This is a genomic window from Brachybacterium sp. EE-P12, from assembly GCF_003711805.1.
In the GTDB taxonomy this organism is placed as follows: Bacteria; Actinomycetota; Actinomycetes; order Actinomycetales; family Dermabacteraceae; genus Brachybacterium.
The window spans coordinates 112,487-339,334 of the sequence record NZ_QXCP01000006.1 but is presented as its reverse complement, the minus strand read 5'-3'; the positions used below and the strand labels follow the sequence as shown (position 1 = coordinate 339,334).

192 protein-coding genes, 4 tRNA genes and 2 pseudogenes (2 of these 198 only partly in view) are annotated in these 226,848 nt (G+C 72.5%); 59 read left to right on the top strand and 139 right to left on the bottom strand.

All coding sequences use genetic code 11. The features are described 5' to 3' along the window. Positions 1–36 carry the beginning of a heat-inducible transcriptional repressor HrcA gene (gene hrcA, locus D1648_RS11020; protein WP_164518684.1) on the bottom strand. The gene continues 966 nt to the left of window position 1, outside the view, so only the first 36 of its 1,002 coding nucleotides appear in the window; it begins with the start codon at positions 34–36; its stop codon lies off the left edge, out of view. A gap of 126 nt (positions 37–162) precedes the next feature. Between hrcA and D1648_RS11015 the strand changes: the two genes are divergently transcribed. Both D1648_RS11015 and D1648_RS11010 read left to right on the top strand, forming a co-directional pair. Continuing rightward, positions 163–1,059, top strand: a complete 897-nt coding sequence (locus tag D1648_RS11015) for a DUF3097 domain-containing protein (protein ID WP_164518683.1) — start codon at positions 163–165, stop codon at positions 1,057–1,059. A 130-nt stretch (positions 1,060–1,189) separates the two neighbouring features. Then, positions 1,190–2,080, top strand: a complete 891-nt coding sequence (locus D1648_RS11010) for a DUF4870 domain-containing protein (protein ID WP_122941684.1) — start codon at positions 1,190–1,192, stop codon at positions 2,078–2,080. Between the two features lie 89 nt (positions 2,081–2,169). Here the strand turns inward: D1648_RS11010 and hemW are convergent, their stop codons facing one another. From hemW to D1648_RS10980, 6 genes are all read right to left on the bottom strand, one after another. Then, positions 2,170–3,318: a radical SAM family heme chaperone HemW gene (hemW, locus tag D1648_RS11005; protein ID WP_122941681.1), complete on the bottom strand. Its 1,149-nt coding sequence runs from the start codon at positions 3,316–3,318 to the stop codon at positions 2,170–2,172. A 4-nt stretch (positions 3,319–3,322) separates the two neighbouring features. After that, positions 3,323–4,108, bottom strand: coding sequence for an MOSC domain-containing protein (locus D1648_RS11000; protein ID WP_164518682.1), 786 nt, complete (start codon positions 4,106–4,108; stop codon positions 3,323–3,325). Beyond that, on the bottom strand, positions 4,105–5,988 hold the full coding sequence (lepA, locus tag D1648_RS10995) for a translation elongation factor 4 (protein WP_122941679.1): 1,884 nt from the start codon (positions 5,986–5,988) through the stop codon (positions 4,105–4,107). Before lepA ends, D1648_RS11000 begins: the two co-directional genes overlap by 4 nt. 124 nt (positions 5,989–6,112) lie before the next feature. Further along, positions 6,113–6,763, bottom strand: coding sequence for a M23 family metallopeptidase (locus D1648_RS10990; RefSeq protein ID WP_122941677.1), 651 nt, complete (start codon positions 6,761–6,763; stop codon positions 6,113–6,115). 222 nt (positions 6,764–6,985) lie between these two features. Further along, the gene (locus D1648_RS10985) at positions 6,986–7,903 is read right to left on the bottom strand and encodes an alpha-E domain-containing protein (RefSeq protein WP_241155450.1); all 918 of its coding nucleotides are present in this window, start codon (positions 7,901–7,903) and stop codon (positions 6,986–6,988) included. Then, positions 7,890–9,539 (bottom strand): circularly permuted type 2 ATP-grasp protein, encoded by a 1,650-nt coding sequence (locus D1648_RS10980; RefSeq protein WP_164518680.1) that lies wholly within the window; start codon positions 9,537–9,539, stop codon positions 7,890–7,892. The genes D1648_RS10985 and D1648_RS10980 overlap by 14 nt, the downstream gene beginning before the upstream one ends. Before the next feature lie 62 nt (positions 9,540–9,601). Here D1648_RS10980 and D1648_RS10975 point away from each other — a divergent pair, with 62 nt between their 5' ends. Together D1648_RS10975 and rpsT are read left to right on the top strand one after the other, a co-directional pair. Further along, on the top strand, positions 9,602–10,234 hold the full coding sequence (locus D1648_RS10975; RefSeq protein ID WP_122941673.1) for a type II toxin-antitoxin system PemK/MazF family toxin: 633 nt from the start codon (positions 9,602–9,604) through the stop codon (positions 10,232–10,234). Positions 10,235–10,522: 288 nt separating this feature from the next. After that, entirely contained in the window at positions 10,523–10,789 is a 267-nt protein-coding gene (gene rpsT, locus D1648_RS10970) for a 30S ribosomal protein S20 (protein ID WP_122941671.1), read from the top strand. 100 nt (positions 10,790–10,889) lie between these two features. Here the strand turns inward: rpsT and holA are convergent, their stop codons facing one another. The 8 genes from holA to D1648_RS10930 form a co-directional block, all read right to left on the bottom strand. After that, positions 10,890–11,876: a DNA polymerase III subunit delta gene (gene holA, locus D1648_RS10965; protein WP_122941669.1), complete on the bottom strand. Its 987-nt coding sequence runs from the start codon at positions 11,874–11,876 to the stop codon at positions 10,890–10,892. Positions 11,877–11,912: 36 nt separating this feature from the next. Further along, positions 11,913–14,273, bottom strand: a complete 2,361-nt coding sequence (locus tag D1648_RS10960) for a ComEC/Rec2 family competence protein (protein ID WP_122941667.1) — start codon at positions 14,271–14,273, stop codon at positions 11,913–11,915. Between the two features lie 13 nt (positions 14,274–14,286). Continuing rightward, positions 14,287–15,105, bottom strand: a complete 819-nt coding sequence (locus D1648_RS10955; protein WP_122941665.1) for a ComEA family DNA-binding protein — start codon at positions 15,103–15,105, stop codon at positions 14,287–14,289. Positions 15,106–15,213: 108 nt separating this feature from the next. Beyond that, the gene (locus D1648_RS10950; protein ID WP_122941663.1) at positions 15,214–15,891 is read right to left on the bottom strand and encodes a vitamin K epoxide reductase family protein; all 678 of its coding nucleotides are present in this window, start codon (positions 15,889–15,891) and stop codon (positions 15,214–15,216) included. 34 nt (positions 15,892–15,925) lie between these two features. Further along, positions 15,926–16,918 (bottom strand): NAD(P)-dependent oxidoreductase, encoded by a 993-nt coding sequence (locus D1648_RS10945; protein ID WP_122941661.1) that lies wholly within the window; start codon positions 16,916–16,918, stop codon positions 15,926–15,928. Further along, positions 16,915–19,581: an alpha/beta fold hydrolase gene (locus D1648_RS10940; protein WP_370239790.1), complete on the bottom strand. Its 2,667-nt coding sequence runs from the start codon at positions 19,579–19,581 to the stop codon at positions 16,915–16,917. The genes D1648_RS10945 and D1648_RS10940 overlap by 4 nt, the downstream gene beginning before the upstream one ends. After that, positions 19,578–20,609 (bottom strand): 3-oxoacyl-ACP synthase III, encoded by a 1,032-nt coding sequence (locus D1648_RS10935; protein ID WP_122941656.1) that lies wholly within the window; start codon positions 20,607–20,609, stop codon positions 19,578–19,580. The genes D1648_RS10940 and D1648_RS10935 overlap by 4 nt, the downstream gene beginning before the upstream one ends. A 114-nt stretch (positions 20,610–20,723) precedes the next feature. Further along, positions 20,724–21,689, bottom strand: coding sequence for a sugar phosphate isomerase/epimerase (locus D1648_RS10930; RefSeq protein ID WP_122941653.1), 966 nt, complete (start codon positions 21,687–21,689; stop codon positions 20,724–20,726). Positions 21,690–21,755: 66 nt separating this feature from the next. On the opposite strand from D1648_RS10930, the gene eis reads away from it, so the two are divergent. Beyond that, positions 21,756–22,991, top strand: coding sequence for an enhanced intracellular survival protein Eis (gene eis / locus D1648_RS10925; protein WP_122941651.1), 1,236 nt, complete (start codon positions 21,756–21,758; stop codon positions 22,989–22,991). A gap of 49 nt (positions 22,992–23,040) precedes the next feature. Next, positions 23,041–23,658 carry a thymidine kinase gene (locus D1648_RS10920; protein ID WP_122941648.1) on the top strand — a complete coding sequence of 206 codons (618 nt, stop codon included), beginning with the start codon at positions 23,041–23,043 and terminating at the stop codon, positions 23,656–23,658. Between the two features lie 33 nt (positions 23,659–23,691). Here the strand turns inward: D1648_RS10920 and D1648_RS10915 are convergent, their stop codons facing one another. Beyond that, positions 23,692–24,078 (bottom strand): hypothetical protein, encoded by a 387-nt coding sequence (locus tag D1648_RS10915; RefSeq protein WP_122941646.1) that lies wholly within the window; start codon positions 24,076–24,078, stop codon positions 23,692–23,694. A 198-nt stretch (positions 24,079–24,276) separates the two neighbouring features. Here D1648_RS10915 and D1648_RS10910 point away from each other — a divergent pair, with 198 nt between their 5' ends. After that, positions 24,277–27,744, top strand: a complete 3,468-nt coding sequence (locus D1648_RS10910) for a bifunctional proline dehydrogenase/L-glutamate gamma-semialdehyde dehydrogenase (protein WP_241155449.1) — start codon at positions 24,277–24,279, stop codon at positions 27,742–27,744. Between the two features lie 147 nt (positions 27,745–27,891). Then, positions 27,892–28,935 (top strand): acyltransferase family protein, encoded by a 1,044-nt coding sequence (locus tag D1648_RS10905; protein ID WP_122941644.1) that lies wholly within the window; start codon positions 27,892–27,894, stop codon positions 28,933–28,935. 264 nt (positions 28,936–29,199) lie between these two features. Here D1648_RS10905 and D1648_RS10900 read toward each other — a convergent pair whose 3' ends face one another. The 3 genes from D1648_RS10900 to D1648_RS10890 form a co-directional block, all read right to left on the bottom strand. Further along, the gene (locus D1648_RS10900) at positions 29,200–30,240 is read right to left on the bottom strand and encodes a hypothetical protein (RefSeq protein ID WP_122941642.1); all 1,041 of its coding nucleotides are present in this window, start codon (positions 30,238–30,240) and stop codon (positions 29,200–29,202) included. A gap of 310 nt (positions 30,241–30,550) precedes the next feature. Further along, positions 30,551–31,939: a UTP--glucose-1-phosphate uridylyltransferase gene (locus tag D1648_RS10895; RefSeq protein WP_122941640.1), complete on the bottom strand. Its 1,389-nt coding sequence runs from the start codon at positions 31,937–31,939 to the stop codon at positions 30,551–30,553. Between the two features lie 2 nt (positions 31,940–31,941). Beyond that, positions 31,942–33,507 (bottom strand): ATP-binding cassette domain-containing protein, encoded by a 1,566-nt coding sequence (locus tag D1648_RS10890; protein ID WP_122941638.1) that lies wholly within the window; start codon positions 33,505–33,507, stop codon positions 31,942–31,944. Positions 33,508–33,744: 237 nt separating this feature from the next. Between D1648_RS10890 and D1648_RS10885 the strand changes: the two genes are divergently transcribed. The 5 genes and pseudogenes from D1648_RS10885 to D1648_RS10870 all read left to right on the top strand — a co-directional run bounded on the left by D1648_RS10885 (position 33,745) and on the right by D1648_RS10870 (position 38,387). Continuing rightward, the gene (locus D1648_RS10885; protein WP_122941636.1) at positions 33,745–34,443 is read left to right on the top strand and encodes an HAD family hydrolase; all 699 of its coding nucleotides are present in this window, start codon (positions 33,745–33,747) and stop codon (positions 34,441–34,443) included. 11 nt (positions 34,444–34,454) lie between these two features. Beyond that, complete coding sequence (metG, locus tag D1648_RS10880; protein WP_122941634.1) at positions 34,455–36,260, top strand: methionine--tRNA ligase; 1,806 nt, start codon at positions 34,455–34,457, stop codon at positions 36,258–36,260. A gap of 28 nt (positions 36,261–36,288) precedes the next feature. Then, positions 36,289–36,387 (top strand): annotated as a pseudogene (locus D1648_RS18435) (Fic family protein); the annotation flags it as partial. Between the two features lie 6 nt (positions 36,388–36,393). Beyond that, entirely contained in the window at positions 36,394–36,864 is a 471-nt protein-coding gene (locus D1648_RS10875; protein ID WP_241155464.1) for a hypothetical protein, read from the top strand. Positions 36,865–36,941: 77 nt separating this feature from the next. Further along, positions 36,942–38,387, top strand: a complete 1,446-nt coding sequence (locus tag D1648_RS10870) for a sugar porter family MFS transporter (protein ID WP_122941872.1) — start codon at positions 36,942–36,944, stop codon at positions 38,385–38,387. Positions 38,388–38,402: 15 nt separating this feature from the next. Here D1648_RS10870 and D1648_RS10865 read toward each other — a convergent pair whose 3' ends face one another. The 5 genes from D1648_RS10865 to D1648_RS10845 all read right to left on the bottom strand — a co-directional run bounded on the left by D1648_RS10865 (position 38,403) and on the right by D1648_RS10845 (position 44,573). Next, positions 38,403–40,271 carry a transketolase gene (locus D1648_RS10865; protein ID WP_122941632.1) on the bottom strand — a complete coding sequence of 623 codons (1,869 nt, stop codon included), beginning with the start codon at positions 40,269–40,271 and terminating at the stop codon, positions 38,403–38,405. A gap of 96 nt (positions 40,272–40,367) precedes the next feature. Further along, positions 40,368–41,117 carry a PIG-L deacetylase family protein gene (locus D1648_RS10860; protein WP_122941630.1) on the bottom strand — a complete coding sequence of 250 codons (750 nt, stop codon included), beginning with the start codon at positions 41,115–41,117 and terminating at the stop codon, positions 40,368–40,370. A 10-nt stretch (positions 41,118–41,127) separates the two neighbouring features. Beyond that, entirely contained in the window at positions 41,128–42,219 is a 1,092-nt protein-coding gene (locus tag D1648_RS10855) for an FAD-dependent oxidoreductase (RefSeq protein WP_122941628.1), read from the bottom strand. Positions 42,220–42,269: 50 nt separating this feature from the next. Continuing rightward, complete coding sequence (locus tag D1648_RS10850) at positions 42,270–43,574, bottom strand: O-acetylhomoserine aminocarboxypropyltransferase/cysteine synthase family protein (RefSeq protein ID WP_122941625.1); 1,305 nt, start codon at positions 43,572–43,574, stop codon at positions 42,270–42,272. A gap of 120 nt (positions 43,575–43,694) precedes the next feature. Beyond that, complete coding sequence (locus tag D1648_RS10845) at positions 43,695–44,573, bottom strand: siderophore-interacting protein (protein ID WP_122941623.1); 879 nt, start codon at positions 44,571–44,573, stop codon at positions 43,695–43,697. A gap of 111 nt (positions 44,574–44,684) precedes the next feature. Here D1648_RS10845 and D1648_RS10840 point away from each other — a divergent pair, with 111 nt between their 5' ends. Together D1648_RS10840 and D1648_RS10835 are read left to right on the top strand one after the other, a co-directional pair. Continuing rightward, positions 44,685–46,199 (top strand): NAD(P)/FAD-dependent oxidoreductase, encoded by a 1,515-nt coding sequence (locus D1648_RS10840; RefSeq protein ID WP_122941621.1) that lies wholly within the window; start codon positions 44,685–44,687, stop codon positions 46,197–46,199. Positions 46,200–46,451: 252 nt separating this feature from the next. Continuing rightward, positions 46,452–47,864, top strand: coding sequence for a peptide MFS transporter (locus D1648_RS10835; RefSeq protein ID WP_122941870.1), 1,413 nt, complete (start codon positions 46,452–46,454; stop codon positions 47,862–47,864). A gap of 21 nt (positions 47,865–47,885) precedes the next feature. Here D1648_RS10835 and D1648_RS18235 read toward each other — a convergent pair whose 3' ends face one another. The 5 genes from D1648_RS18235 to D1648_RS10820 form a co-directional block, all read right to left on the bottom strand. After that, entirely contained in the window at positions 47,886–48,635 is a 750-nt protein-coding gene (locus D1648_RS18235; RefSeq protein ID WP_370239791.1) for a UvrD-helicase domain-containing protein, read from the bottom strand. Positions 48,636–49,020: 385 nt separating this feature from the next. Next, on the bottom strand, positions 49,021–50,103 hold the full coding sequence (locus D1648_RS18230; protein ID WP_241155447.1) for a UvrD-helicase domain-containing protein: 1,083 nt from the start codon (positions 50,101–50,103) through the stop codon (positions 49,021–49,023). A gap of 183 nt (positions 50,104–50,286) precedes the next feature. Next, positions 50,287–50,412, bottom strand: a complete 126-nt coding sequence (locus D1648_RS18390; protein ID WP_255414291.1) for a hypothetical protein — start codon at positions 50,410–50,412, stop codon at positions 50,287–50,289. Between the two features lie 145 nt (positions 50,413–50,557). Then, positions 50,558–51,844, bottom strand: a complete 1,287-nt coding sequence (locus D1648_RS10825; protein WP_241155446.1) for a hypothetical protein — start codon at positions 51,842–51,844, stop codon at positions 50,558–50,560. Between the two features lie 46 nt (positions 51,845–51,890). Further along, complete coding sequence (locus tag D1648_RS10820; RefSeq protein ID WP_122941618.1) at positions 51,891–53,591, bottom strand: sodium:proton antiporter; 1,701 nt, start codon at positions 53,589–53,591, stop codon at positions 51,891–51,893. Between the two features lie 150 nt (positions 53,592–53,741). On the opposite strand from D1648_RS10820, the gene D1648_RS10815 reads away from it, so the two are divergent. From D1648_RS10815 to D1648_RS10805, 3 genes are all read left to right on the top strand, one after another. Beyond that, positions 53,742–54,290 (top strand): HNH endonuclease, encoded by a 549-nt coding sequence (locus tag D1648_RS10815; protein ID WP_122941616.1) that lies wholly within the window; start codon positions 53,742–53,744, stop codon positions 54,288–54,290. 61 nt (positions 54,291–54,351) lie between these two features. Beyond that, positions 54,352–55,887 (top strand): UDP-N-acetylglucosamine 1-carboxyvinyltransferase, encoded by a 1,536-nt coding sequence (locus D1648_RS10810; RefSeq protein WP_122941614.1) that lies wholly within the window; start codon positions 54,352–54,354, stop codon positions 55,885–55,887. A gap of 57 nt (positions 55,888–55,944) precedes the next feature. Next, the gene (locus D1648_RS10805) at positions 55,945–56,556 is read left to right on the top strand and encodes a TetR/AcrR family transcriptional regulator (RefSeq protein ID WP_122941612.1); all 612 of its coding nucleotides are present in this window, start codon (positions 55,945–55,947) and stop codon (positions 56,554–56,556) included. Positions 56,557–56,688: 132 nt separating this feature from the next. Here D1648_RS10805 and D1648_RS10800 read toward each other — a convergent pair whose 3' ends face one another. The 11 genes from D1648_RS10800 to D1648_RS10750 all read right to left on the bottom strand — a co-directional run bounded on the left by D1648_RS10800 (position 56,689) and on the right by D1648_RS10750 (position 68,918). Beyond that, a complete protein-coding gene (locus D1648_RS10800; protein WP_122941610.1) occupies positions 56,689–58,584 on the bottom strand; it encodes an FAD/NAD(P)-binding domain-containing protein in 1,896 nt (631 codons plus the stop codon). Then, positions 58,581–59,414: an ABC transporter ATP-binding protein gene (locus D1648_RS10795; RefSeq protein WP_122941607.1), complete on the bottom strand. Its 834-nt coding sequence runs from the start codon at positions 59,412–59,414 to the stop codon at positions 58,581–58,583. Before D1648_RS10795 ends, D1648_RS10800 begins: the two co-directional genes overlap by 4 nt. After that, positions 59,411–60,511: an iron ABC transporter permease gene (locus D1648_RS10790; RefSeq protein WP_122941605.1), complete on the bottom strand. Its 1,101-nt coding sequence runs from the start codon at positions 60,509–60,511 to the stop codon at positions 59,411–59,413. Before D1648_RS10790 ends, D1648_RS10795 begins: the two co-directional genes overlap by 4 nt. Then, positions 60,508–61,575 carry an ABC transporter substrate-binding protein gene (locus D1648_RS10785; protein ID WP_122941603.1) on the bottom strand — a complete coding sequence of 356 codons (1,068 nt, stop codon included), beginning with the start codon at positions 61,573–61,575 and terminating at the stop codon, positions 60,508–60,510. The genes D1648_RS10790 and D1648_RS10785 overlap by 4 nt, the downstream gene beginning before the upstream one ends. Before the next feature lie 40 nt (positions 61,576–61,615). Then, positions 61,616–62,791: a peroxidase-related enzyme gene (locus D1648_RS10780; protein WP_122941601.1), complete on the bottom strand. Its 1,176-nt coding sequence runs from the start codon at positions 62,789–62,791 to the stop codon at positions 61,616–61,618. Positions 62,792–62,894: 103 nt separating this feature from the next. Then, complete coding sequence (locus D1648_RS10775) at positions 62,895–63,881, bottom strand: LacI family DNA-binding transcriptional regulator (RefSeq protein WP_122941864.1); 987 nt, start codon at positions 63,879–63,881, stop codon at positions 62,895–62,897. A 23-nt stretch (positions 63,882–63,904) separates the two neighbouring features. Beyond that, positions 63,905–65,059, bottom strand: a complete 1,155-nt coding sequence (locus tag D1648_RS10770; RefSeq protein ID WP_122941599.1) for a Gfo/Idh/MocA family protein — start codon at positions 65,057–65,059, stop codon at positions 63,905–63,907. Continuing rightward, complete coding sequence (locus tag D1648_RS10765) at positions 65,056–65,850, bottom strand: ThuA domain-containing protein (RefSeq protein ID WP_122941597.1); 795 nt, start codon at positions 65,848–65,850, stop codon at positions 65,056–65,058. The genes D1648_RS10770 and D1648_RS10765 overlap by 4 nt, the downstream gene beginning before the upstream one ends. A gap of 32 nt (positions 65,851–65,882) precedes the next feature. After that, on the bottom strand, positions 65,883–66,731 hold the full coding sequence (locus D1648_RS10760; protein WP_122941595.1) for a carbohydrate ABC transporter permease: 849 nt from the start codon (positions 66,729–66,731) through the stop codon (positions 65,883–65,885). Between the two features lie 4 nt (positions 66,732–66,735). Next, a complete protein-coding gene (locus tag D1648_RS10755) occupies positions 66,736–67,653 on the bottom strand; it encodes a carbohydrate ABC transporter permease (protein WP_122941593.1) in 918 nt (305 codons plus the stop codon). Positions 67,654–67,667: 14 nt separating this feature from the next. Continuing rightward, positions 67,668–68,918: an extracellular solute-binding protein gene (locus D1648_RS10750; protein ID WP_122941591.1), complete on the bottom strand. Its 1,251-nt coding sequence runs from the start codon at positions 68,916–68,918 to the stop codon at positions 67,668–67,670. Positions 68,919–69,220: 302 nt separating this feature from the next. On the opposite strand from D1648_RS10750, the gene D1648_RS10745 reads away from it, so the two are divergent. Both D1648_RS10745 and D1648_RS10740 read left to right on the top strand, forming a co-directional pair. Further along, entirely contained in the window at positions 69,221–70,771 is a 1,551-nt protein-coding gene (locus D1648_RS10745; protein ID WP_122941589.1) for a DUF1846 domain-containing protein, read from the top strand. Between the two features lie 9 nt (positions 70,772–70,780). Next, positions 70,781–71,536, top strand: coding sequence for an alpha/beta hydrolase (locus D1648_RS10740; protein WP_241155445.1), 756 nt, complete (start codon positions 70,781–70,783; stop codon positions 71,534–71,536). Positions 71,537–71,558: 22 nt separating this feature from the next. Here D1648_RS10740 and D1648_RS10735 read toward each other — a convergent pair whose 3' ends face one another. The 9 genes from D1648_RS10735 to D1648_RS10695 form a co-directional block, all read right to left on the bottom strand. Further along, complete coding sequence (locus D1648_RS10735) at positions 71,559–72,509, bottom strand: endonuclease/exonuclease/phosphatase family protein (protein WP_122941585.1); 951 nt, start codon at positions 72,507–72,509, stop codon at positions 71,559–71,561. A 210-nt stretch (positions 72,510–72,719) separates the two neighbouring features. Further along, positions 72,720–73,562: an Ltp family lipoprotein gene (locus D1648_RS10730; RefSeq protein ID WP_122941583.1), complete on the bottom strand. Its 843-nt coding sequence runs from the start codon at positions 73,560–73,562 to the stop codon at positions 72,720–72,722. Positions 73,563–73,844: 282 nt separating this feature from the next. Continuing rightward, positions 73,845–74,186 carry a hypothetical protein gene (locus tag D1648_RS10725; RefSeq protein ID WP_122941581.1) on the bottom strand — a complete coding sequence of 114 codons (342 nt, stop codon included), beginning with the start codon at positions 74,184–74,186 and terminating at the stop codon, positions 73,845–73,847. After that, entirely contained in the window at positions 74,183–75,439 is a 1,257-nt protein-coding gene (locus D1648_RS10720) for an ATP/GTP-binding protein (RefSeq protein ID WP_122941579.1), read from the bottom strand. Before D1648_RS10720 ends, D1648_RS10725 begins: the two co-directional genes overlap by 4 nt. Positions 75,440–75,477: 38 nt before the next feature. Then, on the bottom strand, positions 75,478–76,611 hold the full coding sequence (locus D1648_RS10715; RefSeq protein WP_122941577.1) for a cysteine desulfurase family protein: 1,134 nt from the start codon (positions 76,609–76,611) through the stop codon (positions 75,478–75,480). A 9-nt stretch (positions 76,612–76,620) separates the two neighbouring features. Next, complete coding sequence (nadC, locus tag D1648_RS10710) at positions 76,621–77,493, bottom strand: carboxylating nicotinate-nucleotide diphosphorylase (RefSeq protein WP_122941575.1); 873 nt, start codon at positions 77,491–77,493, stop codon at positions 76,621–76,623. Then, positions 77,487–79,043 (bottom strand): L-aspartate oxidase, encoded by a 1,557-nt coding sequence (gene nadB / locus D1648_RS10705; protein WP_122941573.1) that lies wholly within the window; start codon positions 79,041–79,043, stop codon positions 77,487–77,489. The genes nadC and nadB overlap by 7 nt, the downstream gene beginning before the upstream one ends. Next, a complete protein-coding gene (gene nadA, locus D1648_RS10700) occupies positions 79,040–80,353 on the bottom strand; it encodes a quinolinate synthase NadA (protein WP_122941570.1) in 1,314 nt (437 codons plus the stop codon). Before nadA ends, nadB begins: the two co-directional genes overlap by 4 nt. A 25-nt stretch (positions 80,354–80,378) precedes the next feature. Next, on the bottom strand, positions 80,379–81,068 hold the full coding sequence (locus D1648_RS10695; protein WP_122941568.1) for an NUDIX domain-containing protein: 690 nt from the start codon (positions 81,066–81,068) through the stop codon (positions 80,379–80,381). Between the two features lie 205 nt (positions 81,069–81,273). Between D1648_RS10695 and D1648_RS10690 the strand changes: the two genes are divergently transcribed. The 3 genes from D1648_RS10690 to D1648_RS10680 all read left to right on the top strand — a co-directional run bounded on the left by D1648_RS10690 (position 81,274) and on the right by D1648_RS10680 (position 85,057). Continuing rightward, positions 81,274–82,833, top strand: a complete 1,560-nt coding sequence (locus D1648_RS10690; RefSeq protein WP_122941565.1) for a DHA2 family efflux MFS transporter permease subunit — start codon at positions 81,274–81,276, stop codon at positions 82,831–82,833. 79 nt (positions 82,834–82,912) lie between these two features. After that, entirely contained in the window at positions 82,913–84,802 is a 1,890-nt protein-coding gene (gene recQ, locus D1648_RS10685; protein ID WP_122941563.1) for a DNA helicase RecQ, read from the top strand. Positions 84,803–84,859: 57 nt separating this feature from the next. After that, the gene (locus D1648_RS10680; RefSeq protein WP_122941561.1) at positions 84,860–85,057 is read left to right on the top strand and encodes a hypothetical protein; all 198 of its coding nucleotides are present in this window, start codon (positions 84,860–84,862) and stop codon (positions 85,055–85,057) included. A gap of 3 nt (positions 85,058–85,060) precedes the next feature. Here D1648_RS10680 and D1648_RS10675 read toward each other — a convergent pair whose 3' ends face one another. From D1648_RS10675 to D1648_RS10640, 8 genes are all read right to left on the bottom strand, one after another. Then, positions 85,061–86,257 (bottom strand): metallophosphoesterase family protein, encoded by a 1,197-nt coding sequence (locus tag D1648_RS10675; RefSeq protein ID WP_122941559.1) that lies wholly within the window; start codon positions 86,255–86,257, stop codon positions 85,061–85,063. 96 nt (positions 86,258–86,353) lie between these two features. Then, positions 86,354–88,033 (bottom strand): ABC transporter ATP-binding protein, encoded by a 1,680-nt coding sequence (locus tag D1648_RS10670; protein ID WP_122941557.1) that lies wholly within the window; start codon positions 88,031–88,033, stop codon positions 86,354–86,356. Beyond that, positions 88,030–89,058: an ABC transporter permease gene (locus tag D1648_RS10665; RefSeq protein ID WP_122941555.1), complete on the bottom strand. Its 1,029-nt coding sequence runs from the start codon at positions 89,056–89,058 to the stop codon at positions 88,030–88,032. The genes D1648_RS10670 and D1648_RS10665 overlap by 4 nt, the downstream gene beginning before the upstream one ends. Before the next feature lies 1 nt (position 89,059). Further along, the gene (locus D1648_RS10660) at positions 89,060–90,142 is read right to left on the bottom strand and encodes an ABC transporter permease (RefSeq protein ID WP_122941552.1); all 1,083 of its coding nucleotides are present in this window, start codon (positions 90,140–90,142) and stop codon (positions 89,060–89,062) included. After that, positions 90,139–91,785 (bottom strand): ABC transporter substrate-binding protein, encoded by a 1,647-nt coding sequence (locus tag D1648_RS10655; protein ID WP_122941550.1) that lies wholly within the window; start codon positions 91,783–91,785, stop codon positions 90,139–90,141. Before D1648_RS10655 ends, D1648_RS10660 begins: the two co-directional genes overlap by 4 nt. A 179-nt stretch (positions 91,786–91,964) precedes the next feature. Then, complete coding sequence (locus D1648_RS10650) at positions 91,965–92,339, bottom strand: DoxX family protein (protein WP_122941548.1); 375 nt, start codon at positions 92,337–92,339, stop codon at positions 91,965–91,967. Between the two features lie 54 nt (positions 92,340–92,393). Next, positions 92,394–93,455 carry an NYN domain-containing protein gene (locus D1648_RS10645; protein ID WP_122941546.1) on the bottom strand — a complete coding sequence of 354 codons (1,062 nt, stop codon included), beginning with the start codon at positions 93,453–93,455 and terminating at the stop codon, positions 92,394–92,396. A gap of 53 nt (positions 93,456–93,508) precedes the next feature. Continuing rightward, positions 93,509–93,853 (bottom strand): cupin domain-containing protein, encoded by a 345-nt coding sequence (locus D1648_RS10640; RefSeq protein WP_122941544.1) that lies wholly within the window; start codon positions 93,851–93,853, stop codon positions 93,509–93,511. Between the two features lie 98 nt (positions 93,854–93,951). On the opposite strand from D1648_RS10640, the gene D1648_RS10635 reads away from it, so the two are divergent. Further along, positions 93,952–94,404: a hypothetical protein gene (locus D1648_RS10635; RefSeq protein ID WP_122941542.1), complete on the top strand. Its 453-nt coding sequence runs from the start codon at positions 93,952–93,954 to the stop codon at positions 94,402–94,404. Here D1648_RS10635 and D1648_RS10630 read toward each other — a convergent pair. Further along, entirely contained in the window at positions 94,343–95,251 is a 909-nt protein-coding gene (locus tag D1648_RS10630) for a LysR family transcriptional regulator (protein ID WP_122941539.1), read from the bottom strand. The genes D1648_RS10635 and D1648_RS10630 overlap by 62 nt on opposite strands. Positions 95,252–95,322: 71 nt before the next feature. Between D1648_RS10630 and D1648_RS10625 the strand changes: the two genes are divergently transcribed. The 6 genes from D1648_RS10625 to D1648_RS10600 are packed head-to-tail and all read left to right on the top strand — an operon-like array spanning position 95,323 to position 99,955. Next, positions 95,323–96,372 carry a putative sulfate exporter family transporter gene (locus D1648_RS10625; protein ID WP_122941537.1) on the top strand — a complete coding sequence of 350 codons (1,050 nt, stop codon included), beginning with the start codon at positions 95,323–95,325 and terminating at the stop codon, positions 96,370–96,372. Between the two features lie 47 nt (positions 96,373–96,419). Beyond that, positions 96,420–96,818 carry a molybdopterin-binding protein gene (locus D1648_RS10620; RefSeq protein WP_122941862.1) on the top strand — a complete coding sequence of 133 codons (399 nt, stop codon included), beginning with the start codon at positions 96,420–96,422 and terminating at the stop codon, positions 96,816–96,818. Continuing rightward, positions 96,815–97,570, top strand: coding sequence for a molybdate ABC transporter substrate-binding protein (gene modA / locus D1648_RS10615; RefSeq protein WP_122941535.1), 756 nt, complete (start codon positions 96,815–96,817; stop codon positions 97,568–97,570). The genes D1648_RS10620 and modA overlap by 4 nt, the downstream gene beginning before the upstream one ends. After that, a complete protein-coding gene (locus tag D1648_RS10610; protein WP_122941533.1) occupies positions 97,567–98,337 on the top strand; it encodes an ABC transporter permease in 771 nt (256 codons plus the stop codon). The genes modA and D1648_RS10610 overlap by 4 nt, the downstream gene beginning before the upstream one ends. After that, positions 98,334–99,344 carry a sulfate/molybdate ABC transporter ATP-binding protein gene (locus tag D1648_RS10605; RefSeq protein ID WP_122941531.1) on the top strand — a complete coding sequence of 337 codons (1,011 nt, stop codon included), beginning with the start codon at positions 98,334–98,336 and terminating at the stop codon, positions 99,342–99,344. The genes D1648_RS10610 and D1648_RS10605 overlap by 4 nt, the downstream gene beginning before the upstream one ends. Continuing rightward, a complete protein-coding gene (locus tag D1648_RS10600) occupies positions 99,341–99,955 on the top strand; it encodes an endonuclease III (RefSeq protein ID WP_122941528.1) in 615 nt (204 codons plus the stop codon). Before D1648_RS10605 ends, D1648_RS10600 begins: the two co-directional genes overlap by 4 nt. Here the strand turns inward: D1648_RS10600 and D1648_RS10595 are convergent. Next, positions 99,918–100,754 carry an alpha/beta fold hydrolase gene (locus D1648_RS10595; RefSeq protein WP_122941526.1) on the bottom strand — a complete coding sequence of 279 codons (837 nt, stop codon included), beginning with the start codon at positions 100,752–100,754 and terminating at the stop codon, positions 99,918–99,920. The genes D1648_RS10600 and D1648_RS10595 overlap by 38 nt on opposite strands. 27 nt (positions 100,755–100,781) lie before the next feature. On the opposite strand from D1648_RS10595, the gene D1648_RS10590 reads away from it, so the two are divergent. The 3 genes and pseudogenes from D1648_RS10590 to D1648_RS10580 all read left to right on the top strand — a co-directional run bounded on the left by D1648_RS10590 (position 100,782) and on the right by D1648_RS10580 (position 103,930). Further along, the gene (locus tag D1648_RS10590) at positions 100,782–101,255 is read left to right on the top strand and encodes a MarR family winged helix-turn-helix transcriptional regulator (protein WP_122941524.1); all 474 of its coding nucleotides are present in this window, start codon (positions 100,782–100,784) and stop codon (positions 101,253–101,255) included. Between the two features lie 124 nt (positions 101,256–101,379). Beyond that, positions 101,380–102,318: pseudogene (locus tag D1648_RS18510) on the top strand (flavin-containing monooxygenase); the annotation flags it as partial. A 199-nt stretch (positions 102,319–102,517) separates the two neighbouring features. Beyond that, a complete protein-coding gene (locus D1648_RS10580; protein WP_164518678.1) occupies positions 102,518–103,930 on the top strand; it encodes a LuxR family transcriptional regulator in 1,413 nt (470 codons plus the stop codon). Positions 103,931–104,032: 102 nt separating this feature from the next. Here D1648_RS10580 and D1648_RS10575 read toward each other — a convergent pair. The 12 genes from D1648_RS10575 to D1648_RS10520 all read right to left on the bottom strand — a co-directional run bounded on the left by D1648_RS10575 (position 104,033) and on the right by D1648_RS10520 (position 114,282). After that, positions 104,033–104,105, bottom strand: a tRNA-Ala gene (locus tag D1648_RS10575). A 54-nt stretch (positions 104,106–104,159) separates the two neighbouring features. After that, complete coding sequence (locus D1648_RS10570) at positions 104,160–104,795, bottom strand: histidine phosphatase family protein (protein WP_122941517.1); 636 nt, start codon at positions 104,793–104,795, stop codon at positions 104,160–104,162. After that, positions 104,792–105,169 carry a ribosome silencing factor gene (gene rsfS / locus D1648_RS10565; RefSeq protein WP_122941515.1) on the bottom strand — a complete coding sequence of 126 codons (378 nt, stop codon included), beginning with the start codon at positions 105,167–105,169 and terminating at the stop codon, positions 104,792–104,794. The genes D1648_RS10570 and rsfS overlap by 4 nt, the downstream gene beginning before the upstream one ends. Further along, positions 105,166–105,738: a hypothetical protein gene (locus D1648_RS10560; protein WP_122941513.1), complete on the bottom strand. Its 573-nt coding sequence runs from the start codon at positions 105,736–105,738 to the stop codon at positions 105,166–105,168. Before D1648_RS10560 ends, rsfS begins: the two co-directional genes overlap by 4 nt. Continuing rightward, on the bottom strand, positions 105,735–106,310 hold the full coding sequence (nadD, locus tag D1648_RS10555; protein WP_241155462.1) for a nicotinate-nucleotide adenylyltransferase: 576 nt from the start codon (positions 106,308–106,310) through the stop codon (positions 105,735–105,737). The genes D1648_RS10560 and nadD overlap by 4 nt, the downstream gene beginning before the upstream one ends. Before the next feature lie 35 nt (positions 106,311–106,345). Beyond that, positions 106,346–106,528: a hypothetical protein gene (locus D1648_RS10550; protein WP_122941509.1), complete on the bottom strand. Its 183-nt coding sequence runs from the start codon at positions 106,526–106,528 to the stop codon at positions 106,346–106,348. A gap of 88 nt (positions 106,529–106,616) precedes the next feature. After that, complete coding sequence (locus D1648_RS10545; RefSeq protein WP_122941507.1) at positions 106,617–107,906, bottom strand: glutamate-5-semialdehyde dehydrogenase; 1,290 nt, start codon at positions 107,904–107,906, stop codon at positions 106,617–106,619. 34 nt (positions 107,907–107,940) lie between these two features. Next, the gene (gene proB, locus D1648_RS10540) at positions 107,941–109,086 is read right to left on the bottom strand and encodes a glutamate 5-kinase (protein WP_122941504.1); all 1,146 of its coding nucleotides are present in this window, start codon (positions 109,084–109,086) and stop codon (positions 107,941–107,943) included. After that, on the bottom strand, positions 109,083–110,618 hold the full coding sequence (gene obgE, locus D1648_RS10535; RefSeq protein ID WP_122941502.1) for a GTPase ObgE: 1,536 nt from the start codon (positions 110,616–110,618) through the stop codon (positions 109,083–109,085). Before obgE ends, proB begins: the two co-directional genes overlap by 4 nt. Positions 110,619–110,715: 97 nt before the next feature. After that, the gene (gene rpmA / locus D1648_RS10530) at positions 110,716–110,970 is read right to left on the bottom strand and encodes a 50S ribosomal protein L27 (RefSeq protein WP_010551799.1); all 255 of its coding nucleotides are present in this window, start codon (positions 110,968–110,970) and stop codon (positions 110,716–110,718) included. 34 nt (positions 110,971–111,004) lie between these two features. After that, the gene (gene rplU / locus D1648_RS10525; protein ID WP_029360839.1) at positions 111,005–111,313 is read right to left on the bottom strand and encodes a 50S ribosomal protein L21; all 309 of its coding nucleotides are present in this window, start codon (positions 111,311–111,313) and stop codon (positions 111,005–111,007) included. Between the two features lie 248 nt (positions 111,314–111,561). Next, entirely contained in the window at positions 111,562–114,282 is a 2,721-nt protein-coding gene (locus tag D1648_RS10520; RefSeq protein WP_122941500.1) for an Rne/Rng family ribonuclease, read from the bottom strand. A gap of 351 nt (positions 114,283–114,633) precedes the next feature. Between D1648_RS10520 and D1648_RS10515 the strand changes: the two genes are divergently transcribed. Genes D1648_RS10515 through D1648_RS10495 form a run of 5 tightly spaced genes read left to right on the top strand, consistent with a single transcriptional unit; the run spans position 114,634 to position 121,807 of the window. Next, the gene (locus tag D1648_RS10515; RefSeq protein WP_122941498.1) at positions 114,634–116,190 is read left to right on the top strand and encodes a cytochrome ubiquinol oxidase subunit I; all 1,557 of its coding nucleotides are present in this window, start codon (positions 114,634–114,636) and stop codon (positions 116,188–116,190) included. Positions 116,191–116,207: 17 nt separating this feature from the next. Next, entirely contained in the window at positions 116,208–117,290 is a 1,083-nt protein-coding gene (cydB, locus tag D1648_RS10510; protein WP_164518677.1) for a cytochrome d ubiquinol oxidase subunit II, read from the top strand. 13 nt (positions 117,291–117,303) lie between these two features. Continuing rightward, entirely contained in the window at positions 117,304–119,019 is a 1,716-nt protein-coding gene (gene cydD, locus D1648_RS10505) for a thiol reductant ABC exporter subunit CydD (RefSeq protein WP_122941496.1), read from the top strand. After that, positions 119,016–120,701: a thiol reductant ABC exporter subunit CydC gene (gene cydC / locus D1648_RS10500; protein WP_122941494.1), complete on the top strand. Its 1,686-nt coding sequence runs from the start codon at positions 119,016–119,018 to the stop codon at positions 120,699–120,701. Before cydD ends, cydC begins: the two co-directional genes overlap by 4 nt. Further along, complete coding sequence (locus D1648_RS10495; protein ID WP_122941492.1) at positions 120,698–121,807, top strand: sensor histidine kinase; 1,110 nt, start codon at positions 120,698–120,700, stop codon at positions 121,805–121,807. The genes cydC and D1648_RS10495 overlap by 4 nt, the downstream gene beginning before the upstream one ends. A gap of 7 nt (positions 121,808–121,814) precedes the next feature. Here the strand turns inward: D1648_RS10495 and D1648_RS10490 are convergent, their stop codons facing one another. After that, a complete protein-coding gene (locus D1648_RS10490) occupies positions 121,815–122,444 on the bottom strand; it encodes a response regulator transcription factor (protein WP_122941490.1) in 630 nt (209 codons plus the stop codon). A 226-nt stretch (positions 122,445–122,670) separates the two neighbouring features. On the opposite strand from D1648_RS10490, the gene D1648_RS10485 reads away from it, so the two are divergent. The 6 genes from D1648_RS10485 (at position 122,671) to D1648_RS10460 (ending at position 127,434) form a co-directional block, all read left to right on the top strand. Continuing rightward, positions 122,671–123,804, top strand: a complete 1,134-nt coding sequence (locus D1648_RS10485) for a sensor histidine kinase (RefSeq protein ID WP_241155443.1) — start codon at positions 122,671–122,673, stop codon at positions 123,802–123,804. After that, positions 123,801–124,469 (top strand): response regulator transcription factor, encoded by a 669-nt coding sequence (locus D1648_RS10480; protein WP_122941485.1) that lies wholly within the window; start codon positions 123,801–123,803, stop codon positions 124,467–124,469. The genes D1648_RS10485 and D1648_RS10480 overlap by 4 nt, the downstream gene beginning before the upstream one ends. A 122-nt stretch (positions 124,470–124,591) precedes the next feature. Continuing rightward, on the top strand, positions 124,592–125,500 hold the full coding sequence (locus D1648_RS10475) for an ABC transporter ATP-binding protein (RefSeq protein WP_122941483.1): 909 nt from the start codon (positions 124,592–124,594) through the stop codon (positions 125,498–125,500). Further along, positions 125,497–126,246 (top strand): ABC transporter permease, encoded by a 750-nt coding sequence (locus D1648_RS10470; protein ID WP_122941480.1) that lies wholly within the window; start codon positions 125,497–125,499, stop codon positions 126,244–126,246. The genes D1648_RS10475 and D1648_RS10470 overlap by 4 nt, the downstream gene beginning before the upstream one ends. A 1-nt stretch (position 126,247) precedes the next feature. After that, entirely contained in the window at positions 126,248–126,997 is a 750-nt protein-coding gene (locus tag D1648_RS10465; protein WP_122941478.1) for an ABC transporter permease, read from the top strand. A gap of 29 nt (positions 126,998–127,026) precedes the next feature. Then, on the top strand, positions 127,027–127,434 hold the full coding sequence (locus D1648_RS10460; RefSeq protein ID WP_122941476.1) for a hypothetical protein: 408 nt from the start codon (positions 127,027–127,029) through the stop codon (positions 127,432–127,434). A gap of 85 nt (positions 127,435–127,519) precedes the next feature. Here D1648_RS10460 and mutM read toward each other — a convergent pair whose 3' ends face one another. The 9 genes from mutM to D1648_RS18430 all read right to left on the bottom strand — a co-directional run bounded on the left by mutM (position 127,520) and on the right by D1648_RS18430 (position 136,292). Continuing rightward, the gene (gene mutM / locus D1648_RS10455; RefSeq protein WP_122941474.1) at positions 127,520–128,458 is read right to left on the bottom strand and encodes a bifunctional DNA-formamidopyrimidine glycosylase/DNA-(apurinic or apyrimidinic site) lyase; all 939 of its coding nucleotides are present in this window, start codon (positions 128,456–128,458) and stop codon (positions 127,520–127,522) included. Positions 128,459–128,461: 3 nt separating this feature from the next. After that, a complete protein-coding gene (gene rnc, locus D1648_RS10450) occupies positions 128,462–129,214 on the bottom strand; it encodes a ribonuclease III (RefSeq protein WP_122941471.1) in 753 nt (250 codons plus the stop codon). Continuing rightward, entirely contained in the window at positions 129,214–129,801 is a 588-nt protein-coding gene (locus tag D1648_RS10445) for a DUF177 domain-containing protein (RefSeq protein ID WP_122941469.1), read from the bottom strand. The genes rnc and D1648_RS10445 overlap by 1 nt, the downstream gene beginning before the upstream one ends. Positions 129,802–129,805: 4 nt before the next feature. After that, complete coding sequence (gene coaD, locus D1648_RS10440; RefSeq protein ID WP_122941467.1) at positions 129,806–130,297, bottom strand: pantetheine-phosphate adenylyltransferase; 492 nt, start codon at positions 130,295–130,297, stop codon at positions 129,806–129,808. Positions 130,298–130,326: 29 nt separating this feature from the next. Continuing rightward, a complete protein-coding gene (locus D1648_RS10435; RefSeq protein ID WP_122941465.1) occupies positions 130,327–130,719 on the bottom strand; it encodes a DUF3224 domain-containing protein in 393 nt (130 codons plus the stop codon). A gap of 79 nt (positions 130,720–130,798) precedes the next feature. After that, entirely contained in the window at positions 130,799–131,380 is a 582-nt protein-coding gene (locus D1648_RS10430; protein ID WP_122941463.1) for a GNAT family N-acetyltransferase, read from the bottom strand. Between the two features lie 21 nt (positions 131,381–131,401). Beyond that, positions 131,402–133,084: an HNH endonuclease gene (locus tag D1648_RS10425; protein ID WP_241155441.1), complete on the bottom strand. Its 1,683-nt coding sequence runs from the start codon at positions 133,082–133,084 to the stop codon at positions 131,402–131,404. Positions 133,085–133,480: 396 nt separating this feature from the next. Further along, on the bottom strand, positions 133,481–134,071 hold the full coding sequence (gene rsmD / locus D1648_RS10420; RefSeq protein WP_122941461.1) for a 16S rRNA (guanine(966)-N(2))-methyltransferase RsmD: 591 nt from the start codon (positions 134,069–134,071) through the stop codon (positions 133,481–133,483). Position 134,072: 1 nt separating this feature from the next. Next, the gene (locus tag D1648_RS18430; RefSeq protein WP_122941459.1) at positions 134,073–136,292 is read right to left on the bottom strand and encodes an ATP-dependent DNA helicase RecG; all 2,220 of its coding nucleotides are present in this window, start codon (positions 136,290–136,292) and stop codon (positions 134,073–134,075) included. Positions 136,293–136,558: 266 nt separating this feature from the next. Between D1648_RS18430 and rpmB the strand changes: the two genes are divergently transcribed. Continuing rightward, the gene (gene rpmB / locus D1648_RS10410; protein ID WP_082358657.1) at positions 136,559–136,756 is read left to right on the top strand and encodes a 50S ribosomal protein L28; all 198 of its coding nucleotides are present in this window, start codon (positions 136,559–136,561) and stop codon (positions 136,754–136,756) included. Positions 136,757–136,950: 194 nt separating this feature from the next. Here the strand turns inward: rpmB and D1648_RS10405 are convergent, their stop codons facing one another. Beyond that, on the bottom strand, positions 136,951–138,027 hold the full coding sequence (locus tag D1648_RS10405; protein ID WP_122941457.1) for an NAD(P)-dependent alcohol dehydrogenase: 1,077 nt from the start codon (positions 138,025–138,027) through the stop codon (positions 136,951–136,953). 86 nt (positions 138,028–138,113) lie between these two features. Beyond that, positions 138,114–139,121 carry a thiamine-phosphate kinase gene (gene thiL, locus D1648_RS10400; protein WP_122941454.1) on the bottom strand — a complete coding sequence of 336 codons (1,008 nt, stop codon included), beginning with the start codon at positions 139,119–139,121 and terminating at the stop codon, positions 138,114–138,116. Positions 139,122–139,159: 38 nt separating this feature from the next. Here thiL and D1648_RS10395 point away from each other — a divergent pair, with 38 nt between their 5' ends. Further along, positions 139,160–139,669 (top strand): DUF3515 family protein, encoded by a 510-nt coding sequence (locus tag D1648_RS10395; protein WP_122941452.1) that lies wholly within the window; start codon positions 139,160–139,162, stop codon positions 139,667–139,669. Between the two features lie 10 nt (positions 139,670–139,679). On the opposite strand, the gene D1648_RS10390 is transcribed toward D1648_RS10395, so the two are convergent. The 7 genes from D1648_RS10390 to leuC form a co-directional block, all read right to left on the bottom strand. Continuing rightward, entirely contained in the window at positions 139,680–140,795 is a 1,116-nt protein-coding gene (locus D1648_RS10390; protein ID WP_122941450.1) for a D-alanine--D-alanine ligase family protein, read from the bottom strand. A 13-nt stretch (positions 140,796–140,808) separates the two neighbouring features. Next, positions 140,809–141,807 carry an NAD(P)H-dependent glycerol-3-phosphate dehydrogenase gene (locus D1648_RS10385; RefSeq protein ID WP_122941448.1) on the bottom strand — a complete coding sequence of 333 codons (999 nt, stop codon included), beginning with the start codon at positions 141,805–141,807 and terminating at the stop codon, positions 140,809–140,811. Beyond that, positions 141,804–142,607: a 1-acyl-sn-glycerol-3-phosphate acyltransferase gene (locus D1648_RS10380; RefSeq protein WP_164518676.1), complete on the bottom strand. Its 804-nt coding sequence runs from the start codon at positions 142,605–142,607 to the stop codon at positions 141,804–141,806. Before D1648_RS10380 ends, D1648_RS10385 begins: the two co-directional genes overlap by 4 nt. Further along, complete coding sequence (locus D1648_RS10375) at positions 142,607–143,188, bottom strand: hypothetical protein (RefSeq protein ID WP_122941444.1); 582 nt, start codon at positions 143,186–143,188, stop codon at positions 142,607–142,609. Before D1648_RS10375 ends, D1648_RS10380 begins: the two co-directional genes overlap by 1 nt. Before the next feature lie 2 nt (positions 143,189–143,190). Beyond that, complete coding sequence (gene murA, locus D1648_RS10370) at positions 143,191–144,513, bottom strand: UDP-N-acetylglucosamine 1-carboxyvinyltransferase (RefSeq protein WP_122941442.1); 1,323 nt, start codon at positions 144,511–144,513, stop codon at positions 143,191–143,193. Positions 144,514–144,604: 91 nt separating this feature from the next. Then, entirely contained in the window at positions 144,605–145,219 is a 615-nt protein-coding gene (gene leuD / locus D1648_RS10365) for a 3-isopropylmalate dehydratase small subunit (RefSeq protein ID WP_122941440.1), read from the bottom strand. A 10-nt stretch (positions 145,220–145,229) separates the two neighbouring features. After that, on the bottom strand, positions 145,230–146,678 hold the full coding sequence (leuC, locus tag D1648_RS10360) for a 3-isopropylmalate dehydratase large subunit (protein WP_122941437.1): 1,449 nt from the start codon (positions 146,676–146,678) through the stop codon (positions 145,230–145,232). A 140-nt stretch (positions 146,679–146,818) separates the two neighbouring features. Here leuC and D1648_RS10355 point away from each other — a divergent pair, with 140 nt between their 5' ends. After that, positions 146,819–147,553, top strand: a complete 735-nt coding sequence (locus D1648_RS10355) for an IclR family transcriptional regulator (protein WP_122941435.1) — start codon at positions 146,819–146,821, stop codon at positions 147,551–147,553. A gap of 33 nt (positions 147,554–147,586) precedes the next feature. Here D1648_RS10355 and D1648_RS10350 read toward each other — a convergent pair whose 3' ends face one another. The 6 genes from D1648_RS10350 to D1648_RS10325 all read right to left on the bottom strand — a co-directional run bounded on the left by D1648_RS10350 (position 147,587) and on the right by D1648_RS10325 (position 151,340). Beyond that, positions 147,587–148,405, bottom strand: a complete 819-nt coding sequence (locus tag D1648_RS10350; protein ID WP_122941433.1) for a universal stress protein — start codon at positions 148,403–148,405, stop codon at positions 147,587–147,589. A 99-nt stretch (positions 148,406–148,504) separates the two neighbouring features. Next, positions 148,505–148,577: transfer RNA gene (locus D1648_RS10345), tRNA-Glu, on the bottom strand. 28 nt (positions 148,578–148,605) lie between these two features. Then, positions 148,606–148,678 (bottom strand) — tRNA-Glu (locus tag D1648_RS10340). A gap of 33 nt (positions 148,679–148,711) precedes the next feature. Continuing rightward, positions 148,712–148,783 (bottom strand) — tRNA-Gln (locus D1648_RS10335). A 188-nt stretch (positions 148,784–148,971) separates the two neighbouring features. After that, positions 148,972–150,498 (bottom strand): glutamate--tRNA ligase, encoded by a 1,527-nt coding sequence (gene gltX / locus D1648_RS10330; protein WP_122941431.1) that lies wholly within the window; start codon positions 150,496–150,498, stop codon positions 148,972–148,974. Positions 150,499–150,554: 56 nt separating this feature from the next. Further along, positions 150,555–151,340, bottom strand: coding sequence for a fumarylacetoacetate hydrolase family protein (locus D1648_RS10325; RefSeq protein WP_122941429.1), 786 nt, complete (start codon positions 151,338–151,340; stop codon positions 150,555–150,557). 107 nt (positions 151,341–151,447) lie between these two features. Here D1648_RS10325 and D1648_RS10320 point away from each other — a divergent pair, with 107 nt between their 5' ends. After that, on the top strand, positions 151,448–152,209 hold the full coding sequence (locus tag D1648_RS10320; RefSeq protein ID WP_122941427.1) for an SDR family NAD(P)-dependent oxidoreductase: 762 nt from the start codon (positions 151,448–151,450) through the stop codon (positions 152,207–152,209). Beyond that, positions 152,206–152,991, top strand: a complete 786-nt coding sequence (locus tag D1648_RS10315; protein WP_122941425.1) for a crotonase/enoyl-CoA hydratase family protein — start codon at positions 152,206–152,208, stop codon at positions 152,989–152,991. The genes D1648_RS10320 and D1648_RS10315 overlap by 4 nt, the downstream gene beginning before the upstream one ends. 19 nt (positions 152,992–153,010) lie before the next feature. Here the strand turns inward: D1648_RS10315 and D1648_RS10310 are convergent, their stop codons facing one another. Further along, entirely contained in the window at positions 153,011–153,541 is a 531-nt protein-coding gene (locus D1648_RS10310) for a DUF2199 domain-containing protein (RefSeq protein WP_122941422.1), read from the bottom strand. A gap of 170 nt (positions 153,542–153,711) precedes the next feature. On the opposite strand from D1648_RS10310, the gene D1648_RS10305 reads away from it, so the two are divergent. After that, on the top strand, positions 153,712–154,671 hold the full coding sequence (locus D1648_RS10305; protein ID WP_122941420.1) for a 3-methyladenine DNA glycosylase: 960 nt from the start codon (positions 153,712–153,714) through the stop codon (positions 154,669–154,671). A 59-nt stretch (positions 154,672–154,730) separates the two neighbouring features. On the opposite strand, the gene D1648_RS10300 is transcribed toward D1648_RS10305, so the two are convergent. Further along, entirely contained in the window at positions 154,731–155,669 is a 939-nt protein-coding gene (locus tag D1648_RS10300; RefSeq protein WP_122941418.1) for a serine protease, read from the bottom strand. A 496-nt stretch (positions 155,670–156,165) separates the two neighbouring features. Here D1648_RS10300 and D1648_RS10290 point away from each other — a divergent pair, with 496 nt between their 5' ends. Beyond that, complete coding sequence (locus D1648_RS10290) at positions 156,166–158,721, top strand: RNA helicase (RefSeq protein ID WP_122941412.1); 2,556 nt, start codon at positions 156,166–156,168, stop codon at positions 158,719–158,721. A gap of 77 nt (positions 158,722–158,798) precedes the next feature. Here the strand turns inward: D1648_RS10290 and D1648_RS10285 are convergent, their stop codons facing one another. The 19 genes from D1648_RS10285 to D1648_RS10195 form a co-directional block, all read right to left on the bottom strand. Next, complete coding sequence (locus D1648_RS10285) at positions 158,799–159,152, bottom strand: hypothetical protein (RefSeq protein ID WP_164518675.1); 354 nt, start codon at positions 159,150–159,152, stop codon at positions 158,799–158,801. Between the two features lie 112 nt (positions 159,153–159,264). Beyond that, on the bottom strand, positions 159,265–159,537 hold the full coding sequence (locus D1648_RS10280; RefSeq protein WP_122941410.1) for a DUF6457 domain-containing protein: 273 nt from the start codon (positions 159,535–159,537) through the stop codon (positions 159,265–159,267). Beyond that, the gene (gene narI, locus D1648_RS10275) at positions 159,537–160,268 is read right to left on the bottom strand and encodes a respiratory nitrate reductase subunit gamma (protein ID WP_122941408.1); all 732 of its coding nucleotides are present in this window, start codon (positions 160,266–160,268) and stop codon (positions 159,537–159,539) included. Before narI ends, D1648_RS10280 begins: the two co-directional genes overlap by 1 nt. Next, positions 160,265–161,101 carry a nitrate reductase molybdenum cofactor assembly chaperone gene (gene narJ / locus D1648_RS10270; RefSeq protein WP_122941406.1) on the bottom strand — a complete coding sequence of 279 codons (837 nt, stop codon included), beginning with the start codon at positions 161,099–161,101 and terminating at the stop codon, positions 160,265–160,267. Before narJ ends, narI begins: the two co-directional genes overlap by 4 nt. Then, positions 161,101–162,735, bottom strand: coding sequence for a nitrate reductase subunit beta (gene narH, locus D1648_RS10265; protein ID WP_122941404.1), 1,635 nt, complete (start codon positions 162,733–162,735; stop codon positions 161,101–161,103). The genes narJ and narH overlap by 1 nt, the downstream gene beginning before the upstream one ends. A gap of 26 nt (positions 162,736–162,761) precedes the next feature. Next, entirely contained in the window at positions 162,762–166,517 is a 3,756-nt protein-coding gene (locus tag D1648_RS10260; RefSeq protein ID WP_122941402.1) for a nitrate reductase subunit alpha, read from the bottom strand. A 27-nt stretch (positions 166,518–166,544) separates the two neighbouring features. Further along, on the bottom strand, positions 166,545–167,771 hold the full coding sequence (locus tag D1648_RS10255) for a NarK/NasA family nitrate transporter (protein WP_122941400.1): 1,227 nt from the start codon (positions 167,769–167,771) through the stop codon (positions 166,545–166,547). A gap of 218 nt (positions 167,772–167,989) precedes the next feature. Continuing rightward, complete coding sequence (locus tag D1648_RS10250; protein WP_122941856.1) at positions 167,990–168,514, bottom strand: glycine cleavage system protein R; 525 nt, start codon at positions 168,512–168,514, stop codon at positions 167,990–167,992. 36 nt (positions 168,515–168,550) lie between these two features. Further along, a complete protein-coding gene (gene cimA / locus D1648_RS10245) occupies positions 168,551–170,176 on the bottom strand; it encodes a citramalate synthase (RefSeq protein ID WP_122941398.1) in 1,626 nt (541 codons plus the stop codon). A 7-nt stretch (positions 170,177–170,183) separates the two neighbouring features. Further along, on the bottom strand, positions 170,184–171,275 hold the full coding sequence (locus D1648_RS10240; RefSeq protein ID WP_122941395.1) for a branched-chain amino acid aminotransferase: 1,092 nt from the start codon (positions 171,273–171,275) through the stop codon (positions 170,184–170,186). 51 nt (positions 171,276–171,326) lie between these two features. Next, the gene (locus D1648_RS10235) at positions 171,327–172,397 is read right to left on the bottom strand and encodes a 3-isopropylmalate dehydrogenase (protein WP_122941393.1); all 1,071 of its coding nucleotides are present in this window, start codon (positions 172,395–172,397) and stop codon (positions 171,327–171,329) included. Between the two features lie 31 nt (positions 172,398–172,428). Further along, positions 172,429–174,036, bottom strand: coding sequence for a phosphoglycerate dehydrogenase (serA, locus tag D1648_RS10230; RefSeq protein WP_122941391.1), 1,608 nt, complete (start codon positions 174,034–174,036; stop codon positions 172,429–172,431). A gap of 100 nt (positions 174,037–174,136) precedes the next feature. Continuing rightward, complete coding sequence (locus tag D1648_RS10225) at positions 174,137–175,354, bottom strand: CDP-glycerol glycerophosphotransferase family protein (protein ID WP_122941389.1); 1,218 nt, start codon at positions 175,352–175,354, stop codon at positions 174,137–174,139. Positions 175,355–175,393: 39 nt separating this feature from the next. Further along, the gene (locus D1648_RS10220; RefSeq protein ID WP_122941387.1) at positions 175,394–176,716 is read right to left on the bottom strand and encodes an ISL3 family transposase; all 1,323 of its coding nucleotides are present in this window, start codon (positions 176,714–176,716) and stop codon (positions 175,394–175,396) included. Positions 176,717–176,819: 103 nt separating this feature from the next. Then, positions 176,820–177,116, bottom strand: a complete 297-nt coding sequence (locus D1648_RS18505; RefSeq protein WP_122941385.1) for a glycosyltransferase — start codon at positions 177,114–177,116, stop codon at positions 176,820–176,822. Between the two features lie 56 nt (positions 177,117–177,172). Continuing rightward, positions 177,173–178,864 carry a stealth conserved region 3 domain-containing protein gene (locus D1648_RS10210; RefSeq protein WP_241155440.1) on the bottom strand — a complete coding sequence of 564 codons (1,692 nt, stop codon included), beginning with the start codon at positions 178,862–178,864 and terminating at the stop codon, positions 177,173–177,175. 210 nt (positions 178,865–179,074) lie between these two features. Further along, positions 179,075–180,106: a ketol-acid reductoisomerase gene (ilvC, locus tag D1648_RS10205; protein WP_122941382.1), complete on the bottom strand. Its 1,032-nt coding sequence runs from the start codon at positions 180,104–180,106 to the stop codon at positions 179,075–179,077. 117 nt (positions 180,107–180,223) lie between these two features. Next, positions 180,224–180,739 (bottom strand): acetolactate synthase small subunit, encoded by a 516-nt coding sequence (ilvN, locus tag D1648_RS10200; protein ID WP_122941851.1) that lies wholly within the window; start codon positions 180,737–180,739, stop codon positions 180,224–180,226. 50 nt (positions 180,740–180,789) lie between these two features. Beyond that, positions 180,790–182,547: an acetolactate synthase large subunit gene (locus tag D1648_RS10195; RefSeq protein WP_122941380.1), complete on the bottom strand. Its 1,758-nt coding sequence runs from the start codon at positions 182,545–182,547 to the stop codon at positions 180,790–180,792. A gap of 445 nt (positions 182,548–182,992) precedes the next feature. Here D1648_RS10195 and nirB point away from each other — a divergent pair, with 445 nt between their 5' ends. Genes nirB through cobA form a run of 3 tightly spaced genes read left to right on the top strand, consistent with a single transcriptional unit; the run spans position 182,993 to position 187,619 of the window. After that, positions 182,993–185,668: a nitrite reductase large subunit NirB gene (gene nirB, locus D1648_RS10190; RefSeq protein WP_122941378.1), complete on the top strand. Its 2,676-nt coding sequence runs from the start codon at positions 182,993–182,995 to the stop codon at positions 185,666–185,668. Further along, entirely contained in the window at positions 185,668–186,090 is a 423-nt protein-coding gene (locus D1648_RS10185; RefSeq protein ID WP_122941375.1) for a nitrite reductase (NAD(P)H) small subunit, read from the top strand. Before nirB ends, D1648_RS10185 begins: the two co-directional genes overlap by 1 nt. Further along, positions 186,087–187,619: a uroporphyrinogen-III C-methyltransferase gene (gene cobA, locus D1648_RS10180; protein ID WP_122941373.1), complete on the top strand. Its 1,533-nt coding sequence runs from the start codon at positions 186,087–186,089 to the stop codon at positions 187,617–187,619. Before D1648_RS10185 ends, cobA begins: the two co-directional genes overlap by 4 nt. 75 nt (positions 187,620–187,694) lie before the next feature. Here the strand turns inward: cobA and ilvD are convergent, their stop codons facing one another. The 8 genes from ilvD to D1648_RS10135 all read right to left on the bottom strand — a co-directional run bounded on the left by ilvD (position 187,695) and on the right by D1648_RS10135 (position 201,366). Further along, positions 187,695–189,527 carry a dihydroxy-acid dehydratase gene (gene ilvD, locus D1648_RS10175; protein ID WP_122941849.1) on the bottom strand — a complete coding sequence of 611 codons (1,833 nt, stop codon included), beginning with the start codon at positions 189,525–189,527 and terminating at the stop codon, positions 187,695–187,697. A gap of 61 nt (positions 189,528–189,588) precedes the next feature. Beyond that, a complete protein-coding gene (locus D1648_RS18500) occupies positions 189,589–193,287 on the bottom strand; it encodes a GNAT family N-acetyltransferase (RefSeq protein ID WP_370239789.1) in 3,699 nt (1,232 codons plus the stop codon). Beyond that, positions 193,284–194,810, bottom strand: a complete 1,527-nt coding sequence (locus tag D1648_RS10160) for an aminotransferase class V-fold PLP-dependent enzyme (RefSeq protein WP_122941369.1) — start codon at positions 194,808–194,810, stop codon at positions 193,284–193,286. The genes D1648_RS18500 and D1648_RS10160 overlap by 4 nt, the downstream gene beginning before the upstream one ends. A gap of 270 nt (positions 194,811–195,080) precedes the next feature. Next, complete coding sequence (locus D1648_RS10155) at positions 195,081–196,781, bottom strand: sodium:alanine symporter family protein (RefSeq protein WP_122941367.1); 1,701 nt, start codon at positions 196,779–196,781, stop codon at positions 195,081–195,083. Positions 196,782–197,180: 399 nt separating this feature from the next. Beyond that, positions 197,181–198,692 carry an Asp-tRNA(Asn)/Glu-tRNA(Gln) amidotransferase subunit GatB gene (gatB, locus tag D1648_RS10150; protein ID WP_122941365.1) on the bottom strand — a complete coding sequence of 504 codons (1,512 nt, stop codon included), beginning with the start codon at positions 198,690–198,692 and terminating at the stop codon, positions 197,181–197,183. Further along, positions 198,689–200,203 (bottom strand): Asp-tRNA(Asn)/Glu-tRNA(Gln) amidotransferase subunit GatA, encoded by a 1,515-nt coding sequence (gatA, locus tag D1648_RS10145; protein WP_122941362.1) that lies wholly within the window; start codon positions 200,201–200,203, stop codon positions 198,689–198,691. The genes gatB and gatA overlap by 4 nt, the downstream gene beginning before the upstream one ends. Positions 200,204–200,220: 17 nt before the next feature. Next, positions 200,221–200,517 carry an Asp-tRNA(Asn)/Glu-tRNA(Gln) amidotransferase subunit GatC gene (gene gatC, locus D1648_RS10140; RefSeq protein ID WP_122941360.1) on the bottom strand — a complete coding sequence of 99 codons (297 nt, stop codon included), beginning with the start codon at positions 200,515–200,517 and terminating at the stop codon, positions 200,221–200,223. Positions 200,518–200,526: 9 nt separating this feature from the next. Beyond that, a complete protein-coding gene (locus tag D1648_RS10135) occupies positions 200,527–201,366 on the bottom strand; it encodes an N-acetyltransferase (RefSeq protein ID WP_122941358.1) in 840 nt (279 codons plus the stop codon). A gap of 134 nt (positions 201,367–201,500) precedes the next feature. Between D1648_RS10135 and D1648_RS10130 the strand changes: the two genes are divergently transcribed. Beyond that, on the top strand, positions 201,501–201,737 hold the full coding sequence (locus tag D1648_RS10130; protein WP_122941356.1) for a hypothetical protein: 237 nt from the start codon (positions 201,501–201,503) through the stop codon (positions 201,735–201,737). 97 nt (positions 201,738–201,834) lie between these two features. Beyond that, the gene (locus tag D1648_RS10125) at positions 201,835–204,045 is read left to right on the top strand and encodes a RecQ family ATP-dependent DNA helicase (RefSeq protein ID WP_122941354.1); all 2,211 of its coding nucleotides are present in this window, start codon (positions 201,835–201,837) and stop codon (positions 204,043–204,045) included. A gap of 12 nt (positions 204,046–204,057) precedes the next feature. Here D1648_RS10125 and D1648_RS10120 read toward each other — a convergent pair whose 3' ends face one another. The 11 genes from D1648_RS10120 to D1648_RS10070 all read right to left on the bottom strand — a co-directional run bounded on the left by D1648_RS10120 (position 204,058) and on the right by D1648_RS10070 (position 217,176). Then, entirely contained in the window at positions 204,058–205,305 is a 1,248-nt protein-coding gene (locus tag D1648_RS10120; RefSeq protein ID WP_206424799.1) for a hypothetical protein, read from the bottom strand. Between the two features lie 129 nt (positions 205,306–205,434). Beyond that, on the bottom strand, positions 205,435–207,990 hold the full coding sequence (locus D1648_RS10115; RefSeq protein WP_241155439.1) for an NAD-dependent DNA ligase LigA: 2,556 nt from the start codon (positions 207,988–207,990) through the stop codon (positions 205,435–205,437). A gap of 53 nt (positions 207,991–208,043) precedes the next feature. Beyond that, entirely contained in the window at positions 208,044–209,168 is a 1,125-nt protein-coding gene (locus tag D1648_RS10110; RefSeq protein ID WP_122941350.1) for a hypothetical protein, read from the bottom strand. Continuing rightward, positions 209,165–210,280, bottom strand: coding sequence for a tRNA 2-thiouridine(34) synthase MnmA (gene mnmA, locus D1648_RS10105; protein WP_122941348.1), 1,116 nt, complete (start codon positions 210,278–210,280; stop codon positions 209,165–209,167). Before mnmA ends, D1648_RS10110 begins: the two co-directional genes overlap by 4 nt. 151 nt (positions 210,281–210,431) lie before the next feature. After that, complete coding sequence (locus tag D1648_RS10100) at positions 210,432–211,619, bottom strand: cysteine desulfurase family protein (RefSeq protein WP_122941346.1); 1,188 nt, start codon at positions 211,617–211,619, stop codon at positions 210,432–210,434. Next, a complete protein-coding gene (locus D1648_RS10095) occupies positions 211,613–212,608 on the bottom strand; it encodes a hypothetical protein (RefSeq protein WP_122941344.1) in 996 nt (331 codons plus the stop codon). Before D1648_RS10095 ends, D1648_RS10100 begins: the two co-directional genes overlap by 7 nt. Next, positions 212,605–213,600 carry a VWA domain-containing protein gene (locus D1648_RS10090; protein WP_122941342.1) on the bottom strand — a complete coding sequence of 332 codons (996 nt, stop codon included), beginning with the start codon at positions 213,598–213,600 and terminating at the stop codon, positions 212,605–212,607. Before D1648_RS10090 ends, D1648_RS10095 begins: the two co-directional genes overlap by 4 nt. Further along, positions 213,600–214,622 carry a VWA domain-containing protein gene (locus D1648_RS10085; RefSeq protein ID WP_122941340.1) on the bottom strand — a complete coding sequence of 341 codons (1,023 nt, stop codon included), beginning with the start codon at positions 214,620–214,622 and terminating at the stop codon, positions 213,600–213,602. The genes D1648_RS10090 and D1648_RS10085 overlap by 1 nt, the downstream gene beginning before the upstream one ends. Beyond that, a complete protein-coding gene (locus D1648_RS10080) occupies positions 214,613–215,128 on the bottom strand; it encodes a hypothetical protein (RefSeq protein WP_122941338.1) in 516 nt (171 codons plus the stop codon). Before D1648_RS10080 ends, D1648_RS10085 begins: the two co-directional genes overlap by 10 nt. Further along, positions 215,115–216,011: a DUF58 domain-containing protein gene (locus tag D1648_RS10075; RefSeq protein WP_122941336.1), complete on the bottom strand. Its 897-nt coding sequence runs from the start codon at positions 216,009–216,011 to the stop codon at positions 215,115–215,117. The genes D1648_RS10080 and D1648_RS10075 overlap by 14 nt, the downstream gene beginning before the upstream one ends. 25 nt (positions 216,012–216,036) lie before the next feature. After that, the gene (locus D1648_RS10070) at positions 216,037–217,176 is read right to left on the bottom strand and encodes a MoxR family ATPase (protein ID WP_122941334.1); all 1,140 of its coding nucleotides are present in this window, start codon (positions 217,174–217,176) and stop codon (positions 216,037–216,039) included. A 230-nt stretch (positions 217,177–217,406) separates the two neighbouring features. Here D1648_RS10070 and glgX point away from each other — a divergent pair, with 230 nt between their 5' ends. From glgX to glgB, 3 genes are all read left to right on the top strand, one after another. After that, positions 217,407–219,617 (top strand): glycogen debranching protein GlgX, encoded by a 2,211-nt coding sequence (gene glgX, locus D1648_RS10065; protein ID WP_122941332.1) that lies wholly within the window; start codon positions 217,407–217,409, stop codon positions 219,615–219,617. A gap of 106 nt (positions 219,618–219,723) precedes the next feature. Then, complete coding sequence (locus D1648_RS10060) at positions 219,724–221,751, top strand: alpha-1,4-glucan--maltose-1-phosphate maltosyltransferase (RefSeq protein WP_122941329.1); 2,028 nt, start codon at positions 219,724–219,726, stop codon at positions 221,749–221,751. A 1-nt stretch (position 221,752) separates the two neighbouring features. Beyond that, complete coding sequence (gene glgB, locus D1648_RS10055; protein WP_122941327.1) at positions 221,753–223,963, top strand: 1,4-alpha-glucan branching protein GlgB; 2,211 nt, start codon at positions 221,753–221,755, stop codon at positions 223,961–223,963. Positions 223,964–224,105: 142 nt separating this feature from the next. Here the strand turns inward: glgB and D1648_RS10050 are convergent, their stop codons facing one another. The 3 genes from D1648_RS10050 to D1648_RS10040 all read right to left on the bottom strand — a co-directional run. Then, positions 224,106–225,002, bottom strand: coding sequence for a co-chaperone YbbN (locus tag D1648_RS10050; RefSeq protein WP_122941325.1), 897 nt, complete (start codon positions 225,000–225,002; stop codon positions 224,106–224,108). A gap of 119 nt (positions 225,003–225,121) precedes the next feature. Beyond that, positions 225,122–226,213, bottom strand: a complete 1,092-nt coding sequence (locus tag D1648_RS10045; protein WP_122941323.1) for a hypothetical protein — start codon at positions 226,211–226,213, stop codon at positions 225,122–225,124. Beyond that, positions 226,210–226,848, bottom strand: the 3' portion of a protein-coding gene (locus tag D1648_RS10040; protein WP_122941321.1) for a hypothetical protein. 237 nt of this gene lie beyond the right edge of the window; 639 of the gene's 876 nt are visible here — the last part of the coding sequence; its start codon lies beyond the right edge, outside the window; the stop codon is at positions 226,210–226,212. Before D1648_RS10040 ends, D1648_RS10045 begins: the two co-directional genes overlap by 4 nt.

Here is a 226,848-nt window from a genome sequence, read left to right as displayed (position 1 = left end):
GATGGCTCCGAGGATCTGGAGCTTGCGGTCGTCCATGTCGTTCACCTCCTGCCGCGTGATCGTGTGCCGGGGCCGCCCGGCACCTGGCACTCTCCCATGCCAAGTGCCAATCGTACGCGTCCGCGGCGTGCCCCGCAGGGAGGCGTTCGCCACGGCATTACAGTGTCCGCCGTGTCCACACCGTCTGCTCGCTTCCCCGACCGCTACGGCTCCGACGTGCTCTCCTCCGGCCCGCCCGCCCATCACCGCCGGCGCCCCGTCGCACGGGAGGTCCCCGCACAGCGGGATCTCGTGGTGGAGGAGGCCTCGACCGGTTTCACCGGCGCGGTCACGCGCGTGGAGAAGACGGCCGGGGAGCTGATCGTCGAGCTCGAGGACGGTCGCGGCCGACGCCGCACCTTCCCGCTCGGGCCGGGCTTCATGATCGACGGGAAGCCCGTCGTGCTCACCCGCCCGCAGGCGGCGCAGCAGGCGCCCGTCCGCAAGCGCTCCGCCTCCGGCTCGGTGTACGTCGAGGGGGCGAAGGCGCGCACCGCCCGCGCTTCCCGGATCTGGGTCGAGGGCACCCACGATGCGGAGCTCGTGCAGAAGGTGTGGGGCCACGACCTGCGGATCGAGGGGATCGTCGTCGAGCAGCTCGAGGGCGCCGACAACCTCGCCGAGCGCGTGGCGGAGTTCGGCCCCTCCCCCGGCCGGAGGCTCGGCATCCTCGTCGACCATCTCGTGAAGGGCTCGAAGGAGTCCCGCATCGCCGCCGAGGTGATGGCCCTGCCCGGCGCGCGCGGGAACGTCACCGTGCTCGGCCATCCGTACGTGGACGTGTGGCAGGCCGTCAAGCCCGCCCGCGTCGGCCTGCGGGAGTGGCCGCACATCCCCAAGGGCACGGACATCAAGGTGGGCACGCTCGCTGCGCTCGGCTGGCCCCATCAGGACAAGGCCGACATCGGGTTGGGCTGGAAGCGGATCCTCTCCACGGTGCGCTCCTACGCCGACGTCGAACCGACCCTCTCGGGCCGCATCGAGGAGCTCATCGACTTCGTGACCGTCGAGCAGGGCTGATGCGCCCCGGGGGATATCCCCCGTCGGATCCGGTGGCGGGCCGCGCTGACCACGCCCGATGACCGTCGTTAGGGTGAATCCATCACCCGAGGGGCCGGCCCGGCGTCGGCCCGAGAGGACACGAGGAACCATGAGCCAGACTCCGCACCCGCACGATCCGTTCGGCGCCGCCCCCGGCACGCCCGCCCCGGCCCCGCAGACCGAACAGCCCGAGCAGTCCGCGCCGGCAGTGCCGTCGGAGCAGCCCGAGCAGGCAGAGCATCCCGAGCACACCGCATCCACGACCTCGGAGCTCCTCGACGTCGACGCCCCGGACCCCTATGCGCCCAGCGAGCCGGGCAGTCCCACCTCGGATCCCGCACAGCACCCCTACGACCCCTACGCCGCACCTGCGGGGGCGACGCCGGTCGCTCCCGGCTCGTCGGCGACGCCGCCGCCCCACGGCCGACCTCCGCACGAGCAGCCACCGCATGAGCAGCAGCCCTACGGCCAGCAGCCCGCCGCGCAGCAGCCGTCGGGCTCCCCGCAGCATCCCACCCCGTACCCGGCCCCCCAGGCCCAGACCGTCCCCGGAGGAACCATGCCCCTCTCCCAGCCCCCCGCCCATGTCAAGGGAGTCTTCGACGGCCCGCTGACCGGTCAGCCCACCACCGATTCCGACTCCCGGCTGTGGGCGATGTTCGCGCAGCTCTCGGCGATCGTGGGCTACGTGATCGGTGCCGGCTTCCTCGGCTGGCTCGGGCCGCTGATCATCTTCCTGGTCTACAAGGACCGCGACCGCTTCGTCCGCTACAACGCGGCGGAGTCGCTGAACGCGGCGATCGCGACGGTGATCGCCGAGATCGTGCTCGGCATCGTCTTCGGCATCATCACGATCATCACCTTCGGCATTGGGTCCGTGCTCTTCGTCCTCATCGGCGTGCCGGCGCTGCTGCACATCATCTTCGCCATCATCGGCGCGGTGAAGGCCAACCAGGGCGAGTGGTGGAACTACCCGATCAACATCCGCCTCGTGAAGTGACCCGCCTCGCCGGCTGAGCCCACGAGGCCGCCACCGCGCAGGAGCCCCGGGATCCTCTCGATCCCGGGGCTCCTGCATGTCTGCGGGGCTCAGGGCACGAGGTCACGGATCACCGCGTCGGCCAGCAGCCGGCCCTCACGGGTGAGCACAGCGCGTCCTGCCGTCAGCGCCTCGGGGTCGAGGTGACCGCGGTCGCGGTGGATCGCGAGCATGTCGCGGCGCTCGGCGGGGACCACGTCGACGGAGAGACCGTCGGCGATGCGCAGCTCGAGCATGATCCGCTCGACGAGCCTGTCCTCGGCGGCGACCTGCTCGGAGTCGGCGACGGGCAGCTCGCCGGTGGCGAGCATGCGGGCGTAGCGGCTGGGGTGCTTGACGTTCCAGGCGCGCAGTCCGTCGCGGTGGCGGTGCGCGCCGGGGCCGATCCCCCACCAGTCCCCGCCGCGCCAGTAGGCGAGGTTGTGGCGGGAGCGGTGCTCGGGGGTGCGGGCCCAGTTCGAGACCTCGTACCAGGACAGGCCCGCCGCGGCGGCGAGGTCGTCGACCAGCTCGTACTTGTCGGCCATGTCGTCGGGGTCGGGGGCCTCGAGCTCGCCGCGGCGCAGCTGCCGAGCCATGGCAGTGTTGCCCTCGATGATCAGGGAGTAGGCGGAGAGGTGGTCGACCTCGCAGGCCAGGGCCGCGCGCACGGAGGTCTCGACATCGGCGAGGGTCTCCCCCGGCGTGCCGTAGATCAGGTCCAGGCTCACCTGGAGCCCGGCCTCCTTCGCCCACTGCACCACCTGCGGCACCCGCTCGGGGTCGTGGGTGCGGTCCAGGGTCGCGAGCACCGACGGGACCGCGGACTGCATGCCGATCGAGACGCGTGTGATCCCGCCGTCGGCCAGGCGCGAGAGCGAGGCGCGGGTGACCGAGTCGGGGTTCGCCTCGGTGGTGACCTCGGCGCCGGGGGCGAGCGGGACCAGGGAGCGGAGGTGGTCGAGCATCCGGACCAGGTCGTCGGCGGGCAGCAGCGTCGGCGTGCCGCCGCCGAAGAAGACGGTCGAGATCTCCACGTACTCGTACCCGGCCGCGCGGTCCGCGGCGAGGGTCAGGTCCATCTCCGCCATGGCGTTGTCCGCGTACTCGGCCTGGGACCCGCCGCCGCCGAGCTCGGCGTTGGTGTAGGTGTTGAAGTCGCAGTACCCGCAGCGCACGGCGCAGAAGGGGACGTGGATGTAGGCGGAGAGCGCCGTCATGCGGTCACAGCCCCATGCCGAGCCCGAGCCCTCGGCCGGTGGAGCGCAGCCGGTCCGGGAAGTCCCGCTCCTGGCCGCCGCGGGAGAGGACCCGCAGCGCCGCGCCGGCGAGGCTGTCGTACAGCACGGTGCCGCTCTCCTCGGCCCAGTCCAGCAGCGCGCCGGCCTGCGCGGCGTCCAGGCCGACGAAGGCGTCGGCGATGGTCACGCCGTGCTCGGGACGCTCGAGCACCTCGATCGTGTCCCCGGCGCGCACCTCGCCCTCGACGCGCACGCGGAAGTAGGCGCCGGCTCGTCCCTGCTCGGTGAAGGCGCGGCCCCAGCGCCGGTCCCCCATCCAGGCGGCGAAGGTGCCGCAGGGGTTGCGGGGGCAGGTCGCCTCGAGCTCGGCGCCACCGATCCGCCAGCGCTCCCCGATCACGGCATGGTCGGTGTCCTGGCCGACGGTGACGAGGTTCTCGCCGAAGAACCCGTCGGGCAGCTCGCTGCCGAGCGCGGCGGCGTAAGCCTCGCGCACCTCGCGCGAGTAGGCGTAGACGGCCTTGAAGATCCCCCCGTGGTGCTCGCGATCGCCCTGGACGTCACCGAGCACGCCGTGGGTGAGCAGGGTGACGGGCCCGTCGGCCGGGCGCTTGTCGATGCCGCTCATGAGGGAGCGCTCGCGCACCTCGAAGAGCTGGGCGACGGTGCACACGGCGCCGAGACGTCCCCCTCCCGGCTCGAGCGCGACCTCGAGCGGGTCCAGGCGACGCGGCGCCGACTCGGGCAGGGGACCGGGCGGGGTGCTCACTTCTTCTTCTTCTCGTCCTTCGAGGGCTCGGCGGCGTCGGAGGAGAGCGCGGCGATGAACGCCTCCTGCGGCACCTCGACGGAGCCGATGTTCTTCATGCGCTTCTTGCCCTCCTTCTGCTTCTCCAGCAGCTTGCGCTTGCGGGAGATGTCGCCGCCGTAGCACTTCGAGAGCACGTCCTTGCGCATGGCGCGGATGTTCTCGCGGGCGATGATGCGCGAGCCGATCGCGGCCTGGATCGGGACCTCGAACTGCTGGCGCGGGATGAGGTTCTTGAGCTTGCCGGACATGTCGACGCCGTAGGAGTAGGCCTTGTCGCGGTGGACGATCGCGCTGAACGCGTCGACCGGCTCGCCCTGCAGGAGGATGTCGACCTTGACGAGATCGGCGGTCTGGCTGCCGGAGACGTCGTAGTCGAGGGAGGCGTAGCCGCGGGTCTTCGACTTCAGCTGATCGAAGAAGTCGAAGACGATCTCCGCCAGCGGCAGCGTGTAGCGCAGCTCGACGCGGTCCTCGCTGAGGTAGTCCATGCCGCCGAGGTTCCCGCGCTTGGACTGGCACAGCTCCATGACCGCGCCGATGAACTCGCTGGGAACGAGGATGGTGGCGCGGGCGACGGGCTCGGCGATCGAGTGGACCTTCCCCTCGGGGAAGTCGGAAGGGTTCAGCACCTCGACCTCGGTGCCGTCCTCCATCACCACGTCGTAGACGACGGACGGGGCGGTGGAGATGAGGTCGAGGTCGAACTCGCGCTCGAGCCGCTCGCGGACGATCTCCAGGTGCAGCAGCCCCAGGAAGCCGACGCGGAACCCGAAGCCGAGGGCGGTCGAGGTCTCCGGCTCGTACACGAGAGCCGCGTCGTTGAGCTTGAGCTTGTCCAGGGCGTCGCGCAGGATCGGGTAGTCCGAGCCGTCGATCGGGAACAGGCCGGAGTACACCATCGGCTTGGGGTCGGCGTAGCCCGCCAGCGGCTCCTCGGCCCCGCGCACGGAGGTGGTGATCGTGTCGCCCACCTTGGACTGGCGCACGTCCTTCACGCCGGTGATGAGGTAGCCGACCTCGCCGGGGCCGATCCCCTGGGTGGGGTGCGGCTCCGGGGAGCTCACCCCGATCTCGAGCAGCTCGTGGTGGGCGCCGGTGGACATCATGTCGATCCGGTCGCGGGACCTCAGGAACCCGTCGACCACGCGGACGTAGGTGACCACGCCGCGATAGGTGTCGTAGACGGAGTCGAAGATCATCGCACGGCAGGGCGCCTCGACCTGCCCCTCGGGGGCGGGGAGGGTGCGCACCACGTGGTCGAGCAGCTCGGGCACGCCCACGCCTGTCTTCCCGGAGACGCGCAGCACCTCCTCGGGGTCCACGCCGACGAGCTGGCCGATCTCGGCCGCGTACTTCTCGGGCTCCGCGCCCGGCAGGTCGATCTTGTTCAGCACCGGGATGATGGTGAGGTCGTGCTCCATCGCGAGGTACAGGTTCGCGAGCGTCTGCGCCTCGATGCCCTGGGCGGCGTCGACCAGCAGGATCGCGCCCTCGCAGGCGGCGAGGGAGCGGGAGACCTCGTAGGTGAAGTCCACGTGCCCGGGGGTGTCGATCATGTTCAGGGCGTAGTCCACGCCGTCGACCTGCCAGGGCATGCGCACGGCCTGGCTCTTCACGGTGATGCCGCGCTCGCGCTCGATGTCCATGCGGTCGAGGTACTGGGCGCGCATCGCCCGCTCCTCGACGATGCCGGTGATCTGCAGCATCCGGTCGGCGAGGGTGGACTTGCCGTGGTCGATGTGCGCGATGATGCAGAAGTTGCGCAGCCGCTCCTGGGGCGTCGATGCGGGCTGGATGTCCAGGGCCTCATCGGCAGCGATCCTCGGAGTCACCGGCATTCGTCCTCTCGTCGATGGGAGCCGGGCGCGCGAGCGCACGCCGGGCATCGACCCATGGTCTCACGCATCACGCCGGCGGACCGCCCTCGTCCCGGCACCTCCGGCGGACGTCACACGGCGGCAGTCACTGCACCTGCACCACGGTGCCGTTGCGTGGCAGCCCGCCGGGAAAGGTGAACGCGACCGGCCGGGCGGACCGGGGCTCTGCAGCGGTCATGGCCTGCAGATGCAGATGCGGTTCGGTGCTGTTGCCCGAGTTCCCGCAGCGGGCGATCGGCTCTCCGGGCGTGACCTCCTGACCGCGACGCACGGCGATGCTGCCTCGGCGCAGGTGGCAGAGCACGACGTGGACCGGCTCGTCGCCATGGCGCGCACGCAGGATGACGTGGTTGCCGGCCACCGCCCGCCATCCGGCCACGACCCGGCGCCCCTGGGTCAGCGCGTAGCAGATGGAGGGGACGCCGCGATGAGCGGCATGGTCTGCCTCCCCGTCGTGGACGGTCTCGATGACGCCGCTGGTCGGGCTCAGCACCTCCCGGCCGAAGCCGTGGAACACCTCCGGCGGCTCCGAGCGCAGCAAGGAGCGCGGACGGATCGGGGCGGAGCGCCCACGCTCGTCGACCGGCACCAGATCGAGTGCATGGTCCAGGGCGAAGGCCGAGGTGCCGTGGCTGGGCACTCGGCTCGCCGGGCTGTTCTCCGCCCGCCAGCTCCCGCGCAACGGATACCCGAGCAGCAGCGGCGCTGCCTCTCCCGGCCCGTCCGTCGCGTTCATCGCACGGTCCCGATCCCGGACCCGGGGCCGTCGAACCCCAGGACCCGCTCCCCCATACCGCCCGGACGAAGCAGGTGACCGCGCCGAGGCCGAAGGCCTCCCGACGGGCGCCCGCCCGCAGCCGCGGTCGCGAGGTGGGGCAGGGCGTCGGCGCACAGACCCCCGGCCGTCGTTGCGGTGATCCGGGCTCTCGATCCCATCAGGTCTCCTGTCGTCGCCGGCTCAGCTCGCTGGGTCGAAGTACGTCGTCCCCAGCGCTCTGGTCACTGCTCCCGTGACGCGCTGGAGCTGCTCCATCTCGTCCTCGAAGTCCTCGGTGATGTCCTCGAGCTGGCGGAAGCGCAGGCTCGCGAGCGCCCGGCCGACGATCCGCCGCCCCGGCTCCGCGGTGCCGAGGCGGTCGAAGCTGTTGCCGTGCAGCTTGGCGAGGGTCTCGAGGGCCTCGTCGATCTCGCTGAGGCAGTACGCGGCAGAGCGGGGGAAGATCGAGTCCAGCAGCAGGAACTCGATCGCACGCGCCGCCCTCACCCGGCCGCGGTAGGAGCGGATGTACGCTTCGTGCGCGCTGCACGAGCGCAGCAGCAGCACGGTCGCGGCGTCCGAGGAGTCCTCGAGGTCGTGGGCCTGGAGGTTCCGGGCGAGCATGTCGACGCGTTCGAGCAGCTGTCCGACGCGGAGGAACAGCCAGGCCTCGTCACGGGTCATGGAGGCGTCCAGGAGACCGTCGACCACGGCGCAGCGGTCCTTGGCGAACTGGAAGGCGCCGTGCATGCGGGAGGGCCGCACCCCGCGCGGCATGCCGAGCGTGGTGGTGTTCAGCGACTCCCACACCTCGGTCGAGAGCGCCTCGCGCACCCCGCGGGCGTTCTCCCGCGCGGCCTGCAGGGCGCCGGCGACGGAGGAGGGGCTCTGCCGGTCCGTGACCAGGCGGTCCAGCACCCGCTGGACGGTGAGGTCGGCGGCCGGCACGTCGGTGATCCCGAAGATCCCGTACACCCCGGCGCACGCGCCCGCGGGGTCGAGGGAGGCGTCCTCGGTGATCGACTGCAGGGAGACGCCGAGGATGCGCGCGGTCTGGTCCGCCCGCTCCACGTAGCGGCCGATCCAGAACATCGCGTCGGCGATCCTACTGAGCATCATCGCGCCCCTCCTCCTCGTCGTCGGCCTCGATGATCGGGATGGCGGAGGTGACCGGATCGGGCTCGGAGGCCCGCTCCTCGGTCTCCTCGCCGAGCGGGTCGTCGAACTGGTCGCGGCTGTCGTCGGTGGGGTCCTCGATGCCCTCGTCGATCTCCTCACCCGCTCCGGACGCGGTCCCCGCGGGTGCGGCGGGGCGCGCCGCGGCGAGGACCCAGGTGTCCTTCGAGCCGCCGCCGCGGGAGGAGTTCACGATCATCTCGCCGCGGGGCAGGGCGACCCGGGTGAGCCCGCCGGGCAGCACCCACACGTCCTCGCCGCTGTTCAGGGCGAACGGACGCAGGTCCACGTGGCGGGGCTCGGGCCCGTCCTCGACGAGGGTGGGGATGGTGGAGAGCTGCACGACCGGCTGTGCGATCCAGCCGCGAGGGTCGGCACGCAGCCGCTCGCGCAGGGCGTCGAGCTCGCCCGCGGTCGCCGCGGGGCCGATCACGATGCCCTTGCCGCCGGAGCCGTCCACGGGCTTGACCACGAGCTCCGCGAGCCGGTCGAGCACCTCGGCGAGGGAGTCGGGCTCCTCGAGCCGCCAGGTGTCGACGTTGCGGAGGATCGGCTCCTCGTCGAGGTAGTAGCGCACGAGGTCCGGGACGTAGGTGTAGGTGAGCTTGTCGTCGGCGATGCCGTTGCCGAGGGCGTTGGCGAGCACGACATTGCCGGCGAGCACCGCCCGGACGAGGCCCGGCACGCCGAGCATCGAGTCGGGACGGAACACCTCGGGATCGAGGAAGTCGTCGTCGGTGCGCTTGTAGATCACGTCGACGCGACGCAGCCCGGCGGTGGTGCGCATGTAGATGCGGTCGCCCCGCTCGACGAGATCGGAGGCCTCCACGAGGTCGACGCCCATGGTGCGGGCGAGCAGCGAGTGCTCGAAGTAGGCGCTGTTGTAGCGGCCGGGGGTGAGGACCACGACGGTGGCCTCCTCGCCGGCGGTGTCCGGGGCGGCGGCCTGCAGCGCGGCGAGCAGCCGGCCCGGGTACTCGCCCACGCGGCGCACGGGCCGGTCGGCGAACAGCTCGGGGAAGCCCTGCGCCATGGCGCGGCGGTTGGAGAGCACGTAGCTCACGCCGCTGGGGGTGCGCACGTTGTCCTCGAGCACGCGGAAGCCGCCGTCCCCGTCGCGCACCAGGTCGATGCCGGCCACGTGCAGGCGCACGCCGTTCGCGGGCCGGTAGCCGCGCACCGCATCGACGACATAGCTCGAGGAGGTCACGAGCTCCTCGGGGATCACGCCGTCGGCGATCGCACGCCGGTCGCCGTAGACGTCGTCCAGGAAGGCCTCCAGGGCCTGCACCCGCTGGGCGACGCCCGCGGAGACCTCCGTCCACTCCTCGGCGTCGATCACGCGCGGGATCGCGTCGATCGGGAAGGGACGCTCCTCCCCCGCGTAGTCGAAGGTGATGCCCTGGTCGAGATAGCTGCGGGCGAGTGACTCCGAGCGGGCGCGGAACTCCTCGAGCCCGAGTCCGGCCAGCGCGTCGTGGAGGGCCCGGTAGGTGGGGCGCACGGCCCCCTCGGGCGTGAACATCTCGTCACCGCCCGCTCCCGTCCGGGCGCCGCGGAACAGCGAGGTGTCTGACATGCCTACCATTCTCACACCGTCCAGCATCCTCCCGTGGGCGCTCCGCCCAGGAAGCGAGAACCATGTCGCTGCTCTCCCGGCTGTCCTCGACCGTGCGCTCCCTCGCCCGCGACCCCTCGGTGCGGCGGGGCGTGCGGGGCCTCGGACGCGCCGCGCTGCGCGCCGCCGAGCAGCAGCGCGGCGCCGGGGACCGCGCCGGATCCGGTCAGGCGCCCGACCCTCGAGGGGTCGACAGCCGAGGGGCCGACGGCTCCGCCGCGCTCGCCGACCGCCGCCCGGGCGTCCCACTGCGCCCGAGCTACGACCCGCACGAGGACGACCGCCCCGATCCGGGCGAGATCGTCTGGGCGTGGGTGCATTACGAGGAGGACACCACCCGCGGGAAGGACCGTCCGGTGCTCGTGCTCGCCGAGGAGGACGCGGCCGTCGGCGGCACGGACGGCTCCGGCACCGTGCTGGTCTCGCTCATGCTCACCTCGCGCGATCGCACCGAGGCGGGCGCGACGCGCACCGACGAGCACGGCGCCACCTGGGTGGACATCGGCGCCGGCGACTGGGACCGACAGGGGCGCCCCTCCGAGGTGCGCGCCGACCGGCTGCTGCGCCTGTCCCCCGCAGCGGTGCGCCGGGAGGGGGCGCGGCTGGACCGGGAGCGCTTCGACCGCGTCGTCGCGGCCGTGCGCGCCACGAGCTGAGCGGGAGCGCCCGCGGGGCCGGCGGGAGACACGCCGCACACCTGCACAGGCCTGCACCTGGGCCTCTGCTAGCATCTCTCCTCGTATGTGTGACATACCGTTCGGTGTGCGCAGGGGTGTCCTCCCGAAGTGTCTCAGGGGTTGGGCGGTCCGTGCGACCCGGGCGAGTACCCGTGGCAGCGACTCCGGTGCCGACGTCTCCAGGCGATTCCCCACCGCCGTCCCCGTCGGCTCCGTTCCTCGGCAGTCCGGGATGATCCACCTCAGCAACACTGGAGAAGAGTCTTCGTGGCAAACATCAAGTCCCAGATCAAGCGCAACGCGACGAACGAGAAGGCTCGTCTGCGCAACCGCGCCGTCAAGTCCGAGCTGAAGACCTACGTCCGCAAGGTCAAGGCCGCCGTCTCCACCGGCGACGCCGCCGCCGCGGACGAGGCGCTGAAGTCCGCCTCGCGCAAGCTCGACAAGGCCGTGTCCAAGGGCGTCATCCACAAGAACCAGGCCGCGAACCGCAAGTCCGGTCTCGCCAAGCTGGTCGCGGGCGTCGCCAAGTGATCATCGGCCCCTGAGGGGCCGGCCCTCCGGGGCGCCGGGAGCCCGGTGCGCAGCGATGCGCACCGGGCTTCCTCATGTCCGGGGGAGCTCGTGCCGGTGCTCAGCGGGCGCGGCGCGCCCGGCACAGCTCCATGACCATTCGCTGCACCGACCAGCGCGGATCGCGCCCGGCCCCCTTGACCTCGTGGTCCGCGCGGGCGACAGCCTCGATCGCCCGGGCCAGGGAGCGGTCATTCCAGTTCCTCGCCTCCCGGGAGAGGTTGCGCAGCATCCAGTCGGGCATCCCGAGGGAGCGGGGCGTCGCGCCGGGTGCGGAGACCTTCGCGAGCGACCGCACCTTCGAGGCGATCGCCGCGACGATCGGGACCGGGTCGGCGCCGGCGAGCTGGGCCTGCTGCAGCAGCTGGAGGGCCTCCTGCTCCTTCCCCGCGATCGCGGCATCGGCGACGGCGAAGGCGGTCGACTCCACGCGCCCGGAGGTCAGGGCGCGGACGTCGGAGACGGTGACCTGCTCGGCCTGCTGGCCGGGCTCCGGGGTGGAGTCCTCGATGAGCTGGCGGCTGATCGCGGCGAGCTCTGCGAGATCGGTGCCGAAGGCGTCCACGAGCGCGACGGCCGCCTCGGGCTGGATGCGGCGTCGGGCCCGCGCGAACTCGGCGGCGACGAAGGCCTGCTTGTCGGCGGCGCGCTTGACCGGGCTCGCGTCCACCCGGGGCACGCCCGCCTTCTTCAGCGCGTCCAGGAGCTTCTTGCCGCGGTTGCCGCCGCGGTGGACGAGCACGAGGGTGACGTCCTGCTCGGGCGCCTTCACGTAGTCCAGCAGCTCCAGGACGAGCGCGTCGGGGGCGGACTGCAGCTCGGGCACGACCACCAGCCGCGGCTCGCCGAAGAGGGAGGGGCTCGCGACCTGGGCGAGGGCGCCGGCGCCGAGGGACTCCCCCGAGAGGTCGTGGACCTCGACCGAGGGATCGGCCTCCTTCGCCAGTGCGCGCAGGCGCTGGACGGCGCGATCGGCGATCAGGCCCTCGGTGCCGTGGACGAGCACGATCGGTGCGAGGGCGACGCTGTGCCACTCGACATCGCTCATGGTGAGCTCCTCACTGCTCAGGGGGACTGCACGATCCTAGCGGGCCGGGCCGACGCTCCGCGGCTCGGCGTCCTCGCCCGTGGGGAGCACGACGGTGCCGTGCTCGTCGGTGCGGAGCACCCGGGCACCGAGGCCCCGGACCAGGGCGAGCGTCTCCTCGGTGGGATGGCCGAAGGTGTTCTCCTTCCCGACCGGCACCAGGGCGAGATCGGGGTCGAGCTGCTCGTACAGCGGCGCGTGCTGGAAGCGCGAGCCGTGGTGGGCGACCTTGACGATGTCGGCCTCACCGGGCGATCCGGCGGCGACCTGCTCCTGCCCGGCCGGCTCGAGGTCGCCGAGGGTAACCAGCCGGGTGCCGTCGGGCCAGAGCACCTCGAGGGCGATCGAGCAGTCGTTCGCGGCATCGCCCTCCCCCGAGCCGTGCTCGGCGGCGCTCGCCCTCTCCGCCGCCTCGGCGGAGTCCGGCCACAGCACGCGCAGGGCGAGTCCGTCCCGCTCCCAGCGCCTCCCTGTCGTGGCGATCTCGACGGGAGCGCCGGGGACGACGCCCGCAGCGGCGGCGGGCAGAGGGCACACCCACTGCTCGTGCGGGGCCCGCTCCCCCGTCAGCGCGGCCCTGCCGCCGATGTGGTCGGCGTGGGGGTGGGTGAGCACGAGCAGGTCGATGCTCTTCACCCGCAGCAGGTCCAGGCAGGCGCGCAGCTCATCCGGCTCGGGCCCGGTGTCCACGAGCACGGTCGGTCCGGCTCGGGCCGCCCCTGCCGGTCGGAGCAGGAGGGCGTCGCCCTGCCCGACGGCGCACAGGGCGAGGCTCCAGCTCTCCGGGCGCGACGTGGGCAGCATCCGCCCGATCCCGGGGGCGAGCGCGATGACCAGCAGCACCGCGACACCCCAGCGCACCATCGGCCGGTGCCGGGCGGCGAGGGCGATCCCCGCGACCAGCAGCACCGCGATGGCACCGAGCACGCCCATGGTCCCCTCCGGCACCGCGATCCGGGAGCCCGGCAGGGCATCGGCCGTGCGGGCGGTCAGCAGCACGAGATGGGCACCGCCGGCGGCGATCCCGTACAGCAGCGCCGCCCCGCCCGGCCAGACCACCCCGAGCAGCAGCGCGATCAGCCCGAGCACGGTCGACGGCCCGACCAGCGGGGCGACCAGCATGTTCACGGGCACCGCCCAGACCGACACCTCCGGGGCGAGCAGGATCAGCACGGGCGTGCAGGCGGCCTGCGCGACGAGCGGCACCGCGATCACGAGCGCCGTGGTGCGGCCGATCCGGCCCCGGCTCATCTGCTCGAGCGTCCGGGCGAGCGGCGGGGCGGCGAGCAGGATCGCGCCGGTGGCGAGGGCGGAGAGCAGGAAGCCGATCGAGGCGGCGGTGACGGGGTCCAGCACGGACCACAGCGCGACGGTGAGGGCGAGAGCGGCGACCGGTGAGGCGCGCACCCCGGCGAAGCGCGCGGCCAGGAGCGGGGCGGCCATGGTCGCAGCCCGCTGCACGCTCGGCTCGTCGCCGACCAGCCACACGTAGCCGGCGACCACTGCGGCGGCGACGAGGAGGCGGGGCCTGCGCCGCACGCCGGCGAGCAGCATCGGGCCGAGCACCGCGGCGAGGACCAGCGCGATGTTCGCGCCGCTGACCGCCACGAGATGCGAGATCCCGGCCCGGCGCATGATCTCCTCGGCCCGCTCGCCCATGCCGCTGGTGTCCCCGGTGGTCATGCCGCGCACGAGCGCGGCCTCGTCGTCCGGCAGCTGCGCGGTCGCCTGCCGGGCGATCTCCCGCAGGCGGTGGCGCGCAGAGCCCGGCCCGTCGCCTCCCGCGCCGTCGGCGGGGCGCACCTCGGTGGCCCGGAGGATGCGCAGGGACTCATCGCCCGTGACCGCGGCGCGGAGCTCGGCGCGCTCTCCGTCGCGGATACGTCCGAGCTGCTCGGCCGCCTCGCCGTCGGCGCGCACCAGCACCGGCACCGCGGCGCGGAGCGTCACCTGATCGCGGCCGATCCGAGCGGGTCCCGGGACGATGCGGGCGCGCATCTGCAGGCCGCTGCGGGACCATTCGGGGCCGCCGCTCGGGGCGGCCGGGTCCGCGCTCGCGACGACCGTCAGCTCGGCGACGAGCCCGTCGGCGGCGGCCTGCTCGAGCTGCCCGGAGGAGTCGTCGTGCCGCAGCAGCGCCGGGATCAGCAGCAGGGCGGCGAGCCCGACGAGGGCGAGGTGGGAGAGCACGGTGCGGGCCGCACGGGCGGGGCCGAGCAGGGTCAGGGCGGTCAGCGCGAGGGAGACCAGCACGGCTCCGGCGGCGATCGCCGCGGCGCCTCCGGCGGTGATGCCGAGCACCGCGAGCGCCCACACGCAGGTCGCCCCGGGCAGGAGGCGCAGATCGGCTCGGCTCATGCGCTCGCCCCGTTCACACCGTCGCCTCGTCGCGGAGCTTCTCGAGCGTCGCGGGGCCGATGCCGGAGACCTCCTCGAGCTGGTCGACACTCTCGAAGGGGCCGTTCTGCTCGCGGTGCTCGATGATGCGCTGGGCGATGGCGGGGCCCACCCCGGGCAGCTCCTCGAGCTCGGTCGCGCTCGCGGAGTTCAGGTCGATCGCGCCGCTGCTCGCACCGTCCCCTCCCCCGCCCTCCCCCGCGCCGGGCGCCCCCGGAGCCGTGTCGCCGCCGGTCACCGGGCCGCTCGATGCCGGCGGCTCCTCCCCGGGGACGGGGACGTGGATCTGCTCGCCGTCGACGAGGGGACGGGCGAGGTTCACGGCGGCGAGCTCGGCCTCGTCGGTCGGGCCGCCGGCGGCGCCGAGGGCGTCGTCGACCCGGGAGCCGCCGGGCAGGCGCACCACTCCCGGGGAGGCGACCGCGCCGGAGACGTGGACGACGAGCTCCGCGGGCTCGCTCTGCTCCGGGTCGGCGGCGGGGCTCTCCCCCGACCCGACCTCCTCCGCCTCCCCCGGCTCCGGAGGCGGGTCCGAACCGGCCCCGGCCTCGGCGACCGGGGCCACGACCTCCTCCTGCGGGATCGCGGAGCCGGTGCCGGAGAGATGGATGACGCCGGCGCCGATCAGCACGAGCACGGCGATGCCGATCAGGGCCGACAGCGGCGGGGTCGGGAAGGGCAGGCGGCGGCGCGTCCGCTCTGCGCTGTGGTCGCGACGGCGGATCAGCGGCTCGCCGGTGCGGCGATGACGGCCGGCGCGGCTGCGTTCCTCGAGGCCCGATGGTGCTCCCATGCCCGCGAACCTAGGCGCGAGCGGTCACCGCCGTCCCGGTGGGGCGGCGCGCTGGGGACGACGGGGTGCTGTGGAGGAGAGGTCGTGAGGCCCGCGGACCCCGCGGGCTCAGCCGATCCCGAGCACGACCAGCCACTGCCGCCAGAACGCGGCGGCGATCACGACGATCACCAGCAGGTACCACGCCGCGGACAGCAGCACCCAGCGGCGCAGCAGCCCCGCGAGCGGGGCGGGAAGGCGCAGGTCGCCGTGCTCGACGGTGCGGGCGAGGGTCGCGAAGAACATCGGCGCCGTGACCGCCCAGACCACCATGCACCAGGGGCACAGCGCACGGATCACGAAGATCGCGGAGATCGCCAGGAAGTGCACGTAGCCGAAGGCGAAGGTCATCCCGCCCAGCCGCGCCCAGCGGAACCAGGTCGGCAGCGCCGTGCCGGAGAGCATGAGCGCCCCGGCGACTCCCATGATCGCGAAGCCCCCGAGGCCGATGGCCATGTTCGGGATGCCCAGCGCCGAGGACTGCCAGGTCATCATGACGTCGCCGCAGGAGATGAAGGGGTTCACGTCGCAGGCGAGGCTCTCCCCGGGGTTCGCGAGCAGGAACTCCTTGCCCACCTGCAGCTCGAGGGCGGCGAGCCAGCCCACGAGCCCGCCCAGCAGCAGCACCAGGCCGGTCAGGCGGCTGCTCGCCCGGGGACGCGTCGCCCGTTCGGCGGCGAGCTCCGCATCGATCTCGGCGCGCAGCGCGGCCTCGTCGGCGGTGTTCTCGGAGGGCTTCTCGCTCATGGGCTCGACTTCCGTGCTCGGTGACGGGTGGGGGTCAGAGGACGGGGTGCTCGCGGAACCAGGCCGCGAGATGCGCGTTTCCCTCGTCCATGCTCACGCGCGGAGTCCACTGCAGCAGCGCGCGGGTGCGGCGCTGGTCGAACCAGTGGGCGGTGGACATCTGCTCGGCGAGGAACTCCGTCATCGGGGGCTCGTCGTGCCCCGGACGCTTCTCCCACACCTTCTCGATGACGCGTCCGGCGAAGCGGGCGAGACGGCCCGGCACGCGCAGGGTCGGGGCGGGCACGCCCGCGGCCTCGCACCAGCCCGCGAAGACGTCGCGCACGGTGCGGGGCTCGCCGTTGGAGATCACGAAGCTCTGCCCGTGCACGTCCTCGATCCGGTCGTGCGCGGCGACGATCGCATCGGCGGCGTTGGTGACGTAGGTCGTGTCGATCAGGGCCATGCCCTCGTCCAGCAGGGGCAGGCGCCCTCTCGCGGCGCGGTCGACGATGCGGCCGACGAGCTGGGTGTCGCCGGGGCCCCACACGATGTGGGGGCGCACGGAGGTCACGGCGATCCCGTCGACCCCGTCGGCCTCCATCGCGAGCAGCTCGGCGGCCGCCTTCGTGCGGGCGTAGGGGCCGCGGGCCCGCTCCGGATCCGCCGGCGTCGCGTCCAGGCCCACGATGGCGCGGCCCAGGTGCGCGGCCGAGGGGGTGGAGACGTTCACGAGGGTCCCGCCGCCGTTGTCGCGCAGCGCGTCGAGCACGTGCGCGGTGCCTGCGATGTTGATCGCCCGGTACTCGCTCTCCGGGCCGGAGATCGAGACCTTCGCGGCGAGATGGACCACCGCGTCCGCGCCGCGCACGGCCCGGCGCACGTCCTCCGCCTCGGTCAGGGAGCCGCAGACGTCCTCGACCCCGTCGATCCCGGCGGGGCGGCGCTGGAAGGCGCGCACGGTCGCGCCGCGGTCGCGCAGGGCGGCCGCGACGGCGCCGCCGAGCATGCCCGAGGCGCCGGTGACCACGATGGTCGGGGCGCTCACAGGGACTCCGCCCGCTCGCCGCGCAGGGTCTGCTCGGCCCAGCGCGAGAGCGCCGCGCGGTCGATCTTCGAGTTGTGGCGGATGTCGGTGGGCAGGCAGCGGGTGACGAACACCGCCACGACCTCGACCCCGGCGCGCTCGCGCACGGAGCGGCGCACGGCTTCCTGCAGGGAGGTGGCCGCGGGGCGGGGGCGCGCCGCCTTCCCGGGGCGGTGCCCCTCCTCGGTCTCGAGGATCACGACGACCTGCTGGGTGCCGCGGGGGCCGACGACGGCGGCGCCGGCGCGGCGCACGGTCGGCACGGCCTCGGCGGCCTCCTCGACCTGGACGGGGGTGAACAGCCCGTCGGCGGTCGCGAGGACGTGCGCGGCGCGCCCCTCGACCCAGAGCCGCCCGGCCTCATCGAGGTGGCCGACGTCGCCGGTGGCGTGCCAGCCCTCGAAGCGCATGGAGGTGTGCGTGGTGCCCCACAGCATGAGGTACCGGTCGCGCACGTGCGGGGCGCGGACGAGGATCTCACCGCGCTCCCCGGCCGCTTCGGTGATCTCGCCGGTGGTGCGGCCCTCGTCGTCCATGGCCGCGATCGCGATCTCGACCCGGGGCACGGGGGCGCCGACGCACACGCCGGAGCCCTCTCCGGCCGCGTCGATCCCCTCGAGGTCGATCGCGGCGACGGCGAGGCACTCGGTCATGCCGTAGGGGGTCAGCGCCTTCGCCTCGGGCATGAGGTCCGCGAGGCCGCGCAGGAGGTGAGCGGGGATCGGGGCGCCGGCGGAGAAGAAGCTCGCCGCGCCCGCCATCGCCGCGCGTCCTTCCGCGTCGAGCTGACCGGCGGTGTCCAGGATGTTCCGCAGCGCGGCCGGGGCCGTGAACACGGCCGGACGGCCGAGCGCGCCGATCGCGGCGGCCAGCGCCGGGGCGGTGAGCTCGCCGGGCCGGGTGATGTCCATGTCGGGCACGACCGTCGGCGCGCCGAGGGCGGGCCCGAGCAGCGCGAAGGTCGCGAAGCCCGCGACCAGGCCCCGCTCAGGGGCGAGGTCCAGGGTGTCGCCGACGGCGGCGAACATCGCGCTGAGCTGGCGGTGGGTCATGACGGCGCCCTTGGCGGGCCCGGTCGAGCCGGAGGTGAACAGCACCGCGGCGTCCGAGTCCGGATCGGGGTGGGGCACGTCCAGCGGGGCACCCAGCTCGCGCTGCAGGGCGCCGGAGCGGGCGAGCTCCGCGATCGAGGTCTCGACGCCGAGGGCGACGCGGTCCACCGTCGGGAGCTGCTCGACGCTGAGGCGCCGTCCGGGCCAGCCCATCGCGCGGGCGCCGACGAGCGCCTTCGGGATCCCGATCAGCCAGTCGATGTGGGAGCCGATCACGGCGCGGGTGAGGCCCTGCGTGCCCAGGCCCGCATCGGCGACCACGGCCACCGCACCGATCCGGAAGCAGGCGTAGAGCACTCCGGTGAGGTCGGCACCGGGCGTGATCAGCAGGCTCACCCGGTCCCCGGGGAGCACCCCGTGGCCGAGCAGGCCCGCGGCGATGTCCTCGACGCGGCGATGGAGCAGCGACCAGGAGATCTCCCGGCTGCCGTCGTCGTCGGCGCCGAGCTCGACCACGGCCGCCTGGTGGGCATGGACGGGGTCCGCAGCCAGGCGCGCGATGGACTCGCCGATCGGGGCGGCGGGCACCTCCTCGGCGTAGGCGGAGACGGGCCGCCAGGAGGGCGCCTCGGTGCGGGGCTCCTCGGCGGTGCCGAAGGTGGTCTCGAGCCACCGGGCGACGAGGCCGGCGACGTCGGCGTCCTCCCACACCAGATGCGAGGCGCCCTCGAAGCGGTGCACATCGGCGTGGGGGACGCGCTCGATGAGGTCGCGCAGGAAGCGGTCGGAGAAGGTGATGTCGCGCGGGCCCCAGGCCAGCAGCGTCGGCACGCGCAGCTCGGTGAGCCCCTCGGCGACGCGCTCGAGGGTGGGGCGGGAGGGATGGTCCGCGGCGGCGGGGATGTCGGCGACGAACTGGTCGATGCCGCGCCGACGCGCGCGGGTGCGATAGGGCGCGAGATAGGCGTCCTGGACCTCGCGGGGCAGCGCGGGCTTCGACAGCGCGAGGGTGGTGCGCAGGAAGGCGTCCGTGAGCGAGGTCGAGGCGGTGCGGAAGCCGGGCGTGGTCGCCAGCTGCAGCGCCCTCGGCAGCGCCTCCTCGATCTGCTGGTGCACGCCGGTGTTGGTGAGGATCATGCCGACCACGTCGTGGCGGTTGTCCAGCGCCCAGCCGGTCGAGATCAGCCCGCCCCAGTCGTGGCCGACGGTGACGACCGGGCCGTGCAGGGACAGCGCGTCGGTCAGCAGCGAGAGATCGGTGATGCGGTCCTGGTAGCGACGCTTCAGGCCGGTCCGCTCGGAGTAGCCCATCTCGAGCTGGTCCACGGCGATCAGCCGCCAGGGGATGTCCTCGCGCACGAGGGAGCGGAACAGGAAGGACCAGGTGGGGTTGCCGTGGACGGCCAGGAGGGTGCCGCGCGGGGAGATGCCGCGCTCGGCGAGCCAGGGGCCGGAGTCCAGCAGGTGCCACTGCCGCAGCTCGCCGGTGTGGTCGCGCACCTCCGCGGTGCGGTGCAGGGACGGGTCCAGGCCCGGCAGGTCGGGGATCTCGGTGGATCGGGTGCTGGTCACCACTGGACCTCCATCATCGCCGTGTTCAGACCGGAGCCGACGCCCATCAGCAGCACGCGCTGGCCGCGCTCGATGTCGTCCTGGATGTGCGCGAGGGTCATCGGCACCGCCTCCGCGGCGATGTTCCCCCAGTCCGGGAAGGTGACGGGGATGCGCTCCATCCCCACCCCGGTGATCTTCGAGAAGTTGCGGGTGTAGACCATCGACACCTGGTGCGGGATCACGTAGTCGACGCTCTTGAAGTCGAGCCCGGACTCGTTCGCGGCCTTCCAGGTGTCCACGATCAGGTTGATGCCGTTCTCGAGCAGGCCGTTGGAGTCGGTGCGCATGTCCTCCATGTTCGCCACGCACAGCTCGTGGTGCTCGGTGCCGGAGCGGGCCTGGGTGACCTTCAGCCGGTGCCCCTCGGGGTGCTCGTCGGCCGGGCCGAGCACGGCGGCGGCGGCGCCGGAGCCGAGGGTGAGCGAGGCGAACTGGTTGTTGAAGTCGGCGCGGGTGGAGCCCTTGGCGTTCAGCCGCTCGATCGTGCCGCGCTGGACGTCCTCGACGTCCTCGGCGCCGACGATCAGCGCGTACTTCACCTGGCCGGAGTCGATCATGCCGGCGGCCATGGTCATCGCGTTGACGAATCCGAGGCAGGCGTTGGTGATGTCGAAGTTCATGCACGCCGGCGGCAGGCCGAGCGAGTGGTGGATGCCGGTGGAGACCGCGGGCTCGAGGTGGCGGCGGGAGACGGAGGCGTTGATGAGCAGCCCCACCTGGTCGCGCATGATCCCGGCCTTGGCCATCGCACGCTCGGCGGCGAGCACGACGCCCTGCTTCCAGCCGTTCTCGCGATCGCGCCACCACTTGCGCTCGTAGACGCCCGCGACGCGCTGCAGCACGCCCTTGGGCAGCCGCAGCCGCTTGCGGGCCGGGGCCAGCATCTCGTCGATCTCGTCCGAGCTCACCGTCACCTGCGGGAGCGATCCCTCGACCGCGAGCAGGCTCGTGTTCGCATGGACGATCCCTGTGTTGCCGTTCCCCATCTGCCTGCGCTACCTCGTCGTTCGGTCAGTCGTGTGCGTGTCCTGGATGCATGGCGGCCGCGCCGTGCCCGGCACATGCACCCGCCATTCTCACACCGGACCCTGGAGAGCCGCTCAGGGGGTGTCCGATCCCACGTCGCCGTCCTCGAGGTGGTGGCCCAGATGGTGGCGGGCGAAGGCGAGGGACTGGCGCAGGGTGCGCTCGCGGGCGACGGGGTCGCGGCTCGTGGTCACCTCGAGCAGCACCGAGCCCTCCCAGCCGCGGTTGGCCAGGCGGCGCAGCACCTCGGCGCAGGGCTGGTTCCCCTCGCCCGGGGCGAGGTGCTCGTCCTTGGTGGTGTTGCCGGACCCGTCGGCGAGGTGCAGATGGGTGAGGCGGTCGCCGAGCCGGTCGATCATCGCCAGCGCGTCGTCCCCCGCGGTGGCCGCATGGGAGAGATCGACGGTGACATGGGCGTAGTCCTCGTCGGTCGGGTCGTGGTCGGGCAGGTAGTTCAGCAGCTCCCGCACCCCGAGCCGCCACGGGTACATGTTCTCCACCGCGATCGCGATGTCGTGCTCCGCCTCGAGCCGGGCGACGCCCTCGACGAAGCCGTGCGCGTACTTCCCCTGCCAGCGGAAGGGCGGATGGGCGACGATCGTGGGCACGCCGAGCTCCTCGGCGATCTCGATCGTGCGCTCGATCTTCACCCAGGCGTCCCGGCCCCACAGCCCCTGCAGGAAGAACAGGGTCGGGGCGTGAAGGGACAGGATCGGCTGGTCGTAGCGACGGCTGTACTCGCGCAGCAGGTCCGGGTCCTGGCTGTCGCGCGGATAGGACACCATCACCTCGATCCCGTCGTACCCGATCTCGGCGGCGAGGCGGAACGCCTCCTCGACGCCGGAGGGGAAGACCGAGGAGGTGGACAGCCCCACCGGGACCCGTCGCTGCGGGGACTGCTCGCTGCGCGGATCCCCTGCGGACAAGCGTCGGGACAGCGCCTCCCTGCCCCCGCGCTGGGCGCTGTTGGGGCGGGTCAGCGGCTTGCGGCCCCCCTGTCCGGACGACGGGTCGGAGCCGCTTCGGCGGCGTGGGCTCATGGCACCTCCTCGGGGGTCTCTCGCCCGGCAAGTATGCAACAGTCGGGCGCCCCTAGACTCTCCCGCATGCCCGTCCGAGAACTCTCCGCCGAGGACGCCCTCGCCTATCGACTCCTGACCGCCGGGGCGTTCGGCGGCGTCGTCGACCCCTGTGATCCTGCCTCCGCCGCGCCCTTCGGCGCCGGTCGCACCGTGCTCGGCATCGACTCCGCGGACCGGCCCGGCGGGGCCGACGGGGTGCTCGCCGCCGGGGCCACGATCCGTCACGACGAGATCTCCCTGGGCGGCGGGCGGGCCCGCTGCGGCGGCATCGCCGGTCTGGCCGTGCATCCCGCGCATCGCGGCGAAGGGCTGTTCGGACAGCTGCTCACGGGAGTGATCGCGCGCTGCGCCGAGGAGTCGATGCCGCTGTCGATGCTCTACCCCTCGAATCCGGAGATCTACCGCCGCCACGGCTACCAGGTGGTCGCGCGCGGGCAGACCCTCGTGGTCCCGCTGCTGGACCTCCAGCACCTGCGGGCAGTGCCGGGGCGGCGCACGGTCCCGGTCACCGCCGCCACGATGCCGCGCCTGCGCGCGCTGTACGAGGAGCTGACCGCCGGGGACAACGCGATGCTGCGCCGGGAGGGGCCGCTGTTCCCCGAGGGGCTGCCGGGCGGTGGCTGGGAGGCGCTGCTGCTCGTGGACGATTCCGGTCGCGACCGCGGATATCTCTCGTGGACCCGCCGCGGCGGGGACGGGCCGGGCCTCGAGGTCCACGAGCTCCTGGGCCGCGACCGGTCCGACCTGCAGGCGCTGCTGCACGTGCTCGGCTCCTGGTCGACCGTCGCCGAGCACGTCAGCCTGCGCGTGCGCCCCGAGGACCCGGTGCTGGACGTGCTGCCGGGCGCCGGGGCCCGCCCCGCGCCCGGGACGGTGCCGCTGGTGATGATGCGCGTGATCGACACCGCCGCAGCGCTCGCGGCCCGGCCGGCACCCGCGGGCCTCGCGGGCGCGCTGCGGCTCGTGGTCGAGGACGACACGGTCCCGCCGGGCACCTGCCGGGCGGGCGGGGTCTTCGACGTCTCGCTCTCGGACGGACGCGTCGCCGCCGCGCCCGCGGTCGCGGACGCCCCGCCCTCCCCGCAGCATCTCGGCGAGGTGCGCCTGGACATCCACGCGGCCTCGCTGCTGCTGGTCGGCGGGCGCTCGCTCGCCGATGCCCGACGCCTCGGCCTGCACGCCGAGTCCGACGAGCCGGCCGGAGCGCTGCTGGACGCTCTGCTGGCCGGACCCCGCCCCGGCGTGCTCGACGCCTTCTGATCCCGCGCCCCACCGCCCCCGATCCCGACCCCCGGAGCCCCCTCACCCCATGGCCAAGCTGCACTTCAAGTACGGAGCGATGAACTCCGGGAAGTCCGACACGCTCATCAAGACCGCCTACAACTACGACGAGCGGGGCCTGGCGACCCTGACCGTCAAGCCCGCCCTGGACACCAAGGGCGAGGACTGGGTGGTCGCCCGGGGCGGGGCGAGGCGCCGTGTGGACGTGCTCGCCCATCCCGGCGAGGACCTGCGCGAGCGCGTCACCCGCACCGCGGACGAGCGGGGGCTGCGACCGCTGCACTGCGTGCTGGTGGACGAGTCGCAGTTCCTCGAGCCGCTCCAGATCGACCAGCTGTTCCGCATCGCGAAGCAGGACGGCATCTCGGTGATCTGCTACGGGCTGCGCACCGACTTCCGCACCGCGACCTTCCCGGGTGCGGCGAGGCTGTTCGAACTCGCGGACAACGTCGAGAAGCTCCCCACGATGTGCCGCTGCGGCTCGCAGGCGGAGTTCAACTGCCGCCGGATCGGGGAGCGCTTCGTCTTCGAGGGGGATCAGGTCGCGATCGACGACGGCGAGTCGGGCGCGGTGACGTACATGTCGCTGTGCGGGCCCTGCTTCATGGACGAGCAGCGACGCGCCGGCGTCACCGTGCTGGGGTGAGACCGACGCGCCGCTGAGCGCTCGGCGGCCAGCTCAGGAGCTGAGGGGCTTGTCCTCCCCGACCTCCGCGTCGCCGCCGGCGGCGGCGCTGTCCGCAGCGGCGTCCGCGCTCTCCTCCGCGCCCGCATCCGGCGTCGCGTCGGTGCGGTGGGACAGGCGGTGCTTGGCGGCGTCGGCCGCGCCCGCGACCGTGGTCTGCGCGGCGGCGGCGACCTCGGGTGCCTTCTCCTTGACGGTCTCGGCCGTGTCCTGCGCGACCCTGCTGGCGGTGTCCTTGGCCTGCGCGGCGCGGCGCTGGACCTCGGGATCGTCGGCCACCTGCCGGGCGGTGCGCTCGAGGGACTCGTAGGGGCCGCGTCCCGCACGGGACCCGATCACGAAGCCGATGCCGAGACCGGCCAGGAAAATGAACTTCTTCATCGATGCCTCCAGTGGCGTCGGGTGGATGGTCCTCCGGTGTGCTCCCGCATCGTGTCACAGCCGCCCCGCTCTGCGGGATGCCTTCCTCGCGACCGCTGTCGGCCGCGGGAGGATCTACGATCAGAGGACGGGCGACGACGCCCGCGCCGGCGGCCCCGCGGGCCGAGGCGAGCTCTGCGATCGAGGAGAAGACCCGAGTTGTCCCCGCTGCCCCCTCCGCCCTCCGCACGCGACGACCTGCGCTCGACCGCGCTGAGCACCGAGGACGTCTCCGCGCAGGTGCGCGCCTGGGTCCGGGACGCCGCCGACCGACCGGTCCCCGGGGCGGCCGCGCTGCTGTCGGACCTGCTGCGCGACCCGAAGGGGCTCGACTTCACGCTGGCCTTCGTCGACCGGGTGATCCGCCCCGAGGACCCCCGCGCGGCGGCCGTCGAGCTGCGCCGCCTGGCGCAGGATCCCCCGGCCTTCCTGCCCGCCGCGCTGCGCCGGGTCGTCGGCCTCGGCGGCGCCGCTTCGCGCCTCGCGCCCTCCGTCGTGGTCCCCACCGCCCGCGCCGTCATGCGCAGGATGGTCTCCCACCTCATCCTCGACGCACGCCCGGGCCCGCTGACCTCCTCCCTCACCCGGCTCACGGCCGACGGGACGACCCTGAACATCAACCTGCTGGGCGAGGCCGTGCTGGGCGCGCAGGAGGCCGCGCGGCGCCTGCGCGGGGTGCGGGAGATCGTCGCCCGGCCCGACGTCGACTACGTCTCGATCAAGGTGTCCTCGATCGTGGAGCACCTGCCGCTGTGGGGCACGGCGGAGACGGTCGACCATGTGGTCGAGACCCTGCTGCCGGTCTATCTCGAGGCGGCCCGCGCCGACTCCCCCACCTTCCTGAACCTCGACATGGAGGAGTACCGCGACCTCGAGCTGACCCTGCAGGTCTTCAAGAAGCTCCTGGACCGGCCCGAGCTCGCCCAGCTCCACGCCGGGATCGTGCTGCAGGCCTATCTGCCCGATGCGCCGACGGCGATGGCGCGGGTGCGCCGCTTCGCCGAGCGCCGCGTCGCCGACGGCGGGGCGCCGCTGAAGGTGCGTCTGGTCAAGGGGGCGAATCTCGCGATGGAGCAGGTGGATGCCGCCGTGCACGGCTGGCCGCAGGCACCGCTGCCCTCGAAGCTCGCCACCGACGCGCAGTACAAGCGGATCCTCATGGACGCGCTGGATCCCGCGCTGCTCGAGGCCGTGCACCTCGGCATCGCCGGGCACAACCTCTTCGACGTCGCCTTCGCCCACCTGCTGATGGCCGAGCGCGGAATCCCCTCCGGACCCGGGCACGGCATCGAGTTCGAGATGCTCGCCGGGATGGCGCCGGGGCAGCAGGCCGTGGTCCACGAGGCGACCGGGACGATGCGCCTGTACGTGCCGATCGTCCATCCCCGGCACTTCGACGTGGCCGTCTCCTATCTGGTGCGCCGCCTCGAGGAGAACGCCTCCTCGGAGAACTTCCTCTCGGCGGCCTTCGACCTCGACAGCTCCGAGGAGCTGTTCGCCAGGGAGGAGGAGCGCTTCTCCCGCGCCCTCGATCTCGCCCTGACCGAGGACGCCCCCGCCACCCACCGCATCCAGGACCGCACGGCCGAGGAGGGGCACCGGCTCGAGCTGGGCACCCCGGCGCTGCCTGCGCTGCCGGGCGCCTTCCGCAGCACCCCGGACACCGACCTCTCCACCGCCGCGAACCAGGAGTGGGCCGCACGGATCACCCGTCGGATCCGCAGCTCGGAGCTCGGCGAGCAGGAGGTGCGCGCCGCCCGGAGGGAGACGACCGCGCAGGTCGAGGAGACGGTCCGGGCGGCGCTCGCGGCGCAGCCCGCCTGGGCGGCGATGCCGGTCGAGAAGCGCGCCCTGGTGCTGCGCCGGGTCGCCGGGACCCTCGCCGCGCACCGGGCCGAGCTGCTGGAGGTCATGGCGGCGGAGACCGGGAAGACCCTCGAGCAGGGGGACCCGGAGGTCAGCGAGGCGATCGACTTCGCGCTGTTCTACGCGGAGCAGGCCGAGCGCCTCGCCGCGCAGCAGGACCTCGCCCTCGCCCCACGACCGCTGACGCTGGTCACCCCGCCGTGGAACTTCCCCGTCGCGATCCCGACGGGAGGTGCCATGGCCGCGCTCGTCACCGGCAGCGCCGTGATCATGAAGCCGGCGCCGCAGGCCCGTCGCTGCGGGGCGCTGCTGGGCCGCCTGTTCCGCGAGGCCGGGGTGCCCGAGGGAGTGCTCACCCTCGTGGACGTGGCGGAGGACGAGGTGGGACGCTCCCTCATCGCCCATCCCCGCATCGACCAGCTGATCCTCACCGGCGCCTACGACACCGCGTCCCTCTTCGCCTCCTGGCGTCCGGAGCTGCGGATCCTCGCCGAGACCAGCGGCAAGAACGCCATCATCGTCACGCCGCAGGCGGATCTGGACCTCGCCGCGCGGGACGTGGCCGCCTCGGCCTTCGGCCACGCGGGCCAGAAGTGCTCGGCGGCGAGCCTGGTGATCACGGTCGGCTCCGTCTCCCGCTCCCGCCGCTTCAACGCCCAGCTCGCCGATGCGGTGCTCTCCCTCGAGGTGGGCGAGCCGGTGGACCCGACGGTGCGGATGGGGCCGGTCATCGAACCGCCCGGCGAGAAGCTCGCCGCAGGCCTGTCCGAGCTCGGCGAGGGCGAGAGCTGGCTGGCCGAGCCGCGCCGTCTGGACGAGGAGGGCCGGCTGTGGACCCCGGGGGTCCGCATCGGCGTGCAGGAGGGCTCGGCCTTCCATCGCACGGAGTACTTCGGCCCGGTCCTCGGGATCATGCACGCCGACACCCTCGAGGACGCCGTGCGGATGCAGAACGGCACCGACTACGGCCTCACCGCCGGGCTGCACTCCCTGGAGCCGGCCGAGATCGCGTGGTGGACCGAGCACGTCGAGGCCGGGAACCTCTACGTCAACCGCGGCATCACCGGCGCGATCGTCCAGCGCCAGCCCTTCGGCGGCTGGAAGCGCTCCGCGATCGGGCAGACTGCGAAGGCCGGCGGGCCGAACTACCTGGTCCACCTGCAGGACCTCGCGGACTCCCCCGCCGTCCCGTCCCGCGTCGAGGATCCGCAGGGCTGGCTGGAGGCGGCCCGGGCCTCGGACCTGGCCGAGATCGCCGGCCGCTTCGCGCCGCGCGACGAGCAGGACCTGCACGGGGAGATCAACGTGCTGCGCCATCTGCCGCTGCCGGTGCTGGTCCGGGCCGCCGACGGCACCTCCCCGCTCGAGCTGAGCCGCGTGCTGCACGCCGCCAGCATCGCGGGATCCGAGGTCGAGGTCTCCGTCGCCGACGAGGAGCTGCGGCGCACGGCCCTGGAGGAGGACGTCCCGGAGGCCGGCGTGGTCCGCGAGGACGCGGCCGGCTTCGCCGCCCGGTTCGGGCAGCTGCGCCAGCGCCGGGTGCGGGTGCTCGGCGAGGTCGACGACGCGCTGCGCGAGGCGCATGCGGGGCGGGTCGAGGTGGCCCTGTTCACCGGCCCGGTCCTCGCCTCGGGCCGGGTCGAGCTGCTGACCTTCCTGCACGAGCAGGCGATCAGCGCGACGGACCACCGCTACGGCAATCCGCTGCCGCATCCGCTGGACCTCACCGGCGGCCGCGGCTGGGCGCGCGGCCCCGCCTGATCCCGGGCCCGCGAGTCCGAGCACTGGGGCGAGAGGGCGACCCGCGGGCGAGCAGCCCCCGGCGGTCGGCCCTCGGGCGCGCCTGGAGGCGGATCGCGGCTCGACACCGTAGCCTTCTGCGGTCCGCCGCCGTCCCCGGAGGAGCCGATGCCCGCACCGAACACCGCCCCGCGCGCTCGGGACCCCTATCTGGACAACGCCCGAGGCCTGCTGATCATCCTGGTGGTCGTGGGGCACACGCTCGAGTGCTTCGAGGTGCTCGGGACCGTTCTCGGCGACACGCTCTACACGGCGATCTACTCCTTCCACATGGCCGCCTTCGTGATGATCTCCGGCCATCTCTCGCGCAGCTATCGCAACGAGCCGCGGCAGGTGAAGCGCCTGCTGACGGCGATCGTGGTGCCCTATGCGATCTTCCAGACGGTGCACGAGGCGGGCAAGGCCCTGCTGCTCGGGCAGGACTTCTCGCTGCAGCTGGTCCAGCCGGCGTGGACGCTGTGGTTCCTCCTGGCCCTGCTGCTGTGGCGGCTGGCCTCCCCGGTGCTGCGCAGCCTGCGCCACCCGCTCGTGATCGCGGTGGCGATCTCGGTGATCGCCCCGCTGGACCAGGACCTCGACGGCACCTTCACCCTGGGGCGCGCCGCGGGGATGCTGCCGTTCTTCGTGCTCGGGCTGGTGAGCACGCCGGAGATGCTCGAGCGGCTGCGGGCGGTGCGTCGGCGCTGGCTCGGTGCGCTGGTGATGGTCGGTGCGCTGGGCTGCTCCTTCCTGCTGCGGGACGAGATCCGGGACTCGTGGTTCTTCCTCCGCGAGCCGTATCCGGAGGAGGGCAGCATCCCCGTGAACCTCCTCCTGCGCCTGCTGGTCCTCGCCGCCGGCGTGATCGGTGCGCTCGGCCTGCTGCTGCTCACTCCGCGAGGCAGCTCGCCCCTGACCGCCCTGGGCACCCGGTCCCTGACGATCTACCTGCTCCATCCCGTGCTGCTGCTGCCGATCCGGTACGCGGAGCAGCTTCCCGGATGGATCGAGAGCTGGTGGGGCCCGCTCGTGCTCGTGGTCGCAGGGATCCTGTTCGCCCTCGTGCTCGGCTCGGGGATCGTCTCCCGTGCGACCCGCTGGGTCACCGATCCGCCGATCGGCGACCTGCTGGTGCGTGACGACCAGCCCGCCCCGCGTCCCGCGACCCGCTGACCTCGGCCCCGCTCGACCGGGGCGCCGGCCACAGGGGCGTCGGCCCAGGGGTGCCGGCCGCAGGCGCACCGGCCACACGATCCTCGGCCACAGGGGCGCCGGCCACGCCGAGTGCTGCATCTGGACCGCTATGAGGCCGTCATAACGGTCCAGATGCAGCACTCGGTGTTCCACCGCCCCCGGCCCAGGCCGCAGCAGCGCTCCCTGCCATGCTCCGGGTCCCGGCCCCAGCGACCGAGGTCGAGCGCACCCGGCTCCCGTCGCTCAGCCCGCGGCAGGGCTCCACCCGCGGCGCAGCAGCTCCCTGCGCACCTTCTGCACCGCCCGCAGGCAGCCCTGCGGGAGGTCGTCGGCGGTGGTGCGCAGCTCCACCCAGCCGGCCTCCCGGCGACGGTCTCCCCGGGCCACGTCCTTGGCCTGCTGCTTGCGGTCCAGGTGCGTCGGGCCGTCGTGCTCGAGCGCGATCTTCCACTGGGGCCAGTGCAGATCGGGCTCCCCGAGATCGATGATCCTTCCGCCCTCGACCTCCTGCTGCGCGGCCGCGTTCGCGAGCGGCTCGGGCAGGCCTGCCGCGACCATGGCGAGGCGCAGCGCCGTCTCCGGCGGGGAGTCGCTGCTCATCCTCACCTGCGCCACCGCCTCCCTCAGTCGCCGCGCCCCGCGTCCGTCGTACGTCCGGGCCGCTGCCGTCAGCTCGTCGATCGTGAAGTACGGGACCGAGCGGCCCTCGAACTCAGGTCGAGGCCGACGCACGAGGTGGTCCCCGATGGCGACCAGGGCGTCGACCCGGAGCACGCCACCGAGGTCGAGGAAGGTCCGCAGACGGGTCATGAGTCGCACCGACGGCGCTCGTCCGCGCTGGTCCTCGATGCTGACGACGGCGCATCTCACACGGCTCCACCGCAGCAGCGCCGTCTCACGTCGCTGAGTGTCGGGACGCGCCATGTGGATCCGTCCGTCGACGGATCTCCTCCCTCCGGGTCGGTGGACGACCCGCCCGCGGACCACGCGGGACTGCCTCGGTGCCTCGGTCACCTGCTGGTCGAGGACGCCCGGCAGCGGGAAGCCCCAGAGCCGGGCGGCGGTGAGGCCCGCCGCGAACGCACGGGGGTCCTTCCGGCACAGCGCCGCGACGATCTCGCGCTCGGTCAGCTCGCGGTCCACTCGCACCCAGAGCCCGGGCGCGAGGGGACGGAGGTCGGCGCATCGGAGCCGTGATCTGCTGACCCCGGCCGCGAGCATCTCCTGGGTGCTGAGCACGGCATGGGGCAGCGCATCGGGCAGAGGGGACGGGGCGCGTGCCATGCCACGAGGATCGGCGGACGCGCCACGTTCCGAGAGCCGCCATCCACAACGTCGAGGTCAGGTGACATGCGCGATGCATCCTCCCCAGCCGAGAGCGCCGGGGCCGAGGATGCCTTCGGCCGAGGCCGAATCCCCCGGATGCGCACCGCGCCCCCCGGGCACGCGCCGAGTGCTGCATCTGGACCGCTATGTCTGCCTCATAGCGGTCCAGATGCAGCACTCGGTGATGAGATCCGGTCGCTGCCGATTCGGGAGCGGTCGGGGCGGGGCCCAGCCGGCGCCGGTCGGGCTCAGACGACCCAGGCCGGGCTCAGCCGGCGGAGACGGTGCCCACGCGGGCGCCGCCGGGGACCTCGCCGCCCTCGGTCCCGAGCACGGCGTCGCCGACGATCTCGACGTCGGCCCCGAAGGTCCAGTCGCCCTGCACGTCGAGGCTGGTGGCCTCCTTGAGCGAGGGCACGCCCTCGGGGAAGCGTGCCTCGAAGTCATGGATGAGCTTGTAGGAGCCGGAGTCCAGGGAGATCGACGGCGCGGCACCGACCTGCTGGACGAGGGCGCCCCGCTCGTCGAGCGCGTAGGCGTCGGAACGGATCAGGAACAGGTCGCTGGTCGCCTTCACGGGCAGGAAGCGGTCGCGGCCGACGACGATCGCGGTCGCGCCGTCGAACACCTCGATCGCGGCGCCCATCGCGGACTCGATCTGGTAGACAGGCGTGGAGGTCTTGTCGGAGGGGTCGACGGTCTTCTCGTTGCGGATCAGCGGCAGGCCCATGACGCCGTCGCGCTCCTTGAGGATCGCGTCCAGCTGCTCGAGGTCCCACCACAGGTTGTTGGTGTGGAAGAACGGATGGCGGTGCTCGTCGGTGAAGTAGTCCATCTCCTCGGCGGGGGTCTGCGCGGTGTCGCGCAGGATGAGCTGTCCGTCGGCCTTGCGCACCGCGAGGTGACCGCCCTTGCGGTCCGCGGGGGTGCGGCGGCACAGCTCGGCGGCGTAGGGCGCGCCGGTCGAGGCGAACCAGGCGGCCAGGACGGGGCTCGGGACCGTGCCGAGGTTGTCGGAGTTGGAGACCGAGGCGTACTTGAAGCCGGCGTCGAGCAGCTGCTGCAGCAGGCCGGAGGTCTGCAGGGCGGTGTAGATGTCGCCGTGGCCGGGCGGGCACCACTCGAGATCCGGATCCGCGTCCCAGCTGACCGGGCTGAGGTCGTCGGCGCGGAGCTTGGGCTCCTTGTTCTGCAGGAAGTCGAGCGGCAGGTCGCCGACGGGCAGGTCGGGGTACTTCGAGAGCACCTCGAGGGTGTCCTCGCGGGTGCGGAAGGAGTTCATGAAGATCAGCGGCAGGCGGGAGTTCGTGCCGCGGCGGGCGGCGAGGACCTGCTCGACGATGAGGTCGAGGAAGCTCTTCCCGTCCCGCACGGGCAGCAGCGACTTCGCACGGTCCAGGCCCATCGAGGTGCCGAGCCCGCCGTTGAGGTTGATGATCGCGAGCTTGTCGAAGACCTGCTTCGCCTCGGCGACGTCGATCTTCACGTCCTCGAGGTGGGTGGGGTCCAGATAGGGCTCGATGGTGTCCTCGGGGATCGTGCCGGTCACCCCGTCCTCGAGCTGACCGTAGTAGTGGGAGAAGACGTCGATCGCGGTCTGCGCGACCCCGGCGTCGGCCATCTTCTGCTGGGCGGCCTGAAGTCCTTCGATGCTCATGGTCACAGCGTATCGACTCCTGCCCGCCCTGCCACGTCGAGGTCCAGCCGCGGCCAGTGCGCGAGGCGTCGGAGCACGGTGCGGTCGTGGCTGGCGACGACGACGGCCGACGGCGTGCGCTCCAGCGCGTCCAGCAGGTCGTCCACGCCGCTGATGCCGAGGTGATTGGTCGGCTCGTCCAGGAGGAGCACGTCGGGCCGCTCGGCGAAGAGACGGGACAGCGAGCGTCGCCGCCGCTCCCCCGGGCTGCCGCGCCGCGGCTCCGTCTGCTCGTCCTCCTGGGCGAGGAGGGAGAGTCGGGCACGGCCGAGCACCCGCACCGCGCCGGAGCTCGGCGGCAGCTCGCCCGCGAGCACGCGCAGCAGCGTGGTCTTGCCGGCCCCGTTGGACCCGACGACCAGCAGCCGGTTCCCGCCCTCGAGCCGCAGCGTGGTCCCGGGCAGCCGCGGCGGGGCCGCCGGGTCCGGGACGCCGTCGGGCCCGTCCCGGTCCACCCGCACGGCATCGGCCCGCAGCAGCGGCGTCCCCGCTGCGGTGGAGGAGTCGGGCAGGGTCAGTCGCGGCGGTGGGGGCGGCACGTCCAGACGGTGCTCCTCGAGCCGGGTCAGGCGATCGTTCAGGGCGCGCACGGTGCCCGGGGCGCGAGACTGCCGCTGATGCCTGCCGGTCCCCTTGTCCGGTCGCCATCCGGTCGTCAGGCGCGAGCGGGCCGCAGCGGCCTCCTGCTGGAGGCGCTGGTGCTCCTCCTGCTGGGCCCGGTAGGCGTCCTCCCAGGCGGCGCGGGCGCGTCGGCGGGTGCGCTCCCATTCCTCGAGCCCGCCGCCGACGAGGAGCGGGCGCCCGTCCTCCGTCGGGTCGAGGTCGAGCACGGTGGTCGCGACGTCCTCGAGCAGCGCGCGGTCGTGCGAGACCAGCGCGACCGCTCCGGGGTGCTCGCGCAGCGCCCGCGTGAGATGGGCGAGGCCGCGCGCGTCGAGGTGGTTGGTGGGCTCGTCGAGCAGCAGGATCTCGTCGCGGGCGGCGATGACGCCGGCGAGCCGCACCCGGTACCGCTGTCCCACGGACAGCGAGCGGAGCGGCCGTTCGCGATCTGTGACGGCGCCGACCTCCTCGAGGGCCGCCTCGAGGCGACGCGGCGCCTCCCAGGCGTCCAGGGCGACGACGCGGGCGAGCGCGGCGTCGTAGCGACGCGCCGAGGCGACGGTGCCGTCGGCGAGCGCCTCGGCGGCGGCATCGTGCTCGTGCAGGGCCGACAGGGGCCGGGCCAGCAGCGCATCGAGCAGAGCGCCGACGGTGCGGGGCCCGCGCTGGTCATGGGTGGCCAGCTCCTGATGCACCACGCCGATCGAGCCGTGGCGCTCGACGGTCCCGGCGTCGGGTTCGAGCGCTCCGGCGAGCGCCTCGAGCAGCGTGGTCTTGCCGCGTCCGTTCTCGCCGACCACGGCGAGCACGCCGCCGGGGGCGAGGGTGAGGTCGAGCTCGGCGAGCAGGACGCGTCCGCCGCGGGAGAGTCGCAGGTCGCGGGCGCGGAGGTGGCTGGCGGTGCGCGGATCGGTGCGCAGGGTCATGGTCGGGTGCCTTCCGGTGGTGGGTGTCACCGGGCACGGCGGAGCGCCGCCCGGTGGAGGTCCGGACGGCAGCGCGGAATGGTGGTGGGGCGCCGCCGTCAGCGGCGGGCGCGGGGGCGCGCGATGGCGCAGATGCCGAGGAAGCAGGTCGTCATGCGACCCACAGTAGGTCGGAGCGCGGCTCGACGTCACGAGAATTCTCGTGTCACCAGGCCTCGCCGCGCCTACGATGTCGAGATGGCCTCCGACGGCACGGTTCCCGCCGATCCCCTGCTCACCCTGCGAGAGCTCGTCGCCGTCCACGGGATCCGGGTGGTGGTCTCGGACCTGGACGGGGTGCTGCGCGTCTTCGACCCGGCCCTGTGGGACGAGCTCGACGCGATGACCGGCACCGCCGCGGGGACGAGCATGAGCGCGATCCTCGGCCATCCCTATCTCGACGAGGTGGTGCGGGGACGCGGCACCCATGCGCGCTGGCGCGAGCTCGCCGCGGAGCAGCTCGTGGTGGCGGGGAGTGCGCCCGCCGCCGCCCGTGAGGCTGTGGACCGGTGGGCGCGGACCCCGGCGACGGTCGACCCGCGGGTGCGATCGGCACTGCTCGAGCTGCGCGCGTCCGGCACCGCCGTGTTCGTGCTGACCAACGGCACGGACCGCGTCCCCGAGGAGCTCGCCGAGCTCGGACTCGAGGACGTCGTCGGGGTCGACCGTCGCTTCCTGCTGAACACTGCGGACCTCGGGGCCGCCAAGCCCGAGCCCGCGGCCTACGCCCGGGCCCGACGGCGGATCGGCGAGGTCCTCGGCGAGGAGATCCCGCCGGCGAGCATCGCGTTCCTGGACGACTCGCAGCGCCACGTCGAGGCGGCGGCGCAGTGCGGATGGCAGGCGGTGCTGCATCGTGCGCACGCCGCGGGCCGCCCCGCTCCCCGACTCCCCTAGAATCGGATCCCATGAGCACAGTCCTGTCCGCGGTCGCCTGGCCGTACGCCAACGGTCCCCGCCACATCGGCCATGTCGCCGGCTTCGGCGTCCCCTCCGACGTCTTCTCGCGCTACATGCGGATGGCGGGCCACGACGTGCTCATGGTCTCCGGCACCGACGAGCACGGCACCCCGATCCTCGTCGAGGCCGACAAGGAGGGCGTGACCGCGCGGGAGCTCGCCGACCGCAACAACCGCCTCATCGTCGAGGACCTGGTCGCCCTGGGGCTGAGCTACGACCTGTTCACCCGCACCACCACCCGCAACCACTACCAGGTGGTGCAGGACATGTTCGTGGCCGTGCGGGACAACGGCTACATGATCGAGCAGACCACCTCGGGCGCGATCTCCCCGTCGACCGGTCGCACCCTGCCGGACCGCTACATCGAGGGCACCTGCCCGATCTGCGGCGCCGCCGGGGCGCGAGGCGACCAGTGCGACAACTGCGGCAACCAGCTCGATCCGACCGACCTCATCGACCCCGTCTCCCGCATCAACGGCGAGACCCCGGAGTTCATCGAGACCTCCCACTGGTTCCTGGACCTGCCGGCGCTGGCCGCGGAGCTCGGCCGCTGGCTCGACGAGCGCGAGGCGACGGGCCTGTGGCGCCCGAACGTGATCCGCTTCAGCCAGAACATCCTCGAGGACATCAAGCCTCGTGCGATGACCCGCGACATCGACTGGGGCATCCCGGTGCCGGGCTGGGAGGACCAGCCCACCAAGCGCCTGTACGTGTGGTTCGACGCCGTGATCGGCTATCTCTCCGCCTCGATCGAGTGGGCGCGCCGCCAGGGCGACCCGGAGGCGTGGCGCCGCTGGTGGAACGATCCCGAGACCCTCGCCTACTACTTCATGGGCAAGGACAACATCGTCTTCCATTCGCAGATCTGGCCGGCGGAGATGATCGCGCAGAACGGGAAGGGCGACAAGGGCGGCGAGCCCGGCCGCTTCGGCGAGCTGACCCTGCCCACCGAGGTGGTCTCCTCGGAGTTCCTCACGATGGAGGGCAAGAAGTTCTCCTCCTCCAAGGGCATCGTCATCTACGTGCGCGACGTGCTCGAGCGCTACCAGCCCGATGCGCTGCGCTACTTCATCTCGGCCGCGGGCCCGGAGAACCACGACGCCGACTTCACCTGGGTCGACTTCGTCTCCCGCACCAACAACGAGCTGGTCGCCGGCTGGGGCAACCTCGTCAACCGCACCGCCGCGATGATCGCGAAGAACGTCGGGGAGATCCCGGCGGCGGGCGAGCTCGAGGAGGTCGACACCGCACTGCTCGACCAGATCCGCGAGGGCTTCACGACGGTCGGGAAGCTCATCGAGGCCCACCGCCAGCGCGCCGCGATCGCCGAGATCATGCGCCTGGTGGGCGAGGCGAACGCGTACGTCTCGCGCACCGAGCCGTTCAAGATGAAGGCCGAGGAGCAGCGCCCGCGCCTGCTCACGGTGCTGCACGTGCTCGCGCAGGCGGTCACGGACCTCAACACGATGCTCGCCCCCTTCCTGCCCGGCTCCGCCAACGCCGTGGAGAAGGCGCTCGGCGGGGACCGGGAGATCGCCCCGATGCCCCGCATCGAGGAGGTCGAGGACCTCGATGGCGGCCCCGGCTACCCGATCATCACCGGCGACTACACCGGGGTCCCCGCCTGGGAGCACCGTCCGGTCGTGGTGGGGCAGGCCGTCGCGAAGCCCACCCCGATCTTCGTCAAGCTCGACCCCGCCGTCGCCGAGCAGGAGCTGGAGCGGCTGGAGGCCGAGGCCGCCGGCGAGGCCTGATCTCGAGCGGCGGGGTCACGGGACGCGTGACCTCCCCGTCCTGCTCCACGCCGCGATCGCGCACGCGCAGTTCGAGACGATCCACCCCTTCACCGACGGGAACGGGCGCACGGGCAGGGCCCTCGTCCATGCGATGCTCGCAGGCCAGGGCCTGATGGGCACCACCGCTCCTGTCTCTGCCGGCCTGCTCACCGATCTCGAGGCCTGCACCGGCGCGCTGACTGCCTTCCGCGCCGGCGACGCCCGTCCGATCGTGGAGGAGTTCGCCCGCGCCGCGCGCTTCGCCGCCGTGACCGGCACCCGTCTCGTGGACGAGCTCGCCGCGCAGCTGGAAGCGGACCGGGAACGTCTGGCGGGAGTGCGCAGGCACGCTCTGGCCTGGCGGATCCTGCCGCTGTTGGTGGGGCAGCCGATCGTGAACGCCGCCCACCTGCGCGAGGTGCTCGGCGTCCCCGCCATGTCGGCCCAGCGCGCCCTCGCCCAGCTCACCGAGGCGGGTGTGCTGCAGGAGGCGACCGGCCGGTCGCGGAACCGCGTCTGGCAGCACCGCGGGATCCTCGCCGTCCTCGACGGCTGCGCCGAGCTGGTGCGCCGCTCCACCTGAGGCGTCGCCCTCCCCGGGACCTGGAGGTGTACGGTGACCGCCACGTGCACGACGCGCCGGACGACATCGCGGAGGAGATGGTCCCCATGAGCTCACCAGCACAGGCACAGACGCTGAACCCGAAGGTCGTCGGGATCAGCATCGCGGCTGCGGTCGGCGGCTTCCTCTTCGGCTTCGACACCTCGGTGATCAACGGGGCCGTCGGCGCGCTGTCGGACGAGTTCTCGCTCGGGGCCGGGCTGACCGGCTTCGCGGTCTCCTCCGCTCTGCTCGGCTGCGCCGTGGGAGCCTGGTTCGCCGGCGGCCTCGCCAACCGCTTCGGCCGCATCCCGGTGATGATCATCGCCGCGATCCTCTTCTTCGTCTCCGCGATCGGCTCGGGCCTCGCGTTCGGGGTGTGGGACCTGATCATCTGGCGCGTCGTGGGCGGGCTCGGCGTCGGGGCCGCGAGCGTGATCGCCCCCGCCTACATCGCCGAGGTCGCACCGGCGAGGTTCCGCGGGCGGCTCGGATCACTGCAGCAGCTCGCGATCGTGCTGGGCATCTTCGCGGCGCTCCTGTCCAACGCCCTGATCGCGAACACCGCGGGCGGTGCGGCGGAGTCCTACTGGCTCGGGGTCGCGGCCTGGCGCTGGATGTTCATGATCGAGGCGGCGCCGGCGGCGGTCTACGGGGTGATGGCGCTGTTCCTGCCGGAGTCCCCGCGCTACCTGATCGGCAAGGGCGAGACTGACAAGGCCTCAAAGGTGCTCTACGACTTCACCGGCGAGCTCGACGTGAACCTCAAGATCGAGCAGATCCGGCACTCGCTCGAACGCGAGCAGAAGGAGAGCCTGCGCGACCTGCTCGGCGGCCGATTCGGGCTGCAGCCGATCGTCTGGCTCGGCATCGCTCTGTCGCTGTTCCAGCAGCTCGTGGGCATCAACGTCATCTTCTACTACTCGACCACGCTGTGGCAGTCGGTCGGCTTCGACGAGTCGCAGGCACTGCTGACCTCCACCATCACCTCGGTGATGAACATCGTCGCGACGATCATCGCGATCCTGCTGGTGGACAGGGTCGGGCGGCGGATCATGCTGCTGGTCGGCTCCGCCGGCATGACCGTGTCGCTGGGGCTCATGGCGCTGGCCTTCTCCTTCGGCGAGGTCGCCGCAGGGGCCGAGTCGGTCTCGCTGCCCGATCCGTGGTCCACGGTGGCGCTGATCAGCGCCAACGCCTTCGTGATGTTCTTCGGCACCACCTGGGGTCCGCTGGTGTGGGTGCTGCTGGGCGAGATCTTCCCCAACCGGATCCGCGCCTCCGCGCTCGCCGTCGCGGCCGCCGCCCAGTGGGGAGCGAACTGGGCGGTCTCGGCCACCTTCCCGACGCTGTCGGAGATCGGGCTGAGCTTCGCCTACGGCCTGTACGCCGCGTTCGCCCTGCTGAGTCTGCTGTTCGTGGCGCGGTGGGTGCCGGAGACGAAGGACCGCGAGCTGGAGGACATGGACTCGCTCGAGCTGGGGCGTGCTGCCCGGAAGGCCTGACGGCTCTGCGGCGGCTCAGCTCTCCAGCGCCGCCTGCGCCGCCCGAGCGATGTGGGCCGCGTCGATCCCCGCCCACTCCAGCAGCTCGGCGGTGGTGCCCGAGCCGGGCACCCCGTCGACCGCGAGATGCGTGAGCTGCAGATCCCTGACCGGCTCCTCGGCGAGCGCCGCGAGCACCGCGGCGCCGAGACCGCCCTCGCGGTGGTGGTCCTCCGCGACGACCGCACGCCCGCCGGTGGCGGCGACGGCCTCACGGATCGCGACTCCGTCGATCGGCTTGACCGAGTACGCGTCGATCACCCGCGCGGACACCCCGGATTCGGCCAGGAGGTCGGCGGCGGCGAGCGCCTCGTGGAGGGTGACGCCGGCGCCGATCAGGGTGACCGCGTCCGCCTCCGAGCGGCGCAGCGTCTTCGACCCGCCCACCGGGAACGCCTCTTCGGGCCCGTAGAGCACGGGCCGCCCGCCGCGGGTGGTGCGCAGATAGCTCACGCCGGACAGGTCCGCCATCGCGAGCACGAGCGCCGCGGTCGAGGTGGCGTCGCTGGGGTACAGCACGGTGGAGCCCTGGGTGGCGGCGATCATCGCGAGGTCCTCGAGCCCCATCTGGGAGGGACCGTCCGCACCGATCTCGACCCCCGCATGGGAGCCGACGAGCCGCAGGTCCGCGCGGGAGACCGGGGCCATCCGGATGAAGTCGGCCGCGCGGGTGAGGAAGGCCGCGAAGGTCGAGGCGTAGGCGATGTACCCGCGGGTGGACAGGCCGGTGGCGGCGGCCACCATCTGCTGTTCGGCGATGAACATCTCGAAGAACCGCTCAGGATGGGCCTCGACGAAGTCGGCGACGCCGGTGGAGTTCGAGACCTCTCCGTCCAGCGCCACCACCCGCGGATCGACGTCGGCGAGAGCGCTCAGGGCCGGCCCGTAGGCCTTGCGGGTGGCGAGCTCCTCCCCCAGCTCGAAGGTCGGCAGCTCGACGCGCCCGCGCCTCGTCGCAGGGCGCTCGACCTCGGGCGGCCGCGGACCGCGCACCTGCAGCGACCGCTCCCCGCCGAGGGAGGAGACCGCCTCCTCGGCGCGCTCCGCGGGCATCGGCTTGCCGTGCCAGTCCTCCTCGTCCTCGACCCCGGGGATTCCCCTGCCCTTGACGGTGCGGGCGAGGACCACCAGGGGGCGCTCGAGCTCGCCGTCGGCGCGCGCGAGGGCGGCGTCGATCTCGCCGATGTCGTGCCCGTCGATCACCACCGCCTGCGCGCCGAAGGCCTGGACGCGGGCGGCATAGGCGTCCATGTCCCAGCCGAGCGCCGTCTCGCCGCGCTGGCCGAGGCGATTCACGTCGACGATCGTGACGAGATTCGTGAGCCCGTAGTGGGACGCGGTCGCCAGGGCCTCCCACATCGAGCCCTCGGCGAGCTCGCTGTCACCGGTGAGCACCCAGACGCGGTAGGGCGCCTGCTCGAGCTCCTTGCCGGCCAGGGCGATGCCGACGCCGTCGGGCAGCCCCTGGCCGAGCGAGCCGGTGGCCACGTCGACCCAGGGCAGCACCGGGGTGGGGTGCCCCTCGAGCCGCTGGTCGAAGCGCCGGTAGCCCTCCATGAGCTCCTGGTCCGAGACGACGCCCGCCGCCTTGAACACGGAGTACAGCAGCGGGGAGGCGTGCCCCTTGGAGAAGATCAGGTGGTCGTTGCCGGGGGCGTCGGGAGCGTCCCAGTCGTAGCGCAGATGGCGCGACATGAGGGTGGCCAGCAGGTCGGCGGCGGACAGGCTGGAGGTGGGATGCCCCGAGCCGGCGGCGGTCGAGGAGCGGATCGAGTCGACCCGCAGCTGGGCGGCGAGCTCGGGGACCTGCTCGAGGGAGAGTCCGTCGTGCATGGTCGTGGTCATGGGAGAGTCCTTCCGTGGCGGATCCTGCCTGACCTCCCCACCGTAGGAGCCCGTGCGCTGGACGGCCAGGGGTCGGCCGACCGTTCGGTCCTGCGCTCAGACCTCGTGCACACGCAGCACGACGGCGTGGTCCGTGCCCGCGGCTGCTCCGCCCTCGCGCAGGATCTCCGGGATGAACTCCTCCGGCGCGGGATGCCCGGTCACGTGCGCGAGATAGGCCTCGTGGGCCTGCAGCGAGGCGACCGCCGCCGCGATGTCGCCCTCCCCCACCGCCACGGCGTGGGTGGGTGCGGGGTGCCCGGCCACGAGCAGCGCCCGGGCCTCCCAGGCGGCGAGTCCCTCGCGCTCCGCGAGCTCGCGGAACACCCACGGGTTCGCGGCGTCCCGGCAGGCGTCGGCGGCGGCGAGGCCTGCGGCCCGGTGGTCGGCCTGGTTCAGGCTCCCGTAGGCCTCGACCTCGAAGTTCGCGGTGAGCACGAGCTCGGGGCGCACCTGGCGGATCACACGGGCGATGTCGCGCCGCAGCGTCAGGGAGTGCTCGAGCATCCCGTCGGGGTGGTCCAGATATCTGAGGTCCTCGACGCCCACGCGCGCGCAGGCGCTGCGCTGCTCCCGCTCCCGCAGCGGCGCCACCACCTCGGGCGCCTCGGCCATCCCGGCCTCGCCGCGGGTCAGCAGCAGATAGGTCACCTCGATGCCCGCCCCGGTCCAGGCGGCCACGGCGGCGGAGGTCCCGTACTCCATGTCGTCGGGATGGGCGACGACGCACAGGACGCGCCGCACCCCCTCCGTCGGCAGTGCGGGCAGGGCGGCGGCCTCGGGGTGCTCGGTGCTCTCGGTGCTCATGTCCGGCACCTTAGGCGGGCGCGAGCTCGAGGTCGAGGTCCTTCACCAGGCGGTTCACCGCGGCGCGGCCCGCCCGGTTCGCGCCGATGGTGGAGGCGCCGGGGCCGTGGCCGACGAGGTGGATGCGCGGATCCGCGGCGACGGCCGTGCCGTCCATGGCGATCCCGCCGAGAGGCCCGACGAGGCGCAGCGGACGCAGGTGGCGCAGCTCGTGCCGGAAGCCGGTCGCCCACAGGATCGCGTCCAGCGCCGTGCGCGTCCCGTCGGACTCGAGCACCCCGCCGGGCAGGATCCGGCGCGGCATCGGGCGACGCTCGAGGATCCCGCGCTGCGCGGCGCGCCGCAGCGCGGGCGTCCACACCAGTCCGGTGTGGGAGACGACGCTGCCGACGGGCCGCCCCTCCCGCACCGCGTCCCACACCCCGGCGACGGCCTCGCGCCCGGCCTCCTCGGTGAACTCCCGCTCGCGCAGCACGGGCTCGCGCCGGGTGTACCAGGAGGTCTGCCCGACCTCGGCGATCTCCTGCAGGTGGCCGAGGGCGCTGATCCCGCCGCCGACGATGCCGACGTGCTGACCGGCGAACTCCTCCGCTGCGACGTACTCGGCGGTGTGCAGCTGCCTGCCGCGGAAGCTCTCGGCGCCGGGGACGGCCGGGACGAAGGGGCGCGTCCAGGTGCCGGTCGCGTTCAGCACCGCGCGGGTGCGCAGCACGGGCAGCTCGCGGCCGTCGGCGCCGACCGAGTGCACCAGGAGCGGCTGCCACGGACCGGGCGGGGCCGACGGGTCGTCCTCGACGCGGGTGACCCGCACCGGGCGCTGGACGTCGAGCCCTCGGCGCTCCTCGAACCGCGCGAAGTAGTCCGGCACGGCGATGTTGGCGGGCGTCGCGTCGTCGGCCTCGGGCACGGGCATGTCCGGCAGCTCGCGGATCCCGTTGACGGTGGCCATGGTCAGACTGTCCCAGCGGTGTCGCCAGGCCCCTCCGGGCCCGTCCTCGGCATCGAGCACGGCGACCTGACGCACGCCCCGGCGCTGCAGGTGATGGGCGGCGGAGAGCCCGGCCTGGCCGGCACCGATCACCACCGCGTCGAGAGCCCTCATGCCCGGTCCAACAGCTCAGGCGCGGCCGGTGTTCCCCGGAGCGAGCAGGCTCACGCCCCGATCGCAGCGGCCTCCGGGAGGGCGTCGCGGGCCGCGGCGAGGCCCCGGGAGAGATCCGCCCAGAGGTCCTCGAGGTCCTCGAGGCCGACGCTGAGCCGGACCGTCCCCGTCCCCACCCCGCAGGCCTCGCGCTGGGCGGAGGTGAGATGGCAGTGGGTGGTGCTCGCCGGATGGCAGACCAGCGAGCGGGCGTCGCCGAGGTTCACGGCGAGCGCCCACAGCTCGAGAGCATCGCAGAAGGCGGCCGCGGCGGCTTCGCCGCCGTGCAGGTCGATCGAGAACACGCCCGAGGTGCCGCGCGGGAAGTCCCGGGCGGCGAGGTGCGCATCGGGGCGACCCGGGATGCTGGGGTGATGGACGCGGGCGACCTCGGGCGCGGCGGCGAGGCGGCCGGCGAGCTCGACGGCATCGGCGCTGATCTTCCGCAGCCGCAGGTCGAGGGTCTCGATGCCGACGAGGATCTGCTGGGCGCTGGTGGCGGGCAGGGTCGCCCCGAGGTCGGTGACGTACTTGGCGCGGGCGTAGGCGAGCAGTCCCGAGGCGCCGCTCGCGTACTCGTCGGCGAAGGTCACGCCGAAGCGACGGTTCGGGGTGGTCAGCCGCTCCCACCGCTGGGGACATCGCCTCGGGTCGAAGCGGCCGGTGTCCACGATCAGCCCGGCGATCGTGGTGCCGTGCCCGCACAGGTACTTCGTCGCGGAGTGCACCACCACGTCCGCACCGTGCTCGCCGGGCCGGTAGAGGGCGGGGCTGGCGAGGGTCGAGTCCACGATGACGGGCACGTCGCGGCGGTGCGCGATGTCGGTGAGGACGTCGAGGTCCAGCAGCTGTGCGCCGGGGTTCGCGATCGACTCGACGATCGCGGCGCGCGTGTCCTCGGTGAACGCCGCCTCCCAGGCGTCGAGGTCCCAGGGATCCACGACGGTGGTGGTCACGCCGAGGTCGGCGAGGGTGTCGTCGAGCAGCTCGGTGGTCCCGCCGTAGAGGCGGGAGGAGGCGACGACGTGCCCGCCGGGGGCGGCGAGGGCGCACAGGGCGATGGTGGTCGCAGCCTGTCCGGAGGCGACGGCGATCGCGCCGATGCCGCCCTCGAGCGAGGTGATCCGCTCCTCGAGCACCGCGGTGGTCGGGTTGCCCGAGCGGGAGTACGCGAAGCCGTCGGCCCGCCGCTCGAAGAGGGCGCGCAGCGCGGCGTGGTCGGGCTGGGCGTAGGCGCTCGAGGAATAGATCGGCGGGGTCAGCGAGCGATGGCAGTCGCTCGCCGCCCAGCCTGCATGGATCCCTGCCGTGCTCATGTGGCCTCCTCGGTCGTGCTCTCCGCGATCACCCGCGGCGAATGAGCACCATCGTGGGGCACGCCGGGGCACGGCGCCCAGGAGCGTGACGAAATGTTGCGGCGCGGGGCGGGACCGCCGTCAGTCGTCGGTGTCGATGGCGCCGACCGGCTCGCGCTTCTCGGCCTGGAACTGGTCCTCGATGCGGCCCAGCGCCCAGTAGGCGGAGATCGAGATCTGGTCACGCGGGATGCCGGCCTCCTTGACCAGCAGGCGCCGCAGCTGCTTGGTGATGCCGCGCTCGACGTGGCAGAACACGCCCAGCCCGGCCGGGTCGGAGAGGTCGAGCGCGCCGACCTCGTCCAGGAGCTGCTCGCGCGGGCCGAGCACCCAGCGCAGCTCGACGCCCTCGGGGTGGACGAGGTCGAGCACGTCCTCCTCGTGGTCGAGGTGGATGAGCGCGAGCCCCTGGGCGTCCGGCTCCATCGACTCGAGCGCGGCGGCGATCGCGGGCAGGGCGGCGTGGTCGCCGATCAGGAGGTGGCGGGTGGACTCGGGGGACGGGGAGTAGCCGCCGCCTGCGCCGTTCATCGCGATGAGGTCGCCGGGCTGGGCCTCGTCCGCCCAGCGCGCCGCGACGCCCTCGTCGCCCGGCTCGCCGTGCAGGACCACGTCGATGTCGATCCGCTGCGCCGCATCGTCCCAGCGGCGCACCGTGTACGTGCGGCGGGTGGGGAGCAGCTCCGGGCTCCTCTCCCGCAGCGCGTCCAGGTCGTAGGGCGGGGTCAGCCCGGAGTGCGGATCGGCGATCAGCAGCTTCACGTAGGCGTCGGTCTGCTCGTTGCGGTTCAGCGCCGCATAGCCCTCGCCGCCCAGGGTGAGGCGCAGCAGGCGCGGGGAGATGCGGGTCTTGCCCAGCACCTCGAGCACCGCCTGCGGGCGGTTCTTGCGAGCTCGGCGCTCGGCGGGCGCAGCGCCCTGGGCCTGGGGGGAAGCGGTCTGCGAAGCGGTGGTCTGCATGCTCACCACATTACGCTACTTCGATGTCACGTAAATATGGGCACGGTCGTCGTCCACGCCTCGGGACGATCGCTCGCGGTCCCGCCGCCCGACCGGTCTAGGCTGGCCGTCATGAGCGCGCACCCGACCTCGGAGGCGGACGTCGTCGTGGTGGGCTCGGGCCCCAACGGCCTCGCCGCCGCGGTCACCCTCGCCCGGGCGGGCCTCGCGGTCCACGTGCTCGAGGCGGAGGACACGCCGGGCGGCGGTGCACGCACCCTCGACCTCGGCCTCGCCCCGGGCATCGTGCACGACATCTGCTCGGCCGTGCATCCGCTCGCCCTCGCGAGCCCCTTCTTCGCCGCCTTCGACCTCGCCTCCCGCGGCGTGCGGACGGTCGCGCCCGAGGCCTCCTACGCACAGCCGCTGGACGACGAGCCCGCCGCGATCGCCTGGCACGACGCCGAGCGCACCGCCGAGGGGCTCGGGGCCGACGGACCCGCCTGGCGGGCGACGCTCGGTGCCCTCGCCCGGGAGCAGGACCTCGTCGTCGAGCTCGCCCTCGGCGACAAGCGCTCGCTGCCCCCCGCCCTGCGCACCCCGCGCGCCGTGCCCGTCGCGGCGCGGTTCGCCTCGCTGCTGGCCCTGCAGGGCACCCCCGCCTGGTCCCTCCCCTTCCGCACCGAGCGCGCCCGCGCCCTGCTGACCGGGGTCGCCGCCCATGCGATCGGGCGCCTGCCCTCCCTCGCCCTCAGCGGCGGCACCGCGGCGCTCCTGGCGACGATCGCCCACGGCGAGGGCTGGCCGGTGCCCGTCGGCGGATCGCAGTCGATCACCGAGGCGCTGCTCGCGGACCTCCGCGCCCACGGCGGCACCCTGACCACGGGGCACCGCGTGCGCAGCTGGCGCGACGTGCCGCCGGCCACGGCCGTGCTGCTGGACGCCCCCGCGCCCGTCGCCGCCGAGATCCTCGGAGCCCGGCTCCCCCGCTCCCTCGAGTCGATGCTGCGCCGCACCCCGCGCGGGGACGCCGCCGCGAAGGTCGACTTCGTCCTGTCCGGGCCCGTCCCCTGGCGGGACGCGGAGGTCGGCCGCGCCGGCACCCAGCACCTCGGCGGGACCCGCGAGGAGATGGCGACCACCGAGGCGGAGGTCGCCGCGGGACGCTTCCCGCGCCGCCCCCTCACTCTCGTCAGCGATCCCGCGGTCGCCGACCCGAGCCGGATCCGGGACGGGCTGCGGCCGCTGTGGACCTACGCGCACGCGCCGCAGGGCGACCCGACCGATCCCACCGAGCGCATCACCTCGCAGATCGAGCGCTTCGCCCCCGGCTTCCGCGACCTCGTCGTCGCCTCCCGCGCCGTCCCCGCCGCCGAGATGGAGCAGCACAACCCCGCGCTGCTGGGTGGGGACATCTCCCTGGGCCGGGTGACGATGGCGCGGATGATCGCCCGCCCCACCCCGCTGCCGGACCCCTATCGCCTCGGCGGGACCGGCTGGTACCTGTGCTCCTCGGCGACCCCGCCCGGTCCCGGCGTGCACGGCATGTCCGGATGGCACGCCGCGCGACGCGTGCTGCGGCGCGAGTTCGGGATCCGCACGATGCCGGACCTCGCCCCCGCCCTGCCCGCCGACCCGACGATCTGACCGATCGGATCACGCATTGTGCGCACCGCGAGGCCGCGGAGCGCGCATTTCGCCCGACGACTGTCACCTCACACCCACCCGCTGCTGCATTGCACGGTGACGGTCCGTGGCGCAGGATGAACCACCGTGAATCCTCCGACAGCCTCAGCTCCCACGCCCGCGCCCTCTGACCCCGTCGGCGGCGCCGGCGGCGGGGTCGCCGCGGAGCCCGCCGACACGCCCGAGGCGCACAACCCCAGCGGACGCAGCTTCATGGGCCAGCCCGGCCCGCTCGCGAACCTCTTCAGCGTCGAGCTGTGGGAGCGTTTCAGCTTCTACGGCATGCAGGGCATCCTCGCGATCTACATGTACTTCGCCGCGGCCGACGGCGGTCTCGGCATCGACGAGAACGTCGCCCTCGGCATCGTCGGCGCGTACGGCGGCTCCGTCTACCTCTTCTCGATCCTCGGCGCGCTGGTCTCGGACCGCCTGCTCGGCCCCGAGAAGACGCTCTTCTCCTCCGCCGTGATGATCATGTTCGGCCACATCGCGCTCGCGCTCGTACCCGGCGTGGTCGGCCTCGGGCTCGGCCTGCTGCTCGTGGGCGTGGGCTCGGGCGGTCTGAAGTCGACCGCGGCCACCCTGGTCGGCTCCCTGTACACGCGGGACGACCCGCGCCGCGACGCCGGCTTCTCCATCTACTACATGGGCATCAACATCGGTGGTCTGATCGGCCCGCTGGTGACCGGTCTCGCGCAGCAGCTCTGGGGCTTCCACCTCGGCTTCGGCCTCGCCGCCGTCGGCATGGCCGTGGGCCTGCTCCAGTACGTGCTGACCCGCAAGGGCCTGCCCGAGAGCGTGCACTCCGTGCCCGATCCGCTCCCCCGTGCGCAGCGTCCCCTCTGGGCGCTGATCGGCCTCGGCGTCGTCGTGCTCGTGGTGCTGCTGGCCGTGACCGGCGTGCTCAACGCCGGGAACCTCGCCACGGTCGTAGCGGGCCTGTCGGTCCTCGGCGCGATCGTCATCTTCGCGATCCTGCTGGCCTCGAAGAAGCTCGACGCCGACGAGCACTCGCGCGTGCTCTCCTTCATCCCGCTGTTCATCGGCACCGCTGCGTTCTTCGCGCTGTTCCAGCAGCAGTTCACGGTGATCACCCTGTACTCGGACACGCGGCTGAACCGCGAGATCCTGGGCTGGGAGATGCCGATCTCCTGGGTCCAGTCCTTCAACCCCTTCTTCATCATCGTGCTCGCCCCCGTGATGGCGGCGCTGTGGACGAAGCTCGGCACCCGCCAGCCGATCACTCCGCGCAAGTTCGGCGTGGGCATCATGCTCATGGGCTCGGCCTTCCTGCTGTTCCTGCCGATGGCCGCCGTGGTCTCGGTGCCGGTGCTGTGGATCGGGATGATCATGCTGGTGGCGACGGTCGGCGAGCTGTGGCTCTCCCCCGTCGGCCTCTCCCTGGCCACGAAGCTCGCGCCGCGCTCCTACCCGGTGATGATGATGGCGCTGTACAACCTGTCGGTGGCGCTGGGCACCGCGCTCTCCGGCGCGCTCGCGGGCTTCTACTCCGCCGAGAACGAGGTCGGCTACTTCGGCACCCTCGGCGCCGTGACCATCACGATCGGCGTGCTCATGCTGCTGGTGGCGAAGCCCGTCGGTCGGGCCATGCGCGGGGTGCGCTGATCTCGACCCCGCAGTCCGCCCTCACGGGGTGACCGGGTCCGCGAGGATCAGCAGCTCGGCCGTCGCCCGGGTCATCGCGACATAGCGCGCCGCGGCCCCGGACGCCCCCGCCCCGAGGGCGTCCGGGCGCGCGAGCACCACGAGGTCGAACTCGAGGCCGCGGGAGAGATCCGGGGTCAGGGCGCGGACCCGGGGCCCGGCCCGCCGAACCGTCCCCGCGAGCACGTCGAGCACGTGCTCGGCCCCGAGCACGCCGACGGTGCCCTCCGCATGACTCCCCAGCCAGGCGTCCAGCTCCTCCCGGAGCCGCTCGAGGGAAGCGTGGCGCACGGGCACCCCGGTGCTGCGGATCGACAGCGGCACCTCTGCCCCGGGACGGGCCTCGTGCAGAGCCTCAGCCGCCACGTCCATGATCTCGGAGGGGGTGCGGTAGTTCAGGCCGAGGCGTGCGATGCGCGCCCCCGTCAGCCCGACCGGCCCCAGGAGGCCGTCCCAGCCGCCGTCCCCCTGCCCGGACTGGGCCGGATCCCCCACGAGCGTCAGGCTGCGGGAGGGGCAGCGCCGCGTCACCATCGCCCACTGCGCGAGGTCCAGCTCCTGCGCCTCGTCGACGACGATGTGCGCGAACGGACCGGAGAGCCGGTCCGGCGGCGGCACGTCGACCACCGCCCGGTCCGCGAGGGCCTGCTGCATGTCGGCGCCGCGCAGCATCGACAGCACCTGCATCTCGGAGGAGTCCGTGGCGATCATCTCTTCGAGGCCGAACTCCACCTCCTCCAGAAGGTCCTGCTGCAGGGCTCGGCCGCGGCTCCGCTCCTGCTCCGTCTCGGGATCGCCCAGACGGTGGCGGGCCGCGTCCAGCAGCGGCAGGTCGGAGAGGGTCCACTCGCGCGGCTCCGTGCGCTGGAGGGAGCGGACCTGCTTCGCGGAGAGGTCCGGGGCGCAGCGCCCGAGGAGCTCGGGGGACGTGTAGAGCTCGGCGAGGAGGTCGTCGGCTCCCAGCAGGGGCCAGCTGCTCCGCAGCTCCTGCCGCAGTTCCTCGTCCCGCTCGAGCGCCGAGCGCACCTCCTCGGGGGCGACCGACCGTCCGCGCTCCGCGTCCAGTCGTGACGAGACGATCTCGGAGAGCTCCTCCAGGATCGGATCGTGCCCCTCGTCATGGGGCAGGCCCGTGGCGGCGGCGAAGGCGTCGCCCCAGTCGGCCGCGTCGAGGTGGACGACGCCCCAGGGGGTCTCGAGGAGCAGCGTCTCCTGCGGGGGCCGCTCGTGGAGCGCGACCGCGCGCTCGATCGCTGCGAGCATCCCGGCGCCGCCCTTGAGCCTCGCGAGCGCGGCGTCGTCCTCCGGCGCAGCATGCTCGCCCTCGGGGACCATCTCGACGAGGGTGCAGGGTGAGCACCCCCTCCTCGCCGAGCCCCGGCAGGACGTCGGCGATGTGGTGGAGATAGGGCCGATGGGGGCCCACCACGAGGAGCCTTCCCCGGCCTCCCGCGAGGTGCGGGTCCTCGTGGAGCAGGTAGGCCGCACGGTGCAGCGCGACGACGGTCTTGCCCGTGCCGGGTCCGCCGTCGACGACGAGCGGTCCCCGCGCCGGTGCCCGGACGATCGCGTCCTGCTCCGCGGCGAGGGTGCCCAGCATGCTGTCCATCCGCGTCGTGCGCGCGCGGCCGAGCAGCTCGTGCAGGGCGGAGTCCTCGTCGGGGCTGAGCGCCTCGGGCGCGTGCGCCGTCGCTCCGGGGTCGAGCACCTCGTCCCAGTAGTCCCGCACGAGGCCGCCGGCCCAGCGGTAGCGGCGGCGCGAGGCGAGGCCGAGGGGCTCGGCGCGCGTCGCGGCGAAGAAGGGGCGCGCCGCCTCGGTGCGCCAGTCGATCATCAGCACCCGTCCCTCGGCGTCGTGCACCCCGCGCCGTCCGATGTAGAGGGCGGGAGAGCCGTCGGCCGGGATCATCCGCCCCAGCACCGCGCCGTCACGGATCCCCTCCAGTCCGCGCAGGCGTCGTCGTGCGTGGTCGACCCGCGCCTCGCGCTCGACGCGGCCCTGGGCCCCGTCGGCACCGCGCGCCAGGTCCGCGGCGAGCTCGCGCTCGGTCGCGGCGAAGGCGGCCTCGAGCGCGAGGTCGATCCGGTGCAGCTGCTCCTCGTCGTCGGCGATGCGACGGGGCGCGGCCTTGGCGGCGAGCCGCGCGGGAAGGTCGAAGAGTGTGTGCGGGCCGCGCGCGGCGGTGGTCTGTGTCGGCATGGCTCCCCTGAGGTTCCGGGTCGGACGCATCGCGCGGCGTCGCGATGCGAGGGGAGAGTCTGACGTCCCGAGGGGGCCTTGCCGCAAGCCCCCCACCAGGGCTTAGGCTGGGGGCGCGCCAGGGGGCGCTGCGGCGTCGGCGCCCACCGCGCGACGGAGCCGGTCGTCGGCGTCGGTCGATCCTCAGCTGCTGGTCAGCGGAAGAAGCACGCCGATCGCGGCGCACACGATCCCGAGCCCGCCGGCGACGGTGTTCAGCGTCTCCCCCGTCGGGCCGCCGATCAGCAGGGACGCGAGGAACGCGAGCACGGCGAGGGCGCCGACGACGGTGATGGCGAGGATCCGGAGGCGGCGGACGGCGGGACGGACGGGCGGGCACCGGGAGTGGCCATGCCCTCACCGCAGAGCAGAGCGGACAACTGTGCAACAGCTCACATTCCGGACGTCTCCGAGGTCAGTCGCGACGCAGCAGCCCGACCAGCGCGAGCATCACCGCCGGACCGCCGCGGAAGATCCCGTCCTCGTGGGTGAGCACCCCGCAGTCGACGAGGTCGCCGAGATCGTGCAGCACGCGGAGAAGGCCCGCGAGAGCGGCGCCGTCCCGCGCCCCCGGGGAGCGCTCCGGCCCGGGCGGCAGGCGCAGCCCGTTCTCCCCGCAGGCGACGAGGAGCGCGGCGATCGTGTCCGGCATGCCGCGGAAGCCGCCGTCCTCCGCGCTGCGCGCCTCCCGGCCCAGCAGCGCGGCCGTGATCACCGCATGCCCGAACTCCACGAACGCCTCGCCGTCCTCCGGCCCTGCGGCGGGCACCGGCCCCGGCACGGCGCGGACCGTGCCTCCGGTGAGCTCGAGCCAGCCTCCGTCCAGCAGGGTGGTCCACACACCAGCGAGCTCCGGACGGTCCCAGAGGCTGCGGGCGCCGGCGGCGAGGCCCAGCCGCTCCAGCAGCGCCTCGGTCTCGGCCCGTCCGAGGCCGCCCGTCGCCGTGGCGCGGCAGCCCTCCCCCACGGCCTCGAGCACGATCCCCGCACGCACCACGAGCGGGCAGTCCAGGTAGGCGTCGACGTCGTCCTGCGCGTCGAGCTCGCCGAGCGGCCGGCCGTCGTCCTCGAGCGGGGGCAGGAACCACGGCCAGGCGTCCTCCTCCTCGTCCCGCAGTCGCTGCGCACGCTCCCGCAGCGGATCGAAGGGCGCCGAGGGCCGCTCGAGGCGCCCGGTCCCCGAGATGGCGAGCCGCTCCCGGTCCGGGAGCGCGTGGAACCAGTGCAGGTAGTCCGCGAGCTCGTCCTGGTCCTCGAGGTCGACGCCCAGAGCGAGCCCGTGGCCGAGGACGTTCGTGGACCAGGACCGGCGGGTGGGGTCGTCGGCCGCCTCGAGCGCCGCGAACTCGAGCTCGTCCAGCAGCTGCGGCACCTCCTCCCGCCGCATCGACCCCGCCTCCCAGCGACCCGTCTCGTCGAGGAAGCCGAACAGGCGCCGCAGCGCGGGGACCATGTCCATGAGCTGCTCGCGGGGCTGGACGACGGTGCGGGGCACGACGTCGGTGAGCAGCGCACGGGTCTGCTGCGCGGTCCACAGCCCCGGGGAGGGGCTGCCGAGCCGATCCGCCTTCAGCCGCAGCAGGGTCTCCAGGGTGCGGATCTCCTCGGCGGCGGGGGCGTCGGCGTCCGTCGCGAGGCGTCGGGCGCCGTACTCGGACAGCAGCTGCTCCCGCTCCGCCTGCTCGTGCTCCTCCTGGGCCATGTCCCCAGCATGACGCCCCGCGCCGCGCCGTGCCAGCGTCGCGGCATCAGTGCGCGCCGCGCCGCGTGGCGGCGGCGTCGAGCACGCGCTGGGCGGCCGCGATGGTGCGGGAGTCGTAGGCACCGATCGAGCGCGCCTCGTTCAGCGCGTCCTGCTCCACCTCGAGCAGGAGCTGGTTCAGCTCCGGGATCTGGGCGCCGAGCGTGTCGGCGCTCGCCTGGGGGACGGCCTCGTCGCGGCGGGAGTAGAGGGCGCGCACCTTCTCCAGCACCTCGTCGTCGAAGCGTTCGCCGTCGCGGCGGTGCAGGTCGGGGTTGTCGAGGACCTGCCCGGTCGCGGCCTGGCGCATCTCGCCGAGCAGCAGCGAGAGCTCGCGGTGCGCCGTCTCCTGGTCGGTGCCGCGGATCCCGAGCACCCGGATGAGCAGCGGCAGCGTCCCGCCTTGTCCCACGAGCGTCACGAGCGCCACCACGAAGGCGAGCAGGATCAGCTGGGAGCGGTAGGGGAAGTCCAGCGGGAGCGACTGCGCGGCGGCGAGCGTGACCACGCCGCGCATGCCCGACCAGGCGAGCACCGCCCCGCCCCGCCAGCCCAGGCCGTTGCCCGCGTAGAACCGGGCGTCGGCCTGGTTGCGCTGCAGCCACCGTTCAATGCGGGCGCCGCGGGGATGCTGCTGGAAGCGCTCGTCGTTCGAGACCTGGGTGAGGATCTCCTCGAACCTCCGCGCCTTCTCCTCGTGCCCGGAGCGGCGCCTGCGCGCGGTGAGGATCACCGGGGCGACGAACACGCCCCGGATCACCACGAGCGCCGCCACCATCGCCAGGCCGATCCACACGGAGTCGGCGACGGAGAGGCCGGCTCCCTGGACGTCGACCACGAGGGCGCGCAGCTGCAGCCCCATCAGCAGGAACACCCCGTTCTCGAGCAGCATCTGGGCGGTGAGCCAGTTGATGCGCTCGGCGTTGCGGTCCGGGGCGCTCAGGCGCCGCACGCCGCTCGCCCCGGTGGCGAGCCCGGCGGCGACCACGGCGAGGACCCCCGAGGCGCCGGCGGACTCGGCCGGCAGGAACGCGAGGAAGGGGACGACGAAGGAGATCGCCGTGGTCAGGGTGGGCTGGGCGATGCGGGAGCGGACCTGCACTGCGACCGCGCCCACCACTGCTCCGATGACCACCGCGACGGCGACCGCGTAGGCGAAGGAGCCGGCCGCCTCCCAGAAGGAGAAGGCCCCCGCCGTCGCGGCCACGGCGGTGCGCAGCAGCACGAGCGCCGTGGCGTCGTTGACCAGGCCCTCCCCCTCGAGGATGGTCAGCAGGCGAGGCGGCAGGCCGAGCCGCTTGCCGATCGAGGTCGCGGCCACCGCGTCCGGCGGGCTGATCACGGCGCCCACGGCGACCGCCGCGGCGAAGCCGAGGTCGGGGAAGATCCACCACAGCAGCGCCCCGGTGCCGAAGGCGGAGACCAGCACCAGCACCACCGACAGCGCCCCGATGGTGCGCAGGTCGCGGCGGAAGTCGACCACCGGCATGTTCACCGCGGCCGAGTACAGCAGCGGGGGCAGCACGACGGCCAGGATCAGCTCGGGGTCGGGTTCGATGTGCGGCATCCCCGGCAGCAGGCTCAGCCCCAGGCCGAGCACCACCAGCACGATCGGGGTGGCCAGGCCGAACTTCGAGGCGAAATAGGAGGCCGCGACGATCACGAGCACGGCCACGACGGCGACCAGCTCGAGAATCTCCACGTCCATGCACGGAGTCTAGGGGCCCGTCCCCCGCCGTCCACGGGAAATGCCTGGAAGCGGGACCGGGGCCCGTGGATACTGGAGGGGCTCGGTCCACGAGCTCCTCCCGCCCCCGGGCCGCGGCATGCGCGGCGCGCGACGACAGGAGGTGCATCGATGCCGCAGGTGAGGGTCTACAACCTCGGCTACGACCCGGAGACCGGGATCGGCGAGCTGCTGCACACCACGACCGTCCGCCACGCGATGGGGATGATCCGTCGCGAGGTCGCCGCACCCGTCGAGCTCACGCTCGTCGAGGAGCGGATCGTGCCCACCGCGCTCGAGCTGACGCGCGAGCTGAGCGGTGCCTGGGTGGAGGGCGCGGGACGGCGCTCCGTCGGGTTCAGCTACCGGGCCGTCCATGAGCGGGACCACTGGACCTGCGCGTACTGCGGGCGCAGCGTCTCGCGCACCCCCGCTCGCGAGGCCCTCCTGGCGACCGTGGACCACATCCAGCCGGTCTCCCGCGGCGGGCCGTCCTCGTGGACGAACCTCGTCTCGGCCTGCAAGGAGTGCAACAACCGCAAGGCCGACCGCACTCCGAGAGAGGCGGGGATGCCGCTTCGCTTCGCCCCCTTCGATCCCTCCCGCTCCTACCGGGTGGGAGGTCACGTCGAGGACCTCCCGCGGCCCTCGGAGACGGACGACGCGCTGGTCATCGGCTGACGTGACGAGAACCGCACCGCGATCACCTGCACGTATCTCATATGCGAGTTACTGTCGGGCCATGACTGAGACCACGGACGTCCTCCCTCGGATCGGGGCCCTGGTGCGCGATGCGCGCCAGCAGTCCGGCCTCACGCAGGCCGAGCTCGCCTCGACCCTCGGCACCAGCCAGAGCGCGGTCAACCGCATCGAGAAGGGGCAGCAGAACCTCACCCTCGAGATGATCTCGAGGATCGGGCAGGCGCTGGACTCCGAGATCGTGGGCATGGGAACGCCCGGCCCGAGCCATCTGCGCGTGCACGGCGAGACCACGCTCTCCGGGGCGATCGACGTGAAGTCCTCGAAGAACGCCGGGGTCGCGCTGCTGTGCGCCTCGCTGCTGAACACCGGCACCACGGTGCTGCGGAAGGTCGCCCGGATCGAGGAGGTCAACCGTCTGCTCGAGGTGCTCACCTCGATCGGGGTGAAGGCGACCTGGCTCAACGATCACAACGATCTCGAGCTGCGGGTCCCCGCGACCCTCGACCTCTCCGCGATCGACGAGGGCGCGGCCCGACGCACCCGCTCGATCATCATGTTCCTGGGCCCGCTGCTGCACCGCGCGGGGAAGTTCCAACTCCCCTACGCCGGGGGCTGCGACCTCGGCACGCGCACCGTCGAGCCGCACATGACGGCCCTGCGGCACTTCGGCCTCGACGTCGTCGCGACCGACCACACCTACCAGGCGACCACCGCGGCCGGCACCGGGCCCACCCGCCCGATCGTCCTCACCGAGCGCGGCGACACCGTCACCGAGAACGCGCTGCTCGCCGCCGCCCTCTACGAGGGCGAGACGATCATCCGCAACGCGAGCCCGAACTACATGGTCCAGGACCTGTGCTTCTTCCTCGAGGAGCTCGGCGTGAGCATCCAGGGCATCGGCACCACGACCCTCGTCGTCCGCGGCACCTCCGCGATCTCGACCGACGTCGAGTACGCGCCCAGCGAGGACCCGATCGAGGCGATGAGCCTGATCTCCGCCGCGATCGTCACCCGCTCCTCGATCACGGTGCGCCGCGTGCCGATCGAGTTCATGGAGATCGAGCTCGCGCTGCTGGAGGAGATGGGGCTGCGCTACGACCGCTCGGAGGAGTACCTCGCCGAGAACGGCAAGACCCGCCTCGTGGACATCACCACGCATCCCAGCGATCTGCGCGCTCCGGCGGACAAGATCCACCCCATGCCCTTCCCGGGCCTGAACATCGACAACCTGCCCTTCTTCGCCGTGATCGCGGCGACCGCCCAGGGGCAGACGATGCTGCACGACTGGGTGTACGAGAACCGCGCGATCTACCTCACCGAGCTGACCAAGCTCGGCGCGAACGTGAAGCTCATGGATCCGCACCGGATGCTGATCGAGGGTCCGACGCGCTGGTCCGGGGCGGAGCTGGTGTGCCCGCCGGCGCTGCGTCCCGCGGTCGTGATCCTGCTGGCGATGCTCGCGGCGAAGGGCACCTCCGTGCTGCGGAACATCTACGTGATCAACCGCGGCTACGAGGACCTCGCCGAGCGGCTGAACAGGCTCGGTGCGCGGATCGAGACCTTCCGCGACATCTGAGCCGACCGCCTCGTGGAGAGGACCGGGATCCTGCCCCGCGCTCGTTAGGATCGACGCATGACCAGCGAGGAGAATCCGTCGCAGCGCGTGATCGGGCACGCCGGCTCGTACGAGAAGGGCGTCGCCCGGCGGCAGGAGATCCTCGAGCGGGCGGCGCAGGTGTTCCGCGAGCGCGGCGCCGACGGCACGTCGCTGCGCCGCATCGCGGCGATGATCGGCGTGTCCCATGCGGCGCTGCTGCACTACTTCGACTCGCGCGAGCAGCTGCTGGTGGCCGTCTACGAGCACGAGGAGTCGCAGCGCCCGCACCGCGAGGGCGACTCGTCCTCCACGGTCGACGTCCTCGTCGAGGCCGCGATGCTCAACGCGGGCGTGCCCGGGATGGTCGAGCTGTACACGACGCTGGTGGCCTCGGCGCTGGCCGCCGAGGGCACGCCCTCGAACGAGTTCTTCAGCGCCCGCTTCGCCCGGATCCGCGAGGAGCTCACGCGGCGTTTCACCGAGGAGCAGGCCGCCGGGCGTCTCCGCGACGACGTCGAGCCCGCCGACATGGCGGCTCTGCTCATCGCGGCGTCCGACGGCCTGCAGATCCAGTGGCTGCTCGAGCCCTCTGTCGAGCTCGAGCGCACCCTGGGGACCTTCGCGGTGCTGCTCGCGCCGACGTCTTGAGGCTGCCGCGGAGCTCGGGGGCGTCGGAGACGACATGACCCAGCTCACCGTCGATCGCGTCGCCGTGTCCCTCTCAGCCCGGATCCGTGCACCGTCCCGCGCCTCCGCGATCCCTCGGCGGTGGATCAGGGCTCAGACCACCGCAGTCACCCGGGCGCGGGCCATCACCTGCCGCGCGGCGATGTCCGCCCCGGCGAGCAGCGGCGAGGGGACACCCGGGGTCGCGCCGATCGCGGAGCCCGGCTGGGTGGACTGCGCGGGGATGCCGAGCACCACCACGGCCGCATCGATCGTGCCGTCTGCGGCGACGAGGTTGTGCCCGCCCTCGGCGTCCTCGGAGATCTCCGCGGGGCTCGCCTCCATGCTGTGGGTGGGCACGCCGTCGACGGTGTGGACGCGGGCGCGGCCGGTGTCCAGCAGGGCGCGAAGCAGCGGATCGTCCGTGTCGGGGACCTTCCCCTTGGACATCCGGGTCTCCAGCAGCACGCGGGAGGTGACCACTGCGCCGGTGATCGGCGAGGCGGCTCGGAAGCGACCGGCCTGCTCGTCGGCCTCGACGACCATGCCGGGGCCCAGCAGGGTGATCACGCCCGCCTCGAGCAGGGCGAGCACGAGCCGCACCCGGTCCGCGGGCGGACCGGAGGCGAGGGCGAGGGAGTCCCCGTCGAACCAGCCCAGCACGTCGCGGACGAGGGACTCCCCGGTGAAGGCGCCACGGGCGGTGAGGCGGCCGACGTGCCGCCGCAGCGCCCCCATCGCGCCGTTCACGGCGGCGCGGGGATGGTGCCAGGGATCGGACATCGAGCCGAGCTCGTCGCGGATCATCCGGCGCACCAGACGGGCCCAGCCGTCCTCGCCGACGGGCTCGCCGAGGGTGGGGCGGTGCAGCTCCTCGAGCGTCCACGCCCAGGCCTCGTCGCGAAGGGAGGCCTCGAGCACCGCGTCGACCTCCTCGGCGGTGCGCGCGGCGTCGAGACCGGCGAGCCAGTCCCCCGTGACGGCCTCCGGGGCCAGAGCGGCGACGGCCTCGAGGTGCACGCGGGCGAACTCGCGCCCGAGCACGGGCCACACCTCCGCGGCGAAGTCGACCCGGCCGCGCGCGGCGAGGGCGTCGAACCACTCGGGGATCGCCCAGCGGGGCGTGAAGGGGCGCACCGGGCGTCCGCCCTCGGGCTTGGAGCGGTAGGGCACGCCACGGCGGGAGCCGACGACCAGGTGCGGCTCGCGGCCGCTTGGCAGGTAGCGCAGGCGTCCGTGCGGATCGCCGTCGACGGGATCGAGGCGCCCGCCCCATTCCGCGGCGAGCTGCCCGACGACGTCGAAGAAGTTCGCGCCGAGCCCGCGCACGAGCACGTCCTCGCCGGCAGGCAGCGCGGTGTAGTCGCGCTCGGCGGGCATTCCCGGCTCGACGTAGCGCAGCCCGCGGCGCTGCGCGAACTCCACCAGCTCCTGCACCTCGGCGCTGCGCCGCCCCTGGACCATGCCCTGGGCGAGCACGACGGTGCGCGCGGTCAGGCGGCGCCCGCCCTCGAGCACGACCGTGCGCTCCTCACCGCGCGTCTCGAGGTCGACGGCGAGGCCGAGCACCTCGGTGAGCTCGACCGCCCCGGTCGCGACGGCGGCCTCGAGCTGGTCGCGGAAGTAGACACCCTGGAGGCGCCGGGTGGGGAAGGTCGCACCGGTCAGCTCCCGGGCCTCCTCGAGCACCCACTCCCCCACAGGGTGGGAGCCCTCGGCCCGGACGCGGCGCGCCCAGTCCACGAGGTCGGGGCCCGGGGCGGGCGGTCCGCTCATCGGGGTCGACTCGTCGGGGTGGACGGTGGTCGCATCGGCCTGGGTGTTGTTGAGGTACTCGGCGGGCTGGTCCACGAGCCAGGTCGCACCGGGCCCGACGGCGAGGGCATCGACGATCGCGACCCGCACGGGCGCCGCCCCCTGGACCCGGGCGCGAGCGGCCAGGCGCAGCACGGTCGCGACGCCGCGGGGGCCGCCGCCGACGATCACCGCATCGAAGGTCTCCTCGCTCATCGCGGCACCGCCTCGGCGTGCACGTCGAGCTCGGCGAGCCGTGACCCGGTGAGGGTCACGCCGTGAGCGTCCACGCGCGGGCGCACCTCGACCGCGTCCTCGCGCGCGGCGACCTCGACGTCGACCTCGTAGACGGCGCGCAGCACGGGTGCCTGCAGCGCGTCGGCCGGGCTGCCGTCGGCGACGAGCCGGCCGCCGTGGAGCACCACGATCTGGTCGCAGTAGCGGGCCGCGTGGTTGAGGTCGTGGATCGCGATGAGCGCGCTGATGCCCTCCTCCCGGGTGATCTGGCGGACCAGCTGGAGCGTCTCGATCTGGTAGCGCAGGTCGAGGGCGCTGGTGGGCTCGTCCAGGAGCAGCACGCGCGTGTCCTGGGCGAGGGCGCGGGCGATGAGGGCGCGCTGGGCCTGGCCGCCGGAGAGCTCGGACATGGAGCGCTCGGCGATCTCGCCGAGCCCCATCCGCGCGATCGCGTCCTCGACCTTCGCGCGGTCCTCGGTGCGCGGGGAGAGGCCGAAGTGCGGGGTGCGGCCCAGCATGACGGCTTCCCGCACGGTGAGGTCGAAGGGCGCGTCCCCGGCCTGGGGCACGTAGCCGACGACCTTCGCGAGCTCGCGCCGGCCGAGGGAGGAGGTCTCCCGGCCCTCGACCCGCACCGTGCCGGCCTGGGCGCGGTGCACGCCCGCGATGGCCTTGACCAGGGTGGACTTCCCGGAGCCGTTAGGGCCCAGCAGGGCGCAGAACGCGCCGGAGGCGACCTCGAAGGAGACGTCCTCGAGGATCCGACGGGGGCCGTAGGCGAAGGACAGGTGCTGGACGGAGAGGCTCACTTCAGAGTGTTCCTTCGCGTGAGGATGAGGTAGATGAACACGGGCCCGCCGATGAAGGCGACCACGATGCCGACGGGCACGACCGCCGGCGCGATCACGGTGCGGCCCACCGCGTCGGCGACCAGGAGCAGCAGTCCGCCGGAGTGCGCCGCGAAGGGCAGCAGGTGGCGGTGGTCGGCGCCGATCGCGAGGCGCGCGATGTGCGGGCCGACGAGGCCCACGAAGCCGATGATGCCGCAGAAGGAGACGACCACGGCGGCGAGCGCGACGGACAGGGCGATCAGGCCGATCCGCACGGGGCCGACGTTCACGCCGAAGCTGCGCGCCGCGTCGTCGCCGGCGAAGGCGATCGCGTTGAGGTCCTTGGAGAACAGCAGCGTCACGGGCAGCGCGACGAGGGTGACGATCCCGACGACCAGCACGTCGCTCCAGGTCGCGTCGTTCACGGAGCCGAAGGTCCAGCGGATGATCGCCTGGAGGGTGTTCTCGTTCGCGGTGAACTGCAGCGCCGAGGTGAGCGCCTCGAAGATCTGCGTCATCGCGATGCCGAGCAGGAGCAGGGTCGCGACCGCCATGCGGCGGGCGGTGGCGATGCCGAGCACGAGCGCGGAGACGGCGAGCGCCATCACCATGGCGCCTGCGATCGTGGCCCAGGCGGGCAGCTGGTTGGTGCCGGCGAGGGTGATCACGAGCGCGGCGCCGAAGGCCGCGGCCGGGGAGACACCGAGGGTGAAGGGGCTGACCAGCGGGTTGCGCAGCAGGCCCTGCATGAGCACGCCGGAGACCGAGAGGGCGGCGCCGGCGGTGAAGGCGAGCAGCACGCGCGGCAGGCGCAGCTGGGTGATCACAGCGTAGGAGGAGGCGAAGTCGGCGCTGATGGTGCCGCCGATGACGCTCACCTGCAGCGAGCGGAGCACATCGCCGATGCCGACCCCGGCGGTGCCGATGGTCACGGACACCACCAGCGCGATCACGCTGAGCGCGGCGCCGGCGGCGAGGGTGATCGCCTTGCGCAGCTCGCGACGGCGGGAGATCCCCGCACCGGTCGTGTCCTCCGCGGCGGTGGACGGGACGGCGCGCTTCAGGGTGCTGGTCATGCCTCGGGCCCCTGCACGTAGTCGGTCGGATCGGAGAGCTCGGTGCCCTGGAACTCCTCCACCCAGCGGGTGAGGTACTGGCCGGGGTCGATGCCGTCGAGCTGGTCGGGATGGAGCCAGGAGGCGAGGTAGAGCGCGCCGAGCGACTTGCCGAGCGCGCTCGTGGCCCAGCCGTTGGCGAGGCCGATCCGCCCCTCGGAGACCGCCGCGAGCCCGCTCCAGCCGGGGCGGGCTGCGAGCTCCTCGCGCAGCGTCTCGAAGCGGTCGACGGGCTCGGCGGAGGGCTCGAACTCGTGGAGGACGAACTCCGGGTCGCGCAGCACGACCTCGGAGGGGTCGACGGTCAGCTCCTCCTGGGCGTCGCCGCCCGAGGCGTCCTCGAAGACGTTGGTGCCGCCCGCGGCGAGGATCATCGCGTGGAAGCCGGAGCCGGGCAGGGTGGTCAGGTACGGCTCGACGGTCTCGAGGTACACGCTGACGGGCTCGACGTCCGCGAGGCGCTCCTCGAGCTCGCCCGCGATCTCGGCACGGAAGTCGAGGACCGTCCGTGCGCCGTCCTCGACGCCGAACACCTCGCCGAGCAGGGTGATGGTCTCGTCGACGACCTCGGTGTCCCAGGCGGTCGCGATCACGACGGGGATGTCGAAGGCGCCGAGCTGCTGGACGGCCTCCTGCCACACCGCGTTGCGGGGCAGGATGACGACGTCGGGCTCGAGCTCGGCGATCGCCTCGTAGTTCAGCTGGTCCAGGCCCTCGGCGATGATCGCGTCCTCGTCGAGTCCGAGATAGGGCAGTCGGTCCAGGGAGGTGCGGTCGACGCCGACGACACGATCGGCGGCGCCGATGGCGCGCACGAACTCGTTGGCGTAGCTGTTGATGACGACGGCGCGCTGCGCGGGTCCGGGCAGGACGACCTCGCGGTCCTGGTCGTCGGTGATCGTCAGCTGCGCGGCGGCGTCCTGACCGCCCTCGACGGTGACCTCGCCGCAGGCGGCGAGGGCGAGCACGGGGAGGGCGGCGAGGGTGGCGCCGAGCAGGCTGCGGCGGCGGAGGGTGGTGGTCATGGGGTCCTCGAGGGGATGGGACAGATTGAGCGGGGCGGGGTCAGGCGTCGGGCAGGGAGGGCTCGCCGAGGCTGAGCATGAGGCGGTTGGCCCAGGCGAAGAAGCCGGCCGCGCTCAGCGCGTCGGCGATCTGCGTCTCGTCGAGGCCCTGCTCCCGCAGCGCGGCGACGTGCTCCGCGCCGAGGGCGGGACGGGGCCGGGAGAGCTCTGCGGCGGCCGTGACGAGCGCGGCCCAGCGGGGATCCTGGCCGGCGGCGAGCGGGGCCAGGTCGGCGGCGATCCAGTCCTCGTCGCGCTCGAGGGAGGCGGCGAGCAGCGCGTCGACGTCCTCCTCTCGCTTGGAGAGTCCGGCGGCCTTCCGGGCGTGGACGGAGGCGCAGTAGATGCAGTCGTTGACCTTGCTGGTCGCGGCGGCGGCAAGCTCGCGCTCCGCCTTGGGCAGTCCGTCGCGGGGCAGGAAGATCGCGTTGTCCAGCGCGCTGCGGGCCCGGGTGATCCCCGGGGTGAGCGAGAGCATGCGGAAGTACACGCTGTTCGTGCTCGCCTTCGAGGCGAAGGACTCGCGCTGGGCCTCGGTGAGCTCGTCCGCGTCGGGCACCTCGACCCACGGCTCCCACTGCAGCTGATCGCGGGTGAAGCCGGCCGGTCGTGTGCGGCCGGTGAGGGTGGTGCCGCCGTGCTCGGCGCGTCGACCGCGGGAGCGCGGGGCGCGGGAGGGCCCGAGCGCGGTGGGCACTTCGAGACCGTGGAGGACGGCGAGTCCGGCGACGAGGCGCTGCAGGTGGCTCTCGAAGGCGACGAGCTGGCTGACCAGCACGACGGTCGTCACGTCGATCCCCGCCTCGGCCAGTCGACGCTGGTCCTCAGGGGTCACGAGCGCGGGCGAGTCGGACAGCAGGTCGACGTGGTCGCGCAGCGCCGCGAGGGCGGGCTCCTCGAGCGCGTCGGCGGCGACGAGCGCGGGATCGGCGCCCTGGGCGCGATGCCAGTCGGCGAGGACGCCGCTGCCCTGCCGGTCCGCGGCGACGGCCGCGAGGGCGTGCAGCGCGGAGGCCGGCAGCGGCTGCGGCTCCCGGTAGAGCGCGTCGTACGCCTCGCGGGTGTGCTCGCGCACGTCGGGGCGGAGCACGTCGAGCCCAGCGCCCGGCTCCTCGCCCGGGGCGAGGAGGGCGGCGAGGATCTGTGCGGCGTCGGTGGGCGTGGAGGACTGGAGCATACGGCTAGCTTAGGGGTGCCCAAAGCTTGTTCAGGGCCTCGCGCGGTGCGAGTCCGCTCACGGCGCAATCCCGACGCAGCGACCGATGCCGGTGCGGCGGTCTTCAGCCCTCGAGCCAGCGCGGCTCCACCAGGGTGATCCGCGGGGTCGCGCCCTCGGTGCGCAGCAGCCGCACGAGCTCCTGCACGGCGAGCTCGCTGATCTCGACTCGGCAGGGGTCCACCTGCGGCACCGCGGCCAGCAGCGGGCTCACGTCCAGCAGGTCCGCGCCGCTGAGGGCGATCAGCAGCCGGGTGTCGTCCACCAGGGCGCCGGTCGCCGCCATCGCGAAGAGCACCTGGCGCACGCCGGTGATGCCGAAGAGGGCGGTGCGCTGGTTCGGGAGGGTGAGCCGCAGGGCTCGGTCGGGCACCTCGGCGAGCGCGCCCGCGTCGAGGATCACCTCGAGCCCCTGGTCCTCGGCCATGGTCTCCACCCCGGCGAGGAAGCGCGCCACGTCGTTGCGGGCGCGCTTGCGACCGGGCGCCCCGAACAGCAGCAGCCGGTCGCACTGCTCCTCGACGGCGCGCTCGACCACCATGCGTCCGAGCATCTCGAAGTCGAGGTCGACCACGGACCCCTGGGGGAACTCCTCGGGCTTGCCGATGGTCACGAAGGGCAGCCCCGACTCGAGCGCCGGCGCGACGCGTTCGTCGATGCGGTCCAGCTCCATCAGGAGCAGACCCTCGCAGACCCCGGTGCGCACCACGCGGCGGATCCCGTCGGCGCCCTCCTGCGCGGTGACCAGGAGGATGTCGTAGCCGAATCGTCGGGCCTCCCGGGCGATGGTCCCGACGAAGGTCATGAGCACGCCGTCGTCGGCGTCGGCCTCGGGGACCATCAGCCCGATCACGCCGCTGCGCCGGGAACGGAGGGTGCGGGCGCCGGAGTTGGGGTGGTAGCCGAGCTTCGCGATCGCGTCCTCGACACGGGCGCGCGTGGCCTCGGAGATGGGGCGGGAGCCGGTGAGCACGTAGCTCACGGTCGACTGGGAGACCCCGGCGAGGCGGGCCACGTCCTGGCTCGTCGGAGCCTTCCTCCGGATCGGCATGACCTCCCCCTCCCCGGGGCCGGTCAGCTGCCGCCGAGCCCCGTCGCCCCAGTCTTCCACGAGGCGAGGGACCGGCTCCGCCCGTCCGCGGAATCCAGCGCCCGCGCCTCCTCGAGCGCCTCGTCGAGCAGCTCGGCGAGGACCACGCGCCGGCCGGTCTCCGCGGAGCGGACGGCGGCCTCGACGATCGCCTGGGTCCACACGTTGGCATGGACCTCGGTCGCGGGCACCGGACCGCCGCGCAGTGCCGCGCAGAACTCGGCGAGGGAGGCGTCCAGCTCCCAGCGGTCCTCGGGCCCGGGCGGGCGGCCCGCGACGGAGTCCCTTCCCGCGGGGTGGGCCGTCGGCGGCTCCTCGCCGTCCCAGCGGACGGTCCCGCCCTCGCAGTGCAGCACCCAGTCGCCGTTCCAGCTGGTCTCGCCCCCGGGCGAGCACCAGGAGCCGGAATAGGTGTGCACCGCCCCGCTGTCGTAGGCGATCGTCACGGTCGCTGCCGCGTCCCCGGCGTACCAGCTCCAGGCCGGGTTGTACGAGGCGGCGGTGACGTGCACGGGTGTGCCGGGCAGGAGCACGCGTCCGGCGTCGAGGGCGTGGATGGCCATGTCGATCAGGAGCGGCTGCTCCATCTCGTCGCGGAAGCCGCCGAAGCGGGGCGCCTTGGCGAAGCGCGTGTCGACGATCCCGGCGCCGCCGAGGGTGTCGGCCAGGCGCCGCGCCTCGTGCAGGTGAGGGTTGTTCCGACGGGACTGGGAGACCATGAACAGCGTCCCGGTGTGCTCGGCGTGGCCGGCGAGGGAGACGGCCTCGGCGAGGGTCGCCGCGCACGGCTTCTCGCCGAGCACCGGCAGGCCGGCGTGCAGCGCCTCGGCGGTGACCTGGTGGTGCGCGGCGGGGATGGTCACGTCGACGATCGCCTCGGCGCCGCAGCGCGCGGCGACCTCGAGCATCTCGGTGCCGGTCGCGATCCCGGAACGGCGGGCCTCGGGCACGGTCTCCTGCACTGCCCGCCGGGCCGCCCCGTCCACCACGTCGACGACGCCGACGAGGCGGGCCGCGTCGCTGGCGAGGATCGTGCGGATCCAGGCGCGCCCCATGCCGCCCGCGCCGACGACGAGGACCGGGACGAGCGCGGTGCCGCTGGTGCCCGTGCTGGTGCCGGGGGCTGTCACGTCGTTCATGCGCCCTTCCCCGCGGCCTCCGCGTCGCCGACGCCCTGCCCGCTCGCCCCGGTGAGGAACCAGTCGGTCTCGTAGCGGTCCAGGAACGGCACCTCGCGGTCCGCGACCGCAGGGCGCGCCCAGCGCACGCCGTTGGCGATCACGCGGCGGACGTCGCGGTGGTGGTAGACGGGATAGTCCTGGTCGCCGGGGCTGAAGTAGAAGATCTTGCCCTTGCCGCGGCGGAACGTGCAGCCGGAGCGGAACACCTCTCCCCCGCTGAAGGACGAGACGAACACGAGCTCGTCGGGGACGGGGATGTCGAAGTGCTCGCCGTACATCTCCTGCTCGTAGATGACGATCGGGTGCGGGACGCCCTCGGCGATCGGGTGGGAGGGGTTCACGGTCCAGACCAGCTCGCGGTCGGCCTCGTTGCGCCAGCGCAGGGTGCAGGTGGTCCCCATGAGGCGGGTGAAGGGCTTGGACCAGTGCCCGGAATGGAGCACCACCAGGCCCATGCCGGACAGGACGTGGCGCTGGACCCGTTCGGCGACCTCGTCGGAGACCTCCCCGTGGGCCATGTGCCCCCACCAGGTCAGCACGTCGGTGCGGGCGAGGACCTCCTCGGACAGGCCGTGCTCGGGGTCGTCGAGCAGGGCGATGGACGTGGTGACGTCCTCGCCGAGGTGCTCGACGATCCCGTCGCGGATCGCGGAGTGCATCCCGTCGGGGTAGAGCTCGCGCACGCGCGGATCGCGCTGCTCGTGGCGGTTCTCGCCCCAGACGGTGACGCGGAGGGGTGTGGTGGGCATGGCACGGGTCCTTTCGGTGGGTGGCAGGGTGGTCACTTGACGGCACCGCCGGTGGCCCCGGCGGCGACGTACTTCTGAGCGATGATCATGAGGATCACCGCGGGCAGGGAGGAGAGGACCGCTGTGGACATCACGGCGCTCCAGTCGGTGTCGTTGGTGCCGATGTACGTGTAGAGCCCGAGGGTGACCGGGCGGATCGTCTCCCCCGTGGTGAGCGTCAGCGCCATGAGGAAGTCGCTCCAGGCGAAGAGGAACGAGAAGATCCCCGCCGTGATCAGCGAGTTGCGGGAGACGGGGAGGACGACGGACCAGAAGGCTCGCACATGGCCGCAGCCGTCGATGCGCGCGGCCTCGACGATCGAGGTCGGGAAGGTCTCGAGAGAGGCGCGCATGATGAGGATCGCGAAGGGGATCCCCTGGGAGGCGTCGGCGAGGATCAGCCCGGGGATCGAGTTGATCATCCCCAGCGGCGTGTAGACGGTGTACAGCGCGTTGGCGATCACGATGCCGGGGATCATCTGGCTGATCAGGACCACGAACAGCAGCACGCCCGTGCCCTTGATCCGCAGCTGCGCCAGCGCGTAGGCGCACGGCGCGGCGATCGCGAGGGAGAGCAGGCAGGCTCCGATCGCGACGATCAGGGAGGTGAGGAGGTTCTGCCCCTGGTCGGCGAGCGCCCGGGAGTAGCCGGAGAAGTCCGGGTCCAGCGGCAGCCATCCCGTGTTCAGGCTGTTGCCGGCGGGGGCGAGGGACGCGTTGAGCATCCAGTAGACGGGGAAGAGCATCACGGCGACCAGGAGGATGCCGACGGCGGTGTGGAGCCAGGCCCGCGCCGGGCGGCGTCGCACCGGGCGCACTGCGGGGAGGGTGAGGGTGCTCATCGGATCATCCGTTCTTCGCGGCGCGGGCGTTCGCGCGCAGGTAGACGATGCTGAAGGCCAGGGCGATGGCGATGAGGACGTTGCTCAGCGCCGCCCCCTGCCCGAAGTCGAACTCGACGAAGCTCATCTCGTAGCTGCGCGTGGCGAGGGTCTGTGTGGCATTGGCAGGACCGCCTCCAGTGAGCCCGATGATGAGGTCCAGCACCTTGATCGTGTAGATCACCCCGAGCAGCAGGACGACGGAGACCACGGGACGCAGCAGCGGCAGCGTGAGGTGGGCGAAGGAGCGGGCGCCTGTGGCGCCGTCCAGGGCGCCGGCCTCGTAGACCTCCTCCGGGATGGCCTGGAGCCCGCTGTGCAGGAGCACCACGTTGAAGGGGATGCCCAGCCAGATGTTGACGAGGATCACCGCGATCAGAGCCGTGTCGGAGCTGTTGAGCCAGGGGATCGGGTCGGAGATGAGGCCGAGGCCCTCGAGGAAGCGGTTCAGCGCGCCGTTGTCCTGCTCCAGGATCCACCGCCATACGGCGGCCGAGACGATCATCGGCAGCAGCCACGGCAGCAGCAGCAGGCTCCGCAGCAGGCCCGACAGCGGGAAGCGGCGACGGAAGTAGAGGGCGAGGGCCAGGCCGAGCACGAACTGCCCGGCGAGGGACCCGAGCGTGAACAGTCCGGTGTTGCCCAGGGCGCGCAGGAAGATCGGATCGGTGAGGGTCGCCGCGTAGTTGTCGAGGCCGATGAACGGTGCGCGGCCGTTGAAGAAGGTGGAGAAGTCGTAGGCCTGGAAGCTCATCACGAGGTTCTTCACGATCGGATAGCCGAAGAAGGCGAGCATGTAGAGCGCCGCGGGCAGCACGAACGCGCAGCGGACCATCAGGTCCCTGCGTCGGCTGCGACGCCGGTCGGTCTGGTGAGCGGTCATGGGAGCTCCTCGGGTCAGTCGACGGTCCGGGCGGCTTCGTCGAACGCCTCGGCCGGGTCGGTGTCGTCGACGAGCACGCGCTGGTTCGCGGTGTAGATGGCCTTCGCGGTGCGCGGCCAGTCCGGTCCGAGCTGCGCGGTCCGGGACCTCGCGGTGGAGACCTGGTCGACGAAGGTGCTGAGGTCGGGGTTCTCGGCGGCGAACTGCGCGGCCGCCTCGGCGTCCCCGGGGATGGTGGAGCGCTCCTGCGCCATGGCGAGCTGGTTCTGCGGCGAGAGGAAGCCCTTCAGGAGGGCGGCGGCGTCGGCCTGGCGCTGCTCGTCACCGGTGACCGGGATGGTCCAGACCTCCCCGCCCAGCGGCGCCACCGAGGTCCCGCCGGGCTCGGGCACGGGGATCGTGACGACGTCCCACTCCAGCTCGGGGACGTCCTCGCGCAGACCCGCGATGTTCCAGGGCCCGTTGACGACCATGGCTGCGTTGCCGGCCTTGAACTGGTCCATCGCATCGCCCTGCTCCCAGTTGACGACCGAGCGGGACGCGCTCCCCTCCCCCACGAGGTCCCCCCACAGCCGGCTGGCGCCGAGCACGCCCTCCCCGTCGAGCTCCGTCTCGTCACCGCCGTTGGACCACATGAACGGCAGGAACTGCCAGGTGCCCTCGTAGGAGGCGGTCGCGGAGAAGGCGAGGCCGTAGCGCTCGGGGGTCGTCAGGGCGGCAGCCGCCTCCCGCAGCTCGTCCCAGGTGGTGGGCGGGGCGACGCCGGCGTCCTCGAGGGCGGCGACGTCGTAGAACAGCGCGATCGTGTTGACCGTGGGGGCGACGCCGTAGAGCGTCCCCTCGAACATCCCGAGGTCGGCGACCGCGGGAGTGAAGTCCTCGACGTCGATCCCGTACTGCTCCAGCGGTGCGAGCGCTCCGGAGGCGGCGACCTGCTGCACGTCGGGGTTGTCGAGCATGAGGAGGTCGGGCATCGTGCGCGAGGACCCCATCTGGAGCACCTTGGCGACGAGCTGGTCACCGGGGACGCGCTCGCGGGCGAAGGTGAGGCCCAGCTCTGCTGCGCTGGCCTCGAGGGCGCCGTCGATCGCGACATCGTCGGCCGGGGTGTTGTAGTAGTCGACGACGCGCAGCGCGCCGCCACCGCCGCCGGAGCGGCCGCCGCAGCCGCCGAGGGCCATGAGGGCGGGCACGGCCAGCGCGGTGAGCCCGAGCGCTCGACGGCCGGGCCGCCAAAGCGGTCGTCTCTGTGTCGTGGACGTCATCATCCTGCTCTCTGTCGGCATCGGCCGGATCCCTGCCGGCCTGTGTCGATTCGAATCGACATCGTGCACGACGATGCGCTCCGGCGGAGATCGGGGAGTCGAGAAGTCAGCGCGTCGGGATCTTCGATGAGCACACAGCGCGCCGATCGCCCCATCCTGGCTCACCGCGCGGCCGAGTGCAAGAACATCATCGATTCGATTCACCGGCGCTGTCAGGGCTTGCCCCGCGGGGCACGAGGACCTCCCCGCCCCTGCCCGCGAGGCGCGGTCCGCGCCGCCGCCCGCGGTGCTAGCGTGCCGGGGTGACCGCTTCGGACCCTCGCTCCCCTGCCACGACCACCGCCCCCGACGACGGGAGCCCCGGAGAGCGGATCGGCTTCGATCGCGAGCGGTACATCGCGCTGCAGTCGCGCCACATCCAGGAGCGCCGGGACGAGATCGGCGGGAAGCTCTACCTCGAGATGGGCGGGAAGCTCTTCGACGACCACCACGCCTCGCGCGTGCTGCCGGGCTTCACCCCGGACAACAAGATCGCGATGCTCGAGCAGCTGCGGGACGAGCTGGAGATCCTGGTGTGTCTGAACGCGAAGGACCTCGTGCGCCAGAAGGTCCGCGCGGATCTGGGCATCACCTACGAGGACGACGTGCTGCGGCTGATCGACATCTTCCGCGAGCGCGGTTTCCTGGTCGAGAACGTGGTCCTCACCCAGTTGGAGGAGACCAACCACGTCGCCCACGCCTTCGTCGAGCGGCTGCAGCGTCTGGGGCTGAAGGTCGCCCGGCACGGGGTGATCCCCGGCTACCCGCAGGACACCGCCCGGATCGTCTCCGAGCAGGGCTTCGGAGCGAACGAGTACACGGTCACCAGCCGCGACCTCATCGTGGTCACGGCCCCCGGGCCCGGCTCGGGCAAGCTCGCCACCTGCCTGTCGCAGATCTACCACGACCATCAGCGCGGCATCCCCTCCGGGTACGCGAAGTTCGAGACCTTCCCGATCTGGGATCTCCCGCTCGAGCATCCGGTGAACCTCGCCTACGAATCCGCGACGGCGGACCTCGACGACCTGAACCTCATCGACCCCTTCCACCTCGCCGCCTACGGCACGCAGGTCACCAGCTACAACCGGGATGTGGAGGTGTTCCCGCTGCTGCGCACGCTGCTGGAGCGGCTGACGGGCTCCTCCCCCTACGCCTCCCCCACCGACATGGGCGTGAACCTCGTGGGGGCGTGTATCACGGACGACGCCGTGTGCCGGGAGGCGTCCCGGCAGGAGATCATCCGCCGCTACTACAAGGCCCTCGTGCACGAGCGGATCCACGACGAGGACGACGTGGTCTCGCAGCGGATCGGGATGGTGATGTCCAAGGCGGGCTGCGCGCCGAGGGATCGCGCGGTCGTCGAGCCGGCGCTCGCCGTCGAGGCCCGCACCGGGGAGCCGGGAGCGGCGATCCAGCTGGCGGACGGCACGATCGTGGCGGGCAAGACCTCGGCCCTGCTCGGCTGCTCGGCGGCGATGCTGCTGAACGCCCTGAAGCACCTCGCCGGGCTGGACGATGCGGTGCAGCTTCTCTCCCCCTCCTCGATCGAGCCGATCCAGACCCTGAAGACGGAGCATCTGGGCTCGCGCAACCCTCGCCTGCACACCGACGAGGTCCTCATCGCCCTGTCTGTCTCCGCCTCGAACGACGAGAACGCACGACGGGCGCTGGACCAGCTCCGCAGCCTCGAGGGCTGCGACGTGCACACCACCACGATCCTCGGCACCGTGGACGAGGACATCTTCCGGAACCTCGGGATCTCGGTGACCTCCGAGCCGCGCTTCCTGCGCCGTGCGCTCTACCACAAGCGCTGAACGGTCGGCGTGCCCCGTTCCGCCCCTTCGGTCCGCCCCCTCCCCTTCCGTGTGCTCGGGGTGGTCATGGCGCTCGTGCTGATCGCGCTCGGGGCGTTCGCGGCGTGGAGCCGGATCGGGGTGATGGACGCCGAGCCCGAGCCGTGGCAGCGCGTCCTCGATGATCCGGGCATCTCCGAGGGCAGGACCGATGCCGGTCTCGTCCTGCGGCCCGCCGAGGACCAGGAGTCGGTGACCGGGCTCGTGTTCCAGCCGGGGGCGAAGGTCGCGCCGGAGGCCTACGCGGCGCGGCTCTCCTCCCTGGTGACCGAGCTCGGGATGACGGTGGTGATCGCGGATCCGCCGCTGCACCTCGCGCTGCTGGACCGTCGCGACCTGGACGAGCTCACCGCCGATGCGCCGGAGGTCGAGACCTGGCTCGTGGGAGGCCACTCGATGGGCGGAGTGCAGGCGTGCCGGCTGGCCGAGGACGCCGACGCCCTGATGCTGTTCGCGTCGTACTGCGCGAACGATCTCTCGAGCACGGACCTCCCCGTGCTGAGCCTCGCAGGCAGCGAGGACGGCCTGTCCACGCCGGAGAAGATCGCGGAGCACCGGGATCTGCTGCCGCAGGACGCCACGCTGGTCGAGATCGACGGCGCGAGCCATGCGAGCTTCGGCGACTACGGCACGCAGCAGGGCGACGGCACCGCGAGCGCCGACGACGCGGCGGTCGACGCCGCGATCGAGGAGGCCGTGGCGCAGCTCCTCGATGCCGCCTCCTGACGGCCGGGCCCGGGCTCGGCCGTCAGGGCAGCGAGATCAGCGCCTGCACCGGCACGTGATCGGAAGGGTAGGCGCCGGACGCGTCGCGCCACACGTTGATCGCCGCCTGCGTGGTGACGAGCTCGTCGGTGGTGAGCACCCAGTCGATCCGGTCACCGCCCTCGACGGGATCCTCGTAGGCGGGGAACGTGCCCCATGCCGGGGTGAGGCGCTTCTCGGCGGCCTCCCAGGCATCCAGCAGCGGCCCGTCCTCGACGAGGGTCGTGTAGGCGCTCGAGTCCTGGGCGCTGGAGTTGAAGTCACCGGTGACGACGGCGGGCAGGCCATCGAGCTCCCCGCCGTGGAGCAGATCGATCAGCGCCCCTGCGCTGCGGATCCGTGCGGTCTCGCTCTGGTGGTCGAAGTGCGTGTTGAGCATCGCGAACTCGGTGCCGGAGGCGAGGTCGCGCATCCGTGCGCGCACCACGATGCGGGTGACGGTGTTCCCCCAGGTGGCGGAGCCGATCAGTTCGGGAGTGTCGGAGAGCCAGAACTGGTCCCACTCGAGCACCTCGAGGCGGGTGGTGTCGTAGAAGATCGCGGAGTGCTCGCCGCCGCTGCCGCCCTCGCGCCCGTAGCCGATGCTGCGATGGCGCGGCAGCGCCTCCTCCACGGCGGTCAGCTGCCCGTACAGCGCCTCCTGGATGCCGAGCAGGGTGGGCTGCTCGCGCTCGAGCAGCTCGATGAGCAGCGGCCGACGGTCGGGCCAGTGGTCCGGATCGCCGGGGAGGGTGTCGCCGCTGCCGGAGCGGTCGTAGCGGATGTTGGCGCTCATCACGTGCAGCGCTCCTCGTCGGGCCCTGCCGATCAGGGCGCGGGAGGAGGCGCGTGCGGGAGCGGCGTCGGCCGGGCCGGCGACCGCGCCGAGGGCGGCACCTCCGGCGGCGGCGCCGAGGCCGGTGAGCACTGTGCGACGGGCGGGGACGGGGGCCATGGGGGCTCTCCTGGGCTGGATGTCGGGACCGCTGCCGACGCTAGCCACAGAAGCTGGCGTGACCAGGCGTTTCGCCGGTTTCGTGGGAGGGCTTCACCGAGTCGACGCCGACCGGCCATGCGCGCCCCGGTGCCCCGGACGCGGGGACGGGGCGGGGCCCGCGTGGACCTCGCCCCGTCCCCGGCGGCGCGGGCTCACGCCCGTGCGGGATCAGCCGTCGAGGTTCTCGACCGCGTAGTCGGCCTGCTCCTGGGTGAACTGGTCACCGTAGGGGGAGCTGAGCTGGTCGCGGATCGCCTCGGGCGACATGTCCATGGTGTCGCGGTAGCTGCGCGCGGACTCCAGGGCGTTCTGGTTCCAGTCCGCCTCGATGGTGTCGATCGCGTACTGGGCCTGTTCCTCGGTAAACTGATCGCCGTACTCGGAGGTGAGCTGGTCGTAGATGCCCTGCTTGGACAGGTGCAAGGTGTCCGAGTAGCTCTCGGCGGACTTCAGCGCATTGTCGTTCCAGTCCGCCTCGATGTTGTCGACGGCGTACTGGGCCGCCTCCTCGGAGAACTGGTCGGCGTACTCGGAGGTGAGCTGGTCGAAGAGGCCCTGCTTCGACATGTGCATGATCTCGGAGTAGGTCTCGGCGCTGTTCAGCGCGGAGGTGTACTCGGAGGGGACGTCGTCCTCGGCAGGGGCAGCCTCGTCAGCGGGCTCCTCCGAAGCGGGATCCTCGGCGGCGTCCTCGGAGCCCTCCTCCTCGGCAGCGACGTCCTCCTGCACGGCGTCCTCCTCCGCCGTATCCTCCTCGGTCACCGCAGGGGCGGCCTCGGTCGTGGAGGTGGGCTCCTCACCGTCGTCGGAGCTGGTGGCGACGATCGCGATGCATCCCGCGATGGCGAGCGCGAGGATCGCGAGGCATCCGCAGCCGGCGGCGATGAACCACTTGCGACGCTTCTTGGCCGGCGGGGCCGGGACCGCGGCGTTCTCGGGCGCTCCGAACTGGGGCGCGAAGGAGGGATCCGGGGTGCCCGGCTCGGGGGACGGGGGGAGGGTGCTGTTCACAGCGGAAGTCCTCTCTGGACATGGTGCGAAAGCCCCGGAGCACGGGCTGCGCTCGGGGAACTGCGGGGAGAGAGGCCTGCTGCGGGGTGCGGGTGCTCCTGGATCACTGGTGATCGTCCGCGCGGGGCCTGCAGTCGAATCCTGCAGCAGGGGTGTGACAGGCGAGGGACTGGACATCTGCAATGGGCCGGGAATCACATCCCTGCGGCGGCTGCGCAGGTCACGAGCAGGTCACGACCTGCCCGACGCATCGGGCCCGCTCGGCGTGCGCGGTCAGCTGGGTCAGCGTGGTGCAGGGCCGTCCCAGAGCCCGGCGTAGCGCTCGGCGAGCAGCGGCCAGACGTCCTCGATCGCGTCGGCGGACGTGGAGACGTGCTCCGCCTGTGCTGCCTCGAGCACGATCTCGTGGGGGATCACGCGCCCCGCCTCGTCGCGTCGGCCCTCGGGGTCGAGGAGCCGCACCGCGAGGAGCTCGTCGGCCCGCCAGCATCCCTCGGTCTCGTCCTCGTGCCCGGCGAAGGCACGTTCGTACAACGGCAGCGGGTCCGCGCCGGCGACCGCGTCGTCCACGTACAGGAAGCGGAACCCCCAGCGGCGGCCGCGCGTGGCCCAGAGCAGGATCACCGTCGGCTCCGGCGCAGCACGCCCTCGCGCTCGGCGCGCTCGAGCTCGATCTTGAAGCCGGTGAGCACGGCGGAGAGATGCTGCTTCTTCTCGAGCGCGCGGGCGTGGACGGCCTTGAGCTTCTCCCCCGCAAGCGAGGCGGCGTCCTGGACCATGTCCTTGCTCAGCAGCGGCACCACCGTCGCGAGGGCGGCGGAGAGCGCTCCGAGCCGCCCCGGGAGCCGGTGCCGCGCCCCGAACATCGCCAGCGCCAGCGCCCCGGTGCCGATCGTGCCTGCGTTCTCAGCGAGGTCGCGGGCCACCTTCGCAGGGATCTCCTGCCGCCGCGCCCAGGTGACGTGCCGTTCGAAGGGCAGCATCGCGGCGAGCGGCAGGATCACGTCCACCCCGATCCGCTCGCGGACGGCGATGCGGCCGGGCGTGAAGCGGGCCGAGGACAGCAGCAGCGCGTCCTCCCCCACGGCGAGCGCATCGTCCCCCTGCACCATCGACTCGATCGCCTCGCGCAGCTGCGCCAGCTCGTCCGCGGCCTTCTCGAGCACGAGCGCCTTGAAGCGATCCACGTCCAGCTCCGGCAGCAGGTCGGCCTTGGACAGCGCGAGCACCCAGATCCGCGGGAAGCGCACCAGTTCCCTGCCGTCCTCGAGGATGTCCTCCCGCAGCCGCACCAGACCTGTGCGCAGGGTGTGGAAGAGCGCCTTGAGGTAGCGCTCCTCCTCGCCGGCGGCGTCCTTCAGCTTCTGGCCGTCCACCATCAGCAGCGCCACATCGGAAACGAGCAGGCTGCGGAACGCCTCGATGCGGCGACGCTCCTCCTCGGGCCCGCTGACCGAGCGCTCGAACCATTCCCCGGGATAGTCGTGCCACACGAGCTGCACCGCCTCGACGGGCATCGCCTTGCGCTCGGCGGCGCTCGGGGTGGCGCGCAGGGAGAGGGTGAAGCGGTAGGGCTCGGCGCGGAAGCGGTTCCCGGCGGGCACCTCGGCGGAGCTCTCCATGCGGAAGTAGTTCTTCAGCAGCCGGTCGCCCTGGGTGGCGTCGTCGGCGACGAGGTCGTAGAGCTGCGTCGTCCCGGAGTCCTCGCGTCCGGCGGCGTCCTGCGCGGCGCCGTAGAACGAGGACAGCAGCACGGTCTTGCCGCTGCCGCTCTCGCCGAACACGGCGATGTGCTGCTCGAGGCGCCTGCTGCGCGGCGCCGGTCGTCGAAGGATCCGCCGGGGAAGGATTCGCCTGGTCTTCTCACGAGCCGCCATGCCCCGAGACTAGGGCACGGCTCCGGCGCCGCCCGTCCTCACCCCTGGGCGAGGACCTCGCAGATCACCGTCGCGGCCTGCTCGACCTCGGCGGGGATGAGCCCCCGGCCCAGGGTGAAGCGCACCGCGGTCTGGGCGATCTCCCGTGGGATGCCCAGCGCCACGAGCACGTGGGAGGGCTCGTCGCTCCCGGCGGCGCAGGCCGAGCCGCTGGAGGAGATCACACCCCGCTCGGCGAGGTCCAGCACGATCGACTCGCCGCTGCGACCGGGGACGCAGAAGGAGGCATGTCCGGGCAGCCGCGCCCCGGGCCGGTCGATGTCCGGTCCTGTCAGCAGCACGCCGGCACGGGCTGCGAGCGTGCGGCGGATGAGGAGGTCCCGCAGCGGCTCGAGCCGTGCGACCGTCTCGAGGCGCTCGGACTCGGCGAGCTCGAGCGCGACGGCGAGCGCGGCGGCGAAGGCGACGTTCTCGGTGCCGGAGCGCCGACCGCCCTCCTGACCGCCGCCGTGCACGAGCGGCTCGACCGGATGCCTGCCCCGGATCATCGCCAGCCCGGATCCCTTGGGGGCGCCGAGCTTGTGCCCGGACAGCGTCAACGCATCCACGTCGAGGCCCCGCAGATCGACGAGGCCGGCGGCCTGGACGGCGTCGGTGTGCAGGAGCGCGCCGGCGTCATGGGCGACCTCGGCGAGCGCACGGATGTCCTGGACCGTGCCGATCTCGTTGTTGCCCAGGGCGAGCGAGACCAGGGTCGTGTCCTCGCGGAGCACGGCCCGCAGCGCCTCGGGGCTCACGGCACCGTCAGGAGCCACCGCGACGTGGTCCACCTCGAAGCCGTGGACGCGGCGGAGGTGGTCGATGCTCTCCAGCACCGCCTCGTGCTCGGTGGGGGCGGTGACCAGGTGCCTCCCGCGAGGGGAGGCGAGGGCGAGCCCCTTGAGGGCGAGGTTCGCCGCTTCGGTGCCGCCGGCGGTGAAGACGATGTCGCTGCGGCGCACCCCGAGCACGGCGGCGGCGCGCGCCCGGGCGTCCTCGAGCCCGGCGGCGGCGGCCTCGCCCAGCGGATGGTGGCTGGACGGGTTGCCGAAGGTGCCGGTGAGATAGGGCCAGGCGGCCTCGAGCGCCTCGCGGCGCACCGGGGCGGTGGCGGCGCTGTCCAGGTAGATCATCCTGCGGCCTCAGGCGGTGACGGTCATGTCGAGGCCGAGATCGAGGTGCGGTGCGCTGTGGGTGAGGGCACCGGAGGAGATCACGTCGACTCCGGTGCGGGCGATGTCGGCGACGGTCTCGAGGGTGACGGTCCCGCTCGCCTCGACGACTGCGCGGCCGGCGACCAGCTCCACGCCGCGGGCCAGGTCCGGCAGGGAGAAGTTGTCGAGCATGATCACGTCGACGCCTCCGGCGAGCACTGGCTCGATCTGCTCCAGACGGTCCACCTCCACCTCGAGCGCGGTGGTGTGTCCGAGACGGGCGCGGGCGCAGCGGATCGCCTCGGTCAGGTCCAGACCCTGCTGCTCGAGCACGGCCAGATGGTTGTCCTTCGCCATCACCGCGTCGGAGAGGGAGAAGCGGTGGTTGACCCCGCCGCCGCAGCGCACGGCATGGCGCTCCAGCGCCCTCAGGCCCGGGGTCGTCTTGCGGGTGTCGGTGACGGAGGCTCCCGTCCCCTCCACCGCGTCGACGAAGCGCCGGGTGAGGGTCGCGATGCCGCACATCCGCTGGAGGAGGTTCAGGGCCACTCGCTCGGCCTGGACCACGGCACGCGCGGGTCCGGTGACGGTCGCCAGCACGTCGCCGGCGGCGAAGCGGTCGCCGTCCGCCGCCAGGGGATGGATCCGCACCGCGGGATCGGTGAGCCGGAAGGCGGCGGCGAACACGTCGATGCCGGCGAGGACTCCCGGCTCGCGCGCGGCGAGCTCGGCGCCCGCCGTGGCCTCGGCGGGGAGGAACACCTCGGCGGTGAGGTCGCCCCACGGGGCGTCCTCGGCGAGGGCGGCGGAGACCACGGCCTCGATCCGGGCGGTGGGGAGCGTGGGGGCGGTGGTCAGCATGCGTGGTCCTCCTGGGTCGGGGCGTGTGGGGTGTCGAGTCGGTGGTGGGCGCCGACGGAGTCGCGGCGTGCCAGGGCGCGGTCGACGAGCAGACGGGCGAGGTCGAGGAGGTTGCGGTCCTCGAGCGCGGCGATCGTGGCGATGCTCGCGGGCTCCGGAGCGTGCCGGTCGGCGAGGGCCCGAGCGGCCTCCTCCAGCGCGGCACCGGTGCGCAGGAGCCCGGCGCTGCTCCACATCAGCTGCTGCACAGCGGCGCGGGAGAACGCCGTGCCGGCGGGCTGGGCGGCGATGGGGTGGCGGTGCGGCGTGGCGGCGCTGCCGTCGGCGTGCCGGGCGGCGAGGGAGGCTGCGGCCTGCCCCGCACGCGTCCCGAACACGGCACCCTCGAGCAGCGAGTTGGAGGCCAGCCGGTTCGCGCCGTGGACACCGGTGCGGGCGCATTCGCCGGCCGCGAGCAGTCCGGGCAGGGAGGTCCCGCCGTCGAGGTCGGTGAGGATCCCTCCCATCCAGTAGTGGGCGGCGGGGGTGACGGGCACCGACGTGCGGGACCAGTCGATCCCGTGCCTGCGCAGCGCCGCGTCGATGGTCGGGAACCGCTCCCGCAGCCGTGCCCGACCGATCCCGGTGGCGTCCAGCTGCACGGGCCTGCCCGCCTGGGTGCGCATCACGTCCGCGATGGCACGGGCGACCACGTCCCGCGGGGCGAGCTCGGCGCGCGGATCGACGGCAGGCAGGAAGCGCCGGCCCTTCTCGTCGCGCAGCACGGCACCTTCTCCGCGCACCGCCTCGGAGATCAGAAAGCTCTCCGGACCGGCCAGGGCGGTGGGATGGAACTGGTAGAACTCCAGGTCCGCGAGCACGGCCCCGGCCCTCCAGGCGGCGGCGATCCCGTCCCCCGTGGCGACGGCGGGGTTGGTGGTGTGGGCGAAGAGCTGTCCTGCACCGCCGGTGGCGAGCACGGTGGCGGCCGCGCGGACCGAGGTCCGCCGCCCGTCGGCCGCGAGCAGCTCGGCGCCGACGACACGACCGGACCCGACCAGCAGGTCCACCAGCGCCGTGTGCTCGCGCACCACGAGGCGGTCGGCACGCCTCGCCGCCCGCACCAGGGCCCGCTGGATCTCCCGGCCGGTCGCGTCGCCGCCGGCGTGGAGGATGCGCGCCCGACCGTGCGCGCCCTCCAGCCCCAGAGCGTAGGGCGACCGGCCGGGTCCGGCGGCAGGCCGCACACGGTCGAAGGCGACGCCATGCGCGAGGAGCTCCCGGATCGCTGCGGGGCCCTCCTCGCAGAGCACCTGCACCGCCTCCACCTCGCAGAGCCCGGCTCCCGCCTCGAGGGTGTCCCGGGCGTGCTCGTCGGGCGAGTCGCCGGGGCCCACGGCACCGGCGATCCCTCCCTGCGCGCAGGAGGTGGCGCCGTCGGTCAGCGCCCCCTTGGTCACCAGCAGCACGTCGGCGGTGCGCGAGGCGCGCAGCGCCGCGGTCAGCCCGGCGATCCCGGACCCGATCACCAGCACCTGCGTCCGCGTCGGGGCACCGCCCGTTGCGGTCATGCTCGGCGCCCCGCGCCGGCGGGGACCGTGCCCGGCTTCGCGGCGAGCATCCGCTCCAGCGCGAGTCGGGCCGGCTCGGCGACGTCCGGGCCGACGGTGATGCGGTTGACGACCTCCCCGGCCAGCAGCGACTCGAGCACCCAGGCGAGATAGCCGGGGTGGATGCGGTACATGGTCGAGCAGGGGCACACCACCGGATCGAGGCAGAAGACGGTGTGCTGCGGATTCTCGGCGGCGAGGCGCTGGACCAGGTTGATCTCGGTGCCGATCGCGAAGGTCGTGGGCTCGGCCGCGTCCTCGATCACACGGCGGATGTAGTCGGTGGAGCCGGACTCGTCGGCCGCGTCGACAACGGGCATCGGGCATTCGGGGTGGACGATGACGCGCACGCCGGGGTGCTCGGCGCGGGCCTTGTCGATCTGGGCGGTGGTGAATCGCTTGTGCACGGAGCAGAATCCGTGCCAGAGCACCACCTTCGCGTCGTGCAGCTCCTGGGCGTCGTTGCCGCCGAGCGGTCGGCGCGGGTTCCACATCGGCATCCGATCCAGCGGGATGCCCATCTGCTTGGCGGTGTTGCGACCCAGGTGCTGGTCGGGGAAGAACAGCACTCGTCGGCCCCTGGCGAAGGCCCATTCGAGCACCGTGGTCGCGTTGGAGGAGGTGCACACGATCCCTCCGTGGCGACCCACGAAGCCCTTGAGCGCGGCCGAGGAGTTCATGTACGTGACGGGGACGATCGGCAGCAGCCCGTCGGCGTCCTCGCTCTCGCCGCCATAGACCTCCATCAGCTGCTCCCATGCCTCCTCGACCTGGTCGATGTCGGCCATGTCCGCCATCGAGCAGCCGGCGGCGAGGTTGGGCAGGATCACGGACTGCTCGCGGCCGGAGAGGAGATCGGCGGTCTCGGCCATGAAGTGCACGCCGCAGAAGATGATGGCCTCCGCCTCGGTGCGGGCCTTCGCGGCGGTGGCGAGCTGGAAGGAGTCGCCCACGTAGTCGGCGTATCGCACCACTTCGTCGCGCTGGTAGAAGTGCCCGAGCACCACCACACGGTCGCCCAGCTCGGCCTTCGCGGCGAGGATCCGGCGGTCCAGCTCTTCGGCACTCGCCTCGCGGTATTCCTGGGGGATCTCGCCCTGGGACGGGGAGCCGGCGGGGATCGGGTCGGCCATCGAGGCGCCGGGGCCGTATCCGGGACCGGAGGCGTCCACGTCCCACGGTGCGTCGAGCAGGCTGGTGGAGCAGCTGGAGCCGGTGGCGCCGCGGGCGTTGAGATCGCGCAGCGTGAGGTCGACGGAGGCGGTGGTCATCGGTATCTCCTGTGGGTCGGGGAGGTCAGCTCTCGGTGAGCGGTCCGTTGTCGGTGAGCTGGATCGAATGGTCGTGCCGGTACAGGCGCGCAGGACGGTGGCGGCCTCCGGTGCGGAACTCCTCGGTGGCGACGAGCCGTCCGGAGGCTTCGATCTGTCGGCGGAAGTTCGCGGGGTCCAGACGGCGCTGGAGCACCGCCTCGTGGACACCGCGCAGTTCGGCGAGGGTGAAGCTCTCGCCGAGGAAGGCGGCGGCGATGCGGGAGTACTCGACCTTGTTGCGCAGCCGCCACAGGGCGTACTCGACGATCAGGGAGTGGTCGAAGGCGAGCTCGGGCAGCTCGTCGGCGACGAACCAGCGGACGTTCACGCCGACTGCGCCGGCATCGGCCTCCTCGGGACGCACCAGGGCCCAGTAGACGATCGAGACGGTGCGCTCGGCCGTGCTCGGAGCACGGTCGAGCCCGCCGAAGGCGTAGAGCTGCTCGAGGTAGCTGGGGCTGAGCCGGGTGGTCTCCTGCAGCGTGCGCGCGGCCGCGGCCGCGAGTCCCTCCTGCGCGCCGAGGGGTCCGCCGGGCAGCGCCCAGCGCCCCTGGTGGGGCTGGCGTATGCGGCGCACGAGGGGCACCCAGAGCACCGGCAGCTGCGTCCGGGGATGCGGGCGCAGCGCGAAGATGACGGTCGAGACCGCCAGGGACAGCGGAGCGTCGGCCACGACACCTCCTGTTAAAGTCAAAGGGACCTTTACTGGTGCCGAGGAGGTTAGTTTCGCCCTGACCAGAACCGGGCGCCTCGCGGCCGAGGTGTGGTCGGCGTCACGTGACGGGTGACTCTAACTCGGGGGCCGGTCGCCGCGGACCGGGCGTAGCCTTCCTCTGCGCTCTCCCCGGGGCGCCGCCCCGCAGCGCTGAAGGACATCCATGGCCCCCACCGAGCACTCCGCCGCGACCGACACCGCCCGCGACCCCCGCCTGGACCGGCCCTGGCCCGCGCTGTGGTCGATCGTGCTGGGCTTCTTCATGATCCTGGTGGACACCACCATCGTCACGGTCGCGATCCCGCGCATGCAGGAGGACCTGGGCGCCGATCTGACCACCCTGCTGTGGGTCACCAGCGCCTATCTGCTCGCCTATGCGGTGCCGCTGCTGATCACGGGCCGGCTCGGCGACCGGCTGGGGCTGAAGTCCGTCTACCTCGTGGGGCTGGCGGTCTTCACCGCCTCGAGCCTGTGGTGCGGGCTCGCCGGCAGCGTGGAGATGCTCGTGCTGGCGCGCGTGGTGCAGGGGCTCGGCGCGGGGATGATGACGCCGCAGACGATGTCGATGATCACCCGCATGTTCTCCCCGCAGCAGCGTGGTCAGGCGATGGCCGTCTGGGGTGCGACCGCCGGGGTCGCGAGCCTCGTCGGCCCCGTGCTCGGCGGGATCCTGGTCGACGGCCCGGGCTGGCAGTGGATCTTCTTCGTCAACGTGCCCGTCGGCGTGCTCGCGCTCGCGCTCGTGCAGCGGAACGTCCCGCGCTTCTCCCGTCGCTCGCACTCCTTCGACTGGGTCGGCGTGGTGCTCTCGGCGACCGGCCTGTTCCTGCTGGTCTTCGGGATCCAGGAGGGCGACACCTACGACTGGGGGACGATCACGGACTCGCTCGTGATCGGTCCGGTGGACACGCATCTGCCGCTCAGCGTGCCCGCGCTGATCGTCTCCGGCCTCGTGGTGCTGACCGTGTTCGTGGTGTGGCAGGCGGTGATGCGGCGCGAGCCGCTGGTGCCGCTGTCGCTGTTTCGAGACCGCAACTTCTCCGTCGCGAACGTGGCGATCGCGATGATGGGTGCGACGGTGCTGACCTTCGCGATCCCCTCGACGCTGTTCTTCCAGCAGGTGATGGGGATGAGCCCGACGCAGGCGGCGCTGATGACGGCGCCCTCGGCGGTGCTCTCCCTGACCCTCGCCCCACTGGTCGGTCGGTGGATGACCAGCCATGACCCGCGCCGCCTGGCGCTGATCGGCTTCGCCTCGCTGACGATCGGGCTGCTGTGGCTCTCCCGCCTGATGTCGCCCGAGGCCTCCGTGATCCTGCTGCTGGCGCCGTTCGTGCTGATCGGGATCGGCAATGCGTTCGTCTGGGGACCGCTGTCCCTGACCGCCACCCGGAACCTCCCGCCCTCCAAGGCGGGGGCAGGGTCCGGGGTCTACAACGAGACGCGGCAGGTCGGCTCCGTGCTCGGCTCCGCCGCGATCGCGACGCTCATGGCCGACCGCCTCGCCGCGCGGATCGGCGAGACGACCGGCGGAGCGGCGGCAGGCGCCCCGTCCGGGGCGGAGGCCCGCTCCGGGACCCTGCCGGAGTTCCTGCACGCCCCCTACGCGGCCGCGATGGCCGAGGCGATGCTGCTGCCGGTGGGGCTGGCCGCCGTGGGCGTGCTCGCCGCGCTGGCGATCGGCCGTCCGATCGACACCGGGGTGTGGGCGAAGGACGAGTGAGCGCCGGCCGGTCGGCGGCCGTCCACAGCGCGTCCGCCGCGCTCGCGACCCGTCCGCCGCGCGGCCTACAGTGGCGGTCATGAGCACACCGCCTTCCGCCGACCCGATCTCCGCCCTGCGGGAGGGGGATGCCGGGCAGGCGGAAGCGGCGCTGGGGATCCTCTCGCGCGTCTTCGGCTACGACGCCTTCCGCGGCGAGCAGGCCGCGATCATCGAGCAGGTCGCGAGCGGCGGCGATGCGGTGGTGCTCATGCCCACCGGGGGCGGCAAGTCCCTGTGCTACCAGATCCCGGCGCTGCTGCGGGAGGGCACCGGGATCGTGGTCTCGCCGCTGATCGCGCTGATGGCGGACCAGGTCGCAGCGCTGGAGGGCGTGGGCATCCGCGCCGCCTATCTGAACTCCTCCCTCGAGGCCCATGAGGCACAGGCCGTCGAGCAGCAGCTGCTCGCCGGGGAGCTGGACCTGCTGTACATGGCGCCGGAGCGGCTGGTCCTGCCTCGCACCGTGCAGCTGCTGCAGCGGGCGCAGCTGGCCCTGTTCGCGATCGACGAGGCCCACTGCGTCTCCCAGTGGGGGCACGACTTCCGCCCCGACTACCTGGGCCTGTCGATGCTCGCCGAGGCCTTCCCGGCCGTGCCGCGGATCGCGCTGACGGCGACCGCGACCGAGGCCACGCACCGCGAGCTCACAGAGCGGCTGCAGCTGCAGCAGGCCCGGCACTTCGTCTCGAGCTTCGACCGGCCGGGCATCCAGTACCGCATCGAGCCGAAGGCCTCCCCGCGCGAGCAGCTCCTGCGGCTGATCACCGCCGAGCACGAGGGCGACTCCGGCATCGTCTACTGCCTCTCGCGCAAGTCGGTGGAGACCACCGCGCAATGGCTCGCGGACCGCGGCATCCCCGCGCTCCCCTATCACGCGGGCCTCCCGCCCGAGGTGCGCCAGGACCACCAGGAGCGGTTCCTGCGCGCCGACGGGCTGATCATGGTCGCGACCATCGCCTTCGGCATGGGGATCGACAAGCCCGACGTGCGCTTCGTCGCCCATCTGGACCTCCCGAAGTCCATCGAGGGGTACTACCAGGAGACCGGCCGCGCGGGCCGCGACGGACTGCCGTCGACGGCGTGGATGGCCTACGGCCTCGGCGACGTGGTCAGCCAGCGGAAGTTCATCGAGGGCGGCGAGGGCTCCGAGCAGTTCAAGCGCAACGCCCGCGCGCACCTGGACGCGATGCTCGCCCTGTGCGAGACGGTCGACTGCCGCCGCGTGCAGCTGCTGCGCTACTTCGGCCAGGACTCCTCCCCGTGCGGCAACTGCGACACCTGCCTGAACCCGCCGCAGACCTGGGACGCGACCGTCGCCGCGCAGAAGCTGCTCTCCGCCGTGATCCGCCTCGAGCGCGAGCGCGGGCAGCGCTTCGGCTCCGGCCAGGTGATCGACGTGCTGCTGGGAAGGGAGAACGAGCGCTCGGCGAGCTCCCGGCATCACGAGCTGAGCGTGTGGGGCATCGGCGAGGAGCTGACGGAGAAGGAGTGGCGCACCGCGATCCGGCAGCTGCTGGCCCGCGGGATCCTCGAGGCCGAGGGCGACTACGGCGTGCTCGTCCCCGGACCCCAGGCCGGCCCCGTGCTCCGCTCCGAGGAGACGGTGCAGCTCGCCGTCGACCGCACGCCCCAGCGCGCCTCCCGCGGCGGGGGCCGACGCGCCGGCGGCGCCCCCCGCGCCGCAGAGTCCCTCGAGCCCGCCCAGCGGGAGCGCTTCGAGGCGCTGCGCGCCTGGCGCACCGAGGTCGCGAAGCAGAAGCAGATCCCGCCCTACATGGTCTTCTCCGACGCGACGCTGGTGGGGATCGTCGAGACCTCCCCGCAGTCCGTCCAGCAGCTCGGCACCGTCAGCGGGGTGGGCGCGAAGAAGCTCGCCGAGTACGGCGAGGACGTGCTCGAGGCGCTCTCGGGCACTGCCGCAGGCTGAGCACCGCCCCGTCTATCCTGCGGGCACACGTCCACGGGGACTCCGGGAGGATCCGTCATGACCGCACCGACCCCTCCGCCCCAGGACGAGCCGCAGGGACCTCCACAGGGCCCGCAGCACGTCACCCCGCCGCCGGCGGACCCGGTGCCCCGGTCCTCCGCACAGCAGAACCTGATCATCGCGTCGGCCCTCGCCGGGGGCGGGTGCGTGATCGTGCTGCTCGTGGTCATAGCGCTCCTGCTCACCTGGAGCTGAGGCTCAGCCGACCCCTTCCGGGAACTCGGCCGGCTCGCTCGGCTGGGTGCCGGCGGTGAGGTCGACGCCGTAGTCCTTCGCGAAGCGCAGCTCGGTCCCGGCGTAGATCCCCTCGACGCTCTCGTCGAGGTGGAACACGCGGGCACCGCGCAGGCGGTGCTCGTCCGCGCCGCCCAGGCCGTAGGGCCCGAAACCCGTGCCGGGCGCGTAGCCGAGCTGGATGCCGTAGTAGTCGGCGACGTAGGTGTTGATGTGGTCGTGGCCGACGAACAGGCCCTTCACGTCGCCGCGCTGAAGCATCGCCGCGAACATGCCGGAGTTGAAGGGACCGGGGCATTCGTCCTCGTTGCGCTCCCCGACGATCGAGTGCTTCTGCGCGGCGCGGGCGTGGTCCTCCTCGGTGCGGGAGTCGACGCTCGCGAACCAGGCGAAGCGGTGCTCCCACAGCGCGATGTGCTGGAAGACGATCCCGGGGACGAGGCCGCGGTTGCGCCGCTCGAGCGCAGCGGAGGTCTCGAGATACCACTGCACCTGGTCGGGGCGCAGCCAGTCCCAGTCCGGGTAGCCCTCGAAGTCCTGCCCGGCGATCTGGTCGGGGGCGTAGCGGCCGGAGTCCAGCAGCCACAGGGCGAAGGCGTCACCCTTGTCGCGGGAGGGACGGACCGTGAGGACCTGGTTGCCGGTGCCGGTGATGCCGCCGGCGCCGGGGGTGTTGAGGTTGTGGGAGTACTGGCGCACGAAGTCCACGTACGCGCTCTCGTCCATCCCGGTGCGCTCGCTCGAGTCCTCGTCGTGGTTGCCGAAGGTGAGCGCCCAGGGGATGCCGCGGTCCTCCATCGGCCGCACCACGTTGTTGATCGCCTGCTTCGCCTCCAGCGCACTGGTGGGGGCGCCGTCGATGACGTCGCCGTTGATCAGCGCGAAGTCGGGCTCGACGTCGTCGAGCACCGCCTCCTGCAGCGCGATGGTGCGGCGGTCGGTGCGGGGGCCGTCCTGGGTGTCGTTGAACTGGACGACGGTGAAGGTGCCGTCCTCGCGGAAGCGGAGTCGATTGCGGACGATGCCGTCCTTCCCGGCGGGGGCCGAGGGCGCGGCGCTCGCGGTGCCGGACGCGCCGGCGGTCGCGAGGCCGGCGACCGCCGCGGCGGTCGAGCTGCGCAGGACGCCGCGACGGGACGGCGAGAGGGGTGAGGAGGTCACGGGGACGCCTTTCTCGAGGAGGGAGGGGCACCTCCACAGAACCCTCCCGGGGGCGACGCGCGCCACCCCCGGGTGCTGAACTCCGGGTGAATGCCCTCAGCGCCGCCGCGCCTCCCGCCGCCGCGCCTGCTCGACCGGGTCCGGCACGGGCAGCGAGGCGATGAGCCGACGCGTGTACTCGTGCTGCGGGCGCTGCAGCACGTCCGGCCCGTGCCCCTGCTCGACGAGCTCTCCGCGGTAGAGCACCCCGATGCGGTGGGCGAGGGAGTCGACGACGGCGAGGTCGTGGCTGATGAACAGCGCCGCGAAGCCGAGCCGCTGCTGCAGCTCGCGGAACAGCGCGAGCACCGTCGCCTGGACGGAGACGTCCAGGGCGCTGGTCGGCTCGTCGGCGATCAGCAGCTCGGGGCCGAGCACGAGAGCCCGCGCGAGGGAGACGCGCTGGCGCTGCCCGCCGGAGAGCTCGTGCGGGTACCGCTGCGCGTAGTCGCCGGGCAGCTCGACCGCCGCGAGCAGCTCGCGCACGCGCCGGGTGTGCTCGGCGGCGCCGAGCTCGCGCTCGTGGACGACGAGCGGCTCGGCGATGCACTGCTCGATGGTGAGGTGGGGGTTGAAGGAGGTGGCCGGGTCCTGGAAGACGAAGCCGATCCGTCGGCGCAGCGGGGTGAAGGTCCGCTCCCGCATCCCGTGCATCTCGTGCCCGAGCACGCTGAGGCTCCCGCCGGTGGTGCGCTCGAGGCCCGCGACCGCCCGGCCGATGGTGGTCTTGCCCGAGCCGGACTCCCCCACCAGGCCGTACACCTCCCCGGCGCGGATCTCGAAGTCCACGCCCTGGACGGCGCGGAACGGGGCGCGGCCCAGACGCCCCGGATACTCGATCACCAGCTCGCGGGCGGTGACCAGAGGCTCCGCCTCGGTCAGCGCCTGCTGCGCCTCGGGCGGGAGCGCCGTCCAGGCGGAGCTGCGACCCAGATGCGGCACGGCGGCCAGCAGCGTGCGGGTGTACTCCTCGCGGGGGCTCGCGAACAGCTCGCGCGCCCCGGCGCGCTCGACGATGCGGCCGTGGTGCATCACCGCGACCGTGTCGGCGAGGTCCGCGACCACGCCCATATTGTGGGTGATCACGATGATCGAGGTGCCGAAGCGGTCCCGCACCTCGCGCAGCAGGTCGAGGATCTCGGCCTGCACGGTGACGTCGAGGGCCGTGGTCGGTTCGTCGGCGACGATCAGCTCCGCGCCGAGCGCGAGCGCCATCGCGATCATGATCCGCTGCTTCTGCCCGCCGGAGAACTCGTGCGGGTACCGGTCGATCCGCTCGGACGCGTCGGGGATCCCCACCGACTCGAGCGCCCTGACGGCCTCGGCCCGGATCTCCTTGCGGGTGATGCGGGGTCGGTGCGCGCGCAGCCCCTCCCCGATCTGCCACCAGATCGGGAAGACGGGGTTCAGGGCGCTGGAGGGCTCCTGGAAGATCATCGAGACGTCCTCGCCGCGCAGGCGGCGCAGCGCCGAGGGGGACAGGCTCACCACGTCGGTGCCGGAGACCAGCACCGTGCCGCTCGCCTGCGCCGTCTCGGGCACGAGCCCCAGCACGGAGCGGGCGGTGACGGACTTTCCGGAACCGGACTCGCCGACGACGGCGAGGATCTCCCCGGGGGCGACCTCGAGGCTGACGCCGTCCACGGCGTGGACGTCGCCGGCGTCGGTCGCGAAGCGGATGTCGAGGTCCCGGATCTCGAGTCGCGCGGCGGTATCGTCCGGGCGGGCCTCGGTCATGCGGACACCTTCCTCTCGCTGCGGCGGCGCCGGCGGGTGCGCAGGCGCGGGTCGTTGAGGTCGTTGACGGATTCGCCGACGAGGGTCACACCGAGCACGGCGAGCGCGATCGCGGCGCCCGGGAACAGGCCCGTCCACCAGATCCCGCTGGTCGCATCGGCCATCGCCCGGTTCAGGTCGTACCCCCATTCGGAGGCGCTGGTGGGCTCGATGCCGAAGCCGAGGAAGCCCAGCGCCGCGAGGGTCAGGATCGCCTCGGAGGCGTTGAGGGTGAAGATCAGCGGGAGGGTGCGGGTGGCGTTGCGCAGCAGGTGGGTGCCCATCACGCGGCGGTGGCCGGTGCCGATCACCTTCGCGGCCTCGACGAAGGGCTCGGCCTTCAGCCGCACCACCTCCGCGCGGATCACCCGGAAGTACTGCGGGACGAACACGACGGTGATCGACAGGGCCGCGGCGAGGATGCCGCCCCAGGCGTCGGACTGCCCGCCGGAGATCACGATCGACATCACGATCGCCAGCAGCAGCGAGGGGAAGGCGTAGATCGCGTCGGCGAGCATCACCAGCACCCGGTCCAGCCAGCCGCCCACGTAGCCGGAGAGCAGCCCGAGCGCGACGCCGAGGAACAGGGAGGCCACGACCGCGCAGGCCATGACGGCCACCGCCGTGCGGGTCCCCCAGATCACGCGGGAGAGCACGTCGAAGCCGGTGACGGTGGTGCCCAGCGGATGGGCGGCCGACGGCGGCTGCTGGGTGCCGAAGGGGGTGCCGTCGGCGGCGGTCTGGGCGAAGCCGTAGGGCGCGATCAGCGGGGCGGCCACGGCGCTCAGCAGCAGCACCGCGACGATCACGACACCGGCGACGAGCATGCCGCGCTGGAGGCCGACGCTGCGGCGCAGGTGGCTGACGACGGGCAGGCGCAGGTACCAGGGGGCCCGGGCGGTCGCGGCGACGGCCGCGGACTCGGCGGCGAGGTCGGTGCCGCCCGGCTCTCCCTCGCCGACGGGCTCGGGGTTCGACAGGGTCATGTCAGTACCTCACCCTCGGGTCGATGAGCGCGGCGATCACGTCGACGACGAAGTTCGACAGCGCCACGATCACGGCGAGCATCATGACGATGCCCTGCACGGCGACGTAGTCGCGGGCCTTCATGTACTCGGCGAGCATGTACCCCAGCCCGTTCCACTCGAAGGTGGTCTCGGTGAGCACGGCCCCGCCGAGCATCATGGCGATCTGCATGCCCATCACGGTGACGATCGGGATCAGCGCCGGGCGCAGCGCATGGCGGGTGGTCAGCCGGCTCTCGGGCACGCCGCGGGAGCGGGCGGACTCGATGTACTGCATCTCGAGGGTGCCGATCATGTTGGTGCGCACCAGGCGCAGGAAGATGCCGCCGGTGAGGATCCCGAGCGCGACCGCGGGCAGGAGAGCGTGGGTGACCACGTCGCCCAGCAGCGTCATGTCCCCGAGCCGCAGCGCGTCCAGCAGGTAGAACGGGCTGGGGTTCAGGATCCTGCTCATCGTGATCTCGCCGCCCGTGGAGAGCCGTCCGGCCACCGGCAGCCAGCCGAGACCCACCGAGAACACGAGCTTGAGCAGGAGCCCGACGAAGAAGACCGGGGTCGCGTAGCCGAGGATCGCCACGATCCGCAGCACCGCGTCGGGCCAGCGGTCGCGGGTGCGGGCCGCGATCATCCCCAGCGGCACGCCGAGCACGAGCGCGACCACGACCGAGTAGGCGACCAGCTCGAAGGTCGCGGCGCCGTAGGTGGCCAGGATCTCGGTGACGGGGGTGCGGTCGGTGTACGTGGTGCCGAAGTCGCCGCGCAGCACCCCGCCGAGGTAGTCGAGGTACTGGATGATCAGCGGCCGGTCGTAGCCGGCCTCGGCGCGCCGAGCGGCGAGCTCGGCGGGGGTGAGCCGGCCGCCGAGCGCGGCGGTGATCGGGTCGCCGGTGATCCGCATCAGGAAGAACACCACCGTCATCAGGATGAGCACGGTGGGGATGATCAGCAGGAAGCGGATCAGGATGTAGCGGCCGAGGCCCCCCGAGGCCCGACGGCGCGGCCGGCGGGGGGCGCCCTCGACCTCGGTCGTGGCGGGATCGGTCACTTCGACAGCGGGGAGATGCGGAACTTGAAGGAGGAGTCGAGCGTGACGCCCTGGACCTCGGTCGTGGACACCGCGATCTGCGCGCCCTGCAGCAGCGGCAGGGTGGAGACGTCCTCCGCGACGATGTCCTGGATCTGCACGAACAGCGCCTCGCGCTCGTCCGCGTCGGCGGTCCCGCGCTGCTTCTGGATCAGCTCGTCGACCTCGGGGTTCGAGTAGTGGTTGGCCAGGAAGTTCTCGGTGACGAAGAAGGGCGAGAGGTAGTTGTCGGCATCGGAGTAGTCGGGGAACCAGCCCAGCTGGTAGGCGGGGTAGACGTCGGCGACGCGGTCGTCGCTGTACTGGACCCATTCGGTGGACTTCAGGTCCACCTCGAACAGCCCGTCGGCCTCGAGCTGGCTCTGCACCGCGGCGTACTCGTCGCCGGAGGAGTTGCCGTAGTGGTCGGGGTTGTACTGCAGGCTGAGCTGCACCGGGATCTCCACGCCCGCGTCCTCGAGCCGGCCGCGGGCCCGCTCGGGGTCGGGCCCGCCGGAGCCGTCGCCGTACATGTCCTGGAACTGGCTGCCGGCGCCGGGCAGGCCCTCGGGGATGTAGGAGAACAGCGGGGTGTAGGTCTCGTTGTAGACGGAGGTCGCGATGGCCTGGCGGTCGATGAGGTCGGCGACGGCCTGGCGCACGGCGCGGGCCTTGTCGGGGTCGGGGTCCTCGGTCTTCTCCCCGTAGGGGTTGGTGTGGAAGTTGAAGACGATGTACCGGATCTCGCCGCCGGGACCCTCATGGACCTCGACCGCGTCGTCCTCCTGCAGGTCCGCGATGTCGGTCGCGGACAGGGAGCGCCACACGCAGTCGATGTTGCCCTGCTGGATGTCGAGCTTCATGTTGTTCTGGTCGGCGTAGTAGGACATCGTCACGCTCGACGTGGCGGGGGCGTCGAAGAGCCCGTCATAGCCGTCGAAGGCCTCGAAGGTGACCAGCTCGTTGATCTTCCAGCTGGTGATCTTGTACGGGCCGCAGAACGCCTCGGCGTCCACGATCTCGGCGTCGGGCAGCACCTCGTCGGCGGGGAACACCTCGGCGTCGACGATGGGGCCCGCCGGGGAGCACAGCACGTAGGGGAAGGTCTGGTCGCCGGGCTCCTTGAGGTGGAACTCGACGGTGAGGTCGTCGACCGCCTCGACCTTCTCGAGGTTGCCCAGCAGGCTCGAGGGGCCGTTGGGGTCGGCGATCGCGAGCTGCCGGTCGAAGGTGTGCTTGACGTCCTCGCTGGTGAGGTCGTGGCCGTTCGCGAAGGTGAGGCCCTGCTTGAGCGTCACGGTGTAGACGTTGTCGCCGGTGAACTCCGCGGTCTCGGCGAGGTCGGGCTCGGGGACGCCGTCCTCGGAGCCGATCGAGGTGTTCATCAGGTACGCGTAGCACTGGGTCCACACGGTCGAGGAGCCGTTGTCGTAGGCGGCGGCGGGGTCCAGCGCCGTGACCTTGTCGGTGGTGCCGACGGTGAGCGCGCCGCCGCCCCCGCCACCGGATCCGCCCTCGCCCCCGCCGTCCTCGGCGGTCTGGGCGCAGGCGGTCAGCAGCACGGGGACGCCGGCCATGGTCAGCAGCATGGTGCGGCGCTTGGGGGTCAGGGCGGCGTCGAACATGGGTCCTCCAGGAGGCCGGTCGGCATCGGGGGTGGCGATGCCGTGGGGAGGGCGGGCGCGGATGTGATCCCGCGCACCCGCCATGGGGTGGCCTGCACTGTATCGGCCCCGGCGGGACTCGAGCGGGGCTTTGTCCCGCCGCGTCGGCACGGTGACCGAACTGTGACCCCGCTCTCAGCTCACAGGGGGTATGGGCCGAAGCGGGCCCAGGCGACGAGCACGGAGAGCACCGCGAGCACCATCGAGGGCAGCATCGCCCGGGTGGTGTCGCCGCGCCGGATGTGCACGAGCGCCGCGAAGACCATCGTGATCGCGAGCCCCGCCGCCGCCAGCGGCACGAGGACGGTGGCGATCCCGGTCAGCGCGGGCACGACGAGGCCGAGGGCGCCGAGGATCTCGAGCAGCCCGATGCCCTGGACGATCGTGTGGGGGAAGTCCTCGACGTAGGGGGTGCGCTCGATGAGCTGCTCCCGGGGGACGAAGATCTTCATCGCGCCGCTGGCCACGAAGACGGCGGCGAGGGCGAAGGCGAGGATCCACAGCAGCGTGCTCATCGGGCGACCTCCTTGGTGCGGGGCTCCCAGTATCCTCCCGGTGCGGCGGGGCTGTCAGTCCCGGGCGCGCACGAGCCTCTCGTGCCCGGTCTCCTCGAGCACGGCGATGTCGGCGTTGGCCTTGAGGAACTCGGAGAAGGAGCGGAAGCCGAGAGCCTTCTCGCTGAAGGAGGGGTCCATGCGGCGCATGTGCGACTTCACGGCCGAGCTGTGCAGCCATTCGCTGTCGCCGCGGCCGCCGAGCTGGAGGGCGCGCACGAGCAGGCGCGTGGCCGCCTCCCGGGGGTCGTCCTCGCTCTCGTCCTCGAGCGTGTCGTCGAGGCGGTCCTCGATCTCCGCGGAGGCCGCGGCGGAGCCGTCTGCGCCACTCTGACCACCGCGGCCGCCGCGGCGTGAGCCGCTGCCGCTCCCCTGGCCGTCGGGATCGTCGGTGCTCCCGGCGCCCTCGCCGCCGCCCTGGCTCCGTCGGCTGCGCGAGCGCGTGGCCCCGCGTCCCTCCTCCTCGCCGCCTCCGACGCGCCGGGGCCGGGAGCGGGCGGGGGCCGTGGGGTGCTCGACGCCGGGGAGGTTCTCGTAGGACTCGAACTCGTCGCAGGCGGCGGCGAGGGACTTCGCGGTGGAGCCGGCCACGCCGAGCGCGATCACGTAGCGGCCCAGGCGCCGGCAGCGCTGCGCGAGGGGGACGTAGTCGGAGTCGCCCGCGACGATGACGACATGGGTGAGGTCCGGCAGCAGGTAGAGGTCCTCGACGGTGTCCACGGCCAGACGGATGTCGGCGCCGTTCTTGGCGTAGGCGGCGGCGGGGAACAGCTGCACGAGGTCCACGGCGCGAGCGACGAGCTGTGTCCGATAGATGGCGTTGACCGGGGAGGACCAGTCCGCGTAGGCGCGGGTGAGGGTGAGCGACCCGAAGGAGGCCGCGAAGTCGATCACGGCGCCGACGTCGACGGTGGCCTGCGCGAGCCGCTCGGCGATCTCGGGCTCGGTGGGATCCTCGGCGATGCGGTGTCGATCACGGCTGTACGCCTGCCGTCCGTGCACTCGGTCGTACCAGGACATCACGATGTTGTCGAAGTCGAGGTACACGGCCACACGGGGATCCTGGGTCTCTGCCATGACCCCAGTCTGCCCGGTCGGCGGGAGCGGAGGCGAACCGTGCCGCGGCGCGTTCAGCTGCGCGGGTCCTGGATCTGCAGCGACCGGCGGCGGCGATGGACCGTGAGGTACTCCAGTCCGTCCCTCCCGGCCCGGTACCCGCGCACCGTGCGGCGGGGCAGCAGCGCGACGTCGCCGGCGCGCAGCGGCTCCTCGCCCTCCTCCGTCACCAGCACGCCGTCGCCGCGCACCACGTGCACGAGCGTGTCCACCTCGGCGCCGACATGGGCGGGGATCTCCGCCCCCGCGGGCAGACGGATCAGGTTCGAGTCCAGCTCGCGTCCGGGCTCGGCGATGGACCAGACCGCGCCGCGGCGCGGCTCCGAGGGCTGCTCCGCGGTGTTGGTGAGGATCGGCATGTCGCTCCCTCCCGGATCTCGATGTCGCCTCCGAACGTACCCCGTCCACGCCCGCGGTCCGATGCGGGGCGGCGCCGCCGCGGTGGAGGCTCGGGAGCATGGACCTCGACCACACCCGCCGCCTTCCCGTCCTCGCCATGCTCGGTCTCGCCCTGCTCGGGGTGCCGTGCGTGGTCCTGCACGATCTCGACCTGCTCCATGAAGGCACGGCGCCGAACCTGGCCTTCGTCGCCGTGCCTCTGCTGGTGTGGATCGCGGTGGCGCTGCTCTGCCGCATCACCCGCCCCTTCACGACGCTGCTGATGGTGGGGCTCCTGCACGGCGCGATGCTGGTGGTGACCCATCAGCTGCTGTGGAGCGCCTCCTTCGACGGGTCCCCGCCCCGCCTCGGCGGGAACCTCGCGGACCTCGATCCCGTCCTGCAGGCGCTGCTCCTGCGCGCGGCCTCGGTGCCCTCGGGGCTGGCCACGGGGGCGGTGCTCGGCGCGGTCACCGGGGCGGTGGCGTGGCTGCTGTCGCGACGGCGACGAGATCCGCGGCCGGTCCGCTGAGCCGGCGCGGACCGTTCCACACCGCGGTCAGCGGCCGTCGCAGCCGCGGCCCGGCCACGGGAACGCGCAGCAGCTGTCCGCTCTCCAGCCCGCTGCGGACCGCGAGCATGCTGAGCACGGCCGGGCCCGCCCCGGAGGCCACGGCGATGCGGACCGCGGCGTTGCTGCCGAGCTCCTGGACCGGCGGGGTCTCGCCGGCCGCGGGCACGAGCTCCTCGTAGGCGTCGCGGGTGCCGGAGCCTCCCTCGCGCACCACGAGCGGGGTCGCGGCGAGCTCGGCGGGATCCAGCGGTCCCTCGCGCAGGGCCCAGGGATGCTCCGGGGCGACGACCACCACCAGCTCGTCCTCGCGCAGGGTCATGGCGTGCACGTCCCCTGGGAGGCGGGGCGTCTCGACGAAGCCCAGCCGCAGCCGTCCGTCGTGCACCCCGGCGAGCACCTGGGTGGAGTTGAGCACCTCGAGGTCCACGCGGATCCGGGGGCTGCGGCGGCGCAGTTCGGCGAGCCAGGCGGGCATCAGGTGCTCGGCGATGGTCATCGACGCCCCGACCCGCAGCTCCCGTGCGTCCTCGTCGCGGCTGTGCCGCAGCCAGTCGGAGAACTGCTCGGCCGCGTCGAGCAGCTCGCGGGCCTGCGCCGCGTAGAGCAGGCCGGCGGAGGTGGGCCGGGCGCCGCGCGGGTCGCGCTCGAGCAGGACGGTGCCGGCCTGCGCCTCGAGCTGGGCGATCATCCGGCTCGCATTGGGCTGGTGGATCCCGGCGCGCCGCGCGCCGGCGCCGAGGCCGCCCTCGTCGACCACGGCCACGAAGAGCGCGAGGGCCGACAGGTTCGGGAGCGCGGAAGGCATATCAGAACTATATGCCCCGTTGACGATCTGCCGACTACCGGCGGGTCAGGGCCGGTGGGAGCGTGAATGCCATGTCTTCCGCCCCCTCACGTACCCTGTCCCCCGGCTCCTCCGCCGATCCCTCGACGTCGCAGACGCCCTCCCCCTCGATCGTGCCCGGGCTCGCGCTCGCGCTCGGCGTCGCGGTCGCCTCGATGCTCGTCGCGCCGCTGCTGCCGGGGATCAGCGCGCTGATCCTCGCGATCGTCGTCGGCGTCGTACTCGCCAACCTCGCGCCGCTCCCCCGGGCCACGGCGCCCGGCCTCGCGATCGCCTCGAAGAAGCTGCTGCGCGCCGGGATCGTGCTGCTCGGGCTGCAGGTCGCGCTCGGCGACCTGGCCTCGCTCGGCCTGGGGATGCTCCTGGTCGTCGTCGTGGTCGTGGGGGCGGGGATCCTCGGGACGGTGCTGCTGGGCCGCTTCGTCGGCGTCGGCCGTCATCTCACCCTGCTCATCGCCTGCGGCTTCTCGATCTGCGGCGCGGCGGCCGTCGCCGCCGCCTCCGACGTGACGGACCCGGACGACGAGCACGAGGAGGACACGGTCACGGCCGTGGCGCTGGTGGTGCTGTGCGGATCGCTGATGATCGCCGTGGTGCCCGCGGCGGCGGCGCTGCTGGGGCTGCACGGCGAGACCGCCGGCCTGTGGGCGGGCGCCTCGATCCACGAGGTCGCCCAGGTGGTCGCCGCAGGCGGTGCCCTCGGCGGAGGCGCCGCGCTCACCGTCGCCGTGATCGTCAAGCTCGCCCGCGTGCTGATGCTGGCCCCGGTCATGGCGGTGCTGTCGATGCAGCAGCGCCGTCGCGGCGCGAGGGACGGGAAGCAGCCGCCGCTGGTGCAGCTGTTCGTGCTCGGGTTCCTCGCCATGGTGCTGGTGCGCTCCTTCGTGCCGCTCCCGGAGGCGGTGCTCGAGGTGGGCTCGCTGCTGCAGACCCTGCTGCTGGCCGCGGCGATGTTCGCGCTCGGCACCGGGGTGAGGATCGCGCTGCTGAGGCAGGTGGGGGTGCGCCCGTTCGTCCTCGCTGCGCTCTCGACGGTGCTGGTGGCCTCTCTCGCGCTCGGCGGGGTGCTGCTCGCCGCCTGAGGACATCGGTCCCGACGACCCGCATCTGCGGCGCTATGGTGTTCCTCATGACGCAGATGCGGGTTCGGGATGCCGCCACCTTCCTCGGGGTGAGCGAGGACACCGTGCGACGGTGGATCGAGAAGGGGACCCTCGAGGCGTCCCGGGGCCCCGGGGGGCGCACGGTGCTGGCGGGGACGGAGGTCGCCCGGCTCGCCCGGGAGCTGGCGGTGGCTCCCGAGCTGCACGGCGCGACCGCCTCGTCCGCCCGCAACCGCTTCACGGGCCTGGTCACGCGCGTGGTCACGGACACGGTCATGGCGCAGGTCGAGCTGCAGTGCGGCCCCTTCCGCGTCGTCTCCCTGATGAGCAGCGAGGCCGCCCGCGAGCTCGGCCTCGAGCCGGGCAGGGTGGCGAGCGCAGTCGTCAAGGCCACCCAGGTCGTCGTCGAGGTGGAGCCGGCATGAGGCGCATGCTCCGCTCCGCAGCCGCCGCTGCGGCGATCACGCTGACCGCCGTCTCCTGCGGCTCCGGCGGCACCGCCGAGCCGACCATCCTGCAGGTCTTCGCCGCCGCCTCCCTCCAGGAGCCCTTCGAGGAGCTCGGCGAGCAGTTCGAGGCCGAGCACGAGGACGTCGCGGTCGAGTTCACCTTCGCCGGCTCCTCCACCCTTGTCGAGCAGATCCAGCAGGGCGCGCCCGCCGACGTCTTCGCCTCGGCCGACGAGAAGAACATGGACAAGCTCGCCGAGGCGGGCCTCGAGGCCGCCGAGCCGGTCGACTTCGCCTCGAACACCCTGATGATCGCGGTCCCGGCCGGGAACCCCGCCGGGATCACCGATCTCGCCTCCCTCACCGGCGGCGTGAACCTCGTCGTCTGCGCGCCGGAGGTGCCGTGCGGCGCGGCGACGACGACGGTCCAGGAGGCGGCCGGTCTCGAGCTCTCCCCCGTGAGCGAGGAGCAGTCCGTCACCGATGTGCTGAACAAGGTCACCAGCGGCGAGGCCGATGCGGGCCTCGTCTACGTCACCGATGTGGCGAAGGCCGGCGACGCCGCCGAGGGCATCGAGTTCCCCGAGTCGCAGGAGGCCGTGAACACCTACCCGATCACCACCGTCGACGGCTCAACGAACCCCGAGCTGGGCCAGGAGTTCGTCGACCTCGTCACCGGTGAGGAGGGGCAGCAGGTCCTCGCCGAGCACGGCTTCGGCGGCGCATGAGGACCCTCCCGCGCTGGATCCTGCTCCCCGCCGGCCTCGGGGCCCTGTTCGTGATCCTGCCGCTGATCGCGATGGCGGCGCGCGTGGAGTGGAGCGGCTTCTGGGGCCTGCTGACCTCGGAGTCCTCCCTCGCCGCGCTGCGGCTGAGCGTGCAGACCTCGCTCACCAGCGCCGCGGCCTGCGCGGTGCTCGGCGTGCCCATGGCGCTGCTGCTGGCCCGCTCGGACGCGCGCGGCATGGCGCTGATGCGCTCGCTGGTGCTGATCCCGCTGGTGCTGCCCCCGGTGGTGGGCGGCATCGCGCTGCTGTACACCGTCGGCCGGCAGGGCCTGCTGGGCCGGCATCTGGAGGTGCTGGGGATCCACATCGCGTTCTCGACCACCGCGGTGGTGATCGCGCAGACCTTCGTGGCCCTGCCCTTCCTGGTGCTGAGCCTCGAGGGGGCGCTGCGCACGGCCGGCACCCGCTACGAGGAGGCGGCCGCCTCCCTGGGCGCCCGTCCCTCGCGGGTGCTCACCCGCGTGACGCTGCCGCTGGTGCTTCCGGCGCTGATGTCCGGGCTGGTGCTGAGCTTCGCCCGGGCGCTCGGCGAGTTCGGGGCGACGATCACCTTCGCCGGCTCGCTGCAGGGCACCACCCGCACCCTGCCGCTGGAGATCTACCTCCAGCGGGAGAGCGATCCGGAGGCCGCGGTGGCGCTCTCCTTCGTGCTCATGCTCGTCGCGATCGTCGTGATCGCCCTCGCCCACCGCAGGAGGAGCCCATGAGCCTGGTCCTGCGCGCCGCCGTCGCCGAGCGCGACGTCGAGCTCGACCTCGAGGTCGCCCCCGGCGAGACCCTCGCCCTCGTCGGCCCCAACGGCGCCGGGAAGTCCACCGCGCTGTCGCTGATCGCGGGCGCGCTGCGCCCGTCGAGCGGGAGCGTCGAGCTCGACGGCCGCGTGCTCGCCGATGCGCGCACCTGGGTGCCGCCGCACGACCGACGCGTCACCACCCTCAGCCAGGACCCGGTGCTCTTCCCCCATCTCACCGCGCTCGGCAACGTCATGTTCCCGCTGCTGGCCCGGGGCGCGCCGCGCCGGGAGGCCCGCCGCAGGGCGCACGCGCATCTCGCGGAGCTCGGCCTCTCCGCGCTCGCCGCGCGTCGCCCCTCCCAGCTCTCGGGCGGCCAGGCCCAGCGCGTCGCGATCGCCCGTGCGCTCGCCGCGGAGCCGCGCCTGCTGCTGCTGGACGAGCCGATGGCGGCGCTGGACGTCGACGTGGCACCCGCGCTGCGCGAACAGCTGCGGGGCTTCCTCGCCGAGCGGACCGCGATCGTCGTGACCCATGACCTGCTCGATGCGCTCGCGCTCGCCGACCGCATCGCCGTGCTCGAGGGCGGGCGCGGGGTGGGGATCGGCCCGACGGCGGAGGTGCTGACCAGGCCCCGCTCCCCCTTCGCCGCCCGCTTCGCCGGGCTGAACCTCGTCGCCGGCCGCTGGGACGGGGCGCAGGTGCGCCTCGAGGACGGCTCGAGCCTGTCGGCCCTGTGCGAGGAGAGCCCCGGCACGCAGGTCCTCGCCGCGTTCCGGCCCGCTGCCGTGCATCTGGTCGAGGAGGGCGGACTGCGTCGCACCGTCCGCGCCCTCGCTCCGCGCGGGGACCTGGTGCGGGCGGTCACCGAGGACCTCGCCGCCGATCTCCCGCCGCAGGAGGTCGCCCGGCGCCATCTGGTCCCGGGCTCCGCGGTGCGCCTCGCGGTCGCGGGCGAGGACGTGACAGCCTACGAGGCATGATCGATCTGCGCGCCCTGCACCGCGAGCTGCTCGCACGCCACGGCCCGCAGGGCTGGTGGTGGCCCGGCGAGGAGCCCTTCGAGATCGCGCTCGGGGCGGTGCTCGTCCAGCGCTCACGCTGGGAGCAGGCCGCGCAGGCTCTCGCGGCGCTCACGGGGGCGGGACTGCGCGAGCCTGCGCCGCTCGCGAGCGCGGACGAGGATCTGGTGCGCGAGCTCGTGCACCCCGCCGGATTCCCGCGCAGCAAGCCCCGCCGCGTGCAGGCGCTCGCCGCCTGGTGGGCGCGGCGCGCCGAGGCCGCCCCGCGGCTCGACGACACGGCTCTCCGCCATGAGCTGCTCGCCGTGGACGGGATCGGCGAGGAGACGGCCGATGCGATCTCGCTGTACTGCTTCTCCCGGCCAGCCTTCCTGTGCGACGAGTACGCACGACGCGCTCTGCGCGAGCGCGGCGCCGTGGTCCCCGGCTCCTACCGCGCCTTCGCCCGTGCCCTCGCCCCCGCGCTCGAGGACGCCGCCTTCAGCGTGCCCGAGCTCGCGGAGCTGCATGGACTGATCGTCGAGGAGGGCAAGCTCAGAGCACGTCCAGCAGCTCGGCCACCGCGTCGTTGAACGCCTCCGGCGCCTCGAGGTTCGGGTAGTGGGCAGCGCCTGGGATCTCGACGTGCCGCGCGGGCCCGCCGACAGAGCGGGCGAGCCGCTCCCCCATCGCACGGTGATCGTCCCCGTCGAGCGCCCCGGAGACGGTGAGCACGGGGACCGTGATCTCCCCGAGCCGCTTCCAGGTGCCGGTGACCGGTATCGGCGGGACGGGCGGCAGCGGGAGCCCGTCGGGCCCGAGCCGCAGGTGCTGGGCGAGCGTGTCGCGCGCCATGACCTCCACGAGCTCCCACACCTCGGGGTCGACCTGCGCGCGCGTGCGATGCGGCCCGGCGGTGAAGCGCTGGAACACCTCGATCCATGCCTCGGCGTCGGTGCCCTGCTCGGCGGCCCGCCAGTCGGCGAAGGCCTGCAGCGCCCAGGGGTCGGTGAACTCCGGCTCGCTGGTCCCGGTGCCGCTGCACACCACGGCCGCGACCCGCTCCGGGAACTCCAGGGCCAGGTCGACGGCGGTGCCGCCGCCCATCGACACCGCGGCCGCGACGACGCGCCGGATCCCGAGCGCGTCCATGAGCGCGATCACGTCGTCGACGAGCCGGTAGGGCGCCTCGGCGTCGCTCGAGCCGCCGTGGCCCCGCGCATCGGGGGCGAGCACGCGCCGTTCCGGGAACGCGTCCAGCTGCGGCCCCCACATGCGCGAGTCCACCGCCCCGCCGTGCAGCAGGAGGAGCGGCGGGCCGCCCGGGGTTCCGCTGGATCGATAGGAGATGCGCTGGTCGGGGAGGTCGAGGTGTGTCGCCGCAGGAACCATGACACTCAAGGTGTCATAGTTGGCGGCATGTCGGAAGTGCTCTCCCCGGACGATCTCGCCCGCCGCCTCGCCGAGGTCTACGTCGCCCTCGGCCCGGTCTACCGCCGCGTCTCCCGGCTCGTGGAGCAGGACGAGCAGGTCAGCGGTCTGTCCGTCGGGGTGCGCAACGTCCTGGACCAGCTCCGCCGCGACGGGGACCGCACGGTGCCGCAGCTCGCCCGCGCCCAGGAGCTCAGCCGCCAGTACACCCAGCGGATGGTGGACCAGGCACGGACCGACGGGCTCGTCGAGCTGGCCCCGAACCCCGCCCACCGCCGTTCGCACCTCGTGCGCCTCACGCACGCCGGGGAGGCGGCGATCGACTCCGTCCTCGAGCGCGAGCTGTCCCTGCTCGAGCGCGTCGGCGGCGACCTCACCGCTGCGGAGCTCGACGGCACCCTGCGGGTCCTGCACCATATGGACCAGGCGCTCATCGCCCTCGAGCAGGAGACGGGCCGATGACCAGCACTCCTCCCCGGCCTGCGAGGCGTCGCTGCCTCATGGGCATTCCTGCCCATGAGGCAGGCGACCGGGATGGGCGATCCTGCCGACGCGGCGCGGCCGGCGCCGCTCCTACGGTCGAATCATGAAACGCACCGACCCCGCCCCCAGCCGCAGCACCACCGCCCCGGAACCCGCTCCCGAGGACCGCGTCCTCGACGCCGTGGTCGTCGGCGCCGGACAGGCCGGCCTCGCCACGGCCTACCATCTCCGACGGCGGGGGCTGGACCACGTGGTCCTCGAGTCCGCCCGCCAGGTCGGCGACCACTGGCGCCATCAGTACGATTCCCTGCGCCTGTTCACGGCCAACCGGTTCAACTCTCTGCCGGGGCTCGGCGTCTCCGGCGAGCCCTGGGGCTTCGCCGGCAAGGACGAGGTGGCGCAGACCCTCCAGGAGTATGCGGAGCGCTTCGACCTGCCCGTGCGGACCGGCTCTCCCGTTCGGCGGGTCGCGTCGGCCGCCGACGGCGACGGCTTCACGGTCACGACTCCGGCGCACACCTATCGCTCGCACAGCGTCGTACTGGCGACGGGACCCTTCGGGCAGCTGCCCAGCGTGCCCGTGCTCGCCGACCACCTGGACCCGCAGACTCTGCAGCTGCACTCCAGCCAGTACCGTCGGCCAGGTCAGCTGCGGCCCGGATCCGTGCTCGTGGTGGGTGGGGGCCACTCCGGCTGCGACCTCGCCCTCGAGGTGGCCCGCGCCGGCCATCCCACCATCCTGTCCGGTCGCGACCCCGGCCAGATCCCCGTGCAGTGGGACAGCCCGCTGCTGCGCGTCATCATGCCGATGGTCATGCTCCAGCACACCTATGTCTACGACCGGCGCACTCCGATGGGCCGCAGGATGCGATCCCAGGTCCTCCACCACGGTGCTCCGCGGCTGCGCGTGCAGGCCCAGGACCTCGACGACGCCGGCGTCGTGCGCACCCCCGCACGGGTGACGGGCACCCGTGGTGGCCGGCCCCAGCTGGCCGACGGGACCGTCGTCGACGCGGCCAACGTCATCTGGGCGACCGGCTTCCGGCACGACTGGTCGTGGCTCGCCCTCCCCGTCCTGGACGAGGAGGGGTGGCCGCGCGAGTACCGCGGAGTGGCGCGGTACCGCCGCCCACCTGGCCGGGGACTACGAGCGCGCGCAGACGGACCTGCGACTCGCCTACCGGTCCTGCACCGAGGAGGGCGACACCTCGACCGCCTTCTCCGTCGCCTTCGCCCTCGCGATGGTCTTCGGGACCACCTGCCAGCCCGCCCAGTTCAACGGGTGGATCGGCCGGGCCGAACAGCTCGTGGAGGATCTGGACGAGGGGGTGGAGGTGGCCCGCGGCTACCTGCACCTCCTGGAGCTGCACCGGGCGATCCTGTCGGGCGACCTCGCCGGGGTCGCCGGCCTGGGACCTCGGGTCGCGGAGATCGGCCGCAGCCAGCACGTCCCGGACCTGCAGATGTTGGGAGAGGTCGCCCTGGGGCGAGCCGCGATCTACAGCGGTGACGTGCGCGGCGGGCTGGCTCTGCTGGACGGGGTGATGGCCTCGATCCTCGCCGAGGAGACCGGCCCGCTGGCGACCGGCCTGGCCTGGTGCGCCGCCGTCGAGGGGTGCCAGGAGATCGGGGCCGTCGACCGGCTGCGCGAGTGGACCACTGCCCTGGTGGCGTGGTGCGCGACGCACCCGGGGCTGGAGCTCTTCTCGGGCCACTGCTCGGTCCACCACGGTCAGCTGCTCACGCTGCAGGGGCGCTGGGACGAGGCGCTGGTGGCACTGGCCGACTCACGGCGACGGCACGAGCAGCGCGGGGACCTGGGCGCGGCGGGCCTGGCCGAGGGCGCCCGCGGGGACATCCTGCGGCTGCGCGGGCAGCAGACCGCGGCGGCCGCTGCCTATCGCACGGCGTCCGACCTGGGCGGCGACCCGCCGCCTGGACCGTCGCTGCTGTGGCTACGGCAGGGACACACCGACGACTCCGTCGCCGCGGTCCGGCGCTGCCTGGCTCAGTCCCCGCTGCCCGCGCACCGGATCGGGCTGCTGCCCGGCGCGGCGGAGGTGCTGCAGGCCGGCGGAGAGGTCGACGAGGCGGCCGGGCTGGCGGACGAGCTCGACGCCCTGGCCACGCTCACCGGCTGCCCCTCGGTGTCGGCCGCCGCGGCGTATGCCCACGCCGGGGTGGATCTGGCCAGGGGCGACGCGGCCGGCGCCCTGCCCTACGCCCGCAAGGCGGTGCTGCAGTGGGGCGGAGTCGGCTGTCCCTTCGAGGTGGCCCGTGCCCGGGTCGTGCTCGCCCGGGCGTGCGCGGCCATGGAGGACGTCCGGACCGCTGCCGGGGAGCTGGCTGCGGCCCGGCGCACGTTCAGCGAGCTGGGGGCCGCCCCGGACGACTCGGCGGCCGCGGCGCTGGAGGGAGCGCTCCCGACCGCACCCCCTCCTGGTGCAGGGGTGCAGGACGGCCTGACCCCTCGTGAGCTCGAGGTGCTTGCCCTGGTCGTGGCCGGGCGCAGCAACCGGCAGATCGCCAGGGCCCTCGTGATCAGCGACCGGACGGTGGCCCGCCACCTGAGCAACATCTTCACCAAGATCGACGTGGGCTCACGCACCGAGGCCGCCGCCTACGCCTTCCGGCACGGGCTGGCCCCGCCCTGAGCCGTGCCGGCCGTCGGCGCGCCGACCGTCCCGGGACAGCAGAAGGGCCCCGGCATCAGCCGGGGCCCTTCTGACGAGTCACTGTCTCACGAGAGTCTCGAGTGGAGCTAAGGGGATTCGAACCCCTGACCTCTTCCATGCCATGGAAGCGCGCTACCAACTGCGCCATAGCCCCGTGTCGGGTGCCGCCCCATCGGGCGACTCGTCGATATTACCCCGGGCTGCGACCTCAGGTGAAATCGGGGGGCAGGTTGTGTGACAGCAACCTCATCAGGCCCTCCGCGGGCTCGGCATGGACCGGTTCGAGCACCGAGCGGTGGCAGTTCTCGAGCCCGGCGAGGCCGCGGAATCCGTTCGTGTCCAGGCCCAGCAGGGCGGTGATGCCGAGCGTGATCGCGGCCCCGTGGGCGACGACCATGACGGTGCGGCCGGGGTTCTCCTCGACCAGTCGGCGGCAGCCGGCGGCGACCCGCTCCCCCACCTCGGGGCGGTCCTCGATGTCGAGCCCGCGGATCGGGCGGTGCGCGCGCCAGTCGGCGTGCTCCTTCGGCCAGCGGGAGTGGATCTCCTCGCCCCGCAGTCCCTCCCACCGTCCGAAGCCGCGCTCGAGGAAGGCCTCGTCGAGGTCGACCTCGAGGCCGCAGGCGCGGGCGACCACCCCGGCGGTGTCCCGAGCGCGTTCGAGGGGCGAGGAGACGATGAGGTCCGGCGGGGAGGCGGCGATGCTGCGGGCGAGGGTCTCGGCCTGTGTGATCCCGCGATCGTTCAGGGGGATGTCGATCTGTCCCTGCAGGCGGCCCTCCCGGTTGTGGTCGGTCTGGCCGTGCCGCACGAGGACGAGCCGGGTGCGCTGTGCGGACCTCACTCCGTGCGGCCCTCGTCGATCTGCAGGTCGATGACGGGCGCGTCGCGCCACAGCCGCTCGAGGGCGTAGAAGGCGCGGTCCTCGGCATGCTGGACGTGCACGACGATGTCGCCGTAGTCGAGCAGCACCCACCGGGCGTCGCGCTCGCCCTCGCGGCGCAGCGGCTTGCGGCGGCGCTCGGTCAGCAGCGCCTCCTCGACGCCGTCGACGATCGCGGCGACCTGGCGCTCGCTGTCCCCGCTGCACACGAGGAAGACGTCGGTGATCACCACGAGCTCGGAGACGTCGAGGCCGATGACCTCCTCCGCGAGCTTGTCGGCGGCGGCCTGTCCGGCCACCCGGGCGAGGTCGAGGGATTCTTCGGGAGCGGTCACGCTGCGGGGTCCTCCAGGACGGGGTGGGCGGAAGCGGGGTCGAGCAGATCGGGCAGGGCGGGCAGTCCCGCAGCCGAGGCCTCGGCGGGCGAGAGCACGCCGGTGAGCAGCAGCACGACGAGCACCACCAGGGCGAGCGCGATGAGCACCCACACGAGCCGGACCAGGCGGCGGCCGCCGGTGCTCTCGGGGCGGTGGAGCACCTTGCCGTCGAAGCGCGGGGCCGGGCGCGGATCGGGCGCCTCGGAGACGGGCAGCTCCCCGAGCTCGACACCGTCGGCGTCGCGCTCGACCGTCGCGTCGGCGGCGCGGGGTGCGGGGGCGCCGACGGGCTCGGGGGCGGGCTGCTCGCTGAGCTCGATGATGCGGGCGCGGCGCCCGAACTTGCGCAGCGCGGGCACGGGCGCGTCGGCCTCGGGCGGGGGCACCGCGCCGCGCCGGCCGGGGACCTGCGCGATCTCGCCGGTGCCGGGCTCGGCGGCGCTGCGGGCCTCGAGCGCGGCGAGCTCCTCGGGGCTGAGCGCGCGGGCGCGCCGGCCGCGCCGCGGGGTGGTCTCGGGCTCGGTCATCGCCCGTCACCTCCTGTGTAGAGCGCGTACTTGTTGATGTATTGCACCACCCCGTCGGGCACCAGGTACCAGACCGGGGCGCCCGCGGCGACACGGGTGCGGCAGTCGGTGGAGCTGATCGCCATGGCGGGGACCTCGATGAGGGTGACGCCGTCGTCCGGCAATCCGGAGGTGTCCAGCTCGTGGCCCGGCCTCGTCACCCCGACGAAGTGGGCGAGGCGGAAGATCTCCTCGGTGTCCTTCCAGGTGAGGATGTTCTGGAGGGCGTCCGCGCCGGTGATGAAGAAGAGGTCCGCCTCGGGATGCTCGGCGTGCAGGTCGCGGAGCGTGTCGCTGGTGTAGGTCGCGCCGGGGCGGTCGATGTCGACGCGGGAGACCGTGAACACCGGGTTCGCGGCCGTCGCGACGACGGTCATGAGATAGCGGTGCTCCGGGTCGGAGATCTCCTGCTCGGCCTTCTGCCAGGGGCGTCCGGTGGGCACGAAGACCACCTCGTCGAGGCCGAAGACGCTCTGCACCTCGCTCGCGGCGACGAGGTGGCCGTGATGGATGGGATCGAAGGTCCCGCCCATCACGCCGATCCGGCGTCGCTGCAGCTCCACCGGGCTCAGTCGTCGGAGTCGGCGTCGTTCTTCGCGTCGAGGCTGCGGTGGTGCGCACCCCCGGTGAGCCACGTGAGTCCCAGGAGGATCAGGAGGATCGCGAAGGCGCCGAGCCCGATGAAGGGCGCGGGGATGCCCTCGCTCGCTCCGGCGCCGGACTCGGCGAGGATCATGAGCTGGTCGATCATGTTCGTTCAGGCCTTTCGACAGGTGACCGCGCCATCATCCCACAGCCGGGCACGGGTTCCGTCCCCGACGTGCCCGATGGGAGTGGTCTCACGGGCGGACGTGCCCCTGCCCGACCACGAGCCACTTCGTGGTGGTGATCTCGGTGAGCCCCATGGGGCCGCGGGCGTGGAGCTTCTGGGTGGAGATGCCGATCTCGGCGCCGAAGCCGAACTCGCCGCCGTCGGCGAAGCGGGTGGAGGCGTTGGCCATCACCACGGCCGAGTCGACCTCGGCGAGGAAGCGCTGCTGGGAGGCGAGGTCGCGGGTGAGGATCGACTCGGTGTGCCCGGAGGAGTGGGCGCGGATGTGGGCGAGCGCGGCCTCGAGGTCGTCGACGACGGCGACGGCGAGCTCGTGGGCGAGGTACTCCACGTCCCAGTCCTCCTCGGTCGCGGGCACCAGCTCGGCCCCGGTGCCCGCCTCGGCCAGCAGCGCGGCGGCGCGCTCGTCGACGTGCAGGCGCACTCCGGCCCCCGCGAGCGCGGCGGCCAGGCGCGGCAGCGCCTCCTCGGCGACGTCCCGGTGGACCAGCAGGGTCTCGAGCGCGTTGCACACCCCGACCCGCTGGGTCTTGGCGTTCAGCACGATCTGCTCGGCCGCCTCGAGGTCCGCGGAGGCGTCGACGAGCACGTGCGTGGTGCCGGTGCCGGTCTCGATGACGGGCACGAGCGAGTTCTCGACCACGCGGCGGATCAGGCCCGCACCGCCGCGCGGGATCAGCACGTCGACGAGTCCGCCGGCGCGCATGAGCACGTCGGCGCCCTCGCGGCCGTGCGCGTCGATGCCGACGACGAGGTCCGCCGGCAGGCCGCGCTCGACGAGCACCTCGCGCAGCACCGCGATCAGCGCGGTGTTGGAGTGCAGAGCCGCGGAGCCGCCGCGCAGCACGACGGCGCTGCCGGCCTTGAGCGCGAGCCCCGCGGCGTCGACGGTGACGTTGGGGCGCGCCTCGTAGATCATCCCGATGACGCCCATCGGCACGCGCACCTGGCGCAGCTCGAGGCCGTTGGCGAGCACGGAGCCGCGCACCACCTCGCCCACGGGGTCGGGCAGCGCGGCGGCGTCGCGCAGCTGCTGCGCGATCGCCGCGATCCGCCCGGGGTCCAGGGCGAGGCGGTCGCGCAGCCCGGCGGCGATGCCCGCGGCGTCGGCGGCCTCGAGGTCGCGGGCGTTCGCCCCGACGATCTCGTCGGCCCGGTCCACGAGCGCCTCGGCCATCGCCAGCAGCAGCGCGTCCTTGTCCGCACGGTGCAGCCTGGCGAGCACGGGCTGCGCGTCCTTCGCGGCACGGGCGGCGGCGAGCACGGCGTCCTCGACGGTCAGGGTCTTCTCGTCCATGACGGGAGTCTACGAGCGAAGGAGCGCTGCCTGCTCAGAGCACCACCAGCTGGTCACGGTGGATCGCAGGGCGGCGGTACCGCTCCCCCAGCTGCTCGCGCGCCTCGTGCGTGCCGCGCCCCGCCATGGCTCGCAGCTCGTCGCTGCTGAAGGAGGTGAGCCCCCGTCCGATCACGGTGCCGTCCGGGGCGGCGATGTCCACCGGCACGCCGGCGGGGAAGGTGCCCTCCACGCGGGTGACGCCCACGGCGAGCAGGGAGCGGCGCCGGGAGCGCACGGCCCCGGCCGCACCCTCGTCGAGGTGGAGGGTGCCCGCGCCGCGGGTCGCGAAGCGCAGCCACACCAGGCGGGAGCGGCGCCGGCCGTGGTGGGCGGGGAAGAAGGTGCCCACGTCCTGCCCGTCGACCGCCTCGGCGAAGCGCTGGGCGGAGGTCATGAGCGCGGCGGTGCCGGTGGTGGAGGCGAGCTGCGCGGCGGAGAGCTTGGTGACCATCCCGCCGGTGCCGACCTTCGAGCCGACCGAGCCGATGTTCACCCCGGCCAGGCGCGCGACGTCCTCGACGGTCCCGATCCGCTCGGCGCCGGGCTCGCGGGGCGGCGCGGTGTAGAGCGCGTCGACGTCGGTGAGCAGGATCAGCGCGTCGGCGCCGAGCAGCTGCGCGACCAGCGCCGCGAGGCGGTCGTTGTCCCCGAAGCGGATCTCGTGGGTGGCGGTGGTGTCGTTCTCGTTGATGATCGGGACGGTGCCGAGCTCGAGCAGTGCCTCCAGGGCGCTGCGCACGTTGCGATAGGTCTGGCGGCCGATCACGTCGGACTCGGTCAGCAGCACCTGCCCCGTGATCCGGCCATGGGCGGCGAAGGCGCGGGACCAGGCGGTCGCGAGCAGGGCCTGGCCCACGCTCGCCGCGGCCTGCTGCAGCTCGACGGAGGTGGGCCGCTCGGCCAGGCCCAGCGGACCGAGCGCCGCGGCGATCGCGCCCGAGGAGACGATCACGAGCTCCGTCCCGCGGGCGGCGAGGGACGAGGCGACCTCGGCGACGGCGTCGACGCACGCCTGGTCCAGGCGCCCGCGCGCGTCGGTGAGGCTCGAGGAGCCGATCTTCACCACGATGCGCCGGGCCGCGACGAGCTCCTCGCGGGAGGTGAGGCGGGAGGGCTGGCGCAGCTCCGCGACGCTCACCGCGGACCGTCCCCGTCCGCGGAGGGGTCGGCCCAGTGGCCGGCCCTGCGCTCCGCCTCCATCGCGGCGAGGCGGTCCATGCGGGCGGCGGTGCGGGCCCGCTGCTCCTCGCGCTTCTGCTCGCGGGTGGGACGGTGGTGGTCCTCGAGGCGGTCGTCGGTGCCGCGGCGGCCCAGCAGCTCCGCGCCGCCCACCATCGTCGGCTCCCAGTCGAAGACGACCGCGTCGTCCCCCGGGCCGATCAGCACGGTCGAGCCGGCCACGGCCCCGGCGGCGAAGAGGCGGTCCTCGACGCCGAGCTTCGCGAGGCGGTCGGCGAGATATCCGACGGCTTCGTCATTGGCGAAGTCGGTCTGGCGCACCCAGCGCTCGGGCTTGTCGCCGCGGACACGGAAGGCGGTGCCGCCGTCGTACTGCTCGGTGACGACCTCGAAGGCCGGCTCGTCGCTCCCGCGCGGGGTGAGCACGACGGGCGCGGCCTCGGGGGCGGGCAGTGCGGCGCGGGCCTGCTCGACGAGCTCGCCGAGCAGATAGGACAGCTCGCGCAGCCCCTTGTGGGAGACGGCGGAGACGTCGAGGATCGGCACCTCGCGCTCCCCGAGCCGCTCGCGGACGAGGTCGGCCATGTCGGCGCCGTCGGGCAGATCGGTCTTGTTCAGCACGATGACGCCGGGCCGCTCCATGAGGGGCACCCGGGCCCCGGCCTCCTCGTCGAGGCTCGCCGCATAGGTCGCGAGCTCCGCCTCGATCGTCTCGAGGTCGCTGACGGGGTCGCGGTCGGACTCGAGCGCGGCGGCGTCCAGCACGTGCACGAGCACGTGGCAGCGCTCGATGTGGCGCAGGAAGTCCAGACCCAGGCCCCTGCCCTCGCTCGCGCCGGGGATCAGCCCGGGCACGTCCGCGATCGTGTACCGGTGCTGCCCGGCCTCGACCACGCCGAGGTTCGGCACCAGGGTGGTGAAGGGGTAGTCGGCGATCTTGGGCCGCGCCGCGCTCATCGCGGCGATGAGCGAGGACTTCCCGGCGCTCGGGTAGCCCACCAGCGCCACGTCGGCGACGGTCTTGAGCTCGAGCACGAGGGTGCGCTCCTGACCTGGCTCGCCCAGCAGCGCGAAGCCGGGGGCCTTGCGCTGCTTCGAGGCCAGCGCCGCGTTGCCGAGGCCGCCGCTGCCGCCGCGTGCGGCGACGAAGCGGGAGCCGATCCCGACGAGGTCCGCGAGCACCGTGCCGTCCTCGCTGGTGACCACGGTGCCGTCGGGCACGGGCAGCACGAGGTCCGCGCCGTTCGCGCCGTGGCGCAGATCGCCCTTGCCGAAACCGCCGCCGGTCGCGCGCTGATGCGGCTTGTGGTGGTACTCGAGCAGGGTCGTGGTCGACGCGTCGACCTCGAGGATCACGTCTCCGCCGCGGCCGCCGTCGGCGCCGTCGGGCCCGGCGAGGGGCTTGAACTTCTCGCGACGGATGGAGGCGGCGCCGTGCCCGCCGGATCCCCCGACGACCTGCAGCCGGACGCGGTCGACGAATGTGGCCATGGGTGCTCTCCGATGGTGGTGATAAGCGACGAGGGGCGGAGCGATCGGCTCCGCCCCTCGAAGGACGCTGGGTGCCCCGGAGCTCCGGGGCGGCGTGTCAGACGGTCTCGACGACGCTGACCACGCGACGGTCGCGCTTGCGGCCGAACTCGACGGTGCCCGCGGTGAGCGCGAACAGCGTGTCGTCGTTGCCGCGGCCCACGCCGTCGCCGGGGTGGATCTTGGTGCCGCGCTGACGCACGAGGATCTCGCCGGCGCCGACGACCTGGCCGCCGAAGCGCTTCACGCCGAGGCGCTGGGCGTTCGAGTCACGGCCGTTCTTGGAGGAGCTGACGCCCTTCTTTGATGCCATCTGGGATCAATCCTTTGTCTGGTCGAGGGATCGCTCAGGCGATGCCCGTGATCTTCAGCCGGGTGAGCTCCTGGCGGTGGCCCTGGCGCTTCTTGTAACCGGTCTTGTTCTTGTAGCGGAGGATGCGGATCTTCTCGCCGCGGAGGTCCTCGACCTTCTCGGCGGTGACCTTGACCTTCGCGAGCTCGGCCTGGGCCGAGGTGACCTTGTCACCGTCGACCAGCAGCACGGGAGCGAGATCGATGCTGTCGCCCGCCTCGCCTGCCACGCGGTTGATCACGATGGTGTCACCGACCGACACCTTCTCCTGACGACCGCCTGCGCGGACGATTGCGTACACCACGTCACTGCTCCATCTTGTGAATCGGATCTGCTCTTCGAGCCGTGCGCCCTGCCGGGTGTCCACCGCGGACCTGCGACCGTCAACCGGTCCCGGCCGAGGGCCGGGCGGGAGATGCGGTCGCGCGATGTCCACCGGGCCACGACTGCGACGCGTTTGCGCCACGGGACAGCTTACGATCCCGCGAACGGCCGGTCAACCATCGGACACGCCGCGACCTGCGAGAACGCGGTCACACCCTGTGGAACACGTCACCCCTCGGACGGGGCGGCGTCCTCCGGGGTCTCCGCGACCTCGACGGCCTCGCCGTCGACGACCACCTCGGGCTGGCCCTGGCTGCCGGAGGCCGCCGCGATCGAGGCGATCGTCGCGCGGGCCAGCGCGCGGCTGTCCTCGTCCTCGGCGAGGCGATGGACGTCGCCGCTGTCCTCGGCGGCGCCCTCGGCGCCCTGCTCCTCCTCGTCCTTCGCCCCGCCGCGGCCGCGTCGGCCACGCCGGCGCGAGGAGCCCTTCGAGCCGTCCTCGCCGCTGCCGCCGCCCTGGGGGTGGGTGTGGCCGCCGTCGGCGTCCATGTCGATGGTCATGCCGCGTCCGTGGCAGTGCTCGCAGGTGGTGGAGAAGGTCTCGACCAGGCCCTGCCCCACGCGCTTGCGGGTCATCTGGACGAGCCCGAGGGAGGTGACCTCGGCGACCTGGTGCTTGGTGCGGTCCCGTCCCAGGCACTCCACGAGGCGGCGCAGGACGAGGTCCCGGTTCGCCTCGAGGACCATGTCGATGAAGTCGATGACGATGATGCCGCCGATGTCGCGCAGGCGCAGCTGGCGCACGATCTCCTCGGCCGCCTCGAGGTTGTTCTTGGTGACGGTCTCCTCGAGCGAGCCGCCGGAGCCGGTGAACTTGCCGGTGTTCACGTCGACGACGGTCATCGCCTCGGTGCGGTCGATGACCAGCGAGCCGCCGGAGGGCAGGTAGACCTTGCGGTCCATCGCCTTCAGGAGCTGCTCGTCGATGCGGTGCTTGGCGAAGACGTCCTTGCCGGGCGTGGTCGGGACGTGCGCGGTCACGCGCTCGAGCAGGTCCGGGGCCACCTCGGAGACGTACTGGTGGACGTCCCGGTGGACCTTCTCGCCCTCGACGATCAGGGAGGTGAAGTCCTCGTTGAAGACGTCGCGCACGACCTTGATGGCGATGTCCGGCTCCTGCGAGAGGGCGACCGGCGCCGAGCGCGACTTCTGGGACTTCTGGATCTTCTCCCACTGTGCACGCAGGCGCTCGACGTCGCGGGTGAGCTCCTGCTCGCTCGCGCCCTCGGCGGCGGTGCGCACGATGACGCCCGCGTCCTCGGGGATGATCTGGCGCATGATCTTCTTCAGCCGGCTGCGCTCGGTCTCGGGCAGCTTGCGGGAGATGCCGGTCATCGACCCGCCCGGCACGAACACCACGTAGCGGCCGGGCAGGGAGATCTGGCTGGTCAGACGGGCGCCCTTGTGGCCGATCGGGTCCTTGGTGACCTGGACGAGCACGGGGTCGCCGCTCTTCAGCGCGAGCTCGATACGGCGCGGCTGGCCCTCCAGGCCCACCGCGTCCCAGTTGACCTCGCCGGCGTAGAGCACGGCGTTGCGGCCCTTCCCGATGTCGACGAACGCCGCCTCCATCGAGGGCAGCACGTTCTGGACCTTGCCGACGTACACGTTGCCGACCATCGAGGTCTGCGACTTCTGTGCGACGTAGTGCTCGACGAGCACGTCGTCCTCGAGCACGGCGATCTGGGTGCTGCCGGAGCGCTCGCGCACCACCATGGAGCGCTTGACGGACTCGCGACGGGCGAGGAACTCGGCCTCGGTGATCACGTTGCGGCGACGACCGGCGTCACGGCCCTCCCGACGGCGCTGGCGCTTGGCCTCGAGCCGGGTGGAGCCCTTGACGGCCTTCACCTCGTCCCGCGCCTCGCGCACCTTGACGACCGTGTTCGGCGGATCGTCCGGCGAGGAGCCGTCGTCCGAGCTGCTGCCGGAGCGGCGACGGCGACGCCGACGGCGCGAGCTCGAGCTCGAGCCGTTCGAGGAGGAGCCGGAGCCGTCCTCCTCGCTCTGGGAGTCGTCGTCCTGGGCGGAGGCGTCCTCCTGGTCGGAGGAGCCCTCGTCCGAGGCGCTCTCTGCGCCGTTCGCCTCCTCGTCCCCGCGACCGCGGCCGCGACGGCCACGCCCTCCGCGGCGGCGGCGCCGGCGCGAGGAGCCCGAGGAGCGCTCCTCGGAGTCGGAGTCGGAGCCGGTGTCGTCGTCGGAGCCGTCCTCGGAGCCGGTGTCCTCCGCGTCCCCGGAGCCGTCGTCGTCCTGGTGGCGGTCCTCCTCGTGCTGGGAGGAGCGGCGGGACCGGCTGCGGCTGCGGCGCGAGGGTGCGGCGGCCTCGTCCTCGGACGGATCGGCCTCGGAGGCCGTGTCGGAGTCGGCGTCGGACTCCTCGTCGCTCCGGTCCTGGTCCTGGGGGGCGACCGTCGTGCGGGGCTGCGGCGTCGGGGCCTGGAAGAGCAGGGAGGCGAAGTCGAGCTGGACCTGCTCGCGGCGGCGCGCGCGGTCCTCGTCCTCGTCGCTCGCCGTCCCCTCGTCGGCGCCGCGCGCCGAGGCGAGGGCGCGCAGGTCGTCGACGACGGGATTCGCCTCGGGCTCCGTCTCCTCGGCAGCAGGCTCCTCGACGACGGGCGCCTGGAACGTCGGCGCGCCCGCGGGCGCCCCGGCACGGCGACGGCGACGGGTGGGCGCTGCGGGCGCGGGCTCGGCGGGCTGCTCGGACTGCGGGGCGACGACGGTGCGGGGCGCGGTCTCCTCCGGCGCCGCGACGGGCTCCGGGGTCACGGCGGGGGCACCGGCCGGGGCTCCTGCCGCCCGGCGTCGGCGTCCGGCGGGGGCGGGCGGGGCCCCCTCGCTCGACTCGGTCGACGCGTCGTTCTCGGGGTTCTGGGTGCTGTCAGCCATGCGGCCGTCTCCTTCTGGAGGGCCAGCGCACCCTGGCCCCGTCTGGTCATCGTCCCTGGGGACGGAAGTCTCTGGCCCTCGCCGTCGCGCAGCTCCGCTCGGAGCGCTGCGATGCCGATCGCGGGGAGCACTGCGGTCGCGGTGAGTCCGCGTGGCCGGTGCTCGACGTCACGACGCCGGGAGGTTCCCCCGCCCGGTACGGAGCAGGAGAGCGCCTCGGCCAGTATGGCACAGCGCGCACACCGGACCGGGGAGGACAGATCCCGTGGATCGGGGGGACGATGGTCCTCGGGGGAGGTGCGCGCGGCCCCCTAGGTTTCATGACAGCGTGTCGTTCTCCCGGGAGGATCCATGGAAGCCCTCGACCTGGCACGGTGGCAGTTCGGCATCACCACCGTGTACCACTTCATCTTCGTGCCGCTGACCATCGGGCTCTCGCTCCTGGTCGCGATCATGCACACCCGCGCCGTCTTCGCGAAGGACGTGCAGCGCAAGGACGCCTGGACCCGCATGACGAAGTTCTTCGGCTCGATGCTCATCGTGAACTTCGGCATCGGCATCGCCACCGGCATCGTCCAGGAGTTCCAGTTCGGGATGAACTGGTCGGAGTACTCGCGCTTCGTGGGAGACGTCTTCGGCGCGCCCCTGGCCCTCGAAGGCCTCGCCGCCTTCTTCCTCGAGTCCGTGTTCCTGGGGCTGTGGATCTTCGGCTGGGGGAAGATGCCGGAGAAGATCCATCTGCTGACGATCTGGGCGGTCGCGATCGGCACGATGGCCTCGGCGTACTTCATCATCGCCGCGAACTCGTTCATGCAGCACCCGGTCGGAGCGATGCTGAACCCGGAGACCGGGCGCGCCGAGCTCGACCCGTCCCAGGGATCGATCTTCGCCGTCCTCACGAACGTCACCACCCTCGCGGCCTTCCCGCACGTCATCTCCGGAGCCTGGCTGGTGGCCGGCGCGTTCCTCACCGGCGTCGCCTCCTGGCACATGGTGAAGCACCACCGGGCGGCCCGCGAGGCGGGGCTGGAGACCCCCGAGGGCGAGGAGCAGCACCGCGCCGCGCGGGATCTCTACCGTCCCGTCGTGCGCTTCGGCGTGATCGCGATGTTCGTCTCGGCGATCGTGCTCGTCGTCTCCGGCGACTTCCAGGCCCAGATCATGTTCCGGCAGCAGCCGATGAAGATGGCGTCGGCCGAGGCGCTGTGCGAGACCGAGACCGGGGCCTCCTTCTCGATCCTCTCCGTCGGCGGCCCCGACGCCTTCGCGACCGACTGCGACGGCGTCACCCACCTCATCGAGGTCCCCTACGTGACCTCCTTCCTCGCCACTCACACCCTCGATGCGACCCTGCAGGGGGTCGACGACCTCAACGCCCAGTACAAGGAGCAGTTCGGGGAGACCGCGGTGAACATCCACGGCGAGGAGGTCGCCGTGGACTACCGCCCGAACCTCTTCGTGACCTACTGGTCCTTCCGCCTGATGATGGGCCTGGCCGCCTTCAGCGGGATCCTCGCCTTCTGGGCGCTGTGGGTCACCCGCGGCAAGGGCGAGCACGCCCGCACGACGGGCTCGAAGGCGTTCCAGTGGTTCGCCGTGCTCGCGATCCCCATGCCGTTCCTCGCGAACTCCGCCGGGTGGGTCTTCACCGAGATCGGGCGTCAGCCCTGGGTGGTCCACCCCAATCCCGACGACCCGACGGTGCGGCTCATGACCCTCCAGGGCGTCTCGAACCACCCCTCGGCGATGGTGATCACCTCGCTGGTCGCCTTCACGCTCGTCTACGGCGTGCTGGCCGTGATCTGGTTCCGGATGATGCAGAAGGCCGCGCTGAAGGGCGCTCCCCTGCCGCAGCGCGACCCGGACACGGACGAGCTCGACACGCCCACCCTCTCCTTCGACTACTGAGAAGGGACCACCTGCTCATGGACACCATGCTGGACCCCACCGTCCTGCAGACCCTCTGGTTCGCGCTGATCGCCTTCTTCTTCCTGGGCTACTTCGTGCTCGAGGGCTTCGACTTCGGCGTGCAGATGAACGTGGCCGCGTTCTGGCGCCGCGGCGTCGGCGCCCGCGGCACGGTGCTGAAGACCATCGGCCCCGTCTGGGACGGCAACGAGGTCTGGGTGATCACCGGCGGCGCGCTGCTGTTCGCGGCCTTCCCCGAGTGGTACGCGACCCTGTTCTCCGGCTTCTACCTCGCGCTGCTGCTCCTGCTGCTGGTGCTCATCGTGCGGGTGTGCGCCTTCAAGTGGCGGGAGAAGCACGACTCCGACCGGTGGCGCACCTCCTGGGACGTGGTGCACGTGATCGGCGGCTTCGCCCCAGCCCTGCTGTGGGGAGTGGCCTTCTCGAACATCGTCGCGGGCGTGGCGATCGACGAGCACCACTGGGTGACCACCTCCCTGCTGGGGCTGCTGAACCCCTTCGCGCTGCTGGGCGGGCTGGTGTTCGTGCTGCTGTTCTGGCTGCACGGCACGCTGTACCTGACCCTGAAGGTCGACGGCCCGCTGCGGGAGGCCTCGCACCGCCTCGCGGGAGTGCTCGTGTGGCCGACGATCGTGGCCGGCGCCGCCTATCTGCTGTGGTTCCAGCTCGCGCACTCGAACTCGTGGCTGACCCTGATCCCCGTCGCGATCGCCGCCGTCGCACTCGTGGCCGTGGTGCCGCTGGGCCGCGCGCGGCGCGAGGGCCTCGCCTTCATCGCGACGACCACCGCGATCACGGCGGCGACGATATCCCTGTTCGGGGGCCTGTTCCCGTACGTCATGCCGGCCTCGAACGATCCGGCGAACTCGCTGACCGTCGCGAACGCCTCCTCGACCGAGCACACCCTGACGGTCATGCTCGTCGCGCTCGCGATCCTGATGCCGATCGTCATCGCGTACACGATCTGGACCTACCGGGTCTTCCGCCACCGCATCACCGACGAGGACTCCCCCGCCCCCGGCGCGGGCCTGGTCGAGAAGGCGAAGCAGAGCTACCGGGACGCCTTCGAGCAGGGCTGACGGGCCGATCTCGATGACCACCTCCACCGCGGCGAGGCCGACGACGACGGCAGGCGACGGGAGCGCCCCGCCCCGCACCAGCAGGGCGCCCCTGGACCCGCGCCTGGTGCGGGAGGTGCGCGCCGCCCGCGCCCATGTGGCACGGACCGTGGTGCTCGGCCTCGTGCAGGCCGGGTGCGTGATCGTCACTGCGCTCGTGATCGCGGACCTCGGCGCGCGGCTGCTGGTCGAGCGAGACGTCCCCCAGGACACCCCGGGGAGGCTCGGCCTGCTCGTCGCGGCGCTCGCGGTGCGCGCGGCGGCGGTGCTCGTCGAGGAGGCGACCGCGCACCGCGCCGCGACCGCTGCGATCAGCGATCTGCGCGCCCGGGTGCTCGGGCATGCCGCCCGGCTCGGCCCGCGCGCCGGTGCGGGGCGCGGCGCGGATCTCACGACGCTGGCCACCACGGGGCTGGAGAAGCTCCGCCCCTATCTCGTGGGCTATGTGCCGCAGCTGATGCTCTCGGCCACCGTCACCCCGCTGTGCCTGCTCACGATCGGTCTGCTGGACCCGCTCAGCGCCGTGATCGCCACGCTCACCCTGCCGCTGATCCCGCTGTTCATGATCCTGGTCGGGAAGATGACCGTCGGCCGCTCGGAGAAGCTCCTGGCCGACATGCGCGCCCTGTGGTCCCAGCTGATCGACCTCGTCGACGGGCTCCCGACGCTGCGCGCGCTGGGGCGCGAGAAGGGCCCCGAGAAGGTCGTGGCGGCCCTCGGCGACCGCCACCGCGCCTCCGCGATGGGCTCGCTGCGCTTCGCGTTCCTCTCCTCGCTGGTGCTCGAGCTGCTGGCCACCCTGTGCGTCGCGCTGGTCGCCGTGTCGATCGGCATGCGCCTGGTGTACGGGGAGATGGAGCTCGCCCCGGCGCTCGCCGTGCTCGTGCTCGCTCCCGAGGTGTACCAGCCCCTGCGCAACGTCGGCTCGCAGTACCACGCCTCCACCGACGGCCTCGCCGCGGTCTCCGCGGCCTTCGAGGTGCTCGACGAGCAGGCCCCGGCCGACGGCACCCGCCCCGCGCCGGACCTGCGCGGCGCGACCCTCGCCCTGCGCGGGGTGAGCGTCCCCTCCCGCGACGGCCACGCCCCGCACGAGGCGAGCCTCGCAGTGCGCCCCGGGCGGGTCACCGCCCTGACCGGCCCCTCCGGCGCGGGCAAGACCACCGCCGCCTGGGTGCTGCTGGGCCTGCTCGAGCCCGGCACGGGCCGCGCCGAGGTGATCGACGCCGACGGCGCCGCGGTCGATGTGCGCGAGCTCGAGCGCCGCACCATGTGGGACCAGGTCGCGCTCCTCCCCCAGCGCCCCGTCCTGCCGCCCGGCACGCTGCGCGAGGTCCTCGCCTCCGCCCGGCCGGGCGCGAGCGACGCGGAGATCGAGGCGGCCGCGAGCGCGGTCGGCCTCGATCCGGTCATCGCCCAGCGCGGCTGGGACGCGGATCTGGGCCGCGCCGGCCGCGGCATCTCCCTGGGAGAGCGGCAGCGCCTCGCCCTCGCCCGCGCGATGCTCTCCCCCGCCCCGCTCGTCGTGCTCGACGAGCCCACCGCCCATCTCGACGGGGCCGCGGAGCAGGTGGTCCTCGACCTGATCGCGACGCTGCGCGGCCAGGGACGCACCGTGCTCGTGATCGCGCACCGCTCCCGTCTGGTCGAGGCGGCCGACGACGTCGCCGCCGTGGAGGCCGCCGCATGAGTTCCCCCGTCCCCGCCGCTCCCGCCGATGCGCTGCGCCGAGCCGAGCACGCGCTCGCGATCCCGCCGGCGCGCCTGCTCGCCGCGGTGCTCGCCGCGACCGCGACCCTCGGCTCCGCCTTCGCCCTCGCGGCGGTCTCCGCCTATCTGGTCACCCGGGCGTGGACGATGCCCCCCGTGCTCGACCTGACCGTCGCGGTGGTGATGGTGCGGGCCCTCGGCGTCTCCCGCGGCGTGTTCCGCTGGCTCGAGCGGATGCTCACCCACGACGTCGCGCTGCGCGGCGTGGTCTCGCTGCGCACCTCGCTGTTCACCTCCCTCGCCGCCCGCACGGACGACGCGCTGACCCGGCTGCGACGCGGCGAGCTGCTCGCCCGGCTGGGCGACGACGCGCAGGAGCTCGGCGACCACGTCATCAAGGCGATCGTGCCCGCGATCGTCGCCGCCGTCATGCTCGTCGTGGTGCTCGCGACCTTCGCACCGCTGTCGTGGCCGGCGACCGCGGCGATGGCCCTCGCCCTCCTCCTCGCCACGGTCGCCGCCCCGCTGTTCGCGCACCGCGCCGCGGCCCTGACCGAGCAGGCCGTGCTCACCACCCGCTCCGCCGTGACCGCGCAGTCCCTCGAGATCCTCGACGACGCGACCGCGCTGCGGGTCGACGGCCGGCTCGACGCCGCGCTCGACCGGCTCGACGGGGCTCAGGCCGCGCACGACGCGGCGATCGACCGCGCCGCCCGCCCCGCCGCCCTCGCCGCAGCCGCGGTGCCCGCGAGCATGGTCCTGGCGGTGCTCGGATCCCTGCTCGCCGCGGGGACGGCCTGGACCGCCGGGGATCTCTCCGCCGGCCAGATCGGGATCCTGCTCCTGCTGCCGCTGTCGTCCTTCGAGGCGGCGACCGCCCTGCCGGCCGCCGCGACCCAGCACGCCCGCTCCCGCGCCGCCGCGGAGCGGCTCGACGCGGTCGCCGGGGAGCCCGAGGCCGACCCGGCCCCTCCGGTGCCGGCCGAGCGCCCCCAGCGCGCGAGCCTGCAGGCGCGTGCGCTCACCGCCGGCTGGTCCGCGGGCTCCCCGCGCGTCGCGGGCCTCGACCTCGACCTCCCCCCGGGCACGCGCCTCGCCGTCGTCGGCCCCTCCGGCAGCGGCAAGTCGACGCTGCTGGCGACCCTCGCCGGGCTCCTCGCCCCGCTCGGCGGCGAGGTCCGCACCGACGCCGCCTCCCTGCGCGAGGCGGTGACGATGTTCGCCGAGGACGGGCACGTCTTCGCGACGACGCTGCGGGAGAACCTCCGCGTGGTGCGCGGCGACCTCGGGGACGGCACCGTCCTCGCGGCGCTCGCCGCCGTCGGCCTCGAGGACTGGGTGCGCACCCTCCCCCGCGGGCTCGACACGGTGCTCGGCCCCGACGGGACCACCGTCTCCGGCGGGGAGCGGCGCCGCCTGCTGCTGGCCCGCGCCGTGCTGCGCCGCGGCCCGGTGCTGCTGCTGGACGAGCCGACCGAGCATCTCGACACCGCGCTCGGCGACGCCCTGCTCGGCGCCCTGCTGCGCCGCGGCGACGAGTCCCTCGTCCCGAGCTCGAGCACCGTCGTCGTGGTCACCCACCGCGAGGAGGCGATCCCCGCCGGCACGCCCGTGCTGCGCCTGCTGCCCGATGCCCGCACCGCCCTCGAGGAGACGAGATGAGAGAGCGACCCCGCATCCAGGACCTCGCCGGCGCCGTCCTCGCCGGCGGCGAGACCGAGGACCTGCTCGAGCTGATGGTGCACTCGGCCCGCACCGATCTCGGCGCGCGCAGCGCCCTGCTGGTGCTGCCGCTGGACCGGGACTCCTGGACGATCGAGATGGTCGACGGATCCGACGCCGCCACCCTCCTCGGCGAGGAGGTCCCCGCGGATGATCCCGTCGGCGCGGCGCTCGAGCAGGCCGACGCCGAGTCCCTCGAGGCGATCGACACGCTCCCCGTGGGCGAGGAGACGTGCCGGGTGCTGCTCGCCGTGATCGACGCGGCCGAGCAGGGCACCGGACTGCTCGGCGTGCTGCGCCCCGGGGGCTCCGAGGCGTTCACCGACGCGGACCGGGAGCGCCTCGACGCGCTCGCGGGGCTGGTCGGCCTCACCCTGCGCGCCCCGACGCTGCGCGCCGACACCGAGATGGACGACGAGCGCGGCCGCATCGCCCGCGACCTGCATGACCTCGCGATCCAGGAGCTGTTCGCCGTCGGCATGGAGCTCGAGGGGCTCGTGGACTCGCTCGGCTCCCCGGACGTCACCCCGTCGAAGGCCCGGATCCGCTCCTCGGTCGCCGCCTCCGTGCAGGGGGTCGAGAACGCCGTCGCGCAGATCCGGCTGATCGTGCAGTCCCTGCGCCGCGAGCGCTCCGAGGCCACGCTCACAGAGCAGCTGCGCCGCGAGGTGGGGCTCGCCACCGCCGGGCTCGGCTTCGTGCCCTCGCTGCGCCTGCCGCCGCATCCGGCCCAGATGGACGCGGAGCTGCCGCCGGAGATCGCCGACGATGTGGTGGCAGTGGTGCGCGAGTGCCTCGCCAACGCCGCGCGTCACGCGCATGCGAGCGCGGTCGCGGTCTCCGTGAGCGTGTTCTCCGAGGGCGTGGACCGGGTGGTGCAGGTGAACGTCTCGGACAACGGCCGCGGGATCGACCCGACGGTGCGGCGCCGCTCGGGACTCGCGAACATGTCCTCGCGCGCCCGGCGCCACTCGGGCTGGGTGGACGCGATCAGCCTCGAGCCGGGGACGATGATCTCCTGGCGGGTGACGTTGCCGACGGCCTGAGCTCAGCTCATTGCGGCTTCCAGCCGGCCCGTCGGCGGGCGGCGACCATCGCGGCGACCTGCGTGCGGCGCTGCATCCCGAGGGTCTGCAGGATCACGGTGACGCGGTTCTTCACGGTCTTCTCCGCGATGCCGAGCGCGTCGGCGATCTCGCGGTTGGAGTGCCCGTCGCCGATCAGCTCGACGATCCGCTGATCGGACTCGGACAGGTCCGGGCCGTCCTCGACGTGGTCGGCCGGCCAGACGGAGCGCCCCACGTGCACGGCCTGGATCGCCTCGATGATCTCCTGGGAGCGGGAGGACTTCAGGATCAGTCCCGCGGCGCCGGCCGCGCGGGACTCGCGCAGCGCGGCGTCGTCGTCGAAGCTGGTCAGCACCAGCATCCGCTGCTCCGGATCGAGCTCGCGGGCCTTCTTCATGACGTCGATGCCGGTGCCGTCGGGCAGCTGCAGGTCCACCAGCAGCACCTGCGGGCGGATGGCCGGGAGGCGACGGGTCGCCTCGGCGACGGAGGAGGCCTCGCCGATCACGGTGAGCGCGGGGCTCGCGTCGATCGCGGTGACGATGCCGCGCCTGACCACCTCATGGTCGTCGACGAGCATCACGCGGATCGGGCCGTCCTGCTGGGTCGCTGTCACGGGGCGTCCTTCCTCGAGTCCTCGGGCGCTGAGCAATCTATCGCACCGGTGCCGGACCGCGTCCTGTCGTCTGGGCCGATGTCGCGGCGAGGGAGGACCTTCCCGAACCCGACCGGTTACGTTGGATCGTATGTTCCCCCCGGCACCGGTGACTGCTGCAAGCACCGACGGCAGCTCTGCGGCAGGGAATGACGCCCCACCACCGGGTTCCTGGCTGTCTGAGCGGATGTGGCTGGTCGACGTCCTGATCGCCGTCGGCGTGTACCTGTACAGCGTGCCGATCATCCCCCTCTATGCCGCAGGCGCCCCGCAGGGCATCGCCTTGCTCCTGGTCTCGGCGGCGATCTGCGGAGCCTACGTGCTGCGTCGCCGCTACCCGCTGGGAGTCCTCGGCATCATGCTGCTGGCCGCTTCGGCCCAGCTTCTGCTCGGCGCCCCGCTCCTTCCGGCGGACGCCATGCTGCTGTTCGCCGTCTACAACGCCGCGTCCCTGCTCATCTGGTGGGTCTCGTCGGCCGGCACGGTCGCCACGATCGTCTGGCTCCTGGCCACGGTCACGCCGAGATTGGGCCAGGACTTCATCGACATCGGACAGCTCGGCCTCCTGATCGTCGTGACGCTGTGGTGCTGGACCTGGGGTCGGCTCGTACAGATTCGCCGCCGCCACATCGACGGCCTCCGTGAGCAGACCGAGCAGCTGGCGCGGGAGAAGGAGGCCCAGGCGACCATCGTCGCGGCCTCGGAACGGGCACGCATCGCCCGCGAGATCCACGACATCGTCTCCCACAGCCTCAGCGTCGTCGTGCTCATGTCCGACGGGGCCGCGTCGAAGGTCGACTCCGATCCGGACACGGCGAAGTCGGCGATGCTCACCGCCCGTGACACGGGTCGCACCGCTCTGTCGGACATGCGACGCATGCTCGGCGTGCTGCGCGAGGACGAGCCGGGCTCGCACGCGCCTCAGCCGCGCATCGCGCAGCTCCCGGTGCTCGTCGAGCAGACCCGTGCCGCCGGTCTGCCGGTGACGCTGACGAACGAGGGAGAGCACGCCGGACTCCCCGAAGGTCTCCAGCTGACGGTCTACCGCCTGGCGCAGGAGGCGCTGACCAATGTGCGCAGGCACGCCGGCGACGACGTCTCCCACGTCGACGTGGGTCTGCACATCACGGACGACACGCTCACGATGAGCGTGGCCGACGACGGCCGGGGACCGCAGGAGCCCGCGAACGACGACGGACACGGACTGGTCGGGATGCGCGAGCGGGTCGCTTCCCACGGCGGAGTCCTGTCGACCGGCGAGCGCCCCGGCGGAGGATTCGAGATGCGGGCCGTGCTGCCGATCGGAGAAGGACGAGGATGACGGTACGTGTGCTGCTGGTCGATGATCAGGAGATGATCCGTGCGGGACTCCGCATGGTGCTCGAATCCCAGTCGGGAGTCGAGATCGTGGCCGAGGCCGACGACGGCGACACCGCTCTCGAACTCGTCGCGACCGTGGAGACCGACGTGGTGCTCATGGACGTGCGAATGCCGAGGATGAACGGCGTCGAGGCGACCGGCGCCATCACCGGGTTGGATGACCCGCCGAAGGTGCTGATCCTGACCACCTTCGACCTCGACGAGTACGCCTACGACGGTCTGCGGGCGGGAGCCTCGGGCTTCCTGCTCAAGGACACCCCGGTCGAGGAGCTCGCCACGGCGATCAGACACGTCCACGCCGGCGATGCAGTCGTGGCACCGAGCACGACCCGCCGCCTGCTCAGCCACTTCGCCCGCTCTCGCCCCGGGCAGACGAGCGCTGCACCCACCACGCGGCTCGAGGAGCTGACCCCTCGAGAGCACGACGTGCTCGCACACATCGCCCGAGGACTGTCCAACTCCGAGATCGCCGACCAGCTCGGCCTCGCCGAGGGCACGGTCAAGGTCCATGTCGGTCGGATCCTGACCAAGCTCGACCTGCGTGACCGGGTCCAGGCGGTGGTCCTGGCCTACGAGACAGGCCTGATCCGAGCCGGTGGCGCGTGAGGAGGACGGCCGGCCGTCTATCACTTCAGGCATACGGCAGGAAGCGCCTACTCCTGGAGTGATAGCTCGAGATGGGCCCGTGGCCAGATGAGATCTGAGTCCGGCAGCGGGATGGTCGAAGCATGTCTTCAGCCATCGTCGAGACCACGAACCTGACCAAGCGCTACGGCAGGCACATCGTCGTCGAGAATCTCAACCTGCACATCCCCGCCGGCTGCGTCTACGGCTTCCTCGGCCCCAACGGAGCCGGCAAGTCCACGACGATGAAGATGCTGCTCTCGCTCATCCAGCCCTCGACCGGACAGGTGGAGCTCATGGGCCGGCCGATGAGCCGCAGCTCCCGCCGAGAGCTGCTGGGCGACATCGGCTCGCTCATCGAAGCACCGCCCGGGTACGCCCACCTCACCGGAGCCGAGAACATGGCTCTCGTGAAACGCCTGCTGGGGCTCACGACCGAGCAGATCGACGTCGCAGTACGCGCCGTGCGCCTCCAGGACCAGATGACCAAGCAGGTCCGTGACTACTCCTTGGGCATGAAGCAGCGCCTGGGCATCGCCATGGCCCTGGCACGAGAGCCGAAGCTGCTCATCCTCGACGAACCCACCAACGGCCTCGATCCAGCCGGGATCGAGGAGATGCGCACCCTGCTGCGGCGGCTGGCCGACGACGGCGTGACGGTGATGGTCTCCTCGCACCTGCTCGGCGAGATCGACAAGACCGCCGACATGCTCGGCATCCTCTCCGGCGGGCGGATGATCTTCCAGGGCAGCAGAGCTGAGCTCATGGCCGCTTCCACTCCCGACGTCGTCTTCACCTGCACGGACCCGCACGCTGCCGCTGCAGTGCTTCGTGGCCACGGCGCGCAGTTGACCGAGGCGGACGAAGTCACCGTCCCGGGGCTCGATGACCGTCAGACCGCTGGGGTCGTCGCCGCTCTGGTCGGCCAAGGCGTGGGCGTCTTCGGGGTCCGCCGGGACGAGCAGACCCTCGAGGAAGTCTTCATGTCGCTCACCGCGGGAGGTCGGCTGTGAGCGGGGCGGCTGTGGCGAACGAGTTCGCCAAGATGCGACGCCTGCGCGTCTGGCTCATCGCGGTGCTCATGACTCTGGCCGTGCTCGGCTTGTCGCTGTTCACCGTGGTCTCCAGCCCCGACTTCGACCCCGGCAGCCCCGGAGCCTGGAACGCTCTGCTGGCGGGCATGTCGCTGGGCATCCCGCTGATCTGTCCGCTGCTGCTGGCCGTCATCGCCTCCCGGCTGACCGAGGTCGAGCACACCGGGAACGGCTGGCTGTCGCAGGCCACGGCCGGGATCACCCCCGGCGTGATGTGCCGAGCCAAGCTCGTCGCCCTCGGCCTCGTCGTCACCGTGACCACCCTGGGCACCGGTCTGCTCGTGATCCTCAGCGGGAAGCTGCTGGTCGGGATCCTCGCACCGCCGCCGCTGGGGCGCTGGACCGTCTTCACCCTGTGCATGCTCGCGGTCAACCTGGTCGTCCTCGCACTTCATCTCCTCGTCTCTGCGAAGGTCGAGAACCAGCTCGTGGCCCTGGGGATCGGCGTCCTCGGATGCGTTCTCGCCGTGTTCTCCCAGGGCCTGCCGACCGCCGCCGCGCACGTGACTCCATGGGGTTACTACGCACTGGCCACGGCAGCTGACTACGGCGGCGGCGGCTACATCGCCGTGGACGTCTGCTACCCGAGCATCATCGCTCTGGCCGTCGTCATCGGGATCGCCTTCGCCCTCGTCACCGACCGCTTCGACCGTCAGGAGGCCTGACATGGATGCACTGACCGCCGAACTCATCAAGCTCAAGCGCTCCCTCGCCTGGCCGATCGTCATCGGTCTGCCCGTCGTGCTCGTCCTCGCCGGCGCGGCCACTCAGCTCGCCGACGGCACGACGCCCGAGGACGGCTGGGACACCGTGTGGCTGCAGTCGGTCGGCTTCTACGGCCTGTTCCCGCTCGCCGTCGGCATCGCCGTCCTCGGCTCGCTCGTCTGGCGCGTCGAGCACCGCGGCAGCAACTGGAACGCCCTGATGAGCAGTCCCGCCTCATCACTGCGCATCGTGGTGGCCAAGGCTGCCGTCATCGCCGGGCTGACGGCGCTCATGCAGATCATCCTCTATCTGTCAGTGCTCGCCATCGGCAAGCTCGCCTTCAGCCTCGAGGGCATGCCGGACAGTCAGCACCTGAGCATCACGGCTCTGCTCGTGGTCGCCACCGTCCCAGCCGCGGTGCTCCAGTCCGGCCTGTCGATGCTCATGCGCTCCTTCGCCGTGCCGATCGCCGTCGCTCTCCTGGCCTCCGGGTTCTCGACGGCCGCCCTCATGGTCGCAGGCAACGCCGCTCTCGTCTCGCCCTACGGGCTGGCCACGCGCACTGCGCTGCTGGGCACCGGGTCCTTCGTCGATGAGGGGACCATCACCGGCGGCGACGTCGCGGCGATCCTCATCGCAGCAGCGCTGGGGACCGTGGTGCTCGTCCTCTGCACCACAGCCGTCCTCGAGCACCGCGACACCCGCGTCTGAGACACCGCTGCATCGAGAAGGAGAAGCCCATGTCCACTGAGCACCCGGAACAGCACCGTCCCGTCGACGTCCAGAAGCACGACGAGTCCTCCCCTGCCTGGCCCGGCCGGTCGGCTGCCGGCAGCGGCGTCCTCGCCCTCGTGCTGTGCCTGGCCGCCCTGGTCGCCTCACCTCCCCTGCTTCTCATCCCTTACATCGGTGTCGTCCCGGCACTTCTCGCCGCCGCCGGAATCGCCATCGCCGGGGCGGGACTGCGTCGCAGCGATCACGGCACCCGCACCGCCGTGATTGGGCTGATCGTCTCCGTCGTCGTGTTCGCACTGCTGGCCGGCATCGCGACGCTGTGGAACCTTGTCGTCGCAGATCCGGCCGTTCGCGACTACGACGAGCTCCACGAGGTCATCGACCACGTCAGGACCCTCGTCTTCGGCTCATGATCCGGCGACCTCGCCGGTCGAAGGACCTCGCAGAAGCTGCCGCTCGACACGACCTGTCCGCATCAGTTCTCCCGACCGGAAGGTACTAGCGTCGGCGCTGGCACCGCGGGCAGTAGTGGGAGGAGCGACCGCCGTGCATCACGCGCCGCATCGTGCTCCCGCAGCGCGGGCACGGCTCCCCCTCGCGCCCGTAGGCGCTGAGCGAGCGGGCGAAGTACCCGCTGCGCCCGTCGACGTTCACGTACAGCGCGTCGAAGCTCGTGCCGCCCACCTCGAGCGCCCGCTCCATCACCTCGCGGGCGGCGCGGAGGATCGCGAGCGCACGGCGCTGGCTCAGCGCGGTGCCGGGGGTGTCGTACCGGGTGCGGGCCGCCCACAGCGCCTCGTCCGCGTAGATGTTCCCGATCCCGGAGACGATCTCCTGGTTCAGCAGCAGGGTCTTCACGGCGCTCCGCCTGCCGCGCAGGGCGCGGGCGATCGCGGGGAGGTCCGCGGCCGGGTCCAGCAGGTCGCGCGCGATGTGCGCCGCACCCTCCGGCAGCAGAGCGTCGGGACTGCCCACGCCCGCGAGCGCGCCGTCGGCCGCCTCGAGCAGCGGGCTGGTCCAGAGCCCGCCGAAGAGCCGCTGGTCCACGAGGTCCACCCGGGCGCCGTCGTCCAGGTGGAGGGAGAGGCGGCGGTGCCGCAGCGGGTCCGAGGCCGGCCCCTCGGAGCCCGTGACCGCCGGTGCGGGGAGGGCGCCCGGCGTGCTCATCCGCAGCTGGCCGCTCATGCCGAGGTGCCCCATCAGGGCCTCGCCCGTCTCCGCGCCGTCCGCATCGGCGAGCCGCCACCACAGGAACTTCCCGCGGCGCGCGACGGCGGTGAGCCGCGAGCCCACCAGCGCGGCGCGGAGGCGGTCCTCTCCCCCGTGCTGCCGACGGATGATGCGCGGATCGAGCAGCTCGAGCGCAGTGATCGTGCGGCCGACGGTGCGGGGCTCGAGACCGCGCCGCACCACCTCGACCTCGGGCAGCTCGGGCACCGCTCAGCCCCTCGGGATCAGGGACTCGCCGCGCTCGGCGAGCAGCCCGCGCACCGCGTTCTGGGCGGCGGCGAGCTCGGCGTCCTTCTTCGAGGCCCCCTCGCCGCGGGCGGTGACGAGCCCCTCGACGGTGACGGTCGCGCTGAAGGTCTTGGAGTGCTCGAGCCCGGACTCGGTGATCCGGTAGGCGACGGTCTGCCCCTCGGCGGCGGCCATCTCCTGCAGGCGGGACTTGAAGTCGTAGCCGGCCTCGAGGAACTCGTCGGAGTCCAGCAGGGGGCTGAGCAGGTCCAGCACGAAGCGGCGCGAGACGTCCTGGCCGAGCGCGAGGTGGACCGCGCCGATCACGGCCTCGGTGGTGTCGGCGAGGATCGAGGCCTTGGAGCGGCCGCCGGTGAGGTCCTCGCCGCGGCCCAGGCGCACGTAGGCGCCGAGGTCGAGGCGGGAGGCGATCACGGCGAGCGCCCGGGTGGAGACGGTCGCGGCGCGGCGCCGGGCCAGGTCGCCCTCGGGGAGCGTGGGGTGAGCGGCGTAGAGGTGCTCGGTGACGGCCAGCTGCAGCACGGCATCGCCCAGGAACTCGAGCCGCTCGTTGTGCGGCAGGCCGTCGTGCTCGTAGGAGTAGGAGCGGTGGGTCAGCGCCAGCTCGAGCAGGCCGGAGCCCTCGAGGTCCGCGGCCTGCCCGGCGTCCAGCGGCAGGGAGTCCAGCAGACCCTGCGGGGCGGCGGCCTCGGTGGCGCGGCGCCTGCGCGCCATCAGGCCTTCCCGTCCTGCGCGTCCTCGCCCTGCGCGTCGTCGTCGAACAGGCCCTTCAGCGCGGCGAAGCGCTCGTCGATCACCTCGTGGTGGTGCTCGGGATCGTCCTCCATGCGGAAGCCGCACTGGGCGCACAGGCCGGGGCAGTCCTCGCGGCACAGGGGGCGCTCGTCGGCCTCCATCGCGAGCGCGTCGCGCACGAGCGGGCCGAGGTGCACCTCGTCGTCCTCGAGCAGGACGGCGTCCTCGCGCTCCTCCGCCCGGACCTTCTCGGGGTAGAGGAACAGCTCGTCGAGGCGGACGTCGACGTCCTGCTCGACGGGGTCGAGGCAGCGGGAGCACTCGCCCTCGAGCTCGGCCGTGACGGTGCCGTGGACGTAGATGCCCTCGACCACGGACTCGAGCTCGATCTCGACGGCGATGTCGTCGCCCTCGGGGACCTGCATCGCGAGTCCACCGGCCTCGCGGGCCGGGGCGGGGACGGTGCGCTCGACGCGGCGGTGGGTGCCGGTGCGGCCGACGAGGTCGACGGCGTCGAAGCGCAGGGCGTCGTCGAGCGGCGAGGTGGGGATGTCGTCGGTGGTCATCTGCTCAGCGTAGGTCAGAGTCGGCGTGCAGCGCCTCCAGGGAGGCGGCCGGGAGCATGTCGGAGACGTCACCGCCGAGCGCATGCACCTCCCGCACGAGCGAGGAGGAGATGTGGGCGAGGCTCGAGGCGGTGAGCAGGAAGATCGTGTCGATCCCCGCGAGGTGGTGGTTCATCCGCGCCATCGGCTCCTCGTAGGCGAGGTCGAGCTGGGAGCGCAGCCCCCGCACGACGGCTCCCGCGCCGACCTCGCGGCAGAAGTCGACCAGCAGTCCGTGCGGCAGGGTGCGCACCTCGGCGGCACCCTCGAGACCCTCCTGCGCGAGGGATCCGCGGATCGCGGCGGTGCGCGCCTCGAGGTCGAGCAGCCCCTGCTTCGAGGGGTTGTGGGAGACGGCGACGATCACGTGGTGCCCGAGCGCCGTCGCGCGGCGGGTGAGGTCGAGGTGCCCCAGTGTGAAGGGGTCGAACGATCCGGGCAGGACGACGGTGGTCATGGCGACGACTCTAGTGCCGGCGACGGTGCTCAGCCGAGCGTGAGGCGCACCTCGTGACGGCCGTCGTCGTGGATCTCCCCGATCTCGAGCGTGCCGGTGGCGTCCGCGAGCTCGGCGGTGCCGGAGCCGGGGACGATCACGTACCGCAGGGCGGGGCGGCCGTCGGCCATCGTGCCGAGCTGCTGGAGGGCGAGCGTGCCGGCGCGGCCGCCGAGCGTGCCCTCGAAGAGCTCGATCGCCACGTAGCCGGCGCTGCCGCTCTCGGGGTCCCCGGCCGTCAGCATGGTGCCGCGGGAGGTGCCCTCGACCTCGCCGGCCCAGGTCTTGGTCAGAGTGAAGCGGTCGGCGGCGCCGGGGACGGGGGCGTCGGGGGTCATCTGCACGGTGAAGGTGGCGGTGAGGCTGCGGGGGTCGGCGGTCATTGCTCCAGTATTCCCCGGCGGCGGCGGTGAACGCACCCGTTCTGCTTGACCGACGCCGCGAACTGGGCCTGAGCCGGCGTCAGCGGGCGAGCGGGGGCCGGGGCTCGCTCGCGAGCAGGGCGTAGCTCGCCCCGTCGAGCCAGCGGCCGCTGCGGTGCAGGGACTCCTCGCGGAAGATGCCCTCGAGTCGCAGGCCGATCTTCTCCATGACGCGACGCGAGGCGTGGTTCTCGGCGAAGCAGGACGCCTCGATCCGGCGCACGCCGAGCCCGTCGAAGGCGATGTCGCGCAGGGCGGCGGCGAACTCGGTGCCGAGGCCGCGGCCCTGGACGGCGGGGTCGAGCACCCAGCCGATCTCGGCCTGCCGCCCTGCGGCCTGCTCGCGCATCTCGGCCTGGGACCAGGCGTCCTGCCGTGCGACCTTGCCCGCGGCGACGATCCGGCCCTCCTGCAGTCCCACGACGCGGGTCTCCAGGCCGCCGTCCCACCAGGTCCGGTGGTCGGCGAGAGTGGGGCTGAGCGTGGTGGTGTACTCCTGCACCTCGGGCAGCCGGTACCAGGGCCAGACCTCCTCGGCGTCCGCGCTGCGGCCCGGCCGGAGGGTGAGCCGTGCGCTGCGCAGCGGCCAGTCGAGCTCGTCGAGGGTGCGAGATCGGGTCATCCGGTCAGGGTACGTGCGGCGTCAGAAGGGCGGCGGGCCGACGCCGTCGCGCGGGTCGAGCCCCGGCGGGCCGGGATCGTCGGGCCCGCCGGTGTCCGGGCGGGACCAGTACTCCATCACGTGCTCGCCCCAGCGCATCTCCTCGGCGTGGTCGGCGCGGTCCTGCTCGGTCTCGGCGAACTCGCCCTGGCGCTCCATCGCCTCGAGCTGCTGGTCGGTGAGATACCGGTCCCAGGCCGCCTCGAGCTGCTCGGCGAGCTCGCGCGTGACGAGGTCACCGCCGGTTCTCGCGTCGCAGACGGCGAGGCCGCCGATCCTCCACCGGGTCACCCCGGTGGACTCGTCCCGCTCCGGGTCGAGCAGGCCTGCGGTCTTCATGCGGTGGTGGATGCGGCAGAGCCGGTGGAGGTTGCCGATCTCGGTGGGCCCGCCGCGGGCGGGATGCTCGTGGTCGAACTCCTCGATGTGGTCGCTCTCGCCGACGGTCATGACGTTGCGGGAGCAGCCGGGGAGCGCGCAGACCGGATCGATCAGGCGCAGGTTCTCGGCCATCGCGCGGCTGACGCGGTAGGTCTTCGAGGCGGCGTGGTGGTATTCGCCGGTCGCGGCGTCGGCGAGCACGCGCTCGAAGGCGGGCGCCTTGGCGACGAGCTCCCGCGCCATGCGCGCGGGGATCGGGATGGTGCCGTCGAGGGTCGCGGGCGCATGGGAGAGACCGAGCAGGGAGAGCACCGGCACGACCACGGAGAGGCGGAAGGCCGGCTCGGGGACCTCGATGCTGCCGGTGCCGAGCTCCGTGCGGGTGAGGATCGCGTAGCGCAGCGCCGACAGCGACAGGTGCCGTCCCTGTGCGGCCGCCTCCCCGTCGAGGTCGAAGGGGACCGCGGTGCCGGACTCGAGAGCGCGGCGCTGCGCGTCCTGGACGGCACGGGCGGCCGCGTCCAGACGCTGCCCGAGGGCGAGGATCTCCGGGGCGGGGCCCACGACGGAGAGGCAGGCGGTGCCGTCGCCGTCCTCGGACGGGCGCACGAACACCCCGCGCTGCTCCTGAGACGTCTCCCGCACGGCGGCATGGCCGAACCAGCCGATGAGCAGACGGAGCTCGCGGTAGAAGCGCTCGACGTCGATGGCCTCGAGCTGCCAGGCGGCCACCCGTTCGTCGACCTGCCGGCGCTGATGCGCGGTCAGTCGCAGGACGCTGCGCAGGAGCCATTCGAACCAGTCGACGGGAAGCTCCCCCTCACCGACGCGGGCGAAGCAGGCGGGCAGGTCGGTGACCGCGACGTGGGCGTCGCGCAGCCGGTTCTCGCCGCGGCCGAGCTTCGTGCGCAGACCGACCGCGGCGCCGAGGGCGTTCAGGGCCTTCTCGTCTCCGCCATCGTCCTCGCACCAGAGGGAGGCGAGGTCCTGCATCTCGGCGACGTAGAGCGCGGCGTGCTGCTCGCGGCGGCGACGGTAGATGCGCAGCACGGTCTCGGCCTCGGCCGTGTGCGGGGCGAGGTCCGCGCGCTCGACGAGCGACTGCGGGGTGAGGGGGCGGCGTGCGCGGACGGGCCGACGGGGCGGCCCGGTCAGGTCGAAACGTTCGGCGGCAGCGGTGGCGTGCGTGGCGCCTGCGGCGCCAGCGGTGCCGTCGGGAATTGCGGTGCCGTCGGCGACATCAGCAGCATCGAAGAGATCCGGGGCGTAGACGTCGTATCCCATGATCCCTCCCTTCCTGTGCTCGCCACCGCGCAGACTCGCCTGCGTACTCGCGTGGACTATTCGACGTGCGCACCATTTTAGAACACCCTCACGACAATCGCCAGCATTTCAGCGCATCCCGCTCAGAATGTGGATAACCATGGGGTGTGGAGGAATACTCCGCCCACATTCACAATGAACCCACATTCTGTGGATACCAGCCGTTCACCTGGCGTGATGGTGGCGAAGATGTGGATGGCGATCACGGGAGGACCCGCACGGCATGATCGGCCACAGGACATCACCTCCGGCATCCACACCGGTCAGGACGGAATGCATTCCTGCGGCACCGCGCGCGGCACATTCTTCGCCGCGGCGCAAGAGGCGGGCGGAAATGTGGATGGCGGCGGGCGGAGCTCAGCGTCCTGCGACCGCCTCGCCGCCGCCCTCCACACCCACCGGCCCGCCGAACTGGAGCACGGTCTCGCCGTAGGACTTCGTGCCGTCGTCGGCCCAGCCCTCGGGCCAGCGGAGCGGGCGGCTGCGCGAGGAGCGCTCGAGGACCACGAGAGCGTCGTCGGTCAGGGCCGGGCGGAGCATGACGAGCAGCTGCTCGAGCTCCTCGGTCGCGACCTCGTAGGGCGGGTCGAGGAAGACGAGGGTCGCGCCGTGCCCGGCGAGGCCGGCCGCGGCGGCGGCCGCCTTCCCGGCACGCACGTCGACCTGCGCCGCGAGGCCCAGCTGGGCGGCGGTGCGGCGCAGCTGCCGCGCCGTCGGCCCGTGGAGCTCGACGAGGACGGCATGCGCGGCGCCCCGCGAGAGGGACTCGAGCGCCAGCGCGCCGGTGCCCGCGTAGAGGTCGAGCACCCGCGCGCCGTCGAGCGCGTCCCAGCCGTCGAGCCGGCTGAACAGCGCCTCTCGCACCCGGTCCGAGGTGGGGCGGGTGCCCTTCCCGGGCGGGCCGGGGATGGTGCGTCCTCCGAGGGTGCCGGAGATGATCCGCGGCATGTCAGCTCCTCTCCACGTCGGGATCGGCGTCGCGCAGCCGGTTCGCGACAGCGGCGGCGAGGTCCGGATGGTCCTCGAGATCGGGGTCGCCGCCGACGAGGGCGAAGGCCTCTTCACGGGCGACCTCGATCCAGCGCGCATCGCGCAGCACGTCGAGATGCTTCAGGGTGCGCTGCAGGCCGGACTGCTCCTCCCCCACGAGATCGCCCGCGCCGCGGCGGCGCAGGTCGAGCTCGGCCAGGGCGAAGCCGTCGGGCGCATCGGCGATCGCGCGCAGGTGGCGGGAGTGCTCCTGGTCGACGACTGCGCTGGTGTCGAAGAAGGCGATGCCGGGGTGCTCGCCGCGGCCCACGCGGCCGCGCAGCTGGTGGAGCTGGGAGACGCCGAAGCGCTCCGCGTCCAGCACGATCATCACCGAGGCGTTCGGGATGTCGACGCCCACCTCGATCACGGTGGTGGAGACCAGCACGTCGAGCTCGCCGCGCACCATCTGGTCCATCACCTGCGCCTTCTCCTCGCCGCCGAGCCGACCGTGGAGCACCCCGATCCGGGCGCCGGCGAGCTCGGGGCGGGAGGCGAGGCGCTCGGCGGTCTGGGTGACGCCGCGGGCGGGCTCGAGGGCGGGGGGCTGCTCCTTGCCGTGCTCGTCGAGGACGGGCGGGGCGGGGGCGTCATCGGCCGCGTCGTCCTCGTCGATGCGGGCGCAGACGACGAAGACCTGTCGGCCCTCGCGGATCTCCTCCCCGGCGCGCTGCCACATGCGCTGCTCCCAGGCGGGGAGCTTCTCGTGGACCACGAAGCTCTCGACCCCGGCGCGGCGGCCGGGGCTCTCGGCGAGGGTGAGCACGTCGAGGTCGCCGACGGTGGCCAGCGCGGCGGTGCGCGGGATCGGCGTCGCCGTCATCACCACGACGTGCGGGCTCATGCCCTCGGGACCCTTGGCGCGCAGCCGACGGCGGTGGTCGACGCCGAAGCGGTGCTGCTCGTCGATGACGGCCAGGCCCAGGGAGGCGAACTCGACGCCCTCGGTGAGCAGGGCGTGGGTGCCCACCACGATCCCGGCCTGGCCGGAGGTGACGTCCAGCAGGGTCTCGCGGCGGGCGGAGGTGCGCTGGGATCCGGTGAGCAGGCGCACCCGCGTGGCCTCCGGCGGGGCGTCGAGCTGGCCGGCGCGGCCGAGGGCGCCGAGGAGCTCGAGCACGGTGCGGTGGTGCTGCTCGGCGAGGACCTCGGTGGGGGCGAGCAGCACGGCCTGGTGGCCGGAGTCGACGGCGCGGAGCATGGCGCGCAGGGCGATGACCGTCTTGCCGGAGCCGACGTCGCCCTGGAGCAGGGCGCTGGTGGGGTGGCCGTTGCCGATCCTCTCGGCGAGGCGGTCGCCGATCTCGCGCTGGCCGTCGGTGAGGGTGAAGGGCAGGCGCTCGTCGAAGAGCTGCTGGAGGGGTCCCGCCTCGCGCAGGCGCGGGGCGGGGGTGCGCTCGTCCTGGGCGCGGCGCTGGGCGAAGATCGTCTGCAGCACGAAGGCCTCCTCGAAGCGCAGATGGGCCATGCCGCGGCGGGCGTCCTCCATGGTCAGCGGGGCATGGACGAGGCGCACCGCCTCGGGGAGGGAGGGCAGGCCGCGGCGTCCCAGCACCTCCTCCGGGACGGCTCTCGTGATCGTGTCCGCGAACTCGAGACCCTTCTCCATCGCCGAGCGCATCGTGGCCAGGGCGATGTTCTGCTTCAGCGGGTAGACGGGGCGGGGACGCTGCGCCCAGGCGCGGCCCTCCTCGGTGTCCTCGACGGGCTCGAAGGCGGGGTGGGTGAGCTGGAGCGCGTCGCGGTACTGGTCCCGGCCCACCGCGCCGTGCACGCAGATGGTGGCGCCGACGGGGAGACGCTTCTCGTACCACTCGACGTGGTGCTGCTTGGGCAGGAAGAAGGTCAGCGGCAGCACGTCGGAGCCGTCGGAGACCTCGGCCTCGAGGATGAAGCCGTACCGGCTGCGCATCTGCCGGGAGCGGACGGACTCGACCCGGACGATCGCGCTGACCTCCTCCCCCTCGGAGATCTCGCGCAGCGAGCGCAGCGGAGCGGGGATGACGTAGCGGCGCGGGACGAAGCGCAGCATCGCCTCGAGATCGCGCACGCCGAAGGACGCCATCGCCTTGGACTCCTTGGAGACCAGCAGCTCCGACAGGGGCATCGCACCGCGCGTGGTGCTGGTCCTCCTGGCCATCGCGTCCTCTCCTCGTCCCGTGCAGTGCTCGCAGCGCGCCGCCGCGGACCCATCGTGCCATCGCCCTGGGACATCGTGAGGGAATCCACAGCGTCGTGGACGAGCCCCTCCCTTCAGGCTCCCGGGCTTCTGAGCTATGATTCCGTGGTTGCCCTGACCGCCGGGGGCTCGCACCTCCGTGCTCACCCAGGTCACCGACCCCGCCGTTCCGGCGCGGGGGTGGAGCGGGCACCGCGATCAGAACATCGACGTACCAGGAGACGACAGTGGCTGCTTCCACGTGTGACATCTGCGCCAAGAGCCCGCGCTTCGGCAAGGCCGTGTCCCACTCGCACCGCCGCACCTCGCGTCGCTGGAACCCGAACATCCAGTCGGTCCGCACTGTGATCAACGGCACCAGCAAGCGCGTGAACGTGTGCACCTCCTGCCTCAAGGCAGGCAAGGTCAGCACGCTCGGTGCCTGAGCGAGACCGCAAGGACTCATCTCTCGAGAGCCCCCGCCCGATCGGGTGGGGGCTCTCGTGCATCCGGACGCGCTCGCCCGTGCTGGGATCGACGATGGCCGAGGACACAGCTCCTGACGGCTGTTCTCGACGACAAAGCGGGGAGGGGCTGACCCGGGATCGGGCACCCTCTCCCCGCTGCCGTCGGCCCGGGCTCAGACCGCCGCGGCGCCTGCGAAGGTCGCGGTGTCGATGACGGCGCGGAAGTGCACGTCGCCGGCGACCACCCGGTCGTAGGCCGCGTCTGCCTCGTCCACCGAGATCGTCTCGATCTTCGCGGCGATCCCGTGCTCGGAGCAGAAGTCGAGCATCTCCTGGGTCTCGGCGATGCCGCCGATGTTGGAGCCGGCCAGGACCTTGCCGCCGCCGATGAGGGAGCCGAAGCTGAGGGACTGCTTCTCGGGCGGCAGACCCACCACGGCCATCACGCCGCGCGGGGCGAGCAGGCTCAGGTAGCGGTCCACCGGGATGTCGGCGCTGATGGTGTTGAGGATGAGGTCGAACTCGCCGCGATGGGCGCGGAAGAAGCCCTCGTCGCTCGTGGCGAGCACACGCTTCGCGCCGAGGGCGAGGGCGTCGGCCTCCTTGCGCAGGGTGCGGGAGAGGACGGTGACCTCGGCACCCATCGCCGCGGCGATCTGGACGCCCATGTGGCCGAGCCCGCCGAGGCCGAGGACGGCCACGCGCTTGGCGCGGCCGGCGACCTGCTCGCCGGCGCCCCAGCGGCGCAGCGGGGCGTAGGTGGTGATCCCGGCGCAGAGCAGCGGAGCGGCCTGATCGAAGGGCAGCGCGTCCGGGACGCGGCACACGAAGCGCTCGTTGACGACGACCTTCTCGGCGTAGCCGCCCTGGGTGATGGTGCCGTCGACGTCGGTCGCGTTGTAGGTGCCGACGTTGCCCTCAAGGCAGTTCTGCTCCTGGTCGGCGAGGCACTCCTCGCACCTCCCGCAGGAGTTCACGAGGCAGCCCACGCCCACGCGGTCCCCGACCTTCCAGTCCGTGACGTCGGCGCCGACGGCCGAGACGGTGCCGGCGATCTCGTGGCCGACGGTCAGCGGGAAGTGCGCCTCGCCCCACTCGTTGCGGATGGTGTGGATGTCGCTGTGGCAGATCCCGGCGGCCTCGATGTCGATGACGACGTCATCGGGCCGCGGGTCGCGCCGCTCGATCGTGGTGACGCGGAACGGCTGATCGGGTCCGGTCTTCTGCAGGGCCTTGACGGTGATCGGCATGGGGTCTCCTCCGACGGTCGCGGGTCGGGCGCGGTCGCGCCGCGGGCCAGCATAGACCGCACTCGCCACCGCCCGCCGCGCGCCGTTCAGCCGAAGTGGTCGAAGCCCTCGCCGGGGATGGACGCGCCGTCGAGCGTGACGGCCGGCGCGGTCTCGTCGGCGGCGAGCACCCGGCCGATCGCGCGGAATCCGGCGGGGATCGCGCCCGGGGCGAAGCAGGCGAGCATCGCATGCTCCTCGGCGCCGTGGAGCACCCATGACCACGGGTCCTCGCCGAGCTCGGCGGCGAGCGGGGCGAGGTCCTCGACATCCGGCGCGAGAGCCTCACGGTCGAGGTCGATCCGCACCGCGGAGGCGTCGGCGAGGCGGCCGCCGTCGCGGACCAGCCCGTCCGAGAGATCCATCATGGCGTGCGCGCCGCGGCCGGCGCCCCAGCCCAGGGAGAGATCGACCACCGGGGCGTCGTGGTGGCGGACGAGGTCCGCGGTGCCGGGGGCGTGAAGTCCCTCGAGGGCGATCCGGCCCTCGGCGTCGACCTCCGCGCGGCCGTCGAGCACCACGGCGAGGCCCGCGGCGGAACGTCCCAGACGCTCGGTGCCGATCGCGAGGACGTCGCCGGGGCGGGCGCCGGAGCGCAGCACGGGCGCGGCGCCGGGATCGAGGGCTCCCATCGCGGTCACCGCGAGGGTGAGGCGGTCGGCGCGGCCCAGGTCGCCGCCGACGAGCATCGCGCCGTCGGCGCCGGCGCGCTCGGCGAGCCCTGCGCTGAGCTCGGTGAACACCTCGCGCGGTGTCCCGGCGGGGGCGGAGAGCGCGACGACGAGGGCGAGGGGGCGGGCGCCCATCGCGGCGACGTCGGCGAGGTTCTGCACGGCAGCCTTCGCGCCGATCCAGCGCGGGCGGGTGGCCCCGGGGAGGAAGTCGTGCCCCTCGACGAGCGCGTCGGTCGTGACGACGAGGCGGTCCGAGGGCAGGCGCACCACGGCCGCGTCGTCGCCGGGACCGATCTCGACGTGCTCGGCAGTCGGCAGCTGCGGGAGCACGGCGGCGAGGATCGCGGCCTCGGAGAGGCGGGGCGGGACGGGGGCGGTCATCGTCCCAGTCTGCCGGATCGCGCGGGTAGGCTCGGCGCGTGCTCCTCCGACGACTCGCCGTGCTCCCCGTCTCCGCACTGCTCGCGCTCGGCCTCGCCTCCTGCGGCACCGTGCGGGTGCCGGCCGGGGAGGCGGCCGCGGACCCGGTCTGCGCCGACATCGTGCTCGGCGCGCCGCCGCAGGTGCTCGGGATGGACCGGGTGGAGACCTCGAGCCAGGGCACGGTCGCCTGGGGCGAGGGCGAGGACACCGTGGTGATGCGCTGCGGCGTGACCCCACCCGGGCCCACCACCGATCAGTGCACCACCCTCGCCGACGAGAACGGCACCGAGGTGGACTGGATCGTGCGCGAGGGCGAGGACGACACCTTCCTGTACACGACCTACGGTCGCGAGCCGGCGATCGACGTGTCGGTACCGCGCTCGGCCGCGCCGGACCAGCCCTCGGCCGCGCCGCTCGACCTCACCCAGGTGGTCACCCGGAACATCGAGGCGACCGACTTCTGCCTGGGCCCCGGGGACGAGGGCTACGAGGCGCCCGAGGGCTGAACCGACCCTGTCAGCGCTGGCCGAGGCGGCGCGAGGCGGCCTGGTCCACGAGGTCCGCGATGAGCTCGGCGTACGTGAGCCCCATCGACTCCCACAGCACCGGGAACATCGAGTACGGGGTGAAGCCCGGCATCGTGTTGACCTCGTTGACGAGGATCCGGTGGTCGGCGGTGACGAACATGTCCACGCGGGCGAGCCCCTCGAGTGCGAGGGCGCCGAAGGCGCGGCGGGCGATCTCGCGGGCCTCCTCGAGCACCCCGTCGGGCAGGCCCGCGGGCACGTCGATGCTCACGGTGCCCTTGCCGAAGTACTTCGCCTCGTAGTCGTAGAAGTCGAGGTCCGCGCCCACTTTCACCTCACCGGGGAGCGTGGTGCGGGGCTCGCCGCCGTCACGGGCCTGGAGCACGCCGCACTCGATCTCCCGGGCGATGATCCCCTCCTCGACGAGGACCTTGGGATCCTCCGCGAAGGCGGTCTTCATCGCGACCTCGAGCTGCGAGACCTCCTCGACGCGGCTCACGCCGAGGCTCGAGCCGGCGCGGGCGGGCTTGACGAACCAGGGCCGGGGGTGGTGCTTCTCGAGGTGGGCGAGGACCTGGTCCGCGCCGGCCGCCCAGCGGTCCTCGTGCACGACGATCCCGGGGGCGCACTCGATGCCCGCAGCGCGCAGGGCGATCTTGGTCGCGGCCTTGTCCATCGAGGTGGCCGAGCCGAGCACCCCGGAGCCGACGTAGGGGATGTCGAGCAGGTCGAGCATGCCCTGGACGGTGCCGTCCTCGCCGTACGGGCCGTGCAGGAGCGGCCAGAGGACGTCGACCTCGGCGAGGGGCTCGACGCGCCCGTCGCGCACGATGCGCAGGGCGGTGCGCTCCCCGGCGCGGTGGGCGGAGGCGGGCAGCAGCACCTCGTCGCCGCCCGGGGAGACCTCGGGGGCGCGGCCGTCGACCATCGTCCAGTCCGAGGGGTCGTCGGAGACGTGGACCCAGCGGCCCTCGCGGGTGATGCCGATCGCGACGACGTCGAAGCGGGTGCGGTCGATCGCGGCCAGGATGCCGCCGGCGGTGATGCACGAGATGCCGTGCTCGCCGCTGCGGCCCCCGAACAGGAGGGCGACGGTGGTGCTCATAGGGCGAGGGTAGTCACTCCGGCCGCACGGAGCGTGACAGCAGGGCCGTGGTGACCTCGTCGATCCGTGCGCCGTGGTCCACGACGGCGACCACCGCGCGGGTGATCGGCATGTCCACGTCGTGCCGGGCGGCGATCTCGGCGACGGCGCGGGCGGTCGCGACGCCCTCGGCGGTCTGGCCCACCTCCCGCGCGGCCGCGTCGACGTCGAGCCCGCGGCCGAGGGCGAGGCCCAGGCGGTGGTTGCGGCTCAGCGGCGAGGAGCAGGTCGCGACGAGGTCGCCCATCCCCGCCAGGCCCGAGAAGGTCTCGCGGCGGCCGCCGAGGGCGACGCCGAGCCGGGTGATCTCCGCGAGGCCCCGGGTGATGAGGGAGGCGGTGGTGTTGTGACCGTGGCCGAGCCCGGTCGCGGCGCCCACGGCGATCGCGATGACGTTCTTCACGGCCCCGGCGATCTCCACCCCGACCACGTCGGTGGAGGTGTAGGCGCGCAGATAGGGGGCGGCGCACCAGGTGGCGAAGGTCTCCGCGAGAGCGGCGCTCGGGGCGGCGACGACGCTCCCGCAGGGGCGGCGCTCGGCGATCTCGCCGGAGAGGTTCGGGCCGGAGAGCACGCCGACGAGCGAGGGGTCCGCTCCCCCGGCACCCACGAGGATCTCGCTGATGCGGGCGTCGGTGCCGCGCTCGATGCCCTTGGTGAGGGAGAGCACGGGCACGGCGGGCAGCTCGGGCCACGGCTCGAGGGTCGCGCGCATCGACTGGGCCGGGATCGCGACGACGACGCCGTCGGCCTCCTCGAGCGCCTCGGCGACGTCCGCGGTGGCGCGGAGGGTCTCGGGCAGCGGGTGATCGCCCAGGTACGCGCTGTTGCGATGGTCGCGGTCGATCTCGCGGGCGACCTCCTCGCGGCGCGCCCAGAGGGTCACCTCGGCGCCGCCGTCGGCGAGGACCTGCGCGAAGGTGGTCCCCCAGGAGCCGGCGCCCAGGACGGCCAGGTGCGGTGCGGTGCTCATCGGGCGGGCTCCTCCGGGGCGCGGAACCCCTGCTGGGGGCGCCCGATCTCGGGGCGGTGGGCGTCGGCGCGCGGGTCGTGCAGCACCGCGGGCGGGGTGAGGCCTCGCAGCTGCCCGAGCAGCGTCGCGATGCGGGTCATGAGGTCCTCGGTGACGCGCCCGGCGGCCTCGTGCTCGCTCTCCCCCTCGGCCGCGGCGACGGTGTACGGGGCGCCGACGAGCATGCGCACGCGGCGGCCGCGCGCAGGGCGCGGCAGCGGGGAGCCGACGGGCCACAGCCCCCGCCCGCCCCAGGTCGCGATCGGCAGGAGCGGCGCGCCGGTGGCGAGCGCGAGCCGGGCCGCGCCGAGGCGGCCCTGCATGGGCCAGAGCGCGGGATCGCGCGTGTAGGTGCCCTCGGGGAAGACCATCAGCAGCTCGCCGCGGTCCAGGGCGGCACGGGCCGCGGCCAGGGCGTCGCGGGAGCGGGAGGTGCCGCGCCGCACGGGGATCTGCCGGGCGCCGCGCAGCAGCGCGCCGAGCACGGGCACGCGGAACAGCGACTCCTTGGCGAGGAAGCGCGGGGCGATGCCGGAGGCCTGCAGGAGGTGGCCGTAGGCGAGGGGGTCGACGGCGCTGAGGTGGTTGCCGCAGGCGATCACGGGACCTGTCGCGGGGAAGTTCTCCGTGCCCTGCCACTGCGGGCGGGTCAGGGCCGCGACCAGGGGGCGCAGCGGGAGCTGCGCGAGGTCGATGACGAGTCCTGCCCGGCGGGCGGGCTCGCGGGCGGTGCCCACGTCCCAGCTGCGCAGCAGGGACATCAGCGATCCGTCGAGGGGCCCCGGCCGAGGGCCCGGCGGGAGACCTGGCCGGTGAGGGAGGCGGCACGGGGATCGCCCGCCAGCGCGCGCCTGCGGATCGTGGTCGGCGCCCGACGGGCGAGGGTGTTCACCGCGGCGGCGTGCATCAGCCGGCGCGGGGCGAAGGCGAGGCGGCCGCGCACCGAGCGGTACTTCACGGCGGTGGTGACCTGGAGCAGCTCGCCGCCGGGCAGGAGGGCCACGCCGATGCGGACGGTGAGCTTCTCGTCGTCGTCCACGATCAGCGCCTCGGAGCCCACGACCTCGTCGGCCACGAACTCCTTCTGCGGCGGCGGGACCATGTCGAACAGCCGCACCGCCTCGTCGCGCAGGGCGCGCAGGCCGCGGGAGGTCAGCGGCGAGTTCTCGTGGGCGAAGATCGCCTCGGCCCAGACCCGCGGATCGGGCTCCTCGACGCCTCCGGTGGGGACGACGACCACGTCGCAGTAGTCCGGGATCGGGATGTCGCGCAGGGCGAGGGAGCCGGTCGCGCCGGCGATCGGGGCGGAGGTGCTGACCTCCGGGGGGTTCTCCTCGGGCATGCTCACTCCTCGCCCTCCCAGTAGTCGGCGCCGAGCGCGGTGAGCTTGTCGCGGAAGGACTCGTAGCCGCGGTCGATCAGGCCGATGCCGCGGATCGTGGAGACGCCCTCGGCGCCGAGCGCGGCGATGAGATAGGAGAAGCCGCCGCGCAGGTCCGGCACGGTGATGTCCGCGCCGCGCAGGGCGGTGGTGCCCGAGACCACGGCGGAGTGGTTGTAGTTGCTGCGACCGAAGCGGCAGGAGGAGCCGCCGAGGCACTCGCGGTAGACCTGGATCCGGGCGCCCATGTCGTTCAGGGCGCGAGTGAAGCCCAGGCGGTTCTCGTAGACCGTCTCGTGGAGGATCGAGATGCCGTCGGCCTGGGTGAGGGCGACCACGAGCGGCTGCTGCCAGTCGGTCATGAAGCCGGGGTGCACGTCGGTCTCGAGCGCGATCGCGCGCAGCGGGGTGCCGGGGTGGAAGAAGCGGATGCCGTCCTCGCGGATCTCCATCCCGCCGCCGACCTTCCGGAAGATGTTCAGGAAGGTCGCCATCGGCTTCTGCTGCGCGCCGCGCACGAACACGTCGCCCTCGGTGACCAGCGCCGCGCAGGCCCAGGAGCCCGCCTCGATCCGGTCGGCGAGGGCCACGTGCTCGTAGCCGCCGAGCTCGTCGACGCCCTCGATGGTGATGGTGCGGTCGGTCTGCAGGGAGATGATCGCGCCCATCTTCTGCAGCACCGCGATGAGGTCCTCGATCTCCGGCTCGACCGCGGCGTTGACCAGCTCGGTCACGCCCTGGGCGCGCACCGCGGTGAGCAGCACCTGCTCGGTCGCGCCGACGCTCGGGTACTCGAGGCGGATCTTCGTGCCCTTGAGGCCGTTCGGCGCGGTGATGTGGATGCCCATCTCGCGCTTGTCGACGATCGCGCCGAAGCTGCGCAGCACGTCGAGGTGGTAGTTGATGGGCCGGTCGCCGATGCGGCAGCCCCCGAGGTCGGGGATGATCGCCTCGCCCAGGCGGTGCAGCAGGGGGCCGCAGAAGAGGATCGGGATGCGGGAGCTGCCGGCGTGGGCGTCGATGTCCGCGACGTGGGCCCGCTCGACGTTCGAGGGGTCCAGGCGCAGCTCGCCGCCGGCGACGTCGTGCTCGATCTTCACGCCGTGGATCGACAGGAGGTTCGAGACGATCCGCACGTCGGAGATGTCCGGCACCGAGCGGAGCACGCTCGGGGAGGTGCCCAGCAGGGCGGCGACCATCGCCTTGGAGACCAGGTTCTTCGCGCCGCGGACGGTGATCTCGCCGTCGAGCGGGCGACCGCCGCGCACGTGGAATGTGGAGCTCATGGTGTCCTTGCCTGGAGGGACGGACGTCAGCGCGCCCATATCTGACCGGCTCACCATACCGGAGCGGCCCGCCCGTCCCCCGGGCAGGAGGTCAGACGGAGTCCGCGGTGCGCGCGGGCAGGGTCTTGGGCATCCAGGCGGGGCGCGTCGCCTCGAAGGCGGTGATCTCCGCCTCGTGGCGCAGGGTCAGGCCGATGTCGTCCAGGCCCTCCATGAGGCGCCAGCGGGTGTACTCGTCGATGTCGAAGCGGAAGGTCGATTCGCCGGCGTGGACCTGGCGGTTCTCCAGGTCGACGGTCACCTCGGCGCCCGGGGTCTCCTCGAGGATCTTCCACAGCTGCTCGATGTCGTCCTGGGAGAGGATCCCCGCGACCAGGCCCTGCTTGCCGGCGTTGCCGCGGAAGATCTCCGCGAAGCGGGTCGACAGGACCGCCTTGAAGCCGTAGTCGCGCAGCGCCCAGACGGCGTGCTCGCGGGAGGAGCCGGTGCCGAAGTCGGGGCCGGCCACGAGCACCGAGCCCTTCGCGTAGGCGGGCTTGTTCAGCACGAACTCGGGGTCGTTCGTGCGCCAGGCGTTGAACAGGCCGTCGTCGAAGCCGGTCTTGGTGACGCGCTTGAGGTAGACGGCGGGGATGATCTGGTCGGTGTCGACGTTGCTGCGACGCAGCGGGACGCCGATGCCGGTGTGGGTGGTGAAGGCTTCCATGGCGGGCTCCTCAGGCGGTGGGCTGGAGGTCGGAGGGCGCGGCGGGAGCGACCGGGGCGCCGAGGTCCGACGGGGAGGACAGGGTGCCGCGCACCGCGGTCGCCGCAGCGACGACGGGCGAGACCAGGTGGGTGCGTCCGCCCTTGCCCTGGCGGCCCTCGAAGTTGCGGTTGGAGGTGGAGGCGGCGCGCTCGCCCGGAGCGAGCTGGTCGGGGTTCATCCCCAGGCACATCGAGCAGCCGGCCTGGCGCCACTCGGCGCCGAAGGCGAGGAAGATCTCGTCCAGGCCCTCCTGCTCGGCCTGCAGGCGCACGCGGGCGGAGCCGGGGACGACCATGACGCGCACATCGGGGTGCTTGGTGCGGCCCTCGAGGACGGAGGCGAAGGCGCGCAGGTCCTCGATGCGGCCGTTGGTGCACGAGCCCATGAAGACGGTGTCGACCTTGATGTCCTTCAGCGGCGTGCCGGGGACGAGGTCCATGTACTCCAGCGCGCGCTCGGCCGCGTAGCGGTCGGTCTCGTCCACGAAGTCCTCGGGGGCGGGGACCGCGGCGGACAGCGGCAGGCCCTGGCCGGGGTTCGTGCCCCAGGTGACGAAGGGCTCGAGCTCGTCGGCGTCGATGACGACCTCGGCGTCGAAGGTCGCGTCGTCGTCGCTGCGCAGCGTCTTCCAGTAGGCGACGGCCTCGTCCCAGTCCTCGCCCTGCGGGGCGTGGGGGCGGCCCTTGACGTACTCGAAGGTGGTCTCGTCCGGGGCGATCATGCCGGCGCGGGCGCCGGCCTCGATGGACATGTTGCAGATGGTCATGCGGCCCTCCATGGAGAGCTCGCGGATCGCCTCGCCGCGGTACTCGAGCACGTAGCCCGCGCCGCCGCCGGTGCCGATCTTCGCGATCACGGCGAGGATGATGTCCTTCGCGGTGACGCCCGGCTTCAGCGAGCCCGTGACGTTGATGGCCATGGTCTTGAAGGGGGTCAGCGACAGCGTCTGGGTGGCCAGCACGTGCTCGACCTCGCTCGTGCCGATGCCGAAGGCGAGCGCGCCGAAGGCGCCGTGGGTGGAGGTGTGCGAGTCGCCGCACACGACGGTGATGCCCGGCATGGTCAGGCCCAGCTGCGGCCCCACCACGTGGACGATGCCCTGGTCCCGGTCGCCCAGGGAGTGGATGCGCACGCCGAACTCCTGGGCGTTGCGGCGCAGGGTGTCGATCTGGGTGCGGGAGGTGATGTCCGCGATCGGCTTGTCGATGTCGATCGTGGGGGTGTTGTGGTCCTCCGTCGCGATCGTCTGGTCGATGCGGCGCGGGAGGCGGCCCTCCTGGCGCAGGCCGTCGAAGGCCTGCGGGCTCGTGACCTCGTGGAGCAGCTGGAGGTCGATGTACAGCAGGTCCGGCTCGCCGTTCTCTCCACGGCGGACCACATGATCCGCCCATACCTTCTCCGCGAGGGTCCCCGCCATGACGATCCTTCCCTGCGCCCTGGGTCGGGCGCGTGCTCCGTGCTCGATGGCGCTCGGGGTGCGAGCGCTCGAGGCAATGGTCTGCCGGTCCACGATGCGATGCACTTGCGTCTCACTCAACAAGACGGCAGTATCGGAGCATGGACAACACCCCGGAGGAGAACGGCAGCGGCGTCGGCGTGCTGGACAAGGCCGCTGTCGTGCTGGGCGCCCTGGAGGCGGGCCCCGCCACGCTCGCGCAGCTGGTGCAGTCGACGGGCCTGGCCCGACCCACCGCGCACCGCCTCGCGGTCGCGCTGGAGTACCACCATCTGGTCGCGCGCGACATGCAGGGCCGCTTCATCCTCGGCCCGCGGCTCGGGGAGCTCGCCGCGGCCGCCGGCGAGGACCGGCTGCTCGCCTCGGCGGGCCCCGTGCTCGCCGCGCTGCGGGACCACACCGGGGAGTCCGCGCAGCTCTACCGCCGCCAGGGCGACCACCGCATCTGCGTGGCCGCCGCCGAACGACCCATCGGCCTGCGGGACTCGGTGCCGCTCGGGGCGGCCCTGACCATGCGGGCGGGCTCGGCCGCACAGATCCTGCTGGCCTGGGAGGAGCCGGACCGGCTGCACCGCGGCCTGCTCGGGGCGCGCTTCACCGCGACCCAGCTCTCGGCCGTGCGCCGCCGCGGCTGGGCGCAGTCGATCGGCGAGCGCGAGCCGGGCGTCGGCTCCGTCTCCGCGCCCGTGCGCGGGCCGAACGGTCGCGTGGTCGCGGCGCTGAGCGTCTCGGGACCCATCGAGCGGATCACCCGTCAGCCGGGGCGTCTGCACGCCCCCTCGGTGATGAGCTCGGCGAACCACCTCACCGAGCTGCTGCGGCGCGCGGGGGTCTGAGCGGCCCCTCGGGCCGGTCACGCTCGCTCCGGATCAGTCCCGCTCGATCCACACGGGGGTGTTCGCGTAGCGCAGCACGTTCACGAGCTGCCGCGGCGCGGAGACCTTCCCGCCGGGGCCGTCGGACCGCTCCCCCGCGACGACCATGATGCTCGCGTTCTCGCTGGCCTCGACCAGCTGGCGCGCGTTGTCGGAGGTCGCCACGGCGACATCCCTGACGAACACCGAAGGGTGGCTGAGCGCGATCCGCTGAGCGGTCGCGGCGAGGATCTCCTGGGCCTGCTCGGGCGTGGTGCCCGGACGCACGACGAGGTGGATGTCGCGCCCGTAGGCCTCGGCGAGGTCGGCGGCGCGGGTGACCACCTCGGTCGCGGTCTCGTGATGGACGAGGCCCACGGGGCCGTCGCCGTCGATGTCCCCGCGCACCACGACCACCGGGCAGTGGGCGCGCGCGGCGAGGGCGAGGCTCTTCGAGCCGACGATGAGGGTCATCAGCCGGCCCAGGCCCCGGCCGCCGAGGACGAGCAGGTCGGAGTCCTCGCTCGCGTGGACCAGCACGGGCACGGAGTTGCCGTCGATGACCTCGGAGGTGATCTCGACCTCGGGGGCTCGCTCGCGGGCGAGGAGCGCGGCCTCGCGCAGCAGGGCGTCGGCCGCGCCGCGGAAGCCGGAGCCCGGCATGCCCGAGATCGGGTCGATGTTGACGTCGAGCTCGGTCCACACGAAGGCGTGGACGAGATGGAGGCTGCCGCCGACGGCGGCGGCGTGACGGGCGGCCCAGCGGACCGCGTGATCGGACTCGTCGGCGTCGAACACTCCGACGGTGATCCTCGGGGCTCCTGTGTGCGTCATGTCACGACGATACTCCGTCGGGGCCGGTCAGGGCGACCGGGAGGGACGAGGAGCGGAGACGGAAAAGGAGCCGGCACCTGTGGTGCCGGCTCCTGCTCGTACCCCGTACCGGATTTGAACCGGTGTTACCGCCGTGAGAGGGCGACGTCCTGGGCCGCTAGACGAACGGGGCGGGAGCGAGATCCGAGGATCTCGCGTCGTACCCCGTACCGGATTTGAACCGGTGTTACCGCCGTGAGAGGGCGGCGTCCTGGGCCGCTAGACGAACGGGGCGCGGGCCGTGCAGCGGAGGACCGCTGCGTAGCGCTGGGGTACCAGGACTCGAACCTAGAATGACGGTACCAGAAACCGTTGTGTTGCCAATTACACCATACCCCATGGTGAGAAGTACTTTCCGCATCCCTTTCCGTTCCGCTCCCCGGTGGTCTCCGTGGGCTTCCCGGTCCGCTCTGCGTGCCGTACCGAGAAAGAACTCTACCGGCTTCCCCCGCCGAGCACAAAGCGAGAAGGGCCTTCTGGGCTGTGAGGCTCGGCACGCACGGCGGCCGGGCCCCACAGCCCGAGGCTCAGGCCTCCGCGGTGGCCGCGAGGCGCTCGCGCAGGGAGCGCAGGCGCGCGAGCGACGAGGAGCGGCCCAGCAGCTCCATCGACTCGAACAGCGGCGGGGAGATGCGCCGGCCGGAGACCGCCGAGCGCAGCGGGCCGAAGGCGAGGCGGGGCTTGATGCCCATGTCCTCGACGATGGCCCCGCGCAGGGCGGGCTCGAGGCGCGCGGCGGTGAAGTCGTCGGCCGGGAGGGCCTCGACCTCGGCGATCGCGCGGTCGAGCACGGCGACGGGGTCGTCGCCCAGCTTCTTCAGCGCGTCGTCCTGGACCACGAGCTCCTCGTCGGGGGTGAAGAGGAAGCCCATCAGGTCTGGGGCGTCGCCGAGCACGTTCATGCGGGTCTGGACCAGCGGGGCGGCGGCCGCGACCAGGGCGCGCTGCTGCTCGGTGACGGTCTCGCCGAGCACGCCCCCGGACTGGAGGTACGGGATGAGGCGCTCGACGAAGACGTCGCCTGGGAGCAGGCGGATGTGGTCGGCGTTGATGGCGGTGGCCTTCTTGAGGTCCACACGGGCCGGGTTCGGGTTCACGTCCGAGGCGTCGAAGCGCTCGACGAGCTGGTCGCGGCTGAAGATGTCCTCGTCGGCGCTGTAGCCCCAGCCGAGCAGGGCGAGGTAGTTGACCATGCCCTCGGGGACGAAGCCCTGCTCCCGGTAGAGGAAGAGGTCCGCCTGGGGATCGCGCTTGGAGAGCTTCTTGTTCCCCTCCCCCATCACGTAGGGGAGGTGACCGAACTCGGGCACCCGCTCGGCGACGCCGATCTCGATCAGCGCCCGGTACAGCGCGATCTGGCGCGGGGTCGAGGAGAGGATGTCCTCGCCGCGCAGCACGTGGGTGATGCGCATGAGCGCATCGTCCACGGGGTTCACGAGCGTGTAGAGCGGCTGGCCGTTCGCGCGCACCACGACGAAGTCCGGGGTGGAGCCGGCCTTGAAGGTGATCTCGCCGCGCACCATGTCGGTGAAGGTGATGTCCTCCTGCGGCATGCGCAGGCGCCAGGTGGGCTCGCGGCCCTCGGCACGGAAGGCGGCCTTCTGCTCCTCGGTGAGGTCGCGGTCGAAGCCGTCGTAGCCGAGCTGCGGGTCGCGGCCCGCGGCGCGGTGGCGCTCGGCGATCTCCTCGGCGGTGGAGAAGGACTCGTAGATGTGCCCGGCGTCCTTCAGCTTCGCGATGACGTCCTGGTAGATCTCGCCGCGCTGGGACTGGCGGTAGGGGCCGTGCGGGCCTCCCACCTCGACGCCCTCGTCCCAGTCGATGCCGAGCCAGCGCATGGCGTCCAGCAGCTGGTGGTAGGACTCCTCGCTGTCACGGGCGGCGTCGGTGTCCTCGATGCGGAAGATCAGCTTGCCGCCGTGATGGCGGGCGTGGGCCCAGTTGAACAGGGCGGTGCGCACCATGCCGACGTGCGGGGTGCCGGTGGGGCTGGGGCAGAAGCGGACCCGGACCTCGTCGGCGGGAGTCGGGGCGGGGGCGGGGGTGGTGGTCACGCGGGGATGCTCCTCGGGCAGGGGGCGGTGGAGGTGGGTGCGGGGCAGGGCGGGGCTCAGCGGCGCACGAGCGGATTGCTCAGGGTGCCGATTCCCTCGATCTCGACGTCGATCCGGGAACCGGCCTCGACGGTCCGGACCCCGGCCGGGGTGCCGGTGAGGACGAGGTCGCCGGGCAGGAGGGTGACCACGGAGGAGATCTCGGCGATCAGCTCGGGGACGCCGCGGAGCATGTCGGCGGTGGTGCCGGACTGGGCGGTCTCCCCGTCGACGGCGGAGGTGATGGAGAGGCCGGCGGGGGCGGTGAGATCCAGGTCCGTCTCGATCCAGGGCCCGATCGGGCACGAGGTGTCGAAGGCCTTGGCCCGGAACCACTGGTCCTCCTCGCGCTGGGAGTCGCGGGCGGTGAGGTCGTTCGCGCAGGTGCAGCCCAGCACATGATCGGCGACCTGCTCGGGGGCGAGGTCCTTGGCCATCCGCTTGATGACCACGGCGAGCTCGGCCTCGAGGCTCACCTCCTGGCTGTAGGAGGGGATGACCACGGGGTCGCCGGGGCCGACGACGGCGGTGTTGGGCTTGAGGAAGTACAGCGCCTGGTCGGGCACCTCGTTGCCGAGCTCGGCGGCGTGGGCGGCGTAGTTCCGGCCGACGCACACCACCTTCGAGCGCGGGATGACGGGGGCGAGCAGGCGCACGTCCTCGAGCGGGAGGATCTTCCCGGTGGGGCGGATCTCTGTGTACAGGGGATCACCGGTGATGCCGTAGACCATGTCCTGGCCGTCCTTGGACTGGACGATGCCGAACATGGGGTCTTCGCCGGTGGTGAATCGGGCGATGCGCATGCGCGTCAGTCTAGGCGCTCGACCCCGTGCCGCTCGGGGCCCGGGTTAGGCTCACGGCGAGAGGGACCGCTCGCGCGACGGGGCGCGGGCAGGGAGGTGACCCGCAGATGGATGTCGCAGGGAGCGTCGCGCTCGTGACCGGAGGCGCCTCGGGACTCGGACGCGCGACCGCCGAGGAGCTGACGAGGGCAGGGGCACGCGTGGTGCTCGTGGACCTGCCCGGGTCCGACGGCGAGGCCGTCGCCGAGGGGATCGGTGGCGGGGCGCGCTTCGCCCCGGTCGATGTGACCGACGAGCAGCAGGTGCGCGAGGCCGTGGAGCTGGCCGGCTCGCTCGGTGCGCTGCGGGTCGTGGTCAGCTGCGCGGGGATCGTGCAGGCCGAGCGCCTCGTGGGCCGTGGGGGGATGATGCCGCTCGCCCGGTTCGAGCAGGTGGTGCGGGTGAACCTGCTGGGCACCGTGAACGTGCTGGGTCGGACCGCCGAGGCGATGCAGGGCGTGCCGCTGCTCGGCGAGGAGCGCGGGGTGGTGGTCAACACCGCGTCGGTCGCCGCCTTCGAGGGGCAGATCGGGCAGACCGCGTACGCAGCCTCGAAGGGGGCCGTCGCCGCGCTCACGCTGCCGGCCGCGCGGGAGCTGGCCGCCTCGAGGATCAGGGTGATGGCGATCGCGCCGGGCACCTTCGAGACCCCGATGATGGCGGGTCTGAGCGAGGAGGTGCGCGACTCGCTCGCGGCGCAGGTGCCGCATCCGAGCCGGCTGGGCCGGCCCGCGGAGTACGCGGCGCTCGTGCGGCACATCGTCGAGAACCCGATGCTCAACGGCGAGGTGATCCGGCTCGACGGGGCGATCAGGATGGGTCCGCGATGAGCGGCGGGGAGCTGGTGCTCACCGCACGGCACGACCACGTCCGGGTCCTGACGCTGCACCGGCCGCATGCGCTGAACGCGATCGACGAGGATCTCGCGACCGCGCTCGGGGACGCGGTCGCGGAGGCCGAGGCGGATCCGGGCACCCGCGTCATCGTGCTCACCGGCGCCGGCCGCGCCTTCTGTGCGGGCATGGACCTGAAGGCCTTCGCCCGCGGGGAGAGCGCCCACTCCCGCACCCGGCCCGAGCGGGGCTTCGCGGGGATCGTGGGGCACCTGGTGTCCGTCCCCGTGATCGCGGCGGTGAACGGACCGGCGATCGGCCTCGGCGCGGAGCTCGTGCTGGCGAGCGATCTCGCGGTGATCGACCCCGGCGCTCAGCTCACGCTGCCCGAGGTGCGCCGAGGACTGATCGCCGCGGCGGGCGGGGTGATGCGCCTGCCCCAGCAGGTGCCGCTGAAGATCGCGCTCGAGAAGCTCCTGACCGGCGACCCGATCACGTCCGAGCAGGCCCGGGAGTGGGGGCTGGTCAACGCCGTCAGCGCCCCGGGCGCCGCGCTCGAGGAGGCGCTCGAGCTCGCGCAGCGGATCGCCGCGAACGCGCCGCTCGCGGTGCGGGCCACGAAGGACCTCGTGCATGCGACGGTGCACGAGGACAGCTGGGGCCGGCCCGCGTGGCGGCGGATCCGGGAGGCGCAGCAGCGGGTGTTCACGAGCGAGGACGCGGCCGAGGGCGCGGCGGCCTTCGCCGAGAAGCGGGAGCCGCGCTGGCGGGGCGCGTGATGCGGGGACGTGAGAGCCGTCAGCGCAGCAGGAAGGAGCGGATCCGCAGCTCGGCCTCCTCACGGGTGATGCCCTCGTGGACGTCGCGCACCAGCGGATGCTCGACCGCGGGATCCGGGACGACGACCGGGCGGAGATGGCCCTGGCTGCGCACGAGCACGGGCACGCCCTCGGTGTCCTCGTAGCCGGGCAGGGCGGTCGCGAGATGCCCCGCGTACTCGGCGCGGTAGGCGTCGTCCTCGATGTGGCTGAGGATGTCCACGAAGTCGTCCTCGCCGATGCGGACCCACGGCTCGTGGTCCAGCCGTCGCAGCGGGTCCGCCCGGATCGGCATCGGCATCTTCGCCCGCACGAAGAAGTCGGTGCGGTCGGGCCGGGCGATCCAGCACGCGTCGTCGGTGGCGTCGCAGTCACGCAGCTCCTGCGGCGAGAGGGCGAGATACGGATCGGGACGGTGGAAGCCGAGCACGGGCCAGGGCCGGTCCCGGGTCCCGTCGGTGCCGCAGTGGGTCGTCGCGCAGCAGGTGCAGTCGAAGTCGATGCCGGTCATCGGGGCTCCTTCGAGGAGATCGGTCGGGCGGTGTCCCAGCACGCTAGGGTCCGCGCCGGGCCCCGCGCGATGCCTCGGCGCCGGTTGTGGACGGGACGGGGTCGGGGAGGAACCGTCCGCCGCCCGCGTGCGAGGATGAGCCCGCCCCCGACCCCGAGGATCCGCGCCCCATGACCGCTCCGACGCACGCCCGCACGCTGACCGCCGACGAGGCCGCGACCGCCCGACGCGCGCACGAGGAGCGGGCCGATGCGCTGACCGCCGCGCACCGGGAGCGGAAGCGGCAGGGGCAGAAGCATGCGGTCGAGGACTTCCTGTTCACCTACTACCCCTTCTCCCCTGCGCGGCTGCGTCGCTGGCATCCGGGCTGGCGCGTGGGCTACGAGGCGGCGGCCGACGTCGATGCGGAGGGGCGGTCCCTGATCGCGGACGTGGACGCGGCGGGACACCGCTCCTGGTACGTCGACATCGCTGGTCCCGAGGGCGCGCCGACGATCCGCCGCGCCGATGTGGAGCGCTATCTGGAGGAGCGGGCCGATGCGTTCGGCTTCATGACGCGCCTGCTGCGGGCCTCGAGCCTCACGCGGCGCCGGCCGGAGTTCGGCTGCTTCGGACTGCACGAATGGGCGATGGTGCACCGGGTCCCCGAGGGCGCCCAGCGCCACGAGGACCTGCCGCTGCGGCTCTCTCCCGCCGAGACCGACGCGGTCGTGGAGCGGGAGAAGCTGATCTGCTCGCACCTGGACGCGTTCCGCTTCTTCACCTCGTCGGCCGCACCGCGGAACGCCCTGGAGCCCACGCGTGCGACGCAGGTGGACAACGACAACCCCGCCTGCCTGCACGTGGGGATGGACCTGTACAAGTGGGCGATGAAGCTCACGCCCCTGCTGCCCTCGGACCTGGTGCTGGACTGCTTCGAGCACGCCCGGGCCACGCGGGTGCTGGACATGGAGGCCAGCCCGTACGACGTGCGGCCGCTTGGCTACGGGGTCGTGCCGATCGAGACCCCTCGCGGCAAGGCCGAGTACGTGCGGCGCCAGCGGGAGCTCGCCGCGGGCGCCGACGTGCTGCGCGAGCGGATCCTCGCCGAGCTCGAGGGGCTCGAGGCGAGCGAGCCCGCTGAGCGCTGAGACAGCCGGAGGGCCGCCACCCCGCGGGGTGGCGGCCCTTCTCGGAGATGGTGCTGCGCTCAGGCGGCCGCCTCCTGGTAGGCGGCCTGCGCCTCGGCGCCGAAGTACGGGCCGTACATGACGTTCGACTGGGTGTCGTAGCCGAAGCTGTTCACGGAGTTCTGCGCCCCGTCGCCGAGGAACCAGGGCCCGCCGGAGGAGCCGCCGGTCATGTCGCAGGGGATCCCCTGGGAGAGCGTGCCTCCGAGGGTGTCGTCGCTCGCGGTGCCCTCGCAGGTCTCGAGGGACTCGCCGTCGAAGGGTGCGCCGGCCGGGTAGCCGTAGGAGGTGTAGTGCGCTCCGCGCTCACGGTTGAAGGCGATCGAGGTGGTGCCGACGGCGGACTCGAGAGTGCCGCTGCCGCTCTCGGGCTGGACGGTCGCGAAGGCGACGTCGTAGTTGATGTCCTCGTTCGAGACCCACTGGTCGGTGGAGACGAGATCGGTCGCGGCCCAGGTGCCGTAGGGGGCGTCGCCGTGGTCGTAGCCGGGCACGAAGACCCAGTTGGTGGCCCAGCTTCCGCCCTCGTTCACGCAGTGGCCGGCGGTCGAGACGGTCGAGCCGCTCTCGGAGGCGACGGCGTTGCCGGAGCAGACGTAGTCCTGGCCGCCCTGGGTGAAGAAGACCTTGCCGACGGTGTCCTTCGCGGCTGCGGCGGCGCGCGGGGTCGTCGCGGCATCGGGGGCGGCGCCCTGGACGGTCAAGGGCTCGCCCTGCTCGACGTCCGTGCCCGAAGGGGTGCCCTCGGGGGCGAGGTCGTCGGCGGGGACGGCGGCCTCCATGCGGTCGGAGGTCCAGTAGTCGTGGGCCTCGGACTGCGCGGCGCCGGAGAAGGCGGTGCGCTCGGCGTCGGGGCCGTCGGCGGTGGCGGCCCCGGCGCCGCCGACGGCGAGGCCCGCGACGAGGGCCGCGCCGCCCAGGAGTCTCGTGCAGCGTCGCAGAACGGTGGAGTGCGTCACGGTGATGCCTTTCGAGGGGAGGGCACGGGGGTGGGGATGACGACCCCGCAGGGCCGTGACGGCACGCTATGCCACGTGACGGAGGTCACCCCGCCCGAGAGTTCCCCGTCGTCCGCATCTGCCCGATTCGCCGACGACGAGACGCGCTACCGGTCAGTAGCTTCCTGACCGTCGGAGGCCCCCTGCGACGACCCCTCATCCTCACAGGCCATGGACGAATCCTCGATCTCGTCACCGGCGGCACCGGCGGCCCGCCGTTCTGTATTGTCACGATCGGGTAACGATCGCCCGAGCGGGGCGGGGCGGGCCGCGGCGCGGGTCGCCTCGTCCCAGTGCTCGTGCGCGCCCTCGCCGCGCTTCTCGGCCTCGGTGAGGGCGGGGTCCTCGGAGCGTCGTGCGGGCATCGGCATCCTTCCGTCGGCCGGGCGCGGTGGCCGCCCGGGGTGCCGAGGCTAGTGCGACCCGGCCCCGCGCAGGTCCCTGGCAGACTGAGGACATGCCGAGCCTGACGCCCTTCCTGCCCCCGCGCACCGCCGAGAACGCCCAGGACGCCATCGTCGACGGCTTCATCGCGGCGCAGGAGGCCGTGGGCCGCAGCCTCTACCCGCACCAGGAGGAGGCGCTGCTCGCGATCGCGGCCGGGGACCACGTGATCGCCGCGACCCCCACCGGCTCGGGCAAGACCACGATCGCCTACGCCGCCATCTTCGCGGCGATGGCCCGCGGGGAGCGCTCCTACTACACCGCACCCATCAAGGCGCTGGTGAGCGAGAAGTTCTTCGACCTGGTCTCCCAGTTCGGAGCCGAGAACGTGGGGATGATGACCGGCGACTCGGCGGTGAACCACGACGCCCCGATCATCGTGTGCACCGCGGAGATCTTCGCCAACCACGCCCTGCGCGACGGCCCGGGCTCCGACGTGGGCCTCGCGGTGATGGACGAGTTCCACTTCTACGGCGACTCCCAGCGCGGCTGGGCATGGCAGGTGCCGCTCGTGGAGCTGCCGCACTGCCAGTTCGTGCTCATGAGCGCGACCCTCGGGGACGTGACCTTCTTCGTCGAGGACCTGGAAGAGCGCACCGAGCGGGACGTGAGCGTGGTCGACGACGCCCCGCGCCCCGTGCCGCTGGACTTCCGCTGGTCGCTCGAGCCGCTGCCGGAGACGATCACGACGATCCTCGAGGACCGCGACGCCCCGGTCTACATCGTCCACTTCACGCAGAAGGACGCGCTCGAGCAGGCGCAGGCCCTCCAGGGAGGGAAGATCCTCACCGCCGAGGAGAAGGAGCGGATCCGCGAGCTGATCGGCGACTTCCGCTTCTCCAAGGGCTTCGGGCAGATCCTCTCCCGTCTGGTGCGCGAAGGGATCGGCGTGCACCACGCGGGCATGCTGCCGAAGTACCGGCGGCTCGTGGAGAAGCTCGCCCAGTCCGGGCTGCTCAAGGTCATCTGCGGCACCGACACCCTCGGCGTCGGGATCAACGTGCCGATCCGCACCGTGCTGCTGACGGGCCTGGCGAAGTTCGACGGGAAGCGCATGCGGCTGCTGAACGCGCGCGAGTTCCACCAGATCGCGGGACGCGCCGGGCGCGCCGGCTACGACACCGTGGGGCACGTGGTGGTCCAGGCGCCGACGTGGACGATCGAGTTCGAGCGGGAGCGGGCGAAGCAGCGGGCCCGCGAGGAGGCCGGCAAGGCGCCGAACAGCGCCAAGAAGCGCAAGAAGGAGCCGAAGCCGAGGATCCCCGAGGGCGCGGTGAGCTGGTCCGAGCAGAACCTCACCAAGCTCGTCGAGAACCCGCCCGAGGCGCTGCGCCCGCACCTGCGGATCACGCCCTCGATGGTGCTCGCCCTCATCGCCCGGCCCGGGGACGCGATCGCCGCGGGCCGCCACCTGATCATGACCAGCCACCAGACCCGCGCGCAGAAGCTGAAGCTCGTGCGAGAGGCGGTGGAGATCTTCCGCGGCCTGCGCGAGGCGGAGATCATCGAGACACGGCAGGAGGCGGACCATCTGGGCCGGCGCTTCGCCCTGGTCGAGGACCTCCAGCTCGACTTCACGATGAACCAGCCGTTGGCCCCGTTCGCGATCGCGATGATCGACTCGCTCGACGAGTCCTCCGAGACCCTCACCCTCGACACCGTCTCGATCCTCGAGGCGATCCTCGAGGACCCCCGCCAGATCCTGCTCGCCCAGCAGAACGCCGCCCGAGGTGAGCTGCTCGCCGAGCTCAAGGCCGACGGGGTGGAGTACACCGAGCGGATGGCGCGCCTGGACGAGGTGAGCTGGCCGAAGCCGCTCGAGGAGGACCTCGAGGCGGCCCTGGAGATCTACGCCCGCACCCGCCCCTGGGTGCGGGCCGAGGATCTCTCCCCCAAGTCTGTGGTGCGTGAGATCCACGAGACCGGGCAGACCTTCAGCGAGTTCGTGCAGCGCTACGGCCTGCAGCGCTCGGAGGGGATCGTGCTGCGCTATCTCTCCGACGCCTACCAGGCGATGCGGCGCACGGTCCCGCAGGACCTGCGCACCGAGGAGCTCGAGGACATGATCGAGTGGCTCGGCGTGCTGGTGCGCGGGATCGACTCCTCGCTGCTGGACGAGTGGGAGGCGCTGACCCATCCGGAGGACCACGAGGACGGCGCCTCCGAGATCCGCCCCACCACGCCGCGCGGGCTGTCCGCCCAGACGAAGGTGCTGCGCACGATGGTGCGGGCCGCGATGTGGCAGCGCGTGGAGCACTTCGCCTTCGAGCGGGAGGAGCGCCTGGCCGAGCTCGACGGCGCCTCAGGATGGGACCGGCCGCGCTGGGCCGAGGCGATGGACGCCTACTACGACACCTACGACGAGGTGGGCATCGACGGCCCGGCCCGCTCCCCGCAGCTGCTGCAGATCACCGAGGAGTCGCGGCTGTGGCGCATCCGCCAGGTGCTCGACGATCCGGACGGCAACCACGACTGGGCGATCGAGGCGGAGCTGGACCTCGAGGCGACCGACGAGGCCGGGGAGCCGGTCCTGGAGATCACGCACGTGGGGGACATGGCGGACCGCTGAGCTCGCAGCACGGCGGACGGCACGACGACGGCCGGCGCCCTGGTGGGCGCCGGCCGTGGTCCTGGATCAGCTGCGGGTCACAGCGGATTGGTCTCGATCAGAGGGTTCGTCTCGATCAGAGGGTTCGTCTCGATCAGAGGGTTCGTCTCGATCCGCTGGGGATTCGTCTCGATCCGCTTGAGCGGGTTCGTCTCGATCCGCTTGAGCGGGTTCGTCTCGATCTTCTGCGGATTCGTCTCGATCAGAGGGTTGGTCTCGATCAGAGGATTGGTCTCGATCTTCTGCGGGTTCGTCTCGATCGCGGCGGCGGCGCCGGCACCGGCGACGCCGAGGGCGCCGGCGAACAGGAGACCCGCGGCGAACCTCGCCGCACGACCCGCACGTGCGATGCGGGGGGAGTTCTCGGAATGGCTGGGACGGGAGCTGATCACCGGACGGTTCCTCTCGGGGGCGACGGGGGTAGCGGGGAGGGGGCGCCCGCAGGTACCAGACTACCGTCTGTGAACGCAATCACAAGAGGCAGGGGCAAGGTATTCCGGGCTCTCACGCCTTCGCCCGGGCGCGGGTGAGCTCCTCGACCGCGGTGCAGGCCTCCTCGAGCCCGGCACCGCGCGCCACTGCCGCCCCGACCAGGAAGGCGGAGATCGGCGCCATCGAGCGCTGCACCCCGTCGGCCACCACTCCGGTCATCGTGTGCACCCGGTCGACGTCGAGGTCCACACCGCCGACCTCGAGATCCGCGGCGACGTCGCGCAGCCAGGGCAGCAGCGTCGTCTCCCAGTCGCTCTGCCGGGTCACAGGGGGTCTGCTCGCCATCAGAAGTCCACCTTCTCCCAGCCGCGGCGCTCGGACTCGCGGCGCGGGTCCTTGCTGCGGTAGACGATGTAGGGCCGGGTCAGGTAGCCCACCGGTGCCGCGAAGACGTGCACCAGACGCGTGAAGGGCCACGCCGCGAAGAGCAGCAGGGCGCTGAGCACGTGCAGCTGGAAGAAGATCGGGGCCTGGCTCATCAGCTCCGTCGAGGGCTGCAGCGTCCAGAACTGGCGGAACCAGATCGAGACTCCCTCGCGGTAGTCGTAGTCCCCGATGGTCGTGTGCACGAGGGTGGCGAGCACGCCGAAGGTGATCACCAGGGTGAGCAGGAGGTACATGATCTTGTCCCCCACCGTCGTCGCCCCGAACACGCGCGTGTTGGTGCGGCGGCGGTACAGCAGGATCATCAGCCCGCCCACGCAGGCGACCGCCGCGGCGAGCCCGACCGTGACCGCCATGAGGTGGTAGACGTGGTCGGAGATCCCCAGGAAGCGGGTCCAGGACTTCGGGATCCCGAGCCCCACCACGTGGCCGAAGAAGATCCCGATGATCCCGAAGTGGAACATCGGCGAGCCGATCGAGAGCAGCTTGGACTCGTAGATCTGGCTCGAGCGGGTGGTCCAGCCGAAGCGGTCGGCGCGGAAGCGCCACACGTGCCCGAGCACGAAGACCGCCAGGACCATGTAGGGCAGCACCACCCACAGCAGCAGGTCGAGGGTCGAGGTGTCGTTCATGAGGGTCGTCCTCTCAGCAGGTCCACGGGAACGGGGCCGGGGGCGGTGGCCCGGGAGTCGCAGCCGCTCGCGGCGAAGGTCTGCCCGCCCAGCGCCGCGGCGTCGGCGTCGAGGCCGTAGCCGTCCAGGCCCACGGTCTCCTCCTCCGGCCCCTCCTCGGCCAGGCGGAGCACGGCGGCGCGGTCGTCGGCGTCCAGCGGCGGCAGGGTCGCGCACAGGCCCACCAGCGCGCCGTGCCAGGGCGAGTCGATCTCCGCCAGGTGCAGGCGCAGCAGCTCGACGCCGGGGCGGTTCCCGCGCAGGATCTTCGCGCCCCGCTCCGGGTCGTGCCCGGCGGCGAACTCGAGCACCAGCGGGAGGTGGTCGGGAAGCTCCTTCTCGCCGACCTCCACGCCCGCGGCGCGGAAGTCCTGCTTAATGCGCAGCAGCGCCATCCCGCGGCGGCGGGTGTCGCCGTGGCTGAAGTAGGTCAGGTGCAGGCACCCCCGGCGGCGCGTGTCGAAGGTGTCGACGTACTGCTCCTGGAGGACGACGGGGTCCATGCCGGCGAGCGCCTCGAGGGTCCGTGCGAGCTCGCCGCGGACGGGCTCGGGAAGGTCCTGGACCAGCACCTCGAGGTCCCCGAGCCGGGAGCGGACCTGCTCGTCGGGATAGGTCAGCAGCCAGGAGACGGCGAGCCAGGTGGTGCGCAGCGCCGGCAGATCCATCCCGGAGGCGTGCAGCAGGTCCTTCGGCGAGCGCGCGCGCTTCGGCGGCAGGGTCGCGGTGGCCGTGCTCCCCGACGCGTCGCCGTCGGCCGTGCGCCGGCCCAGCAGGCGGGCGAGGGCGCCCATCAGGCACCTCCCGTCGCGGGCTCGGGGAAGAGCCCGTCGGGACGGCCGCGCCCGTCCCAGTTCAGCAGGTTGATCCGCACGCCCTCGGGGCGGTCGGGCGTGGTCTGCTGGCGCTTGGTGGCGTACCCCGGTCCGGCCATGCCGAGGGACTCCTCGGGCAGGGACATGCCCATGCCGGGGCCGCCGGGGGCGTTCAGCGGGCAGTCCGTGCCGGTGGACTCGAGGTCGTGGGCGGACTCGTGGTGGCCGACGGGGATGACGTAGCGGTCCTCGTACTTCGCGATCGCGAGCAGGCGGTACATCTCCTGCATGGTCTCGCCGTCCATCCCGACGGCGTTCGCGATGCCCTCGCGGGGCGCGTTGCCGAGGTTGATGTCGCGCATGTACGAGCGCATCGCGGCCATCCGGTACAGCACCCGCTCGACGGTGGGCACGTCCCCGGCGGTGAAGAGGTTCGCGAGGTACTCCACCGGGATGCGCAGAGCGTCGATCGCGGCGAAGAGGTTCTCGGCGTCCTCCGCGTCGTAGCCGGTGTCGCGCACGACGTCCACGACCGGGGAGAGCGGCGGGATGTACCAGACCATCGGCATGGTGCGGTACTCGGGGTGCAGCGGGAGCGCGACCTCGTAGTCCTTGATGAGCTTGTAGGTGGGCGACTTCTGCGCGGCCAGCAGCCAGTCGTGCGGGATGCCGGAGGCCTTCGCGCCCGCGATCACCTCGGGGTCGTGGGGGTCGAGAATGATGTCGCGCTGGGCGCGGTAGAGCTCCTTCTCGTCCCGGGTGGAGGCGGCCTCGGTGACGCGGTCGGCGTCGTAGAGGACCAGGCCGATGTAGCGCAGGCGGCCCACGCAGGTCTCGGCGCACACCGTCGGCTCGCCCTGCTCGATGCGGGGGTAGCAGAAGGTGCACTTCTCGGCCTTGCCGGTGCGGTGGTTGAAGTAGATCTTCTTGTAGGGGCAGCCGGTGATGCACATGCGCCAGCCGCGGCAGCCGTCCTGGTCCACCAGGACGATGCCGTCCTCCTCGCGCTTGTAGATCGCGCCGGAGGGGCAGGAGGCCACGCAGGTGGGGTTCAGGCAGTGCTCGCAGATGCGGGGCAGGTAGAACATGAAGGTCTGGTCGAACTCGAACTGGACCTTGTCCTCGATGCCCTTGAGCATCGGGTCCTTGTCCTTGTGCAGGTACGTGCCGCCGAGGTCGTCGTCCCAGTTCCCCGACCACTGGATCTGGGTGCGCTCCCCCGTGATGAGGGACTTCGGGGGCGCGGTGGGGATGTTCTGCTGCTGCGCGGGGGCGTTGAGCAGCTTGTCGTACTCGTAGGTCCACGGCTCGTAGTAGTCCTCGATGCCGGGCAGCTTCGGGTTCGAGAACAGCTGCAGGAGCTTGGTGAGGCGGCCGCCGGCCTTGGGCTTGAGGCGCCCGCTCGCGCTGAGCTCCCAGCCGCCCTTCCACTTCTCCTGGTCCTCGTAGCCGCGGGGGTAGCCCTGCCCGGGCCGGGTCTCGACGTTGTTGAACCAGATGTACTCCGTGCCGGAGCGGTTCGTCCACGCCTGCTTGCAGGTCACCGAGCAGGTGTGGCAGCCGATGCACTTGTCGAGGTTCATCACCATCGACATCTGGGCCATGACGCGCATGTCGTCTCTCCTCGTTCTCTCGGTGCTCAGTACTCGACGGGGGCGGTGCGCTTGCGGATCATCGTGACCTCGTCGCGCTGGTTCCCCGTCGGGCCGTAGTAGTTGAAGGCGTAGGACAGCTGGCCGTAGCCGCCGATCAGGTGGGAGGGCTTGAGCATGATGCGGGTCAGCGAGTTGTGGATGCCGCCGCGCATGCCGTCCCGCTCGGTCAGCGGCACGTTCACGGTGCGGTCCTGGGCGTGGTGCATGAAGGCGGTGCCCTTGGGCATGCGGTGGGAGACGACGGCTCTCGCGGCGACCACGCCGTTGCGGTTGGTGGCCTCGATCCAGTCGTTGTCGGTGATGCCGACGGCCTCGGCGTCCTCGACGCTCATCCAGATCGTCTGCCCGCCGCGGGAGAGGTTCATCATGAAGAAGTTCTCCATGTACATCGAGTGGATCGCCCACTTGTTGTGCGGGGTCAGGTAGCGCACCGAGATCGAGGTGCCGGCCTCGTCCTTCTCCCCCAGCGCCCGCTCGCCGAACAGGGCGGTCATGTCCAGCGGGGGCCGGAACACGGGCAGCGCCTCGCCCATCTCGAGCATCCAGTCGTGGTCGAGGTAGTAGTGCTGGCGCCCGGTGAGGGTGTGCCAGGGCTTCTTGCGCTCCACGTTGATGGTGAAGGGGCTGTATCGGCGCCCGCCGGACTCGGAGCCGGACCACTCCGGGCTCGTGATCACCGGGACCGGCGCGGCCTTGGTGTCGGCGAAGTGGATCCGCTTGCCCTCGTTCTCGGCGGCGAGGTCGTGCAGGCGGGTGCCGGTGCGCTTCTCGAGGGTCTTGAAGCCCTCTGTGGCCATGTGCCCGTTGGTGGTGCCGGAGAGCCCCAGGATGAACTCGCAGGCCTGCAGGTCCGTCTCGAGCTTGGGGCGGCCGGCGGCGGGGCCGGTGCGGTGGGTGCCGTTCAGGCGCCCGAGCTCGGCGACGTAGTCCTTCACGTCGTAGGTGATGCCCTTGGTGGTCATCCCGAGCGTGTCGAGCAGCGGGCCGATCGAGGTGAACTTCGCGTGGACCTGCGTGTAGTCGCGCTCGACCTCGACCAGGGTGGGCATGGTCAGGCCCGGCACGGGCTCGCACTCGCCCCTCTTCCAGTCCCGCACGCGGCCGTGCGGGGTGGCGAGCTCGCCGGGGGTGTCGTGCTGGAGCGGGAAGGCGACGACGTCCTTGCGGGTGCCAAGGTGCGTCTCGGCGAGCTCGCTGAAGCGCCTGGCGATCCCGGCCCAGGTCTCCCAGTCGGTGCGGGACTCCCAGGGGTTGGAGATCGCGGGGTTGAAGGAGTGGACGAAGGGGTGCATGTCCGTGGTGGACAGATCGTGCTTCTCGTACCAGGTCGCGGCAGGCAGCACCACGTCGGAGTGGAGGGTGTGGCTGGTCATGCGGAAGTCGAGGGTGAGCATCAGGTCGATCTTCCCGATGGGCGCCTCCTCCCTCCAGCGCACGTCCTTCGGCCGCAGGTGCTCGGGGGTCTCCTCCTCGGTGGCGGCGGAGTCCACTCCCAGCAGGTGACGGAAGAAGTACTGGTCGCCCTTGGCGGAGGAGCCCAGCGTGTTCGCCCGCCAGATCGACCAGATCTTCGGGTGGTTCTCGAAGGCGTCGGGATCCTCGGCGGCGAAGTTGATGCCGCCGTGCTTGAGCTGGTCGACGAGATAGGGGATCGTCTCCTCCCCCGCATCGGCGGCGCGATCGGCGACGTCGAGGGAGGAGATGTCGAACTGCGGATAGAAGGGCTGCCAGCCGAGCCGCTGGGAGAGGGCGACGGCGTCGGCGGTGGTGGTGCCCGCGAAGTGCCCCGCGCCGGTGGTGGCGGCGAGGGTGTCCGCGCCGAAGCGGTCGTAGCGCCACTGGTCGGTGTGCATGTACCAGTAGGTGGTCTGGGTCATCTGGCGCGGGGGCCGGGACCAGTCCAGGGCGTTGGCGAGGTGGAGCCAGCCGGTGATCGGGCGGACCTTCTCCTGGCCGACGTAGTGGGCCCAGCCGCCGCCGTTGACGCCCTGCGTGCCGCAGAGGTTCGTGAGGGTCAGGAAGGAGCGGTAGATGGTGTCGGAGTGGAACCAGTGGTTCGTGCCGGCGCCCATGATGATCATCGAGCGGCCGCCGGAGTCGATCGCGTTCTGCGCGAACTCCCGGGCGATGCGCGCCGCGGCGACGCCGGGCACGCCCGTGATGGTCTCCTGCCAGGCGGGGGTGTACAGCGCCTCGGCGTCGTCGAGTCCGCTCGCCCACTGCCCGGGCAGGCCCTCCCGGCCCACGCCGTACTCGGCCAGCAGCAGATCGAAGACGGTCGTGACGATCCGGCCGTCGATCTCGCGCACGGGCACGCCGCGGGCGACGTCGCCGCGCCCGCCCTGGCCGGCCGTGTCGAAGCGGGGCAGCAGCACCTCGGCCACCTCCTGGTGGTGGCCCAGCAGGCTCAGCGCCGGGTCGAGGTCGCCGAGCTCGAGGTTCCAGCGGCCCTCGCCGTCGGCCGAGAAGCGATGGCCGAGGGTGCCGTTGGGTACGACGACCTGCTCGCTCGCGCGGTCGAACATCATGGGCTTGAAGTCGGCGTGCTCGGTCGCGGCCTCGGCGGTGCGGTGCTCCCCCGCCTCGCTCGCGACGAGGAACTTGCCGGGCACGAACGCGCCGTCCTCGCGCTTCTCGAGCTGCACGAGGAAGGGCAGGTCGGTGTACTGCCTGGAGTAGTCCTCGAAGTAGGGCACCTGGCGGTCGACGTAGAACTCGCGCAGGATCGTGTGGCCCATCGCCATGGCGAGGGCGGCGTCGGTGCCGGGGTGCGGGGCGAGCCACTCGTCGGCGAACTTGACGCTCTCGGCGTAGTCCGGGGCGACGGAGATGACCTTCTGGCCGCGGTAGCGGGCCTCCGCCATCCAGTGCGCGTCCGGGGTGCGGGTCAGGGGCACGTTGGAGCCCCACATGATCAGGTAGGCGGCGTCCCACCAGTCACCGGACTCGGGCACGTCGGTCTGGTCGCCGAAGACCTGCGGGGAGGCGGGCGGGAGATCCGCGTACCAGTCGTAGAAGGACAGCATCGAGCCGCCGATGAGCTGGTGGAAGCGGGCGCCGGAGGAGAAGGAGACCTGGCTCATCGCGGGGATCGGCGAGAAGCCGGTGGCGCGGTCGGGGCCGAACTCCTTGACGGTGTGGACGTAGGCGGCGGCGACGAGCTCCTCGGCCTCCTCCCAGGAGGCGCGCACCAGCCCGCCCTTGCCGCGGGCACGCTTGTAGCGCATGGCCTTCTCGGGATCGGAGACGATCGCCTTCCAGGCCTCGACGGGGTCTCCCCCGGGCACCTTCGCCTTCTCCTCGCGGAACAGGCGCAGCAGCTCGGAGCGCACGTAGGGGTAGCGCACCCGGGTGGGCGAGTAGGTGTACCAGGAGAAGGACGCGCCGCGGGGGCAGCCGCGCGGCTCGTACTCGGGCTTGTCGGGGCCGGCGGAGGGGTAGTCCGTCTCCTGCGACTCCCAGGTGATCACGCCGTCCTTGACGTAGACCTTCCAGGAGCAGGAGCCGGTGCAGTTCACGCCGTGGGTCGAGCGGACCACCTTGTCGTGGCTCCAGCGCTCGCGGTAGAAGGAGTCGCCGCCGCGACCGCCGACCCGGTGGGTCTCGCGGTTGTCCTCGCTGATCTTCTCGGAGCGGCTGAACATGCGCCGCGCGCCGATCAGCGCGTCGAACAGCGGCGAGTCCATGCCGGGGGCGGTGCCGTCCTGCTCCTGCGAGGGGGTGCGGTCCTGGATGCTCATGGGTGCTCCTCCTGGGCGGGGCGGGGTTCAGGCGGTGGTCGCGGCGGCGCGGGCGCCGCGCGCGACGAAGAGGGTGACGACGACGGCGCCGAGGGTCGCCATCAGCAGCAGGACGATCCCGAGGGAGTAGCTCCCGCTGCTGGCGTGGATCGCGCCCATCACCAGCGGCGGGACGAAGCCGCCGAGGCCGCCGGCGGCGCCGACGAAGCCGGTGACGGAACCGACCACGGAGGGGTCGGTGGTCTGGGCGACCAGGGCGAAGACCGCGCCGGAGCCGAGCCCGAGGCCGGCGGCCATGACGATGAAGTCGATCGTGCCGATCGGCATCAGCGCGGGCTGGAAGGCGAGCATCAGCGCGGCGAGGGCCACGGCCGTGTAGGAGATCAGCAGGGTGCGCGAGGCGCCGATCCGGTCCGAGAGGGTGCCGCCGAGCGGGCGCATGACCACGGCGACGATCACGAAGCCGGCCATGCGGAAGGAGGCGTCGGCCGTGGTGAGGCCGTACCAGTTCTTCAGCATCGTGGGCAGGAAGACGGAGAACGCGACATAGCCGCCGAAGCTCAGCGCGTACAGGTAGCAGGCCTGCCAGGTGACCTTCAGCCGCATCGCGGTGAGGGACTGGGCGAGGATGCTCTTGGTCGAGGGGGACCAGGTGGGGGCGTCGTGCATGAACAGCCAGGCCAGGATCGCGTAGATCACGAGCGCGATCGAGGTGATGACGAAGGGGGCGGCGGTGCCCACGGAGTCCACGAGCGGCACGGTGGTGAAGGCGCTGATGGCGGTGCCGCCCATGCCCACGCCGTACAGCCCGGTGGCCATTCCACGCTTGGCAGGCGGGAACCAGGCGTTCACGTAGGGGACGCCGATCGCGAACGTGGTGCCGGCGATGCCGAGGAAGAATCCGCCCAGCAGGAGCGTGGAATACGTGAACTGGCCGACCAGGCCCAGGAACAGCACCGGGATCACGGTCAGCAGCGATACGAGCGGGAACATGAGGTGGCCGCCGAAGCGGTCCGAGAGCCCTCCGACCAGGATCCGGCCCAGGGAGCCGACCAGCACGGGAAGCGCCACGATCAGCGAGGCGTCCTGCGCGAGGCCCCGCTCGACGTACACGGGGCCCAGCGGGCTCAGCAGCGCCCAGGCCCAGAAGTTCACCCCGAAACCGAGGGTGACCAGCAGAAGCGCTCGCCAGGCACCGGGCGGAACGGTGTCCTGCGCAGTGGTGGTGGCGGCGGTGGACGTGGACCCGGGCATCGATGACGCTCCTCGGACGCGAGCGGACACGCGGGACGAGCATCGCTCGACGACGCACCGCTGAGGTGGACTTCTACCTCGCCAGGATCCTCGGCCCGTGGGGCCACCCTAGAGGACTTCGGTCCCGGATAGGCACGTTCTGCGAAATCTTCGTCGGCCGCTATCCGGAAAGATGCGAATTACGCACGACCACCATTACGATAATCGCCGGGAGAACGTCATTCCGGGCCGTCGAGCTCCAGGTCCACCATCAGCTCGGCCGCGATCGTCTCGAGCGCCTCGCGCACGTCGGCCTCCTCGGCGTGCTCGGGCAGGCGCAGCTCGGCCTCCGCCTCGAAGAGCATGCCGCCGCCCTCGGGGGCCTCGCGGGTCCAGGAGCGCAGGCCGTCGATCGTCGCGCCCTGGGAGCACAGGGCGGTGGTGACCTCGCGGATCATGCCGGTGCGGTCCTGGCCCAGCAGGTGCAGGCGCAGGGGGCGGCTCGGCGCGGTGCGGGGAACGGCCTCGGCAGCGGTCGCCTCGACCCGCAGCCCGCTGGAGGCCTCGAGGGCGGGCAGGGCGGCGAGGAACGCCTCGACCCGCGCATCGGGCAGGTCCACCTCGACGATGCCGGCGAACTTCCCGGCGAGCAGCGCGAGCTGGCTGTCCACCCAGCTGCCGCCGTGCTCGTCGACGGCGGAGGCCAGGGCGGCGACCAGGCCGGGGCGGTCATCGCCGAGGGCGGTGAGCAGGTAGGTGGTCATGGTCACAGGGTAGCGCTCCCCCGTCCCCGCGGCCCCTCAGACGCCGGACTTGTGCAGCCCGTAGGTGTAGGCGTCGTAGATCGCCTCCCAGGAGGCCTCGATGACGTTGGGGCCGACGCCGACGGTCTGGAACTCCAGGCCGCGCCCGGAGGTGCGCACGAGCACGCGCACGGTGGCGTCGGTGCCGTGCTGGGCGTCGAGGATCCGGACCTTGAAGTCGCGCAGCTCGAACTCGTCGACCTCGGGGTGCCGCTCGCGCAGCGCCTCCCGCAGGGCGAGGTCCAGGGCGTTGACGGGGCCGTTGCCCTCGGCGATCGCGACCTTGCGCTGGTGCTCTCCCCCGCCGTCGGCCTGCAGCTTCACGGTCGCCTCGGTCTCGAGGGTCCCGTCGCGTCCCAGCTGGGAGGTGGCGCGCCAGGACTCGACGACCGAGTAGCTGGGCACCTGCCCGAGGGCGTCGAGCAGGAGCAGCTCGAAGGACGCGTCGGCGGCCTCGTAGGAGTAGCCGATCGCCTCGCGCTGCTTGACGGTCTGCGCGAGGCGGGTGAGCAGCTCCGGCTCGCCGGCGAGGTCGAAGCCGAGCTCGCGGCCCTTGAGCTCGATCGAGGCGCGGCCGGCCATGTCGGAGATGATCATGCGCATGTCGTTGCCCACGGCGCGGGGATCGGTGTGCTGGTACAGATCGGGGTCCACGCGGATCGCGCTCGCGTGCAGCCCGGCCTTGTGCGCGAAGGCGCTCGCGCCGACGTAGGGGGCGCGAGGATTGACGGGCATGTTCACGATCTCGCCGATCGCATGGCAGATGCGGGTGGCCTCGCCGAGGGTCTCGGCGGGGACGAGCTCCATGCCCATCTTCAGCTGCAGATCCGCGAGCAGGGTGACGAGGTCGGCGTTGCCGGTGCGCTCCCCGTAGCCGTTCACACAGCCCTGGACGTGGGTGATCCCGGCGCGGACGGCGGAGATCGCGTTGGCGACCGCGCAGCCGGTGTCGTTGTGGGTGTGGGCGCCCAGCCGCGCCGTGCCCGCCCCTGCCGTCTCGAGCCGGACGCGCAGGTCCTCGACGATCTCCGTGACCTGGTGCGGGAGCATCCCGCCGTTGGTGTCGCACAGCACGAGCACGGAGGCGCCGGCCTCGTGCGCGGCGAGGAGCACGGAGGCGGTGTAGTCGGGGTCGTGGAGGAATCCGTCGAAGAAGTGCTCCGCGTCGACGAACACCTCCCGGCCGAGGCCGACGAGGTGGGCGACGGTCTCGCGCACCATCGCGAGGTTCTCCTCGGCGGTGGTGCGCAGCGCGCCGGTGACATGGCGCAGGTCCGACTTCGCGACCAGGGTGATCGTCGGCGCGCCGGAATCGACGAGCGCCCGGACCTGCGCGTCCTCGGCGACGTCGACGCCGGCCTTGCGGGTCGCGCCGAAGGCGGCCAGGCGTGCGGTGCCGAGCTCCAGCTCGGTGCGGGCGCGGGCGAAGAACTCCGTGTCGCGCGGGACGGCGCCGGGCCAGCCGCCCTCGATGTAGGTCACGCCCAGCTCGTCCAGGAGGCGGGCGACGGCGAGCTTGTCGGCCACCGAGAGGGTGAGCCCCTCCTGCTGGGAGCCGTCGCGCAGCGTCGTGTCGTAGAGGTGGAAGGCGTCGATCATGGGGGTGGTCGCGGGATTCGTCATGACGGACTCACACCAGTCGGGTCAACCAGCCGTGGCGGTCCGGGATCCGGCCGTACTGGATGTCGGTGAGCTCCTTGCGCAGCGCGAGGGTGACCTCGCCGGAGCCGCCGTCGCCGACGGTCCAGGAGCCCTTCCTCGAGCGGAACTCGCCGATGGGGTTGATGACCGCGGCGGTGCCGCAGGCGAACATCTCCGTGATGGTGCCGTCCTGCAGCTGCTGGACGATCTCGCTCATGACGAGCTTCTGCTCGTGGACCTCGAGCCCGCGATCCTCCGCCAGGCGCAGGATCGACAGACGGGTGACGCCCTCGAGGATCGACCCGGTCAGGGCCGGAGTGAGCAGGCGGCCGTCGGCGGTGATCGCGACGACGTTCATGCCGGAGAGCTCGTCGATGCTGGTGTGGGTCTCGGAGTCGAGGAAGAGCACCTCGTCGGCCCCGTTCTCCGCGGCCTCGCGCTTGCCCAGCAGGGAGGAGGCGTAGTTGCCGCCGCACTTCGCGGCGCCGGTGCCGCCGGCGCCGGCGCGCGCGTACTCGTCGGTGATCCACACGACCAGCGGCTGCACGCCGCGCGGGAAGTAGGGGCCGGCCGGGGAGGCGATGACGTAGTAGTCGACCGTCTCCGCGGCGCGCACGCCGAGGAACTCCTCGGAGGCGAACATGAAGGGGCGCAGGTAGAGCGACTCCTCGCTGGTCGCCTCGGGCACCCACGGCTCGTCGGCCGCGACCACGGCCTTCAGCGAGGCGAGGAAGTCCTCCACCGGCAGCTCGGGAAGCGCGAGGCGTCGGGCGGAGCGCTGCATGCGCTCGGCGTTCGCCTCGGGGCGGAAGGTCCACACCGACCCGTCGGCGTGGCGGAACGCCTTCAGGCCCTCGAAGATCTCCTGGCCGTAGTGCAGCACGGCCGTGGCCGGGGACAGCTGCAGTGGACCGAAGGGCACGACCTCGTCCTGCCCCCAGCCGCCGTCGGCCCTCCAGCGGGCGCGGGCCATGAAGTCGGTGTAGTGCTGGCCGAAGCCGGGGGCGGAGAGGATGCGGGCGCGCTCGTCGTCGCCCACGCGACGGGTCGTGCTGGTCTGGGTGAAGGCGAGTGCGCTCACGGTGGTCTCCTCGGTGAGGGTCGGCAGGGTCAGTGTGTCAGGTGCGGGCGCTCAGCGCCCGGTGATCGCGGCGACGAGGTCGTCGCCGATCCGCGCGGTGCCGCGGGAGGCGAGCGCCGGGTCCGCCGCACGGGCGGCGAGGTCGTTCTCCACGGCGGCGCGCACCGCGGCGGCGGGCTCGACGTGACCGAGGTGGTCCAGCAGCAGAGCGACGGAGAGCACGGTGGCGGTGGGGTCGGCGAGGTCCTTCCCGGCGATGTCCGGGGCGGAGCCGTGCACGGGCTCGAACATCGAGGGGAACGCGCCGGTGGGGTTGACGTTGCCGCTCGCGGCCAGGCCGATCCCGCCGCCGATCGCGCCGGCGAGGTCGGTGACGATGTCGCCGAAGAGGTTGTCGGTGACGATCACGTCGAAGCGGGAGGGATCCTGGACGAGGTAGATCATCATCGCGTCGACGTGGGCGTAGTCGACCTCGACCTCCGGGTGCTCGGCGCCGACCTGCTCGACGATGCGCCGCCACAGGTGACCGGCGTGGACGAGCACGTTGTGCTTGTGCACGAGGGTGAGCTTCTTGCGCCGCGCCTCGGCCTGCTCGAAGGCGTAGCGGACCACGCGCTCGACGCCGACGGCGGTGTTCAGGGACACCTCGGTGGCGACCTCGAGCTCGGTGCCGGTGCGCATCGAGCCGCCGTTGCCGACGTAGGGGCCCTCGGTCCCCTCGCGCACGACGAGGAAGTCGACGTCCCCCGGCTCGGCGAGCGGGGTCGCGACGCCCGGGAACAGGCGCGTGGGGCGCAGGTTGACGTAGTGGTCGAAGGCGAAGCGGAGCTTCAGCAGCAGGCCCCGCTCGAGCACGCCGGAGGGGACGCCGGGGTCGCCGACGGCGCCGAGCAGGATCGCGTCGCGCTCGGCCAGGGCGGCCATGTCCTCGTCGGGGAGGGTCTCGCCCGTGCGGTGCCAGCGCCCCGCCCCGAGGTCGAAGGGGGTCGGCTCGACGGCGACGCCGGCGGGCTCGAGGGCGGCGCGCAGGGCGCGCAGCCCCTGGGGGACGACCTCCTTGCCGATGCCGTCGCCCTCGATGACGGCCAGGCGCAGGGTGCTCGGGGCGGGGGTGGTGCTCATGGAGAGTGCTCCTCCTCGGAGGGGGACGGGATCAGTAGACGAGGTCGACGGCGTGGGTGGAGCGCGCGTCGATCGTCGCGCCGAGCTCCTCGGCGAACTCGCGGTCCACGGACTCGTCGAGGTCGAGCACGACGAGCGCCTCGGCGCCCTGGGCGCGGCGCGCACGGGAGACCTGCATGCCGGCGATGTTGATGCCGGCCTCCCCGAGGCTCGCGCCGTAGCGGCCGATCAGGCCCGGGCCGTCCTCGTAGCGGATGATCAGCAGGTGGTCGCTCAGGGGCACGTCCAGCGCGTGGCCGAAGACCTCGATGAGCTTGTGCTCCTGGTCGACGCCGCTGAGCGTGCCGGAGACGGCCACGACCTCGCCGTCGCGCAGGGTGCCGCGCAGGGTGATGACGTTGCGGAAGCGCTCGGTGTTCTCGTCGGTCACCAGCTGCACGGCGATGCCGCGCTCCTCGGCGAGGACGGGGGCGTTGACGTAGCTGACCTGCTCGGTGACCACGGAGCGGAACATGCCGCGCAGGGCGGAGAGCTTCAGCGCGGTCACGTCGCGGGAGGCGATCTCGCCGTGCACCTCGATGTCGAGGACCTCGGGCGCCTCGCCCGCGAGCGCCGTGAACAGCTGGCCGAGCCGGTCGGCCAGCGCCACGCCCGGTCGGACCAGGTCGTCGATCGCGCCGCCGGCGACGTTGACCGCATCGGGCACGAGCTCGCCCGCGAGCGCGAGGCGCACGGACTTCGCGACGGCCACGCCGGCCTTCTCCTGCGCCTCGGAGGTGGAGGCGCCGAGGTGCGGGGTGAGGGTGAGGTTGTCGAGCTCGAGCAGCTTCGCGGCGGTCTCGCTCTTCGCGGGCGGCTCGGAGGAGTAGACGTCCAGCGCCGCACCCTCGATCTGCCCGGTGCTCAGCGCCGTGTACAGCGCCTCCTCGTCGATCAGCCCGCCGCGGGCGGCGTTGACGACGTGGAGGGTCGGCTTCGCGAGCGCGAACTGCTCGGCGCCGATCAGCCCGGTGGTCTCGGGGGTCTTGGGCATGTGCACGGTGAGCACGTCCGCTTCGCGCATCAGCTCGTCGAGCTCGACGACGCGGGCGCCGAGCTCGGCGGCGCGGGCGTGGTTGACGTAGGGGTCGTAGGCCAGGAGGTTCACGCCGAAGGGGCGCAGCCGCTCGGCGACCAGCTGCCCGATGCGGCCGAAGCCCACCACGCCGACCGTCTTCTCCAGCAGCTCCACGCCGGTGAGCTGCTTGCGCTCCCAGCGGCCCGCCTTCACGGAGGCGTCGGCGCGGCCCAGGTTGCGCAGCGAGGCGAGGATCAGCGCGATCGCGAGCTCCGCGGCGGAGACGATGTTGGAGGTGGGGGCGTTGATGACCATGACCCCGGCCGACGTGGCCGCGGCGACGTCCACGTTGTCCAGGCCCACGCCGGCGCGGGCGACGACCTTGAGGTGGTCGGCCGCGGCGTAGACCTCGGCATCGACCTGGGTGGCGGAACGGACCAGGAGGGCATCGGCCTCCTTCACCGCGGCCAGCAGCGCGGCACGGTCGGTGCCGTCCACGCTGCGGACCTCGACGTCAGGGCCCAGGACCTCGACGGTGGCGGGCGACAGCTCCTCAGCGATGAGCACGACGGGACGCGTCACGGAATCTCCTCCGGTACGGATGATGGTCGTCGCTCACGCCCTCGGGTGCGACGGGGTCAGAGCACAGCGTAGTCCTGCGTCCGCCATGCGGGCGCGAGGGTCAGGATGCGAGATCTCGCCCTGCGCCGCCCGCGCGAACTGCTTCGACGACCTGATCGACTGCATGCGGCGGAGCCACCGGAGTGGGGATAGGAGTACGTAGTTGACGCTTGGAGAGCGGCTTTTCCAGATCCTCAATCGCGCGTGTCACTCTTTCACAGGCACCGGGCTTCGGTGTCCCGAATGCATTCCGGGCTCGCCGAGCGAACTCGGCCGGCACTGAGAAGCCGAATTCTGCACATCGTTCCAGAGCCTCGACCACACCGTCCACCGTCCCCACGACCGGACCGAAGCCATGAGTCTCATAGTCGAAGTAGCCAGGGCGCCCGATGTGCCCACCACCCAAGAACTCGCTACGGTCGAACTGGAAGTACACGAGAGGGCAACTCACGAAGGCGGCGTCGAAGGCAACCGACGAATAGTCGGTGATCATCACATCAGCACTGGCGATAATCTCCTGGACATCAGCATCTGCATAGGTGAACACACGAACGCCCTTGGGAAGGTTGAATCCCTCCAGGTAGGGCTCGAGATTAGGGTGGGGCATGAACACCAGATCACGATCTTCTCGCCGGCACAGCTCCAACAGTCTCCGGTCAGTGAGCAAAGTCTGCCACTCCCGCGCGAAGTCCGACTTGAAGAATTCCGGGTGCGCCCCGCGCTCTCCGGTTCCGGCGGACGCGAGCTGGGAGAAGTACGCGCGCCAGGTCGGCATGACGAGAACATGCCTCTGCCTTCGCTCCGCTCGTGACACCTTGGCAAGTCTCATCAGCTTGTCGTGCCGAGGGAACCCGGTCCGTTGCACTTCATGGGAAGTGAACGAATATGCCGAGCCATCACCAGCGATCGAAGCGTACTCGTCCCTGGACGCAGTGACGAATAGATCGATGCGCTTGGAGTTCAGCCATCTGGACAGATCGGCCTGCGTCACACCGTGCTGGAGGAAGACGTATCGCCAGTTCCAGCCACCCCGCCTCGCGAAGGGCTCGACGACGTACCGATCCACGTGAGACGACACCATGTGGGCAGCATGCAGACACAGGATCATCCAGAGAAGGCTCCCGTGCGGAATGAGTCGCTTGTAGCCTTCCGCTCGAAGACGATTCCAATCGGGCGTCCCCTTCCGCACGACGAACCAAGCGTTGATATCACGTCGTTCCGATCGGAGATACTTGAAAAGGTGCTCGGCATTGTCGCGGGAATTGTGACTCCGGTCCATCAGGACCCATGCGTCCTTGAACAACCGCGCAAAACAGGCTCATCGCATTTGAGGGGGTAGCGAGGGGTCGAGGAGGGGTCTGAAGCCTCCGGCTTCGAGGAGACTGCGGGCGATGTAGTGGGTGAGGTTGCGGAACCCGAGGGCGGAGCCTCGGAGGTGTTCGAGCCGGCCGTTGATCGCCTCGGTCGGGCCGTTGCTGGTGCCGGGCCGGGCGAAGAACGCGAGCACGTCCGCGCTCCGTTTCGTCAGAGTTCGGCCGAGCTTGGCCAGCTCAGGCAAAGTGTCGGGAACGTTCTTGCCGAGCGCGGTGATGAGCTTCTCCATCATCGCCGTGGCCCTCGCCCGATCGGGTTCGCGATAGGCGGCGACCATGGCCTGGTAGATCTCCCAGGTCACCTCGACCGCGACGTGCTTCTCGCGCTCGAACAGGGCGCCGAGGCGCTCGCATTGACGCTCGGTCAGCAGCTGGGTGCCGGTGTGGAGGGTGCGGCGGGTCTTGTAGAGAGGGTCGTCCTTGCGGCCTCGGCGCTTGTGGAGCTTCTGCTGGATCCGTCGGCGGCAGTCGTCCAGGGCGTCTCCAGCGAGGCGGACGACGTGGAAGGGATCCATGACCGCGACCGCTCCCGGCAACGCTTCGCCGGTCGCGGTCTTGAAACCGGAGAACCCATCCATCGCCACCACCTCGATGCGGTTCTTCCACGCCTCGGGACGGGCGTCGAGCCAGGCCTTGAACACCGCTTTGGAGCGGCCGGGGATCATGTCCAGCAACCGTGCCGGTCCGGTCCCGTCCCTGGCCGGGGTAAGGTCGATGATGACGGTGACGTACTTGTCGCCGCGCCGGGTATGCCGCCATACGTTCTCGTCCACGCCGATCACGGCAACACCATCGAAGCGGGTCGGGTCATCGATCAGCAGGCGCTGACCCTCGGTCAGAACCGCGTCGTTCGCGGTGTGCCAGGCCACGCCCAGCCCGGCAGCGATCCGCGTGATCGAGAGATGGTCGACCACGAGCGCGTGAAGTGCCCACCGCATCCCACCGCGGGAGAGCTTCGCCCGCCCCGGGGCTGCGGTCGACGTATCCTCTCGCCAGCGGTTCCCGCAGTGATCACACCGGTAACGACGGATCCGCAGCAGCAGCGTCGTGGGCCTGTGGCCGAACGGCTCGTGAGCCAGAGACCGGGCGATCGTGCCCCGCGACGTCGCTCGTGCTCCGCAGGCGCGGCACCACGGATCCTCCTCAGCGAGCCGGCATTCGAGCACCGCCCGCTCGGCCGTGAGCCGCTGCCCCACAGCGACCAGGCCCAGCTCCTCCAGGCGCGTGAAGGTCGTCAGATCGGGGTCGTCAAAGGTAGCGTTGGGCACGTCGAGGTCTTTCGGATGGCGAGCGTAGGAACTTCCATCATCGGAAGACCTCGACGTCTATCCCGGCACCGACGCGCCCACCCCGCGACCCGCACCTACACCCTCAGATGCGAAGAGCCGTGAACGTGACCCAGTCCTCCGCGCCGAGGTGATCGATTCCGGCGTTCCGGGCGGCAGCCTGTCCAGCATTCTGTTGCCGGATGACCTCAACCTGGAGAGTTGTCGAAGCCGCCCACCGCTCACACAGGTCACCCGAGCCATCCACCGACCCGTCATCGACAAGTATCACCTTCAAATTCTCGTGCGCATATGTTTGCGACTCGAGGGATGCAAAGAATTCTGGAAGATAGCGGGCAACTCCATACACCGCAGAGACAATGGCAAAAGTGGGCGACGGCATGAAGTAGGGGCTCCAGAATCGGCTGACGTCAGGGACACTTATTCGGCTGGGGATTATTAGTCTCTCTCGAACCTGGACCTCGCCGGGTACATTCCATCGAGGAAGTCCTGCACGAAAGCGTCGTCTATCGGCGTTGCCCCCGAGACCGGGGCATCATTGACACACATGGCATCCCGGTCGCGCTTCTCAGCGAAACCATTGAACACGGGGAGGAACGAGTCGTCGAGAACATTGAGGTAGAGGTAGCCCAACGATCCGGGCACTGCTCGTCCTATCGCCTGCGCGTAGTAGTGGTGCAGCTGATCAGCGACGACGTCGTCGTGATGACGGAACCTGGAGCGCGTGGTGCGGTCGTAGGCCTCGGGGAACTTCTCCTCCAGCTCGGCCAGGACGCTTCGCAAAAGCGGGTGCGGTGTGTGCTTGATGGCGCGAGAGACGTTACGTCCGGTTGCCTCGAGCATGAGGTGGCGGATGTTCGCGGTGAGGTTCAGGTGGGGTTCGTGCTCCACTGACGGAGCGACGAAGGGGCGGCGGTTGTTCGACGGTGATACGAGGGCTAGTCCCGCCCCGGTGAAGAACTGCTGGGGAAGCACGGGACGCGTCAGCATGACGTCGTCGTTGAAGTACAGGAAGTGCTCGCTCAGGCCCTCGATGTGATGGAGCCTGCTGATGATCGCGTTCGAGTTGAACACCGGAAGCCGGCCGTCATCGGGGAAGATCTCGCGGTGGTCCACGATCGTGATTCGAGGATCCTCCGTGTTCAGCCACGACGGCACCTGCTGATCGGTGACCAGGAAGATCTGCCGGACCCACGGAGCATGATCGTCCAGAGAGCGCAGTGAGTAACGGAGCTCGTCCCGCGAGCGGAATCGCGCAGGGTCCGTGGCCTCGGCATGAAGCCTCGCGGGCGGCCCCTCCCCCGAGGCTTCCGCCTTGCGTGCGAGCCAGCGTGGATCTGCACCGTCGACCCAGGTGTAGACGACGTCGATGGGGAAGGTGATGTCCTCGAGCATCGTTTGATCGAGCACCGCGGGAATCTGCACAGTCCGGCCGTCTCGCTCAGCGCTCACCAGACGCGCTTCCGCGCGATCGAGGATCTTCGCCGCCCGATTCTCGCGGGGTGCCGTGACGGTGGCAGATTCTTCATCTGCGCACCAGAACTCGAGATCGCAGCCATGCGACAGCCCCAACGTTCGCTCGTGGCCCTTGAAGACGCACACCTCGGCGATCCGCCAGACGCCCGATTCGCCGAGCCCGCCCTCCCAGTCGACACGTCCAGCCAGTGCGTAGTGCGAACTGCGAGTCAGCCCATCGGTGATTCGCCATGCACCACCGGTGGGCACGCGCTTCGCTGTAGCGACGAGGGCGCGCCCAGCGGCTCGGCGCTGCTCTTCGGAGACCGCGACGGCTCGACGGCCGCGGTGGCCAACACTGTCCACCCACCACCACTGGATTCCAGCATCGTCGAGCACCTCGGTGAGCAGGCCCATGTTGCGCCTGTAGACCTCGCGGTCGAGCATCGCGGGGACGATCCTTCGGTACACGCCCTTGGAGAGCTCGAGCTCCGGCCCCAGTGCCGTCGGGGGAATATCCCTCGTGGAGTGAGAGGACTCCGACGTGTTCTGGAATCGCCGCCTCATCTCACCGACGCCATCACGGACTCGACGCGCCTCGTTCCAGAACATGGTGCCTCGCACGGGGTCCATCATCTTGCTGGCACGGATGCGCTCGAACGGACTCTTCTGCATGGTGGGGCCGCTGCGGGCCTCTCCTCCCCCTCTGCCGAACCTGTCGGTCGGTACATGAATCACAGGGAAATTCTAGGCAACGGACAGCTGTTTCCCGTACAGGCCCTCCGCCGTGGCGATGTGATTCCTCGCTCGACGCAAGTCCCCACGAATGCCGACGGCGGGAGCACCTCGTGGGTGCTCCCGCCGTCGTCAGGTGTACCGGTCAGGTCAGCGCGCGGCGCTGCCCTCGACGTAGTCGGAGTCGATCGACTGGGCGCTCCAGGCGAACATCTTGCGCAGGTCCTTGCCCACCGTCTCGATCGGGTGGGCGGCCTCCTGCTCGCGGAGCTGCTTGAACTCGGCGGCGCCGTTGTCCTGGTCGTCGATGAAGCGCTTGGCGAAGGCGCCGGACTGGATGTCGGCGAGGATGTCCTTCATGTCCTTCTTGGTCTGCTCGGTGACCACGCGGGGGCCGGAGACGTAGTCGCCGTACTCCGCGGTGTCGGAGATCGACCAGCGCTGCTTGGCGATACCGCCCTCGTTCATGAGGTCGACGATCAGCTTCAGCTCGTGGAGCACCTCGAAGTAGGCGATCTCCGGCTGGTAGCCGGCCTCGGTGAGGGTCTCGAAGCCCGCCTGGACCAGGTGGCTCATGCCGCCGCACAGCACGGCCTGCTCGCCGAAGAGGTCGGTCTCGGTCTCCTCGGTGAAGGTGGTCTTGATGACGCCGGCGCGGGTGCCGCCGATGCCCTTGGCGTAGGAGAGCGCGAGCGCCCAGGCGTTGCCGGTCGCGTCCTGCTCGACGGCGACGATGTCCGGGATGCCGCGCCCGGCGACGAACTCGCGGCGCACCGTGTGGCCGGGGGCCTTCGGGGCGATCAGCAGCACGTCGACGCCCTCGGGGACCTCGATGTAGCCGAAGCGGATGTTGAAGCCGTGCGCGAAGGCGAGCGCCTTGCCCTCGGACAGGTGCGGCTTGATCGAGTCCGCGAACACCTTCCGCTGGTCCTGGTCCGGGGTGAGGATCATGATCAGATCCGCCCACTCGGACACCTCGGCGACGGTGCCCACGGTCAGGCCCTCCTCCTGGGCCTTCGCGGCGGACTTCGAGCCCTCGCGCAGGCCCACCCGGACCTCGACGCCGCTGTCGCGCAGGTTCAGCGCGTGGGCGTGGCCCTGCGAGCCGAAGCCGACGACCGCGACCTTCTTGCCCTGGATGATGGACAGGTCGGCGTCGTCGTCGTAGTAGATCTCAGCCACGTTGTGCTCCTTCGATGGTTGCGTGGTGGGCGTCGGGGCGATCGTATCGCCCCCCGTCCTGCGATGTGAGAGGGGGTCTCGTCATTCGGGACCCCCGGTGAGTGGTGGTCTCGCTGCTCAGCCGAGCAGCGAGCGGTCGGTGATCGCGCGGCCGCCGCGGCCGATCGCGACCTCGCCGGACTTCACGATCTCGCGGATCCCGAACTCCTCGAGCATGCCGAGCAGGGCGGAGAGCTTGTCCTGCGTGCCGGTCGCCTCGATCGTCACGGAGTCCGAGGCGGCGTCGACGACCTTCGCGCGGAACATCTGCACGATCTCCAGCACCGGGGTGCGGGTGGAGTTGTCGGCGGTGACCTTGATGAGGATCAGCTCGCGCTGGACCGTGTGGCGCGGGTCGAACTGGACGATCTTCAGCACGTTCACGAGCTTGTTCAGCTGCTTGGTGATCTGCTCGAGGCGGTGCTGCTCGACGTCCACGACGACCGTGATGCGCGAGATCTCCGGATGCTCGGTGGGTCCCACCGCGAGCGAGGAGATGTTGTAGCCGCGCCGGGAGAACAGGGCGGTGACGCGGGTGAGCGCACCGGGCTTGTTCTCCACCAGCACCGAGAGGGTCTGGCTGTTCGGCGACATGACGTAGTCGGGGGTCCCCGTCGGGGCCTGCTGCTGGTTCGTGGTCATGCTCAGATGTCCCTCTCCCACTCGGGGCTCATGCCCTGGGCGATCTGGATCTCGTCGTTGGAGACGCCGGCCGGCACCATCGGCCACACCATCGCGTCGGCGCTGACGGTGAAGTCCACGACGACGGGGCGGTCGTCGATCTCCATCGCCTGGCGGATGGTGTCGTCGATGTCCTCATCCCGCTCGCAGCGCAGACCCACGCAGCCGTAGGCGTCGGCGAGCTTGACGAAGTCGGGGACGCGGCGCGAGCCGTGGCCCGTGTTCAGCTCGGTGTTCGAGTAGCGCTGGTCGTAGAACAGGTTCTGCCACTGGCGCACCATGCCCAGCGAGCTGTTGTTGATCACCGCGACCTTGATCGGGATGTCGTTGATGACGCAGGTGGCGAGCTCCTGATTGGTCATCTGGAAACAGCCGTCCCCGTCGATGGACCACACCGTCTTGTCCGGCATGCCCACCTTGGCGCCCATCGCCGCCGGCACGGAGTAGCCCATCGTGCCCAGGCCCCCGGAGTTGATCCAGGTGCGCGGGTTCTCGTAGTCGATGAACTGGGCGGACCACATCTGGTGCTGTCCCACGCCCGCGACGAAGACGGAGTCCGGCCCCGAGATCGCGCCGAGGCGGGAGATCACCTTCTGCGGGGCGGTGAAGCCGTCCTCGGTCGCCGTCCATCCCAACGGGTAGTTGGTGCGGAGCATGTCCAGGGTGGACCACCAGGCCTGGTAGTCCCGCACATCGGACTCCGCCAGGCGCGCCCGCAGCTCCTCGGTGAGAGCCTTCGCGATCTGCCCGGCCTGGCCGACGATCGGGACGTCCGCGACGAGGTTCTTCGAGATCTCGGCGGGGTCGATGTCCGCGTGGATGATCTTCGCGCCGGGCGCGAAGGAGTCCAGCCTTCCCGTGACCCGGTCGTCGAAGCGGGCGCCGATGTTGATCAGCAGATCGGAGCGCTGCAGCGCGGAGACCGCCGCGACGGTGCCGTGCATGCCGGGCATGCCGAGGTGGCTGGGATGGGAGTCCGGCAGGACGCCGCGCGCCATCAGCGTGGTGGCGAAGGGGATGCCGGAGGCGTCGACGAGCTCGCGCACCTCCTCGGTGGCGTCGCCGCGCAGCACGCCCCCGCCGAGCAGGAACACCGGGCGCTTCGCCTCGAGCATCAGCCGCACCGCCTCGCGGATCTGCTTGCCGTGCGGGCGGGGCTCGGGCCGGTAGCCGGGAAGGTCCAGGGTCTCGGGCCAGACGAACTCCATCATGCCCGTCTGGGCGTCCTTGGTGACGTCCACCAGCACCGCGCCGGGCCGGCCCGTCGAGGCGATGTGGAAGGCCTGCTTGATCACCTTCGGGATGTCCGAGGCATCCTTGACCAGGAAGTTGTGCTTGGTCACGGGCATCGTCATGCCCACGATGTCCGCCTCCTGGAAGGCGTCCGTGCCGATGAAGGAGGAGCCGACCTGCCCCGTGATCGCGACCATCGGGATCGAGTCCATCTGCGCATCCGCGATCGCGGTGATGAGGTTCGTGGCGCCGGGCCCGGAGGTCGCCAGGCACACGCCGACCTTGCCGGTCGCGTGGGCGTAGCCGGAGGCGGCGTGCCCCGCGCCCTGCTCGTGGCGGACCAGGACGTGACGGAGCTTCTTGGCGTCCATCAGCAGGTCGTAGGTGGGCAGGATCGCGCCGCCGGGAAGGCCGAAGACGACCTCTGCCCCGGCATGCTCGAGGGACTCGATCAGCGCCTGGGCGCCGGTCATCTGCTGTCCGGTCATCGGAACTCCTTCGTCGTCTCGGACGGTGGGCGGTGGCGGTGAACTGTGTGCTCCCCGTCCCTCCCGTCGCGCCGTCCCGCGGGCCGGGCACGAAAAAGCCCCTCCGCCTGGGGCTCGGGGAGGGGCGCGGATGACGTCTCGAAGCGACGAGTGGGCGTCAGCCGCGCTCGGGAACTACGAGAAGGATCGTCTGCATGCGCCCCACCATAGGCCGACGGTCGTGGGCCGCGCCACCTGTCCGGATCGCGAGACCCTGCGAGAAGCGCGAGGTGGGCGCGGCGTCGTCGGCGCCTCGCCGTGCGCCCGCCCGCCGTCCGCCGCGAAGACCGGGACGAGCATGCGCGCACCCCTGCATCGACACGACGAAAGTCCTGCGCACAACACTGCGACCCACATACCGTAGGGGCGAGTTCAGCCGCCCCAGAGAGGACCGTGAGCAGACGCCATGACCGCCACCGGCCATTCCCCGCTCGCCCCCGCCGCCGGGACGTCGATCCCGCCCGGCACCCGCATCGTCGTGATCGGCGGAGGCATGACCGGCCACCGCTTCGCAGCCCGGATGCAGGCGCAGGACCCCACCGGCGACTGGTCCCTGACCGTCATCGGCGAGGAGACCCAGCAGCCCTACGACCGCGTGCACCTCTCGGACTGGTTCGGCCACCGCCGCGCAGAGATGCTCCACCTCGCCACCGGGGTGTGGGACGACCCGCGCATCACCCTGGTCACCGGCGACGCCGCGGAGAGCCTCGACCGCGCCGCGCACACCGTCACCTGCGCCTCCGGCACCGTCCACGAGTACGACCGGCTGGTGCTCGCCACCGGCTCCTGGGCCTGGGCGCCGCGCGCCGAGGGCAAGGACCTGCCCGGCTCCTTCAGCTATCGCACCGTCGAGGACGTCGAGTCGCTCGCCGCCTGGGTCGCCGAGCGCGGCGAGAGGCTCGGTCGGCCCGTCAGCGGCGTCGTCGTCGGCGGCGGGGTGCTCGGCCTCGAGGCCGCCGCCGCCCTGCAGGGCCTGGGCGCCGAGGCGACCGTGGTCGAGTTCGCCGACCGGCTCATGGCCGTCCAGCTCGATGACGGCGGCGGCGAGATGCTGCGCCTGCTCATCGAGGACAAGGGCATCGAGGTGCGCACCGGCGTGGGCGCGACCGCGTTCCGCCCCGCCGAGGACGGCGCGATGGGCACCGCCGAGCTCACCGACGGCAGCGAGATCCCCGCCGACGTGGTCGTGTTCTCCACCGGCATCCGCCCCCGCGACCGCATCGGCCGCGAGGCGGGCCTGGCCGTGGGCGAGCGCGGCGGGATCGTGGTGGGCGAGAGCTGCCAGACCTCCGATCCGGACATCTGGGCGATCGGCGAGTGCGCCTCCTTCGACGGGGTGTGCGCAGGGCTGATCGCCCCCGGCAACGACATGGCCGACGTGGTCGTGGACCGCTTCCTGGGCGGGACGCGCACCCACCAGCGCGCCGAGGACGGCACGAAGCTCAAGGGCGTGGGCGTGGACGCCGCCGCGTTCGGCGACGTCAACGCCATGACCCCCGACGCGCTCGAGGTCTCCTTCGTCGACCCCGTGCACCGCCAGTACCGCAAGCTCGTCATGAGCGACGACGCCACCACCCTGCTCGGCGGGGTGTTCGTGGGCGACATCTCCCTGTACTCCCAGCTGCGGCCCCTCACCGGGCGGGCTCTCGGCGCCGACCCGTCGGCGGTGATCGCGCCGGAGGGCGGCGGCGACGCGCTCGCGGGCGCCGAGCTGCCCGACGACGCGGTGGTCTGCTCGTGCAACAACATCGCCGCGGGCACCATCCGCCACGCCGTGAACGAGGAGGGCTGCCACACCGTCGGCGCGATCAAGGAGTGCACCACCGCCGGCACCGTGTGCGGCTCCTGCGTCCCGACGCTCACGAAGCTGCTGAACCAGGAGCTGGCCAAGGCCGGCATCGAGGTCTCCCGCGCGCTGTGCGAGCACTTCGACCACTCCCGCGCCGAGCTGTACAAGCTCGTCGAGGAGGGCGGCCAGGAGACCTTCACCGAGGTCGTCGCCGCGCACGGCACCGGCGCGGGCCGCGGCTGCGCCGTGTGCCGCCCCACCGTCGCCTCGATCCTGTCCTCCCTCGGCGCGCTCACCGGGCGGCGCCACAACCCCGTGGGCCGCCAGCTCGGCTCGCTGCAGGACACCAACGACCACGTCATGGCGAACATCCAGAAGGACGGCACCTACTCGGTGATCCCCGCGATGCCCGCCGGCGAGGTCACCCCCGAGAAGCTGCTCGTGTTCGCGCAGGTCGCGAAGGACTACGGCCTGTACGTGAAGGTCAACGGCGCCCAGCGCATCGGCATGTTCGGCGCCCGGCTCGAGCAGCTGCCGGAGATCTGGGAGCGCCTGGTGGAGGCCGGCTTCGAGTCCGGGCACGCCTACGGCAAGTCGCTGCGGATGGTGAAGTCGTGCCTGGGCACGAACTGGTGCCGCTACGGCGTCGGGGACTCGACCTCCATGGCCGTGCACCTCGAGCGCCGCTACCGCGGGCTGCGCTCCCCGCACAAGATCAAGATCGGCGTCTCCGGCTGCGCCCGCGAGTGCGCCGAGGCGCAGGCCAAGGACGTCGGCGTGATCGCCACGCACCGCGGCTGGAACCTCTACGTCGGCGGGAACGGCGGCGCCCAGCCCGCGCACGGCAAGCTCCTCGTCGAGGACCTCGACGACGAGACGCTGCAGCGCTGCATCGACCGCTTCCTCATCCTCTACATCCGCGAGGCGGACAAGCTCCAGCGCACCGCCCGCTGGGTCGAGGAGTACCCGGGCGGGATCGACGAGCTGCGGCGCGTGGTGGTCGAGGACTCCCTCGGCATCGGCGAGGAGCTCGAGGCGGCCATGCAGCGCCACACCGACACCTACGTCGACGAATGGGCCGAGGCGGTCCAGGACCCGGAGCGCCGGGCGAAGTTCGTCTCCTTCATCAACGCCCCGGACCTGCACGACAAGACGCTGCGCTACGTGCTCGAGCGCGAGCAGGTGCGGCCGGCCCGTCCCGAGGACGATCCCGCCACCACCTTCCCGACCCCGCTCGCGGCGAAGGAGCACGCCCTCGCCGGCGCCGCCCACATCTCGCAGGAGGACCAGTGATGACCGCCCCCGCCGACGCCCTCGTGCCGATCTGCCCGCTGGAGTCCCTCGCCCCCGAGCGGGGCGCGGCCGCGCTCCTGCCCGACGGCACCCAGATCGCGGTGTTCCTGCTGGACGACGGGAGCGTGCGCGCCGTGCAGCAGCACGACCCCTACTCGGGTGCGAACATCCTCTCCCGCGGCCTGGTGGGCACCCATCTGCTCGCGGGCGAGGGCGAGGAGCCGGGCCGGATCGTGCCCACCCTCTCCTCCCCCATGTACAAGCAGTCCTGGGACCTGGACACCGGCGCCGTGCTCGACTCCGGCGGCGGCGAGAAGCTGCCGATCGCCGTCTTCGCCGCCGAGGTGCGCGACGGGGTCGTGCACGTCGACCCCGCACCGCGGCCCGAGCCTGCGCCGACGCCGCGGGGCGGGACGGCATGACCGCGCCGCCCGAGGCACGGCTGGAGCCCGGGACCGTCGCCCTCGTCGGCGGCGGTCCCGGCGCCTGGGACCTCATCACGGTGCGGGGCCTGGCCCTGCTGCGGCAGGCCGACGTGGTGGTCGCCGACCGGCTCGGCCCGCGCGCGCTGCTGGACGAGCTGGGCGAGGGCGTCGAGGTGATCGACGTGGGCAAGCGCCCCGGCGCGCACTTGATGCGTCAGGACCGGATCGGCGAGCTGCTGGTGGAGAAGGCCCTGGCCGGGCACCGCGTGGTGCGGCTGAAGGGCGGGGACCCCTACGTGCTGGGCCGTGGCGGGGAGGAGGTCCTCGCCTGCCGCGCCGCGGGCGTCCCGGTGCAGGTGGTGCCCGGGGTGACCTCCGCTCTCTCCGGCCCCGCCGCAGCCGACGTGCCTGTCACCCATCGCGGCACCGCCGTCGCCGTGCACATCGTCAACGCCCACGGCGACCTGGGCCCCGCGGACCTCGCGGCGCTGGCCGATCCCGGCACCACGACCGTGCTCATGATGGGCGTGGAATGGCTGCCGCGGCTGGTCTCCCAGGCGGTGCTGAACGGCATCGACCCCGCGACCCCGGTCGCCGTGGTGCAGGAGGCGACGCTGCCCGGGCAGCGCGTCGTGCGCGGCACCCTCGCGGACATCGAGGAGGTCGTCACCGCCGCGGGGATCGGGCATCCCGCGGTGATCGTCGTCGGTCGCACCGCGACCGAGGGGTTCCTCGATGTCGCGGTGCGGGAGGCGACGCGCGGCGCAGGCAGGGAGGCGCTCGTGACCGGGGGCGACTCCGCAGCGGACCGCTCCCCCGCCCCGGTGCTCATCGGCTGCTCGCACGGGACCCGCTCCCGCCCGGGACGGGACGTGCTGCGGTCCCTGCTGCGCCGGATCGCCGCGCAGGCGCCGGGCGCGGTGCGGGAGGCGTTCGTGGACGTGCAGTCCCCGGACATCGCCGAGGTGGTCGCCGCGCACGCGCAGCCCGCCGAGGCGCGCACCCGCGAGACCGGTGCGGTGCAGGCGGTGGTGGTGCCGCTGCTGCTCTCCCTCGGCTATCACGTGAAGGACGACATCGGCGACGCCGTCGCGGGCCGCGCCGCGACGGCCGCCGCGCCGCTCGGCCCGGACCCGCGGCTCGCCGAGGTGATGGCCCAGCGCCTCCGCGAGGCGGGCCTGTGCGACGGCGACGCGGTGGTCATGGCGGGCTCCGGCACGCGGGATCCCGAGGGTGTCGCGCAGGTCGAGGAGATGGCGCGCCTGCTCGGGCAGCGGCTCGGGCGGGAGGTCTCGGTCGGCTTCGCCTATGCGGCGCAGCCGCCCGTCGCCGATGCCGTCGCCGCGGCGCGCGAGGGGCTGGCGGAGGGGGCGCGCGTCGTGGTCGCGAGCTACGTGCTCGCCCCGGGGCACTTCCACGACCTCGTCTCCGCCGCGGGCGCCGACGCGGTCTCCGCTCCGCTCGGGGATCATCCGCTCGTCGCCGAGATCGCGCTCGAGCGGTACGAGACGGCGCTCGGGGCCTGAGCCGCTCCGCCGTACGCGAACGGCCGCCGACCCCTCAGGGGCCGGCGGCCGTTCTCGTCGGGCGGTGGCCCGGTGTCAGTCCAGCGGGCGGCGGGTCGCGCCGTAGGTCGCCGAGCGCACCAGGTGCGCGTAGACCTTCAGGGCCTGGGACACCTTGCGCTCGCGGTGCTCGGGGCGCCAGGGCAGCGGGCCCTTCTTCTCGCGGCGGCGGGCGATCTCGTCCTCGGGCACGTCGAGCTCGAGCAGGCGCTTGTCCACGTCGATGATGATCTTGTCGCCGTTCTCGATGAGGCCGATGAGCCCGCCCTCGGCCGCCTCCGGGGAGATGTGGCCGAGGGACACGCCGCTCGTGCCGCCGGAGAAGCGGCCGTCGGTGATCAGCGCGCAGGTCTTGCCCAGGCCCCTCCCCTTGAGGAACGAGGTGGGGTAGAGCATCTCCTGCATGCCGGGACCGCCCTGCGGGCCCTCGTAGCGGATGACCACCACGTCGCCGGCCTTCACCGTCTTGTCGAGGATCTTCTGGACGGCCTCCTCCTGGGAGTCGCACACCACCGCGCTGCCCTCGAAGTGGAAGAGGTCCTCGGTGACGCCGGCCGTCTTGAACACGGCGCCGTCGCGGGCGAGGTTGCCCTTGAGCACCGCGAGACCGCCGTCCTTGGTGTAGGCGTGCGGGACGGCGCGGACCACGCCCTCCTCGCCGTCCAGGTCGAGCTCGTCCCAGGTGTTCGTGGTGGAGAACGCCTGGGTGGTGCGCACTCCGCCGGGCGCGGCGTGGAACAGCGCCTCGGCCTTCTTCGAGGCCTTCCCGCCGCGCACGTCCCACTCGTCCAGCCAGGTGGTCAGGTCCGGGGAGTGGACGGTGTGAACGGTGTGGTCGAGCAGCCCGGCCCGGTCGAGCTCGCCGAGGATCGCGGGGATGCCGCCGGCGCGGTGGACGTCCTCGACATGGGCGGTGCCGTTGGGGGCGACCTTCGACAGGGTCGGCACCGAGCGGGAGATCCGGTCGATGTCGTCCAGGCCGAAGTCGACGCCCGCCTCGATCGCGACGGCGAGGATGTGCAGGATCGTGTTGGTCGAGCCGCCCATGGCCACGTCCATGGCCATCGCATTGGAGAACGCGGCCTTGGTCGCGATCGAGCGCGGCAGGACCGACTCGTCGTCCTCCTCGTAGTAGCGCCGGGCGAGCTCGACGATCTTCCGCCCCGCCTCGAGGAAGAGCTCCTTGCGGAAGGCGTGGGTGGCGAGGGTGGTGCCGTTGCCGGGCAGGGACAGGCCCAGCACCTCGGTGAGGCAGTTCATCGAGTTCGCGGTGAACATGCCCGAGCAGGAGCCGCAGGTGGGGCAGGCGTTCTCCTCGACCTCGGCGAGCTGTGCGTCGGTGACCGAGTCGTCGGCGGACAGGGCCATCGCGTCGACCAGGTCGATCCGGTTCTCGGTGACGCCCTGGACGGGCTTGCCGGACTCGGAGGGGCCGCCGGAGACGAAGATCACCGGGATGTTCAGGCGCATCGCGGCCATGAGGTGGCCGGGGGTGATCTTGTCGCAGTTCGAGATGCACACCAGCGCATCGGCGGTGTGGGCGTTGACCATGTACTCGATCGAGTCGGCGATGATGTCGCGGCTCGGGAGCGAGTAGAGCATGCCGCCGTGCCCCATCGCGATGCCGTCGTCGACGGCGATGGTGTTGAACTCCTTGGAGATGCCGCCGGCCTCCGCGATGGCGCTCGCGACCAGGTCGCCCATGTTCTTGAGGTGGACGTGGCCGGGGACGAACTGCGTGTACGAGTTCGCGATCGCGATGATCGGCTTGCCGAAGTCGCCGCTCTTCATTCCGGTGGCGCGCCAGAGGGCGCGGGCGCCGGCCATGTTGCGGCCGTGGGTCGAGGTGCGGGAACGGAGCTGAGCCATGCCCGCCATGCTACGCCGCCATGCGAGATGGCGGTGTCACCATCCGGACAGTGGGCGGGGATCACAGCACGGGCGCACCGACCCGCGCGACGGGGTTGTCCATCCTCCCCGCGAACAGCAGCGAGGAGGCCTGGTCACCCAGGTCCACCATCTGCAGGGTGTTGCGCAGCTGGAGACGGTTCAGGCAAGAGTGCGCGAAGGAGCCGGTGCGCAGATCCACGTCCCCCGCGAGGCCGCGGGCAAGATCGGGGTGGTCGGTCTCGTACTCGTCCAGCACACCTGCGACCACCGACCAGAACCGGTCGGCGGGCAGGACCCCGTCCGCGTCGAGGATCCCGGCCAGATGGCGCAGCACCCCGTCGAAGACGTCGGTGAAGATCGACAGCGCCTTCTCGTCCCCCGGCACCACGGCCCGCACCCGCTCCATCCGCTCGGGCAGGGGACGGTGGCCCACGACCGCCATCTCCTCGCCGATGTCCTTGAGGAACGCGCCGACCACCTGCTGCTCCCGCACCCGCAGGATCAGGTTCTCGCCGTGGGGCATGACCACCACGTCGTGGGCGAGCAGCGCATGGACCAGCGGGCGCAGGTAGGCGCGCAGGTACTGGGCCACCCACTGCTGCGGCGGCAGGCCCGAGGCGCGGAGCATCGCGGAGGCGAAGGAGCGGCCCTCGTGGTCGCGGTGCAGCAGGGCGGCCATGGTGAAGGCGCGCTCCCCCTCGGCGAGCTGCGCGGCGGGGTTCTCGCGCCACAGGGCCGCGAGCATCCTGCGGTGCGGATTCGACGTGCGGGTGCGATGGTAGGCGTCGCCCGTGTACCCGATCGCGGCGCGTTCCCGCAGCACCCGGAAGCCGTGCACGGAGAACTCGGGGTCCCCCGCGACCAGGGCCGCGAGCCAGTCGTTGATCGCGGGGGTGGCGCGCATGTAGTGCGGGGACAGGCCGCGCAGGAAGCCCATGTTCTGGATGGCGAGGGCGACCTTGACGTAGGGGGCGCCCGCGCGGGTGCGGTTGTAGAAGGTGCGCAGGGACTGCTGGGGCTGCATCTCGTCACCGCCGGCGCCGAGCGGCACGAGGTCGCCGCGGGCGATGTCGGGCGCGAAGGTGATCGGCAGGCGGTGGCCGGCCTGCCAGGGGTGCAGCGGCATCAGCAGGTACCCGGCGGGGTCGAGGCCGCGGTCCGTGAGCCGTGCGGTGAAGGCTGCGCGCTCCTCCGCCGACAGCGACCACGCGGCGTGCGAGTCCTCGCCGAGACCCTCGCCGAGGGCGAGGTGCGCGTGCTCCCGCCGCACCGCGACCCACTGCAGGCGAGTGCGCCGTCCCTGCTCCGGGGCGAAGGAGCGGTAGTCGGGCAGGGAGAAGCCGATGCGTCCGTTGTTGGCGAGGAAGCCGGGATGGCCTTCGGTCATCGCCGCCTCGACGCCCGGGAGGTCCGCCTCGAGCAGGTCCTCGGACGACGGCCGCTCGCCGCGGCGGGCCTCGTCGAGGGTCGCGCAGCGGGCCGCGAAGGTCGAGGCGAGCTCCTCGAGATAGGTGGAGAGCAGGTCGTCGGGCACGCCGAGGACGTCCTGCAGCTCGGCGACGAGGACCTGCACGTCCAGCGGGGTGCGGGTGCCTCCCGCGGTGCGGGTGATCGAGGCGGGGTCCACCAGCCAGTGCTCGAGCGGGAGCACCCGGGCGGCGAAGCCGTACCGGACCTCCGTGCCCGGCACGACGAGTTCCCAGCGCCCCGCGCCGTGCGGGGCCGGGGCGAGCACCCGTTCGTGGGAGAGCTCCGCGAGCGCCTTGGCGATGAGGTGGCGGTGGGCCTGCTCGGCCGTGTCGGGGCGGAGGTGGGCGGTCGGGTCGGGTGCGTGCGCGGACCGGGACGCGCCGAGCGGGGAGGCGGCGAAGTCCGCGCGGGTGCACACGCTGAGCGCGGCGCGCTTGATGCCCGCGCCGTCGGGGATCTCCACATGGTCCAGCACCCGGAAGCCGGCCGCCGCGTTCTTGGCGAGCACGGCGCGGTTGCGCTCGTCGGGCTCGACGACCACGCGGGCGGCGCCGCGCTCGTGCAGGCACCAGGCGACCACCTCCCCCATCACCGCAGCGGTGAGCCCGTGCTCGGGCGCCCCGGCGGGCGGGGCGATCAGCAGGTGCATGCCGAGGTCGCCGGGCTCCGGGTCGAGGAGACCGGCGGGGAGGAGGCGGGTGGGGTCGTAGGTCTCGACGTAGACGAGCGCCTCGCCGTCGCGGGTCCCGAGCCAGCCCTCCTCGTGCGCGGAGGCGGCGACGTGCTCGAGGTAGGTGCGCACCTGGTCCGGGCGGTGCCCGGTCATGCCCCAGAAGCGGGCGCGCTCGGAGGTGAGCCAGGCGTGCAGGAGCTCCGCGTGGGCGGCGGGGTCCAGCGGGGTGAAGGTCAGGTCCATCGGATCTCTCCTGGTCAGTGCGCGGCCGGCAGGCCGAAGGTCTGGAAGGCGATGCGGCGCTCGATCGGGGTAGGGCTCGTCGCCGGTGACGGCCGCGAGGACCGTGGAGGCGCGCCAGGCGCCGAAGCCGAGGTCCGGGGCGGTCACGCCGTGGGTGTGCTCCTCGGTGCCGAGCACGTGGATGCGTCCGGCGTCGTCGACCGTGTAGTCGCGGGCGACGTCGAGCCGGCCCGCCCCGTCCCGTCGGACCCGGTCGCCGAGCGGGGCGAGGAGGTCGGCGTCGCGGGGGCGGTAGCCGGTCGCGGCGACGACCGCGCCGGTGCGGTGCTCGGCGCGCTGCCCGGTGAGGGAGTGGGCGAGGTCCAGGACGATCCCCTCGCCGCTCGCGTCCCTGCGGGCGCCGGTCACGGCGGTGCCGCTGAGCAGGCGCGAGGGCAGCTCGCGGCCATGGGCGGTGAGACCGTAGAGCAGCTCGTGGATCTCGTCGATCAGGTCGGCGCTGATGCCCTTGTGCAGGGCGCGCTGTTCACGGGAGAGCCGGTCGCGCTCGCTCTCGGGCAGGGCCCGGTGCAGGTCGGTGTACTCGGGCGAGGTCATCTCGAGGGTGAGCTTGGTGTACTCCATCGGGAAGAACCGCTCCGAGCGGGTGACCCAGTCCACCCTCGTGCCGCGGGGCGCCGCCTCGGTGAGCAGGTCGCGGTAGACCTCCGCGGCGGACTGTCCGCTGCCGAGGACGGTGACCGAGTCCGCGGCGAGCAGCTCGTCCTTCCGCTCGAGATAGCGGGCGCTGTGCAGCACGGTTGCGGGGCCGTCCCCGTCGGCGAGGGCGGCCAGGGCCGGCGGGAGGTGCGGGGCGGTGCCGAGGGCGAGGGCGAGGTGGCGCGTGCGCAGCTGCTCGACGCCGGTGGTCTTCCCGTCGGCGCCCAGGACGTGGAGGGTCACCAGCAGGTGCTCGCCCTCCTCCTCGACCGCGACGGCCCGGCGGCGCCAGCGCAGGGTGCCCAGCTGCGCGGCGACCCAGCGGCAGTAGGCGTCGTACTCGCTGCGCAGCGGGTAGAAGGACTCGCGGATGTAGAAGGGGTAGAGGCGCCCGGCCGCCTTGAGGAAGGCGAGGAAGGAGAAGCGCGAGGTGGGGTCCGCCATCGTGACCAGGTCGGCGAGGAAGGGGACCTGCAGCGTGGTGCCGTCGATCATCACGCCGGGATGCCAGGAGAAGCCGGCCGACTGGTCGACGAAGACGGCGTCGAGCTCCGCGAGCGGCTCGGCGAGGGCGGCGAGCCCCAGGCCGAAGGGGCCGATCCCGATGCCGACGAGGTCGTGGACGTGGGATGCGTCGGAGGACGGGGCGGTCATCGGGTCGCCTCCGTCGCGGCGAGGCGGGTGCCGGCGAGCAGTCCGCGGCCGGTCGCGCGGACGAGGTCGAGCACGGCGGCGACGTCCAGCAGCGTGGTCTCCGGGTTCAGGAGGGTGAGCTTCAGCCAGGGGGTGCCGTCGATCGTGGTGCGGGCGACCATCGCGCGGCCGGAGTGGAAGAGGATCCGACGGATCAGGGGCTGCAGCTCGTCGGCGCGGGCCTCGTCGAGATGGGCGGGGCAGAAGCGGAAGATCACCGTGGAGAGGTCGGTGCTGCCCAGGACGTGCAGATCGGGGTCGTCCTCGAGCAGGTCCCGCACCTCGACCGCGAGATCGCAGACGGCGTCGACCATGTCCCCGATCGCGTCCGGTCCCAGCGAGCGCAGGGTGGTCCAGAGCTTCAGGGCGTCGAAGCGGCGGGTGGTCTGCAGGGACTTGTCGACCTGGTTGGGCTCGGCGTCCTCGGAGGCGGCCTCGGCCGCGGGGTTGAGATAGTCGGCGTGGTGGGTGGTCGCGGCGAGGTCCGCGCTCTCGCGCACCACCAGGGCGCTGGAGGAGACCGGCTGGAAGCAGGTCTTGTGATAGTCGACGGTCACGGAGTCGGCGCGCTCGATGCCGTCCAGCAGATGGCGCCGGGTGCGGGAGAGCAGCAGGCCTCCGCCGTAGGCGGCGTCGACGTGGAGCCAGGTGCCGTGCGCGCGGGCGGCGTCGGCGATCGCGGGGAGCGGGTCGATGGTGCCGCGGTCGGTGGTGCCGGCGGTCGCGACGATCGCCATCGCCCGCTCCCCCGCCGCCCCGAGAGCGTCCAGCGCTTCGTGCAGCGCCGCGACATCCATACGACCCTCGTCGTCGGCGGGGACGGTCAGCACGGCATCGCCGCGCAGTCCCAGCAGGGTCGCCGAGCGGGAGACGGAGAAATGAGCGGCCTGGGTGGTCAGCACCCGCAGACAGGGCACCAGCAAGGCACGGGCCTCGCCCGTCTCCCGCTCGGCGCGGGCGCGGGCGAGGTAGAGGGCCTGGAGGTTGGACTGGGTGCCGCCGGAGGTGAACACGCCGTCGCCGGCCTCGAAGCCGATGCGCCCGGCGGTCCAGCGCACGAGCCGCTGCTCCATCAGGGTCGCGACCAGGGACTGGTCGTAGGTGTCCACGGAGGTGTTGATCGCGGCGAGCATCGCCTCGGCGGCGACCGCGGGCAGCACGACGGGGCAGTTGAGGTGCGCGAGATAGGAGGGGTGGTGGAACCAGACGGCGTTGCCTGCGTAGAGGGCGTCGGCCTCCGTCAGTGCGGCGGCGTCCCCCACGCCGGGGCCGTCGAGGTCGACGTCGGTCACGAGCTGCTCGAGCCGGCGGCGGTCGGGGCCGACGGAGGGGGCGCGCACCGTGCGGAGGCGCTCGGCGACGTCGCGGGTGACCTGGCCGAGCAGCTCCTGGTAGGCGTCGGCGGTGCGGGCGGTGAGCAGCCCGGTCGTCACCGCGGCGGTCCCGTCGGGGGCCGGGGCGGGGCGGGCGGCGAGCGATGCCATGGGGAGGACCTCCTGGGGCGCGGGCCATCCGGACCTGCGCAGTAAGGGTTGCCTACCCTAAATACGCAGGTCTGGGGGCTCGCAATCCCGGACGCGGTCCGGATGAGAAGCGCCACGATGTCGCCGGATCGGGCAAAAGCCGTGGACACAGGCTCGAGAAGGTGCCGCCCTGCAGGCTCCGCGGTGGACGGACGTCCATCACCCGTGCTCATGCAAGGGGCCGTCCCGGTGCGTCCAGAACGGCCCCTGTCACGCAGGACGAGCGAGGGTTCAGACCCCGGCAGGGCTGCGGTCCGCCTGCGGGTCGGCATCCCCCTCGGCCCCGGGGCCCTGAGCCCAGTGGTCGTAGTCCGTCTCCCCCATCGGCGAGGCGAGGTCCCCGTCATGATGGTCGGCGCGGACGGGGAAGTCGGGATCCTCGGCGAGCTGGCGGTGGAGATCCGCCAGACGCAGCTCCTCGGTGCGCGTGCGGCGCTGCTCGGCGGCGACCTGCTCCTCGGTGGGCTCATGGTCGCCCATGCCCACCTGGAGGTCGGGGTCGACCTCGGTGAGGGCGCCGACGCTCACCCGGTAGCGGTGGCGCAGGACCTCCAGGCGCAGCACGCGGGCGAGGAAGTAGATGCCCAGCAGGTTCGGGACCGACATGAGGAAGAACATCGCGTCGGAGAAGGCGATCACGGAGTCCAGCGAGATCGCGGCGCCGACGATCACGGCGAGCACCCAGGTGATGCGGAAGATGCTCTGGACGCGTGCGGAGCTGCCGAAGAGGAACTTGGCGCTGAGCTCGCCGTAGTAGGCGTAGGCCAGCACGGTGGAGAAGCCGAACAGCGCGACGGCGACGGTGAGGAGGTAGGGGAACCAGCCCGCGACGGTGCCGAAGGCGGCCGCGGTCAGCGCCACGCCGTCCTCCCCTCCGCCCTGGTACACGCCGGTGATGACGACGGCGATCGCGGTCAGCATGCACACGCCGATGGAGTCGACGAGCGGCTCCCACAGGGCGGTGAACCCCTCGGTGGCGGGCTCCCTCGTCTTCGAGGCGCTGTGGGCCATGCCCGCGGAGCCGACGCCCGCGGCGTTGGAGAACAGCGCGCGCTGGATGCCGATGACGGCCACGCCGATGATGCCGCCGGTGACGCCGTCGGCCGTGAAGGCGCTGGTGAAGATCGTGGAGATCGCGGTGGGCAGCGCCTCGATGTTCCCCAGGATGATCGCGAGCGCGCAGAGCACGTAGAGCACGGCCATCGCAGGGGTGATCGCGGAGGTCCAGCGGGCGATCTTCGTGACGCCGCCGAGGATGACGATCGCGGTGAGCACGGCCATGACCGCGCCGATCAGCCACTGGTTGCCCGAGAGGAACTCGCTGCCGGTCGAGGAGGCGACGATCGCGGCGACCTGGTTGGACTGGAAGAGGTTGCCTGCGCCGAAGACGCCGACGAGGGTGAAGATCGCGTAGAGCACGGCGAGCGCGCGACCCAGGCGCCTGCGGCCGATCTGCGCGAGGCCGTCGCGCAGGTAGTACATGGGGCCGCCCTCGGTGGTGCCGTCGGCGTTGACCTTGCGGTACATGACACCGAGGGTCGCCTCGGCCATCTTCACACTCATGGCGAAGAAGCCGAACAGCGCGATCCAGAGCGCCGCCCCGGGGCCGCCGGCCGCGATCGCGACGGCGACGCCGGCGATGTTGCCGAGCCCCACGGTGCCCGACAGCTCGGTGGCGAGAGCCTGGAAGCTGGAGACCTCGCCGGGATCGGTCTTGGCGGTGTACCGCCCGCGGATGACCTGGATCGAGTGCTTGAGCCCGGTGATCGGCTGGAAGCGCAGCCAGACGGTCAGGAAGACCGCGGCGGCCATGAGCCACACGACGATGATCGGGACGCCGCCGAAGATCGGGGCCTCGTAGAACACGACGGCGCTGAGGAAGGCGGCGATGGGGCCGAAGATCGTCTCGACGGCCGCGTCTATTCCAGGCATCTGGGGGCTCTCCTTCGGCGGGGATCCGCCGGGTCGGGGACTCGGGGCCCGCGCGGCGCCGGTCACCGAGGAGGGAGGCGCCGCAGCAGGCGACGAACGACTGTACCGAGGAGTAACCTGCGCGCTCCGTCGCGCGCTGCGCCCCTCCGACTGAGCGGAACCTGTGCATGACATGGGCCTTCGCCCATCGCTTCGGCGCCCCTGTCCGACAATCCGACCCGCGGATTCTTTACCTGTTCTTGACCTGCGCCGTGGAGACACTCACATCGCCAGGGCGGGCCGATGGGCCGCATCGCGCCTGCGGTCCGCGTCCGAGCGGAGCCCCTCGGGCCCGGAGCAGAGAGGACGGGCCGCCCTTGCCTGGAGCGGCCCGTCCTCTCTGAGCTGTACGCGGCGGGGTCAGCTCACGCCGAGCTTGTCCATGATGATCTCGCGCACGCGGCCGGCGTCGGCCTGGCCGCGGGTGGCCTTCATGATCGGGCCGATGAGGGCGCCGATCGCCTGGACCTTGCCGCCCTGGATCTTGGCGACCACGTCGGGGTTGTCGGCGATCGCCTGGTCGACGGCGGAGGTGAGCACCGAGTCGTCGGAGACGACGGCGAGGCCCTCGGCCTCGACGATCGCGGCGGGGTCGCCCGCGCCGTCGAGGACCTTGCCGAGGACCTGCTTGGCGATCTTGTCGTTGATCTTCTTCCCGTCGACCAGGCCCTGCAGCTCGGCGACCTGCGCCGGGGTGATCGAGAGCGCCTCGATCTCGACCTCGCGGTCCTTCGCCACGCGGGCCAGCTCGCCCATCCACCACTTGCGGGCGGACTGCGCGGAGGCACCGGCGGCGACGGTCTGCTCGATGAGGTCGAGGGCGCCGGCGTTGATCACGTCGCGCATCTCGAGGTCGGAGAAGCCCCACTCCCCCAGCAGGCGGCGCCGACGGGCGGCGGGCAGCTCGGGCAGCGCGGCGCGGATCTCCTCGACCCACGCGCGGCTCGGCGCGACCGGGACCAGATCGGGCTCGGGGAAGTAGCGGTAGTCCTCCGCGTCGGACTTCGGGCGGCCCGAGGAGGTGCCGCCGGTGTCCTCGTGGAAGTGTCGGGTCTCCTGCACGATCTGCTCGCCGGCGTCGAGCAGCCCGGCCTGGCGGGAGATCTCGAAGCGCACGGTGCGCTCGATGGAGCGGAAGGAGTTGACGTTCTTGGTCTCGGTGCGGGTGCCGAGCGGGGCGCTGGGGTCCGTCCGCAGGGAGACGTTGACGTCGGCGCGCACGTTGCCGCGCTCCATCCGCGCCTCGGAGACGTCCAGCGCCCGGAAGATGTCGCGCAGGGTGCGCACGTAGGCGGCGGCGACCTCGGGGGCGCGGCCCTTGGTGTCGGGGATCGGCTTGGTGACGATCTCGACCAGCGGGACGCCGGCGCGGTTGTAGTCCACCTGGGAGTGGGTCGCGCCGTGGATGCGGCCGGTCGCGCCGCCGACGTGGGTGTTCTTGCCCGCGTCCTCCTCCATGTGGGCGCGCTCGATCTCCACGCGCACGATCTCGCCGTCCTCGAGCTCGACGTCGACCCAGCCGTCGAAGGCGATGGGCTCGTCGTACTGCGAGGTCTGGAAGTTCTTGGTGAGGTCCGGGTAGAAGTACTGCTTCCGCGCGAAGCGGCAGGTCTCGGCGATCGAGCAGTTCAGCGCCAGGCCGATCCGGATCGCGTACTCGACGGCCTTGCCGTTCACCACCGGCAGGGAGCCGGGCAGGCCCAGCGAGGTGGGGGTGATCGCGGTGTTCGGCTCGGCGGCGAAGATGTTCGGCGCGCCGTCGAACATCTTGGTCGCGGTGCCCAGCTCGACGTGGACCTCGATGCCGAGGACCGGGTCGTAGCGGTCGATCGCCTCGTCGAAGTCGACGGGGGTGATGTCGGTGGTGGTCATCGGGCTGCGCCTCCTGCGAGCTCGGGAGCCTTCGCCAGCAGCGGTCCGCCCCAGGCGTCCTCCAGCAGCGCCTCGAGGGCGCCGCCCACCTGGTACAGGCGCTCGTCGGCGCGGGCCGGGGCGAGGAACTGGATGCCGGCCGGCAGGCCGTCCTCGGCGAGGCCCGACGGCAGGGAGATGCCCGGGGTGCCGGCGAGGTTGGCGGGGATGGTGGCGATGTCGTTCATGTACATCGCGGTGGGGTCGTCGATCTTCTCGCCGAGGCGGAAGGCGACGGTGGGAGCGGTGGGCGAGGCGAGCACGTCGACCTGCTCGAAGGCGGCGGCGAAGTCGCGCTGCACGAGGGTGCGGACCTTCTGGGCGCTGCCGTAGTAGGCGTCGTAGTAGCCGGCCGAGAGCGCGTAGGTGCCCAGCAGGATGCGGCGCTTGACCTCGTCGCCGAAGCCGGCGCCGCGGGTCGCCTTCATGACGTTCTCCGCGGTGGGGTGGTCCTCGGGGATCACCCGCAGGCCGAAGCGCATGCCGTCGAACTTCGCGAGGTTCGAGGAGGCCTCCGAGGGCATGATCAGGTAGTAGGCGCCGAGCGCGTACTCGAAGTTCGGGCAGGAGACGCGGACGATCTCGGCGCCCGCCCGCTCGAGCTGGTCGAGGGACTCGGTGAAGCGGGCGCGGACCTCGGGGGCGAAGCCCTCTCCCTCGAGCTCCTCGATCACGCCGATGCGCAGGCCCTTCACGTCGCGACGGCGGGCCGCCTCGGCGTAGGCGCCGACGGGGTCCGGCAGGGAGGTCGAGTCGCGTGCGTCATGCCCGGCGATAAGCTCGTGCAGCAGCGCGGAGTCCTCGACGGTGCGGGTGACGGGGCCGGCCTGGTCCAGGGAGCTGGCCATCGCGATCAGGCCGTAGCGGGAGACGGAGCCGTAGGTGGGCTTGACGCCCACGGTGCCGGTGACCGCGCCGGGCTGGCGGATCGAGCCGCCGGTGTCGGTGCCGATCGCGAGCGGCGCCTCGTAGGCGCCGACCGCCGCGGCGGAGCCGCCGCCCGAGCCGCCGGGGATGCGGTCCGGGTCCCACGGGTTGCGGGTGGGGCCGTAGGCGCTGGTCTCGGTGGAGGAGCCCATCGCGAACTCGTCCATGTTGGTCTTGCCGAGGATCGGCAGGCCCGCGGCGCGGAGCTTCTCGACGAGGGTCGCGTCGTAGGGCGGGACCCAGCCCTCGAGGATCTTCGAGCCGGCGGTGGTGGGCTGGCCCTTGGTGACCACGACGTCCTTGACGGCGATGGGCACTCCGGCGAGCGCATGCAGCTCCTCGCCGGCGGCGCGGCGCGCGTCGACGTCGCGCGCGGCGGTCAGGGCCTCCTCCTCGCTGACGTGGAGGAAGGCGTTCAGGTCATCGTCCACGGCCGCGATGCGGTCGAGGTGGGCGCGGGTGAGCTCCTCGGAGGAGGTCTCGCCGGCATGCAGGGCGGCGGCCTGGGCGGCGGCGCTGCGGCGGATGATGTCGGGGGAAAGCATCGGTCTCCTCACACTCGTCATTCTTCGCCCAGGATCTGCGGGACGGCGAATCGGCCGTCCTGCGCATCGGGGGCGCCGGCCAGCGCCTCCTCCTGCGTGAGGGTCTCGGTCACGACGTCCTCGCGGAAGACGTTCGTCATGGAAATGGGGTGGGAGGTCGCGGGGACGTCCTCGGAGGCGACCTCGGAGACGGAGGCGACAGCGTCCATGATGGAGTCGAACTCGCCGGCGAAGCGGGCGATCTCCTCCTCGGTGAGCTGGATCCGTGCGAGGTCGGCGAGGCGTGCGACGTCATCTCGTCCGATCGAAGGCATGGGGACAGTCTAGGACGCGGCGTGCGCCGTGTTCGCAGGTACCGGGGTGAGATAGCAGTACTCGCCCGCCGGTCGGAAGCCCTCTGCGCGGTAGAGCCCCCGAGCCGCGGTGTTGGACTCCTCGACCTCGAGCAGGGCGGAGTCCGCGCCCTGGACGACGGCGAGGGAGAGCAGGGTGCGCACGGTCGCACGGCCGAGGCCCTCGCGCCTGCGGTCCGGGTCCACGGCGATCTGGTCGAGCACGGCGAGGGCGCGGCGGTGGTGCGGGACCAGGGCGGCGCGGCCGACGGCGAGGGTCCGGTCCGGGCCGGACGCGCCCGGGGCGGCGAGAGCGACGTAGAGCGCGGGCGTGCCGGCCATGAGGTCGCGCAGCGTCTCGCGGGCGCCGTCCTCCCCGCGCGGGGCGAGGCGCCAGGACGCCTCGAGCCAGTCCGCGGGCGGGGCGCCGACGGTGATCGCGGCGCGCGGATCGGGGGCGGCGCGGTGCTCGGTCACGGAGCGGTGCAGCACGTGGACCGTCTCGCCCGCGGCGTACCCGCGCTGCTCGAGGGCGGCGCGGACCGGGGCGTGGTCGAGGCCCTCGGCGGTGAAGAGGCGGACGACGGGGGTCTCCCCTGCCGCGGCGAGCAACGACTCGATCCGCGTCAGCGCGGCGGTGAGCGCCTCGGGCTCCACGGGCGGGTCCAGGGGGACGACGCTGTTCGCGCGGCGGGTCACGCCGCGGGAGCGCAGCACCGCGAACCCGTCGACGTCCAGGCGGGACAGGGCTCGCCAGCCGCCGAGGAGGGCCTCCACGAGCGCGGTGCCGGTGAGGGCCGGGACGGTGGAGGTGCGGGGGCGCTTCGCCATGGCCGCGAGTGTACGGCGCAGCGGCGGGACGACGGGCCGGGCGGGGCGTGGGAAGGCGTGGCTCGCAGCGGGACCGCGAGGGCTCCGGAGCGGTAGACTTCGCTCTCCGCCGCACCGTTCCGAAGGGATCCGCCATGCCCGTCGACCCGCACATCGACTATCTCGCCCACGATCCCGAGGACGGCGAGGAGCTCTCCAGCGACCCGCGGATCCGCGAGGCGCAGGAGCTCGAGGCGCGCATGCGCCGGGCCCTGGCCACCAAGGAGAATCCGCTCAGCGACTCGGAGTCCACCTCGGAGCGCCTGCGGCGCCTCGAGCGCGAGGCCGCCGAGGGCACCGGCGACGACGCGCCGGGCGCCCCAGGGGACTGAGCTCCCGGCTCCCACGCACCTCCCCTCCCCAGCCCTCGCGCGTCCACAGCGGCGAGCGCCGTGCTCGCCCGTCGGCCGTCCTTGCCACACTGGGGACATGAGCACGACGCCGCACTCCCCCGCCGCCCCGACCGACAGCGCCGCGCTGCACGAGGAGGCCCTCGAGTCGCTGCGCGCGCTGACCGGCCGGGCGGACGCGCAGTTCCATCCCGGCCAGTTCGAGGCGATCCGGGCGCTGGTCGCCGAGCGGCGCCGTGTGCTGGTCGTCCAGCGCACCGGCTGGGGGAAGTCGGCGGTGTACTTCCTCTCCGCGCTGCTGCAGCGGCGGCGCGGGGCGGGGCCGGCACTGATCATCTCCCCGCTGATCGCGCTGATGCGCGACCAGGTCGCGGCCGCGAGACGGGCCGGGGTGCGGGCCGAGGCGATCAGCTCCGCGAACCCCACCGAGTGGCGGGACATCGAGGAGGGGCTCGCCGCGGATGAGATCGACGTGCTGCTGGTCTCCCCCGAGCGCCTGGTCAACCCCCGCTTCCGCGAGGAGCAGCTGCCGCGCCTGGTGGACCGCTGCGGGCTGCTGGTGATCGACGAGGCCCACTGCATCTCCGACTGGGGCCACGACTTCCGGCCCGACTACCGCCGGCTGCGGGACCTGGTGGCCGAGCTCGGCTCCGACGTGCCCGTCCTCGCGACCACCGCCACCGCGAACTCGCGCGTGGTCGCCGACGTCGCCGAGCAGCTCGGCACCGGCGGGGCCGACGGGGAGGTGCTGACCCTGCGCGGCTCGCTCACCCGCGAGTCGCTGAGGCTGGGCTCAATGAGCCTCGCCGATGACCGCGAGCGCCTGGACTACCTGGTGCGGCACCTGGACTCCTTCGAGGGATCGGGGATCATCTACGCCCTGACCGTCTCCGCCGCGGAGGACCTCGCGACGCTGCTGGACCGGCCGGACCGGCGCGTGCGCGCGTACACGGGCCGCACCGACCCCGAGGAGCGGGCCGAGCTCGAGCAGGCGCTGAAGGACAACGAGGTCAAGGCCCTCGCCGCCACGAGCGCGCTGGGAATGGGCTTCGACAAGCCGGACCTCGGCTTCGTGATCCACCTCGGCGCGCCCTCCTCCCCCGTCGCCTACTACCAGCAGGTGGGCCGTGCGGGGCGCGCCACCGAGCGGGCCGACGTGCTGCTGCTGCCGGGCAAGGAGGACCGGGCGATCTGGGAGTACTTCGCGACCGCGTCCATGCCCACCCAGGAGTCCGCCTCGCAGGTCCTCACCGCGCTCGCCGAGGCGAGCGGTCCGCTGTCCACCCCGGCGCTCGAGGCGCGGGTGGACGTGCGCCGCAGCGCGCTGGAGCTGCTGCTGAAGGTGCTCGCGGTGGACGGCGCGGTCCAGAACGTCAAGGGCGGCTGGGTCTCCACCGGTGCTCCCTGGCACTACGACGCCGAGCGCTACCAGACCGTCGCCCGCGCCCGGCGCGAGGAGCAGCAGGCGATGCTCGCCTACGAGGCGCTCACCGGCGGGCCCGAGCAGTGCCGGATGGTGTTCCTGGCCGAGCAGCTCGACGACACCACCGCCGTGCCCTGCGGCCGCTGCGACGTGTGCGCGGGGCCCTGGTATCCCGCACCGGACGCGCCCGCCTCCGCCGCGGCGGGCCAGGGCGGGGACGATGCGCGCGTCGCGGCCCTGCTGGAGCGGGTCGGCGTGCCGGTCGAGCCGCGCGCCTCCTGGCCCTCGGGCCTGGACCGGCTGCTCGGCGCGGGCGCGCCGAAGGGCCGGATCCCCGAGGGCGAGCGGGCCGCGGAGGGCCGGGTGATCGCGCGCATGTCGGATCTGGGCTGGGCGGTGCCGCTGCGGGAGCTGCTGCGCAGCGACGAGAACGGCAACCCGGTCGACGCGGTCGTGCCGGAGCGGATCGGCGCCCGGATCGTCGAGGTGCTGAAGGACTGGGACTGGGACCAGCGTCCTGCCGCGGTGGTCGCGATCCCCTCGACCACGCGCCCGCAGCTGGTGGGCTCGCTCGCCGCGGGGATCGCCTCGATCGGGCGCCTCGAGGACCTCGGCGCCCTCGACCTCGCCCCGGGGGCGGGCCCGCTGCGCGGCGGCGGGAACAGCGCCTTCCGCGTCGCGGACCTGTGGGAGCGCTTCACGGTGGGTGCCGAGCTGCAGGCGCGGCTCGAGCAGCTGGACGGCGCGCCGATCCTGCTGGTCGACGACGTGATCGACACCCGCTGGACGATGGCGGTCGTCGCGCGCCTGCTGCGCCGGGCGGGCGCCGGGCCGGTGCTCCCGCTGGCGCTCGCGCAGCAGGCGTGAGCGGCAGGCCGGTCAGCTGTAGCCGGCCTGCTTCACGGCGAAGACCGCACGGAAGCCCTCGCCCTCGGTGAGGGACCACAGGAGGTCGGGGCCGTCCGCGTCCTCCCAGTAGCTGATCGACTGTCCCCAGGAGACCCAGGGATAGGTGGTGAGCGCTCCCTCGCCGGACCAGTAGCTCAGGGTCTTGTGGCGGGAGCTGTTGAACCACCAGCGCCCGTTGTGGGAGCCGACGCCGTTGAGGAAGTGCAGCGGCACCTCGAGCGCCTCGCTCGCGGTCGTGGACCTGGCGAAGGTGGGACCACCCTCCTGGAAGTCGAAGCGCACCGCGCGGGTGGTGCCCGTGGGGTAGTTGTCGCAGCTGTCATCGCAGCGGTACTCGGTCATGACGATCGAGCGGGTCACACGGTCCAGCGAGATCGTGGACCACACCAACGGCTCGGTGCCCTCGTCCACCTCCGAGGAGATGGTGCCGACCTGCGGCAGGACGTAGGCATAGTTGTGCGCGTAGAAGGTGTCGCCCACCCGACCGATCTGGTCCTTCGTGCCGCCGGTGTCCGTGGTGAGGATCTTGCTCATGTCGAACACCCTCATCCCGCCGGGCTTCGCGGCGGAGTCCGCGACGTAGAGCAGGTCCCCGTACCAGGCGATCCCGCCGGCATGGATCTCCACGTCCTGGAAGCTGGGCTCCTCCGCGGACTCGGTCGGTTCGACGAGCAGGATCCGTCGATACTTGTTCGGATAGTTCGCGTCCCAGTCGATGAGGTTGATGCGGCTGGACTTCGGGGAGTTGTTGTAGAAGCTGACGGCGATCACCTGACGGCCGTCGTAGCGGCCGTCCCCCGCGGTGCCCACCGCGTCGCGGCTGGTGGCGATCCCCTGCGGGAAGGCGTCGGGGTCGTTCTCGTCGCTCGTGGCGAAGCGGAAGCCATGGACCTGGGTGTCGATCACCGTGGCGGGGGTGCGCTCGTGGTTGGCGTCGTCCATCACCTGGCTGACGCTCGCCCGCCCGGCCTGCTCGAGCAGCGCTTCGACCCGTGCGGTGTACTTCGTGTAGTCGGCGGTCAGCCGGAAGGCGGCCGGATCCACCGTCGAGGGCGCGGGGGCGGCCTGGGCGGGAGCGAGCACCGTCCCGGTCGCGGCGACCGCGCCGAGCAGGCCGGCTCCGCGCAGCAGCGTGCGTCGGGCGACCCCGAGGCGGGGCGCAGGTGGATAAGAGGTCGTGGTCGGGTCGGACTGCTGTGCGGGACGATGGGCGCTCATGGTCGAGCGGCCTTCCTGTCGGGTGCGATGTGCATCACGCACCCTTCCATCACGGGTGAGCGGTGTCGAGACCGTCGGCCCGCTCGTCCTCGCCCGGCGGCGTGGACGGCAGCTGCGCTCAGGGCCGGGTCACTCCGACTCGGCGTCGTCCCCGTCGGAGCCGTCGTCCCCGGCCTCCTCCGGCAGGGCGACCGCGTCCGGACCGCCCTCGAGGAGGGCGACGAACCCGGCCTCGTCGAGGATCCGCAGGCCCAGGTCGCGAGCCTTGGTCTCCTTGGAGCCGGCGTTCTCGCCGACGACGACGAAGTCGGTCTTCTTCGAGACGGAGCCGGAGGCCTTCCCGCCGCGGGTGATGATCGCCTCCTTCGCGCCGTCGCGGGTGAAGCCGTCGAGCCCTCCGGTGACCACGACGGTGAGCCCCTCGAGGGTCTTCACGAAGCCCTCGGCGACCTCGTCGGCCATGCGCACGCCGGAGGCGGCCCAGCCGTCGACGATCTCGCGGTGCCAGTCCGTCTCGAACCACTCCACCACGGCCTCGGCGATGATCTGCCCGACCCCGTCGGTCTCGGCGAGCTGCTCGACGCCCGCCTCGCGGATCGCGTCCATCGAGCCGTAGGCCGTGGCGAGCGAGCGGGCGGCGGCCGGGCCGACGTGCCGGATCGACAGCGCCACCAGAACCCGCCACAAAGGCTGATCCTTGGCCTTCTCGAGCTCGGCGAGGAGCTCCTCGGTGGTCTTCAGCGCCGCGGGCTCCTTGACCTGCTTCCACGTGTTCTCACGCTTGTAGTGGCGGAACTGGGGCCGGGTCCAGAACGCGGGCTGGATGCGCCAGTCCCCCGTCGGCAGCCCGTCGCGCCGCTCCGGCTGCCACACGACCACGTCGGCGAGCGCCTCGGCGGTGAGGTCGAAGAGGTCGGCGCCGGTGTCGATCACGGGCTCCTGCATGCCGGGCAGCAGCGGATCGTCGGCGGAGGTGATGCGCAGCAGCGGCACCCCGTCGGTGCCCTCGACGACCTCGCCGTTCTTCACCACCACGAAGGCATCCAGCTCCGTGTCCGAGACGTCGCGGATCGGGAGGTAGATCGCGTGGTCCTCGGTGAGGGCGGCGAGGGCCTCGGGGCGGCGCTTGTCCGGGTCGGTCAGCGCGATCGCGCTCTCCTCGCCGAGGGACTCGATGTCGAAGGCGCCGCGGGAGCCGGCGTGCTCGACCCGGCCGGTGACCTGGGCGGGGCAGGTGCGACGGTTCGGGCAGCGCCAGTCCTTGTCCCCCTCCTTCTCGGGCCGGATCTCCGTGCCACAGGCGGGGCACTCGGCGGGCATGACGAAGGGACGCTCGGAGCCGTCGCGCAGGGACTCGACCGGGCCGAGGATCTCGGGGATCACGTCCCCGGCCTTGCGCAGCACGATCGTGTCGCCGATCAGCACGCCCTTGCGCTCGACGTCGAACTGGTTGTGCAGCGTCGCCTTCTCGACGGTCGAGCCGGCCACCAGCACCGGCTCCATGATCCCGAAGGGAGTGACGCGCCCGGTGCGGCCCACCTGCACCTGGATGTCCAGGAGCTTGGTGGTGACCTCCTCGGGCGGGAACTTCACCGCGGTCGCCCAGCGGGGAGCGCGGGAGGTGGAGCCCAGCGCGCGCTGCTGCGCGAAGGAGTCGACCTTGACGACGATCCCGTCGATCTCGTGCTCGAGATCGTGGCGGTGCTCGCCGTGGTGCTCGACATAGGAGTCGACCTGCTCGACGGTGTCGGCGACGCCGAGATGGGCGCTCGTGGGCAGGCCCCAGGAGGCCAGCAGCTCGTACATCTCGCTCTGCGAGTCCACCGGCGGGTCCGGCCAGGCACCGAGGCCGTGCACGGTCAGCCGCAGCGCCGCCAGGCGCGCCTCGCCGGCCTCCCGCTCGAGGCCCTCCTTCTTGTCCAGCTGCTGGCGCAGACCGCCGGCGGCGGTGTTGCGGGGGTTGGCGAAGGTCGGGAAGCGGCGCGTGGCCGCGAGCTGCTCGCGCTGCTCGTCGAAGGGGCGCCGGCCGCCGGCCTGGCGCGACTCCCAGCGGGTGCGGGCCTCGTCCACCGCCCGCTCGCGCAGCTCGACCTGCAGCTCGTTGAGCCGGGCGAAGGCCTCCGTGGGCATGAACACCTCGCCGCGCACCTCGACCAGCGGCGGGTGCCCCTCGCCCTCCAGGTGCTGCGGGATCCCGGCGATGCGCAGGGCGTTGACGGTGACGTCCTCGCCGGTGCGGCCGTCGCCGCGGGTCGCGGCGGTGACGAGCTCGCCGTGCTCGTAGCGGAGGTTGATCGCGAGCCCGTCGATCTTCAGCTCGGTGAGGAAGCGCACCGGGGCGCGCAGCTCGGCGGTCACGTGCTCGCACCACTCCCGCAGCTCCTCGAGGGAGAAGACGTTGTCCAGCGACTGCATCCGCTCGGCGTGCACGATCGTGGGCAGGCCGGCGGCGGGAGCACCGCCGACGGTGCGGGTCGGGGAGTCCTCGGAGGCCAGCTGCGGGTTCTCAGCCTCCAGCGCCCGCAGCTCCTGCTCGAGCGCGTCGTACTCCCCGTCGGACATCGTGGGGGCGTCGTGCTCGTAGTAGTCCGCCCGGGCCTGCTCGATCCGGGCGGTGAGCTCGGCGATGCGCTGCTGGGCATCGGCGGTCTGGTCGGCGGGGCGGGGGTCCTGCGCGTCGGTCATCACCTGGACATTGTCGCGCACCGGTGCGACGGGCCGTGGGCCGCGTCCCGGGCTCAGGCGGAGACGCGCTCCGCCCAGGTCGGGGCGATCCGCAGCATCGCCTCGAGCGCGGCCTCGTCCAGGAGGGTCGAGCGCTCGGGCTGGGCGGAGGGATCGACCCGGCCCGAGTGCAGGTCGTGGGAGGCACCGGTGTGCGCGATGAACGCGACGCCGGCGGCGTCGGTCTCGGCATGTCCGAGCCGGCGCCAGGTCTCCAGCATCGTCTCGAGCTCGGGGGCGAGGTTCCCGCCGGGGCGGGGGTCGACGATGATCTCGAAGGCGCAGCCGTCGTCGGCCGCCTCGGCGATCCCCTCCCACAGCTCCCGTCCCTCGGGGGCGGACAGGGAGGGCAGGCGGCGCGGCGCGATCGCCATGCGCCGCGCCCCGGCCTCGCGCGCCGCACGCAGCAGGGCGATGTCGGAGCCGACGCCGAGCGTGACGTCCCGGGCGTCCAGGCCGTACTCCTCGAGCGCGACGTACAGGCAGCGCCAGAGCACGGCGATCTCGGGGGCGGGGATCGGGTCGTAGCGGCGGCGGCCCGAGGGGGTGGGGATGCGGCCCTCGTGGATCGCGGCGACCGCGTCCTCACGCACCAGCACGTGCTGATGCGCGCCCGGGACCCGCTCGCGCAGCGCGGCGAGGTGGTCCACGAGCCCCTCGGCCAGCAGCATCGGCAGGTCGCGGACCGCGCCGGGATCCGCGAGGGTGCGCTCCCCGGACTGCAGGAAGGTGGCGCCGGCGAGGGTCGCGGGGCCGAGGGTCGTGGCCATGACGGTGCCCTCGTAGCCGAGCCAGGCGATCCGCGCCGCGTCCAGGGTGCGCTCGCGCAGCTCCCGGGCGTGCTGCCAGGCGCGGCCGGTGCCGGCGCCGAGCCGCCAGCCGTAGCTGACCAGGTCGCCGGTGGTCTCGGCGAGCAGGGCGAGGGTCGCGGGCAGCAGGTGGTCCGTCTCGTCCAGGCCCAGCGCGGAGGGCAGGTAGAGACGAGTGGCGATCTGCTCCTCGAGGTCGTCGCCCAGCAGGGCGCGCAGCCGCATCAGGGCGGCGAGGTGCGGATCCTCCGGCAGCTCGAGGCGCAGGGCCTCCTCGGCGCTCGGGGCGCGGAAGGTGCCGTCACCGGTGAGGGTGAGCAGGGGGCTCATGGGCGACGCTCCAGGGTGGCGGCGGCGAGCACGCGGTCGCCGTCGTAGAGGACGAGGGTCTGGCCGGGCGCGACGCCGCGCACCGGGGTCTCGAGCGCGAGGCGCAGCGCGCCGTCGGGCGTGCCCACGGTTCCGGGGGCGGCGGCGCCCTCAGGCACCTCGAGGATCCGCCCGGGCATTGCCTCGCCGTGCGCGCGGATCTGGGCGTGCACGGCCTGGCCGGGCGCGAGCGGCTCGAAGGAGATCACGTCGGTGGCGACGAGCTCACGGCGGCTGAGCAGCTCGGCCGCGCCGATCACCACCTGGCGGGAGGCGGGATCGATGTCGACGACGTAGCGGGGGGCGCCGTCGGCGGCGGGCTGCTGGATCCCGAGGCCGCGGCGCTGGCCGATGGTGAAGCCGTGCGTGCCGCGGTGCGTGCCCAGCACCGTGCCGTCGGCGTCGACGACCTCGCCGGGCGCCTCGCCGAGGTGCCGCTCGAGGAAGCCGCGGGTGTCGCCGTCGGCGACGAAGCAGATGTCGTAGCTGTCGGGCTTGGTGGAGACGCCGAGGCCGCGGGCGCGGGCCTCGGCCCGCACCTGCTCCTTCGTCTCGTCCTCGCCGAGGGGGAAGAGGGAGCGACGGGCGGCCTCGGGGCCCATCACGGCCAGCACGTAGGACTGGTCCTTGGCCTGGTTGCGGGAGCGGTGCAGGGAGGGGGCGCCGCCCGGGCCGTCGGCGCGGATCGAGGCGTAGTGCCCGGTGCACACGGCGTCGAAGCCGAGGGCGGTGGCGCGCTCGAGGAGGGAGGCGAACTTGATCCGCTCGTTGCAGCGCACGCACGGGTTGGGGGTGCGGCCGGCCGCGTACTCGGCGAGGAAGTCCTCGACGACGAGGTCGTGGAAGTCGTCGGAGAGGTCCCAGACGTAGTAGGGGATGCCGATCCGCTCGGCGGCGACGCGGGCGTCGGAGGCGTCCTCGACGGTGCAGCAGCCGCGAGAGCCGGTGCGGGTCTGGTCGCGGTTCTTCGACAGGGCCATGTGCACGCCGACGACCTCGTGGCCGGCCTCGGCCGCGCGTGCGGCCGCGACCGCCGAGTCGACGCCGCCGCTCATCGCCGCCAGCACCTTCATGGTGCGCCTTCCCTCCGTCGCGTCCTCGTGCCCGCCGTGGCGGGCGCATCCCCACGAGTCTACGGAGGTCGGGGCCGCGGCCCGGCCCCTGCGAGACGTGAGATGCGCCCCGTGCCCGAGCCCGCGCTCGCACCCGGCCTCGGGCCCGTGCTCAGCGTCGCAGGGAGCCGACGGCGCGGGCCCGGCGGAGCGCCTCCGGCAGCGCGGCGAGCAGGAGATCCACGTCGCGCTGGGTGCTGGTCCAGCCCAGCGAGAGGCGCAGCGCGCCGCGGGAGTCGTCGTCGGAGACGCCCATCGCGGCGAGCACGGGGCTGGCCTGGGTCACCCCGGCGGAGCAGGCGGAGCCGGCGGAGGCGTCGATCCCCCGCTCGTCCAGCAGGAACAGCAGCGCATCGCTGTCCGCGCCGGGGTGGACGAGGTGGAGGATGTGCCCGGACTGCGGGGAGTCCTCGGGCAGGGTGAAGCGCACCTCGGGGTCGATCTCGGCGATGCCGCGGCGCAGCCGGGCGGTGAGCCCCCGCACCTCGGCGGCGCGCCGCTCGCGCTCGTCGAGCGCCTCGCCGAGCGCGGCGGCGAAGGCCGCGGCCTGGGCGGCGTCCAGGGTGCCGGAGCGCACCCCGCGCTGCTGCCCCCCGCCGGTGCTGGTCGGGGCGAAGGGCACGTCGGGGCGCGCCACGAGCACGCCGACGCCGACGGGCGCGCCGAGCTTGTGCCCGGACAGGGACATGAGGTCCACGTCCGCGGTGGGCAGCGGGACGTGGCCGATCGCCTGGACGGCGTCGGTGTGGACGAGGGTGCCGTGGGCGCGGGCCGCGGCGGCGAGCGCGGGGAAGTCCTGGACGGCGCCGGTCTCGTTGTTCACCAGCGCCGCGCTGAGCACGGAGGCGCGGGAGCCGGCGAGCGCCGCCTCGACCCCCTCGGGCCGCAGCACCCCGCGCTCATCGACCGGCATCTCGCGCACCTCGAGCGGCTCGGGGCCGGCGGCGAGGGCGCGGGCGGTGGCGAGCACGGCGGGATGGTCGGTCGCGGCGACCGCGACCGCAGTGCGGGAAGGGTCCTTCGCGCGCACGCCGAGCGGCACGGCGCGCAGCGCGAGGTTGTCCGCCTCGGTGCCGCCGGAGGTCATGATCAGCCAGCTGCGGGGCACCTCCAGCAGCTCCGCGATGCGCGAGAGCGCCTCGTCGAGCACGCCCCTGGCGCGGCGGCCCGCGGTGTGGACGGAGGAGGGGTTCCCCCAGGCCTGCGAGGCCTCGAGGAAGGCGTCGCGCGCGGCGGGGCGCAGCACGGTCGTCGCGGCGTGGTCGAGATAGGCGCGCTCCTCCCAGGCCGGGCTCACCACGGACGCTCCGGATCCTGCGGGGCGCCGCCGGTCTCGTCGCCGCCGTCGCCGCCCTGGGCATCGCGGTTGCGCTGCTCGAGCTCGTCGTCCTTGTCGTCCTCCTCCGAGGGGCCGTCGATGGGGGCCTCCTCGTCGGGGCCGTCGCCCTCGGGGTCGTTCCTCGAGGGGTCGCCCGGATCCTGCTGCTGCGGGGTGCCGCCCTCCTCGTCGCCCTCGCCGCCCTCGTCCTCGCCCTGCTCGGACTCGCGGGCGTCGGGGTCGTTGCCGGCCTCCTCATCGGCCTCGCGGCGCTTCTCCTCGACGCGCTCGCCGTTCTCGCCCGTGGTCTCGGAGTCCTCGTTGCCGGAGTCCTCGCCGCCGGAGCTCTCGTCCTCGTCCTCGTCCTGGCCCTCGCCGCCGCCGGAGCCTCCGCCCTCGCCCTCACCCTCGCCGCCGCCTCCGCCGCCGGCGCACGGTGCCAGCAGCTCCTCGGCCTCGAACAGTCGGTCGGCGCGGGCCTGCGGATCCTCGATCTCGTCGGCCTGGCGCTCGATCGAGATCGCGAGGTTGTTGAGGATCTTGCACTGGGCGTGCATCGGGGCGTTGAGATCCGAGCGGCTGGTCCACTCGTCCAGGGCCACGCGCAGCTCCTCCTCCGCGGCCGCGTCCTCGCCCTGCTGCAGCAGGGCCGTGCCCTCGGAGAGGTGCGGGAGATAGGGCTCGAACCAGTTCGCGACCTCGACCGGGGCCAGGCGCTCTATCGCGGTGGGATAGTCCTGCTCCCCGTAGGCGTCCAGGTGGGTGGCCTGCGCGATCGGCATGGAGACGAACTTCGCCGCGAGCAGGGCGAGGGCCAGGATCGGCAGGCCCAGGATCGCGAAGACGATGATCCGCACCCGCCGCAGCCGCTTCACGTCCAGGCCGAAGTCCTTCGCGCGGCGGCGGGACTCCCGGGCGGGAGCGGGCGGCGGCACGGAGGCGCCGGGGCGCTCGTCGAGGGAGGTGCTCATGGCCGTTCTCCTCGCAGGTCGTGTCGGTCCAGCCGTCGGGGCAGACGGTAGGTCATCTCCCCCAGCTCCCAGATCAGCAGGGCGGCGAGCGGGATCGAGGCGAGCCAGTACCAGTCGTCGAAGCTCGCCACGCCCCGCGTCGACTCGATCGGGACGGGTCGCAGGGTGATGCCGTCCATGGTGCCCTCGATCGGGGCCTCGGGGTCGGTGCGGTGCAGATAGGGCACGCCCAGCTCGCCCGCGATCGTCTCGAGCTGCTGCTCGTCGATCATGGAGAGGCCCTGCGCTCCGTCGGGGCCGGTGATGTACTCGCCGTCCTCGGGCCCGCCATGGGCCTTCATCGGCCCGCCCTCACTCGTGCCGTAGCCGAGCACTGCTCCGCCGTCGACGAACCCGGCGGCCTGGGAGAAGGACTCCGAGTCCCGCCCGTCGGTGTTCTCCCCGTCGGAGAGGACGTAGACGAGCACGCTCGAGTCGGGATCCTCGCGCTTGGCCTCGGAGATCTCCTGGAGCAGGGTCTGCAGGGGACGATCCACGTTCGAGCCGGTCGAGTAGGCGGTCGGCTCGGTGGTCAGGGTGTCGATCCAGGCGGCTGCGGCGCCGGCGTCGGTGGTCAGCGGCAGCTGCTTGGTGGCGGTGGAGTCGAAGGAGAGGATCGAGTAGCGCGCCCCCTCGGTCATCGACATGATCCGGGCCATGTCCGCCTTCACGCCGTCCAGGCGGGGCTGCTCGCCGGCGTAGTCCTCGGCGTTCATCGAGCCGGTGCGATCCACGACGAAGAACACGTTCGCGTTCATCCGCTGGGTCTGCTCGCCCTCGATCGGGGTCACCGGGCGCAGCGCGACCACGAGCAGCAGCAGCACCATGAGGGTGCGGCGCAGCCAGGCGCCGCGCTGGCGGGGGCGGCGCACCAGCATCACCGTGCACAGGGCGAGCATCGCCCCGAACAGAGGGATGATCGCCCACAGCGGCATCAGCAGCTCGAGGTGCATCAGCGCGCCCTCCAGCCCAGCACGAGGATCCCCACCAGGGACAGGAAGGTCAGCACGAAGCCGAGGGCGGGATGGTCGGTGCGGACCACGGTGGGCGTCGCCCCGAGCACCTCCGCCTGGTTCTTCTGGATCCGGTCGATGATCGAGGGGATCGCCTCGGGGTCCGAGGACTCGTACAGCTCCCCGTCCTGGTCCTCGGTGGCGGTCTGCAGCTCCTCGAAGCAGCTCGGGCCGCACTCGTACGCCCCGGGATAGAAGGTGTACAGGTCGATGTCCCGGTCGGCGACGCGCCCGGTCGCCTCCTCGAGGGTGAACACGGGCTCGCCGTTGACCTCGTTGTCCGTCGCGAAGATGATCGAGCGGGAGCGGTCCGCCTCGGCCTGGTCGAAGACCTGCGCGCAGGAGGCGAGACCGTCGGGCACGATCGAGGCCTCGTCGGGGATCCCCTTGGTGCCCTCGACGAACTCCACGTACTGGCGCACCTTCTCCTCGGGATAGTCGCGGTTGCCGAGCCGGTACCCGAACTCGTCGAAGTCGATCGCCTCGGCGCCCTCGCGCAGCTCCCGCTCGATGAGGTCGTAGTCGTTGGTCAGCGGGAAGACGGTGCGGCTGGTCGAGTTGAAGATCGACAGCGCCACCCGCTCCCCCTCGAAGGTCTCGACCATGTCCGCGAACTTCGCGAGGATCTCGGTGTCGTACTCGTACATCGAGCCGGACACGTCCAGGCACAGCACGATGTCGCGGCTGGCGAACTCGGGGGTCTCGATCCGCTCGCTCGCGATCCGGCCCGAGAGCAGGGACGCGGCGAGCACCGCGGCGACGGCCACGGCGACCTGCGCGGCCCGCACCACGCGGGCGGTGCGCTGGGCCCGCACGAAGCTCGGGATCCGATCCATGTACTGCGAGTTCGCGATCAGCACCGGGGAGCGTCGCAGCGAGCGACGGTTCCAGAAGGTGATCGCCCAGACCACGATCCCGGCCAGCAGCAGCAGGCCGGTGACCCACCAGAAGATCATGACCATGCCCGGATCACCTCCCGTGCACGGCGCACCGAGTCGCGCAGCTCCCGGTCGGAGGCGAGCGCGAAGTCCGGCTCGTACAGGTCCGCTATCAGCTCGCCGACGGCGCGGGTGCGGGCGTCGGCGCGGAGGGTGGCGAGGTCCTGGCTGGTCACGTCGTGGCCGGTGGTGCGCTTGACGAAACGGCGCATCACGCCGGTGAGCTCATGGTGCCCGGCCCTGGCCTCGAGCTGCTCGGCCTCGTGGCGGTCGGCGACGTCGTTGACCGCGCGGAGGAACTCCGCCTTGAGCGCCTCGAGGTCGCTCGGGCGGGAGCGGTAGGCGATCCGCTTCTCGATCGCGCGGGTGATCCGCAGCGTCCCCACGATCAGCGCGGCGATCACGAGCAGGCACAGCACGGCGAGGATCACCCAGGCGATCGAGTACTGGGGCGGGTCGATCACCTCGGCGGGCGAGGGCTCGGCGAGGAGCCGCGCTGCGGGGCGCAGCAGCAGGTCAGGCGCGGGCATGGCGGTACTCCCGGGAGCGCAGCATCGCGATCATGTCGTCCACCACCGTGGTCTCGCCGCGCGTGAGCAGGTGGCTGACGTGCAGGCGGTCGAGCATCTCGGAGATGCCCTCGCTGCGCGCCCTGCGGTAGGCCGCCACGTCGCGGGCGACCTTCGCCGAGGTGCGGGCCATCGAGGCGATCTCCCGCGGGGCGTCGACGTCGACCACGTCGTGGTCGAGCTCCTCGCCCTGCAGCGGGTCCGCGTCGGCGATGCGGATCACCATCAGGTCGTGGCGGGTGGTCAGGCGACGCAGCAGGGCGAAGTCCTCCACGACCGGGTGGGCCTCGTCGGTGATCAGGGTCATCAGGGTCGAGCGGGAGGTGACGCGGAAGGCGCGCTCGAGCAGCCAGGCGCTGTCCGCGCTCTCGGAGGCGGTGGTGGTGGACTGCTGGATCGTGCGCAGCAGCAGCTCGAGGTGGCCGTCGCTCGAGCGGGAGGGCAGCTGGAGAGGACGGGCCGGCCCGCCGCCGACCATCCCCACGAGGTCGCCGCTCTGCTGTGCGAGGAAGCACACCATCCCGGCGGCGAGGATCATCGCGTCACGCTTGGAGCTGCCGTCGGCGGCGGTCGCCGCCATCGACGAGGAGGTGTCGGCGACGATCGAGAGGTGCCGCACCCGCTCCTCGTTGAAGCGGCGGATCAGCGGCTCCCCGGAGCGGGCCGTCGCCTTCCAGTCGATGTCGGAGATCTTGTCGCCGGGCTGGTAGTACTTCAGGTCGTCGAAGTCCTCGCCGCTGCCCTTGAACAGCGAGCGGCCGCGCCCCTGGACCAGGCCGCGCGCCCGGTTCGAGGTGTGCAGGTCCACCCGGGCCTTGACCCGGGTCAGGAGCGAGGTCGCCATGCGGTGCTCTCCGTGCTCGCCGCGCTCAGGGCATCGGCACGGCGTGGAACACCGCGTCGATGATCTGCTCGGGTCGGATGCCGCTGGCGAGCGCGTCGAAGGTCAGCACGAGGCGGTGGCGCAGCACCCCGTAGCGCAGGGCGCGCACGTCGTCGGGGGTGACGTAGTCGCGGCCGTGCAGCAGCGCGTGCGCCTGCCCCACCCGCATCAGCGCGAGGGAGCCGCGGGGGCTCGCGCCCACGCGCACGGACTGCGTGAGGTTCGGGACGGGGCGCGGGCCGGAGCCGCGCGTGGTGAAGACGAGGTCGATGATGTACCGCTTCACGGCCGGGTCGACGTAGACCTGGTCCACCATCTGCTGCAGGAAGCGGACGTCCTCGAGGGAGACGGTGCCGACCGCCTCGCGAGGCCCGGTGAGGCTCCCGGCGGTGGAGCGGTCGAGGATCTCGTGCTCCTCGGCGGGACGCGGATAGGTGAGGATCTCCTTCATGAGGAAGCGGTCCATCTGCGCTTCGGGCAGGACGTAGGTGCCCTCCTCCTCGATCGGGTTCTGGGTGGCGAGCACCATGAACGGCTCGGGCAGGCGGTGCACCTCCCCGCCGATGGAGGTCTGCCGCTCCTGCATCGCCTCGAGCATCGCCGACTGGGTCTTCGCGCTCGAGCGGTTGATCTCGTCCAGCAGCACCACGTTGGCGTGCACCGGGCCGAGCTGGGTGGTGAAGGTTCCCGAGCCGTAGTTGAAGATCTGCGTGCCGATGATGTCGTTCGGCATGAGGTCGGGGGTGCACTGGATGCGGGCGAAGGAGCCCGTGATCGAGGAGGCCAGCGCGCTCGCGGCGGTGGTCTTGGCCAGGCCCGGCACCGACTCGAGCAGCACGTGGCCGCCCGCGGCGAGCGCCGTCAGCAGCGACAGGCGCAGGTTCTCCTGGCCCACCACGCGCGACTGGAACACCTTCGTGATCGTCGAGACTATCGCTCCGCTGCGCTCGAGGTCCCCCGGGGAGATGGCGCGCGCGGCAGGGGCGAAGCCGCCTCCCGCCCGCTGCGGCGCGGCCGGCGCCGCGGAGCCCTGCGGGGCCGGACGGGCAGGGGCCGCCGGGGGCCGCACCGGGGACCCGGGCGGCTGGGTGGGTGGAGTGCTCATGCGCTGCGGATCCCCCGTCATGCGATCGATTCGTTCCGTCGGTGCTGGTCGCCGTCGCGCAGAGGGCCCGGAACGCTCCGGCCCCTCCCCCGAGGCGGCCGGACGCCGGTGCGTGCGCGGCCCAGCCGGAGGTGCTCCCCCGTCGGCGACGGACGCGCACCACCGGGACGATCCTAGCGGTCCCGCCCCCCGCGGCGAGACCCCGCCCACGCCGGGTGGGAAGCCCCGGGAGGCTTTGGGACACTGGGCCCGTGCCTGCTGACCGCTTCGACCGCGCAACCCCGCCCGTCGCCCCCACCTCCCCCGGCCTCGTCGTCGACGAACGGGGCGACGGCACCTTCGCCGTCGCCGCCCCGCGCGCCCGGGGCGTGGACCTGTGCGTGCGCGAGGGCACCGCCGAGCACCGCCGACGGCTGCGCCACTACGACGGCGGCCTGCACTGGGACCACGTCACCGGGATGACCCCCGGCACCCGCTACGGCCTGCGGGTGGAGGGGCCGTGGGATCCCGCCGGCGGGATGCTCGCCAACCCCCGCAAGCTGCTGCTGGACCCCTGGGCGCGCGGGATCTCGCACTCCTCCCCGCTGCTGAGCGCGTTCTTCCCCTTCGAGGTCGACTCGATGCTGGACCGGCTCGGGGAGCAGCCGGTGCGCAGCGAGGTCGATTCCGGAGGGACCGCCGCGTGGTCCGTCGTCGTCGAGGACACCTTCGACTGGCAGGACGACCTGCGCCCGATGGTGGACTGGGACGCGACCGTGCTCTACGAGCTGCACGTCAAGGGCTTCACGAAGCTCCATCCCGCCCTCCCGCCCGAGCAGCGCGGCACCTATGCCGGGCTCGGGCACCCCGCCGTGACCGGCTACCTGCGGGAGCTGGGGGTGACCAGCATCGAGCTGCTGCCGATCCATGCCGCGATGGACGAGCCGCACCTGACCCGGCTGGGGCTGACGAACTACTGGGGCTACTCGACGATGTCGTACTTCGCCCCCGAGCCCTCGCTCGCCACGGCCGCCGCCCAGCAGGCCGGCGCCCAGGCCGTGCTCGACGAGGTCAAGACCATGGTGCGGCGCCTGCACGCGGCCGGCTTCGAGGTGATCCTCGACGTCGTCTACAACCACACCGCCGAGGGCGGCGCCGAGGGACCCTCGCTGTCCCTGCGGGGCCTGGACAATCTCGAGTACTACTGGACCGACCACGGCATCCCCCAGGACGTCACCGGCACCGGCGGCACCCTCGACCCCCGCTCCGTGCACACGATGGACCTGGTCCTGGCCTCCCTGCGCTACTGGGTGCAGGAGGTGCACGTGGACGGCTTCCGCTTCGACCTCGCCACCACCCTGGGCCGCGACGACCGCGGCTTCCGCGCCGACCATCCGCTGCTGCGCGCGATCGTGACCGATCCCGTGCTGCGCGGCGTGAAGCTGATCGCCGAGCCGTGGGACGTGGGCACCGGCGGCTGGCAGACGGGGAACTTCCCGGTCCCCTTCGCCGAGTGGAACGACGCCTTCCGCGACGACGTGCGCTCCTTCTGGCTCTCCGATCGCGCCGTCCGCCGGCGCAGCGGCGAGTCCGGGATCGGCGGGGTGCGGGACCTCGCGACCCGCCTGGCGGGCTCGAGCGACATGTTCACCCGGCAGGACCCGCCCGGGCTGCCCCCGGGGCGGAGCCTGCGCGCGCCCTGGGCCTCGGTCAACTACGTCACCGCGCACGACGGCTTCACCCTGCACGACCTCACCGCCTACGAGTCCAAGCACAACGAGGCCAACGGCGAGGACAACCGCGACGGCACGTCCGACAACCGCTCCTTCCACCACGGCCACGAGGGCGAGCTCCCGCTCGAGGACCCGCGACGGGCGGAGATCGAGGGTGCGCGCCGCCGCACCGCGCGCAGCATCCTGGCGACCCTGCTGCTCGCCTCCGGCACCCCGATGCTCACCGCGGGCGACGAGCGGGGCCGCACCCAGCGCGGCAACAACAACGCCTACTGCCAGGACAACGAGATCTCCTGGGTGGACTGGCGCCGTCGTCGCCCCGCCGAGCAGCTGCGCGAGACCGTCGTGCGCCTGCTGCAGCTGCGGGGCGAGCACCCGCAGCTGCGCTCCCCCCAGTTCCTGCGCCCGGCCGATCCGGAGGCGCTGGACGCCGGACAGGTCGCCTGGTTCGACCGGTCCGGGGCGCCCATGACGCACGAGGCGTGGATGGACCCCGCCCAGCACGTGCTGGTCATGCTGCGTCCCGCCGTGAGCGGCCGGGAGGGCGCCGAGCACCTGCTGGTGATCCTCTCCGGCGCCGAGGAGGAGACCGCGGTGCACCTGCCCGCGGCGCGCTGGCCCCAGGGCCCCGCGAGGGTCCTGCTGGACACGGCGCTGGAGTCCCCGCAGGAGCTGCCGACCGGCCCGGTCGCGGACCGACGCGTCACCGTCGCCCCCGGCAGCGTCCAGGTGCTCGGCCTCGCCGTCTGAGGCCCTCCGCGTCCCTCCGCGCTCCCGCGAGCGGCTATCGTGAGGTCAGTCACCGCGAACGTCGCAGAGCACCCTGTGGCCAGGGACCGCTCAGGCAGGAGAGGCCATGTCCGAGACCACTGACCGCACGGGGCTGGACGCCGGGATCGGTCGCATCCCGATCATGGGGGTGCAGCCCGTCGTCGACGGCGGGAGGTTCCCCGCCCGCTGCGTCGAGGGCGAGTCGGTCACGGTGCGCGCCAACGCCTTCCGCGAGGGCCACGACGCGATGGGGGTGCAGCTCGTGCTGGTCTCCCCCGGCGGTGTCGAGACCCGTCGGGCGATGAGCTGCGCGAACCCGGGCCTGGACCTGTGGGGGACGACGATCCGGCCCGATGAGCTGGGCGGCTGGACCTTCCGCGTCGAGGCCTTCTCCGCCCCGTACGCGACCTGGGCCCATGTGGCCGAGGTGAAGGTCCCCGCCGGCATCGACCTCGAGCTCACCTGCGACGAGGGCGCGCTCGTGCTCGAGCGGGTGCTCGCCGAGGTCGAGGCGGGCACGCGTCCCGCCTCCGACGCCCCGGTGGTCTCCGCCGCGCTCGAGTCCCTGCGCTCTCCCGGCCTGCCCGTCGCCGCCAGGATCGCGCCCGCGCTGGCCGCGGACCTGCGCGGCATCCTCGCCGAGCGCCCCCTGCGCGAGGGCGTGACCGTCGCAGGCCCGTTCCGGCTCGAGGTGCAGCGCCGTCGTGCGCTGTACGGCTCCTGGTACGAGTTCTTCCCCCGCTCCGAGGGCGCGCACTTCGACCCCGAGCACGGCTGGACCTCCGGCACGCTGCGCACCGCCGCCCGCTCCCTGGACCGGATCGCGCAGATGGGCTTCGACGTCGCCTATCTGACCCCGATCCACCCCATCGGCACCGCCTTCCGCAAGGGGCGCAACAACTCGCTCGAGGCACAGCCCGGGGACCCCGGCTCCCCCTACGCGATCGGCTCGCCCGACGGCGGGCACGACGCGATCCACCCCGACCTCGGCACGCTCGAGGACTTCGACGCCTTCGTCGCCCGGGCGAAGGAGCTCGGCCTCGAGGTCGCCATGGACATCGCCCTGCAGTGCTCCCCCGACCATCCCTGGGTCACCGAGCATCCGGAGTGGTTCGTGGTGCGCGCCGACGGGACGATCGCCTACGCGGAGAACCCCCCGAAGAAGTACCAGGACATCTACCCCCTCAGCTTCGACACCGACTACGAGGGCCTGTACGCCGCGATCCGCGACGTGCTCGAGCACTGGATCGCCCACGGCGTGACCCTGTTCCGCGTCGACAACCCGCACACCAAGCCGGTGCGCTTCTGGGAGGAGCTGCTGGCGGAGTTCGCCGTCACCCACCCCGAGGTCATCTTCCTGGCCGAGGCGTTCACGCGACCGACGATGATGCACACCCTGGGCAAGGTCGGCTACCACCAGAGCTACACCTACTTCACCTGGCGCGAGAGCGCCGTGGAGCTGCAGGAGTACCTCGAGGAGCTCGTCGAGGCGGCGCCGTACATGCGTCCCAGCTTCTGGCCCACCACGCACGACATCCTCACGCCGTACATGTCCTCCGGCGGTCGCCGCGCCTTCGTGCTGCGCGCGATCCTCGCCGCGACGCTGGTGCCCACCTGGGGCATCTACTCCGGCTACGAGCTCGTCGAGGACGTCCCCCGTCCCGGCGCCGAGGAGCAGATCGACAACGAGAAGTACGAGTACAAGCCCCGCGACTACGCCGGCGCGCTGGCCCGCGGGGAGAGCCTCGAGCCGCTGCTGGGCACGCTGAACCGGATCCGTCGCGAGCACCCCTCGCTCCAGACCCTCACCACGATCCGGTTCCACGAGGCCGGCGATCCGCAGGTGCTGGTGTTCTCCAAGCATCTCGACGCCGCCGCGACCGGCACCGGCCGGCCCGACACGGTGCTCGTGGTCTCCCTCACCGCCCACGACCGCGACGCCTCGACCGCTCTGCGCCTGGACCTCGACGCCCTCGGCGTCGGCGAGAGCTTCGAGGTCGAGGACCTGCTCACGGGCGAACGATTCCGCTGGGGCCGCGAGCCGTTCGTGATCCTGAGCGCCGAGGACCGTCCCGCCCATGTGCTGCGCATCGTCCACCCCGAGGAGAGCTGACATGTCGAACACCACGGAGAGCTCCGACCGTCCCGTCCCGGTGATGCCGCTGGGCGAGCACGAGCTCGGCGCCACCGCCACCGGCAGCCACCACGAGCCCCATGCGGTGCTCGGCGCGCACGAGTACGAGGGCAGTGTCACCGTGCGCACCCTCAAACCCTTCGCGAGCGAGGTGGCGGTGCTGCTGCCCGACGGCTCCGCGCACGGCATGGAGCACGAGCACGACGGGATCTGGACCGTCTCCCTCCCGGTCGAGGAGGTGCCCTCCTACAGGATCCGGGTGACCTGGTCCGCCGGCGCGGACTGGGTCGAGCTCGAGGAGCCCTACCGCTTCCTGCCCACGATCGGCGAGCTCGACCTGCACCTCATCCGCGAGGGCCGGCACGAGGAGCTGTGGCGGGCGCTCGGCGCGCACGTGCGCTCGGTCGACTCCGTGCCCGGCACCGCCTTCACGGTCTGGGCCCCCAACGCCCGCGCCGTGCAGGTGATCGGCTCCTTCAACGGCTGGACGGGCCGTCTGCACTCGATGCGCTCGCTGGGCGAGTCGGGCGTGTGGGAGCTGTTCGTGCCCGGCATCGGCGACGGCGAGGTCTACAAGTTCCGGATCCTCGGGGCCGACGGCGTCTGGCGCGAGAAGGCCGATCCGATGGCGCGCGCCGCCGAGGTGCCGCCCGCGACCGGCTCGGTGATCACCACGAGCGACTTCGAGTGGAGCGACGAGCACTGGCTCGCCCGCCGCGCCGACACCGAGGCGGTCTCCTCGCGCATGTCGATCTACGAGGTGCACCTGGCCAGCTGGCGGCCGGGGCTCGGATACCGGGAGCTCGCCGAGGAGCTCACCGCCTACGTGGCCGAGATGGGCTTCACCCACGTGGAGTTCATGCCGGTGGCCGAGCATCCCTTCGGCGGGTCCTGGGGCTACCAGGTCACCGGCTACTACGCCCCCACCTCGCGGCTGGGCACCCCTGACGAGCTGCGCCATCTCATCGACACCCTCCACAACGCCGGGATCGGCGTGATCATGGACTGGGTCCCGGCGCACTTCCCCAAGGACGAGTGGGCGCTGGGCCGCTTCGACGGCACGCCGCTGTACGAGCACGCCGATCCGCGCCGCGGGGAGCACCCGGACTGGGGCACCTACGTCTTCGACACGGGACGTCACGAGGTGCGCAACTTCCTTGTCGCCAACGCCTGCTACTGGCTCGAGGAGTTCCACGTCGACGGGCTGCGGGTCGACGCGGTCGCCTCGATGCTCTACCGCGACTACTCGCGCGCGGACGGGCAGTGGGTGCCCAACGCCCACGGCGGGCGCGAGGACCTCGAGAACATCGCCTTCCTGCAGGAGACGACGGCGACCGCGTACAAGCGCGTCCCCGGCATCGTGATGATCGCCGAGGAGTCCACGTCGTTCCCGGGCGTCACCCGCCCCACCGACACCGGCGGGCTGGGATTCGGCTTCAAGTGGAACATGGGCTGGATGCACGACACCCTGCAGTACCTGGGCCAGGACCCGATCCACCGCCAGCACCACCACGGCGAGCTGACCTTCTCGATGGTCTACCAGTACTCGGAGAACTTCATCCTGCCGCTGAGCCACGACGAGGTGGTGCACGGCAAGGGCTCCCTGCTGCGCAAGGCGCCCGGTGACGACTGGCAGCAGGCCGCGACGCTGCGCTCCTACCTGACCTTCCAGTGGACCCATCCGGGCAAGCAGCTGGTGTTCATGGGGATCGAGTTCGCCCAGGGCACCGAGTGGTCCGAGCAGTCCGGCCTGCCGTGGTGGCTGCTGGAGTACCCGCTGCACCGCGGGGCGCAGCAGCTGGTGCGGGACCTCAACGCCGTGCAGGCGGAGTTCCCGGCTCTGTACCAGCGGGACCAGGACCCGGGAGGCTTCGAGTGGCTGGTCGGCGACGACGCGGCGCACAACGTGCTCTCCTTCGTGCGCCGCGACGAGGCCGGGGATCCTGTCGCCGTGGTCGTGAACTTCTCGCCCGAGCCGTGGCACGAGCACCGCATCCCGCTGCCCGAGGGCGGGGACTGGCTCGAGGTGCTGAACTCCGACGCCCCCGTCTACGGCGGCAGCGGCGTGGGGAACCTGGGCCGGGTCCACGCCGAGCCGCTTCCCCAGCACGGACGAGAGCATTCGGTGCGCCTGTCGGTCCCGCCGCTCGGCGCCGTGGTGCTCGTCCCCGCCCGCCTCCGCGAAGGCTGAGCCTGCCGGACCCGGGCCCGGTCCCTGACCTGGGCCCGAGCCGGGGCCGTGACCGGGCCGCATCCCTCATGGTCAGAGCCGCTGTGTTCCAGATCGGGAACACAGCGGCTCATGACTCGTCGGTCACCGGCGAGACGTGCGGTCAGTACAGGAGGTTCGCCAGGCGCTTGCGGGCCGGGCCGACCCGGGGATCCTCGGCGCCGGCGACCTCGAAGAGGTCCAGCAGCCTGGTGCGCACGGCGTCCTTGGTCTCCTGGTCCGCGCCGCGCAGCAGGTCCAGCAGGCGCGAGAAGGCGTCCTCGACGTGGCCGCCGAGCATGTCGAGGTCGGCCACGAGCAGCTGCGCCTCGAGGTCCGCGGGCGCATCCGCGGCCGCTTGCCGGGCCGCGGCGAGATCAGCGTCCTGAGTGCGGCGCATGAGCTCGACGGTCGCGAGGCCCGCCTTCGCCTCGGCGTCGGCCGGGCTCTCCTGGAGCTGCCGACGGTAGGCCGAGACGGCGGCGTCGAGATCGCCCCGCTCGATCGCCTCGTGGGCCTCGGCGAGCAGCGGGGGCAGCGGCGCCTCGGGAGCGGCCTGCTCCCCTTCCCCCTCGCTCTCGGGCAGCTCCATGCCCTGCTGGCGGGCGACCTCGAGGATCTGGGTGAGCAGGCCCTCGATCTCCGCCTCGGGCAGCACGGCGTCGACGATCGGCTGCAGCTGGCCCTTCAGGAGCAGCAGCAGGGTGGGCAGCTGCTGGACGCGCAGCGCTCCCGCGACCCGCTGCTGGGTGTCGGCGTCGACGATGGCCAGGCGCAGCGCCCCGCCCTTGGCGTCGACCCCGCGGCGCAGGGCGGCGAGATAGGTCTCGCCCTCGGGGACCCGGCCGCTGGTGACGAGCAGGAGCGTGGGGATCGTCTGCGAGTCGGCGATGAGCTGCTCGAGGCCCTGCTCGGTGACGGGGACCTCGTGCGCGGAGGCCTCGCCGGCCCCGGTCTGCCCGGCGCCGCCGGCCGGCTGCTTGAGCGCGGCGAGATCGATGATTCCGTAGGGATCGGACACGGAAGGACTCCTTCGACGGGTGCGTGACCGGACCAGTCTAGGGAAACGGCCGCGGGATGCGCGGCCGGGGAGGCCGGGGTCGGTCCCGGATCACTCCGCGCCGGTCATCCCCTGCGGCGTCACTCCCCGCTGGCGTCGAGGGCGCTCTGGGTCGCGCCGATGGGCTGGACCTTGCCGCCCGCGTCGGTCGAGGGGATGTACAGCGCCACGTGGGTGCCGAACTCGCGCACGTACTCCTCGGTGAACTCGCGCTTGCCGATCACCCTGGTGTACTTGTTGTCCTCCGCGTAGCGCATGGTGGCGCCGTCCTTGATCGCGACCTTGCGCGAGGACATCAGGGTGCTCATCACGATCGCCCCGCCGTCCTCGGTGCGCAGTCCCACGAAGTCCTTCTCGCGGACCTTGTAGGTCTCGTGGATGGTCGCGGCCTCATCCTGCTCGACGCCCTCGTTCAGCTCCTTGCGCTCGGCCTGGATCCGCTCGTGAGTGGCGGTCTGGAAGGGGTTGTCGGCGAGCTGCTCGTCGGGATCGGCCTTGCTGCCGTCGGAGAGCACCTTCGCGTACAGGGACAGCGCCTCCGCGGGGGTCATCAGCAGTCCCTCCGCGTCGCGGGCGAGCGCCTCGGAGCCGACGACGACGCTCGGGACGGTGGGCATGTCGATGCCGACGGCCTGCTGGGCCCAGCCCCAGGTGGTGTAGCCGGACCTCGCATCGTCCTGGTGCAGCGCCATGAAGTACGGGACCCCGTCCTCGGCGGAGTCCTCGACCAGGGCGATCGCGACCCGGGGGAACTCCTCGGTCAGCGAGCTCATCGGCACCAGCACCTCGGCGCCGGGGACCATGAGCTCGTCGGCCCACTCGGGGTCCTTCTCGATCAGCGCGTACAGGGCCTTGCGGAACTCGGCCGCGGAGCCGGAGACGCGGGGGGCCAGGAGCTTCGCGTCCTTCTCCTCGTCGGCCTTCACGATCGCGGCGTTGATCTCGGGGATGATCGCCTCGAGCTGCTCCTCGGTCTGGGCCGGGGTGGGCTCGGCGAGCTGCTTGCCCGTGGGCGGCGCGGGCGGCGCCTCGGGCTCCGAGCCGCAGGCGGCGAGCACGCCGGAGGCGAGCAGACCGCCGGCTCCCAGCAGGAGGCCGCGTCGGCCGACGGGTCGAGTGCTCATGACGGTGTCCTTCCGCGCGATGCCGCGCAGCGTCGTGGGAGTGGTCATCGCTGCTGGTCCTCCTCGGAGGCCGGGCGGTCCTCGGCGTCGTCCTCGGACGGGTCCTCGGACGGGTCCTCGGCCGCGCTCCCGGACGTCGCGGCGCCGAAGGCCCACACGTGCTGCTCGCCGACCTCGCGGGCACCGGGAGCATCCAGCGGGTCCTCATCGGCCACGGAGTCCTCTGCGGCGACCGGATCCTCGGGCTCGCCGTCGGCCTCTGCCTCGACCGGCGCGAGCTCCTCCTCGTCCTCGTCCCGGCGACGCCCGAGGGAGACCACCAGCAGCACGAGCCCGATCACGGCGACCGCGGCCCCGCCGGCGTAGGCGTAGGGCACCCACGCGTTCTCGGCGTCCACGGGCCAGGTGATCGAGACGCTCTCGGCGCCGGGCTCGGTGCCGTCGGTGACGATCAGCAGGGCGCGGTAGACCTGCTCGTTCTCGCCGTTCTCCGCCGCCCAGAACTCGTGGACGTCGAGCGTGTACGGGCTCTCGGAGGTGTCCACCGAGCGCCACAGGTCCGAGCTCGTCGGATCGGAGAGCTCGGCCTCGCCGTCGGGGTCGACGTCCTCGGTGCTGAGCGTCGACCAGTCGGAGGCGCCGGTGATGCGGGTGTGGTGGACGCCGTCGAGATAGGCGTCGAT

Excerpts from the sequence above, each read along its gene's own strand:
- D1648_RS11010 (WP_122941684.1), top strand. The coding sequence starts at position 1,190 with ATGAGCCAGACTCCGCACCCGCACGATCCGTTCGGCGCCGCCCCCGGC.
- hemW (WP_122941681.1), bottom strand. The coding sequence starts at position 3,318 with ATGACGGCGCTCTCCGCCTACATCCACGTCCCCTTCTGCGCCGTGCGC.
- lepA (WP_122941679.1), bottom strand. The coding sequence starts at position 5,988 with ATGCCGGTGACTCCGAGGATCGCTGCCGATGAGGCCCTGGACATCCAG.
- D1648_RS10990 (WP_122941677.1), bottom strand. The coding sequence starts at position 6,763 with ATGAACGCGACGGACGGGCCGGGAGAGGCAGCGCCGCTGCTGCTCGGG.
- D1648_RS10985 (WP_241155450.1), bottom strand. The coding sequence starts at position 7,903 with ATGATGCTCAGTAGGATCGCCGACGCGATGTTCTGGATCGGCCGCTAC.
- D1648_RS10980 (WP_164518680.1), bottom strand. The coding sequence starts at position 9,539 with ATGTCAGACACCTCGCTGTTCCGCGGCGCCCGGACGGGAGCGGGCGGT.
- D1648_RS10975 (WP_122941673.1), top strand. The coding sequence starts at position 9,602 with ATGTCGCTGCTCTCCCGGCTGTCCTCGACCGTGCGCTCCCTCGCCCGC.
- holA (WP_122941669.1), bottom strand. The coding sequence starts at position 11,876 with ATGAGCGATGTCGAGTGGCACAGCGTCGCCCTCGCACCGATCGTGCTC.
- D1648_RS10960 (WP_122941667.1), bottom strand. The coding sequence starts at position 14,273 with ATGAGCCGAGCCGATCTGCGCCTCCTGCCCGGGGCGACCTGCGTGTGG.
- D1648_RS10955 (WP_122941665.1), bottom strand. The coding sequence starts at position 15,105 with ATGGGAGCACCATCGGGCCTCGAGGAACGCAGCCGCGCCGGCCGTCAT.
- D1648_RS10950 (WP_122941663.1), bottom strand. The coding sequence starts at position 15,891 with ATGAGCGAGAAGCCCTCCGAGAACACCGCCGACGAGGCCGCGCTGCGC.
- D1648_RS10935 (WP_122941656.1), bottom strand. The coding sequence starts at position 20,609 with ATGGGGAACGGCAACACAGGGATCGTCCATGCGAACACGAGCCTGCTC.
- D1648_RS10930 (WP_122941653.1), bottom strand. The coding sequence starts at position 21,689 with ATGAGCCCACGCCGCCGAAGCGGCTCCGACCCGTCGTCCGGACAGGGG.
- eis (WP_122941651.1), top strand. The coding sequence starts at position 21,756 with ATGCCCGTCCGAGAACTCTCCGCCGAGGACGCCCTCGCCTATCGACTC.
- D1648_RS10920 (WP_122941648.1), top strand. The coding sequence starts at position 23,041 with ATGGCCAAGCTGCACTTCAAGTACGGAGCGATGAACTCCGGGAAGTCC.
- D1648_RS10915 (WP_122941646.1), bottom strand. The coding sequence starts at position 24,078 with ATGAAGAAGTTCATTTTCCTGGCCGGTCTCGGCATCGGCTTCGTGATC.
- D1648_RS10905 (WP_122941644.1), top strand. The coding sequence starts at position 27,892 with ATGCCCGCACCGAACACCGCCCCGCGCGCTCGGGACCCCTATCTGGAC.
- D1648_RS10900 (WP_122941642.1), bottom strand. The coding sequence starts at position 30,240 with ATGGCACGCGCCCCGTCCCCTCTGCCCGATGCGCTGCCCCATGCCGTG.
- D1648_RS10895 (WP_122941640.1), bottom strand. The coding sequence starts at position 31,939 with ATGAGCATCGAAGGACTTCAGGCCGCCCAGCAGAAGATGGCCGACGCC.
- D1648_RS10890 (WP_122941638.1), bottom strand. The coding sequence starts at position 33,507 with ATGACCCTGCGCACCGATCCGCGCACCGCCAGCCACCTCCGCGCCCGC.
- D1648_RS10885 (WP_122941636.1), top strand. The coding sequence starts at position 33,745 with ATGGCCTCCGACGGCACGGTTCCCGCCGATCCCCTGCTCACCCTGCGA.
- metG (WP_122941634.1), top strand. The coding sequence starts at position 34,455 with ATGAGCACAGTCCTGTCCGCGGTCGCCTGGCCGTACGCCAACGGTCCC.
- D1648_RS10875 (WP_241155464.1), top strand. The coding sequence starts at position 36,394 with ATGCTCGCAGGCCAGGGCCTGATGGGCACCACCGCTCCTGTCTCTGCC.
- D1648_RS10870 (WP_122941872.1), top strand. The coding sequence starts at position 36,942 with ATGGTCCCCATGAGCTCACCAGCACAGGCACAGACGCTGAACCCGAAG.
- D1648_RS10865 (WP_122941632.1), bottom strand. The coding sequence starts at position 40,271 with ATGACCACGACCATGCACGACGGACTCTCCCTCGAGCAGGTCCCCGAG.
- D1648_RS10860 (WP_122941630.1), bottom strand. The coding sequence starts at position 41,117 with ATGAGCACCGAGAGCACCGAGCACCCCGAGGCCGCCGCCCTGCCCGCA.
- D1648_RS10855 (WP_122941628.1), bottom strand. The coding sequence starts at position 42,219 with ATGAGGGCTCTCGACGCGGTGGTGATCGGTGCCGGCCAGGCCGGGCTC.
- D1648_RS10850 (WP_122941625.1), bottom strand. The coding sequence starts at position 43,574 with ATGAGCACGGCAGGGATCCATGCAGGCTGGGCGGCGAGCGACTGCCAT.
- D1648_RS10845 (WP_122941623.1), bottom strand. The coding sequence starts at position 44,573 with ATGCAGACCACCGCTTCGCAGACCGCTTCCCCCCAGGCCCAGGGCGCT.
- D1648_RS10840 (WP_122941621.1), top strand. The coding sequence starts at position 44,685 with ATGAGCGCGCACCCGACCTCGGAGGCGGACGTCGTCGTGGTGGGCTCG.
- D1648_RS10835 (WP_122941870.1), top strand. The coding sequence starts at position 46,452 with ATGGGCCAGCCCGGCCCGCTCGCGAACCTCTTCAGCGTCGAGCTGTGG.
- D1648_RS18230 (WP_241155447.1), bottom strand. The coding sequence starts at position 50,103 with ATGCCGACACAGACCACCGCCGCGCGCGGCCCGCACACACTCTTCGAC.
- D1648_RS10825 (WP_241155446.1), bottom strand. The coding sequence starts at position 51,844 with ATGGCCCAGGAGGAGCACGAGCAGGCGGAGCGGGAGCAGCTGCTGTCC.
- D1648_RS10820 (WP_122941618.1), bottom strand. The coding sequence starts at position 53,591 with ATGGACGTGGAGATTCTCGAGCTGGTCGCCGTCGTGGCCGTGCTCGTG.
- D1648_RS10815 (WP_122941616.1), top strand. The coding sequence starts at position 53,742 with ATGCCGCAGGTGAGGGTCTACAACCTCGGCTACGACCCGGAGACCGGG.
- D1648_RS10810 (WP_122941614.1), top strand. The coding sequence starts at position 54,352 with ATGACTGAGACCACGGACGTCCTCCCTCGGATCGGGGCCCTGGTGCGC.
- D1648_RS10805 (WP_122941612.1), top strand. The coding sequence starts at position 55,945 with ATGACCAGCGAGGAGAATCCGTCGCAGCGCGTGATCGGGCACGCCGGC.
- D1648_RS10800 (WP_122941610.1), bottom strand. The coding sequence starts at position 58,584 with ATGAGCGAGGAGACCTTCGATGCGGTGATCGTCGGCGGCGGCCCCCGC.
- D1648_RS10790 (WP_122941605.1), bottom strand. The coding sequence starts at position 60,511 with ATGACCAGCACCCTGAAGCGCGCCGTCCCGTCCACCGCCGCGGAGGAC.
- D1648_RS10785 (WP_122941603.1), bottom strand. The coding sequence starts at position 61,575 with ATGACCACCACCCTCCGCCGCCGCAGCCTGCTCGGCGCCACCCTCGCC.
- D1648_RS10780 (WP_122941601.1), bottom strand. The coding sequence starts at position 62,791 with ATGCTCCAGTCCTCCACGCCCACCGACGCCGCACAGATCCTCGCCGCC.
- D1648_RS10775 (WP_122941864.1), bottom strand. The coding sequence starts at position 63,881 with ATGCCGATCCGGAGGAAGGCTCCGACGAGCCAGGACGTGGCCCGCCTC.
- D1648_RS10770 (WP_122941599.1), bottom strand. The coding sequence starts at position 65,059 with ATGAACGACGTGACAGCCCCCGGCACCAGCACGGGCACCAGCGGCACC.
- D1648_RS10765 (WP_122941597.1), bottom strand. The coding sequence starts at position 65,850 with ATGCCCACCACACCCCTCCGCGTCACCGTCTGGGGCGAGAACCGCCAC.
- D1648_RS10760 (WP_122941595.1), bottom strand. The coding sequence starts at position 66,731 with ATGAGCACCCTCACCCTCCCCGCAGTGCGCCCGGTGCGACGCCGCCCG.
- D1648_RS10755 (WP_122941593.1), bottom strand. The coding sequence starts at position 67,653 with ATGACCGCTCACCAGACCGACCGGCGTCGCAGCCGACGCAGGGACCTG.
- D1648_RS10750 (WP_122941591.1), bottom strand. The coding sequence starts at position 68,918 with ATGACGTCCACGACACAGAGACGACCGCTTTGGCGGCCCGGCCGTCGA.
- D1648_RS10735 (WP_122941585.1), bottom strand. The coding sequence starts at position 72,509 with ATGGCCCCCGTCCCCGCCCGTCGCACAGTGCTCACCGGCCTCGGCGCC.
- D1648_RS10720 (WP_122941579.1), bottom strand. The coding sequence starts at position 75,439 with ATGGCGGCTCGTGAGAAGACCAGGCGAATCCTTCCCCGGCGGATCCTT.
- D1648_RS10715 (WP_122941577.1), bottom strand. The coding sequence starts at position 76,611 with ATGATCTACCTGGACAGCGCCGCCACCGCCCCGGTGCGCCGCGAGGCG.
- nadC (WP_122941575.1), bottom strand. The coding sequence starts at position 77,493 with ATGCTGACCACCGCCCCCACGCTCCCCACCGCCCGGATCGAGGCCGTG.
- nadB (WP_122941573.1), bottom strand. The coding sequence starts at position 79,043 with ATGACCGCAACGGGCGGTGCCCCGACGCGGACGCAGGTGCTGGTGATC.
- nadA (WP_122941570.1), bottom strand. The coding sequence starts at position 80,353 with ATGACCACCGCCTCCGTCGACCTCACGCTGCGCGATCTCAACGCCCGC.
- D1648_RS10690 (WP_122941565.1), top strand. The coding sequence starts at position 81,274 with ATGGCCCCCACCGAGCACTCCGCCGCGACCGACACCGCCCGCGACCCC.
- recQ (WP_122941563.1), top strand. The coding sequence starts at position 82,913 with ATGAGCACACCGCCTTCCGCCGACCCGATCTCCGCCCTGCGGGAGGGG.
- D1648_RS10680 (WP_122941561.1), top strand. The coding sequence starts at position 84,860 with ATGACCGCACCGACCCCTCCGCCCCAGGACGAGCCGCAGGGACCTCCA.
- D1648_RS10670 (WP_122941557.1), bottom strand. The coding sequence starts at position 88,033 with ATGACCGAGGCCCGCCCGGACGATACCGCCGCGCGACTCGAGATCCGG.
- D1648_RS10665 (WP_122941555.1), bottom strand. The coding sequence starts at position 89,058 with ATGACCCTGTCGAACCCCGAGCCCGTCGGCGAGGGAGAGCCGGGCGGC.
- D1648_RS10655 (WP_122941550.1), bottom strand. The coding sequence starts at position 91,785 with ATGTTCGACGCCGCCCTGACCCCCAAGCGCCGCACCATGCTGCTGACC.
- D1648_RS10650 (WP_122941548.1), bottom strand. The coding sequence starts at position 92,339 with ATGAGCACGCTGCTGTGGATCCTCGCCTTCGCCCTCGCCGCCGTCTTC.
- D1648_RS10645 (WP_122941546.1), bottom strand. The coding sequence starts at position 93,455 with ATGGCAGAGACCCAGGATCCCCGTGTGGCCGTGTACCTCGACTTCGAC.
- D1648_RS10640 (WP_122941544.1), bottom strand. The coding sequence starts at position 93,853 with ATGCCGATCCTCACCAACACCGCGGAGCAGCCCTCGGAGCCGCGCCGC.
- D1648_RS10635 (WP_122941542.1), top strand. The coding sequence starts at position 93,952 with ATGGACCTCGACCACACCCGCCGCCTTCCCGTCCTCGCCATGCTCGGT.
- D1648_RS10630 (WP_122941539.1), bottom strand. The coding sequence starts at position 95,251 with ATGCCTTCCGCGCTCCCGAACCTGTCGGCCCTCGCGCTCTTCGTGGCC.
- D1648_RS10625 (WP_122941537.1), top strand. The coding sequence starts at position 95,323 with ATGTCTTCCGCCCCCTCACGTACCCTGTCCCCCGGCTCCTCCGCCGAT.
- D1648_RS10620 (WP_122941862.1), top strand. The coding sequence starts at position 96,420 with ATGACGCAGATGCGGGTTCGGGATGCCGCCACCTTCCTCGGGGTGAGC.
- modA (WP_122941535.1), top strand. The coding sequence starts at position 96,815 with ATGAGGCGCATGCTCCGCTCCGCAGCCGCCGCTGCGGCGATCACGCTG.
- D1648_RS10610 (WP_122941533.1), top strand. The coding sequence starts at position 97,567 with ATGAGGACCCTCCCGCGCTGGATCCTGCTCCCCGCCGGCCTCGGGGCC.
- D1648_RS10605 (WP_122941531.1), top strand. The coding sequence starts at position 98,334 with ATGAGCCTGGTCCTGCGCGCCGCCGTCGCCGAGCGCGACGTCGAGCTC.
- D1648_RS10600 (WP_122941528.1), top strand. The coding sequence starts at position 99,341 with ATGATCGATCTGCGCGCCCTGCACCGCGAGCTGCTCGCACGCCACGGC.
- D1648_RS10595 (WP_122941526.1), bottom strand. The coding sequence starts at position 100,754 with ATGGTTCCTGCGGCGACACACCTCGACCTCCCCGACCAGCGCATCTCC.
- D1648_RS10590 (WP_122941524.1), top strand. The coding sequence starts at position 100,782 with ATGTCGGAAGTGCTCTCCCCGGACGATCTCGCCCGCCGCCTCGCCGAG.
- D1648_RS10580 (WP_164518678.1), top strand. The coding sequence starts at position 102,518 with ATGGTCTTCGGGACCACCTGCCAGCCCGCCCAGTTCAACGGGTGGATC.
- D1648_RS10560 (WP_122941513.1), bottom strand. The coding sequence starts at position 105,738 with ATGACCGAGCCCGAGACCACCCCGCGGCGCGGCCGGCGCGCCCGCGCG.
- nadD (WP_241155462.1), bottom strand. The coding sequence starts at position 106,310 with ATGGGCGGGACCTTCGATCCCATCCATCACGGCCACCTCGTCGCCGCG.
- D1648_RS10550 (WP_122941509.1), bottom strand. The coding sequence starts at position 106,528 with ATGATCGACCAGCTCATGATCCTCGCCGAGTCCGGCGCCGGAGCGAGC.
- D1648_RS10545 (WP_122941507.1), bottom strand. The coding sequence starts at position 107,906 with ATGGACGAGAAGACCCTGACCGTCGAGGACGCCGTGCTCGCCGCCGCC.
- obgE (WP_122941502.1), bottom strand. The coding sequence starts at position 110,618 with ATGGCCACATTCGTCGACCGCGTCCGGCTGCAGGTCGTCGGGGGATCC.
- rpmA (WP_010551799.1), bottom strand. The coding sequence starts at position 110,970 with ATGGCATCAAAGAAGGGCGTCAGCTCCTCCAAGAACGGCCGTGACTCG.
- D1648_RS10520 (WP_122941500.1), bottom strand. The coding sequence starts at position 114,282 with ATGGCTGACAGCACCCAGAACCCCGAGAACGACGCGTCGACCGAGTCG.
- D1648_RS10515 (WP_122941498.1), top strand. The coding sequence starts at position 114,634 with ATGGAAGCCCTCGACCTGGCACGGTGGCAGTTCGGCATCACCACCGTG.
- cydB (WP_164518677.1), top strand. The coding sequence starts at position 116,208 with ATGGACACCATGCTGGACCCCACCGTCCTGCAGACCCTCTGGTTCGCG.
- cydD (WP_122941496.1), top strand. The coding sequence starts at position 117,304 with ATGACCACCTCCACCGCGGCGAGGCCGACGACGACGGCAGGCGACGGG.
- cydC (WP_122941494.1), top strand. The coding sequence starts at position 119,016 with ATGAGTTCCCCCGTCCCCGCCGCTCCCGCCGATGCGCTGCGCCGAGCC.
- D1648_RS10495 (WP_122941492.1), top strand. The coding sequence starts at position 120,698 with ATGAGAGAGCGACCCCGCATCCAGGACCTCGCCGGCGCCGTCCTCGCC.
- D1648_RS10485 (WP_241155443.1), top strand. The coding sequence starts at position 122,671 with ATGTGGCTGGTCGACGTCCTGATCGCCGTCGGCGTGTACCTGTACAGC.
- D1648_RS10480 (WP_122941485.1), top strand. The coding sequence starts at position 123,801 with ATGACGGTACGTGTGCTGCTGGTCGATGATCAGGAGATGATCCGTGCG.
- D1648_RS10475 (WP_122941483.1), top strand. The coding sequence starts at position 124,592 with ATGTCTTCAGCCATCGTCGAGACCACGAACCTGACCAAGCGCTACGGC.
- D1648_RS10465 (WP_122941478.1), top strand. The coding sequence starts at position 126,248 with ATGGATGCACTGACCGCCGAACTCATCAAGCTCAAGCGCTCCCTCGCC.
- D1648_RS10460 (WP_122941476.1), top strand. The coding sequence starts at position 127,027 with ATGTCCACTGAGCACCCGGAACAGCACCGTCCCGTCGACGTCCAGAAG.
- rnc (WP_122941471.1), bottom strand. The coding sequence starts at position 129,214 with ATGGCGCGCAGGCGCCGCGCCACCGAGGCCGCCGCCCCGCAGGGTCTG.
- D1648_RS10445 (WP_122941469.1), bottom strand. The coding sequence starts at position 129,801 with ATGACCACCGACGACATCCCCACCTCGCCGCTCGACGACGCCCTGCGC.
- coaD (WP_122941467.1), bottom strand. The coding sequence starts at position 130,297 with ATGACCACCGTCGTCCTGCCCGGATCGTTCGACCCCTTCACACTGGGG.
- D1648_RS10435 (WP_122941465.1), bottom strand. The coding sequence starts at position 130,719 with ATGACCGCCGACCCCCGCAGCCTCACCGCCACCTTCACCGTGCAGATG.
- D1648_RS10430 (WP_122941463.1), bottom strand. The coding sequence starts at position 131,380 with ATGACCCGATCTCGCACCCTCGACGAGCTCGACTGGCCGCTGCGCAGC.
- D1648_RS10425 (WP_241155441.1), bottom strand. The coding sequence starts at position 133,084 with ATGGGATACGACGTCTACGCCCCGGATCTCTTCGATGCTGCTGATGTC.
- rsmD (WP_122941461.1), bottom strand. The coding sequence starts at position 134,071 with ATGCCGCGGATCATCTCCGGCACCCTCGGAGGACGCACCATCCCCGGC.
- D1648_RS18430 (WP_122941459.1), bottom strand. The coding sequence starts at position 136,292 with ATGGCCAGGAGGACCAGCACCACGCGCGGTGCGATGCCCCTGTCGGAG.
- D1648_RS10405 (WP_122941457.1), bottom strand. The coding sequence starts at position 138,027 with ATGCCGATCACCGTCAAGGCCCTGCAGAAGACCGGACCCGATCAGCCG.
- thiL (WP_122941454.1), bottom strand. The coding sequence starts at position 139,121 with ATGACCGCCCCCGTCCCGCCCCGCCTCTCCGAGGCCGCGATCCTCGCC.
- D1648_RS10390 (WP_122941450.1), bottom strand. The coding sequence starts at position 140,795 with ATGAGCACCACCGTCGCCCTCCTGTTCGGGGGCCGCAGCGGCGAGCAC.
- D1648_RS10385 (WP_122941448.1), bottom strand. The coding sequence starts at position 141,807 with ATGAGCACCGCACCGCACCTGGCCGTCCTGGGCGCCGGCTCCTGGGGG.
- D1648_RS10380 (WP_164518676.1), bottom strand. The coding sequence starts at position 142,607 with ATGTCCCTGCTGCGCAGCTGGGACGTGGGCACCGCCCGCGAGCCCGCC.
- D1648_RS10375 (WP_122941444.1), bottom strand. The coding sequence starts at position 143,188 with ATGCCCGAGGAGAACCCCCCGGAGGTCAGCACCTCCGCCCCGATCGCC.
- murA (WP_122941442.1), bottom strand. The coding sequence starts at position 144,513 with ATGAGCTCCACATTCCACGTGCGCGGCGGTCGCCCGCTCGACGGCGAG.
- leuD (WP_122941440.1), bottom strand. The coding sequence starts at position 145,219 with ATGGAAGCCTTCACCACCCACACCGGCATCGGCGTCCCGCTGCGTCGC.
- leuC (WP_122941437.1), bottom strand. The coding sequence starts at position 146,678 with ATGGCGGGGACCCTCGCGGAGAAGGTATGGGCGGATCATGTGGTCCGC.
- D1648_RS10355 (WP_122941435.1), top strand. The coding sequence starts at position 146,819 with ATGGACAACACCCCGGAGGAGAACGGCAGCGGCGTCGGCGTGCTGGAC.
- D1648_RS10350 (WP_122941433.1), bottom strand. The coding sequence starts at position 148,405 with ATGACGCACACAGGAGCCCCGAGGATCACCGTCGGAGTGTTCGACGCC.
- D1648_RS10325 (WP_122941429.1), bottom strand. The coding sequence starts at position 151,340 with ATGCGCATCGCCCGATTCACCACCGGCGAAGACCCCATGTTCGGCATC.
- D1648_RS10320 (WP_122941427.1), top strand. The coding sequence starts at position 151,448 with ATGGATGTCGCAGGGAGCGTCGCGCTCGTGACCGGAGGCGCCTCGGGA.
- D1648_RS10315 (WP_122941425.1), top strand. The coding sequence starts at position 152,206 with ATGAGCGGCGGGGAGCTGGTGCTCACCGCACGGCACGACCACGTCCGG.
- D1648_RS10310 (WP_122941422.1), bottom strand. The coding sequence starts at position 153,541 with ATGACCGGCATCGACTTCGACTGCACCTGCTGCGCGACGACCCACTGC.
- D1648_RS10305 (WP_122941420.1), top strand. The coding sequence starts at position 153,712 with ATGACCGCTCCGACGCACGCCCGCACGCTGACCGCCGACGAGGCCGCG.
- D1648_RS10290 (WP_122941412.1), top strand. The coding sequence starts at position 156,166 with ATGCCGAGCCTGACGCCCTTCCTGCCCCCGCGCACCGCCGAGAACGCC.
- D1648_RS10280 (WP_122941410.1), bottom strand. The coding sequence starts at position 159,537 with ATGGCGAGCAGACCCCCTGTGACCCGGCAGAGCGACTGGGAGACGACG.
- narI (WP_122941408.1), bottom strand. The coding sequence starts at position 160,268 with ATGAACGACACCTCGACCCTCGACCTGCTGCTGTGGGTGGTGCTGCCC.
- narJ (WP_122941406.1), bottom strand. The coding sequence starts at position 161,101 with ATGGGCGCCCTCGCCCGCCTGCTGGGCCGGCGCACGGCCGACGGCGAC.
- narH (WP_122941404.1), bottom strand. The coding sequence starts at position 162,735 with ATGCGCGTCATGGCCCAGATGTCGATGGTGATGAACCTCGACAAGTGC.
- D1648_RS10260 (WP_122941402.1), bottom strand. The coding sequence starts at position 166,517 with ATGAGCATCCAGGACCGCACCCCCTCGCAGGAGCAGGACGGCACCGCC.
- D1648_RS10255 (WP_122941400.1), bottom strand. The coding sequence starts at position 167,771 with ATGCCCGGGTCCACGTCCACCGCCGCCACCACCACTGCGCAGGACACC.
- D1648_RS10250 (WP_122941856.1), bottom strand. The coding sequence starts at position 168,514 with ATGACCACCTACCTGCTCACCGCCCTCGGCGATGACCGCCCCGGCCTG.
- cimA (WP_122941398.1), bottom strand. The coding sequence starts at position 170,176 with ATGACGAATCCCGCGACCACCCCCATGATCGACGCCTTCCACCTCTAC.
- D1648_RS10235 (WP_122941393.1), bottom strand. The coding sequence starts at position 172,397 with ATGAGCACCACCCCCGCCCCGAGCACCCTGCGCCTGGCCGTCATCGAG.
- D1648_RS10225 (WP_122941389.1), bottom strand. The coding sequence starts at position 175,354 with ATGGACCGGAGTCACAATTCCCGCGACAATGCCGAGCACCTTTTCAAG.
- D1648_RS18505 (WP_122941385.1), bottom strand. The coding sequence starts at position 177,116 with ATGCCGTCGCCCACTTTTGCCATTGTCTCTGCGGTGTATGGAGTTGCC.
- D1648_RS10210 (WP_241155440.1), bottom strand. The coding sequence starts at position 178,864 with ATGCAGAAGAGTCCGTTCGAGCGCATCCGTGCCAGCAAGATGATGGAC.
- ilvN (WP_122941851.1), bottom strand. The coding sequence starts at position 180,739 with ATGTCGCCGAACAGCCAGACCCTCTCGGTGCTGGTGGAGAACAAGCCC.
- D1648_RS10195 (WP_122941380.1), bottom strand. The coding sequence starts at position 182,547 with ATGACCGGACAGCAGATGACCGGCGCCCAGGCGCTGATCGAGTCCCTC.
- nirB (WP_122941378.1), top strand. The coding sequence starts at position 182,993 with ATGACCGCCACCGGCCATTCCCCGCTCGCCCCCGCCGCCGGGACGTCG.
- D1648_RS10185 (WP_122941375.1), top strand. The coding sequence starts at position 185,668 with ATGACCGCCCCCGCCGACGCCCTCGTGCCGATCTGCCCGCTGGAGTCC.
- cobA (WP_122941373.1), top strand. The coding sequence starts at position 186,087 with ATGACCGCGCCGCCCGAGGCACGGCTGGAGCCCGGGACCGTCGCCCTC.
- ilvD (WP_122941849.1), bottom strand. The coding sequence starts at position 189,527 with ATGGCTCAGCTCCGTTCCCGCACCTCGACCCACGGCCGCAACATGGCC.
- D1648_RS18500 (WP_370239789.1), bottom strand. The coding sequence starts at position 193,287 with ATGACCGCCCCGTCCTCCGACGCATCCCACGTCCACGACCTCGTCGGC.
- D1648_RS10160 (WP_122941369.1), bottom strand. The coding sequence starts at position 194,810 with ATGGCATCGCTCGCCGCCCGCCCCGCCCCGGCCCCCGACGGGACCGCC.
- D1648_RS10155 (WP_122941367.1), bottom strand. The coding sequence starts at position 196,781 with ATGCCTGGAATAGACGCGGCCGTCGAGACGATCTTCGGCCCCATCGCC.
- gatB (WP_122941365.1), bottom strand. The coding sequence starts at position 198,692 with ATGACCACCACCGACATCACCCCCGTCGACTTCGACGAGGCGATCGAC.
- gatA (WP_122941362.1), bottom strand. The coding sequence starts at position 200,203 with ATGCTTTCCCCCGACATCATCCGCCGCAGCGCCGCCGCCCAGGCCGCC.
- gatC (WP_122941360.1), bottom strand. The coding sequence starts at position 200,517 with ATGCCTTCGATCGGACGAGATGACGTCGCACGCCTCGCCGACCTCGCA.
- D1648_RS10135 (WP_122941358.1), bottom strand. The coding sequence starts at position 201,366 with ATGGCGAAGCGCCCCCGCACCTCCACCGTCCCGGCCCTCACCGGCACC.
- D1648_RS10130 (WP_122941356.1), top strand. The coding sequence starts at position 201,501 with ATGCCCGTCGACCCGCACATCGACTATCTCGCCCACGATCCCGAGGAC.
- D1648_RS10125 (WP_122941354.1), top strand. The coding sequence starts at position 201,835 with ATGAGCACGACGCCGCACTCCCCCGCCGCCCCGACCGACAGCGCCGCG.
- D1648_RS10120 (WP_206424799.1), bottom strand. The coding sequence starts at position 205,305 with ATGAGCGCCCATCGTCCCGCACAGCAGTCCGACCCGACCACGACCTCT.
- D1648_RS10115 (WP_241155439.1), bottom strand. The coding sequence starts at position 207,990 with ATGACCGACGCGCAGGACCCCCGCCCCGCCGACCAGACCGCCGATGCC.
- D1648_RS10110 (WP_122941350.1), bottom strand. The coding sequence starts at position 209,168 with ATGAGCCCCCTGCTCACCCTCACCGGTGACGGCACCTTCCGCGCCCCG.
- mnmA (WP_122941348.1), bottom strand. The coding sequence starts at position 210,280 with ATGAAGGTGCTGGCGGCGATGAGCGGCGGCGTCGACTCGGCGGTCGCG.
- D1648_RS10095 (WP_122941344.1), bottom strand. The coding sequence starts at position 212,608 with ATGAGCACCTCCCTCGACGAGCGCCCCGGCGCCTCCGTGCCGCCGCCC.
- D1648_RS10090 (WP_122941342.1), bottom strand. The coding sequence starts at position 213,600 with ATGCACCTCGAGCTGCTGATGCCGCTGTGGGCGATCATCCCTCTGTTC.
- D1648_RS10085 (WP_122941340.1), bottom strand. The coding sequence starts at position 214,622 with ATGGTCATGATCTTCTGGTGGGTCACCGGCCTGCTGCTGCTGGCCGGG.
- D1648_RS10080 (WP_122941338.1), bottom strand. The coding sequence starts at position 215,128 with ATGCCCGCGCCTGACCTGCTGCTGCGCCCCGCAGCGCGGCTCCTCGCC.
- D1648_RS10075 (WP_122941336.1), bottom strand. The coding sequence starts at position 216,011 with ATGGCGACCTCGCTCCTGACCCGGGTCAAGGCCCGGGTGGACCTGCAC.
- D1648_RS10070 (WP_122941334.1), bottom strand. The coding sequence starts at position 217,176 with ATGACGGGGGATCCGCAGCGCATGAGCACTCCACCCACCCAGCCGCCC.
- D1648_RS10060 (WP_122941329.1), top strand. The coding sequence starts at position 219,724 with ATGTCCGAGACCACTGACCGCACGGGGCTGGACGCCGGGATCGGTCGC.
- glgB (WP_122941327.1), top strand. The coding sequence starts at position 221,753 with ATGTCGAACACCACGGAGAGCTCCGACCGTCCCGTCCCGGTGATGCCG.
- D1648_RS10045 (WP_122941323.1), bottom strand. The coding sequence starts at position 226,213 with ATGACCACTCCCACGACGCTGCGCGGCATCGCGCGGAAGGACACCGTC.